Source organism: Frigoribacterium sp. CFBP9030, assembly GCF_034045195.1.
In the GTDB taxonomy this organism is placed as follows: Bacteria; Actinomycetota; Actinomycetes; order Actinomycetales; family Microbacteriaceae; genus Frigoribacterium.
In genome coordinates, this window is record NZ_JAXCWG010000005.1 from 1 (window position 1) to 210,003 (window position 210,003).

At 70.8% G+C, this 210,003-nt stretch carries 205 protein-coding genes, 2 tRNA genes and 1 riboswitch; of the genes, 130 read left to right on the forward strand and 77 right to left on the reverse strand.

What is annotated here, in order from left to right; genetic code table 11:
• Positions 1–444 precede the first annotated feature (444 nt).
• From SOM13_RS07380 to SOM13_RS07395, 4 genes are all read right to left on the reverse strand, one after another.
• Positions 445–1,212 (reverse strand): ABC transporter ATP-binding protein, encoded by a 768-nt coding sequence (locus SOM13_RS07380; RefSeq protein WP_371740764.1) that lies wholly within the window; start codon positions 1,210–1,212, stop codon positions 445–447.
• Positions 1,213–1,229: 17 nt separating this feature from the next.
• Positions 1,230–2,282: an ABC transporter ATP-binding protein gene (locus SOM13_RS07385; RefSeq protein WP_197981995.1), complete on the reverse strand. Its 1,053-nt coding sequence runs from the start codon at positions 2,280–2,282 to the stop codon at positions 1,230–1,232.
• 70 nt (positions 2,283–2,352) lie between these two features.
• Positions 2,353–3,339 carry a branched-chain amino acid ABC transporter permease gene (locus SOM13_RS07390; RefSeq protein ID WP_192061064.1) on the reverse strand — a complete coding sequence of 329 codons (987 nt, stop codon included), beginning with the start codon at positions 3,337–3,339 and terminating at the stop codon, positions 2,353–2,355.
• A gap of 11 nt (positions 3,340–3,350) precedes the next feature.
• Entirely contained in the window at positions 3,351–4,718 is a 1,368-nt protein-coding gene (locus SOM13_RS07395) for a branched-chain amino acid ABC transporter permease (RefSeq protein ID WP_243215248.1), read from the reverse strand.
• Positions 4,719–4,998: 280 nt separating this feature from the next.
• On the opposite strand from SOM13_RS07395, the gene guaB reads away from it, so the two are divergent.
• The 9 genes from guaB (at position 4,999) to guaA (ending at position 16,165) form a co-directional block, all read left to right on the forward strand.
• The gene (guaB, locus tag SOM13_RS07400) at positions 4,999–6,501 is read left to right on the forward strand and encodes an IMP dehydrogenase (protein WP_320479278.1); all 1,503 of its coding nucleotides are present in this window, start codon (positions 4,999–5,001) and stop codon (positions 6,499–6,501) included.
• Positions 6,502–6,731: 230 nt separating this feature from the next.
• A complete protein-coding gene (locus SOM13_RS07405; RefSeq protein WP_320479279.1) occupies positions 6,732–7,829 on the forward strand; it encodes a type IV toxin-antitoxin system AbiEi family antitoxin domain-containing protein in 1,098 nt (365 codons plus the stop codon).
• Positions 7,826–8,947, forward strand: a complete 1,122-nt coding sequence (locus SOM13_RS07410) for a GuaB3 family IMP dehydrogenase-related protein (RefSeq protein WP_192061067.1) — start codon at positions 7,826–7,828, stop codon at positions 8,945–8,947. The genes SOM13_RS07405 and SOM13_RS07410 overlap by 4 nt, the downstream gene beginning before the upstream one ends.
• A gap of 115 nt (positions 8,948–9,062) precedes the next feature.
• Positions 9,063–10,922, forward strand: coding sequence for a glycerol-3-phosphate dehydrogenase/oxidase (locus tag SOM13_RS07415; protein WP_320479280.1), 1,860 nt, complete (start codon positions 9,063–9,065; stop codon positions 10,920–10,922).
• A gap of 190 nt (positions 10,923–11,112) precedes the next feature.
• The gene (locus SOM13_RS07420) at positions 11,113–11,643 is read left to right on the forward strand and encodes a cation:proton antiporter regulatory subunit (RefSeq protein WP_192061069.1); all 531 of its coding nucleotides are present in this window, start codon (positions 11,113–11,115) and stop codon (positions 11,641–11,643) included.
• A gap of 5 nt (positions 11,644–11,648) precedes the next feature.
• Positions 11,649–13,181 (forward strand): cation:proton antiporter, encoded by a 1,533-nt coding sequence (locus SOM13_RS07425; RefSeq protein ID WP_320479281.1) that lies wholly within the window; start codon positions 11,649–11,651, stop codon positions 13,179–13,181.
• A gap of 45 nt (positions 13,182–13,226) precedes the next feature.
• Entirely contained in the window at positions 13,227–14,054 is an 828-nt protein-coding gene (locus tag SOM13_RS07430; protein WP_243214512.1) for an SURF1 family protein, read from the forward strand.
• 63 nt (positions 14,055–14,117) lie between these two features.
• The gene (locus SOM13_RS07435) at positions 14,118–14,582 is read left to right on the forward strand and encodes a DUF3817 domain-containing protein (protein ID WP_192061072.1); all 465 of its coding nucleotides are present in this window, start codon (positions 14,118–14,120) and stop codon (positions 14,580–14,582) included.
• Complete coding sequence (gene guaA, locus SOM13_RS07440; protein WP_243214514.1) at positions 14,579–16,165, forward strand: glutamine-hydrolyzing GMP synthase; 1,587 nt, start codon at positions 14,579–14,581, stop codon at positions 16,163–16,165. The genes SOM13_RS07435 and guaA overlap by 4 nt, the downstream gene beginning before the upstream one ends.
• 299 nt (positions 16,166–16,464) lie before the next feature.
• Here the strand turns inward: guaA and SOM13_RS07445 are convergent, their stop codons facing one another.
• On the reverse strand, positions 16,465–17,310 hold the full coding sequence (locus tag SOM13_RS07445; protein ID WP_192061074.1) for a Bax inhibitor-1/YccA family protein: 846 nt from the start codon (positions 17,308–17,310) through the stop codon (positions 16,465–16,467).
• Between the two features lie 206 nt (positions 17,311–17,516).
• Between SOM13_RS07445 and SOM13_RS07450 the strand changes: the two genes are divergently transcribed.
• A complete protein-coding gene (locus SOM13_RS07450) occupies positions 17,517–18,503 on the forward strand; it encodes a glycerophosphodiester phosphodiesterase family protein (protein WP_320479282.1) in 987 nt (328 codons plus the stop codon).
• 103 nt (positions 18,504–18,606) lie between these two features.
• Positions 18,607–21,045, forward strand: a complete 2,439-nt coding sequence (locus SOM13_RS07455; RefSeq protein WP_192061076.1) for an ATP-dependent helicase — start codon at positions 18,607–18,609, stop codon at positions 21,043–21,045.
• Here the strand turns inward: SOM13_RS07455 and SOM13_RS07460 are convergent.
• On the reverse strand, positions 21,032–21,850 hold the full coding sequence (locus SOM13_RS07460) for an FHA domain-containing protein (protein WP_320479283.1): 819 nt from the start codon (positions 21,848–21,850) through the stop codon (positions 21,032–21,034). The genes SOM13_RS07455 and SOM13_RS07460 overlap by 14 nt on opposite strands.
• Before the next feature lie 100 nt (positions 21,851–21,950).
• On the opposite strand from SOM13_RS07460, the gene SOM13_RS07465 reads away from it, so the two are divergent.
• The 7 genes from SOM13_RS07465 (at position 21,951) to SOM13_RS07495 (ending at position 30,159) form a co-directional block, all read left to right on the forward strand.
• Positions 21,951–22,244, forward strand: a complete 294-nt coding sequence (locus tag SOM13_RS07465; RefSeq protein WP_320479284.1) for a WXG100 family type VII secretion target — start codon at positions 21,951–21,953, stop codon at positions 22,242–22,244.
• A gap of 67 nt (positions 22,245–22,311) precedes the next feature.
• Entirely contained in the window at positions 22,312–22,605 is a 294-nt protein-coding gene (locus SOM13_RS07470; RefSeq protein WP_320479285.1) for a hypothetical protein, read from the forward strand.
• Positions 22,605–23,843, forward strand: a complete 1,239-nt coding sequence (locus tag SOM13_RS07475) for a putative T7SS-secreted protein (protein ID WP_320479286.1) — start codon at positions 22,605–22,607, stop codon at positions 23,841–23,843. The genes SOM13_RS07470 and SOM13_RS07475 overlap by 1 nt, the downstream gene beginning before the upstream one ends.
• Positions 23,844–23,857: 14 nt before the next feature.
• Complete coding sequence (locus tag SOM13_RS07480) at positions 23,858–24,364, forward strand: hypothetical protein (protein WP_320479287.1); 507 nt, start codon at positions 23,858–23,860, stop codon at positions 24,362–24,364.
• Positions 24,361–25,026, forward strand: coding sequence for a hypothetical protein (locus SOM13_RS07485; RefSeq protein ID WP_320479288.1), 666 nt, complete (start codon positions 24,361–24,363; stop codon positions 25,024–25,026). Before SOM13_RS07480 ends, SOM13_RS07485 begins: the two co-directional genes overlap by 4 nt.
• 46 nt (positions 25,027–25,072) lie before the next feature.
• On the forward strand, positions 25,073–25,666 hold the full coding sequence (locus tag SOM13_RS07490; protein WP_320479289.1) for a hypothetical protein: 594 nt from the start codon (positions 25,073–25,075) through the stop codon (positions 25,664–25,666).
• Positions 25,663–30,159, forward strand: coding sequence for an FtsK/SpoIIIE domain-containing protein (locus SOM13_RS07495; RefSeq protein ID WP_320479290.1), 4,497 nt, complete (start codon positions 25,663–25,665; stop codon positions 30,157–30,159). The genes SOM13_RS07490 and SOM13_RS07495 overlap by 4 nt, the downstream gene beginning before the upstream one ends.
• 84 nt (positions 30,160–30,243) lie before the next feature.
• On the opposite strand, the gene SOM13_RS07500 is transcribed toward SOM13_RS07495, so the two are convergent.
• The 4 genes from SOM13_RS07500 to SOM13_RS07515 all read right to left on the reverse strand — a co-directional run bounded on the left by SOM13_RS07500 (position 30,244) and on the right by SOM13_RS07515 (position 34,367).
• Positions 30,244–32,211 (reverse strand): thioester domain-containing protein, encoded by a 1,968-nt coding sequence (locus SOM13_RS07500; RefSeq protein ID WP_320479291.1) that lies wholly within the window; start codon positions 32,209–32,211, stop codon positions 30,244–30,246.
• Between the two features lie 175 nt (positions 32,212–32,386).
• Positions 32,387–32,677, reverse strand: coding sequence for a hypothetical protein (locus SOM13_RS07505; protein WP_243214538.1), 291 nt, complete (start codon positions 32,675–32,677; stop codon positions 32,387–32,389).
• Between the two features lie 1,001 nt (positions 32,678–33,678).
• Positions 33,679–33,912, reverse strand: coding sequence for a hypothetical protein (locus tag SOM13_RS07510; protein ID WP_320479292.1), 234 nt, complete (start codon positions 33,910–33,912; stop codon positions 33,679–33,681).
• Positions 33,913–33,956: 44 nt separating this feature from the next.
• Entirely contained in the window at positions 33,957–34,367 is a 411-nt protein-coding gene (locus SOM13_RS07515; RefSeq protein WP_243214540.1) for an ester cyclase, read from the reverse strand.
• Positions 34,368–34,606: 239 nt separating this feature from the next.
• Between SOM13_RS07515 and sucC the strand changes: the two genes are divergently transcribed.
• The 8 genes from sucC (at position 34,607) to SOM13_RS07555 (ending at position 45,869) form a co-directional block, all read left to right on the forward strand.
• Positions 34,607–35,770, forward strand: coding sequence for an ADP-forming succinate--CoA ligase subunit beta (gene sucC, locus SOM13_RS07520; RefSeq protein WP_320477469.1), 1,164 nt, complete (start codon positions 34,607–34,609; stop codon positions 35,768–35,770).
• A 15-nt stretch (positions 35,771–35,785) separates the two neighbouring features.
• A complete protein-coding gene (sucD, locus tag SOM13_RS07525) occupies positions 35,786–36,673 on the forward strand; it encodes a succinate--CoA ligase subunit alpha (protein ID WP_320479293.1) in 888 nt (295 codons plus the stop codon).
• 170 nt (positions 36,674–36,843) lie between these two features.
• Complete coding sequence (locus tag SOM13_RS07530; RefSeq protein WP_320479294.1) at positions 36,844–38,541, forward strand: DUF6350 family protein; 1,698 nt, start codon at positions 36,844–36,846, stop codon at positions 38,539–38,541.
• Positions 38,542–38,614: 73 nt separating this feature from the next.
• Positions 38,615–39,208: a phosphoribosylglycinamide formyltransferase gene (purN, locus tag SOM13_RS07535; RefSeq protein WP_320479295.1), complete on the forward strand. Its 594-nt coding sequence runs from the start codon at positions 38,615–38,617 to the stop codon at positions 39,206–39,208.
• On the forward strand, positions 39,205–40,848 hold the full coding sequence (gene purH / locus SOM13_RS07540) for a bifunctional phosphoribosylaminoimidazolecarboxamide formyltransferase/IMP cyclohydrolase (protein WP_320479296.1): 1,644 nt from the start codon (positions 39,205–39,207) through the stop codon (positions 40,846–40,848). Before purN ends, purH begins: the two co-directional genes overlap by 4 nt.
• A gap of 311 nt (positions 40,849–41,159) precedes the next feature.
• Positions 41,160–42,995 carry an ABC transporter ATP-binding protein gene (locus SOM13_RS07545; protein ID WP_192061093.1) on the forward strand — a complete coding sequence of 612 codons (1,836 nt, stop codon included), beginning with the start codon at positions 41,160–41,162 and terminating at the stop codon, positions 42,993–42,995.
• Positions 42,992–44,959: an ABC transporter ATP-binding protein gene (locus tag SOM13_RS07550; protein ID WP_320479297.1), complete on the forward strand. Its 1,968-nt coding sequence runs from the start codon at positions 42,992–42,994 to the stop codon at positions 44,957–44,959. Before SOM13_RS07545 ends, SOM13_RS07550 begins: the two co-directional genes overlap by 4 nt.
• Before the next feature lie 121 nt (positions 44,960–45,080).
• Complete coding sequence (locus SOM13_RS07555) at positions 45,081–45,869, forward strand: GNAT family N-acetyltransferase (RefSeq protein WP_320479298.1); 789 nt, start codon at positions 45,081–45,083, stop codon at positions 45,867–45,869.
• 130 nt (positions 45,870–45,999) lie between these two features.
• Here SOM13_RS07555 and SOM13_RS07560 read toward each other — a convergent pair whose 3' ends face one another.
• From SOM13_RS07560 to SOM13_RS07570, 3 genes are all read right to left on the reverse strand, one after another.
• Positions 46,000–46,449 (reverse strand): hypothetical protein, encoded by a 450-nt coding sequence (locus SOM13_RS07560; RefSeq protein WP_320479299.1) that lies wholly within the window; start codon positions 46,447–46,449, stop codon positions 46,000–46,002.
• Between the two features lie 81 nt (positions 46,450–46,530).
• Entirely contained in the window at positions 46,531–46,863 is a 333-nt protein-coding gene (locus SOM13_RS07565) for an MGMT family protein (RefSeq protein WP_320477477.1), read from the reverse strand.
• Positions 46,860–47,339: a GNAT family N-acetyltransferase gene (locus SOM13_RS07570; protein WP_320479300.1), complete on the reverse strand. Its 480-nt coding sequence runs from the start codon at positions 47,337–47,339 to the stop codon at positions 46,860–46,862. The genes SOM13_RS07565 and SOM13_RS07570 overlap by 4 nt, the downstream gene beginning before the upstream one ends.
• 243 nt (positions 47,340–47,582) lie before the next feature.
• Between SOM13_RS07570 and SOM13_RS07575 the strand changes: the two genes are divergently transcribed.
• The gene (locus tag SOM13_RS07575) at positions 47,583–48,209 is read left to right on the forward strand and encodes an NAD(P)-dependent oxidoreductase (RefSeq protein WP_192061098.1); all 627 of its coding nucleotides are present in this window, start codon (positions 47,583–47,585) and stop codon (positions 48,207–48,209) included.
• 103 nt (positions 48,210–48,312) lie between these two features.
• On the opposite strand, the gene SOM13_RS07580 is transcribed toward SOM13_RS07575, so the two are convergent.
• Complete coding sequence (locus tag SOM13_RS07580; RefSeq protein WP_320479301.1) at positions 48,313–49,293, reverse strand: NAD-dependent epimerase/dehydratase family protein; 981 nt, start codon at positions 49,291–49,293, stop codon at positions 48,313–48,315.
• 590 nt (positions 49,294–49,883) lie between these two features.
• Here SOM13_RS07580 and SOM13_RS07585 point away from each other — a divergent pair.
• Positions 49,884–51,788, forward strand: a complete 1,905-nt coding sequence (locus SOM13_RS07585; protein WP_320479302.1) for an AMP-binding protein — start codon at positions 49,884–49,886, stop codon at positions 51,786–51,788.
• Between the two features lie 205 nt (positions 51,789–51,993).
• Positions 51,994–53,157, forward strand: a complete 1,164-nt coding sequence (locus SOM13_RS07590) for a M23 family metallopeptidase (protein WP_320479303.1) — start codon at positions 51,994–51,996, stop codon at positions 53,155–53,157.
• An 18-nt stretch (positions 53,158–53,175) separates the two neighbouring features.
• Here SOM13_RS07590 and purU read toward each other — a convergent pair whose 3' ends face one another.
• From purU to SOM13_RS07620, 6 genes are all read right to left on the reverse strand, one after another.
• Positions 53,176–54,075 (reverse strand): formyltetrahydrofolate deformylase, encoded by a 900-nt coding sequence (gene purU / locus SOM13_RS07595; RefSeq protein WP_414655517.1) that lies wholly within the window; start codon positions 54,073–54,075, stop codon positions 53,176–53,178.
• 110 nt (positions 54,076–54,185) lie between these two features.
• A complete protein-coding gene (locus tag SOM13_RS07600; protein WP_320479304.1) occupies positions 54,186–54,599 on the reverse strand; it encodes a DUF1304 domain-containing protein in 414 nt (137 codons plus the stop codon).
• 122 nt (positions 54,600–54,721) lie between these two features.
• Positions 54,722–55,396, reverse strand: a complete 675-nt coding sequence (locus SOM13_RS07605; RefSeq protein WP_320479305.1) for an NADPH-dependent F420 reductase — start codon at positions 55,394–55,396, stop codon at positions 54,722–54,724.
• A 105-nt stretch (positions 55,397–55,501) separates the two neighbouring features.
• A complete protein-coding gene (locus SOM13_RS07610) occupies positions 55,502–55,750 on the reverse strand; it encodes a hypothetical protein (RefSeq protein ID WP_320479306.1) in 249 nt (82 codons plus the stop codon).
• Positions 55,751–55,822: 72 nt separating this feature from the next.
• On the reverse strand, positions 55,823–57,127 hold the full coding sequence (locus SOM13_RS07615; protein WP_320479307.1) for an MFS transporter: 1,305 nt from the start codon (positions 57,125–57,127) through the stop codon (positions 55,823–55,825).
• Positions 57,128–57,376: 249 nt separating this feature from the next.
• Positions 57,377–57,574 carry a hypothetical protein gene (locus SOM13_RS07620; protein WP_320479308.1) on the reverse strand — a complete coding sequence of 66 codons (198 nt, stop codon included), beginning with the start codon at positions 57,572–57,574 and terminating at the stop codon, positions 57,377–57,379.
• 155 nt (positions 57,575–57,729) lie between these two features.
• On the opposite strand from SOM13_RS07620, the gene SOM13_RS07625 reads away from it, so the two are divergent.
• The 4 genes from SOM13_RS07625 to SOM13_RS07640 all read left to right on the forward strand — a co-directional run bounded on the left by SOM13_RS07625 (position 57,730) and on the right by SOM13_RS07640 (position 61,432).
• Positions 57,730–58,173 (forward strand): MarR family transcriptional regulator, encoded by a 444-nt coding sequence (locus SOM13_RS07625; protein ID WP_320479309.1) that lies wholly within the window; start codon positions 57,730–57,732, stop codon positions 58,171–58,173.
• Positions 58,174–58,259: 86 nt separating this feature from the next.
• Positions 58,260–58,700 (forward strand): OsmC family peroxiredoxin, encoded by a 441-nt coding sequence (locus SOM13_RS07630; RefSeq protein ID WP_192061108.1) that lies wholly within the window; start codon positions 58,260–58,262, stop codon positions 58,698–58,700.
• Positions 58,701–59,142: 442 nt separating this feature from the next.
• Positions 59,143–60,690 (forward strand): cryptochrome/photolyase family protein, encoded by a 1,548-nt coding sequence (locus SOM13_RS07635; protein WP_320479310.1) that lies wholly within the window; start codon positions 59,143–59,145, stop codon positions 60,688–60,690.
• 115 nt (positions 60,691–60,805) lie between these two features.
• The gene (locus SOM13_RS07640; RefSeq protein ID WP_243215802.1) at positions 60,806–61,432 is read left to right on the forward strand and encodes a hypothetical protein; all 627 of its coding nucleotides are present in this window, start codon (positions 60,806–60,808) and stop codon (positions 61,430–61,432) included.
• Positions 61,433–61,640: 208 nt separating this feature from the next.
• Here SOM13_RS07640 and SOM13_RS07645 read toward each other — a convergent pair whose 3' ends face one another.
• Positions 61,641–62,813 carry an SGNH/GDSL hydrolase family protein gene (locus SOM13_RS07645; protein ID WP_320479311.1) on the reverse strand — a complete coding sequence of 391 codons (1,173 nt, stop codon included), beginning with the start codon at positions 62,811–62,813 and terminating at the stop codon, positions 61,641–61,643.
• Between the two features lie 101 nt (positions 62,814–62,914).
• The gene (locus SOM13_RS07650) at positions 62,915–64,630 is read right to left on the reverse strand and encodes an ABC-F family ATP-binding cassette domain-containing protein (RefSeq protein ID WP_320479312.1); all 1,716 of its coding nucleotides are present in this window, start codon (positions 64,628–64,630) and stop codon (positions 62,915–62,917) included.
• Positions 64,631–64,851: 221 nt separating this feature from the next.
• Here SOM13_RS07650 and SOM13_RS07655 point away from each other — a divergent pair, with 221 nt between their 5' ends.
• On the forward strand, positions 64,852–65,298 hold the full coding sequence (locus tag SOM13_RS07655) for a hypothetical protein (RefSeq protein WP_320479313.1): 447 nt from the start codon (positions 64,852–64,854) through the stop codon (positions 65,296–65,298).
• 18 nt (positions 65,299–65,316) lie between these two features.
• On the opposite strand, the gene SOM13_RS07660 is transcribed toward SOM13_RS07655, so the two are convergent.
• From SOM13_RS07660 to SOM13_RS07690, 7 genes are all read right to left on the reverse strand, one after another.
• Complete coding sequence (locus SOM13_RS07660) at positions 65,317–66,117, reverse strand: hypothetical protein (RefSeq protein WP_320479314.1); 801 nt, start codon at positions 66,115–66,117, stop codon at positions 65,317–65,319.
• A 181-nt stretch (positions 66,118–66,298) separates the two neighbouring features.
• Entirely contained in the window at positions 66,299–67,027 is a 729-nt protein-coding gene (locus SOM13_RS07665; protein ID WP_320479315.1) for a hypothetical protein, read from the reverse strand.
• A gap of 700 nt (positions 67,028–67,727) precedes the next feature.
• Entirely contained in the window at positions 67,728–68,120 is a 393-nt protein-coding gene (locus SOM13_RS07670; protein ID WP_320479316.1) for a hypothetical protein, read from the reverse strand.
• Between the two features lie 125 nt (positions 68,121–68,245).
• A complete protein-coding gene (locus tag SOM13_RS07675) occupies positions 68,246–68,638 on the reverse strand; it encodes a hypothetical protein (protein WP_320479317.1) in 393 nt (130 codons plus the stop codon).
• A gap of 1,122 nt (positions 68,639–69,760) precedes the next feature.
• Positions 69,761–70,156, reverse strand: a complete 396-nt coding sequence (locus SOM13_RS07680) for a hypothetical protein (RefSeq protein ID WP_320477493.1) — start codon at positions 70,154–70,156, stop codon at positions 69,761–69,763.
• Positions 70,157–70,171: 15 nt separating this feature from the next.
• Entirely contained in the window at positions 70,172–75,703 is a 5,532-nt protein-coding gene (locus tag SOM13_RS07685; protein ID WP_320479318.1) for a DUF6531 domain-containing protein, read from the reverse strand.
• 179 nt (positions 75,704–75,882) lie between these two features.
• The gene (locus SOM13_RS07690; protein WP_192061299.1) at positions 75,883–76,164 is read right to left on the reverse strand and encodes a pyrophosphorylase; all 282 of its coding nucleotides are present in this window, start codon (positions 76,162–76,164) and stop codon (positions 75,883–75,885) included.
• A 447-nt stretch (positions 76,165–76,611) separates the two neighbouring features.
• On the opposite strand from SOM13_RS07690, the gene SOM13_RS07695 reads away from it, so the two are divergent.
• The 3 genes from SOM13_RS07695 to SOM13_RS07705 are packed head-to-tail and all read left to right on the forward strand — an operon-like array spanning position 76,612 to position 85,399.
• Entirely contained in the window at positions 76,612–79,473 is a 2,862-nt protein-coding gene (locus SOM13_RS07695) for a PT domain-containing protein (RefSeq protein ID WP_320479319.1), read from the forward strand.
• Complete coding sequence (locus tag SOM13_RS07700) at positions 79,470–80,978, forward strand: hypothetical protein (protein ID WP_320479320.1); 1,509 nt, start codon at positions 79,470–79,472, stop codon at positions 80,976–80,978. Before SOM13_RS07695 ends, SOM13_RS07700 begins: the two co-directional genes overlap by 4 nt.
• 59 nt (positions 80,979–81,037) lie before the next feature.
• Entirely contained in the window at positions 81,038–85,399 is a 4,362-nt protein-coding gene (locus tag SOM13_RS07705) for an FtsK/SpoIIIE domain-containing protein (protein ID WP_320479321.1), read from the forward strand.
• A gap of 747 nt (positions 85,400–86,146) precedes the next feature.
• Here SOM13_RS07705 and SOM13_RS07710 read toward each other — a convergent pair.
• Positions 86,147–88,258: a serine/threonine-protein kinase gene (locus tag SOM13_RS07710; RefSeq protein ID WP_320479322.1), complete on the reverse strand. Its 2,112-nt coding sequence runs from the start codon at positions 88,256–88,258 to the stop codon at positions 86,147–86,149.
• A 249-nt stretch (positions 88,259–88,507) separates the two neighbouring features.
• Between SOM13_RS07710 and SOM13_RS07715 the strand changes: the two genes are divergently transcribed.
• Positions 88,508–88,690, forward strand: a complete 183-nt coding sequence (locus tag SOM13_RS07715; RefSeq protein WP_192061304.1) for a PspC domain-containing protein — start codon at positions 88,508–88,510, stop codon at positions 88,688–88,690.
• Between the two features lie 39 nt (positions 88,691–88,729).
• Here SOM13_RS07715 and SOM13_RS07720 read toward each other — a convergent pair whose 3' ends face one another.
• Together SOM13_RS07720 and clpS are read right to left on the reverse strand one after the other, a co-directional pair.
• Entirely contained in the window at positions 88,730–89,296 is a 567-nt protein-coding gene (locus SOM13_RS07720) for a DUF2017 family protein (protein WP_320479323.1), read from the reverse strand.
• Entirely contained in the window at positions 89,293–89,601 is a 309-nt protein-coding gene (gene clpS, locus SOM13_RS07725) for an ATP-dependent Clp protease adapter ClpS (RefSeq protein ID WP_374231425.1), read from the reverse strand. Before clpS ends, SOM13_RS07720 begins: the two co-directional genes overlap by 4 nt.
• 80 nt (positions 89,602–89,681) lie before the next feature.
• A riboswitch (ZMP/ZTP riboswitch) is annotated at positions 89,682–89,767 on the forward strand.
• 38 nt (positions 89,768–89,805) lie between these two features.
• Between clpS and glyA the strand changes: the two genes are divergently transcribed.
• On the forward strand, positions 89,806–91,083 hold the full coding sequence (glyA, locus tag SOM13_RS07730) for a serine hydroxymethyltransferase (protein WP_320479324.1): 1,278 nt from the start codon (positions 89,806–89,808) through the stop codon (positions 91,081–91,083).
• A gap of 176 nt (positions 91,084–91,259) precedes the next feature.
• Positions 91,260–92,168: a bifunctional methylenetetrahydrofolate dehydrogenase/methenyltetrahydrofolate cyclohydrolase gene (locus tag SOM13_RS07735; protein ID WP_320479421.1), complete on the forward strand. Its 909-nt coding sequence runs from the start codon at positions 91,260–91,262 to the stop codon at positions 92,166–92,168.
• Positions 92,169–92,377: 209 nt separating this feature from the next.
• Here SOM13_RS07735 and galK read toward each other — a convergent pair whose 3' ends face one another.
• Complete coding sequence (gene galK / locus SOM13_RS07740; RefSeq protein WP_320479325.1) at positions 92,378–93,583, reverse strand: galactokinase; 1,206 nt, start codon at positions 93,581–93,583, stop codon at positions 92,378–92,380.
• Positions 93,580–94,683, reverse strand: coding sequence for a galactose-1-phosphate uridylyltransferase (gene galT / locus SOM13_RS07745; RefSeq protein ID WP_192061308.1), 1,104 nt, complete (start codon positions 94,681–94,683; stop codon positions 93,580–93,582). The genes galK and galT overlap by 4 nt, the downstream gene beginning before the upstream one ends.
• 79 nt (positions 94,684–94,762) lie before the next feature.
• Between galT and SOM13_RS07750 the strand changes: the two genes are divergently transcribed.
• On the forward strand, positions 94,763–95,656 hold the full coding sequence (locus SOM13_RS07750) for a DeoR/GlpR family DNA-binding transcription regulator (protein WP_320479326.1): 894 nt from the start codon (positions 94,763–94,765) through the stop codon (positions 95,654–95,656).
• On the forward strand, positions 95,653–96,621 hold the full coding sequence (locus SOM13_RS07755) for an aldose 1-epimerase family protein (RefSeq protein WP_320479327.1): 969 nt from the start codon (positions 95,653–95,655) through the stop codon (positions 96,619–96,621). Before SOM13_RS07750 ends, SOM13_RS07755 begins: the two co-directional genes overlap by 4 nt.
• 410 nt (positions 96,622–97,031) lie before the next feature.
• Here the strand turns inward: SOM13_RS07755 and SOM13_RS07760 are convergent, their stop codons facing one another.
• From SOM13_RS07760 to SOM13_RS07770, 3 genes are read right to left on the reverse strand one after another with little or no spacing between them, the layout of a single operon-like run.
• Positions 97,032–98,150, reverse strand: coding sequence for a site-specific integrase (locus SOM13_RS07760; protein WP_320479328.1), 1,119 nt, complete (start codon positions 98,148–98,150; stop codon positions 97,032–97,034).
• A 9-nt stretch (positions 98,151–98,159) separates the two neighbouring features.
• Positions 98,160–98,537 (reverse strand): ImmA/IrrE family metallo-endopeptidase, encoded by a 378-nt coding sequence (locus SOM13_RS07765; protein WP_320479329.1) that lies wholly within the window; start codon positions 98,535–98,537, stop codon positions 98,160–98,162.
• Positions 98,534–99,031, reverse strand: coding sequence for a helix-turn-helix transcriptional regulator (locus tag SOM13_RS07770; protein WP_320479330.1), 498 nt, complete (start codon positions 99,029–99,031; stop codon positions 98,534–98,536). Before SOM13_RS07770 ends, SOM13_RS07765 begins: the two co-directional genes overlap by 4 nt.
• A gap of 146 nt (positions 99,032–99,177) precedes the next feature.
• Here SOM13_RS07770 and SOM13_RS07775 point away from each other — a divergent pair, with 146 nt between their 5' ends.
• The 15 genes from SOM13_RS07775 to SOM13_RS07845 all read left to right on the forward strand — a co-directional run bounded on the left by SOM13_RS07775 (position 99,178) and on the right by SOM13_RS07845 (position 105,186).
• Positions 99,178–99,426: a helix-turn-helix transcriptional regulator gene (locus SOM13_RS07775; RefSeq protein WP_320479331.1), complete on the forward strand. Its 249-nt coding sequence runs from the start codon at positions 99,178–99,180 to the stop codon at positions 99,424–99,426.
• Positions 99,426–99,641: a helix-turn-helix domain-containing protein gene (locus tag SOM13_RS07780; RefSeq protein WP_320479332.1), complete on the forward strand. Its 216-nt coding sequence runs from the start codon at positions 99,426–99,428 to the stop codon at positions 99,639–99,641. Before SOM13_RS07775 ends, SOM13_RS07780 begins: the two co-directional genes overlap by 1 nt.
• A gap of 74 nt (positions 99,642–99,715) precedes the next feature.
• The gene (locus tag SOM13_RS07785; RefSeq protein ID WP_320479333.1) at positions 99,716–99,862 is read left to right on the forward strand and encodes a hypothetical protein; all 147 of its coding nucleotides are present in this window, start codon (positions 99,716–99,718) and stop codon (positions 99,860–99,862) included.
• The gene (locus SOM13_RS07790) at positions 99,859–100,194 is read left to right on the forward strand and encodes a hypothetical protein (RefSeq protein WP_320479334.1); all 336 of its coding nucleotides are present in this window, start codon (positions 99,859–99,861) and stop codon (positions 100,192–100,194) included. The genes SOM13_RS07785 and SOM13_RS07790 overlap by 4 nt, the downstream gene beginning before the upstream one ends.
• On the forward strand, positions 100,191–100,337 hold the full coding sequence (locus SOM13_RS07795; protein WP_320479335.1) for a hypothetical protein: 147 nt from the start codon (positions 100,191–100,193) through the stop codon (positions 100,335–100,337). The genes SOM13_RS07790 and SOM13_RS07795 overlap by 4 nt, the downstream gene beginning before the upstream one ends.
• Positions 100,334–100,606, forward strand: a complete 273-nt coding sequence (locus tag SOM13_RS07800) for a hypothetical protein (protein ID WP_320479336.1) — start codon at positions 100,334–100,336, stop codon at positions 100,604–100,606. Before SOM13_RS07795 ends, SOM13_RS07800 begins: the two co-directional genes overlap by 4 nt.
• Before the next feature lie 38 nt (positions 100,607–100,644).
• Entirely contained in the window at positions 100,645–101,148 is a 504-nt protein-coding gene (locus SOM13_RS07805; RefSeq protein WP_320479337.1) for a hypothetical protein, read from the forward strand.
• A complete protein-coding gene (locus SOM13_RS07810) occupies positions 101,145–101,501 on the forward strand; it encodes a hypothetical protein (RefSeq protein ID WP_320479338.1) in 357 nt (118 codons plus the stop codon). Before SOM13_RS07805 ends, SOM13_RS07810 begins: the two co-directional genes overlap by 4 nt.
• On the forward strand, positions 101,498–102,595 hold the full coding sequence (locus tag SOM13_RS07815) for a YqaJ viral recombinase family protein (protein ID WP_320479339.1): 1,098 nt from the start codon (positions 101,498–101,500) through the stop codon (positions 102,593–102,595). The genes SOM13_RS07810 and SOM13_RS07815 overlap by 4 nt, the downstream gene beginning before the upstream one ends.
• Positions 102,592–103,011 carry a hypothetical protein gene (locus SOM13_RS07820; protein ID WP_320479340.1) on the forward strand — a complete coding sequence of 140 codons (420 nt, stop codon included), beginning with the start codon at positions 102,592–102,594 and terminating at the stop codon, positions 103,009–103,011. The genes SOM13_RS07815 and SOM13_RS07820 overlap by 4 nt, the downstream gene beginning before the upstream one ends.
• Positions 103,011–103,970, forward strand: a complete 960-nt coding sequence (locus SOM13_RS07825; protein WP_320479341.1) for a recombinase RecT — start codon at positions 103,011–103,013, stop codon at positions 103,968–103,970. The genes SOM13_RS07820 and SOM13_RS07825 overlap by 1 nt, the downstream gene beginning before the upstream one ends.
• The gene (locus tag SOM13_RS07830) at positions 103,963–104,274 is read left to right on the forward strand and encodes a hypothetical protein (RefSeq protein WP_320479342.1); all 312 of its coding nucleotides are present in this window, start codon (positions 103,963–103,965) and stop codon (positions 104,272–104,274) included. The genes SOM13_RS07825 and SOM13_RS07830 overlap by 8 nt, the downstream gene beginning before the upstream one ends.
• The gene (locus tag SOM13_RS07835) at positions 104,271–104,786 is read left to right on the forward strand and encodes a hypothetical protein (protein WP_320479343.1); all 516 of its coding nucleotides are present in this window, start codon (positions 104,271–104,273) and stop codon (positions 104,784–104,786) included. Before SOM13_RS07830 ends, SOM13_RS07835 begins: the two co-directional genes overlap by 4 nt.
• 6 nt (positions 104,787–104,792) lie before the next feature.
• Entirely contained in the window at positions 104,793–104,990 is a 198-nt protein-coding gene (locus tag SOM13_RS07840) for a hypothetical protein (protein ID WP_320479344.1), read from the forward strand.
• A complete protein-coding gene (locus SOM13_RS07845; protein WP_320479345.1) occupies positions 104,983–105,186 on the forward strand; it encodes a hypothetical protein in 204 nt (67 codons plus the stop codon). Before SOM13_RS07840 ends, SOM13_RS07845 begins: the two co-directional genes overlap by 8 nt.
• 5 nt (positions 105,187–105,191) lie before the next feature.
• Here SOM13_RS07845 and SOM13_RS07850 read toward each other — a convergent pair whose 3' ends face one another.
• Positions 105,192–105,407, reverse strand: a complete 216-nt coding sequence (locus SOM13_RS07850) for a hypothetical protein (protein WP_320479346.1) — start codon at positions 105,405–105,407, stop codon at positions 105,192–105,194.
• Positions 105,408–105,433: 26 nt separating this feature from the next.
• On the opposite strand from SOM13_RS07850, the gene SOM13_RS07855 reads away from it, so the two are divergent.
• The 14 genes from SOM13_RS07855 to SOM13_RS07920 are packed head-to-tail and all read left to right on the forward strand — an operon-like array spanning position 105,434 to position 112,853.
• Complete coding sequence (locus SOM13_RS07855) at positions 105,434–105,826, forward strand: hypothetical protein (RefSeq protein ID WP_320479347.1); 393 nt, start codon at positions 105,434–105,436, stop codon at positions 105,824–105,826.
• Positions 105,819–107,195: a ParB/RepB/Spo0J family partition protein gene (locus SOM13_RS07860; protein ID WP_320479348.1), complete on the forward strand. Its 1,377-nt coding sequence runs from the start codon at positions 105,819–105,821 to the stop codon at positions 107,193–107,195. Before SOM13_RS07855 ends, SOM13_RS07860 begins: the two co-directional genes overlap by 8 nt.
• Complete coding sequence (locus tag SOM13_RS07865) at positions 107,192–107,548, forward strand: hypothetical protein (RefSeq protein WP_320479349.1); 357 nt, start codon at positions 107,192–107,194, stop codon at positions 107,546–107,548. The genes SOM13_RS07860 and SOM13_RS07865 overlap by 4 nt, the downstream gene beginning before the upstream one ends.
• Positions 107,539–108,396, forward strand: coding sequence for a helix-turn-helix domain-containing protein (locus SOM13_RS07870; protein WP_320479350.1), 858 nt, complete (start codon positions 107,539–107,541; stop codon positions 108,394–108,396). Before SOM13_RS07865 ends, SOM13_RS07870 begins: the two co-directional genes overlap by 10 nt.
• Positions 108,347–108,697 carry a hypothetical protein gene (locus SOM13_RS07875; protein WP_320479351.1) on the forward strand — a complete coding sequence of 117 codons (351 nt, stop codon included), beginning with the start codon at positions 108,347–108,349 and terminating at the stop codon, positions 108,695–108,697. Before SOM13_RS07870 ends, SOM13_RS07875 begins: the two co-directional genes overlap by 50 nt.
• Entirely contained in the window at positions 108,690–109,994 is a 1,305-nt protein-coding gene (locus tag SOM13_RS07880) for a replicative DNA helicase (RefSeq protein ID WP_320479352.1), read from the forward strand. Before SOM13_RS07875 ends, SOM13_RS07880 begins: the two co-directional genes overlap by 8 nt.
• Positions 109,995–110,004: 10 nt before the next feature.
• Positions 110,005–110,142, forward strand: coding sequence for a hypothetical protein (locus SOM13_RS07885; RefSeq protein WP_320479353.1), 138 nt, complete (start codon positions 110,005–110,007; stop codon positions 110,140–110,142).
• On the forward strand, positions 110,142–110,351 hold the full coding sequence (locus SOM13_RS07890; protein ID WP_320479354.1) for a hypothetical protein: 210 nt from the start codon (positions 110,142–110,144) through the stop codon (positions 110,349–110,351). The genes SOM13_RS07885 and SOM13_RS07890 overlap by 1 nt, the downstream gene beginning before the upstream one ends.
• Before the next feature lie 18 nt (positions 110,352–110,369).
• On the forward strand, positions 110,370–110,852 hold the full coding sequence (locus SOM13_RS07895; RefSeq protein ID WP_320479355.1) for a single-stranded DNA-binding protein: 483 nt from the start codon (positions 110,370–110,372) through the stop codon (positions 110,850–110,852).
• Positions 110,852–111,307 carry a hypothetical protein gene (locus tag SOM13_RS07900; protein ID WP_320479356.1) on the forward strand — a complete coding sequence of 152 codons (456 nt, stop codon included), beginning with the start codon at positions 110,852–110,854 and terminating at the stop codon, positions 111,305–111,307. Before SOM13_RS07895 ends, SOM13_RS07900 begins: the two co-directional genes overlap by 1 nt.
• Complete coding sequence (locus SOM13_RS07905; RefSeq protein WP_320479357.1) at positions 111,307–111,495, forward strand: hypothetical protein; 189 nt, start codon at positions 111,307–111,309, stop codon at positions 111,493–111,495. The genes SOM13_RS07900 and SOM13_RS07905 overlap by 1 nt, the downstream gene beginning before the upstream one ends.
• Positions 111,488–111,799, forward strand: coding sequence for a hypothetical protein (locus tag SOM13_RS07910; protein WP_320479358.1), 312 nt, complete (start codon positions 111,488–111,490; stop codon positions 111,797–111,799). The genes SOM13_RS07905 and SOM13_RS07910 overlap by 8 nt, the downstream gene beginning before the upstream one ends.
• Positions 111,796–112,704 carry a hypothetical protein gene (locus SOM13_RS07915; protein WP_320479359.1) on the forward strand — a complete coding sequence of 303 codons (909 nt, stop codon included), beginning with the start codon at positions 111,796–111,798 and terminating at the stop codon, positions 112,702–112,704. The genes SOM13_RS07910 and SOM13_RS07915 overlap by 4 nt, the downstream gene beginning before the upstream one ends.
• Positions 112,701–112,853, forward strand: coding sequence for a hypothetical protein (locus SOM13_RS07920; RefSeq protein WP_320479360.1), 153 nt, complete (start codon positions 112,701–112,703; stop codon positions 112,851–112,853). The genes SOM13_RS07915 and SOM13_RS07920 overlap by 4 nt, the downstream gene beginning before the upstream one ends.
• A 472-nt stretch (positions 112,854–113,325) precedes the next feature.
• Here SOM13_RS07920 and SOM13_RS07925 read toward each other — a convergent pair whose 3' ends face one another.
• Positions 113,326–113,937 carry an HIRAN domain-containing protein gene (locus SOM13_RS07925; protein ID WP_320479361.1) on the reverse strand — a complete coding sequence of 204 codons (612 nt, stop codon included), beginning with the start codon at positions 113,935–113,937 and terminating at the stop codon, positions 113,326–113,328.
• A 26-nt stretch (positions 113,938–113,963) separates the two neighbouring features.
• On the opposite strand from SOM13_RS07925, the gene SOM13_RS07930 reads away from it, so the two are divergent.
• The 26 genes from SOM13_RS07930 (at position 113,964) to SOM13_RS08055 (ending at position 136,547) form a co-directional block, all read left to right on the forward strand.
• Positions 113,964–114,347: a hypothetical protein gene (locus SOM13_RS07930; RefSeq protein WP_320479362.1), complete on the forward strand. Its 384-nt coding sequence runs from the start codon at positions 113,964–113,966 to the stop codon at positions 114,345–114,347.
• A gap of 1,087 nt (positions 114,348–115,434) precedes the next feature.
• A complete protein-coding gene (locus tag SOM13_RS07935) occupies positions 115,435–115,710 on the forward strand; it encodes a hypothetical protein (protein WP_320479363.1) in 276 nt (91 codons plus the stop codon).
• Positions 115,707–117,368, forward strand: coding sequence for a hypothetical protein (locus SOM13_RS07940; RefSeq protein WP_320479364.1), 1,662 nt, complete (start codon positions 115,707–115,709; stop codon positions 117,366–117,368). The genes SOM13_RS07935 and SOM13_RS07940 overlap by 4 nt, the downstream gene beginning before the upstream one ends.
• A gap of 14 nt (positions 117,369–117,382) precedes the next feature.
• Complete coding sequence (locus SOM13_RS07945; protein WP_320479365.1) at positions 117,383–118,897, forward strand: phage portal protein; 1,515 nt, start codon at positions 117,383–117,385, stop codon at positions 118,895–118,897.
• Positions 118,872–120,161, forward strand: coding sequence for a hypothetical protein (locus SOM13_RS07950; RefSeq protein WP_320479366.1), 1,290 nt, complete (start codon positions 118,872–118,874; stop codon positions 120,159–120,161). Before SOM13_RS07945 ends, SOM13_RS07950 begins: the two co-directional genes overlap by 26 nt.
• Before the next feature lie 66 nt (positions 120,162–120,227).
• Complete coding sequence (locus tag SOM13_RS07955; RefSeq protein WP_320479367.1) at positions 120,228–120,965, forward strand: hypothetical protein; 738 nt, start codon at positions 120,228–120,230, stop codon at positions 120,963–120,965.
• 49 nt (positions 120,966–121,014) lie between these two features.
• Complete coding sequence (locus SOM13_RS07960; protein WP_320479368.1) at positions 121,015–121,971, forward strand: major capsid protein; 957 nt, start codon at positions 121,015–121,017, stop codon at positions 121,969–121,971.
• Positions 121,972–121,988: 17 nt separating this feature from the next.
• The gene (locus SOM13_RS07965; RefSeq protein WP_320479369.1) at positions 121,989–122,357 is read left to right on the forward strand and encodes a hypothetical protein; all 369 of its coding nucleotides are present in this window, start codon (positions 121,989–121,991) and stop codon (positions 122,355–122,357) included.
• 16 nt (positions 122,358–122,373) lie between these two features.
• Positions 122,374–122,772 carry a hypothetical protein gene (locus SOM13_RS07970; RefSeq protein ID WP_320479370.1) on the forward strand — a complete coding sequence of 133 codons (399 nt, stop codon included), beginning with the start codon at positions 122,374–122,376 and terminating at the stop codon, positions 122,770–122,772.
• A 14-nt stretch (positions 122,773–122,786) separates the two neighbouring features.
• Complete coding sequence (locus SOM13_RS07975) at positions 122,787–123,182, forward strand: DUF6093 family protein (RefSeq protein ID WP_320479422.1); 396 nt, start codon at positions 122,787–122,789, stop codon at positions 123,180–123,182.
• Positions 123,175–123,591 (forward strand): hypothetical protein, encoded by a 417-nt coding sequence (locus SOM13_RS07980; protein WP_320479371.1) that lies wholly within the window; start codon positions 123,175–123,177, stop codon positions 123,589–123,591. Before SOM13_RS07975 ends, SOM13_RS07980 begins: the two co-directional genes overlap by 8 nt.
• Entirely contained in the window at positions 123,588–124,031 is a 444-nt protein-coding gene (locus SOM13_RS07985; protein WP_320479372.1) for a hypothetical protein, read from the forward strand. The genes SOM13_RS07980 and SOM13_RS07985 overlap by 4 nt, the downstream gene beginning before the upstream one ends.
• A gap of 60 nt (positions 124,032–124,091) precedes the next feature.
• Positions 124,092–124,346 carry a hypothetical protein gene (locus tag SOM13_RS07990; RefSeq protein ID WP_320479373.1) on the forward strand — a complete coding sequence of 85 codons (255 nt, stop codon included), beginning with the start codon at positions 124,092–124,094 and terminating at the stop codon, positions 124,344–124,346.
• A 1-nt stretch (position 124,347) separates the two neighbouring features.
• Entirely contained in the window at positions 124,348–124,854 is a 507-nt protein-coding gene (locus SOM13_RS07995; protein ID WP_320479374.1) for a hypothetical protein, read from the forward strand.
• A gap of 89 nt (positions 124,855–124,943) precedes the next feature.
• Positions 124,944–125,480, forward strand: coding sequence for a hypothetical protein (locus SOM13_RS08000; RefSeq protein ID WP_320479375.1), 537 nt, complete (start codon positions 124,944–124,946; stop codon positions 125,478–125,480).
• A gap of 533 nt (positions 125,481–126,013) precedes the next feature.
• Entirely contained in the window at positions 126,014–128,806 is a 2,793-nt protein-coding gene (locus SOM13_RS08005; protein ID WP_320479376.1) for a phage tail tape measure protein, read from the forward strand.
• A 23-nt stretch (positions 128,807–128,829) separates the two neighbouring features.
• On the forward strand, positions 128,830–129,582 hold the full coding sequence (locus SOM13_RS08010; RefSeq protein ID WP_320479377.1) for a hypothetical protein: 753 nt from the start codon (positions 128,830–128,832) through the stop codon (positions 129,580–129,582).
• A gap of 11 nt (positions 129,583–129,593) precedes the next feature.
• Positions 129,594–130,697, forward strand: coding sequence for a hypothetical protein (locus tag SOM13_RS08015; protein WP_320479378.1), 1,104 nt, complete (start codon positions 129,594–129,596; stop codon positions 130,695–130,697).
• Complete coding sequence (locus tag SOM13_RS08020; protein WP_320479379.1) at positions 130,697–131,476, forward strand: hypothetical protein; 780 nt, start codon at positions 130,697–130,699, stop codon at positions 131,474–131,476. The genes SOM13_RS08015 and SOM13_RS08020 overlap by 1 nt, the downstream gene beginning before the upstream one ends.
• Before the next feature lie 8 nt (positions 131,477–131,484).
• A complete protein-coding gene (locus tag SOM13_RS08025; protein ID WP_320479380.1) occupies positions 131,485–131,937 on the forward strand; it encodes a hypothetical protein in 453 nt (150 codons plus the stop codon).
• Entirely contained in the window at positions 131,937–133,262 is a 1,326-nt protein-coding gene (locus SOM13_RS08030; RefSeq protein ID WP_320479381.1) for a hypothetical protein, read from the forward strand. Before SOM13_RS08025 ends, SOM13_RS08030 begins: the two co-directional genes overlap by 1 nt.
• Complete coding sequence (locus SOM13_RS08035) at positions 133,262–134,185, forward strand: hypothetical protein (protein WP_320479382.1); 924 nt, start codon at positions 133,262–133,264, stop codon at positions 134,183–134,185. The genes SOM13_RS08030 and SOM13_RS08035 overlap by 1 nt, the downstream gene beginning before the upstream one ends.
• 60 nt (positions 134,186–134,245) lie before the next feature.
• The gene (locus SOM13_RS08040) at positions 134,246–135,061 is read left to right on the forward strand and encodes a hypothetical protein (RefSeq protein ID WP_320479383.1); all 816 of its coding nucleotides are present in this window, start codon (positions 134,246–134,248) and stop codon (positions 135,059–135,061) included.
• A 26-nt stretch (positions 135,062–135,087) separates the two neighbouring features.
• Positions 135,088–135,555, forward strand: a complete 468-nt coding sequence (locus SOM13_RS08045) for a hypothetical protein (RefSeq protein WP_320479384.1) — start codon at positions 135,088–135,090, stop codon at positions 135,553–135,555.
• A gap of 1 nt (position 135,556) precedes the next feature.
• Positions 135,557–136,189, forward strand: a complete 633-nt coding sequence (locus tag SOM13_RS08050) for a hypothetical protein (protein WP_320479385.1) — start codon at positions 135,557–135,559, stop codon at positions 136,187–136,189.
• Between the two features lie 10 nt (positions 136,190–136,199).
• Positions 136,200–136,547, forward strand: a complete 348-nt coding sequence (locus SOM13_RS08055) for a hypothetical protein (RefSeq protein WP_320479386.1) — start codon at positions 136,200–136,202, stop codon at positions 136,545–136,547.
• 65 nt (positions 136,548–136,612) lie between these two features.
• Here the strand turns inward: SOM13_RS08055 and SOM13_RS08060 are convergent, their stop codons facing one another.
• The gene (locus tag SOM13_RS08060) at positions 136,613–136,897 is read right to left on the reverse strand and encodes a hypothetical protein (RefSeq protein WP_320479387.1); all 285 of its coding nucleotides are present in this window, start codon (positions 136,895–136,897) and stop codon (positions 136,613–136,615) included.
• Between the two features lie 84 nt (positions 136,898–136,981).
• Here SOM13_RS08060 and SOM13_RS08065 point away from each other — a divergent pair, with 84 nt between their 5' ends.
• Complete coding sequence (locus SOM13_RS08065) at positions 136,982–137,140, forward strand: hypothetical protein (protein ID WP_320479388.1); 159 nt, start codon at positions 136,982–136,984, stop codon at positions 137,138–137,140.
• Positions 137,141–137,202: 62 nt separating this feature from the next.
• Here the strand turns inward: SOM13_RS08065 and SOM13_RS08070 are convergent, their stop codons facing one another.
• Positions 137,203–137,484 (reverse strand): hypothetical protein, encoded by a 282-nt coding sequence (locus SOM13_RS08070; protein ID WP_320479389.1) that lies wholly within the window; start codon positions 137,482–137,484, stop codon positions 137,203–137,205.
• Positions 137,485–137,624: 140 nt separating this feature from the next.
• A tRNA-Lys gene (locus SOM13_RS08075) sits at positions 137,625–137,697 on the reverse strand.
• Positions 137,698–137,793: 96 nt separating this feature from the next.
• Between SOM13_RS08075 and SOM13_RS08080 the strand changes: the two genes are divergently transcribed.
• From SOM13_RS08080 to SOM13_RS08090, 3 genes are all read left to right on the forward strand, one after another.
• Positions 137,794–138,423, forward strand: coding sequence for a DNA-directed RNA polymerase subunit beta (locus tag SOM13_RS08080; RefSeq protein ID WP_192061310.1), 630 nt, complete (start codon positions 137,794–137,796; stop codon positions 138,421–138,423).
• A gap of 529 nt (positions 138,424–138,952) precedes the next feature.
• Positions 138,953–139,546, forward strand: coding sequence for a sigma-70 family RNA polymerase sigma factor (locus SOM13_RS08085; protein ID WP_320479390.1), 594 nt, complete (start codon positions 138,953–138,955; stop codon positions 139,544–139,546).
• A complete protein-coding gene (locus tag SOM13_RS08090) occupies positions 139,543–140,421 on the forward strand; it encodes an anti-sigma factor (protein WP_192061312.1) in 879 nt (292 codons plus the stop codon). Before SOM13_RS08085 ends, SOM13_RS08090 begins: the two co-directional genes overlap by 4 nt.
• A gap of 110 nt (positions 140,422–140,531) precedes the next feature.
• Here the strand turns inward: SOM13_RS08090 and pstB are convergent, their stop codons facing one another.
• The 10 genes from pstB to SOM13_RS08140 form a co-directional block, all read right to left on the reverse strand.
• The gene (pstB, locus tag SOM13_RS08095; RefSeq protein WP_192061313.1) at positions 140,532–141,311 is read right to left on the reverse strand and encodes a phosphate ABC transporter ATP-binding protein PstB; all 780 of its coding nucleotides are present in this window, start codon (positions 141,309–141,311) and stop codon (positions 140,532–140,534) included.
• Positions 141,312–141,334: 23 nt separating this feature from the next.
• On the reverse strand, positions 141,335–142,438 hold the full coding sequence (gene pstA / locus SOM13_RS08100; protein ID WP_192061314.1) for a phosphate ABC transporter permease PstA: 1,104 nt from the start codon (positions 142,436–142,438) through the stop codon (positions 141,335–141,337).
• Positions 142,438–143,400 carry a phosphate ABC transporter permease subunit PstC gene (gene pstC, locus SOM13_RS08105; protein ID WP_192061315.1) on the reverse strand — a complete coding sequence of 321 codons (963 nt, stop codon included), beginning with the start codon at positions 143,398–143,400 and terminating at the stop codon, positions 142,438–142,440. Before pstC ends, pstA begins: the two co-directional genes overlap by 1 nt.
• Positions 143,401–143,508: 108 nt before the next feature.
• Positions 143,509–144,603, reverse strand: a complete 1,095-nt coding sequence (locus tag SOM13_RS08110; RefSeq protein ID WP_414655518.1) for a phosphate ABC transporter substrate-binding protein PstS — start codon at positions 144,601–144,603, stop codon at positions 143,509–143,511.
• A 404-nt stretch (positions 144,604–145,007) separates the two neighbouring features.
• Complete coding sequence (locus SOM13_RS08115) at positions 145,008–145,949, reverse strand: NUDIX hydrolase (protein ID WP_320479391.1); 942 nt, start codon at positions 145,947–145,949, stop codon at positions 145,008–145,010.
• Positions 145,946–148,114, reverse strand: coding sequence for an RNA degradosome polyphosphate kinase (locus SOM13_RS08120; protein WP_192061317.1), 2,169 nt, complete (start codon positions 148,112–148,114; stop codon positions 145,946–145,948). Before SOM13_RS08120 ends, SOM13_RS08115 begins: the two co-directional genes overlap by 4 nt.
• A gap of 99 nt (positions 148,115–148,213) precedes the next feature.
• Positions 148,214–149,248 carry a DUF418 domain-containing protein gene (locus SOM13_RS08125; RefSeq protein ID WP_320479392.1) on the reverse strand — a complete coding sequence of 345 codons (1,035 nt, stop codon included), beginning with the start codon at positions 149,246–149,248 and terminating at the stop codon, positions 148,214–148,216.
• A gap of 94 nt (positions 149,249–149,342) precedes the next feature.
• Complete coding sequence (locus SOM13_RS08130; RefSeq protein ID WP_192061319.1) at positions 149,343–149,561, reverse strand: hypothetical protein; 219 nt, start codon at positions 149,559–149,561, stop codon at positions 149,343–149,345.
• 184 nt (positions 149,562–149,745) lie between these two features.
• Positions 149,746–151,050, reverse strand: coding sequence for a glycosyltransferase family 2 protein (locus SOM13_RS08135; protein ID WP_320479393.1), 1,305 nt, complete (start codon positions 151,048–151,050; stop codon positions 149,746–149,748).
• Complete coding sequence (locus tag SOM13_RS08140; RefSeq protein ID WP_320479394.1) at positions 151,047–152,132, reverse strand: hypothetical protein; 1,086 nt, start codon at positions 152,130–152,132, stop codon at positions 151,047–151,049. Before SOM13_RS08140 ends, SOM13_RS08135 begins: the two co-directional genes overlap by 4 nt.
• Before the next feature lie 159 nt (positions 152,133–152,291).
• Between SOM13_RS08140 and SOM13_RS08145 the strand changes: the two genes are divergently transcribed.
• Genes SOM13_RS08145 through SOM13_RS08155 form a run of 3 tightly spaced genes read left to right on the forward strand, consistent with a single transcriptional unit; the run spans position 152,292 to position 156,639 of the window.
• Complete coding sequence (locus SOM13_RS08145; RefSeq protein ID WP_320479395.1) at positions 152,292–153,461, forward strand: glycosyltransferase; 1,170 nt, start codon at positions 152,292–152,294, stop codon at positions 153,459–153,461.
• On the forward strand, positions 153,458–154,657 hold the full coding sequence (locus tag SOM13_RS08150; protein WP_320477509.1) for a glycosyltransferase: 1,200 nt from the start codon (positions 153,458–153,460) through the stop codon (positions 154,655–154,657). The genes SOM13_RS08145 and SOM13_RS08150 overlap by 4 nt, the downstream gene beginning before the upstream one ends.
• Complete coding sequence (locus SOM13_RS08155) at positions 154,654–156,639, forward strand: glycosyltransferase (protein ID WP_320479396.1); 1,986 nt, start codon at positions 154,654–154,656, stop codon at positions 156,637–156,639. The genes SOM13_RS08150 and SOM13_RS08155 overlap by 4 nt, the downstream gene beginning before the upstream one ends.
• Before the next feature lie 6 nt (positions 156,640–156,645).
• Here SOM13_RS08155 and mshD read toward each other — a convergent pair whose 3' ends face one another.
• Positions 156,646–157,527, reverse strand: a complete 882-nt coding sequence (mshD, locus tag SOM13_RS08160) for a mycothiol synthase (protein WP_320479397.1) — start codon at positions 157,525–157,527, stop codon at positions 156,646–156,648.
• Between the two features lie 2 nt (positions 157,528–157,529).
• A complete protein-coding gene (locus SOM13_RS08165) occupies positions 157,530–158,210 on the reverse strand; it encodes a winged helix-turn-helix domain-containing protein (RefSeq protein WP_192061324.1) in 681 nt (226 codons plus the stop codon).
• Between the two features lie 99 nt (positions 158,211–158,309).
• Between SOM13_RS08165 and SOM13_RS08170 the strand changes: the two genes are divergently transcribed.
• The 4 genes from SOM13_RS08170 to SOM13_RS08185 all read left to right on the forward strand — a co-directional run bounded on the left by SOM13_RS08170 (position 158,310) and on the right by SOM13_RS08185 (position 161,827).
• Positions 158,310–158,603: a hypothetical protein gene (locus SOM13_RS08170; RefSeq protein ID WP_320479398.1), complete on the forward strand. Its 294-nt coding sequence runs from the start codon at positions 158,310–158,312 to the stop codon at positions 158,601–158,603.
• 213 nt (positions 158,604–158,816) lie between these two features.
• The gene (locus SOM13_RS08175; protein ID WP_192061326.1) at positions 158,817–159,452 is read left to right on the forward strand and encodes an FABP family protein; all 636 of its coding nucleotides are present in this window, start codon (positions 158,817–158,819) and stop codon (positions 159,450–159,452) included.
• Positions 159,445–160,689, forward strand: coding sequence for a folate-binding protein (locus tag SOM13_RS08180; protein ID WP_320479399.1), 1,245 nt, complete (start codon positions 159,445–159,447; stop codon positions 160,687–160,689). The genes SOM13_RS08175 and SOM13_RS08180 overlap by 8 nt, the downstream gene beginning before the upstream one ends.
• A gap of 7 nt (positions 160,690–160,696) precedes the next feature.
• Positions 160,697–161,827 (forward strand): FUSC family protein, encoded by a 1,131-nt coding sequence (locus SOM13_RS08185; protein ID WP_192061328.1) that lies wholly within the window; start codon positions 160,697–160,699, stop codon positions 161,825–161,827.
• A gap of 77 nt (positions 161,828–161,904) precedes the next feature.
• Here the strand turns inward: SOM13_RS08185 and SOM13_RS08190 are convergent, their stop codons facing one another.
• Positions 161,905–162,681 (reverse strand): class I SAM-dependent methyltransferase, encoded by a 777-nt coding sequence (locus SOM13_RS08190; protein ID WP_192061329.1) that lies wholly within the window; start codon positions 162,679–162,681, stop codon positions 161,905–161,907.
• A gap of 41 nt (positions 162,682–162,722) precedes the next feature.
• On the opposite strand from SOM13_RS08190, the gene SOM13_RS08195 reads away from it, so the two are divergent.
• Positions 162,723–163,466, forward strand: coding sequence for a phosphoglyceromutase (locus SOM13_RS08195; protein WP_192061330.1), 744 nt, complete (start codon positions 162,723–162,725; stop codon positions 163,464–163,466).
• Positions 163,467–163,641: 175 nt separating this feature from the next.
• Here the strand turns inward: SOM13_RS08195 and SOM13_RS08200 are convergent, their stop codons facing one another.
• Both SOM13_RS08200 and phoU read right to left on the reverse strand, forming a co-directional pair.
• Positions 163,642–164,175 (reverse strand): AAA family ATPase, encoded by a 534-nt coding sequence (locus SOM13_RS08200; RefSeq protein ID WP_320479400.1) that lies wholly within the window; start codon positions 164,173–164,175, stop codon positions 163,642–163,644.
• Positions 164,176–164,267: 92 nt separating this feature from the next.
• Complete coding sequence (gene phoU, locus SOM13_RS08205; protein WP_192061429.1) at positions 164,268–164,921, reverse strand: phosphate signaling complex protein PhoU; 654 nt, start codon at positions 164,919–164,921, stop codon at positions 164,268–164,270.
• A 194-nt stretch (positions 164,922–165,115) separates the two neighbouring features.
• Here phoU and SOM13_RS08210 point away from each other — a divergent pair, with 194 nt between their 5' ends.
• The gene (locus tag SOM13_RS08210) at positions 165,116–166,372 is read left to right on the forward strand and encodes a sensor histidine kinase (protein ID WP_192061332.1); all 1,257 of its coding nucleotides are present in this window, start codon (positions 165,116–165,118) and stop codon (positions 166,370–166,372) included.
• Positions 166,369–167,052 (forward strand): response regulator transcription factor, encoded by a 684-nt coding sequence (locus SOM13_RS08215; protein WP_192061333.1) that lies wholly within the window; start codon positions 166,369–166,371, stop codon positions 167,050–167,052. The genes SOM13_RS08210 and SOM13_RS08215 overlap by 4 nt, the downstream gene beginning before the upstream one ends.
• 173 nt (positions 167,053–167,225) lie before the next feature.
• Here the strand turns inward: SOM13_RS08215 and SOM13_RS08220 are convergent, their stop codons facing one another.
• Positions 167,226–167,870 (reverse strand): hypothetical protein, encoded by a 645-nt coding sequence (locus tag SOM13_RS08220; RefSeq protein ID WP_192061334.1) that lies wholly within the window; start codon positions 167,868–167,870, stop codon positions 167,226–167,228.
• A gap of 133 nt (positions 167,871–168,003) precedes the next feature.
• Between SOM13_RS08220 and ispD the strand changes: the two genes are divergently transcribed.
• From ispD to rlmB, 3 genes are read left to right on the forward strand one after another with little or no spacing between them, the layout of a single operon-like run.
• On the forward strand, positions 168,004–169,317 hold the full coding sequence (gene ispD, locus SOM13_RS08225) for a 2-C-methyl-D-erythritol 4-phosphate cytidylyltransferase (protein ID WP_320479401.1): 1,314 nt from the start codon (positions 168,004–168,006) through the stop codon (positions 169,315–169,317).
• 4 nt (positions 169,318–169,321) lie between these two features.
• Positions 169,322–170,740: a cysteine--tRNA ligase gene (cysS, locus tag SOM13_RS08230; protein WP_320479402.1), complete on the forward strand. Its 1,419-nt coding sequence runs from the start codon at positions 169,322–169,324 to the stop codon at positions 170,738–170,740.
• Positions 170,737–171,783 (forward strand): 23S rRNA (guanosine(2251)-2'-O)-methyltransferase RlmB, encoded by a 1,047-nt coding sequence (gene rlmB / locus SOM13_RS08235; protein ID WP_192061337.1) that lies wholly within the window; start codon positions 170,737–170,739, stop codon positions 171,781–171,783. The genes cysS and rlmB overlap by 4 nt, the downstream gene beginning before the upstream one ends.
• A gap of 63 nt (positions 171,784–171,846) precedes the next feature.
• Here the strand turns inward: rlmB and SOM13_RS08240 are convergent, their stop codons facing one another.
• Positions 171,847–173,133, reverse strand: a complete 1,287-nt coding sequence (locus SOM13_RS08240; RefSeq protein WP_243215793.1) for a DUF4032 domain-containing protein — start codon at positions 173,131–173,133, stop codon at positions 171,847–171,849.
• A gap of 122 nt (positions 173,134–173,255) precedes the next feature.
• Entirely contained in the window at positions 173,256–174,356 is a 1,101-nt protein-coding gene (locus SOM13_RS08245) for an ABC transporter ATP-binding protein (protein ID WP_192061339.1), read from the reverse strand.
• A gap of 282 nt (positions 174,357–174,638) precedes the next feature.
• Here SOM13_RS08245 and SOM13_RS08250 point away from each other — a divergent pair, with 282 nt between their 5' ends.
• Positions 174,639–175,628: a DsbA family protein gene (locus SOM13_RS08250; RefSeq protein ID WP_320479403.1), complete on the forward strand. Its 990-nt coding sequence runs from the start codon at positions 174,639–174,641 to the stop codon at positions 175,626–175,628.
• A 19-nt stretch (positions 175,629–175,647) separates the two neighbouring features.
• Here the strand turns inward: SOM13_RS08250 and SOM13_RS08255 are convergent, their stop codons facing one another.
• A complete protein-coding gene (locus tag SOM13_RS08255) occupies positions 175,648–176,190 on the reverse strand; it encodes a metallophosphoesterase (protein WP_320477516.1) in 543 nt (180 codons plus the stop codon).
• A 117-nt stretch (positions 176,191–176,307) separates the two neighbouring features.
• Between SOM13_RS08255 and SOM13_RS08260 the strand changes: the two genes are divergently transcribed.
• From SOM13_RS08260 to SOM13_RS08270, 3 genes are all read left to right on the forward strand, one after another.
• A complete protein-coding gene (locus tag SOM13_RS08260) occupies positions 176,308–177,441 on the forward strand; it encodes an AI-2E family transporter (RefSeq protein WP_192061342.1) in 1,134 nt (377 codons plus the stop codon).
• A 284-nt stretch (positions 177,442–177,725) separates the two neighbouring features.
• Positions 177,726–179,651, forward strand: coding sequence for an MDR family MFS transporter (locus SOM13_RS08265; RefSeq protein ID WP_320479404.1), 1,926 nt, complete (start codon positions 177,726–177,728; stop codon positions 179,649–179,651).
• Entirely contained in the window at positions 179,632–180,150 is a 519-nt protein-coding gene (locus SOM13_RS08270) for a MarR family winged helix-turn-helix transcriptional regulator (protein WP_192061343.1), read from the forward strand. Before SOM13_RS08265 ends, SOM13_RS08270 begins: the two co-directional genes overlap by 20 nt.
• 332 nt (positions 180,151–180,482) lie before the next feature.
• Here SOM13_RS08270 and SOM13_RS08275 read toward each other — a convergent pair whose 3' ends face one another.
• Positions 180,483–181,526 carry an NAD(P)-dependent alcohol dehydrogenase gene (locus tag SOM13_RS08275; protein ID WP_243216540.1) on the reverse strand — a complete coding sequence of 348 codons (1,044 nt, stop codon included), beginning with the start codon at positions 181,524–181,526 and terminating at the stop codon, positions 180,483–180,485.
• 231 nt (positions 181,527–181,757) lie between these two features.
• Positions 181,758–182,699 (reverse strand): ROK family protein, encoded by a 942-nt coding sequence (locus SOM13_RS08280; RefSeq protein WP_320479405.1) that lies wholly within the window; start codon positions 182,697–182,699, stop codon positions 181,758–181,760.
• A 112-nt stretch (positions 182,700–182,811) separates the two neighbouring features.
• On the opposite strand from SOM13_RS08280, the gene SOM13_RS08285 reads away from it, so the two are divergent.
• Positions 182,812–183,735 carry a carbohydrate kinase family protein gene (locus SOM13_RS08285; RefSeq protein WP_320479406.1) on the forward strand — a complete coding sequence of 308 codons (924 nt, stop codon included), beginning with the start codon at positions 182,812–182,814 and terminating at the stop codon, positions 183,733–183,735.
• Between the two features lie 491 nt (positions 183,736–184,226).
• Here the strand turns inward: SOM13_RS08285 and SOM13_RS08290 are convergent, their stop codons facing one another.
• The 3 genes from SOM13_RS08290 to SOM13_RS08300 all read right to left on the reverse strand — a co-directional run bounded on the left by SOM13_RS08290 (position 184,227) and on the right by SOM13_RS08300 (position 186,817).
• A complete protein-coding gene (locus tag SOM13_RS08290) occupies positions 184,227–185,228 on the reverse strand; it encodes an NADP-dependent oxidoreductase (RefSeq protein ID WP_243216526.1) in 1,002 nt (333 codons plus the stop codon).
• 219 nt (positions 185,229–185,447) lie between these two features.
• Positions 185,448–186,350, reverse strand: a complete 903-nt coding sequence (gene ypfJ, locus SOM13_RS08295; RefSeq protein ID WP_320479407.1) for a KPN_02809 family neutral zinc metallopeptidase — start codon at positions 186,348–186,350, stop codon at positions 185,448–185,450.
• A gap of 44 nt (positions 186,351–186,394) precedes the next feature.
• Positions 186,395–186,817: a DUF5997 family protein gene (locus tag SOM13_RS08300; protein WP_320479408.1), complete on the reverse strand. Its 423-nt coding sequence runs from the start codon at positions 186,815–186,817 to the stop codon at positions 186,395–186,397.
• Between the two features lie 60 nt (positions 186,818–186,877).
• Here SOM13_RS08300 and SOM13_RS08305 point away from each other — a divergent pair, with 60 nt between their 5' ends.
• The 3 genes from SOM13_RS08305 to SOM13_RS08315 all read left to right on the forward strand — a co-directional run bounded on the left by SOM13_RS08305 (position 186,878) and on the right by SOM13_RS08315 (position 188,344).
• Positions 186,878–187,597, forward strand: a complete 720-nt coding sequence (locus tag SOM13_RS08305; protein ID WP_320479409.1) for a LysR family transcriptional regulator substrate-binding protein — start codon at positions 186,878–186,880, stop codon at positions 187,595–187,597.
• Positions 187,598–187,858: 261 nt separating this feature from the next.
• A complete protein-coding gene (locus SOM13_RS08310) occupies positions 187,859–188,065 on the forward strand; it encodes a DUF2945 domain-containing protein (RefSeq protein WP_192061351.1) in 207 nt (68 codons plus the stop codon).
• A 42-nt stretch (positions 188,066–188,107) separates the two neighbouring features.
• The gene (locus tag SOM13_RS08315) at positions 188,108–188,344 is read left to right on the forward strand and encodes a hypothetical protein (protein WP_192061352.1); all 237 of its coding nucleotides are present in this window, start codon (positions 188,108–188,110) and stop codon (positions 188,342–188,344) included.
• 24 nt (positions 188,345–188,368) lie between these two features.
• Here SOM13_RS08315 and SOM13_RS08320 read toward each other — a convergent pair whose 3' ends face one another.
• Entirely contained in the window at positions 188,369–189,613 is a 1,245-nt protein-coding gene (locus SOM13_RS08320; RefSeq protein WP_320479410.1) for an MFS transporter, read from the reverse strand.
• Positions 189,614–189,690: 77 nt separating this feature from the next.
• Here SOM13_RS08320 and SOM13_RS08325 point away from each other — a divergent pair, with 77 nt between their 5' ends.
• Positions 189,691–190,440 (forward strand): TetR/AcrR family transcriptional regulator, encoded by a 750-nt coding sequence (locus SOM13_RS08325; protein ID WP_320479411.1) that lies wholly within the window; start codon positions 189,691–189,693, stop codon positions 190,438–190,440.
• Positions 190,441–190,468: 28 nt separating this feature from the next.
• Here the strand turns inward: SOM13_RS08325 and SOM13_RS08330 are convergent, their stop codons facing one another.
• Positions 190,469–191,314 carry an ABC transporter permease gene (locus SOM13_RS08330; protein ID WP_192061355.1) on the reverse strand — a complete coding sequence of 282 codons (846 nt, stop codon included), beginning with the start codon at positions 191,312–191,314 and terminating at the stop codon, positions 190,469–190,471.
• Positions 191,311–192,315, reverse strand: a complete 1,005-nt coding sequence (locus SOM13_RS08335; RefSeq protein ID WP_192061356.1) for an ATP-binding cassette domain-containing protein — start codon at positions 192,313–192,315, stop codon at positions 191,311–191,313. The genes SOM13_RS08330 and SOM13_RS08335 overlap by 4 nt, the downstream gene beginning before the upstream one ends.
• 216 nt (positions 192,316–192,531) lie before the next feature.
• Here SOM13_RS08335 and SOM13_RS08340 point away from each other — a divergent pair, with 216 nt between their 5' ends.
• Positions 192,532–196,032, forward strand: a complete 3,501-nt coding sequence (locus SOM13_RS08340) for a bifunctional proline dehydrogenase/L-glutamate gamma-semialdehyde dehydrogenase (RefSeq protein WP_320479412.1) — start codon at positions 192,532–192,534, stop codon at positions 196,030–196,032.
• A gap of 209 nt (positions 196,033–196,241) precedes the next feature.
• Here SOM13_RS08340 and SOM13_RS08345 read toward each other — a convergent pair whose 3' ends face one another.
• The 4 genes from SOM13_RS08345 to SOM13_RS08360 all read right to left on the reverse strand — a co-directional run bounded on the left by SOM13_RS08345 (position 196,242) and on the right by SOM13_RS08360 (position 201,744).
• Positions 196,242–197,225, reverse strand: coding sequence for an NAD-dependent epimerase/dehydratase family protein (locus SOM13_RS08345; protein ID WP_320479413.1), 984 nt, complete (start codon positions 197,223–197,225; stop codon positions 196,242–196,244).
• Positions 197,226–197,355: 130 nt separating this feature from the next.
• Positions 197,356–200,262: an alpha/beta fold hydrolase gene (locus tag SOM13_RS08350; protein WP_320479414.1), complete on the reverse strand. Its 2,907-nt coding sequence runs from the start codon at positions 200,260–200,262 to the stop codon at positions 197,356–197,358.
• Positions 200,259–201,281: a 3-oxoacyl-ACP synthase III gene (locus tag SOM13_RS08355; protein ID WP_320479415.1), complete on the reverse strand. Its 1,023-nt coding sequence runs from the start codon at positions 201,279–201,281 to the stop codon at positions 200,259–200,261. The genes SOM13_RS08350 and SOM13_RS08355 overlap by 4 nt, the downstream gene beginning before the upstream one ends.
• A gap of 181 nt (positions 201,282–201,462) precedes the next feature.
• The gene (locus tag SOM13_RS08360; protein WP_192061360.1) at positions 201,463–201,744 is read right to left on the reverse strand and encodes a hypothetical protein; all 282 of its coding nucleotides are present in this window, start codon (positions 201,742–201,744) and stop codon (positions 201,463–201,465) included.
• 59 nt (positions 201,745–201,803) lie between these two features.
• Here SOM13_RS08360 and SOM13_RS08365 point away from each other — a divergent pair, with 59 nt between their 5' ends.
• Positions 201,804–202,049 carry a hypothetical protein gene (locus SOM13_RS08365; protein WP_320479416.1) on the forward strand — a complete coding sequence of 82 codons (246 nt, stop codon included), beginning with the start codon at positions 201,804–201,806 and terminating at the stop codon, positions 202,047–202,049.
• 4 nt (positions 202,050–202,053) lie between these two features.
• Here SOM13_RS08365 and SOM13_RS08370 read toward each other — a convergent pair whose 3' ends face one another.
• Both SOM13_RS08370 and SOM13_RS08375 read right to left on the reverse strand, forming a co-directional pair.
• On the reverse strand, positions 202,054–203,880 hold the full coding sequence (locus tag SOM13_RS08370) for a family 16 glycosylhydrolase (RefSeq protein ID WP_320479417.1): 1,827 nt from the start codon (positions 203,878–203,880) through the stop codon (positions 202,054–202,056).
• 323 nt (positions 203,881–204,203) lie between these two features.
• A tRNA-Thr gene (locus SOM13_RS08375) sits at positions 204,204–204,280 on the reverse strand.
• 163 nt (positions 204,281–204,443) lie between these two features.
• Here SOM13_RS08375 and SOM13_RS08380 point away from each other — a divergent pair.
• Positions 204,444–204,626: a hypothetical protein gene (locus tag SOM13_RS08380; protein WP_192061363.1), complete on the forward strand. Its 183-nt coding sequence runs from the start codon at positions 204,444–204,446 to the stop codon at positions 204,624–204,626.
• 57 nt (positions 204,627–204,683) lie between these two features.
• On the opposite strand, the gene SOM13_RS08385 is transcribed toward SOM13_RS08380, so the two are convergent.
• Together SOM13_RS08385 and msrB are read right to left on the reverse strand one after the other, a co-directional pair.
• Positions 204,684–205,244 carry a nitroreductase family protein gene (locus SOM13_RS08385; protein WP_192061364.1) on the reverse strand — a complete coding sequence of 187 codons (561 nt, stop codon included), beginning with the start codon at positions 205,242–205,244 and terminating at the stop codon, positions 204,684–204,686.
• Between the two features lie 4 nt (positions 205,245–205,248).
• Positions 205,249–205,671: a peptide-methionine (R)-S-oxide reductase MsrB gene (gene msrB / locus SOM13_RS08390; protein WP_192061365.1), complete on the reverse strand. Its 423-nt coding sequence runs from the start codon at positions 205,669–205,671 to the stop codon at positions 205,249–205,251.
• Between the two features lie 112 nt (positions 205,672–205,783).
• Here msrB and SOM13_RS08395 point away from each other — a divergent pair, with 112 nt between their 5' ends.
• The 4 genes from SOM13_RS08395 to groL all read left to right on the forward strand — a co-directional run bounded on the left by SOM13_RS08395 (position 205,784) and on the right by groL (position 209,627).
• Positions 205,784–206,788, forward strand: coding sequence for a DUF2332 domain-containing protein (locus SOM13_RS08395; protein ID WP_320479418.1), 1,005 nt, complete (start codon positions 205,784–205,786; stop codon positions 206,786–206,788).
• Between the two features lie 76 nt (positions 206,789–206,864).
• The gene (locus tag SOM13_RS08400) at positions 206,865–207,158 is read left to right on the forward strand and encodes a DUF3263 domain-containing protein (RefSeq protein ID WP_192061367.1); all 294 of its coding nucleotides are present in this window, start codon (positions 206,865–206,867) and stop codon (positions 207,156–207,158) included.
• A gap of 104 nt (positions 207,159–207,262) precedes the next feature.
• Entirely contained in the window at positions 207,263–207,832 is a 570-nt protein-coding gene (locus SOM13_RS08405; protein WP_320479419.1) for a LytR C-terminal domain-containing protein, read from the forward strand.
• A 175-nt stretch (positions 207,833–208,007) separates the two neighbouring features.
• Complete coding sequence (groL, locus tag SOM13_RS08410) at positions 208,008–209,627, forward strand: chaperonin GroEL (protein ID WP_055800382.1); 1,620 nt, start codon at positions 208,008–208,010, stop codon at positions 209,625–209,627.
• Positions 209,628–210,003 lie beyond the last annotated feature (376 nt).

Sequence of the window (210,003 nt, forward strand, 5' to 3'; positions counted from 1 at the left end):
CCCCCCCGTGCGGGGGGGCCCCGGGGGCGTAGCCGCCAGTGCCTCCGTCGTGCGCCCGCTCGCCGGCGTCTGATCGAGTGGTCGGAAGATGCTCTTCGTGGCGCAGTGAAGAGCATCTTCCGACCACTCGATCGTGGGGCGGACGCGAGCGGGCGCGTGGGGCGCGTGGCGGGCAGCGGGGAGCGAGCGGGCGCGTGGAACGCGAGGCTCCCCTCGCGAGGAGCGTCCACGGGCGTCGTCCGTACCGCACCTTGGTGGATATATTCGAGTGGTCAGAAGATGCTCTTCGTGGTGCGGTGAAGAGCATCTTCCGACCACTCGATCGTGGGGCGGGCGCGTGCGGGCGCGTGGGGTGCCCCCGCGCACGAACTCGCCCACCCCGCACGCACGACGGAGGCCCCGCACGACGAGCGTGCGGGGCCTCCAGGCGATGCGGCTGACGCGTCAGTGCGAGTCGTCGACGTCCTTCGCGAGCGTGCCCAGGTAGAGCTCGATCACCTTCGGGTCGTCGGCGAGCTCGCGGCCGGTGCCCGAGTACGCGTTGCGCCCCTGGTCGAGGACGTAGCCGCGGTCGCAGATCTGCAGGCAGCGGCGGGCGTTCTGCTCGACCATGATCACCGAGACGCCGGCCTTGTTGATGCGGCGGGTGCGGATGAACGTCTCGTCCTGGCGCACCGGCGACAGGCCCGCGGACGGCTCGTCGAGCAGCAGCACCTTCGGGTCCATCATGAGCGCGCGCGCCATGGCGACCGACTGCCGTTCACCGCCCGAGAGCGATCCGGCCCGCTGACCGCGACGGTCGGCGAGCACCGGGAACAGGTCGTAGATGTACTCGAGTCGCTCGGCGAACTTCTTGGGGCGCAGGAACATCCCCATCTGCAGGTTCTCCTCGATGGTCAGCGACGGGAACACGTTGTTCGTCTGGGGCACGAAGCCGACGCCGGCCTGCACGAGCTTGTTGGCCTTGAGGTTCGTGATGTCCTCGCCGCCGAGGGTGACGGCGCCCGAGTGGATCTTGACGAGGCCGAACAGCGCCTTCAGCAGGGTCGACTTGCCGGCGCCGTTCGGGCCGATGATGCCGATCAGCTCGCCCGGGTAGCAGACCAGGTCGCAGCCGTTCAGGATGTTGACCCCGGGCAGGTAGCCCGCCACGAGGTCGCTGGCGTTCATGATCGGTTCGATGCCCGCGAACTTCTCGGTTCCCGGGTGCATCTGCGTGGTCGAGGCGCTCATGCCTTCTTGTCTCCGGTCTGCTGGTCGTCCGCCGCGTTGGTGGCGGCGGGGGTCGAGGGGTCGGGTGAGCCGGGCAGGTCGCGTCCGGCGATGCCGCCGCCGGTGGCCGAGGAGGCGCTGGTCGCGTCGTCCGCGCGGGCCGCGTCCTCTGCGGCCACCTCCTGCTCGAGCTCCTCGAGCACCGCGTCCGTCAGCAGCGAGTCGTCGCCCAGGTCGGTGTCGTGGTGCGCACCGAGGTAGGCGTCGATCACGGCCTGGTCGTCCATGACGGTGTCGGCGGGGCCCTCGGCCACGACCTTGCCCTCGGCCATCACGATCACCCAGTCCGAGATGTGGCGCACCATGTGCATGTCGTGCTCGACGAAGAGCACCGTGGTGCCCTCGTCGCGCAGGCTCTGGATGTGACCGAGCAGCGACTGCGTCAGGGCCGGGTTCACGCCGGCCATCGGCTCGTCGAGCATGATCATCTCGGGGTCGCTCATGAGGGCGCGGGCCATCTCGAGCAGCTTGCGCTGACCGCCCGACAGGCTGCCGGCGTAGTCGTCGCGCTTGTCGTCGAGCTTGAACCGCTTCAGCAGATCTTCGGCCTTCGCGGTGATCTCGCGCTCGCGGGCCTTCCAGAGCGGCGGGACGATGCCGACGAAGAAGTTCTCGCCGGGCTGGTCGCGGGCTCCGAGCAGCATGTTCTGCATCACGGTCAGGCGAGACAGCGCCTTCGTCAGCTGGAAGGTGCGCACCATGCCGGCGCGCGCCACCTTGGCGGCGCCGACGTTGCCCATCGGCTTGCCGTCGAAGACCCACTTCGCCGTGCCCTCGCCGCGGTTGAACGCGGTGGGGGCCGACGAGGCCTTGTCGAACCCGGTCAGGAGGTTGAAGAACGTCGTCTTGCCGGCCCCGTTCGGGCCGATCAGCGCCGTGATCGCGCCGCGCTGCACCTCCACGTGTCCGACGTCGACGGCGGTCATGCCGCCGAAGCGACGCACGACGTTGTCAACGGTCAGGATGGGGTCGGGCTTCGACGAGCCCGGGGTGCGGTCGACGCCGGTCAGCTTGGCGCGGAGGGCGTCGCGGTCGTAGTCGTAGCCGGCCTTGCGTGCGCGGCCACCGGTCGTGGTTGTCTCAGACACTGAACGACAGCTCCTTCTTGTTACCGAGGATCCCCTGTGGCCTGAAGATGATCAGGCACATGAGGGCGACGCCGACGAGCACGTACGAGAACTGGTCGGCCTGTTGGTTGCTCATGATGCTCGCGGGGATGAAGTCGCCGGCCAGGGTGCGGATCAGCAGTCGGACCACGAAGAACAGGATCGCGCCGAGCACCGGCCCGAACACGGTCGCGGCGCCGCCGAGCAGCAGGGCCGTCCAGATGAAGAAGGTCGTCGAGCGGCCGAGCGCGTCGGGCTGCACCGACGAGGGCAGCACGTAGATGATCCCGGCGAGCGAGCCGATCACACCACCGAAGACCAGCGCCTGCATCTTGTACGAGAAGACGTTCTTGCCGAGGCTGCGCACGGCGTCCTCGTCTTCGCGGATGCCCTTCAGCACACGACCCCAGGGGCTGCGGCTGAGCAGGAACACGATCACGCAGAGCAGGGCGACGAGGCCCCAGGCCACGATGCGGATCCACCAGCCGCTGACCCCGTTGTTGTCGTAGGTGAACCAGAGGATCGTGGTCTGACCGTCGGGCAGGGGCGAGAGGGCGGTGAAGGCGTCGCGGTACGACGAGCCGGTGATGCCGTTCGAGCCGCCGGTGACGTCGGTGAGGATGCTCGATCTGCCGACCATGCGGATGATCTCCGCCGCGCAGATGGTGACGATGGCGAGGTAGTCGCCCCTCAGCTTCAGGGTCGGCACACCGAGGATGAGCGCGAAGATCACCCCGCAGAGCAGACCGATCAGCACGGCCACCCCGATCGGCAGACCGCTGGTCAGCGAGATGGCGAAGCCGTAGGCGCCGACCAGGAGGAAGGCGGCCTGACCCATGTTGATCAGCCCGGTGAAGCCGAAGTGGATGTTGAGGCCGATGGCCGCGAGGGCGAAGGCCGCCGTGGTGGGCGCGAGCGCCTCGCCGGTGAGGGCACGGAGCAGTGAGATGACGTAGTCCATGAGTAGTCCCCTTAACCGATCCGCTCGGCGCGACCGAAGATGCCCTGCGGCCTGAACAGCAGGATCACGATCAGGATCAGCAGCGCGGTGGCGTACTTGAAGTCACCCGGCAGCACCAGGTTGGTCAGCTCGACGATGACGCCGATGATGAGCGAGCCGGCGAGGGCGCCGAACGACGTCCCGAGTCCGCCCAGGGTCACCGCGGCGAACATGAGCAGCAGGATCTGCAGACCGGTCATCCAGTTGACGCCGTTCAGCACGAGCCCGAGCATGACGCCCGAGAGGCCGGCGAGGGCGGCCGCGACGGTCCAGACCAGGCGGATGATGCGGTCGACGTCGATGCCCGAGGCCGCGGCGAGAGCCGGGTTGTCGGACACGGCGCGGGTGGCGCGACCGGTGCGGGTCTTCGTGAGGAAGAGACCGGTCAGCACCAGCACGACGATCGAGATGCCCATGGCCACGTACGACTGCACCGTCAGGGTGATGCCCGCCAGGGTGACCGTCGACGGGTTCGCCGTCTGGATCCGCACGGTCGCGGCGCCGAAGAAGTACTGGAACGCGTACTGCAGCGCGATCGAGAGGCCGATGGTGACGATCATCAGCTGGGTGAGACTCAACCCCCGCCGTCGGAGGGGCTTCCAGATCGCCCAGTCCTGGATGAACCCGGTCGCGGCGCAGATGACGACGGTGATCATCGCGGCCAGGAAGATGTTCATGCCCAGCTGGTTCGCGAAGACGTAGGCCAGGAGGCCGCCGAGGGTCACCTGCTCGCCGTGCGAGAAGCTGCTGAGCCCGGTCGTGCCGTAGATCAGCGAGAGGCCGATGGCCGCCAGCGCGAGCAGCAGGCCGAGGCGGATGCCCGAGGCGAGCTGCTGACCGACGCGCTCCCAGTTGAAGGCGGCGGCTGAGTCGCCGGTGGTGGCGCCCTCGGTCGCGCTGAGCTGGAAGATGACGCCGGCGTTGGCGCCGAGCGTGGCGTTGACCATGCGCTCGTCCTGCTCGGCGTTCGTCAGGAACTCGCCGTCGGGCAGCGAGTCGGTGTCGAGGGCGACCGTGTACTGACCGCCCTCGGTCACGGGCAGGGCCCAGCGGCCGGTGCCGTCGACCTCGGCCGTGCCCTCGAAGCCGCCGGGCCCCGTCACGGTGAGCACGACCCCCGAGGCGGGCTCGCCCTCGGAGGTGCGGATGCTGCCCTGGATGCAGGCCGTGGCGTCGTCGACGGTGCACGAGGCGGTCGCCCCGCCCTGGGCCCTGGCGGGCTCGGGCGCGATCATCACGGACAGGAAGGCGCCGGCGAGTGCGAGCAGCAGCGTCAGGACTGTGACGAACAGGGCTGGCCGCAACGGTGTCGGCGGAGCGATGGTCGTGTCGGGTTTCACGGAACCTCCTGGACAGGTGCCAGTCGGGGCGATGCCCCGGGTGCCGCTGGCTACCGTCGTTGGTGACGCTACTTTCGCCGTGTGTCGGCCATGTTTCGTGCACGACACAGGCAAGAGTCGAAAAATCGTCGCTGTTCTGTGACCTTTTCGCGCCTCCTCGGCTGTTTCCGACCGTCGAGCCCCGGAATGCAGGAGGCGCGGAGAGGGTTAACATCGACTACCGGCACTCGACGGCGATCCGGTGCACACCGCCCCCCATCCGCTCCTTCGAAGGGCACTCATGGACCAGCCGGATCCGTTCGGATTCATCGGACTCACGTACGACGACGTCATGCTCCTGCCCGGGCGCACCGACGTGATCCCGAGCGAGGCCGACACCTCGTCGCGGTTGACGAAGCGCATCCGCGTGGCCGTCCCGCTGCTGTCGGCCGCCATGGACACCGTCACCGAGTCGCGCATGGCCATCGCCATGGCGCGCCAGGGCGGCATCGGCATCATCCACCGCAACCTCTCGATCGTCGACCAGGCGGCGCACGTCGACAAGGTCAAGCGCAGCGAGTCGGGCATGATCACCAACCCGGTGACGACCAGCCCCGATGCGACGGTGGCCGAGGTCGACGCCCTCTGCGGTCAGTTCCGCGTCTCCGGCCTCCCGGTCGTCGAGGCCGACGGCACGCTCGTCGGCATCATCACCAACCGCGACATGCGCTTCGTGTCGACGTTCGAGATGCAGACCACCCTCGTGCGCGACGTCATGACCTCGGCACCGCTCATCACGGCGCCCGAGGGCGTCGACCCCGACTCGGCCATCGCGATCTTCGCCGAGCACAAGATCGAGAAGCTGCCGCTGGTCGACGCCGCCGGCAAGCTGCGCGGTCTCATCACCGTCAAGGACTTCGACAAGAGCGAGAAGTACCCCGACGCCACCAAAGACGACGAGGGGCGACTGCGGGTCGGAGCCGCGATCGGCTTCTTCGGCGACGCCTGGGAGCGCGCCTGCGCACTCCGCGACGCCGGGGTCGACGTGCTCGTGGTCGACACGGCCAACGGCGAGAGCTCGGGCGAGCTCGACATGATCCGCCGCATCAAGGCCGATCCGTCGTTCGCCGCGATCGACGTGATCGGCGGCAACGTCGCGACGCGCTCGGGTGCCGAGGCCCTCATCGAGGCCGGGGCCGACGCCATCAAGGTCGGCGTGGGCCCGGGCTCGATCTGCACCACCCGGGTCGTCTCGGGTGTCGGCGTGCCCCAGGTCACCGCCGTCTACGAGGCGTCGCTCGCGGCGCGCGAGGTCGGCGTGCCGGTCATCGCCGACGGCGGGCTGCAGTACTCGGGCGACATCGCCAAGGCGCTGGTCGCCGGGGCCGACACCGTGATGCTCGGCTCGCTGCTGGCCGGCTGCGACGAGAGCCCGGGCGACCTGGTCTTCGTCGGCGGCAAGCAGTTCAAGAACTACCGGGGCATGGGCTCGCTGGGCGCCATGCAGACCCGCGGCAAGAACACGTCGTACTCGAAAGACCGGTACTTCCAGGCCGACGTGCCCTCCGACGACAAGCTCATCCCCGAGGGCGTCGAGGGCCAGGTGCCCTACCGCGGCGCGCTGGGCAACGTCGTCTACCAGCTGACCGGCGGCCTGCGCCAGTCGATGTTCTACGTCGGCGGTCGCACCGTCGCCGAGCTGAAGGCGAAGGGCAAGTTCGTCCGCATCACGGCGGCCGGTCTGAAGGAGAGCCACCCGCACGACCTGCAGATGGTCGTCGAGGCTCCCAACTACCGCCGCTAGTCCGCCTCCCCGCCCCGCGCTGCGGCGCGGTGCGCTGTCCAGAACGGGCGAGTCCGGCGGAGCCGGTCGTGTCACCACGCCCGCCTCCGCCGGACTCGCCCGTTCGCCTGTCCGCGGGATGTGCACAGGGGACCCGCGAGGCGACCTGCACAGGAGCCGGCGACTCAGCTCCGTCCACAGGGCGACGGAGACCACCGGCCGACCGCCCGTGGGCCCGCCACCCTAGGGCGATGCTCCTCACCTCGCGTCACCCGGGTCTCATCCTCAGTCGCGACCTCGCTGCTCTCGGGCTCGATGACGCCGAGCTCCGTCGAGCCTGCAGGCGTGGCGAACTCGTCGGCGTCCGCCGGGGAGCGTATGTGGAGTCCGCTCTGTGGCGGCGGCTCGGAGTCGACGAGCGATACCGGCTGACGGTCGTCGCCGCGGCGGCCGCGTGCCGGACCCGGGTCGTGGTCAGCCATCTCTCGGCCGCGGTGCTGCACGGCCTGCCGCTCGTGGGGGCGCCGCCGCCGGTGGTGCATGTGCTCGTGGCCCCGCCGGGAGGCAGTCGTCGTGAGCACGGCTTCGTCAAGCACGCCCGCTCCGACTACGACCTGCCGGGTCTGCCGCAGATCGATGGCGTGCTGGTGACACCCGTCGAGACGACCCTGGTCGACGTGTGCCTGACCGAGTCGTTCCTCCGAGCGGTCGTCATGACCGATCACGCGCTGCGCATCGGAGCGGTCACCCTCGAGCAGCTGGCTCAGGAATTCGCGTCGCGCGACACCGCACGAGGCGCGACCCGTGTCCGCGCCGTGCTGCAGTTCGCCTCCCCGCTCTCGGCGGGGCCCCTCGAATCGGTCAGCCGAGTCGGGTTCCGGCTGCTCGGGCTGCCCGACCCCGTGCTGCAGCATCCCCTGTTCGACGCGACGGGTCGGAGAGTCGCCATCGTCGACAACTGGTGGCCGCACGCAGGAGCGGTCGGAGAATCCGACGGTCGCATCAAGTACACCGACCCGGCGGTGATGAACGGTCGCACCGTCGAGCAGGTCGTCATCGACGAGAAGCATCGTGAAGACGAGATCCGGTCCCTGCCCGAGGTGCAGGGGTTCGCCCGCTGGGGCTGGTCGACGGCTCTCGACACCCGCCGCCTCGGTGAGGTCTTGGCCCGGGCGGGCGTCTCACCCGAGTCGACGGCGCGAAAGCGGGCGAGTTCGATCGAGACGGGCGCCTCCGGTGGCCCGTTTCCGCCGGACTCGCCCGCTGACGGGGGCCCAGCGGCGGGGGAGCGAACCGGGCGCGAGCGACCCGGGGGCACGAGCCGCGCCTCCGGTAGGGTGGCCCGGTGACTGAGGTAGAGATCGGCGTATCCAAGCGCGCCCGCCGTGCGTACGCATTCGACGACATCGCGATCGTCCCGAGCCGACGGACGCGAGACCCGCGCGACGTGTCGGTGAGCTGGTCGATCGACGCGTTCACGTTCGAGTCGCCCATCATCGCGGCGCCGATGGACTCGGTCGTCAGCCCCGCCACGGCCATCCGCATCGGTCAGCTCGGCGGCCTCGGCGTCCTCGACCTCGAGGGCGTCTGGACCCGCTACGACGACCCGGAGGCGGTGCTCGCCGAGATCCGCGGCCTGCCGGAGGCCGAGACGGTCGCCCGCATGCAGCAGATCTACGCCGAGCCGATCAAGCCCGAGCTGGTCACCGCCCGCCTCGCCGAGATCCGCGCCGCGGGGGTCACCGTGGCCGGCTCGCTGAGCCCGCAGCGCACCCAAGACCTGTACCAGACGGTCGTCGACGCCGGTGTCGACGTCTTCGTCATCCGTGGCACGACGGTGTCCGCCGAGCACGTGTCGAAGACGACCGAGCCGCTCAACCTCAAGAAGTTCATCTACGAGCTCGACGTCCCGGTGATCGTCGGCGGCGCCTCGACCTACACGTCGGCGCTGCACCTGATGCGCACCGGCGCCGCGGGCGTGCTCGTCGGGTTCGGGGGCGGCGCCGCGTCGACGACCCGCGCCTCCCTCGGCATCCACGCGCCGATGGCGACCGCCGTCGCCGACGTCGCCGGGGCGCGCCGCGACTACCTCGACGAGTCGGGCGGGCGCTACGTGCACGTCATCGCCGACGGCGGCCTCGGCACCTCGGGCGACATCGTCAAGGCCGTCGCCTGCGGCGCGGATGCCGTCATGCTCGGTGCCGCGCTGGCCCGGGCGACCGACGTGCCCGGCGGCGGGTACCACTGGGGCGCCGAGGCGCACCACCCCGAGCTGCCCCGGGGGCGCCGTGTGCACGTCGGCCAGGTCGGCACGCTCGAGAAGATCCTCTACGGCCCCGCCGAGACGGTCGACGGCCAGGCGAACCTGATCGGCGCCCTGCGACGCTCGATGGCGACGACCGGCTACAGCGACCTCAAGGAGTTCCAGCGCAGCGAGGTCGTCGTCGCCCCTTACCAGCCTCACTAGCCGGTCGCCCGTCCCCAGCTGAGCGCCGCCTCATGGCGGGCTCGGCCGTGGGGGCGTTGGATGGACGTGTGGGCGCGACGAGCGTCCCCGTTCCGATCCAACGATGGAGGCTCGCATGGCCAGGTCCGCGTCCGTTTCGCTCTCGACGAAGCTCGGCCCCGACGAACGGGCGGCCGCCGTCGAGGTGATGAAGACCAGAGAGCTCGACATCCTCGTCATCGGCGGCGGCATCGTCGGCGCCGGCTCGGCCCTCGACGCCGTCACCCGGGGTCTGAGCGTCGGCATCGTCGAGGCCCGCGACTGGGGCTCGGGCACGTCGAGTCGTTCGTCGAAGCTCGTCCACGGCGGCATCCGCTATCTCGAGCAGTTGAACTTCCGGCTCGTGCGCGAGGCGCTCATCGAACGGGGGCTGCTGCTGCAGCGCCTCGCGCCGCACCTGGTCAAGCCGGTGCGGTTCCTGTACCCGCTGAGCAAGCCCGTCTACGAGCGGTTCTACATCGGTGCCGGCATGGCGCTCTACGACATCTTCAGCTGGACGGGCGGGCGCCCGCCCGGGGTGCCGCACCACCGGCACCTGACCAAGACGCAGGTGATGCGGGCGATCCCGAGCCTGTCGAAAGACGCGGTCGTCGGCGGGCTCACGTACTACGACGCCCAGGTCGACGACGCGCGCTACGTCTCGTCGCTGGTCCGCACGGCGTCCGCCTACGGGGCTCATGCGGCCAGCCGCATCCGCGTCGAGGGGTTCGTCAAGGTGGGCGAGCGCGTGGTCGGCGTCAAGGCGCACGACTACCAGACGGGCGAGCACTTCGAGATCCGGGCGAAGCAGGTCGTCAACGCGACCGGCGTCTGGACGGACGACACGCAGGCCATGGTCGGCGAGCGGGGCCAGTTCAAGGTCCGGGCGTCGAAGGGCGTGCACCTGGTGGTGCCCCGCGACCGCATCCACTCCGACATGGGCATGATCTTCCGCACCGAGAAGAGCGTGCTGTTCGTCATCCCGTGGGGTCGCCACTGGCTGGTCGGCACCACCGACACCGACTGGGATCTCGACAAGGCGCACCCCGCGGCGACGGCGGCCGACATCGACTACATCCTCGAGCACGTCAACAAGGTGATGGCTGTGCCGCTCACCCGTGACGACGTCGAGGGCGTGTACGCCGGGCTGCGACCGCTGCTGGCCGGCGAGTCCGACCAGACGTCGAAGCTGTCGCGCGAGCACATCGTCGCCCACACCGTGCCGGGGCTCGTGGTGGTGGCGGGCGGCAAGTGGACGACCTACCGGGTCATGGCCGAAGACGCCATCGACGAGGCCGTCGCGGCCCTCGACGGCCGCATCCCGTCGAGCACCACGATGGAGATCCCTCTGATCGGCGCAGAGGGGTACCACGCGGCGTGGAACAAGCGCGGCAAGATCGCGAAGGCGTTCGGCGTCCACAAGGTGCGCATCGAGCACCTGCTGAACCGCTACGGCACCACGACGGACGAGCTGCTCGACCTCATCCGCGACGACCCGTCGCTGGCCGAGCCGCTGCCCGGCGCCGACGACTACATCCGCGCCGAGGTCGTCTACGCCGCCAGCCACGAGAGCGCCCTGCACCTCGAGGACGTCCTCGCGCGCCGCACCCGCATCTCGATCGAGGCGTGGGATCGCGGCGAGTCCGCGGCGCCCGTCGCGGCCAAGCTGATGGCGGGCGTGCTCGGCTGGAGCGACGACGAGGCCGAGGCCGAGGTCGCGAACTACCTCAAGCGGGTCGCGGCCGAGCGCGCCAGCCAGCTCGAACCCGACGACGAGTCGGCCGACCGGGTCCGTCTCGAGGCTCCCGACATCGCCTTCGGCTTCGAAGAGGACGACATGGTGGTGCCCGGTGCCGATCAGGGAGGCGCGCCCGAGCCCGGCGAGAGCGTCGTCGAGCCCGCCGGCACCCCCGGCGACGACACCTCCGCCGACCGCCCCGGCGGCAGCGTGGGCTGAGCCGCGGGGGTCGCGGGGCGACCGACCTGCAGGAGGCGCGGCGACGGGACGACCGTCGCCGCGCCTCCTCGGCGTCCCGGGAACAAACCCCGTGGGCATGCCGTTGCACCCACCGTGAGCAGCCCGGCCTCGGCGTCGTCACCCGACGCTAGGCTGAGACGACTGCCCCCGAGTGCACTGGAGACGAACCATGGTTGACGTGCGTCGAGTCAAGCTCCCCGGCGTCGGGGTGCTGCACACCTTCATCACGGACGACGGCGGCAAGTGCGGCGTCATCACGCACCGCTCGGGTCACAGCGACCTCATCACGTTCAGCGACGAGGCCGACGCGGCCGACGTCACGAAGGTGTCCCTCCGTCTGAGTGAAGACGAGGCCCACACCCTGGCCGAGCTGCTGGGCGGCACGCGCATCACCGAGTCGCTCTCGGCGCTCGATCAGATCCCGGGTCTCAGCATCGACTGGTTCACGGTCGACTACGACGACCACATCGCCGGGCAGCCCCTCGGCGATCTCGGCGCCCGGGGCGTGGTCGGCCTCACGGTCGTCGCCGTCGTGCGCGGCGACGCCGCCAACCCCGCGCCGTCGGGCGACTTCAAGGTGTTCCCCGGCGACACGCTCGTGGTCGCGGGTTCCCCTGAGAAGGTCGCGAAGGCGTTCTCGTACTACCGCACGGGTGAACTCAAGCACCGGTCGCCGGTCGACGCTCCTCCCGGGGGCTGACGCCCGTGCACCTGGGTGAAGAGCTGATCGTCCTCGGCATCCTCCTGCTGCTCGCGTACGTCCTGGGCAGGGCCGGCAAGCTGATCGGCCTCCCGTCGATCCCGGTGTACATGCTGGTCGGTCTGCTGGCCAGCACGAACACGGGGTGGTTCCCGCTCAGCTTCGAGACCGACAGCATCGAGCTGATCGCGATCTTCGGGCTGATCCTGCTGCTGTTCAACCTCGGTCTCGAGTTCGACCAAGACGAGTTCTTCTCGAACGCGGGGCGGCTGATCGTCTCGGGCGGCAGCTACATCCTCGTCAACATGGGCGTCGGGCTCGTCTTCGGCTTCATGCTGGGCTGGGGAACCCGCGAGGCCCTGATCATCGCCGGCATGACGGCGACGTCGTCGAGCGCGATCGTGACGAAGCTGCTGATCGAGCTCAACCGGCTGGCGAACCGCGAGACGCCGATGATCCTCGGCGTGACGGTCGTCGAAGACATCTTCATCGCGATCTACCTCGCCGTGGTGTCGGTGGTGCTGAGCGGCGAGACGGACCCGCTGCCGGTGATCCTCAAGCTCGTCGTCGCCTTCGCGTTCCTGGTGATCATGTTCTCGATCGCGCGCTGGGGCGGCAAGGTCGTCTCGCGGCTGATGCGCACCAAAGACGACGAGCTCTTCACCGTGCTGTTCTTCGGTCTCGCCGTCCTGTTCGGCGGCCTCGGCGAGGTGCTGGGCGTCACCGACGCCATCGGCGCGTTCCTGATCGGTCTGATCGCCGGGGCGACCCGCTACCGCAACCGCATCGAGCAGTTCGCCCTGCCGATGCGCGACGTCTTCGGCGCCTTCTTCTTCTTGAACTTCGGGCTCGGGCTCGACCCCGCGCTCTTCCCGACGGTGCTCGGGCCCGTGGCGATCGCGATCGGCATCACCGTCGGCCTCAACATCCTCGCCGGGCAGTTCGTCGCGTGGCTCAACAAGCTCGGGCCGCAGGCCGGCATCAACACGGCGGCGATCCTGCAGAACCGCGGCGAGTTCGCGCTCATCCTGGCGACCCTCTCGATGGGGGCGGGCCTCGACGAACGCCTGCAGCCGTTCGCCGGTCTGTACGTCCTGGTCATGGCCGTCGTCGGTCCGCTCCTCGCGTCGAACTCGGAGCGCATCGGCGGAGTCCTGCTCCGCTCGCGCAAGCGCGCCGAGCGCGAGGAGATCGAGCGCCGACGCCGCGAGAAGGCAGCCCGCGGCACCGACGAGATAGCCCTGATGGAGGCGGCGCTCGCCGATCCGGACGCCGCCGAGTCGGTCGATGGCGCACCCGAGACCGAGCCCGAGCGCGTGCGGCGCCTCGGCCCCGGGGTGACGACCGCCGAGGGTGCGGCCGGGCGCCCGGGCGGCCCCGCCGGTCGCCCCGGCGGCACCGCGAACGGCGCCGCGGACGACGACGACGACCTCGACGACCTCGACGAGATGGACGCCGCCGAGGCCGCGCTCTGGGCCGAGCAGGCCGGCCAGCAGTCCGACCAGCGGGCGACCCGGCAGCGCGACCCCGAGTACTAGGCGCACCCAGCGGGGTCACCGGCGGCCGACGGTACGATGCCGTTCGTGAGCCGCACCGACGAACGTCCCCTGACGACCGGTCCCGACGGCTCGCCTCTGCCCGAGAGCATGTGGCAGGTGGCCCGTCGCGGTCGCTGGATCGCGATGCTCGCGCTGTCGCTGGTCATCTCCGGCATCTTCGCCTGGCTCGGCCACTGGCAGCTCGAGCGCAGCATCGAGAGCGGTCAGGTCGCCAACCCGGAGACCGAGACGGTCAAGGTGCTGTCCGACGTGACCGAGCCGCAGACCCCGTTCTATGACAGGGTCGGCGGTCAGATGGTCAGCGTGACCGGCGAATTCGCGCCCGACGACTTCCGCGTCGTCTCCGACCGCGTCAACGACGGCGATCTCGGCTACTGGCTGATCGGACGCTTCGTCGACGACGCGAACGGGGCGTCTACGGCGGTGGCGCTCGGCTGGTCGGCCGACGAGTCCGACGCGACCGAGGCCGAGGCCGACGTGCCCGTGGGCACCGAGCTGACGCTGACGGGTCGGTACTCGCCGAGCGAGGCTCCCTCCGACGGCGACTTCGAGAACGGCCGCGAGACGGTCGTCTCGGTCGCGAGTCTCGTCAACGAGTGGGGCGACTTCGACGGCTCCGTCTACGGCGGCTACGTCGTGGCGGCCGACAGCTGGGGCGAGCTCGAGCAGATCAGCTCGCCGGCACCGGACTCCGACGTGTCGCTGAACTGGCTCAACATCTTCTACGCCATCGAGTGGGTCGTCTTCGCCGGCTTCGCCATCTTCCTCTGGTTCCGTCTCGTGCGCGACGCCTACGAGCGCGAGATCGACGAGGCCGAAGAGGCCCGCCTCGAGGCCGACGCGACCTCCTGACCCACCCGCCCCGCGCCTCCTCGGCGACTCTCGGGCCGGTCGCCCCCGAGTAGAATCGACGCCATGCCTCCCAAGCCCCGGCAACGCGACATCCCGAAGATCCCGGGTGCGGTCAAGTTCTACCGCGTCTCGGCGTACATCACCGGCGTGATGCTCCTGCTGCTCATCTTCGAGATGGTGTTCAAGTACACGCCCCTCCAGCTCGAGATGCAGCTCGGCGGCGAGGGCGGGTTCCTCGTGCCCGAGGGCTCCATCACGACCGGGTTCAACCTGTCGACGGCGATCCTCATCGCCCACGGCTGGCTCTACGTCGTCTATCTCTTCGCCGACTTCCGTCTCTGGAGCCTGATGCGGTGGCCGTTCTCGCGGTTCCTCATCATCGCGCTCGGCGGCGTCGTGCCCCTGCTCTCGTTCTTCGTCGAGAGCCACATGACCAAGCTGGCGTTGCGCGAGCACGCCGCTCTCGTCGCCGACAAGGCGGCCAGGCCCGATCAGACCACCCCGAAGCCCCAGGGAGCATCCGCGTGACAGAAGCCACCGAGACCGCCCAGAGCCCCGTGCTCGTCGTCGACTTCGGTGCGCAGTACGCGCAGCTGATCGCCCGACGCGTGCGCGAGGCCAACGTCTACTCCGAGATCGTGCCGCACACGATCACCGCCGCCGAGATCGCGGCGAAGAACCCCGTGGGCATCGTCCTGAGCGGTGGCCCGTCGAGCGTGTACGAAGAGGGCGCACCGGGTCTCGACCCCGCGATCCTCGACCTCGACGTGCCCGTGCTGGGCATCTGCTACGGGTTCCAGGCCATGGCGAAGGCGCTCGGCGGCGAGGTCTCGCAGACCGGTCAGCGCGAGTACGGCGCGACCGACGTCACCCTCGTGCCGGGTGAGAGCACGCTGCTCTCGGGTCAGCCGCTCGAGCAGACCACGTGGATGAGCCACGGCGACTCGGTCTCGAAGGCCCCCGAGGGCTTCGACGTGCTCGCCTCGAGCGCCTCGACCCCGGTCGCGGCGTTCTCCAGCGACGCCCGCAAGCTCTACGGCGTGCAGTGGCACCCCGAGGTCAAGCACTCGTCGTTCGGTCAGGCCGTGCTCGAGAACTTCCTGCACCGGGCCGCGGGCATCCCCGCCGACTGGAACAGCGGCAACGTCATCGCCGAGCAGGTCGAGCGCATCCGTGCGCAGGTCGGCACCTCGCGCGTCATCTGCGGGCTGTCGGGCGGGGTCGACTCGGCCGTGGCTGCGGCGATCGTGCACGAGGCCGTCGGCGACCAGCTGATCTGCGTGTTCGTCGACCACGGTCTGCTCCGTGCCGACGAGCGTCGTCAGGTCGAAGAGGACTACGTCGCCTCGACCGGCGTGCGTCTCGTCACGGTCGACGCCGAGCAGCAGTTCCTCGACGCGCTGGCCGGGGTCACCGACCCCGAGCAGAAGCGCAAGATCATCGGCCGCGAGTTCATCCGCAGCTTCGAGGGCGCGGCCGAGGCGCTCGTGCTCGAGGCGGCGGCCGAGGGCGAGTCCGACGTCAAGTTCCTCGTGCAGGGCACGCTCTACCCCGACGTGGTCGAGAGCGGTGGAGGCACGGGTACGGCCAACATCAAGAGTCACCACAACGTCGGCGGCCTCCCCGAAGACCTGCAGTTCGAGCTCGTCGAGCCGCTGCGCACGCTCTTCAAAGACGAGGTCCGCGCCATCGGCCGTGAGCTCGGTCTGCCCGAGGTCATCGTCGGGCGCCAGCCGTTCCCCGGGCCCGGTCTCGGCATCCGCATCGTGGGCGAGGTGACGCACGAGCGTCTCGAGCTGCTCCGCGCGGCCGACGCGATCGCCCGCGCCGAGCTGACCGCCGCCGGCCTGGACGACGAGATCTGGCAGTGCCCCGTGGTGCTGCTCGCCGACGTCCGCTCGGTGGGCGTGCAGGGCGACGGCCGCACCTACGGTCACCCGATCGTGCTGCGCCCCGTGTCGTCCGAAGACGCGATGACGGCCGACTGGACCCGCCTGCCGTACGACGTGCTGGCCCGCATCTCGAACCGCATCACGAACGAGGTCGACGGGGTGAACCGCGTCGTGCTCGACGTCACGTCGAAGCCGCCGGGCACCATCGAGTGGGAGTGACGCGCGACGTCGCTCTCGTGGTCTGACCGGTCGAGTCGACCGGCCCGGAGACGCCCCTCGCGTTCGCGTGAGGGGCGTCTTCCGTGTCGCCCCCGTGGCGCGTCCCGTGCCGGGGCGGGCGTGCCGCTCTGCTCGAATGGTCAGAAGATGCTCTTCGAGGGCCCCGGAAGGACATCTTCTGACCACTCGATCACGGGGGTGAGCGCCACACGCGAGCCCCGCGCGTACGCGCACGACGCACGCGAAAGCGGGGCCCGCTCCTCTCGGAACGAGCCCCGCCGTGGGTGCAGCCGTGTCGCCTAGTCGTTGCCCCGCAGGATCGCGAGCATGCGCAGGATCTCGACGTAGAGCCAGATCACGGTCATGACGATGCCGAAGGCGGCCGACCAGCCGTAGATGCGCGGGGCGCCGCGCTCGACGCCCGTCTTGATCTGGTCGAAGTCGAGCACCAGCGAGTACGCGGCCATCAGGATGACGACGATGCCGATGAGGAACCCGATCGGGATGCCGAAGATCTCGCCGCCGCGGAGACCCCACGGGTTGTTGTTCGCGCCGAAGGCCATGAGACCGAGGTTGAGCAGCGAGAAGAGGCCGTAGCTGACCATGCCGATCATGAAGATCTTGGTGGCGCGCTTCGACGCACGCACCTTGCCGCTCTTGAAGAGCAGCAGGGTGACGGTGAACACGGCGGCCGTGCCGAGCAACGCCTGGGTGACGATGCCGTCGAACTGGTTCTCGAAGATCACCGAGATGCCACCGACGAAGAGACCCTGGGCGGCCGAGTAGGCGAGCACGAGACCGGCCGACGGCTTCTTCTTGAAGATGTTGACCAGCGCGAGCACGAAGCCGGCGATGGCGCCGACGATCGCGAGCGCCGGGACGAACCAGCCCACTGCGGCGCCGACGAGCACGACCGCGAAGGCGAGGAGCGTCTTCGTGATGGTGTCTTCGTAGGTCATGCGGTCGGTCTGCGACGGGCCGGCCGAGGGCTGCGTGTAGAGGTTCTGCAGCTGCTCGGCGGTCATGCCGTCGTACTCGACGGGGCGCTGGCCAGCAGCGGCGCCGGCCTGCTGCTGCCGGATCACGGCAGCGCCCTTCTCAGAGAAGGCCGGCGACTGACTGAAGCCGGGATTCGAGAATGCCATCAGGATCCTTGTCTTGGTGATCGTGTCGGCCGCCGAGGGACTCGTCGACCGTTGGACAACCGTAACGGTTGGTTTGTCTCGGATGGCTGGGGATACGCCTGATGAGAGCCGTATTCGCGCCGAGCGAACATGCAGTTCGTGCACCGTTCACGCGGCGGCGGTCGGAAGCGACCGGGACGTCGAGGGAGGCGCGCTACCGTGGCCGCGTGACCCCCGTCCCGCTCGTCATCGCCCACCGCGGAGCCAGCGGCTACCGCCCCGAGCACTCCGAGGCCGCGTACCGCCTGGCCGTCGAGCTCGGAGCCGATGCGATCGAGCCCGACATCGTGGCCAGTCGCGACGGAGTGCTCGTCCTCCGGCACGAGAACGAGATCTCGGGCACGACCGACGTCGCCGACCGCCCCGAGTTCGCGGATCGCCGCACGACGAAGCACATCGAGGGCGCCGACGTCACGGGCTGGTTCACCGAGGATCTCACCTGGGCCGAGCTCTCGACCCTGACCGTGCGCGAGCGGCTGCCCGAGTTGCGTCCGCGCAGCGCCGAGCACGACGGGACGGGAGGCATGCTCCGTCTGTCCGATCTGCTGCGCCTCCTCGATGCCGCCGACCGGCCGGTCGGGCTGGTCGCCGAGATCAAGCACGCCGCCTACTTCGAGTCGATCGGGCTGCCGCTCGACTCGCTCGTAGCCGACGAGCTGCGGGGCGCGGGCTGGGCGGGCGACGAGCGCCTCACGATCGAGAGCTTCGAGCGGACCGTGCTCGACCAGGTGCGGGCTCGTGGCGTCGGCGCGCGCTACGTCTACCTGCTCGAGAAGCGCGGGGCGGCGGCCGACCTCGTCGCGAGTCTCGGCTCGGCCGCGCCGACCTACGCCGAGCAGCTCGACGAGTCGTCGCTCGTGGGCCTCGCCGCCGACGGTCTGCACGGCATCAGCCTCGACAAGACGACCCTGATCGACGCCGACGGGACGACCGACCCGCGGGTCGTCGACCGGGCGCACGCCGCGGGGCTGCAGGTCTTCGCGTGGACGCTGCGGGCCGAGAACGCCTTCCTGTCGAAGGCGCACCGGGGCCCGGGCGGGCGCGCGGCGCAGGGGCACCACGCCGACGAGTTCCGTGCCCTGATGGCCCTCGGTCTCGACGGGGTCTTCGCCGACCAGCCCGAGCTCGCGATCGCCGTCCGCGACACACTCTGAGCGGCCGACCGACGCCGGGGAGCCGAGGAGGCGCGGTGCCCGTCCACCTGCACCGCACCTCCTCGGCCCCACTGTCGGTGGCCCCGTTTAGACTGACCCGGACATGACGATCGTGCTCGACCCCTCAGACCCCACCGGTGCCGCCGGCGACCCCTTGACGGCCGGGCTCAACCCCCAGCAGAAAGAGGCGGTCGAGTACCGCGGGCAGTCGCTGCTGATCGTGGCCGGCGCGGGCTCGGGCAAGACGAGCGTGCTGACCCGCCGCATCGCCGGGCTGATCGCGTCGCGCGAGGCCTGGCCGAGTCAGATCCTCGCCATCACGTTCACCAACAAGGCCGCGGCCGAGATGCGCGAGCGCGTCGCCCACCTGGTCGGGCAGGCCGGCGAGGGCATGTGGATCTCGACGTTCCACTCGGCGTGCGTGCGCATCCTGCGGCGCGAGGCCGAGCAGTTCGGCTTCACGAAGTCGTTCACGATCTACGACTCGGCCGACTCGCGGGCCCTGCTCAAGCGCATCCTCAAGCAGCTCGACGCCGACACCCTCGGGTTCACCGTCAGCCAGGCGTCCGGCAAGATCTCGAAGCTGAAGAACGAGCTGACCGACGTCGAGACGTACGCGCGCCAGGTCAACGCGGGCGACCCGCAAGACGTGATGTTCCTCGAGATCTTCCGCCAGTACACCCGCGAGCTGCAGCGGGCGAACGCCTTCGACTTCGACGACCTCATCGCGCAGACGGTGTTCCTGTTCCGGGCGTTCCCGCATGTGGCGGCGACGTATCAGCGGCGGTTCCGCCACATCCTGGTCGACGAGTACCAAGACACGAACCACGCCCAGTACGCGCTGATCCGCGAGCTGACCCGGCCGGTCGATCCCGAGCTGGTCGACGAGCTCGAGCGCGGCGGGCAGTTCGTGCAGACGATGCGCGACGGCAGCGGTCGGATCCCCGGGGCGTCGTTGACGGTGGTCGGCGACAGCGACCAGTCGATCTACGCGTTCCGCGGCGCCGACATCCGCAACATCGTCGAGTTCGAGCGCGACTTCCCCAACTCGAAGGTCATCCTGCTCGAGCAGAACTACCGCTCGACCCAGAACATCCTCGACGCGGCGAACGCCGTCATCGCCAACAACTTCGACCGTCAGGCCAAGAGCCTGTTCACCACGGTGGGGGCGGGCGAGAAGATCGTCGGCTTCACCGGGTACACCGGTCACGACGAGGCGCAGTTCGTCGCCGACGAGATCGCGGCGTTGCACGAGGCGGGCACGGCCTACAAAGACGTCGCCGTGTTCTACCGCACCAACTCGCAGACGCGAGCGCTCGAAGAGATCTTCATCCGATCGGCCATCCCCTACCGGGTGCTCGGCGGCACGAAGTTCTACGAGCGTGCCGAGATCAAAGACGCGATGGCGTACCTCATCTCGGTCGCGAACCCAGCCGATCCGATGGCGCTGCGTCGCATCATGAACGTGCCCAAGCGCGGCATCGGCCCGGCGACCGAGACCGCATTGCAGCGGTGGGCCGACACGAACGCGGCCGAGGCGCCGACCCCGCTCCGCGACGCGATGCGCAACGCAGACCAGCTGGGGCTCGGCCCCAAGGTCACCGGGGCGATCCGCGGGCTGGCGACCCTGCTCGACGAGGTGCAGAAGACCGCCGCGACGGCCCCGGTGCACGAGATCCTCACGGCGCTGATCGAGGGCAGCGGTCTGGTCGAGGTGCTGCGCGCCTCGCGCGACCCGCAAGACGAGGCCCGGGCCGAGAACATCGACGAGCTCGTGGCGGTCACGAAAGAGTTCCAGAAGAACAACCCCGACGGCACGCTGCTCGACTTCCTCACCGAGGTCACCCTCGTCGCGGCGGCCGACGACCTCGACGACACGAGCGGCACGGTGTCGCTGATGACGCTGCACACCGCGAAGGGGCTCGAGTACGAGGCGGTGTTCCTCACCGGTGTCGAAGAGGACCTCCTGCCGCACCGCATGTCGGCGAGCGAGCCGGGCGGGCCGGCCGAAGAGCGGCGTCTGTTCTACGTGGGCATCACGCGGGCGCGGCAGAAGCTGTTCATCTCGCTGGCGATGACACGCGCGCAGTTCGGCGAGGTCAACGTGGCGATGCCGTCGCGCTATCTGCAAGAGATCCCCGCCGAGCTCATCGACTGGAAGCAGTCGCCCGGCATGGCGAACGGTCGCGGCGGCACGCAGCCGCGGGCGCTCAACGCGCGACGCGAGGGTGCAGGCGGCGGGGGCGGTCTCGGGGGCACGCCCCGCGCTTCCGGCGGGTACGGCGGCGGCAGCTACGACCGGGCGACGGCTGCCTCGAAGACGAAGCCGAAGACCGAGTGGGCCAATCGGGTGACCGGCACGGTGCGCGACAACGGCGATCTCGAGCTCGAGACGGGCGACCGCATCTCGCACATCGACTTCGGCGAGGGTCGCGTCATGGCGGTCACGGGGGTCGGCGCTCGCCGCATCGCCGAGGTGCTGTTCGACTCGGCCGGCCGCAAGAAGCTGCTGATCAAGGTCGCACCGATCACGAAGGTCTGATCACCGCCGAGTCCGCCGGCCCTCGCGTCGAGGTCTGAGGCAGAGGGCCGGGCGGTCGGCGGACGACACGGACGCGGTGCTCGCCCAGCACGAGCACATCGCGACTGACGATCTTCACCGGCACTGCCGGGACCAGCGCCGACACGCTCTCGCCGCCCCGCTCGACGAGCGTGCCGTTGCCCGAGTCGAGGTCCTCCGCCCAGACCGACCCGTCGGGGCGGGCCATGACGCGGAGGTGGCGACGGGAGATCGATCGCGTCGGGTCGTCGATCGCGACCAGTTCGTCGCCGGTCGCCGTGTCGGTCGCCGGCTGAGAGGCGTGGTCGGTCTCCGGCTGGGTCGGGTGGCCCGTCGTCGGGTTCATCGCGGGCGCGGGGTGCGTCTGCGACTGCATCGTCGAGCCTGCCGAGGAGGTGCGGGTCGACCCCGTCGGCCGCCTCCCGATCACGATCGGTCGCCCTCCGATCTGCACCCGCGAGCCGTCGGGCAGCTCGAGGTCGAGGTGGCGGGGGCGGAGCAGCGTCGTGTCGAGGTCGTCGACGGGGTGAGGGGCGGCGGTGCTCGTCGCGGGCGCGGGCGCGGGCGCGGCCGCGGTGGCGGTGGCGGGTGCCGCTGCCGGCGCGGTGTAGGGGATCTGGGCGAGGCCCGGCATCGCCGTCGTCTCCGGCGGTAGGTAGGGCAATCGGACGACCCGCGAGAGCAGGCCCTGCTCGCGCAGTCGTGCCGCGCTCTCGGGGGTGAGGAGGTCGGGCGGCGCTACCGGGGATCTTCTGCTCTTCTTGTTCTTCCCTCGACCGGGTCGCACTCGAGACTCCTCTGTGGAAAACAAAACGGTCTACTTACCCTATGTGACATATTGGAGTCCGTCGCCCAGCCGGGGCGGCTCCGACCGAGAGAGATCACTCATGGCAAACGTCACCGTCACCTACGACGACCTCCGTACCCAGTCCACGCAGCTCCGCAACGGCCAGCGGGCCATCGAAGACCAGCTCGGGCAGCTCAAGTCGCAGATCACGAACCTCGTCTCGTCGGGCTACGTGACCGACAAGTCGTCCAAGGCGTTCGACTCGACCTACTCCGAGTTCACGACCGGCGCGACGACGACGATCGCGGCGCTCGAGGGTCTGGCCGGGTTCCTCGAGAGCGCCGCCAACGCGCTCGAGAGCACCGACGCGCAGCTCGCCAGCAGCCTGGGCTGACCCGACCGACCACCCCGTGGCCGCCCCGACACGACCGGGGCGGCCACTCTGACGAGAGGAGACCGGCATGGGGCGATCGACCCTGACGGTTCGCGGCAGTTCGCTCGAGGCGCTGTTCTCGACGCTGACCGTGATCAAGAGAGAGCTCGAGGCGGCAGACGGTTCGGCGGACGAGGCCGCCGACGCCTGCGGGCACGCGGGCCTCGCAGAACGCGTGAGGTCGTTCTCGACCGAATGGAACGACGTGAGGCGCGGCCTCTCCGAGTCGCTCGGCGACCTCGGGCGTTCGGCCGGGGCGTTGGCCGACGGCTTCTCCGAGGTCGAGAACCAGCTGGCCGGCCAGCTGGCCGGGCACCGCTGATGGCGGGCGAGTTGTGGGCGATGCCGGTGGCGCCGGTGTCGGGCGATGCGGGCCGGGTCGTGATGATGGCCGACCGGTTCGGATCGACGGCCGAGTCGATCCGGTCGGCGGCACGGTCGCTGCGGGCGCTGGACGACGGCGGGTCCTCCAGTGATGCGGTCGATGCGTTCTTGGCGAAGGCGGGCGTGCTGGCCGAGCAGATGGGTCGGGCGGAGGGGCGCTACGAGGCCGCGGGTGGTGCTCTGGTGGCATATGCGCGGGTGCTGTCCGTGGCGCAGGAGTCCGCGGATCGTGCTCTCCGTCAGTACGAGTCCGCGGTCGACGACCACGAGGTGAATCATCGACAGGCGGAGAGATTCCGCGGGGAGGCGATGCTCGAGCCCGACGAGCTGTCGAAGCAGTGGTTGGAGGACCAAGAACGGCTGCACCGGTCGAGAAGCGACGACGCGAGGAGGCGCGTGATCGATCTGGGGCGGGTGGTCGACGAGGCGCACGCCGAGGTCGCCGCAGCGGCGACGGTCGCGATCTCGCGTATCGACGGCGCGAGCGGCGACGGCCTGCGCGACTCGGTCTTCGACGACATCGGCGGCGCCGTCGGCGTCGCCTACGACGGCTTCCAGACCTGGATGGAAGACAACGACGCCTGGATCTCGATGGTCATCGACGCGGCATCTGTCGTCGGAGTCGTTCTGATGGGCATAGCCATGTTCATCCCGGGCGTGAACGTAGTCGCCCTGCTCGTCGCCGGGCTGGTCCTCGCGCTTTCGACCGCGAGGGCCGTGGCGGGAACGGGCACCTGGGAAGAGGTCGCGGTCGCTCTGCTGTCGATGGCCTTCGTCGGGTCGGGGGCCCTGGTGGGAAAGGGGCTGAGTCGATCCGTCGACACGCTCCGCGCGACGCGCACCTCGCAACTCATGGAAACGGGTGCAAGCCCCAGCCTGGCAAAGGCCTATGTCAGCCGCATGTGGAGCCGGTCGCGCCCAGGCATTCTGGATAAGAGCCTCGTCCGATCTCTAGGCGACCCTTTCGCCGCTCAGGTCTCCCGCTTCATCAGGCCACCCCGAGTGGCTGGCGTCCTCGACGACCCCGTCATCATCGCCGAGATGACGCGCAAATTGAATGGGATGCGCGGGTTTCAAGCTGCCGATCTAATTCTTTCCAGCTCTAACCAGGTTTGGAACATTTATCGAGATGTGACGAAGGCGAGATCTTCCATAGTCACCGGAGGTCGATGGTGACGAGGATTTTGGAAATGGCTGATCTTAGCGATCCTCATGGTCGTCGGCCAATAGTTCAATTGTGGCTGTATTTTTCAACCCCTTTGACGATAGTGATGACCCAGGGCGTCTATCTCATCTACGCTGCGACTGCCTTGGTCTGGATGGGGCAGGGACGAAGATCTGATGAGATCGCATCGATCTATGCGCCCTCTCCCGGTTATCCTCCCTTCGTGGCTCCGGGATGGATTTTTGCTATTCCTACAGCCCTCATCATGCTGACCCTGATCGTTATGCTCATTGGTCCGAAGGTGGGCCCGATCGCGGCCCATTCCTGGATGTTGCCGTTCGTCTGGGGGATCAACGGCCTCTTGCTTTCCGGTTACTCCATCTCCTTCGAGTATGCAGAGGGGTGGCCGACTTACGTCGTCTACTTCGCGGCGGTCATGGGGGCGTGCTCCGTGGTCGGGTTCGCGGCGGCGGTGGTCCGCAGCGTGCGGGAACGGGCCGAGCGGCGGCGTGAACAGGCGGTCGAGGCATGAGCCGGACGTTCGTGCATCGCTCGGCGAGTGGCGCGGCGCGGTCGTATTCGCTCGTACTGCCGGCGGGATTCGTCCATGTGGGCGGGTCGAGGTCAGCCGACACGGCTCTCGCCGAGGTCGTCGGTCAGCTCGGGCTGGTCGGTGACGACGAGCGCGACTTCCGAAGGCAGGCTCGCCCGATCCTCGACGGCATCCCCTCGACGCAGAGCGGCTTGCGGCTGCTCGACAGCTACGTCCTCGCAGGCACCTGGCCGGGCACCCGCATCTCGGCCACCATCACATGCGGGGTTGCGGACGTGCCCGCCGGCACCGACCCCGATGACACGCTGATGGCGCAGGCCGCCAGACACGGCGGATCGATCACAGCGGTCGCCGGCGAACCGGCCGTCTTCTGGACTGACGGCGGCGACGTGGTCGCACCTCCGCGCGTCGATAGACCCGTCGCCGTCCTGCGTCGCAGGACGACGCTCAGCCGCATCCACGGTCTCGCCTCGCATCTCTTCGTCGTCGTCGCCACCGTGGGCAGCGACGATCACGAGGCCGCCGAAGACCCCGACGGGAGCATCGCAGATGCCCTCTCCGACCTCCTGGCGGCGGTCGTCGAGAGCATCCGGTGGCGCGACGAAGCCGGCAGCACCATCACCGACCGGGCCACAGCGTGACCAGCACGCCGCACCCCCTGACTCACGACCCGCAAGGAGAACCGGGATGACCGACGTCGACACCTACGACGACACCCACGATGTGCTCATGGGGTACGACCCCTCGCTCTGGGTCGCCCTGCCACAGGGCTGGCCCTTCCAGGAGCATGCGACAGCCCAGTCGTGGGTCGACGCCACGCTCCACGACATTCGAGGGAGATCCGCTTCAGTGACCCGTTCCGGCCTCAAGCACCTGCGCCGGGTCCTCGAGCATCTGGCGCAGATCCCTCGAGAGGGCGAATCGCACTATCTGTTCGCCCCGACGATCGACGAGCTGGCCGGGCCGCTCCGGGTGCAGTACGGATTCTGCGACGGAGAACGGGAGACCATGTTGCGGCAACTCGTGCTCGAGACCGATCTGGACCAGATCGAGCCGCCCGACCTCGAAGCCTTCTCGACTCCCGACCTCGGTGACGGATGGCGCGGAGTCCGGTTCGCCGAGCATGAGGGCGCACTCGAGGCGGCCGTCGTGTACTCGTTCCGTGTCGAGCCCTACGACCTCCGCGTCAGCCTCCACATCGGACCTCCCGAGCAGACCAGCACGCTCGTCCCGTTCAGCGACGACTTCGTCCAGGGCATCAACGTGGTGCCCGCCGAGTGAGGATCAGCGCCACCGTCAGACACGAACCGTCTCAGCAGACCGCCGACTTCGTCTGGGAGGCGGAGCCAGGCACCACCCTGGCCGCGATCGTCGGGCATGCCGCGAGCCACCTCGGCGTCCACGCGGCCGAAACGCAGCACATCCACGTCGACGGAGAGTCGATCGACCCGCGCCGCACCGTCGAGGAGGGTGCGATCGTCGACGGCGCGGTCATCAGCTTCGGAGCGCCGCCGAGCGTCCCGCGGGTACCGGACGACCTGCCCACCGTCCGCATCGTGGGTGGACCGGGGGCGGGCACGGTCTTCGTCGTCGACCCCGGCGTCGTCGTGATCGGGCGGGGCAGCGGGTCGACGGTCGTCCTCGACGACCCTCTCGTGCCTCCTCTCGCGGCCGCCTTGACACTCGACGGGGCCGGTCGCTTCAGCATCGCGCCGGCCCTGGCGGCGGAAGACGGTTCGAGCGCGACCGCCGACGACGAGACGCGGTCCGCAGCCGACCGCTCGTCGGCGACCGGCGCCGGCGACTCGACCGGCGCCGAGACCGACGGGCTCGCGTCCGTGTACGTCGACCGGCGTCGGATCACCGCGCCCACCGACCTCGACGAGAGCAGCATCGTGACGATCGGCGCGACCCTGCTCGCGGTGTCGGGGGCGGGAGGCGCCCGTGCGGCCACCAGTCCGACCGACGGCGGCGGATACGTCGACTACGCCCGGCCTCCGCGACTGCTGCCGGACGACCCGCCGACGGTGTTCCGCTATCCGCCAGAACCACAGCCTCCGGCGCGTCGCCCGCTCCCCATCGTCGCCGCCATCGCGCCCCTGATCATGGCCGTCGTCATGGTGCGCCTCTTCGGCAATCTCGGTTTCCTGGCCTTCGGGCTCATGTCGCCGGTCGTGCTCGTCGGCAACTACCTCTACGACCGCCGGAACGGCCGCACCTCGCATCGACGTCGACTCACCGAGCACGAGGCGACGAAGGCCGCGATCGCGGACGACGCCTCCGCCGCCGTCCGACAGGTCGAGGCCCACCGGCGGCTCACCGCGCCCGACCCGGCGACGGTCCTCGACATCGCCATCCGTCGCCGCTCCCGGCTGTGGGAGAGGCGACGCGGTCACGCCGACCACCTCGCCCTCCGGGTCGGAACCGCCGACATGCCCTCCGGCGTCACTGTCGAGGACCCGGCCGAGCTGGAGCACCGGCGGATCGTGTCGCGACCGGCCCTCGACGTGCCCGTGAGCATCGCACTCGGCGAGCACGGGGTCGTCGGCCTCGCCGGACGACCCGACGACACCCGCTCACTCGCCACCTGGTTCGTCGCCCAGCTCGCCGTGCTGCAGAGCCCCCGCGACGTCGAGATCGTCGTGCTCACGGCCCCAGAGGGGCGCGAGGCCTGGGCCTGGCTGCGGTGGGTGCCGCACACGCGGACCGACCCGGGAGGAGACCGGGCCATCCGCCTCGCGGTCGAGTCGGCGGGTGTGGCACGCCGACTCGCCGACCTAGGCAAGCTCGTCGACGCCCGCCGCCGAGCCGAGCGGGAGGGCCACGGTCGTCAGACCGTCGCCAGCGGCCCCGACGTCGTCGTCATCATCGACGGCGCACGGCGGCTCCGCACCCTGCCCGGGCTCGTCCCCCTGCTCCGCGACGGACCGGAGGTGGGCATCCGCTCCATCTGCCTCGACGCCGACGCGCGGTCGCTGCCCGAGGAGTGCCTCGCCGTGGTCACCTGCTCTCCGACGGGTCACACGGTCGCCGTCGACCGCGCCCCCGTCGTCGAGCGTGTGCGCCCCGACCGTCTGCCGGTCGGATGGGCCGACGCCGTGGCCCGAGGCCTCGCCCCGCTGATCGACGTGGGGGACGAGGACGACGCGGCCGGTCTGCCCTCCCGATCGCGCCTCCTCGACGTCCTCGACCTGACCGAACCGACGGCGGCGAAGGTCCAGGCGCGGTGGAGCGCCCGAGCCCCCACCACCGAAGTCGTCGTCGGCCACGGGATCGACGGACGCTTCTCGTTCGACCTGCGCACCGACGGGCCGCACGGACTCGTGGCGGGGACGACCGGTTCGGGCAAGTCGGAGCTGCTGCAGAGCATCGTCGCGTCGCTCGCGTCGTCGAACACGCCCGACTCGATGACGTTCGTGCTCGTCGACTACAAGGGCGGTGCGGCCTTCCGGGACCTCGCGGCCCTGCCGCACACGGTCGGTCTGGTCACCGATCTCGACCCCCACCTCGTCGAACGGGCACTCGAGTCGCTCGGGGCCGAGCTCCTGCGACGAGAGCACCTGCTCGCCGAAGCCGGCGCGAAGGACATCGAAGACTACCTGGAGGTGCGAGACAGGCGCGCGCGACCCGTCGTGCTGCCGCGCCTGGTCATCGTGATCGACGAGTTCGCGAGCCTCGCTCGCGAGCTGCCGGACTTCGTCACGGGGCTCGTGAACATCGCCCAGCGGGGGCGCTCGCTCGGGGTGCACCTCATCCTCGCGACGCAGCGTCCGACGGGTGTCGTGACCGGCGACATCCGCGCCAACACCAACCTGCGGATCGCCCTCCGCGTGACCGACGACGCCGAGAGCACCGACGTCATCGACGCCCGGGACTCCGCCGGCATCTCGAAGTCGACCCCCGGGCGGGCATTCGCCCGACTCGGGGCCGGAGCCCTGCTGCCCTTCCAGGCCGGCCGCGTCGGCGGACGAGCCCCCGGAGCCGCGACGGTCTCGGACCGACCTCTCTGGGGCGCCGTCGTCGCCGAGTCGTCGATCGGCGGCCCGCTGCCGACACCCCCGCAGGAGGCGCGGGTCGTCGACGCGGACGAGACCGACCTCGTGCAGCTGGTCGCCGCCATCGCCGAGGCCGTCGAACGGCTCGGGCGCCCTGATCCGCACCGCCCCTGGCTCGACGCGCTGCCCGACACCATCACCCTCGACGAGATCCGCCGCGCACACGCCGTCGCTCCGACGGCCGGCGGTCGCCTCGCCGCGTTCCCGTTCGGTCTCGAGGACCACCCGTCGAGTCAAGCTCGCCGACCGGCCACGTTCGACCTCGAGCACGACGGCCACCTCTACATCGTCGGGGCACCGCGGACCGGCCGGTCGCAGGTGCTGAGGGCGCTCGCCGCCTCGATCGCCTCCGGGTCGTCGGCCGCCGACGTGCATCTCTACGGTCTGGACTGCGGCAGTGGGGCGCTGCTCCCGATGCTGAAGCTGCCGCACGTCGGCGCGATCGTGCAACGCGCCGAGACCGAACGAGCCGCGCGCCTCCTCTCGCGGCTCGTCGGGGAGTGCCTCCGGCGACAGGAGGTCCTGGCGGACGGCGGGCACGCCGGCGTCGTCGAGCAGCGCCGGGCGGTCGAGCCGTCCGACCGGCTGCCGCACATCGTGCTGATGATCGACCGCTGGGAGGGCTTCGCCGGCGGGCTCGGGGATCTCGACGGCGGGAGGCTCACCGAGCAGGTCACGCAGCTGCTGCGGGAGGGGGCGAGCGCGGGGATCCATGTGATCGTCACCGGTGATCGTCAACTCGTCGCCGGACGGTTCTCCACCCTCGTCGACCGCAAGATCGTGCTCCGACTCTCGGACCTCTCCGACTACTCGCTCGCCGGTCTCGACATGCGACGGATGCCGGAGCGGATGCCCGACGGGAGAGGCGTCGTGGCCGGCACCGGGGTCGAGCTGCAGATCGCGCTCGTCGGTCGAGACCCGTCGGGGCAGGCCCAGGCCGACGACCTGACACGCATCGGTGCGGAGGCGACGAGCCGCGATGCGGCCTCGGGCTCGGGCCGACGACCGTTCCGCCTCGACAGGCTCGAGGGGCCGCTCCGTTACGACGACGCCATGAGTCGTCGTCGACACGGCTCGACCGCAGCCGACGGCGACGGCATGTTCGCGCTCGTCGGGGTCGGCGGTGACGATCTCGAGGCAGTCGGCCCCGACCTCGCGACGGGCGCGGGGACCTTCATGATCGGCGGTCCGAGCCGCAGCGGGCGCAGCACCCTGCTGCTGTCGGTGGTGCGGTCTCTGGTCGACGGCGGCGCGGAGGTCGTGGTCGTGGCGCCCAGGCCGTCGCCGCTCCGCGAGCTCGAGACCGGTCACCGGGTGCTCGCCGTCGTGACCGGGGCCCGCCCTCGGGAGGAGGAGCTGGCGTCGTGGTTCGACACCGCGCCTCCTCGGCGGGTGCTCGTCGTGGACGACGCAGAACTGCTCCGGGACGCACCGGCTGCGGCCTGGCTGTCGTCATACGTCATGTCGTGCTCCGATCGGGGTCAGGGACTGGTGGTGGCGGGGACGTCGTCCGAGCTGGGGTCGGGTTTCTCCGGCTGGCTGGTCGACGTGAGACGGAACCGCTGCGGAGCCGTGCTCAGCCCGCAGCAGGCGGTGGACGGCGACGTGATCGGCGCGGCACTGCCGAAGAGCTCGCTCGCGGCTCGCCTGCGCCACGGTGTCGCCGTCGTGAACCTGGGCGCCGGCGAGCTGCTGCAGGTCCGGGTCCCGTGGGGATGACAGGGGAGCTGCGGTCGGAGTCGGAGCCTGAGGGCGGGTCGAGGGGCGGACGTTCGGCACCCGCCCCTCGACCTCAGCAGGGTGTCACCGCCCGTCGTCCACCGCGGGGAGACCATCGGGGCCGAGGGGCGTCCGGGCCCGGCCACGTAGAGGGCCCGCGACGAGGGCGATCAGCACCAGGAGCAGTCCGGTGCCCACGACCCCCGCGGCGAGACCGGCGATCCGCACGCCGTCGGGGCCACCGGTGAACGCCAGCTTCGTCTCGGGGGTCGGCTGCGGGTCGGGCTCGACGACGGCCGGGGTGACCGGCTCCTCGGGGACCTCGGGCACCTCGGGTGCGACGACCGAGACCATCTCCGACTCGTACACGAAGGAGTCCTCGAAGGCCGGGATGACCTGCAGGCCCGACTCGTCGGGCGTCGAACCCGCCGAGGTGAGGACGAACACGTACGTCCCGGGTTCGTCGACCGACACGCACGGCGACTCGTGCCGACCGTCGCCGTCGATCGTCGTGACGACACGGCCCGCGATCAGAGTGGGGTCGAGGTCCGTCAACGGGCCGACGTCGTCTCCCTCGGACAGATCCTCCTCGATGGGGAACGGACCCACGAGGTACGACTCGACGTCGAAGGTCTCCACGGCGGGGTTCATCCCCGAGACGAGGAGCGCATCGCTCACGCAGGTGCCCGTGAGCACCTGCTGCGGACCGACGACCTCGGTGGCGATGGTCGGCGACCACGGGACGAGCGTCGTCTCGGTGGCCGCCCCGAAGACCGACCGCCACGGGCGCAGCCGGTCGCGCCCGGCGTCGGCCGGGGTGTCGGCCGGATCGATGGTCTCGACCCACGTGTAGTAGCCGCCCGAGGGCAGCTCGCAGCCCGGTGTGTCGTAGGTGCCCGGTCCGTCGGTGATGACGAGTTCGACCTCGCAGACCCGTGGCGCATCGTCCGGCCACTCGGCGCTCTCGACGACGGGCGCGGCGAAAGGGCCCATCAGCGTGCTGCGGACGGTGATGGGGACGGGCGCCCATCGACCGCCCGCGTCGTAGCGCCCCCATTCGGCGAGGAGGCCGTCGCCGGGTTCGACCGCGAGCGTCAGCTGGTCGGTCAGAACCGTGCCCGTCTCCGCGACCGCATCGCTCGTCATCGTGGACACGCGGGGCTGGAACGGCAGCGGCGACCTCGACTCGGTCGACGCTCTGCCCGCGGCGGCCACCGAGGTGCCGCCCGAGAAGAGGATCATCTGCGAGCCGACGGCGCTGCTGCCGACCGTCATGATTCGCCCGTAGGGGAGCCCGGTGAACTCCGCCTTCGCCTTCACCGTGACGACCGGGGTCGTGGCGGTCGTGCGGAACGCCAGCGTCTCGCCGTTGCGCGGGGTCGCCGTCGGCCGGCCGTCGGCGAAGACGGCGCCCTCGAGCGTGATCGTGCCGCGGTGCGTGGGCCCGAGCCTGGTCGGCCCTCCGGCCACCCGGTCGACGGTCAGGTCGCCACGGACGGAGCCCGTGCCGTCGTCACGCAGGTCGAGGGCCACCGTGCCGGCGACCGAGCGCGAGGCGGCGGCGGTCGCCTCGGCGAGCATCTCGTTCGCCCGCTGCAGCACCACGGGCCACTGGTCGTTCGCCCGCCCCGCGTAGTAGCGCTGGTCGTGCCCGTTGAGCCCCGTGATCGTCCAGACCGCCAACTGCCCCGCGGCCGCCGTGTTCGGGTCGCTCGTGCCGGCCCAGGTGCGTGCGATGTAGGCGAGGCGGGCGTGATCGGCGGTCGAAACCCCGAAGACGTCGGCGCCCGTCTCGGTGACGTACTCGTTGCCGATCGGCGACGACTTGCCGGCCTCCAGGCAGAACGCCTGACGCCCGTCGGGCAGCCGGTAGGTGCCGAGCCACGAGGCCCGGTCGCCGTTCCACAGATGGCCGGTGCCCAGTCCGGTCGGGGTGATCGCCGAGGCGGGCAGGGCGCCGAGCAGCGTGGCGCCGAGGATGCTCAGCACCAGCAGGAGGGCGGTCGGAAGTCGTCTTCGTGGGGCCCGCGAGGGGGCGTTCGTGGATGTCATGGGACGACGATGACGAGAGGGGCGGGCGTGCCGTCACCGCGCCTCCTCGGCCTGTGGACCGCGACGGGGCGAGCCTCACGGGGGAGGGCGCGGGTGGGGAGGCTGTGGAACGACGGACGCCCCCGTCGCGCGATGGCGGCGGGGGCGTCTTCCCTGGGGTGCGCTGGCTTTGTGGCTAGAACTCTTTCGGGATCCCTACTTCGGTTGTCGAGGAGACTGCAGGGATGAAAGCTGCCACGAGCGTGTAGGCCATAGCTGCGGTGATGGCTACGCCGGCGAACGCCGACCGGCGCTTTCCTTTTGTGCCTAGGGCTGCAGCGACGTTGGCCATGATCAGCACCACTCCGACAGGCGAGAGCATGATGGCGGAGATAAGGGTGATCACCCCCTGAATCAGGATAATGCTGCCCTCGATTGTGTGGCGCGCCTTAGATGGTGGCCCTGACATCCACGGGAGCTTCGGCATGGACAGCAGTCTCTCAATAGAGGCTGCAGGAGCGATCACCGGAGGCTTTACCGGCGGCAGTTCCGATGAGACGCGTGCAGGGAAGCTGGGTTTGGACGTCCCATCCACCGACCCCCAAGATCAATTTCCGCTGTGACCAGATCTTGGCTCGGTTTCCAACGACTGCTGATCCCCGGCCCGTCTGGCCGGCGTCCCGCCAACCCAGGGCTGCTATCGAGGTCCAGGACCGCGAAAATGTCGCCGAGGTCACCTTCGAACCGTTCGCACACCACGTCCCCTCCGTATAGGTGTCAAAAACCGTGTTACCCGCAGCCGCCCTCTGGGTGTTCTTCGCCCAAGTTCCCCAGCAGCCGAGGGTGGAACTCACCTCAGTTGCGGCTGCCTCGATGGACGAGTAGCGGCCGTCCACTTCGCCTGCCTGTGAAGCCGCTCGTGCGTTCGAATCGAGAGGCGTCAACAACAGAGTCTCCTCGGTCCTGGCCGGCAAGAAGTACGCCTCGAATGCAGAACGTTCGTCAGCAGAAAGCGCGTTGTACGCGGCAGACGAGTTCTCAGCTGAACTGACGCGCTCGAAAACTTGGAGTGCCGCCGCCTCTCTCTTCTCGAACGATGAGCTCGAAATGGGTGCGGCTTAGGCCGTCGGCGCCAATAGTGCCGTTCCGAGAACTACTGCAAATACGGAGGCAGGTACAGCAACCCAAGGGAGTTTCATTATCAATTTCCTTTCCTGATGCGGGGTGATCAACCCGATGGATCACTTCTTCCGCAGTGCCAAGGTTGCTTCCCGCACGGCCGAGAAGCCTCCCTCTAGAGGATGATATTAAAAACACACCAGATTTATGTTCAGACGGGGTTACTGAACTCACGTTGTTGACCGCGATGGCATTCATGCCCAAGCCCGTGCCGCTAGCGGACCATGAAGGTGTCGGCGAAGACGGGAAACGACGGACGCCCCCGTCGCGCGGTGGCGGCGGGGGCGTCCGGTGGTTCAGGAGGCGTGCTCAGTCGGTCTCGTCGAGATCGATCTCCTCGTCGGCGAGATCGTTCTCGGCTCCGTCGGGCGATCCCTCGCGGGGTGCGCCGCCGGTCGGGCCGTCGTTGCCCTCGCCGACGCCGGGGAAGACCGTCTCGCCGGCGACGGCGTCGTTGGTCGCGATCTGCTCGGACTCGGCGAACTCGTCGGCCTGGTCGTAGGGCTTCTCGCCGGAAGCCGCGGGGTTGCTGGTGTCGCTCATGATGGATCCTCTCGGGAGTTCGCGGGATGCGGGTGGGGCGGTGGTCAGGCGAGGCCGAGCTGCTGCTGCAGGCCCGCCTCGTCGGTGGCCCCCCAGCGCTCGACGAGCATGCCGTCGTCGTCGAAGCGGCCGACCTGGATGCCGCGGACGGTGAAGCTCCTGCCCGTCGGCTCGTGACCCTGGAACGGACCGGTGTGAGTGCCCGAGATCGTGAAGACGGCGGTGACGTGCTCGTCGTCGGCGACGAGGGTCTCCACCGCGAGGTCGACGTCGGGGAAGGCCGTGAAGAACTCGCCCCAGAAGGCCTTGATGCCCTCGACGCCGGCCGGTGCGCCCGGGGCGGGGTCGTGATCGACGACGTCGGCGTGGAATCCCTCACCGAGTCGATCGACCTGCCGCGCGGTGAGGATCTCGCCGATCAGCTCCTGGGTCTTGATGTTCTTCTCTTTCGCCATCGTCGGCTCCATTCCTGTCTTGTGTCTGGACTCCCGTCTACTCCTCCCCAGAGCGACGGACGGGCGGGTGCTCACAGGTCGCCCGACGGTTCACGTGCCCGTCAGGGCTCGGCGCTAGGCTGACCGGGGCCCGTCGCCACGACGTCGAGACCGTTCGACCAGGTGGTGACCGGCCTCCGCCGACACGTCGGCACGACCGAGCGAAGCAATGGCGCAGCGATGCGGATTGGAAGAACAGCGTGGATCTTTTCGAGTACCAGGCCAGAGACCTGTTCGAGCAGTACGGCGTGCCCGTGCTGCCCGGCATCACGGCCGACACCCCTGAGGAGGCGCGGGCCGCGTCCGAGAAGCTGGGCGGCGTGACCGTAGTCAAGGCGCAGGTCAAGGTGGGTGGCCGTGGCAAGGCCGGCGGCGTCAAGGTCGCCAAGACCCCCGACGAGGCCGAGGCCGCCGCGCGCGACATCCTCGGGCTCGACATCAAGGGCCACGTCGTCAAGCGGGTCATGATCGCCGGCGGCGCGCAGATCGCTCAGGAGTTCTACTTCTCGGTGCTGCTCGACCGGGCCAACCGCTCGTACCTGTCGCTCTGCAGCGTCGAGGGCGGCATGGAGATCGAGCAGCTCGCCGTCGAGAAGCCCGACGCGCTGGCCCGCATCGAGGTCGACCCCCGCTCGGGCATCGACCTGGCGAAGGCCACCGAGATCGCGAAGGCCGGCGGGTTCCCCGCCGAGCTGGTCGAGAAGGTCGCCCCCGTGCTCGTCAAGCTCTACGCCGTCTACGAGGGCGAAGACGCGACCCTCGTCGAGGTGAACCCCCTCGTGCTCACCGAGCAGGGCGACATCGTCGCCCTCGACGGCAAGGTGTCGATCGACGAGAACGCCGACTTCCGTCACCCCGGTCATGCCGAGCTCGAAGACGCCGACGCCGCCGACCCCCTCGAGGCCAAAGCCAAGGCCGCCGGCCTCAACTACGTGAAGCTCGACGGCGAGGTCGGCATCATCGGCAACGGCGCCGGTCTCGTCATGTCGACCCTCGACGTCGTCGCCTACGCCGGCGAGGCGCACGGCGGCGTCAAGCCCGCGAACTTCCTCGACATCGGCGGCGGAGCGAGCGCCGAGGTCATGGCCGCGGGCCTCGACGTCATCCTCGGCGACGCCCAGGTCAAGAGCGTCTTCGTCAACGTCTTCGGCGGCATCACGGCCTGCGACGCGGTCGCCAACGGCATCGTCGCCGCCCTCGGCATCCTCGGCGACACGGCCACCAAGCCGCTCGTGGTCCGCCTCGACGGCAACAACGTCGACGAGGGTCGACGGATCCTGGCGGAGGCGGCGCACCCGCTGGTCACCGTCGTCGCGACCATGGACGAGGCGGCCGACAAGGCCGCCGAGCTGGCTTCGAAGTAAGGACTGAACAGAACAATGTCGATCTTCCTCAACAAAGACAGCAAGGTCATCGTCCAGGGCATCACCGGCGGTGAGGGCACGAAGCACACCGCTCTCATGCTCAAGGCCGGCACCCAGGTCGTCGGCGGGGTCAACGCCCGCAAGGCCGGCACCACCGTGACGCACGGCGACATCGAGCTGCCCGTGTTCGGCACCGTGGCCGAGGCCGTCGCCGAGACCGGCGCCGACGTCTCGATCGTCTTCGTGCCCCCGGCCTTCGCCAAGGACGCCGTCGTGGAGGCCATCGAGGCCGCCGTGCCGCTCGTGGTCGTCATCACCGAGGGCATCCCCGTGCAAGACGCCGCCGAGTTCTGGGCGCTGGCGAAGTCGAAGGGCGGAGCGACCCGCATCATCGGACCGAACTGCCCCGGCATCATCACGCCCGGCGAGTCGCTCGTCGGCATCACCCCTGCCTCCATCTCGGGCGCAGGCCCCATCGGGCTCGTCTCGAAGTCGGGCACCCTGACGTACCAGATGATGTTCGAGCTGCGCGACCTAGGCTTCTCGACGGCCATCGGCATCGGCGGCGACCCCGTCATCGGCACGACGCACATCGACGCCCTCGAGGCGTTCGAGGCCGACCCGGACACGAAGGCCATCGTCATGATCGGCGAGATCGGCGGCGACGCCGAAGAGCGGGCGGCGGAGTACATCAAGGCGCACGTCACCAAGCCGGTCGTCGGCTACGTGGCCGGGTTCACCGCCCCCGAGGGCAAGACCATGGGTCACGCCGGCGCCATCGTGTCCGGCTCGGCCGGCACGGCTCAGGCGAAGAAGGAGGCCCTCGAGGCCGCCGGGGTCAAGGTCGGCAAGACGCCGAGCGAGACCGCCGCACTCCTGCGCGAGGTGTACGCGGCTCTGTAGGGCCGACCCGCGCCTCCTGAACGGGCGTGTCCGTCGAGACCGGGTGGTCGTCATGACCCGGAGTCGACGGACACGCCCGTTCGGCGTCCGGCCAGGGCGGACGCTCAGGGCGAGTCGCTCAGGGCGAGGCGCTCGGAGAGCGTCGGGGGCTGCCGGTACAGTCGACCTCGATGAACCGCCCTGCAACCGCCGCCTTCGCCGCGCTCGAAGCCCTGCTCGTCGTCGGCATCGGCGTGGGGCTGCCGGTCGCGATCACCAGCCTGCTCTGGGCGTTCCAGTACGGACTGCAGCTCGACTGGGTCATCTTCTGGCGCGCCTCGATCGACACCTGGCTCGTGGGGCACGGGGTCGACGTGACCCTGAGACTGGGCGGTGCCGCCGCCGAGGCCACGGGGGTCGCCGGGGCCGACGCTCCCATCCACCTGACCATCGCGGCCCTCGGGTTCTCGGCCCTGACGGTCGTCTTCGGCATCCGCGCAGGTCGTGCCATCGCCGAGACCGAGCACCGGGTCGTCGGCCTGCTGACGACGATCGGCACCTTCGCGCTGCTGTCGACGGGCCTGGCCGCCACCGCCCAGCACGAGCTCGCCTCGCCGTCGCTGTGGCAGGCCGTCGTGCTGCCGCCGCTCGTCTACGCCGTGCCCGTGCTCGCGATGGCCGAGATCACCCGCCGTCGTCGCGGAGAAGACCCCGGCGCGATCGCCTCGTCCGTCACCCGCCTCGTCGTCCGCGCACCGCTCGCCGCCCGCATCGTCGCGGCCGGGGGGCTGCGGGCCGGCGTCGCCATCGCGTCCGTCGTGGTCGCCTGCGCGGCGGTCGTCGTCGCCCTGCTGCTGCTCACGCACTTCGCGCAGATCATCACGTTGTACGAAGGCGCCCACGGGGGTCTGCTCGGTGGTCTCGCGCTGACGATCGGCCAGCTCGCCCTTCTGCCGAACATCGTGGTCTGGGCCGCTTCGTGGCTCGTCGGCCCGGGGTTCGCCCTCGGCACCGGGTCGGGCATCTCGCCCCTCGGCACGTCCGTGGGGCCGCTGCCCGCGCTTCCGATCTTCGGGGCACTGCCGACCGCCGACCTGCCCTTCGCGTTCGTCGGGCTGCTCGTGCCCGTCGTGGCCGCGTACGTCGTCACGACCCTGCTGCGCCCGAGACTGCAGGCTGCTCTAGCGGTAGCCGGTGTCGACGACACCCTGCGTCGAGTGCTCGTCGGGGTGACCGCCGGCGTCGTGGCGGGTGTCGCGCTCGGGGCGGCGGCCTGGGCATCCGCCGGGTCGGCGGGGCCTGGTCGCCTCGTCGACGTCGGCCCGAACCCCTGGGCGGTCGGTGGCTTCACCGCGCTCGAGGTCGCCGTACCCGCCGTCCTGGCCATGATCGTGGCGCCGCCTCGGTTCGTGACGGGCGGGGGTCTGCCGACCCGCGCCTCCTCGGGGGTCGCACGCGATGCGGGGGCGACGGCGTCCGCTGCGTCCTCGCGCGGCGCCGGGTCCGCGGGCCGCTCTGCAGACGAGACGGCGCGCGCACCTCGCGAGTTCGGCACGCCACGGCCCGGCGAGTCCGCAGGAGGCGCGGCGACGGCGACCGGCATCGGTACCGGCACGAGCACCCTCGCGCCCGAGTCGGCGCCAGGCGAATCCTCCGAGGCGGAGACCGTCGGCGTCGACGACGACTCGAGGATCGCGGCACCGCGCGACGACCGCGACCGCGACCTCGGCAGAGACGAGCGTGACGACGACCGCGACGCCCGCGACCGCGACGCCCGCGACCGCGACGCCCGCGACCGCGACGCCCGCGACCGCGACAGCGCCGACCGCGACGCCGACCGCGGCGACGACCCCGACGTCACGGGCCGGATCGACGGCATCACCCGCTGACCCCTCACCGGGTTCGACCCGGGCGCCGAGGGGTGCCGCGAGGCGCTGTGAGGCGCCACGCTAGGCTTGCCGCGTGCTGAAGCTCGTGGTGCTCATCTCCGGTGGCGGATCGAACCTCCGGGCACTGCTCGAAGCCGCACACGACGCCGAGTACCCGGCGCGCGTCGTCGCCGTCGGGGCCGATCGCGACGCCGACGGGTTCGAGCACGCCGACCACTTCGGGGTGCCGACCTTCACGGTGCCGTTCTCGAGCTTCGCCGACCGCGGGGCCTGGGGTGACGAACTGCTCTCGCAGGTGCGGCAGTGGCAGCCCGACCTGGTGGTGCTGAGCGGCTTCATGCGACTCGTGCCGCCTCGTGTCGTCAAGGCCCTCGCCCCGAACCTGATCAACACGCACCCCGCCTATCTGCCCGAGTTCCCCGGGGCGCACGGAGTCCGCGACGCCCTCGCCGCCGGTGTCGATCAGACCGGTGCGAGCGTCATCGTGGTCGACGACGGCGTCGACAGCGGCCCGATCCTGGCTCAGCAGCGCATCCCCGTGCTGCCCGGCGACGACGAGTCGTCGCTGCACGACCGCATCAAGCTCGTCGAACGCGAACTGCTCGTGCAGACCGTGCTCGACATCGCCAACGGAACGATCGACCTCGAACAGGAGTCCACCGCATGAGCGGCCACGCCATCGACCCCAGCCTCTACCGAGACCGCGACACCGTGCCCGTCAGGCGGGCGCTCATCAGCGTCAGCGACAAGAGCGGCCTGCTCGACCTGGCGGGGGCGCTCGCCGGCGCGGGCGTCGAGATCGTGTCGACCGGCTCGACGGCCTCCACCATCCGCGACGCGGGGCACGAGGTCACCGACGTCAGCGCGGTGACCGGGTTCCCCGAGTCGCTCGACGGGCGGGTCAAGACCCTGCACCCGGCCGTGCACGCGGGCATCCTCGCCGATCTGCGGCTCGAGTCGCACGAGGCGCAGCTCGCCGAGCTCGACATCGCGGCGTTCGAGCTCGTCGTCGTGAACCTCTACCCGTTCGTCGAGACGGTCGCCTCGGGCGCCGACGTGCCCACGGTGATCGAGAACGTCGACATCGGCGGACCGGCGATGGTGCGCGCCTCGGCCAAGAACCACGCGAACGTCGCGATCGTCGTCTCGCCGTCGAACTACCCGCAGATCGTCGACGCGCTCGCATCCGGTGGCACGACCCTCCGGCAGCGGCAGCGTCTCGCGGGCGAGGCGTTCGCCCACACGGCCTCGTACGACACGGCCGTCGCGGCCTACTTCGCCGCGAACGTCGGTCACGACGCCGACGCTGACAGCGCAGACGCGACAGACGGAGCCGAGGAGGCGCGGGTCGGCTTCGCCCCCACGGTCACCGTCTCGGCCGAGCTGCAGCACACCCTCCGCTACGGCGAGAACTCGCACCAGTCCGCCGCGATCTACGCCACCCCGGGTGCGCAGGGCATCGCGCAGGCCGAGCAGCTGCACGGCAAGGAGATGTCGTACAACAACTACGTCGACGCCGACGCCGCGCTGCGGGCCGCCTACGACTTCGACGAGCCCGCCGTCGCGATCATCAAGCACGCGAACCCGTGCGGCATCGCCGTGGCCTCGCCGGACGCCGTCGACGCCATCGCCGACGCGCACCGGCGGGCGCACGCCTGCGACCCCGTGTCGGCGTTCGGGGGCGTCATCGCCGCCAACCGGCCCGTCACGCGCGCCATGGCCGAGACCGTGCGCGACATCTTCACCGAGGTGGTCATCGCCCCCGGCTTCGACCCCGAGGCCGTCGAGATCCTCAGTGCGAAGAAGAACATCCGTCTGCTGACGCTGCCCGCCGACTACTCGCGCGACGACCGCGAGGTCAAGCAGATCTCGGGCGGCCTCCTCGTGCAGGACGCCGACGGCTTCACCGGGTTCTCGTCAGGGGGCTGGACGCTGGTCGCCGGCGACGAGGCCGACGCGGCCACACGCGCCGATCTCGAGTTCGCCTGGAAGGCCTCGCGCGCCGTCAAGTCGAACGCGATCCTGCTCGCCTCCGGCGGCGCATCGGTCGGCGTCGGCATGGGGCAGGTCAACCGGGTCGACTCGTGCCACCTCGCCGTCGATCGCGCCGGCGAGCGCGCGACGGGGTCGGTGGCCGCGTCCGACGCGTTCTTCCCCTTCGCCGACGGGCTCCAGGTGCTGCTCGACGCCGGTGTCCGGGCCGTCGTGCAGCCCGGCGGTTCGATCCGCGACGACGAGGTCGTCGCGGCCGCCACGGCCGCGGGCGTCACCATGTACTTCACGGGAGAGCGTCACTTCTTCCACTGAGACGTGCCCCGAGGCCTGCGAGGCCTGCGAGTGCTCCGAGCGCGCTCAGCGCCTCGCGCACCCGGGCCCCGCCCCTACGCCCCCGTCGCGATCCGAACCAACCGGTCTTGCGGCGGGGGTGTTCGTGCACCTATCCTGAAAGGCTGCCCAACGCGGTGGAGTGACGATCCGCTGCGTGCCACGAGCAGGTCCGGACGACTGATCAGGTCGGGCGGATGCGTCCTCCACAGGCCGCCGACATCACGACACATCCCCGGCGGCAGGGCCGCGAGCCGCGACGCCCCCGCCAGACGACGACACTTGGAACCGCCATGTCAGCACAGTCCACCTCCACCCCGTCATCGACCACCCCCGAGCCCAAACCGTCGACCTTCCGCGCGCTCGCGCGGCTCTACCCGTACGCCCGCCCGGCCGTGCCGCGCATCGTGCTCGGCATGGTGGCGGCACTGCTCGCCGCCGTCGTCGCTCTGCTCATCCCCGTCGTCCTGCAACTGCTCGTCGACGGCCCGCTGTCGAGCGGCGACCGTTCGCAGGTGTGGCCGGCGTTCGCCGTCGTGCTCGCCCTCGGCGTCGTCGAGGCGCTGATGATCGCCGCCCGGCGGCGCCTCGTGCTCACACCGAGCACCCACGTCGAGGCGTCGATGCGCAACGCGCTCTACGCGAAGCTGCAAGACCTGCCCGTGGCGTTCCACGACCGGTGGCAGAGCGGGCAGCTGCTCAGCCGTTCGGTCAGCGATCTCAGCCTCATCCGCCGGTGGCTCGCCTTCGGGCTGGTGCTGCTCGTCGTCAACATGCTGACGATCGTCGTCGGGTTCGTCGTGCTGTTCTTCTACAGCTGGGCCCTCGGGCTGCTGTTCGTGGTCGCGTCGCTCCCGGTGTTCGTGGTCAGCTTCGCGTTCGAGAAGCGCTACTCGCTCGTCGCCCGTCGCAGCCAGGACCAGGTCGGGGACCTCGCCACCAGCGTCGAGGAGAGCGTGCACGGCATCCGCGTGCTGAAGGCCTTCGGGCGGGGCAAGCACTCGCTGCGCGAGTTCGAGAAGCAGGCCGAGGACCTGCGAGGCACCGAGATCGAGAAGGCGCGGGCCGTCTCGAAGCTGTGGCTGTGGCTGCTGCTCGTCCCCGACGTCGCGTTCGCGCTCTGCCTGCTCGGCGGCGTCTGGCTCGCCGCCGACGGGCAGCTGACGGTGGGGCAGCTCTTCGCGTTCTTCGCGACCGCGACGGTGCTGCGCTGGCCGGTCGAGTCGATCGGGTTCCTGCTGTCGATGACCTTCGACACCCGCACGGCGGCCGACCGGTTCTTCGAGGTGATGGACAGCGAGAACACCGTGACCGACCCCGAGAACCCGCAGACCATCGACCAGCCGCGGGGCCGTCTCGAGTTCAAGGGCGCCCACTTCCGGTACCAGGACTCCCCGGCGCAGTTCCCCGACCTGGTCGACGGCGTCGATCTCGTGCTCGAGCCCGGCGAGACCATGGCCCTGGTTGGTCTGACCGGCTCGGGCAAGACCACTCTGCTGGCCCTGGCGCCGCGGCTCTACGACGTCACCGGCGGGCAGGTGCTGCTCGACGGCGTCGACGTGCGCGATCTCACTCGTGAAGAGCTGCGTCGTCACATCGGCATGGCCTTCGAAGACGCCACGCTGTTCAGCGCGACCGTCCGCGACAACGTGCTGCTCGGGCGACCCGATCTCGCCGACGACCCCGTCGAGTCCGACCGGGTGCTGCGCGAGGCCCTCGAGATCTCGCAGTCCGACTTCGTCGACCGCCTGCCGGACGGCGTCGACACGCGCGTCGGCGAAGAGGGGCTCAGCCTGTCGGGCGGTCAGCGTCAGCGTCTCGCCCTGGCCCGGGCGATCGCCGCCCGCCCCGCCGTGCTCGTGCTCGACGACCCCCTGTCCGCGCTCGACGTCGACACCGAGGCCCGGGTCGAGGCGGGGCTGCGACGCGTGCTGGCCTCGACCACGTCGCTCATCGTCGCCCACCGGCCGTCGACCGTCACCCTCGCCGACCGCGTCGCCCTGCTCGAGAACGGGGTCGTGACCGCGGTCGGCACGCACTCCGACCTGCTCGCCACCAACGAGCACTACCGCTACGTCATCTCGTCGCTCGACGACGACACCACCACCCGAGACGAGGTGCTCGCATGAGCGACCAGAGACCGGACGACCGCGACGAGACCGGCCGCGACCAGACGGGCCGCGACCAGACGGGCCGCGACCAGACGGGCCGCGACCAGACCGGCGACGCCGGGCGTGAGGCCCTCGACGGCCGCACCCCGGCCGAGAAGCGCGTCGGGCGGGGCTCGACCACCGAGGGGGTCAGAGGCGAGGAGCGCGACGACTTCACCCGCGACGAGAGCAAGCGACTCCGGGGGCGTTCGCTGCGCCTCCTCGGCTCGCTGCTCCGCCCGCTGCGATGGCGACTCGTCGTCATGGGCGTCATCGTCGTCGTCAGCGTCGGGGCCCAGGTCGCCGGCCCGGCCCTGATCGCGTTCGGCATCGACCGCGCCCTGCCCGCCCTGATGGACCAGCAGGACTGGGCGCCGGCCATCCTCGTGGTCGTCGTGTACCTCGTCACCGGCGTGATCGGCGCCGTGCTGATGGCGCAGTACACGGTGCTGTCGGCGCGCATCAGCCAGGCGATCCTGATCGACCTGCGCAAGCGGCTGTTCCTGCACACGCAGCGACTGAGCCTCGAGTTCCACGAGACGTACACCTCGGGGCGCATCATCTCGCGCCAGACCAGCGATCTCGACTCGATCCGCGAACTGCTCGACTCGGGCATCAACCAGCTCGTCTCGGGGCTGCTCTACATGCTGTTCACGGCGATCGCGCTGGTCGCCCTCGATCCGCAGAGCGGTCTCGTGCTGGCCGTCGCGCTCGTGCCGCTGATCGCCCTGACCCGGTGGTTCCAGGTGCGCTCGCAGAAGCTGTTCCGAGCCACCCGTGTCACGAGCGCCCGCGTGATCGTGCACTTCGTCGAGACGATGACCGGCATGCGCGCCGTCCAGGCGTTCCGCAAGGAGGGCCGCAACGAGAAGGAGTACGGCGGATTCGTCGAGGATTACCGCCAGGCCAACTCGAAGGTCTTCACCCTGTTCGGCACCTTCGACCCGGGTCTCGTGCTGATCGGCAACGCCACCCTCGCCGCGGTCGTGCTGTTCGGCGGGTTCCGTGTCATCGACGGCACGCTGGCGATCGGCGCCCTGCTCGCGGTGGCCCTGTACGCCAAGCGGTTCTTCGACCCGGCCGAAGAGATGGCGATGTTCTACAACGGCTACCAGTCGGCCTCCGCCGCGCTCGAGAAGATCTCGGGCGTGCTCGAAGAGCAGCCGAGCGTGCCCGACCCGACGCACCCGGTCGACCTGTGGCACGCCACCGGCCGGGTCGAGTTCGACGACGTCGAGTTCGCCTACAACGCCGACACCGTCGTGCTGCCCGAGTTCGACCTGACGGTGCCGGCCGGGCAGACGATCGCCCTGGTCGGCTCGACCGGTGCCGGCAAGTCGACGTTGGCGAAGCTGATCTCGCGGTTCTACGACCCGACGCGCGGGCGCATCACCCTCGACGGCGTCGATCTCCGAGATCTGCACCCGAAGGACCTCCGGCGAGCGATCGTCATGGTCACGCAGGAGGCCTACCTGTTCTCGGGGTCGGTCGCGGACAACATCGCGCTCGGCAAGCCCGATGCGAGCCGCGAGGACATCGAGCGGGCGGCCCGTGCGGTCGGGGCGCACGAGTTCATCATGGCGCTGCCCGACGGCTACGACACCGACGTGAACAAGCGCGGTGGGCGGGTCTCCGCGGGTCAGCGTCAGCTGCTCTCGTTCGCCCGGGCCTTCATCGCCGACCCGAGCGTGCTGATCCTCGACGAGGCGACGGCGTCGCTCGACATCCCCTCGGAGCGCATGGTGCAGGAGGCGCTGCAGACCCTGCTCGCCGACCGCACCGCGCTGATCATCGCGCACCGGCTCTCGACCGTGGCGATCGCCGACCGGGTGCTGGTGATGGAGTACGGCCGCGTCGTCGAAGACGGCAGCCCCGCCGACCTCATCTCGGGCACCGGCCGGTTCGCGCAGCTGCACGCCGCGTGGCGGGACTCCCTCGTGTGAGGTCGGCGGAGGTGCGGCGCCTGGCGCGACGACGGGCGAGTCCGTCGGAGGCGGGCGGCCGTGGTCGACCGGGGCGGACGGACTCGCCCGTTCCGGTCTGCCGTCCGTTAGCGTGTCACCGATGCCAGACACGACGAGGTACCTGCAGGCCTACGACGATCAACTCCGCACCGACGCCGAGACGCCGAGCGCGATCGGAGTGACGATGCTGGGCCCGCTCCGGCTCGTGACCTTCGCCGGCGGGCGCGGCTTCGTCACCTATCGCGATCTGGGCGGCTCCGATGCGGAGCGCATCAGCGGGCTGGTCGGCGAGGCGCTGGAGCACTTCCGAGCCGACCCCGAGACCGACCGCGTCGAGTGGAAGTCGCGCGGCCACGACCACGCCCCCGGTCTGCACGACGCCCTGGTCGCCCACGGCTTCACGCCCGGTGAACCGGAGTCGATCATGATCGGACCGCTCGCGGCGCTCTGCGAGGTCGGCGACGTCCCGGCCGGGGTGACCGTCCGGCGGGTCACGACCGAGGCCGACGTGCGGGCGATGAGCGCGATGGTCGACGAGGCCTTCGGCGAGGCCGTCGACGCGAGACAGGCCGACGCGCTGCTCTCCCGTCTCGCCCGCGGCGACGGCATGGAGCTCTGGGTCGCCGAGGTCGACGGCCGGATGGTCAGCGGCGGCCGACTCGAGCCGGTGCCCGGCACGGACTTCGTCGGCATCTGGGGCGGTGCCACCCTCGAGGCGTACCGGCACCGCGGCATCTACCGGGCGCTGACCGCCGCCCGGGCGCGCTCGGCCGTCGCCCTCGGCAAGACGCTCGTGCACAGCGACTCGACCGACGACTCGCGGCCCATCCTCGAGCGGCCGGGTCTCGTGAAGGTGTCCACGACGACGCCGTACGACTGGGCGCGCTGACCGCTGCGTCGCTCGCGGCGACCGCGGGGCGACGGCGGGCGAGTCCGTCGGAGGCGGGCGGTCGGGGTGGACCGGCGGCGTCGGACTCGCCCGGGGTCGGCAGACGCCACGCACCGACCGTGAGGCACGGTCAGCGGGCCTTCGAGGCCTCCGTCGGCGATGACTCCCGCCACGCGAACACCTGGCCGTCGTCGCCGGCCACGACCGACCATTCGCCGCAGACGACCCCTGCGGTCGGCAGGTCGGCCGGCCACCAGTCGGGGGAGACGGGCGGGGTCGACTCGAGCGGATCCGCGGGGATGCAGCCCGCGGCGTCGGCGAGGGGAGTCGTCGTACGGAACGTGAGAACCGCCTCCTCGGGATCGTCCCGGAGCGAGACGGCGCGTATCGACGTGGCGTCCGACGGGACCCACCCGGCGAGCACGAACGACCGCGTGCCCGACTTCGGCGCCTCGCCGTAGCTGTCGAACTCGAAGCTCCGCTCGGCGGACCCGAGGCTGCCGAGCGAGCAGGCGGCGAGGCCGAACGCGAGTGCGGAGACGAGGGCGGTCGCGGCGACGAGACGGGTGACGGAGGGCATGCTCCGAGCCAAGCGCCTCCCGGCGCCGAGCGGATCAGCCCGGAGTCGAGACGGTCTCATCCGTCAGGAGGATCGTGCCGGTCAGGGCTCCCAGGAGGCGCGCTCGAGATCCACCCGGAACGCACCCGCCCGAGACCACCGCAGCGGCGTTCCCTCCACCCGGTACATCTCGAGAGCACGACTCTCGTGGTCGCGGGGAGCATGCCCGGACGCCCGGATGACGCGCCACCACGGCAGCTCGGACCCCGCGTACGCCATCACCTGCCCGACCGCGCGGGAGGCCCGCGAACCGAGCACGGCCGCTATCGACCCGTACGTCATGACACGGCCCGCCGGGATGGACTCGACGACCTCGACCACGCGCGAGGCGAAGTCGGCACCGGGGCCAGCGCCCGCGTCGGCACCGGGGCTCACGCCGGGGTCAGCCTCAGCGCGGCGAAGTGCTCGCCGTACGGGGTCTCGCCGACGACCTCGAAGCCGATGCGGGCGAAGAACTCCTCGGGCCCGTCGTCGCCGGGTTCGTACATGACCGTCAGTCGGTCGAACCCCCGGCTGCGGGCCTCGTCGGCCAGAGCGTGCACGGCGAACCGCCCGACTCCGCGGCCCTGCGCATCGGCCTCGACGTTGATGCGCCAGATGCAGCTGCGCAGCTTCTCGTCGTCGGCCGAGGCGTCGAAGTTGCCCATGATGAAGCCGACGACCGTGCTCTCGCCATCGGCGCCGTCGACATCGACGACGACGCGCGGCCAGGCGGTCGTCGGATTGACGTACGCCTCGGCGATCGAGTGCGACACCGGGGCCACGTACTGCTCTTGGCCCGGCTTGAGCGTCAGGTTGTTGGCCGCGACCACGGTCGCGGCGGACAGTTCTTCGAGGCGGAGATCCGACATGCCCTCAGGCTACTGGCGGCGGCGCTCGCGGCACCAGCACCGACCCCGGCCTCGACCCGGCCGACCCGCGCCACCTGACAGCGCGCTCGGGTTCGGCCCTGAGATCGCTGGCCGCTGGCGGTTCGAGGTGGCGCCGCCGGGTGGCAGGGAGTTGGCTTGCATATTCAAGTCATCGACCGACACGGTGACCTCTCGGCACGCCGGTTCCGGCCATGCCCCATCCGCGCCTCGAAGGAGCCCCCCGTGAAGATCCTCCTGCTCGGAGCGACCGGAGGCGTCGGCTCGCACCTCCTCCGCACCACCCTCGCCGCGGGGCACGACGTGCGGGTGCTCGTCCGCGATGCGACCGCCCTCGACACCAGCGACGGGGTCGACGTCGTCGTCGGCGACGCGACCACCGCCTCCCACATGGCCGAGGCGGTCGACGGGCGCGACGTCGTGCTGAACGCCGTGGGCTCGCGCAACTTCAGGGTGCCGGTCGAGCTCGAGGTCGGGCGCGTGCTGCTGCCCGCCATGGACGCCGCCGGCGTCGAGCGCCTGATCGTCTGCTCGGCGTTCGGGGTCGGCGACAGCGAACGCGACGCCGGGCCCCTGCAGAAGATGTTCTTCCACAGCGTGCTGGGCAGGGTCTACGCGGCCAAGGAGGTCGCCGACGCCGAGGTCCGCGCCAGCGACCTCGACTGGACCCTCGTCTACCCCACCCGTCTCGTCGACGGCCCCGCGACCGGCGACATCGTCGTCGCCGAGAGGCTGCCGGCGGGGGCCTCGACGAAGGTCTCGCGCGCCGATGTCGCCCGCTTCATGCTCGCGCAGCTCGGCGACGGCACCTGGTCGCGGCGGACCGCGGTCGTGACCGGCGCGGACTCCTGACCCGCGCCTCCTGCGACCCCCGCAAGCCCCGCGCCCCCCGCAAGCCCCGCGCCTCCCGCGCGTCCCGCGCCCCCCGCAACGCCCGCGCTTCCCGCACGCTCGGCTACAGCGAGACCAGTCGGTCGTAGGCGGCGTCGACCCCCGGGTCGATCGCGCGGCGGGCCGGGTCGGCGTCGTGCCAGGCGACGATCTGGCGGGCTCCCTCGGCGAACGGGACCCGCGCCTCCCAGTCCGGGGCGATCGCGCGGATCTTCGCCGTGTCGAACACGGCCGGGTGGCTGCGATCGCCGCAGAGGTCGGCGGTCCACTCGGGAACAGTCTGGGTGATGTCGTGCGTGGTGCGGTGGACGAGGTGCAGCGGCGCCCCGGCGGCGTCGGCGAGATCGCGCGCGATCATGTTCCAGGTGAGCTGCTCGGGCGCCATGATGCTGAACGCCTCGCCCATCGCGTCGGGGTGACCGAGCAGCGCGACGAACGCCCGCGCGAAGTCGGTGGAGTGCGTCAGCGCCCACATCGACGTGCCGTCGCCGTGCAGCACGATCGCGTCGCCTCGGCGCATGCGCTCGATGGTCGTCCAGCCGCCGAGCAGCGGCACGTGCGTCTCGTCGTAGGTGTGCGAGGGGCGCACCACGGTGGCCTGCACCCGGCCGGCCTGGTGCTCGTCGCGCAGCAGCCGCTCGCACGCGATCTTGTCTCGCGAGTAGGCCCACCATGGGTTGAACAGCGGCGTCGCCTCGGTGATCGGCAACGAGACCGGGGGCTTCTGATAGGCCGAGGCCGAGCCGATGAAGATGTACTGATCGGTCAGCGGCGCCACGACCCGCAGCATCGACGCGAGCTGCTCGGGCGTGAACGTGAGGTAGTCGGCGACGCTGTCGAAGCGGCGGCCGTGCAGGGCGGCGACCACCGCCTCCTCGTCGCGCACGTCGGCGGTGAGCTGTTCGACGCCCGCGGGCAGCGGTCTGATGGAGGTGCTCCCGCGGTTGAGCACGGTCACGGCCACGCCGTCGAGCAGGGCCTGCCGCACCACCGCCGCGCTGATCTGCCCGGTGCCGCCGATCACGAGGAGGGACGTCGTCGTCATCGCCCCACTGTGCACCCGTTCGGCCGGGGCCGGGCCACATCGAGGTGACGCGAAAGGGGCCGGAGGCGCGGTCCGGTGCCCCGAACGCGTCACCTCGATGGGCGGTGCGGGAGCGGAGCGGGGCCCGGCCGCATCGAGGTGACGCGAAAGGGGCAGTAGGCGCGGGCCGGGGCCCCGGACGCGTCACTTCGATGAGCGGTGCGGGAGCGGCGTGGGGTCGGGCCACATCGAAGTGACGCGAAAAGGGCAGTAGGCGCGGGTCAGGGGCCCGGACGCGACACTTCGATGAGCGGTGCGGGGGATGAGCGGGGCCCGGCTGCATCTAGGTGACGCGAAAGGGGCTGTGGGCGTGGGCTGGGGCCGAGCCGCATCGCGGTGACCCGAAGCGGGCCGGAGGCGCGGTCCGGTGCCCCGGACGCGTCACTTCGATGAGCGGTGCGGGGGCGGAGCGGGGCCCGGCCGCATCGAGGTGACCTGAAAGGGGCCGGAGGCGCGGGTCAGGGGTGCGAACGCGTCACTTCGATAGAGGGGGAGAGGGGAGTCGGGGCCGCATGCCGGGGGCGGCATGCATGCGGGTGCATGATGGCGTGATGCACGACGCGACCTCCGGCCCCGACTCCCCGACCCCGAGCCGCGCACCCGCCGACTCGGCGGCGACGACGGCGTTCCGCGCCGCGCGCGACCATCTGCTCGCCCTCGGCGACGACCTCGACCGGGCCGGCGCCGAGTTCCGCTGGCCCGACGTCGGGGACCGCTTCAACTGGGCCGTCGACTGGTTCGACGTCATGGCGCGGGACAACGACCGCATCGCACTCTGGCTCGTCGAGGAGGACGGCTCCGAGCAGCGCATCACCTTCGACGAGATGCGCCGCCGCAGCGACCAGGTCGCCGCCTGGCTGCACGGACTCGGCGTCGCCCGGGGCGACCACGTCATGCTCATGCTCGGCAACCAGGTCGAGCTGTGGGAGGCGATGCTCGCGGTGATGAAGATCGGCGCGGTCATCCTGCCGACCTCGACCGTGCTCGGCACCGCCGACCTCGCCGACCGCATCGAGCGCGGGCTGGTGCGGCACGTCGTCGCGAACGCGTCCGACGCGGCGGTCTTCGACGCCGTTCCCGGCATCGAGGCGGTCACCCGCATCGCCGTGCTGCCGTCGGCCGGAGCCGCGGCCGCGGCCGCAGCCGGAGCCGGCGCCGCAGCCGGCGCCGGGGCCGGGGTCGGAGCCGGAGCCGCAGCCGCAGCCGCACCTGCACCCGGCGCCGCACCCGGCGCCGCACCCGCACCCGAAGCCGGCGCCGCACCCGCGGGCTGGGTCTCCTTCGGCGACTCGCACCGCGCCTCCTCGGTGCGCCCCGACGTCGTCACCGCGACCCACGACCCCTGCCTCGTCTACTTCACCTCGGGCACCACGAGCCGCCCCAAGATGGTCGTGCACTCGCACGCCTCGTACCCGGTCGGGCACCTGAGCACGACGTACTGGCTCGGGGTCCGCCCCGGCGACGTGCACATGACGATCTCGTCGCCCGGCTGGGGCAAGCACGCCTGGAGCTGCTTCTTCGCGCCGTGGACGGCCGAGGCCACCGTGTTCGTCTACAACTACGGGCGGTTCCGGCCGGCGGAGCTGCGCGACCAGCTCGAGCGCGCCTCCGTCACGTCGTTCTGCGCGCCGCCGACCGTGTGGCGCATGCTGATCCAGTCGTCGCTCGGCGCCCGACCGCACGCTCTGCGCGAGGCGCTCTCGGCCGGCGAGCCGCTGAACCCCGAGGTCATCTCGCGCGTGCAGCAGGGCTGGGGGCTCGACATCCGCGACGGCTACGGGCAGACCGAGACCACCGCGATCATCGCCAACGCCCCCGGCGGCACCATCAAGGCCGGGTCAATGGGGCGCGCCCTGCCCGGCGTCGACGTCGTGCTCGTCGACCCGGTCACGGGCGAGGTCGGCGACGAGGGCGAGGTCTGCCTCGACCTGACCACCCGACCGGTGAACCTGATGACGGGCTACCTCGGCGACGCGGCGCGCACCGAGTCGTCGATGCGCGACGGGCTGTTCCACACCGGCGACGTCGCCTCCCGTGACGCCGACGGCATGATCACCTTCGTCGGGCGGACCGACGACGTCTTCAAATCATCGGACTACAAGGTCTCGCCGTTCGAGGTCGAGAGCGTGCTGATCGAGCACCCCGCCGTCGCCGAGTCGGCCGTGGTGCCGGCTCCCGACGACGTGAGACTCGCCGTGGTGAAGGCGTACGTGACGCTGGCCGCGGGCGTCGAGGCGTCGGCGGAGACCGCCCGCTCGGTGCTCGCCCACGCCCGCACCGGGCTGCCGGCGTACGAGCGCGTGCGCCGCGTCGAGTTCGTCGACGAGCTGCCGAAGACGATCTCGGGCAAGATCCGCCGCGTCGAGCTGCGGCAGCGCGAGGAGGACGCCGCGGTCTCGAGCGAGCGGATCGCGGGGGAGTTCCGCGACTCGGACTTCCCCGGGCTGCGCGGGTAGTTCGGCCCGGCGCCGGCGCGGGCGGGGACACGGGCGCGGGCGCCTGATCGACGCCGAGGAGGCGCGGCGCGGCGACCACGGGTATGAAGATTTCTCGACGACATCGGCCGAGCCCCTGGTCGTCTCGCGCCTTCTTGCCTAAACTCGATGCATCCACCCCGAGGAGAACCGTGATCCGCTGCGCCGACAAGACGACGACCGTCTCGTGAGCGACCCTCGGCACGATGCTCCGCCCCTGACCCGGCGCGAGGCCCTGGCCCGCGAGCGCGCGGCTGCCGCAGCCCCGGAGGCGCGGGTCCACACAGACGTCTCGGCTGCCGCTTCAGAGGCACCCGCCGCGCACGTTCCCGCCGCGCAGGCCCCGGCCCCGCAGACAGCACCGGTCGCGCAGGCCCCGGTCGCGCAGGCCCCCGCCGCGCAGGCCCCGGCTCCGCAGGATGCACCGGTCGCGCAGGCCCCTGCCGCGCAGCACCCCGCGGCACGACGTCAGCTGGCCGTCGCTCGCGTCCCTATGCGCTCGACGCGGATCGTCTCGGGTTCCGAACCGCGCCTCCTGCCCTCCCGTCGTCCGAGCTTCCTGGCCCGGCGTGCGCGTGAGGCGGCCGTCCCGGCGTTCGCGCTGCTGGCGGCGACCCTGTTCTTCTCGTCGAACGTGACTCCCGCATCGGCCTCCGACCTGGGCGGCTCGGGGATCCCCGTGTCGACGGCCGCTCCGATGACGGGTCAGACGATGGCCGCTTCGCTCGTCGTGCTCGCCGTCGCCGAGCGCGACTCGTACGGTGTGACCGATCCGCCGCCGCCGCCGCCCCCGCCGCCCGTGGTGAAGGCCCCGGTCGTGTCCGACTCCGGCTCGTCGAGCCGCTCGTCGTCCTCCGACGCCGTCGTCGGCGCCGCGGGGGGCGTCGCCTCGGGTGGCGGCACCGTCGTCAACAGCGGTGCCGGCGACATCCGGTGGCCGTTCCCGGGCAGCGTCGTGCTGAGCTCGGGGTTCGGCCCCCGTAGCGCACCGTGCGCGGCGTGCTCGAGCATGCACATGGGGCTCGACATGACCCCCGGCGGCGGCACCCCGATCGGCGCCGTCGCAGCCGGTACGGTCCGCACCGCCGGAGTCCACGCCCAGTTCGGCACCTACGTCGTCATCGATCACGTGATCGACGGCGGTCTGGTGAGCACGATGTACGCGCACATGCGGTCGGGCTCGAGCCCGATGTACGTCGGTCAGCAGGTCGGCGTCGGCGAGCTCGTCGGCACGGTCGGTCGCACCGGTGTCGCGACGGGCGAACACCTGCACTTCGAGGTGCTGATGGGCGGATCGACGCAGATCGACCCCAAGGCCTGGCTCGACGCGAACGCCGGCCGCACGCTCTGAGTCGTCGCAGCCCGCGCCTCAGCGGAAGACGATCGTGCGGGCTCCGTCGAGCAGCACGCGATCCTCCGCGAACCAGCGGACGGCCTGCGTGAGGGTGCGGCTCTCCTCGTCCTGTCCGATCGCCATCAGCTCGGGGGCGCTGCGCGTGTGGTCGACGCGGACGACGTTCTGCTCGATGATCGGCCCCTCGTCGAGGTCGCTCGTGACGAAGTGCGCCGTCGCGCCGATCAGCTTCACCCCGCGGGCGTGCGCCTGACGATACGGGTTGGCCCCCTTGAACCCGGGCAGGAACGAGTGGTGGATGTTGATCGCCCGCCCCTCCAGCGCCGCACACAGCTCGGGGCTGAGGATCTGCATGTAGCGCGCCAGCACGACGAGCTCGATGTCGTACCGGTCGACGACCTGCAGCACCCGGGCCTCGAACGCCGCCTTCGACTCGGGGTCGGTGACGGGGTGGTGCTCGAAGCGCTTGCCGTAGAACTCGGCGAGCCCCGAGAGGTCGTCGTGGTTCGCGAGCACCAGCGGCACCTCGATCGGCAACTGCCCGGCGCGCTGCCGGAAGAGCAGGTCGTTGACGCAGTGCGCCGCCTTGCTCGCCAGCACGAGCGTGCGGATCGGCCGGCCGACCACGTCGAGCTTCGCCTGCATGTCATAGCGGGCCAGCACGGGTGCGAGCGCCTCCTCCAGCGCGGCGCGCTCGCCGGGCGCCTCGACCTGCAGGCGCATGAAGAACGTGCCGGTGTCGTGACTCGAGAACTGCGCCGACTCGGTGATGTTGCCGCCGGCCTGCACCACGGCTCCGCTGATCGCGTGGACGATGCCCGGCTGGTCGTGGCAGACGAGCGTCAGGGTCCAGTGCGTCGAGGGGAAGGCGGAGGAGGCGGTGGAAGCGCTGGAGGCGGTGGTCGCGTCGGTCACCCGCCCAGGCTACCGACAGCGAGGAGTCACGACTCGCCGCGCGGACCCGGTGCGCGCGGCGAGTCGTGACTCCTCGACGCAGGAGGTGCGGGGTGGAGGTGCGGCTCGGCTCAGAGCGCAGCGACCAGCAGTGCCACCAGGGCCACGAGCGGGAAGAGCCCCTGCGTCGCCGCCGCACGCAGCTTCGTGCGGTCGGAGAGCGCCAGCACGAGCGCTGCGGCGAGCATCGAGCCCGTGCCCGCGACCAGGAGGGCGAGACCTGCGGGGGAGGTGTCCGCGAGCTGACCCGCGCCTCCTCGGCTGGACGCCACCAGCACGACGCCGACGAGCGTCACGACCGCGAGGAAGAGGTTGTAGAAGCCCTGGTTGAAGGCCATCGGCTTCGTGAACTCGGCCTGCCGGTCGTCGGTGATGCCGAAGGTCGCGCGGACGCGCGGCGTCGTCCAGAGCACGGACTCCATCACGAAGATGTAGACGTGCAGCAGGGCGGCGAGCGTGGCGGCCACGAGCGAGACGATGAGCATGCCGCCAGCCTAAGGCGCCTCATCGTCGAAGTGACCCGTTCGGTGCCCGGAGTCGACCTCTGGGCCCTGAACGGGTCATTTCGATGAACGCCCGGCGCCGTAGGGCGGGGCGCTGCGGGGCGTTACGCCTCGGGGTGCGGGGCGGGCTCGGTGGTCGCGGTGGCGCGGGTGGCCTTCGCGAGGTTCTCGACGAGCTCGGAGCGGGTCTGCGACACGACGTAGGCGGGCTGGTCGCGCTCGACGCGCCAGCTCTCACTCAGCGGTCCGACGTTGACGGTGTCGAAGCCGAGCTCGTCGTAGAGGCGCTGCACGAGCTCGGCGGCCTCTTCGAAGTCGCTCGACGTCGCGAGGGCGCGGCGCCCCTCGGTGCCGGAGGGCTTGCCGTCGGTCGTGATGTCCTTCGCCATGATGTGGTTGAAGCCCTTGGCGACCTTGCTGGTCGGCAGGTGGCGCTGCAGCATCTGCGAGACGGTGTCGACGCCGTTGTCGAGGGCGGCGATGTTGCCGTCGCGCTCGAAGTAGTAGTTGTTGGTATCGATGACGATCTTGTCGGCGAGCGGCTCGACCGGCACCTCCTCGACGTTCTTCAACGGGACGGTGACGACGACGACCTCGCCTGCCTCGCCCGCCTCCTCGGCCGTCGCCGCACGTGCCTTCGGGCCGAGGTCGGCGACCAGATCGGCGAGCGTCTCGGGCCCGCGCGAGTTGCTGATCACGACGTCGTAGCCCTGCTCGATGACCGCGCGAGCGACCTGGCTGCCGATGTTGCCTGCTCCGATGATTCCGATTGTTGTCATGCGGCCAGCCAACGCCCTGCGGGGGTGCGCATTCTGGGCTGGGGTTCAGCGGCGGGTCAGGGAGCGTTCAGGAGGCGCGGCGCGGGCAGTCGCGGACGCGCAGGGTCACGCCCCACCCAACCAGGAGGCGAGTCGCCGCCACGGCCCCACCGCGACCGGCGTCGACCCGGTCTCGGTCGTCGGCTCGGGGTCGGAGTGAGGTGCGAAGCCGAGCGTGCCGCAGCGTGCGCACGTGACGATGTGGCGGTGGACCGAGAGTCCCGTGCCGAAGTACGGATTGGGTGCGAGGCGGGCGGTCTCGCCGCAGCCCGCGCAGCGCGTGGACTGCTCGGTCGCCGTGCTCTCGGTGTCCATCGTCGCCCCCTGCCGTCTCTCGAGTATGCGGACGAGCTGGTTCGGTGGTCCGCCCCACTTCGGGGCTCGGGGCTACGAGCGCGCCGACCGCACCGCGAGCACCCGGTCGGTGACCAGCACCAGCCCGAGCACCACCACGGCGACGACGATGTACAGCACCGGCAGCGCGTCGAGCCCTGCGCCGTCGAGCACGATCGCGCCGATCAGGGCTCCGCCGCCGATGCCCGCGTTGAACCCGGTCGTGTAGAACGCGCTCGCGAGGTCGCGCATCTTCGCCGGGGCGACCTGCAGCATCCGCGTCTGGAACAACGGCGGCAGCGCCCCGAACGTGACACCCCACACCACGAACGCGATCAGCGACGGGGTCGGCTGCCCCTCGAACGCCATCATCGCGAACACCGAGACGGCGACCACGCCGATGCCGATCGGGATGCTGATGCGGGGGCGCTTGCCGAGGAACCAGCCGACCATCAGCAGACCGACGCCTCCGGCGATGCCGAACGCGAACAGCGCGGCGCTGAGCGACGACTCCGCGATGCCCGTCGAGCGCACCAGGTACGGCGCGATGAACGTGAAGAACGAGTAGTGCCCGACCATGAACACCGCGGTGATGACGCAGCTGAAGACCACGCCGAGCACCGACGGCTTCGGCAGCGAACCCCGTCGACGGGGAGCCGAGGAGGCGCGGGTCGGCACGATCGGCACCGATCCCGTCGCGGGGACCATCGTCGTCGCGGCCTCGGTGGACTCGGCGTCGGGGTCCGAGTCGGCGGGTGTCGGCACCGGGGGCAGCAGCCGCCAGACGAGCACCGCGCCCACGGCCATCAATGCGGCCAGTAGACCGAACGCGGGGCGCCAGCCGAGGGCCTGGCCGGCCGCCGTGCCGAGCGGCACGCCGAGCACGAACGCGAGCGTGCCGCCGCTCATCGCGACGGCCAGTGCGCGCCCGACCTGTTCGCGCGGCACGAGGTGAGCGGCGTACGCGCCGCCGATCGCCCAGAACGTGCCGTGCGCGAGCCCGCCGAGGATCCGCGACGCGACGACCAGCTCGTACGTGGGCGCGATCGCGGTCAGCCCCGCGCTGATCGCCAGCACGACGATCAGCCCGACGATGAGCAGATGCCGGGGGAGTCGCCGCGTCAGATGCGTCAGCGTCGTGCTGGTCAGCACCACGGTGAACGCGAAGACGCTCACCAGCAGGCCGATGCTCGACTCGCTGACGCCGAGCTCGGAGCTCATCTCGGGCAGCAGCCCGGTCGGCAGCATCTCGCCCGAGATGGAGAGGAACGTCGCGACGGCCAGGGCGAGCAGGCCGGCGAGGGGGAACTTGGCAGGGGGGGCGGTGGGCGTCGAAGGACGCGCGGAGGTGATCGTCATGTGAGGTCTCGGTCGTCGGCGGGCGCCGTTCCTGCTACCCGTGTGACACGGGGAGGATGGTGATCCCGACTGCGCGCTGTCGTGCGCGCCCGGGGCCGCGCGTGACGTGCGACCAGGGTCGATGGTAGCCGAGGCCGGTCTCCGCCGTCTAGGAGGCTCGAGCCGCCATCGAGGTGACGCGATCGGTGCCCCCTCCGGCCTCCCGGCAACCGATCGGGTCACCTCGACGCAGGACGCAGGAGGCGCGGGTCAGCCGGCGGAGCGGGGCTCGCCCTTGCCGGGGCGCACGGCCGCCGTGTCGGCGACGTCGATCCGGGTGACGCCGTCGCCGCGATCCTCGGTGGTGATGCGCGGGGCGTCGTCGCCCGGGTCGGACTTCGGCGCACGGGTCAGCTGGTCGTGGCGCTTCTCGTCGTCGGTCATGCCGGTGGGGTCGTCGGAGCTCATGCGTGCACGCTACGCGACGGGGAGCGGACGGGGTGCGCGCGCCTCCTCGGTCGACCCGCGCCTCCTCGGTGGGCTTGCTCCTCTGCGCCCGGCACCGCTCTGGCCGATTTCGGTTGCGGTCAACCTTGTTGCGCGCAACGTGTTATGGTCGACTCATGTCCGACACCGCGCGCACCCCGTTGCTCGACGAGCAGATCTGCTTCGCCCTGTACAGCGCGTCGCGTGCCCTGACGTCCCGCTACCGCGACCTGCTCGAGCCGCTCGGCATCACGTACCCGCAGTACCTCGTGCTGCTCGTGCTCTGGGAAGACGGCGAGACCGGCGTCTCGGGTCTCGGCCAGCGTCTGCACCTCGACTCGGGCACGCTGTCGCCGCTGCTCCGCCGGCTCGAGGCGCAGGGTCTCGTCTCCCGGCGTCGCGGCTCCGCCGACGAGCGGGCCGTGCAGGTGGCGCTGACGCCCGCGGGTGACGCGCTGCGCTCCGAGGCGGCGAGCATCCCCGAGCGGATCTGCGAGGCGACCGGGTTGTCGCCCGACGTGCTGACGGCGCTGACCGAGCAGCTCGGCGGGGTCGCCGACCGCGTCCGCGCCGCCGCCTGACCCGCCCCCCAGACCAGCCCCCTAGACCAGCAACAGTCCCCCTCAACACCTCCGAACATCCACCCGAACACCTACGAAGGAGCATCATGCCCACTCGCACCGCACGCACCGCCTGGAACGGAAGCCTCGAGACCGGCGAGGGCCAGGTCGAGATGACCAGCTCGAAGGTCGGCACCTACGGCGTCTCGTTCCCCAAGCGCTCCGCTGAGGACGCCAACGGCTCGACCAGCCCCGAAGAGCTGCTCGCCGCCGCGCACTCGGCCTGCTACGCCATGCAGTTCAGCGCCGTGCTCGGTCAGGCCGGCGGCACCGTCGAGGCCCTCGACGTCAAGGCCGACGTGTCGCTCGGCGCCGACCCGGCCGGCGGGTTCCAGCTGACCGGCATCCACCTCACCGTCGTCGGCGAGGTCTCGGGCATCGACGAGGCCGCGTTCCTTACGGCGGCCGACGAGGCCAAGGCGACCTGCCCGGTCTCCAAGGCTCTGACCGGTGTCGAGATCACGCTCGACGCGACCTTCGAGAGCTGAGCCGCACCTCCTGCGGAGACGACAGAACCCCCGCGTGAGCATCGAACCCCGTCATCCGGGGGTTCGTCGCTCACGCGGGGGTTCTCGTCTGCGGTGCGCGGGTCGCGTGCCCGAGGAGGCGCGGTTCGCGTGGCCGAGGAAGCGCGGGTCGCGTGACCGAGGAGGCGCGGGTCGCGTGCCCCAGGAGGCGCGGCTCAGCGACGCGGGTAGTTGCCGCCGGTCGAGCCGCCGCCACCGCGCTTCTTCATGATCTTGCGCACGACGAAGGTGATGATCAGGGGTGCGAAGCGGCGAAGCAGGGATGCCATGGTGATCTCCAGAGGTCAGGGGCGGTCGACGGTACCCGACCCGCGCCTCCTCGGCCTGGGTGGCGCCGGGCGGCAGCCGAACGCGGCCACGGCTCGCGCGCGCTCCGGCCCCCGCGGGTACCGTTCGACCCCTCATGGACCGCACCCGCTGGATCTTCCTCGACCAACTCGGCCCGCACTTCGACGACGGTGGGCCGATGCTGCTCGTCGAGTCGAGGTCGTCGTGGCGGGGGCGCACGCTGCACCGCGCGAAGCTGCAGCTGCTGCTGTCGGCCATCAGGCATCGGGCGCGCGATCTCGGCGACCGGGTCGACTTCAGACAGGTCGAGCACTACTCGGAGGCCGTCGACGGGCGTGACGATCTGCAGGTGATCGACCCCACCTCGTACCGAGCGCGACGCCTGGTGCGACGGGTCGGTGCCGAGATCCTGCCGAGCCGGGGATTCGTCACGAGCGAGAGCGACTTCGCGGCGTGGGCGGATTCGCGTGCCGGGAAGCGCCTGCTGATGGAGGACTTCTACCGCGTCGTCCGCCAGCGCACCGGTGTGCTGATGGAGGGGCAGGAGCCGGCCGGCGGTCGCTGGAACCACGACCACGACAACCGCGAGAAGCCCCCGAAGGGCGCTGCGTCGCTCGGACTGCCCGCACCCCTCTGGCCTGAGGAGGACGACATCGACGAGGAGGTGCGGCACGACATCGCCCGCTGGGAACGCGACGGAGTGGTCACCCTGGTCGGCGACGCCGGACCCCGCCGGTTCGCCGCGACCGCCGCCGAGGCCGAGGCCGCGCTCGCCGACTTCGTCGAGGTGCGCCTCCCCGACTTCGGCCCCTTCGAGGACGCCACGCTCAGCGGCGACTGGACCATGGCGCACTCGCTGATCAGCGCCCCGATGAACCTCGGACTGATCGACCCGCGCGACGTGATCGACACCGTGGCCGCCGCGTACGCCGCGGGCGACGCGCCGATCCGCAGTGTCGAGGGGTTCGTGCGGCAGATCATGGGGTGGCGCGACTACATGTGGCACCTCTACTGGCGACTCGGCGAGGACTACGCGACGTCGAACAACAAGCTCGAGGCGCACGAGCCGCTGCCGCAGGTGTTCGCGACGCTCGGGCGCGACCTCGGGGGTGCGGGGGGTGGTGCCGGTGATGGGGACGCCGGGGACGGCACGGGCGAGCCGACCGACGCGGCGGGTCAGGCGGTCGTCGAGGCGAACTGCCTGGCCGAGACGCTCGACGGGCTGCACCGGCACGGGTGGAGTCACCACATCCAGCGCCTGATGATCCTCGGCAACTGGGCGTTGCAGCGCGGTGTCGAGCCGTCGGCGCTCAGCCAGTGGTTCATCGACATGTACGTCGACGGGACGCCGTGGGTGATGCCCGCCAACGTGGTCGGCATGTCGCAGCACGCCGACGGGGGGATCGTCGCGACGAAGCCGTACGCGTCCGGAGGCGCCTACATCAACCGCATGACCGACCATTGCGGCGGGTGCCGGTTCGACCCGAAGAAGCGGCTCGGGCCCGACGCGTGCCCGGTGACGGCGGGGTACTGGGCGTTCCTCGACCGGACGGGGCCGGTGCTGATGGGCAACCCGCGGATGCGTCAGGCGCTGTCGGGCCTGGCCGGTCTCTCCGATCGCGAGGCCGTCGTGCAGCAGGAGCGCGAGCGCACGCGCTGGTAGGAGGCGCGGGGGCGGGGGAGCCGAGGAGGCGCGGGTCGGGCACCGACAGGTCGTCGCCGTTAGGGTGGCAGGGTCCGTCGCACAGCGAGTCGGCGGCCGACGTAGGGGGACCACCATGCGCACCATCAAGACCACGAAGACCGCGATGACGGTCGTCGCCTCAGGAGCCGTCGCGCTCACGCTGCTCCTCGCCGGGTGCACCGGGTCGAGCGACTCGAACGCCGACTCGAGCGACCCCAGCAGCTCGGCGAGCGAGAGCGCTGCCACTCAGGAGGACCGCGACCTGACCGGAGAGCTCGCCGTCACGACCTGCGCCGACGCGGGCGAGGCGCTCGGCTCGATCGTCGAGGGCCTCGACCTGCAAGACGAGAGCACGGAGGCCGACGGCCAGCTGCAGTGCTCGTGGGCCAACAGCGCCGCCAGCGCCGAGGGCGAGATCGACCCGAGCGCCCAGGCGATCGTCGCCGTCGCGCGCACGCAGGAGCTCGACGAAGCCACCATCACCTCGCAGAGCGACCAGATCGCCGGTCAGGAGGGCGTCACCGAGGTCGAGGATGCGCGCATCGGCGACCTCGGCGGTCGTGCCTTCGAGCTCGAGGCCGCTCAGGAGGGCGTCACGCTCGCCGGGGCGACCGTCATCACGCCGCACGGACTGTTCGCCCTGTCGGCGACCGGCGCCGGCGACGAGGCCCCGCTCTCGCCGACCGAGGCGCTCGACTCCACGCTGCTGCTGCTCAAGTAGCTGCCGGCGCCCGAGGCGCCGCGCCCATGAACCGCGTTCGCGAAGATGAACCACGATATATCGAGGTTCATCTTCGCGAACGCGGTTCTTCGCGTGGTGGCGCGGCTGCTCGCCGGCCGCCTTGCGCACCGGCTGCCCGGCGCACCGGCGCACCGGCTGCCCGGCGCACCGGCTGCCCGGCGCACCGGCCCGGCTCCGCCCTAGCGCCTCAGCGCCCGAGCAGCTCGATCATGTACCGCGCGATGACCCGCGCCCCGGCGTCGTTCGGGTGGATGCCGTCGTCGGACAGCAGCGAGGTGATGTCGCCGTCGCCCGCGGCGTCCGCCGGCAGGGCGTCGCCCAGTGACACGCGCACCGACCCGGTCTGCTCGGCGACCGACTCGACGGCGGCCGCGTAGTCGCCGCTCGATCCGCTCTGGTCGAAGAGGCTGGCGAGGTCCGAGCTGAACTCGTCGACGATGACGACGGTCGGCGGATCGTCGAGGCCCTTCAGGCCGCGGACGAGAGCGAGATAGCCCTCCTCCAGGTCGTCGGGGCTCGTGTTCACGGCGTCGTTGGCGCCGAGGGTGATGGTGACGAGGTCGGGCTGCACCGCCGCCACCTTCGACAGGAACCCGTCGAGATCCGCCGCGAAGGTCGCGACGGTCGCTCCCGAGTGCGCGGAGTCGAACAGCGACACCCCGCGGTCGCGGTCGCCGTCGAACGCGGCGATCCCCTCGAAGACGAAGCCGTCGGCGGCGTCCGGATCGACCCCGATGGTCACCGTGTGCACCGAGCTCTCGAGTCCGTCCACGCTCGTGACACCGGCGCCGGAGACCGCACCCGCGCCTCCTTCGGCATCGCTCACTCCTGCCGCGCTCGTGTCGACCGGCTCGCCCTCGACCCCGTCGACCGCGTAGCGGAACACCCCGCCGCCCGGCGACCACCACAGGTCGAGGTCGGTGCCGCGCACCTGGTACGTGATGCTCGAGCCGGGTTCGAGGTCGACGCTGCGGTAGCCGAGGCTCGGCGTCGTGAAGTCGGGGGTGACGGCCGTCTGGTCGGACTGCCAGGCGCCCCAGGTCGAGTCGGGCGGGTACACCGCGAAGACCCCCGGCCGGTAGCCGACCCCGCCGGCGACGCCCTCGACCGGGTGCTGCCGCTGCAGGGCGTCGCGCGTGAGGTCGATCCACCGGTTCTCGATCGCGGAGGCGCCCTGCCCCTCGGTCAGCGAATCGCCGAGCGCCAGCCAGCGGGCCGACTCGGTGTCGGTCTCGGCGAGGGCGGAGTCCCAGGCGGCCCACGGATCCGCCGTGGGAGTGGGCGCCGGTGTCGGGTCGCCGCTGCAGCCGGCCACGAGAGCGACCGCGGCGGCGACGGCGACGGCGGCGAGGGCTCGCACGCCCCGTCGGCGCACCGGTCGTGACGCCGGTCGCGCAGCCTGCCCCGAGGCAGCCCCCGACACCGGGCGAGTCGACGACGTCGGAGCCGAGGAGGCGCGGCTCACTGCTCCGTCACCGTCCCGTTCTCGACGCGCCACTGCCGGTCGAGTCGCACGCTCTCGAGCATGCGGCGGTCGTGGGTGACGAGCAGGAGGGTGCCGTCGTACGACTCGAGCGCCTGCTCGAGCTGTTCGATGGCGACGAGGTCGAGGTGGTTGGTGGGTTCGTCGAGCACGAGCACGTTGACCCCGCGGGCCTGCAGGAGGGCCAGACCGGCACGGGTGCGCTCGCCGGGCGACAGCTCGTCGACGGGGCGGTTGACGTGATCGGCCTTGAGACCGAACTTGGCGAGCAGGGTGCGGACCTCCGCCTGCGGCCAGTCGGGCACGAGCCCCTCGAACGCCTCGGCGAGGGGGACGGTGCCCGCGAGCAGTGCCCGCGCCTGGTCGATCTCGCCGACGGCGATGCTGGCTCCGCGACTCGCGCCTCCTTCGCTCGGCTCCTGTCGCCCGAGCAGACCGCGCAGCAGGGTCGACTTGCCGGCGCCGTTGGGCCCGGTGATGCCGATGCGGTCGCCGCCGTTGACCTGCACCGAGACCGGTCCGAGCACGAACTCGCCCGTCGCGGGGTCGCCCTGGCGGAACACCGCGCCGCTGAGGGTCGAGACGACGGCGCTCGAGCGCGGCGCCTCGCCGATGGTGAACTCGAGCTGCCACTCCTTGCGGGGTTCGTCGACCTCCTCGAGGCGGGCGATGCGGCTCTCCATCTGGCGGACCTTCTGGCCCTGCTTCTCGCTCGACTCGGCCGCGGCCTTGCGACGGATCTTGTCGTTGTCGGGCGACTTCTTCATCGCGTTGCGCACGCCCTGGCTCGACCACTCGCGCTGCACGCGGGCGCGCCCGACCAGGTCGGCCTTCTTGTCGGCGAACTCGTCGTAGGCCTCGCGGGCGTGACGGCGGGCGGTCTCGCGCTCTTCGAGGTACGAGTCGTAGCCGCCGCCGAAGACCCGGTTCGACGCCTGGGCGAGGTCGAGCTCGAGCACCTTCGTGACGCAGCGGGCGAGGAACTCGCGGTCGTGGCTGACGAGCACGACCCCGCCGCGCTGGCCCTGCACGAAGCGCTCGAGTCGTTCGAGGCCGTCGAGGTCGAGGTCGTTCGTGGGCTCGTCGAGCAGGGCGATGTCGAAGCGGCTGAGCAGCAGGGCGGCGAGCCCGACGCGGGCGGCCTGGCCTCCGCTGAGGGCGGTCATCAGGGTGTCGGGGCCGACGGTGGCCGTGCCGGGGTCGGCGGACGACGTCGCGCTCGCGGTCTCGAGGCCGAGGTCGGCGAGCACGCCCGGGAGGCGGTCGTCGAGGTCGGCGGCACCGCTCGCCAGCCAGCGCTCGAGCGCGGTGGAGTACACGTCGGCGGGGTCGAGGCCGTCCGTGCGGGGTGCGGGGTCGGGGTCGCCGAGGGCTGCCGCGGCGGCGTCCATCTCGGCGGTCGCCTGGGTGCTGCCGGTGCGGCGGCCGATGTACTGGGCGACGGTCTCGCCGGGGAGGCGCTCGTGCTCCTGCGGCAGCCATCCGACGAAGGCGTCGCCGGGGTTGAGGGTGATGGTGCCGCCCTGCGGCTCGTCGACCCCCGCGAGGAGGCGCAGCAGGGTCGACTTGCCGGCCCCGTTCACGCCCACCACGCCCACGACGTCGCCCGGTGCGACCGTGAGGTCGAGGTCGTCGAACAGGGTGCGGTGGCCGTGGCCGCCGGCCAGGCCCTTGGCTACGAGTGAAGCGCTCATCGGCCCATTCTCGCGTACCGGAGGGCGCTGCCGGGGTGGTTGTGGAGAGGAGACGCGGCCGGCCCGTCGAAGTGACGCTACCGGCGAAGTCCCGGACGCAAGGGCACCCGTTCGCGTCACCTGGACGCAGGAGGCGCGGGGAAGCGAGCCGCGCCTCCTCGGCTTGGTAGCGTCGGGGCACACGAGGGCCGGGTGGCGGCGCCTCGAGTCAGGGGGATGACGTGTTCGGACTGTTCCGCAAGCGTGACGACGACGAGCGCGCGGCGCCCGTCGAGCCGTGGCCCCGGATTCCGGTGGCACCGTGGTCGGGTGGCGGGGCGACGGCCGAGGCGGCGGCGGTCGAGGTCCCGTCGAAGCGTCGGCCGAGCGTGCCGGGCATCGTGTTCACGGTGCCCGAGGGGCGCGCCGGGGTGAGGCTCGACGAGGTGCATCGCTTCATGGACGACGAGACGGCCATCCTCGAGACGACCCACGGGCCGACGATCTACGCGGTGTGGACGCAGGCATGGCCGAAGAAATCCGGCACGGCGGTGGGGGACATGCTGGAGGGTGAGGCTCCGGGCGGCCTGGCGTTCCTGTCCGCCGACGTCGATGCGCCGCCCACCGTGGTGCTGCGCGACGCCGAGCTGGCGTCGTTCAGGGCGTGGGTGGCGGCGCTCCCGTCGTGACCGGCGGGTGCATCGCTCTCAGCGGCGGGTGCTCAGGGCCCAGGGGGCCGAGGGCGACGGTTCGCCGGTGCGGCTGAAGTGGACCGCGGCCTCGGTGGTGCGATCGAGCAGCACGGCGGTGGACGGGTTGGCCGGGATCGGCTGACCAGGCCCGGGGGCGACGATCGGGTCGACGATCTCGTACCAGGGGCCGGTGTCGACGTCCATGGCGTGGAGCACCGCGATGGGGACATCGCCCGGTCGGAGGATGTCGAGACCCGCGGTGCTACGGCGCAGCTCGATGCTGGTGGGGATGTTGCCCTTCGGCCCCTTGATGACCGTGCGGAGGCGCTTCTCGGAGGGGTCGAGCACCTCGAACTGCTCGCGTCCCATGCGCCACAGCAGCACGGTGCGACCGGGCACGCTCGCGGGGTCGGTGGGCAGGATGATGGCCTCGCGCGCCTCCTGCCGGGCCCTCGATGCCGTGCCGATCGTGTGGCCGAGGAAGGCGGAGCCCATGAGGGTAAAGACGATCCACGAGCTCGGGGTGCCGGACGAGACGAGGGACACGCTGGCGACTGCGGTCAGGGTGATCGGCGTGATCGTGGAGCGGACCCGGTCGCGGAGGCGGCCCATCAGGGTCGAGGCGACCAGCACGACGAGGCTGAGCGAGATGGCCAGGCCGATGTGGGCGCCGCCGAACAGCGTCGCGGCCAGACCCAGCACGAAGCCGGCGCACGCCAGGACGACGCGCGTCGACGACGGCATAGCCACCGGCTTGGTCGGCGACAGGCGGCGAGGCTTCGTCTCGGTGGGTGCGGCGGTGCGGTCTGTGCTCATGAAGTCCCCCTGGTGCCGGCGATCGGCTTGCTCGCTGGACATCCTGGCACGAACCGGTCTGTCGGAGAGACGCTGCCGCTAGTTATCCGAATAGCCAGGTCGCCTGCCCTGTCGACCAAGGAGACGGGAGCCATTCTCGGGAGTGCCCATACCGTCCGAAGCGCTCGCGGATCGTGCTGTGCTACTCGCCGAGGTGCGGTTTGATCGAGAGGACATCGGCGCTCGTCCACCAGGTCAGTGCTGAGCTCATTGATCCACATGCCAGAAAATGGCGGGCTGCTTCCTCGGCCTCGCTGACGAGAACCGTGTGGCGTTGCTCGACGGAGTTGACGATGCTGCCCATCATGACCGTCACATGGTCTCTGGAAGCGGTGGGAGTCATCGCCATGCTCCAGGCGTCGTCGTCCAGGGTGTCTGGGGAGTGGAACACAGCCAAGGCCCCGTCGGCCCGCCCGCAGATGTCGAGCCTGGAGCCCTTGTGCTTGAGAACGACGTGGGACCGAGTCATCCCGTCCAATGCGCGGACTTTGCTGACGGCCTGTTCGGTCGTGGGCGCATCTTCGGCGAATGTCTTACGTCCGACCGACCATTGGAGTTCTGAACTGGTGGCTTCTCGCTCTCTGACCTGCTCGCTTCTCGGTGCGCGAATAGTCGACCCGATGAACCATCCAGCGATCATGGAGAAGAACCAAGGGCCTAAGACGATCTCATCATCTGGCAGTGTGGCGTTCAGAAGGGGTGGCCCGGCAATCGAAAGAACTGCAGCGGAGAGCGTTCCCCACAAAGATGACGAGTACGCCAACAGGCCGGCGGTCAAGATCCCCAAGCCCAGTGTCATGAGAGCCGAACTCGCATCAGCTTGCAGAACCAGCAGCAATACGATTGCGACCACGATGTTCACAACCGCCAAGACCGCATTGTAACGTCGCTGGATTCGAGGCATAGGCTTGTAGCCAAAGATCGCTGGCTTACTTCTTGCCAAAAGCTGAATCCGTCACTGTATGAAAGTCTCTCTCGGGCTGGCGATTGACCATAGGATCGTCTGGCAGTACCGCAGTGGAATCCACTCTCGATGTCGTGTGTGTGAGAAAAAGGGCGAACTGCGTCGTCATCCTAGTGAGCTGCCAGCCTCGAGGAAGTCTCTCATCACAACGAACTGACTCACCATCATAAATGACAGCATGGGAATCCCAAGCGCAAAAAGAATCTTTCGCTCATTCGGCGGCAAGGGGTCATGGGCAGCTCGACGCGAACGAAGCCACAAGAGGGCCAGGACCGTAGGCATCCCGAATAGAACAAAGACGGGTATCTCATAATCTCTTGAATGGCGAGTATGCCGAGTAGTCGTGTCAAGTGGTACTCGCGTGAACGTATAAATGGCAATAACGACATCCAGTGGAATGCAGAAAAGAACAAGATTGCGTGTCACTCGTATGAGTCTGTGACCCTTTGGATCTCGAGGCAGCCATTCGCTTTTGTCTGTTGGATTCCGATCGCCATCGTCTCGTGCGCTCGCCATCTGCTGCCTTCCCGGATTTCGGACTCAAGCGCTGAGCTTCAGTCTGCTGCTGGTTGTCGCGACGCCAGTCCGGCTGCTTAGCCCTGTGGCCTTACAGCACCCCGCCTGCGATGAGGAAGTCACGAGCCATGAAGAGCTGCCCCACAACGAAGAAGAGCCAGAATGGCACGAAGATCACGAGGAGAAATCTTCGTTCTTCTCTTGGTAGCGACTCGCTTGCCGCCCGACGAGACCGCCACCATAGGCTTATCAGCACAAGTGGGGCGATGAGTAGAACCAAGAGAGGCATCTGCCACTCTCTCGAAGCCCTCGTGTAGGAGACCGTGGTGCCGGTGGGAACCTGGATGACTACGAAAACTGCCACGACGATGTCGAGAAGGACGCCCGCAAGCAGCACCCGTCGTAGCCAGACGATCGTCCTCCCGCCCAGAGGCTTCGCGGCATGCTCCGACTCGACGTCACCGGCGGCAGGCGCGTTGCTCATGGAATGACCTCATATGTCTCGTCTGCTGACCCACACGTCGCCCCGCCAATCTAGCTATTGCCTCGCGGTGGCGGTCCACGCTACGGGGCATCGTTAATCGGGTGATGCGAGAAGCTCTTCCCAGCTCAGGCCGGAAGAACCCCGCCTGCGATGAGGTAATCCCGCGCCATAAAAAGTTGCCCGATCGTGAAGAATCCCAGGAACGGTACGGAGATCGCGATGAGAAGGACGCGCTCCTTGTCAGGGAGTGGTTGCCTCTCAGCCGACCGCGTCTGCCACCACAAGGCTGAGAGCAGCACTGGTGCCGCAAGCAGGCCGAAGAGCGGGACCTGCGACTCTGATGAGATGCGGGTGTACGAGATCGTTGTGCTCAGAGGGACTTGAGTGACGACTGCGATGGCAATGAGGATGTCGAGAAGCGCACCGATGAGGGTGAGGAGGCGCAGTCTTCGTGCTGTCTTGCCCCCCAGCGGTACCGGGCGCACATTGTCCTCGCTGCTATCCATGTTGTTTGACACGTGAGGTTCTCCTGAGTCTAGTGATCGCAGTTTGAACCGGGACTTGCCCCGAGGCTAAACGGCTAAAGCCCCAATGGTTCTATAAATTCCCAGGCCTTTTGATGTTCCGACGTAAGGGGCTACAGGTCCGCTGTTGTCGGTGCGATGCTGACGATTCCATCAGGAATCGGCGCGATATCTTCCAGCATTTGCGTCCGGTCTAGCAGAAGAAGATTCATTGCTTTGTCTAGCAGGCTGTCAACGTCGCGCATGCGTGGCGGCAAGGCCGCCAACTGTTCAGAAGACGATCCACCGACTAGGAGGACCGACGCCTACGGGACATCGCTAGATATCTCACGTGTGAGCCGAAAATAGTTCCAGCAAAAGTTCCGAAAATCCACGTTATTTGACCGGTGGCCCAGGGGCCAGGGAGTCTAGTCATGAGGCCCAAGATGGTGAGTAGGCCCAGGAGCATGACGGGATAAGCCCATTTTATTCCAAGTAGTGAAAAAGTGGACGAGCCGAAGATGACTCCTGCCAGTAATGCCCCAATGATAGTGGGTAATACAGAGAAGGTCCTAGAGCCTCCGACCATGAAGACCAGCATGATTCCAACCAGGCACATCACGCCCGCAAACACCAGACGCTCTCGTGATTGGCGTTGGCCAAGATCATTCCTCATTCCTCATTCCTCATTCCTACTAGTCGCTGACTACCAGGATCGATGCCGATTGGACATGACTAGATATCTCAGGTGCGAACCGAAAACAGTGCCAACCAGGGTTCCGATAAACCAAGTTATTTGACCGGTTGCCCAGGGTTCAGAGAGCCAGTTCAAAAGACCCAAGATACCGAGCGGGCCAAGTAGCATGACGAGATAAGCCAATTTCATTTTCAGCACTGGAAAAGATGAACGAGCTGAAGACGGCTCCTGCTAAGAGTGTCCTAATGAAAATGGGTAATGCAGAAGAAGTCCTAGAGCCTCCGACCATGAAGACCAGCACGATTCCAGCTAGGCACATCAAAAAGGCAAAAGCCAGTCGGCCTCGCGATTGTCTTTGACCAAGTTCATTACTCATTTTCAAGGCTCAGGATTTCGATAGGTCGGAGACCCAGGTCGATTACGACCTCGGATACTGACGTCTATCGGGGATCAGAGGGCGAATTATCGCCTCGACCGGCTCTCTTCGCGACGGTGGCTCGCGACCAGGGCCATGCGTACCCGCCTGCGATACCCCCGGCTATGAAGCCGAAGATCCAGGCGTACTGGACGGATCCGACGATGTCTTGGTTCGCGACGATGACGATCATGACCACCGGGACGAGTGCGAGAAGACCGAGACCGATCGCTCTGTTGCGGGGCGGGAAGCCGAAGAGGAGCAGGCCGTACGCGAGTCCGGCGACCAACGTGATGACGGTTGCGAGCACGCCTGCGCCCCCGATCGCTGTGCTGACCCACAACCCGAGCACAAGGCCCACGACGGCCAACATGGCCGCCACCGCGTTGATCGGTCGCTTCGACTGTCTCGATGCCGCCATCGTCATCACCGTTCTCTAGTCGACGGTCAAGCCGACACTGTCGCGGAACACATCCACCCCGCCTCCCACGACCGTACCGCCGACGGCGGATCCGAAAAGGCCAGCCGTGTTGTGCGCCCCGAGATTGAGCGCTCCAGTCAACGACCGCGGACTGAAGTAGGGCATCTGCGCAAGCGTGTTGACCCCATGTTGGCCGGGAATCACGCGGTCGAGTGGCAGGGCTGAGAGCCCAGACCCGACAACTCCATTCACAGCGACCTCGAGCGGGTTCACGTCCTCACCCGCCACGATGCTCTGCACCGCTGTACCCGCAGACGACCCCACGCCGTTGAGAACGACCGTGCTCGCCGTCGCCAAACCACTGGTTGCCGTGTGTCCCAGATTGCGAGCGATCGTGCCACCTGCCGGTCCTGCCAGTCCGCCGACCGACCCAGACACGCCCCCACCGACGATCGCACCCGCGAAGTCCCAACCGTTCTCGATTCGCCCGCCATGGCTGGCCAGATAGGTGGCGCCACCGCCGACCGCGCCGACTCCGCCGTTGGCCGCGACGTTGACTGCCACGGCTCGTCCGGCCTGAGCCGCAGGAGCCGATGCCATTGCTGCCTTGCCGAACGCACCCGCCGCGCCTCCAGCGCCCCCGAGCACACCTCCTATGGCTGCGTCCGTGGCGACCTTGCCCCAGTCGACTTCTCCTGTCTGAGCCTTCTGCGAGACAACTGAGACACCACCGCCGATGAAAGCACCGGATGCCGCGCCGATCAAGGCCATGCCGACAGGACCACCGACGCCCGTGAACATGAGACCGACGCCAACGGCGATCGCAGCGCCAGCTGCGACGTACTCCCAGTTCTCACCCCACCAGTCGCCCGCATCTGCCAGAGCGCCCTGGTTCGCTTTCGCGTAGGCGTCGAGGTCGGCGTCCGTCGCGGGGCGCAGCCCGAGCGGGTCGAGAGCGTGCATCGGGTCGTTGCCCGCATACGAGTAGGGGTTCCCGGCCCAGCCTGCGCCCAGCACGGGCGCCAGCGGATCGGTCGACAGGAATCCTCTGGTCGACGGGTCGTAGACCCGCGCCCCGAGCCAGTCGAGACCTGCGACCGCGAGGCCACCCGACGCGGACAACTCCACACCGGCAGGCAACTCGAGACCGGGGATCCCCGAGGAGGTGCGAAGCGCCTCCCACGGATCCGCCACATCGGTCGCGCGGGCGCCCCGCCAGGTCGGCTCGAGCTGTTCACCACCGACTGTCGTCGCGCCACCGGGAATCGTCACGACTGGTGCGCCAGCGATCGACACGAGTGACGGCACAGCACTCGCGGTGTCCCACCAGGTGTCGACACCGTCGATCGTGGCGAGCTCGCCCAGCACATCGACCCAGAGACTCGTCTGCGAGACGACGCCGCCGTCGCTGTCCCGCGCAGTGATCGCGGTCGGCCAGCCGAGGTCGCTCCAGGCGTACTCCGTGAACGAGCCGTCGGTGTCGATCCGACGGATCCGACGCCCGAGACCGTCGTGCACATATTCGACGGAGGCGACCACGACCGTGTCGAGAGCGTCCGTCGTCGACCCGACCCGCGCCTCCTCGGAGACGAGCTGACCCGCGGCGTCGTACCGGAAGCTGCGCACCCGGCCATCGACCAGCTCGTGCACGAGCCGGCCGGCGGCATCATACGACCACGTCGAGGTGCGGCCCTCGCGCTCGAGACCGACCAGTTGGCAGGCGGCGTCGTAGGTGTAGTCGACCCGACCGTCGACGGTGTCGAGAGCGACGATGCGGGCTTCGTCGTCGCGGATGATCCGAGTCGTCGACGAGCCCTCGGAAGTCGTGCTCGTGTGCCGGGAGAGATGGCCCTCCGCGTAGTCCCAGGTCTGCAGGTCGCCACCGGTCGTGGCCTCGACGACCCGACCAGCGGCGTCGTACGAGACGTGCGCGCTGTCCTGTCCGCCGCGGACGACGGAGACCACGCGACCCGCGGCGTCACGCCGATAGTCGACACGACCACCGTCGGGATCGATGCGCGCGGTGCGCCGCCCGTCGGCGTCGTATTCCCACGAGACCGCCTCGCCGCCCCGGGCGCGGCGGACCAGGAGCCCGCGACGATCGAACGTCAGCTCATGCTCGAGGTCGACCCGGTCGGAGCGAGTGTGGTCGGTCACCACGATCGACCGCGAGAACGCGTCGCGGGTGAACGACGACCGCACGCGCCCGTCCACACTTATGCCCGAGGGGTTCCCCGAGGCGTCGTGGGTCCACGTGGTGGTCGTGCCCGTGGGGTCCTGCTGCGAGACCTGGCGGCCCGCAGCGTCGTACGCAGCGGTCGTCGTCCGGCCCAGCGGGTCCGTGACGGCGATGATGCGATCGGCGGCGTCGTACTCGCGCCGCGTCTCGTTGCCGAGCGGATCGGTGATGGAGACGACGCGCCCGCGGACGTCGTACTCGAAGCGGGTCACGCCGCCGAGACCGTTCTCGGCCTCGATCAGCTGACCGGCCGCGTCGTACCGGAAGCGACGGCGGCCGTAGCGGGTGTCCTGGGTGCCGATGAGTCGACCGGCTGCGTCGTAGTCGAACCGCGCCTGTCCGTGACCCGGTGTCGACCTGCTGACCACACGGCCCACGGCGTCGTACCGGACGCCCTCGACGTCGCCGGTCGGCAGCGTGCGCGCGACGACCCGCGAGTCGGCGTCGTAGGCCAGGGTGGTGCGTGCGCCGAGGGGGTCGACGCTCGCCGAAGCGCGGCCGCACGAGTCGTACTCGTAGGTCGTCCGGGCTCCCGAGGGGGTGACGACCGCAGTGACGCGCCCGCCGGCATCGCGCTCGAGACGTGTGAGACCGCCCTCGCCGTCGACCAGCTCGACCGGACGGCCGCAGCGGTCGTACGTCGTCAGCTCGGATGAGCCGTCGGCGGCCTCGGTCGCCACCGGGCGGCCGAACTCGTCGAAACGCAGGGTCGTGGTGCCGAACGCGTCGCGCAGGGTGCCGGTGCCGTCTGCGCGGTCGACCCGCGCCTCCTGCCGGACTCCCGTCGGGTCGACGGTCGCGGTGAGCGCACCGGTGACGTCGTACTCGCGGGTCCAGTCGTGGCCCGCGGGGTCGGTGATCGTCCGCAGGCGCGACAGACCGTCGTGCGCGAACGCCCACGACGAGCCGTCCGGCAGCTCCAGAGCCGAGACGTCGCCCTGGTCGTCGAAGCGCCGCGAGACGACACGGCCGAGCGGATCGGTCGTGGTCTCGAGGTCGCCGTGCGGGCCGTAGCCGAATTCGGTGCGCGCGCCCAGGGGGTCGATGATCGCGCTCACCCGGGCACCCGCCCCGTGCTCGAAGCGCCAGATCGCCCCGTCGGCATCGCGACGCGAGACCAGCAGCCCCGCGGCGTCGTACGTGTAGGTCGTGCGGGCTCCCGACGGGCTGACCGCCGCCACCGGACGACCGGCGTGGTCGCGCTCGATGCGCGCCACGTCGCCGACGGCGTTCTCCGTGGCGATCAGGTCGCCGTACTCGTCGTAGTGGCAGCGGACGACGACACCTGTCGGGTCGACGACGCTCTCGAGCAGCCCGTCGCGCCAGCGCATGAGTGTGCGGCCGCCTTCGGGGTCGACCAGTGCCGACGGGTTGCGCTCGGCGTCGTCGGCGTACTCGTACTCGACGACGGCGCCCGACTCGGTCACGACGGTGGTGACCCGGTCGAGGGCGTCGTAGCCGTAGGTGAGATCGGCGCCCGACGGCGTGACGGTGCGGACCTTGCGCCCGCGCTCGTCGTAGCCGTTGACGGTGACCGATCGGTCGCGCTCGGTGACCGAGACGAGGTTGCCGTTCGGGTCGTAGCTCATCGACTGGCGCTGGTCGTCGGAGTCCACGACCCCGACGAGTCGGCCCTTCCTGTCGGCCATGTAGCTGTTCGACCGGGTGCCGTCGACGTCCGAGATGACCGTCACCCGACCCGGCAGATACGCGAAACGCACCGTGCGGCCGTGCGGCGACACCTGCAGCGTCACGCGCCCCTGCTCGTCGTACGTGTTCAGGGCCTCGACCACGCCGGAGGCGCTGGTCACCGTCGAGATCAGACCCGCGTCGTTCCAGTCGTACCGTCGCGTGCCCACCTCGTTCGCAGCGCCGGTCAGGCGCCCGGCTGCGTCGTAGGCGTACTCGACCCGGCGGCCGTCGGAGGCGGTGAGGGTCGCGACGCGACCGTCGACGTAGTCGATGTCGATCGTTCGACCACGCGCGTGGGTCAGGCGCGACGGGAGTCCGTCGGGGGCGCGGGTGACGCGGACGACGGTGCCCGCGCCTCCTCCGCTCGCCAGCCAGACGCCGGCGGGGGAGAAGGCCCACCAGCCGCCGGTGTTGTCGCGGACCACGAGGAGCGTCTCGGCGCCCGTGTCGCCGAGGCCGGGCAGGGTCGAGGCGACCTCGGCTGCGAGCCAGAAGTTCTCGCCGACGGCGCGATCCCACGAGCTGCCGAGACGGGGGAACGTGACCACACGGCCGTCGTCCATCGTGAACGCGGCGCCCTCGTCGTCGAGGGTGAGGCCGATCTCGAGCACGGAGCCCCAGCCCGGGCCGAAGGGGCCGACGTGGTCGTCGAGCGAGTTGTAGGTGCGCGAGACCCGCAACGAGGAGGCGGCACCCGCGAAGGCGAGGTCGACCTCCGTCTCGAGGAAGTTGCCTGTGGTCGTGTTGACCGGGTCCATCGTGAAGCCGGTCGTGGGCGGCGACCCCCAGCCCTGGGCGGGCGGGACGACGAGGTCGTCGCGCTGACCCTGGACCCCGGCGGACTGCAGTGCGGCGGCGAGAGCAGAGTCCGCGACGGTCGAGACGACGCCCGAACCGCCGGCCGCCTCGAACGCGCCGGCGACCGTGTTCGCCCACGCGACATCGGTGTCGTTGGCGGTCAGCCAGGTCGAGAAGCTCGAGACCACGCCGTCGGCGTGGATGACGCCCCACTGGCAGTCGGACGCGAAGTCGGCGAGCTTGCCGGAGAGCGTCGAGGGGCGGCCCGCGAGCTCGGCGTCGAGGGCTGCGCTGCCGGTGGCGAACGAGCGGAGGTCGTCGGGCTTCGCCGACGAGGTGCCGCCGCTGCCGCCGCCCGAACCGGGCGCGGGAGTCTCGCGGGTACCGACGTTGGCGTCCTGGGGCTCGAGCTGGGGCGCCGGCTCGGGCTGCTCACGAGGCATCTCCTCGCCGCCCCAGATGCTGTCTCGCCACTCTTCGAAGCCGTTGCGATCGTCCTGGCGCTGCTGCCACTCCCGTGCCTTGCGGCGGCGGTCGTTCTCCTGCTTCGCCGCCTCCTTCAGCTCGCCGGCGAAGTCCGCTATCGCCCGGAAGCTCGTGGCGAGGGTGCTGGCACCTGTCGCAGCAGTCGCCGCGTTCGTGGTGAAGAGCTCGGAGAAGAGACCACGGAACTCCTGCGACGCGGTCGTGACGAGCGACGAGCGAGAACCGCTCTGCCCCTCGATGTCGTCCGCTGCGTTGTTGAACGCGGTGACGAGTGCGTCGGCCGTGCCGTTGTCGAACGGTACGGGCTCATTGCCGCCTTTGGGATCCCCCATGAATTGTCCTCCCCCTCAGGAGTGATGCTGCGATGTCGCGGATAGCTGGTGCTGACGCCTGCCGGGCGTCTGGCGTCGTCGTGCCGAATCTCACGGCGTCGCGTGATCTCTGACGCCCGGCGCGACGCGAACGCCCCCGTCCCCCCGGAGATCGGGGTGACGGGGGCAGTCGTCTGGTGTTACGCGCCGCCGCCGGCGGAGAAGATGTTGGCGGAGATGTTGTCGAGCTGGGTACGGAGCTGCTCGAGCTCGGTCTTGGCCTTGTCGAGGGCGGCCTTGGTCTCGGGCCAGGTGGAGCCGCGGAAGGTCGCCGCGAGGGGTCCGTCCCAGACGTTGGGGTCGGACAGGATGCGGCCCTGAGCGTCGAGCTGCGAGATCTGGTCGGTGAAACCGCCGTTGACGATCGACTGGACTTGGCGGATGGCCGTCTTGGCCTGCTCGGTGGAAAGTACGCGTGACATGGTGATGTCCCCTTCATCTGGAAATAGCCCCCGTGCAAGACGCCCCCGGGGCTTGAACATGACGAGACTAGCTCGTCACGGCCAGGATGCACCCCTTCTGCACCGATCTGTCGGTCCCCGTTCGGGGGGTGGCGGCCTGGGGAGGGATCAACGGCGTCGCAGCCTTCGCCGGCGCAGCCGCTCGGCGCGGGGTTCGCCCCGTCGAGCCGAGTTCGGCGTCGATGTTCGCCTGTGGAAAGGCCGCCGATCCTCGTCCCTGCACCGATCCGTCTGTCGCGGGCCGCTCACGACCCTGATGGGGGACATCACAGCCGTCCGACATACCCCTATCATGCAAAGGAGGGACAGCACTTTCTAGGGGGAACGGTCTGCATGGCCAGGGGAACGAAGACACACAGCACGACTCTGCGACGGCACCGAGGGGGGCGCGCACTGGGCGTCGTCGCCATGGCGGGCGTCGTCGCACTGCTGGCCACGGCCTGCACGTCCGAGCCGACGGTCGTCGAGAATCCGTCGAAGGTCCTGCAGACCGTCGACACGGCACTCGCCACCGACGGGTCGATCACGGCCGTCTCGAGCACGGCCATCTCCGTCGACGACGCGACCCGTACCTCCTCGACGACCACCGCCGAGCACGTGCCCGCCGACGTCGCGGGCGACCTGCCGCTGCGCATCAGCACGCAGTACCGCACGACCGACGGCACGGGCACCGACCTGGCCGACCTCGACGGCTACGACGGCCGCGTCGAGATCGAGTTGACGGTCGAGAACCTCACCGTCGCCCCGCAAGACCTCAGCTACGACGTCGCCGGCGCATCCCGCACCGACGCGGCCCTCGTGGGCGCGCCCATCAGCCTCGCCGCATCGACCGTGCTGACCGGCGTCTCGCCGAGCCAGGTCATCTCCGACTCGACCGGCAGCGGCACGGGTGCCGGCACCGACGGCATCGTCAGCACCACCGAAGACGGCGACGCCGTCGTGCAGTGGGCCGCCTTGCTCGCCCCTCCGCGCTCGGGTGCCAGCACCACCCTGCACCTCGTCGCCGATGTGACCGACTTCGCCGCACCCACGATCGACCTCGCAGCGCAGCCCGGCATCTCGACCGACCTCACCGTCGACGGCGTGCTCGGGTCGGCCTTCGACTCGTCGACGACCTCTGAGCTGGCGCTGCAGCAGCGCACCATCGAGCTGGTCGGCGACGTCAACACCGTCCTGAGCCGCGCCGGCGAGACGATCACCGAGGTGCGCACGAACCTCGAGAGCACGTCCGAGACGCTCGGCGTCCGCACCGCAGAGCAGCTGAAAGAGAGCAGCTCGTCTCTCGCCAGCACGATGGACGGCCTCAGCGGCCAGCTCGGCTCGCTCGAGACCGACCTCTCGGCCACCGTCACCGGCACCCAGTCGACCGTGCTGAGCCAGCTGCAGCAGACCGTCTCGAGCGTCGACTCGCTGCTCGGCGACACGTCGGCCACGGCACCCGCCGTCACGATCGACGGCGAGGGCTGCGCCGCGGTCGTCGCCGAACCGGGTCAGACCGCCAGCGTCTACGGCAGCCTGCTGCAGGTGTCCGCCCAGCTCGACGGGTACGCCCAGTCGACCGCCGGCTGCCGCGACCAGGTCGCCGCCGAGCTGCAGCGCACCGTCGGCCCGTCGAACCCCGACGCCGCGAGCTGCAAGACGGAGTCGTCGCTCACCTGCTCGCTGTTCGCCTCGTCGGTCACCGTCACGGTCGCCCTGATCGGTCTCGTGACCGACGGCGTCGCGCTCGCCGAGTCGCTCGACGCGAAGCCTGCAGTTCTCGCCATCGAGAGCAACGACGCGCTGACGGCCGATCTCGCCGCGCTCGACGCCCAGCTCGACGCCCTCGCGGCCGACGCGTCGGAGGACGACGTGGCCGAGGCCCTCGACGACCTCCGCGACGCAGCCGACGCCGTCTCGGTCGGCGTGCCGACCCTGCGCGACCAGGTCGACGCCCTGCACGACGCCGCAGAAGACGCACGGGCCGAGATCGGCGACCTGCCCGACGCCGCCGACGGCGGAATCGACCTGCCGTTCTCCGGCGACACGATGCAGGAGCAGAACGCCGAGCTCGCCGCCCGTCTCTGCGACGAGATCGGCGAGGGTATGTCCCGGGGCGAGGTCGAGCAGCTGCGGGCGTACCTGACCGATGTGGCCTGCGAGGTCCCCGAGGGAGGCGACGACGACGGGTCCGAGCCGACACCCGAGCCCACCGGCCTGCCGACCGGTCAGCCCACGACCGCACCGACCGGTGAACCGACGGTGGCTCCCACCGCTGCGCCCGGCGACGACGAGAGCGAAGGAGGCGCGGCTCCCCGCATCATCGACCTCCCCATCGGTCTCGAGCCGATGAGTCAGCGTCTCGACGCGCAGGCCACCGCCTGGAACGAGGTCCTCGCTGCCTCCGACGTCGACGACGATCGCGCCCCCGGCGGGATCGGCGACACCATCGCCACCCTCGACGAGACGACCTCCGCCGTGGATGACGCCATCGATCGACTCGCGCGCACCATCGAGGCGGGCGACGGCGGGCTCGACTCGTCGATCGAGGCGCTGCAGATCAGCGTTACCAGGGCCCAGGGGCAGAACGCCGCCGTGGCGGAGAATCTCAACACGCTCAAAATCCAGCAGGACGCCCTGGCAGACGAGGTCGAGAAGGCCTTCGCCGAGGCCTCGATCGACGCCTCGAACGAGATCCAGGGACTCATCGGCGATCAGGTCCGAGAGGTCTCGACGCAGGGTGCCGCTACGCGCCAGACCGTCATCGATGCGTTCGACCGCTCGATCGTCGGCCTCTCGTCGACGTCCGACGTGGTCGTCGGCGATGCGAAGGAGACCATCGAGGGTCAGCGCGTCGACCTCGACGAGCAGACCTCCGGGCTCGCTGCCGCCATCGACGAGCAGACCGCGTCGTCGCTCGAGCGCATCGCCGCGAGCACACAGAACTCGACGCGCGACGTCGAAGGCGCCTCGACGCTCCTCGCCGGCGACCTCGCGAAGGTCATGCTCGACCTCGGCGACCGTCAGGTGGAGGGCTCAGGGATCCTCGGAGCGATGGCCACCAGCGCGGCCAAGGCCGACACCGCCGACTTCCAGCTCGCCCTCGCGACGCAGAACGCGTCCGGCTACGCCAACGTCCGAGCGGAGGACATCGCCGGCATCATGCTCCGCCAGGCGCAGTTCACCGCGTCGCTCGAAGCAGCCACCGCCCTCCCGGCGTTCCACCTCGACGTGCCCTCCGGCGCCACGTCGACCACCCTCTACGCCTTCACGATCGGCGGCGCACGATGAGCGACCGAGGAGCACGCCACAGCGAGACGCCCGGCGCCACGACCGCAGGGGCCGGCAGCTCGCCGAGCGCGAAGTCGACCGAACCTGTCGAGTCGGCCGAATCCGTCGGGTCGGCGGCGTCGGCCGAGACCCGCCCGCGTCGCCGTGGTCGCACGATCGCCATCGTGGCGGGTGCCCTCGTCGTCGCCGCGGCCATCGTCGTGACCGTCGTCGTCGTGCAGCCCGACGACGAACCCGTCGGCGCCCCCGTGGCCGCGACCCTCCCCGTCGCCCTGACCGCGACCGATCTGCCCGAAGGCACCACGGTCGGCGTCATCGTCACCCTCGGCCCCGGCGCCGAGGGCGCCGACTGGAACGGGGCCGCCCAGGGCGCCCTCGTCGCCGAACGGCGCCTCGAGCTCGGCGGGGCCGACATCGCCCTCGCGACCGAGAACGACGGCGGCACCGAGGCCGGTGCGGCAGAGGCCGTGACCGCCCTCGTCGACCAGGGCGTCGCCGGCATCGTCATCGCCTCGTCCGGTCCGCACATCATCGGCGCGGTGACCGCCGCCGCCGACGCAGGCATCCCCGTCGTCCTCCCCTACGCCCCCGTACAAGACGGCGCCTCGGGCGACGTCTGGTCGACGGCTCCCGACGCCGCGCAGACCGGTGCCGCCCTCACCGAGGCGCTCGGCGGCGCGACCAACACGCTGCTCGTCGACGCCGGAGGCGGAGCCCCCGTCGGCGTCGAGATCGGCCGCACCGAGACGGCGACGTCGTCAGCCGGCGACGAAGCCCTCGCCCGCGAGGTCGCCCGCCTCACCGGGTCGACTCCGCCGGCCACGAGCACCACTGCGACCGGCGACGACGTCTCGGCCACCGCCTCCCAGGAGACCGAGCCGGTCGCCGATCCCTCCGACGCCGTCCTCGTCAGCGGCTCGGCGACCCGCCAGGCCGCCGTCGTCGCGCGGCTGCAGGCCGCCGACCTCGCCGTCCCGGTCGTGCTCACCCCCGACGCCACGAGCCCCGCGTTCTCCGCAGCGCTGAAGGAGGACGGCGCCAGCCTCTCCGGTTCGCTCGTCACGGTCGGCGCCGAGAGCGGCGACGCGACCGCCCTCCGCGGCGACGGCGCCGGTCGATCGGTGTCGGCGTTCCTCGGCGGAGTCCGCGTGCTCGCACAGGACCCCGACGCCGTGAACCTGACCGGCGATCAGCCGTTCTCGGTCGTCGCCGGTGCGGCCGACGCCCGCAGCCACGACGCCGTGGTCGCCCTCGTGCGTGCCGTCGAATCGGCCGGCTCGATCGAGCCCGGCGCCGTCGGCGACGCACTCGGAGCCCTCGGTCTCGGCGCCGGCGACGGCATGGCCGGCCCCGCCGTCGACTTCTCGTCGGCGCAGGCCCTCGACGCCGACGTCGCCGTGCTGAACTCGTCGTCGCAGGACCTCGGTCTGCGCCCCGCCGTCGACGACGGGTCGACGGGGCTCATCTGGTTCGCCGGCCCCGTCACCGCTCCCGCCGCCGGCTGACGAGAAGAACAGCACCCCCAGCGAGCCCGCCCCACCCCACCTCCGACCGAGGAGCCCCCATGCGTGTCCTGATCGATCTCGACGGCGACCGACGGAGCATCGACGTCGATCGCTGGCAGAGCGCGGCGACCCTGGGCGAGCTCGTCACCACCGCCGGGGGAGCGCTCCACGCCGGCGACGCCGACCTCTTCGTCGACGAGGCCGCCGTGCCGCTCGACACCCCGCTCGACGAGCTCGTGCTGCTCGAAGGATCGCGTATCGCCCGCACCCCCGGCACGCGCCGACGCCAGGTCGCAGGCTGGAGCGTCACCCTCGCCGGCGGTCTCGCCGCCGGGCAGGTCGTCGAGGTGCCGCGCAGCCGGCCGCTCGTCGTCGGCCGCGCCCCGCAGGCCGACCTCGTGCTGCCGACCGCCAGCGCCTCATGGGAGCACTGCACCATCGAGAACGAGCCCGACGGCGAAGGGGTCCGAATCCGCGACGCCGGCTCGACCAACGGCACCCTGATCGGCGGCGAACGGGTCGACGCCGAGGGCCTCGTCATCACCGAGGCGACGACCGCCATCGTGGGCGGCGCCGTCCTGCTCGTCCGCCCCGCTCTGGCCGAGGTCACCGTGCCGGCGCCCGGGTCGCTGCACAACCTGACCCCCGCCTCCACGGCTCCCTTCAACCGCCCGCCCCGCCCGGGCCGAGCCGACGACGGTGAACCCGTGCAGCCGCCCGACCGCAAAGAGGTGCCCCCCGCCTCGAAGTTCAGCTACATCACCGTGCTCGCGCCGCTGCTGCTGGCCGGTGCGATGGTCGCGCTGCTCGGCGACGCCCGGTTCGCGCTCTTCGCGCTGCTCAGCCCGGTGACCGCGATCGGCATGTGGCTCGAGCAGAAGCACCGCCGCACGAAGAACCTCCGCGAAGAAGAGGAGCGCTTCGAGAATGCCATCGGCGAGTTCTCCGCCGAGATCGCCGAGGCGGCGGCCGAGGAGGCGCGGCGCCGCTTCGATCTCGTCCCCGACCCGGCGACGGTGCTGCGTCGCCCCGAGCTGCCGACCACGCTCCTCTGGCAGCGTCGGGTCGGCGCCGACGACTTCCTCGCGCTGCACGCCGGCATCGGCGACGTGCCCTGGCGGCCCGCCCTCGACGACCGCGGCTCCACCCGCCGAGACGACCGCGTCAAGGAGGCCCTCGCCGCCGGGCGGCTCGCGTCGGCGCCCGTCGTCGTCGACCTGACCGACGCCGGTGTCGTCGGCATCGTGGGCGACCGTGCCGGGGCGCTCGCGCTCGCCCGCAGCCTCCTCGCCCAGGCCGCCGTGCACTGCGGCCCCGCCGACCTCACGATCGGCACCTTCTGCGACCCAGGTCGCGACGGCGACTGGGAGTGGGCCTCGTGGCTGCCGCACACCCGTCAGGTCGGCAGCAGCACCGGCGACCGCTGGATGTCGGCCCGCCGCGAGGCGAGCGTGTCGATGCTGCGCGGCCTCCGCGAGACGGTCGACGAGATGCCGACCCCGGCCCTGCTCGTCGTGCTCGACTCCGAGGTGCTGACCGAGGGGCGTGACGCTCCGGCCCGCGCGATCCTCGGTCACGGCCGCTCGACGCCCGGTTCGTCGCTGCGTCCGAACGAACGCAGCGTGCGCGTGAGCGGCATCGTCATCGCCACCAGCGAAGAGCAGCTGCCCGCGTCGTGCACCACCGTCGTCGTGGTCGGCGAAGACGCCGCCGCGACCGTGCACCGCCCCGAAGACCGCACCCGCGTCGACGACGTCGTGCTCGCGGGGGTCGATGTGCCCACCGCCGAGGAGTGCGCCCGTCATCTCGCCCACTTCGACGACCCCGAGCTGATCGTGCCGGGCGCGTCGCTGCCCTCGCTCGTGCGCCTGCCCGAGCTGCTCGGCGTCCCGCGGGTCGACGCCGAGTCCGTGCAGTCGATGTGGCGCGCCCGCACCGGCGTCTCGACCCCGATCGGGTCGTCCGAATCGGGGGTGCTCACCCTCGACCTCGTCGCCGACGGCCCGCACGGACTGGTCGGCGGCACCACCGGGTCGGGCAAGAGCGAGTTCCTCCGCTCGCTCGTCGCCGGGCTCGCCGCGCGCAACGACCCGACGCGGCTGAACTTCATCCTGATCGACTTCAAGGGCGGCGCGGCCTTCGCGGCCTGCGAGCGGCTGCCCCACACGATCGGCACGATCAGCAACCTCGACGAGCAGCTCGCCGACCGCGCCCTCCGATCCCTCGAGGCCGAGATGCAGCGCCGTCAGCGCGTCTTCGCCGAGGCGGGCGACGACATCGACAACCTCGAGGCGTATCTGGCGACGTCTCCTGCGGAGCCGATGCCGCGCCTCCTCCTGGTCGTCGACGAGTTCGCGATGCTCGCGAAGGACTTCCCCGACGTGCTCAGCTCGCTCGTCAGCGTCGCCGCCGTCGGCCGCACGCTGGGCGTGCACATGATCCTCGCCACGCAGCGCCCGGCCGGCGTGGTGAACGACGACATCCTCGCGAACACGAACCTCCGCGTCGCGTTGCGGGTGCAGAGCCGCGAGGACTCCAGCAACGTGATCGGCGTGCCGGCGGCCGCGGGCATCTCGCGCGCGCAGACGGGTCGCGCGTACGTGAAGCTCGGACAGGACGACATCACCCCCGTGCAGACCGCCCTCGTCACGGGGCGCGCCCTCGAGGCGGCGGCCGAGGCCGTCAGCGTCCGCGAGATCGGCCAGTTCGGCGTGCCCGCACCGCGCCCGGCGCCCCCGCGCGCCTCGGCGAAAGACAGCACCGACCTCGACGAGCTGATCGACGCGATCGTCGCGGCCCACTCCGAGGCCGGCTTCGCGCCTCCTCGGCAGGTCTGGCCGGAGGCGCTGGGCGAGTCGATCGCGCTGGCCGGGTTCCCGACGGCGGAGTTCCCGACGGCGGAAGGCGACGGCGGCGGGTCGGGCGACGGCCGTGGGTCGCGCCACGACCGCGTGCGCGGCGGTGGGCCGCAGGTCGGCGGGGTGGTCGGCGACCGGGTCGTCGTGGCTCTGGCCGACGAGCCCGATCTGCAGCGGCAGAGCCCCGCCGGGTGGGACATGGCGCAGGGCAACCTGCTCGTCATGGGGATCCCGGGCAGCGGCACGAGCACGACGCTCGCGTCCCTCGCGCTCGCCCTGGCGCGAGAGACCGACCCCGCCGACCTCGACCTGTATGTGCTCGACCTCGGCTCGCGCGACCTCGCGCCCCTGGCCGATCTGCCGCACACCGTCGCCTACGTCGGACCGGGTGCCGGGGCGAAGGAGCAGCAGGCGCGGTTCCTCCGGCATCTGCGCACCGAGCTCGAAGCCCGCCGCGCCGACCCGACCGGCCGTCGTCGCGCCGTCGTGCTGCTCGACGGGCTGGCCGCGCTACGCGACGAGCTGCAGGACTACGAGGGGCAGCAGCTGCTCGACCTGCTCTACCGCGTCTACGCCGACGGGCCCGCGCTCGGGCTCTCGTTCGCCGTGTCGACCACCCGTGCGAAGGCGGTGCCGTCGGCGATGGACGAGGTGACGACGCAGAAGTGGCTGTTCCGCCTCGCCGACCCCTACGACTACGCGTCGCTCGGGGTGAAGGGCAAGAGCATCCCCGCGCCGGTGCCCGGTCGTCTCGTCGACGTGACGAACCGGCTGCAGATGCACGTCGCGACCCCGGCGGGCAGCCTCGTCGAGGCCGTCGCGCACGTCGCCTCCGTCTGGAGCGACGCCGCCCCCAAGTCCAACGCCATCGGACAGCTGCCCGACGACGTGCGCGTCGACGAGCTCGGCCTCGCCCCGACCTTCGACGACGAGCCATGGCGCCTGCCGATCGGCATCGGCGAAGACGACCTGACCCCCGCCGTGCTCGAGGTCTACGAGGGCGAGCACGTGCTCGTGGCAGGGCCCGCGCGGTCGGGCAAGTCGACGCTGCTGCTGGCGATCGCCGAGTCGATCCGGTCGGTGTCGGGTTCTGCGCGGCCCGTCGTCTGGGGTATCGGCGACCGCCGTTCGCCGCTCGTCCACGCTCCGCTCGACCGGGTCGCCGTCGGCGCCGACGAGGTGCCCGCGCTGCTCGCAGCGCTCCGTCTCGAACGCGGACCGGTCGTGCTGCTGATCGACGACGCCGAGCGCTTCGACGACACCGACCAGTCGATCGCGACCCTGCTCGCATCGAACCGGCCGGGCCTCTGCGTGATCGCGGCGGGTCGGTCGGCCGACCTGCGCACGCTCTACGGGCACTGGACGAAGACCGTCCGCAAGTCGCGCTGCGGCGTGCTGCTGCAGCCCGACGTCGACTACGACGGCGAGCTGCTCGGCGTGCCGCTGCCGCGACGCGCCCCGGTCGCACTGACCCAGGGGCGCGGCTACGCCGGTGCAGGAGGCGCGGTGCGGCTCGTGCAGGCGATGAGCCCGAGCGTCGCGGAGCCGGCCCGCACGGCCTGACCCGCGCCTCCTCGGCGCCGTGCCCGCGGTCGCCGCCGTGCCGGGCCGGGGCGTGTTGGGGCGTGCTCGGGTGCGCTGGGGTGCGCTGAGGTGCGCTGGGCGTGCTCGGCTCGGCGTGCTGGGGTGCGCCCGCACGCAGCCGTATCGAGGGTGGTCAGAAAACGTCCTTCCGGGTGCCGCGAAGGGCGTTTTCTGACCACTCAGGTGGTCTGCCGACGTGGGCGCGGGCGCGGCGTCGAGTGGTCAGAAAGTGTCCTTCCGCGCGCCGTGAAGGGCGTTTTCTGACCACTCGAGTGGGGTGGCGACGCCGGGGTGGCGCGGGCGCGGGTGGGGACGACTGCGAGTGGTCAGAAACTGTCCTTCCGAGTCCCGTGAAGGGCGTTTTCTGACCACTCGAGTGCGGTGGCGACGCCGGGGCGGCGCGGGCGCGGGTGGGAGCGGGGTCGAGTGGTCAGAAAGTGTCCTTCTGCGCGCCGTGAAGGGCGTTTTCTGACCACTCGAGTGGGGTGGCGATGCCGGGGTGGGCGGTCGCGGGTGGGAGCGGGGTCGAGTGGTCAGAAACTGTCCTTCCGTGGGCCGCGAAGGGCGTCTTCTGACCACTCGAGTGGGGTGGCGACGCTGGGGCGCGGCGCGGGCGCGGGGTCGAGTGGTCAGAAAGTGTCCTTCCGCGGGCGGTGAAGGGCGTTTTCTGACCACTCGAGTGGGGCGACCCGCGCACGCACGTCGGCCGGGCGGACGGACCGGCGGCTAGTCGCGCGTCGTGATGCTGAAGGGCGAGCTCTCGAGGTTCGTGAAGTTGCCGACCGTGGCGCGCAGCACGCACGCGGGCGCGATCGACAGCGCCGTGACCACGAGCCCGTCGGACGACACCGCCAGCGCCCCGCCGCAGCCGTCGGCGAACCGCACGCCCTCCTCGCCGCCCGCAACGTCGACGAGCATCTGCGACGGAGACCCGGTGCTCGGGCTCGAGTAGAGCGGGTTCAGCTCGTCGGGCCCGCCCGCCCAGACGGGCACGAGGGTGACGGTCAGCGGCGTCTGGCTGACCGTGCGCGACGGCGTCACGACCCGGACTCCGAGGAGGCGCTGCGCCGGATACGCGGACCCGGTCACCGTCTCGTCACCGGTCGCCTCGGTGGTCGCCGCCGCTGCCGCATCGAGCCAGGCGTCGAGCGCCGTGGCGTCGGTGAACTCCGCAGGGAGCGTCGCCTCGACCTCGACCTGACCGCCCGCGGGCACATCGACCCCCGTGAGGGCCCAGCCGCAGTCGACCGTGACCCCGGTGACGGAGGGCTGGTTGCGGGTGCCGGTCGCGCCGGTCCAGGTGACGGGCGGGCAGCCGTCGCCGTCGGCGGGTGCGGGCAGCACCTCGAGCAGCGGGCCGGTCAGCGGGGCGCTCTGCGCGGCGTAGGCGATCGTCACCGAGACGGTGCCCGCGTCGGGGTCGTAGCTCGCGTCGCGGACGATCGACAGCCCCGTCGGCAGCGCCGTGTCGCGCTGGCTGGCCGTGGCCGCATCGGGCGAGGTGGGGGTCTCTTCGGCGGGGGAGTCTCCCGGCAGCAGCACGACGAGCCCGATCACCAGCGCGGCGATCAGCACGACGCCCAGCGCAGCGAACGCCGCGACCTTGTTCGTGAGCCAGACGGGTCGCCACCCGGGGGTGGCGGTCTCAGCCGCCGCGGCCGCACGGGTCGGCGGTGCCACGCGACGGGGCATCGGCCGCACGATCGTGGCCGAGCCGCCGGTGCCGAGGTCGGGTCGGGGCTCGGCGAGGGCGGCGGCGGCCCCGTCGGAGCCGGCCGCGTCGGGGTCGCCGGCCGCCCCGGGGGACCGGCTCGCGCCTCCTGGGATGGTGTCGGGCGAGGCGGACCCGGCCGCCGCACCACGGACGATCGTCGCCGGCCGCTCGACGTCGTCGAAGCCCTCGGGTGCGACCACCGGTGCGAGGGCCGGCAGCTCGGCGTGGGCCGCCGCGAGCCGACGCATCGAGCTCGCCGCGTCGGCGGCCGACGGGCGTGCCGCAGGGTCCTTCGACAGCACCGACTCGAGCGCAGCCCACAGATCGGCCGGCACGTCGAGGGGCGGGGGCGTCGACGTTACGTGACGGTAGGCGACCGTGAAGTCGGTGCCGGGCCCGGCGAAGGGCGTTCGACCCGAGAGGAGCTCGTAGAGCATCACACCGGTGGCGTAGACGTCGCCGGGCCCACCCGAGCGACCCTGACTGATCAGCTCGGGCGACATGTACTGCGGCGTGCCGAGCAGCCCGGTGGTCTGCCGAAGCTTCTCGTCGACCACTGAGGCGATGCCGAAGTCGCTCACCCGGACGGCACCGGTCAGACCGGGGCGCCACGGCTCGGAGAGCAGGACGTTGTCGGGCTTCACATCGCGGTGCGTGACCTGGCGTGCGTGCGCGGCCGCCAGGGCGTCGAAGACCTCGGCGACGAGAGTCAGGGCGTCTCGAGCGGGCAGGGGCCCGGTCGCGGCGAGCAGGTCGCGCACCGAACCGCCGGGCACGAGGTCCATCACGATCGCGAGACGGTCGCCCTCGACCACCAGGTCTCGCACCCGCACGATGCTCGGGTGACGCAGCGACAGCAGCACCGAGCGCTCGCGCACGAACCGCTCGACCAGGCCGGCGTCGTCGGCGTGCTCGGGTTTCAGCAGCTTCGCGGCGGCCTCGCCGGAGTCGGCGGGTGCAGCGTCGGCAGGCGAGCCGTCCACGGCGCCGTCGCCGCCATCGTCGTGCGTCACCTCGGCTCGCGCCACGGAGACGCGCCAGACCTCGCCGACCGCGCCGGTGCCGATCAGCTCGATGAGTCGATAGGACGCGCCGAGAGCCTCCCCTGACCGCGACTGCGCCACTGCTTCCCCCTCGTGTACCCCCGTGCGGACGATCCGGGCCCGCGCCCGACCGTTCCACCCCTCATCGTACTGACCGCACCGGCACCGGATGCGCGCGGCGCGGGGCGCTGTGGAGACGACGCGACGCAGGCCGCGGAGACGACGCGACGCACGCCTCGGAGACGACGCTGATCACGCTGTGGAGACGACGCGACTCACGCCGATCGGGCGTGCTGGACCTCTGTCAGTGGTCGATGCCATGCTCGATCCATGGCTACCCTCACTCGTCCCCGCCGCGGCAAGGTCATCGCCGGCGTCTGCGCCGCGCTCGCCAACCGCTTCAACCTCAGCCCGTTCTTCGTGCGACTGCTCTTCGTGCTGTCGATCGTGCTGCCCGGGCCCCAGGTGCTGCTGTACGTGGTGCTCTGGGTGCTGTTCCCCAAAGAGAAGTAGGCGCGACCTGCCGCGTGGCGCTGGCCAGGCCGACCCCGCTCAGCGACGCGTGAGCGTCTGCAGCAGCGACTCCTGCAGGTAGCCGAGCCAGTCGAACACGGCGTGCATCGCGCGGAGGTGCGGCTCGGCGTCGTCGGGCATCCCCTCGTCGGTGACGCCGAGGCGGGTTCCGAGGGTCAGCCGCAGATCGGTCAGGCTCCGCAGCCACGCCTGCTGGGCGGCGGTGTCGAGCCGGCGCGCGTCGGGGCGAGGTCCGCGCGGTCTCGACCCGCGCCTCCTCGGCTCCGTGTCGGCGGTCGTCGGGCCGGTGTCGTCGCCCGACGGCTCGGGCGGCCGGTCGGCGAGGGTCACGAGCACGACGCGGGCGTTCGCGATCTTGCGGTTCGTCAGGTCGTCGGCGGTGAATCGTCTGAACTCCGAGGCGGCCTCGGCGTCGTCGGGGTAGGCGGACGGCAGGAGGCGCGCGACGGCGGCATCGTCGGCGTCACCGTGCTCGAGCAGCTGCACCACCTGCCGGGTCAGGTCGATCAGCAGCGCGCGCTCGTGCTCGGGCAGCTCGAGCAGCACGTCGTCGCCGCCGCGCTCGCGACGGAACGGCAGCTTCACTCGTCGGCCTTCGACACGGTCGCCCACAGGCCGAAGTCGTGCAGAGCCTCGACGTGGCGTTCCATCTGCTCGCGGGGCCCCGTCGCGACCGTCGCCTTGCCGCTCGTGTGCACCTGCATCATCAGGCGTTCGCAGCGTGCCTTCGGGTAGCCGAAGTAGGTCTGGAAGACATAGGTCACGTACGACATCAGATTGACCGGGTCGTCCCACACGAGAGTCACCCACGGGGTGTCGGGGGCCCCGAGGAGGCGCAGGTCGGCCTCGGCCCGGGTGCCGGTGCGTTCTTCGTCGAGGGTCGTGCTCACCTCACCAGGGTGTCATGCCCGGCCGTCGTCGGGTCGCCCGGCGCCCGGGGCCTACCCGGTGCCGGGCGGTCGCGTTATGCTGGGGCGGTCGCGACTGGCGTTCAGATGGTCGACCATCGGGGAGCGACTGACACACGGTTGGTGGCCGTACGCCTGGGCCACGACACCAGATCCCGTCCGTCCCGTGTGCCGAGGAGCAGTCCCATGACCGTCAACCAGAAACTCCCGTCGACCTTCAACGAGCCGCTCTCGGTCGTCGACCCCGAGATCGCCGCCGTGCTCGAGCAGGAGCTGGGCCGCCAGCGCGACTACCTCGAGATGATCGCGTCCGAGAACTTCGTGCCCCGCGCCGTGCTCGAGTCGCAAGGCTCCGTGCTGACCAACAAGTACGCCGAGGGCTACCCGGGTCGCCGCTACTACGGCGGCTGCGAGTTCGTCGACGTCGCCGAGAACCTCGCCATCGAGCGCGCCAAGTCGCTGTTCGGAGCCGACTTCGCCAACGTGCAGCCCCACTCGGGCGCGCAGGCCAACGCCGCGGTGCTCGCCGCGCTGGCCGACATCGGCGACACCATCCTCGGTCTCGAGCTGTCGCACGGCGGTCACCTGACCCACGGCATGAAGCTGAACTTCTCGGGCAAGATGTACAAGGCCGTCGCCTACGAGGTCGACCCCGAGACCCACCTGATCGACATGGACGTCGTCCGTCGTCAGGCCATCGAGCACAAGCCGAAGGTCATCATCGCCGGCTGGTCGGCCTACCCGCGTCAGCTCGACTTCGAAGCGTTCCGCGCCATCGCCGACGAGGTCGGCGCGTACCTCTGGGTCGACATGGCCCACTTCGCCGGTCTCGTCGCGGCGGGCCTGCACCCGTCGCCCGTGCCGCACGCCCACGTCGTCTCGTCGACCGTGCACAAGACCCTCGCCGGCCCGCGCTCGGGTGTGATCCTCTCGAACCACGAGCCGCTGTTCAAGAAGCTGAACTCGGCCGTGTTCCCCGGCCAGCAGGGCGGCCCGCTGATGCACGTCATCGCGGCCAAGGCCACGGCGTTCAAGCTCGCCGCCGAGCCCGAGTTCAAAGACCGCCAGGAGCGCACGATCCGCGGCGCTCAGCTGCTCGCCGCCCGCCTGATGGAGGACGACGCGCAGGCGGCCGGCGTCGACGTGCTCACCGGCGGCACCGACGTGCACCTCGTGCTCGTCGACCTGCGGGCCTCCGAGGTCGACGGCAAGCAGGCCGAGAACCTCCTCCATGAGGTGGGCATCACCGTCAACCGCAACTCCGTCCCGTGGGATCCTCGTCCGCCGATGACGACGTCGGGCGTGCGCATCGGCACGTCGGCCCTCGCGACACGCGGCTTCGACGATGCCGAGTTCACCGAGGTGGCCGACATCATCGCCCTCGCCCTGATGCCCGAACCCGACATCGCGGCCCTCGCGGCACGGGTCAAGGCGCTGACCGACGCGTTCCCCCTCTACGCGTGACGGCGGGCGCGACCGGGTCGACCCGCGCCTCCTCGGGAGACGTCGTCGATCCGGTGCTCGACGTGCCGGCCGCTGATGCGCCGACGGCTGATGTGCCGACCGCCGGTGCGGCGGCCGACGTGCCGACGGCCGCCGCTGTGCCGACGGCCGAGGTGCCGGTGCTCGACGCGCCGGTCGTGCCTCGCGAGCGGTTCGTCGCCGGTGACGAGTCGACCGCGATCCGCATCGACGGGACGGCGCTCGCCGCGGCGGTGAAAGACGACCTGAGGGTGCGGGTCGAGGCGCTGAAGGCGCGGGGGATCGCCCCGGGGCTCGGGACGATCCTGGTCGGCGCGAACCCGGGGTCGCTCTCGTATGTCGCGGGCAAGCACCGCGACTGCGCCGAGGTCGGCATCGAGTCGATCCGCATCGACCTGCCCGATACCGCGAGCGAGGCCGAGATCCGCGGCGCCATCGAGACGATGAACGCCGACCCCGCGGTCACGGCCTTCATCATCCAGCTGCCGCTGCCCGCCGGCATCGAGCCGACGGCCATGCTCGAGCTGATGGACCCGGCGAAGGACGCCGACGGACTGCACCCCGTCAACCTCGGCGAGCTCGTGCTCGCGGTGCCCGGCGGCAAGGGGTCGATCGACACGCCGCTGCCCTGCACACCGCGCGGCATCGTCGAGATGCTGACGGCGTACGACATCCCGATCGCGGGGCGGCACGTCACGATCATCGGCCAGGGACTGACGGTGGGGCGCCCGCTCGGGCTGCTGCTGACGAGGCTCGAGGCGACCGCGACCTTGACCCACTCGCGGACGGCCGACGTGGCCGCCGAGGTGCGTCGCGCCGACATCGTCGTCGCGGCCGCCGGCGTCGCGGGGCTCGTGAAGCCCGACTGGGTCGCACCCGGGGCCGCCGTGATCGACGTCGGCATCACCCGCGTGCTGAACGACGAGACGGGGAAGTACCGGCTGCGTGGTGACGTCGACCCGGCGGTCGCGTCGGTCGCCGGGTTCCAGTCGCCGGTGCCGGGCGGGGTGGGGCCGATGACGCGCGCCATGCTGCTGAAGAACGTGGTCGAGGCCGCCGAGCGCTGATCCGCCGAGCGCCCGGCGCCCGGCGCCCGTTGCGCGTCGCCCCCGGGCCACGACGCCACCGACTCGACACGACGCCACGAGATCCGGTGGCGTCGTGTCGACCTCGTGGCGGCTTGATCCCCCACGACGCCAGAAGGTGGACTTGACGCCAGATCTAAACCCGGCGTCGTGTCCACCTTCTGGCGCGCTGGCGCTGGCGTCCTGGCGCGCTAGGCGTCGCGGCGCGCACCCTCGTCGGCGTTCACCGTGAAGACGGTCGGCGCGGCGAAGCCCGCCTCGGCGAAGGCCGCGACGACGGCCTGCTCGACCGCGGCGCGTGCCTCCGTCGGCACGAGCGCGATCGCCGAGCCGCCGAAGCCGCCGCCCGTCATGCGGGCGCCGAGGGCACCCGACGCCTGGGCGGTGGCGACCGCGAGGTCGAGCTCGGGCACCGAGATCTCGAAGTCGTCGCGCATCGAGACGTGCGAGGCGTCGAGCAGGTGCCCGATCGCCCGGGCGCCGTCGGTCCGCAGCGTGCGGACGGTGTCGAGCACGCGCTGGTTCTCGGTCACCACGTGGCGCACGCGGCGGAACGTCTCGTCGTCGAGCACCTGCTCGGCACGAGCGAGGTCGTCGGCGTCGAGATCACGCAGCGACGAGACGCCGAGGGCTGCGGCCCCTCTCTCGCAGGAGGCGCGGCGATCGACGTACCCGCCGGTCGCGTGCGCGTGCTCCACCTTGGTGTCGACCACGAGCACTTCGAGGCCGGCGGCGGCGAAGCCCAGCTCGACGACGTCGGCGTCGAGGCTGCGGCAGTCGAGGAACACGCCCGAATCGGCCCGCCCGAGCAGCGACGCGGACTGGTCCATGATGCCGGTCGGTGCGCCGACGGCCTCGTTCTCGGCGAGCTGCCCCACGGCGGCGAGCGTCGAGCGGTTGACGTCGATCGACCAGAGCTCGGCGAAGGCGAGGGCCACCGAGCACTCGAGGGCGGCCGACGACGACAGGCCGGCGCCGACGGGCACGTCGGACTCGACGAAGAGGTCGAGACCCGTGGCGGTCGACAGGTCGACGCCCGAGAGGTCGCCGCCGGCGGCGCTGAACGCGGGGGACTCGGCACGGGTCGGGGCGACCTGCAGCGCCCAGGCGATGCCGAAGACGTAGCTCGACCAGCCCGACATCGACGCCGGGTCCAGGGCGTCGAGCGAGATCTCGTGCACGCCTGCCTCGAACGACGACGAGACGCGGAGCAGGCGATCGGTGCGGACGCCGACGGTCACGGTGGTGCGCCGGTCGATGGCGAACGGCAGCACGAAGCCGTCGTTGTAGTCGGTGTGCTCGCCGATGAGGTTCACGCGGCCGGGGGCCGACCAGCGGCCGACGACCTCGGTGTCGAACACGTCGGAGAACCCTCGGGGTGTGGTGGTGTCGGTCATGCGCGTTCGATCGCCTCTCTGATCAGGTCGGCCTGGGCCTCGGGGACGAGGTCGCCGATCCAGGCTCCCATCGCCGCCTCCGAGCCGGCCAGGAACTTCAGCCGCTTCTCGGCTCGTCGCGGCGACGTGATCTGCAGGTTGAGCCGCACGGTGTCGCGGCCCACGTTGACAGGAGCCTGGTGCCAGGCCGAGATGTACGGGGTGGGGTCGCCGTACAGCGCGTCGACCCCCCGCAGGAGGCGCCGGTACATGATCGCGAGCTCGTCGCGTTCGTCGCCGGTCAGCCCCGCGAAGTCGGGCACGTGACGGTGCGGCAGCAGGTGGATCTCGATCGGCCAGCGGGCCGCGAAGGGCACGAACGCCGTGAAGTGCTCGCCGGCGAGCACGACGCGCGGGCCCTCGCGCTCGGAGTCGAGCAGATCGGCGAACAGCGTCGGGCCGTACGACTCGATGCTGCGCAGCAGACCCAGCGTGCGGGGTGTGATGTACGGGTAGGCGTAGATCTGACCGTGCGGGTGGTGCAGCGTGACGCCGATCGCCTGGCCGCGGTTCTCGAACGGGAAGACCTGCTCGATGCCGGGCAGCGCCGACAGCGCCTCGGTGCGGTGCGCCCACGCCTCGACGACGGTGCGGGCACGCGACTCGCTGAGTTCGGCGAACGAGCCCTCGTGCTCGGGGCTGAAGCAGACGACCTCGCAGCGACCGACGCTGCGGCGCGTGCGCCCCATGCCGAGGCGGGCGAGGTCGTCGACGCCCTCGGGCGCCTGGTCGTCGGTGAGCAGGGGCCCGAACGAGGGCGAGCGGTTCTCGAAGACCGCGACGTCGTAGACGTCGGGGATCTCGGACGGATTGGTGGGCGACGCCGGGGCGAGCGGGTCGAGCTCGGCCGGGGGCAGGAACACGCGGTTCTGCCGTGACGCCGCGATCGACACCCAGTCGCCCGTCAGGACGTCCTGTCGCATCGTCGCGGTGTCGGGGCGCGGGTCGAGCACGCGGGCGTCGGCCTTGCGGTCGGGGCCGAGCGTCGTGTCGGCGTCGTCGAAGTAGATGAGTTCGCGCCCGTCGGCGAGCACCGTGGTGCGGGTGGCGATCGACGCCATGGGGGAGCCTCCTCGGTCGTGCCTCGCACCGCGGGATTTGCAGTTGCGAAAGCACCTGAAAGCATACGAAAATGACGGGGTGAACGCCAACCCGATCGACGAGCAGCTGCCGGCCGGTCGCCGCCGTGATCGCATCGCCGACCTGGTCGGTCGGCGCGGCTTCATCCGCACCGCCGAGCTCGCCCGCGAATTCCGCCTCTCCGAGGTGACGATCCGCACCGACCTCGAGAGTCTCGCCTCCGACGGCCTGCTCTCGCGCGTGCACGGGGGTGCGCTGTCTCTCGACCGGCCGGTCGTCGAGCGCCCGTTCGAAGAAGAGAGCTCGGTCGGCATCGAGGCCAAGCGGGCCATCGGGGTGACCGCCGCCTCCTTGGTCCGGTCCGGCGACTGCGTCGTCATCGACGTCGGCACGACGACCACCCAGATCGCCCTCGCGCTGCTCGAGCGAGACGACCTCGACGACGTCGTGGTCGTGACCAACGGTCTGACCATCGCGCTCGCGCTCGAGCAGGCGGTGCCGCGCTTCACGGTGATCGTGTCGGGCGGCACGCTCAGGCCGCTGCAGCACTCCCTGGTCAACCCGCTCGCGACCAGCGTGTTCGCGAGCATCACGGCCGACGTCGCCTTCATCGGCTGCACCGGCGTCGACGCCGCGCACGGGGCGACCAACGTCAACCTGCCCGAGACCGATCTGAAGCGGCTGATGACGCAGACCGCGCGGCGGTCGTATCTGGTCGCCGACGGGGCGAAGCTGGGGGAGGCGCATCTCGGCGTCATCGCTCCCCTCGACACGTTCGAGGCCCTCGTGACGGCCGGGGCGTCGGGTGCTGACATCAGCGGACTCCGAGGTGCCGGTCTCACAGTGATCGAGGCCGATCGGGACGACGACGACGCGGCGGCGCGCGACGATGGCGGCCATCGCCACGAGGGCCATCACCGCCCTGAGGGTGACGAGACAGGAGACGCGACATGACCGAGCCATCCAGCGAGGGCCCCCGTCCGGCGACCATTCATCCGCCCACGGGTGCGCAATACCGCCTGTCGCTCGACGAGGCCGGGCACGAGGTCGGCGCGATCGTGACCGAGGTCGCGGCGGGCATCCGGGCGCTGTCGGTCGACGGGCATGCCCTCACCGAGACCTTCGCCGAAGACGAGACCCCGCCGTCCGCCTGCGGCATCACGCTGTTCCCCTGGCCGAACCGGGTCGACGGCGGCCGGTGGACCCTCGACGGCGTCGTGCAGCAGCTCGATCTCACCGAGCCCTCGAAGGGCAACGCGTCTCACGGCTTGCTGCGATACACGGCCTACCGGCCCCTCGCCGTCGAGCGGCATGCGGTGACCCTCGGGGCGACCGTCCACCCGCAGCACGGGTTCCCGTTCCAGCTCGACCTGACCGTGCGGCACGAGCTGGTCGTCGACGGCATGCGGGTCACGCAGACCGTCGCGAACGTGGGTCGGGGCAGGGCGCCGTTCGCGGTCGGCGCGCATCCGTTCCTCCGCGTCGGCGACCACGACCCGGCGACGCTCCGGGTGACGCTCGATGCGGCCACCCGGTCCGAGGTCGACGATCGCAGCATCCCGACGGGTACGGCGCCGGTCGCCGGCACCGAGTACGACCTCACCGGCGGGCCGCTGGTCGGCGACCTCGATCTCGACACCGGGTACCGCGACATCGCTCCCGACGACGCCGGCATCCGCCGGACCCGCCTCACGGCCCCCGACGGCTGGGCCACCGAGCTCTGGCAAGACGAGGCCTTCCCGTTCGTGCAGGTCTTCACGCCTCGCAACTTCCGCCGCGGGGGCGTGAAGGGGCTCGCGGTCGCAGCCGAGCCGATGACGGCTCCCGCGAACGCCCTGGCGACGGGTGAGGGGCTCGTCTGGCTCGACGAAGGCGAGACCTGGTCGGCCCGGTGGGGCATTCGGCGGACCCGCGGTTGACCCCGATCCGCTGAGAGGCTGTCCTGTTTGCGCACTCTCGCGCAGATCGTTTCTTTGTATAGGAAAGCGCGATACCGTGAATCGTCCGGCTGGTTACCGGACGACAGTCGCCGGGTAACGCAGGCGGCCGCTCTTTTCCTGATCCGAATGGCGGCCCCGCCCGCCCGGTGCATCGTGCCCCCGGTCCCGACGCCCAGCGCCTCGGAGCCGGGGGTGCGGTCCGTCACCGACGGAGGGGTGCGGCGCACAGTCGTGACGCGGTTGGCGGAGCGCCGTCCTCGACGCCGGAGAAGAGTGGGCCCCATGGGGCTCGAACCCATGACCCGCGGATTAAAAGTGCGTGCGGCCCCATGAGAGCCGTCTGTCGACGATTGGAGTCGACCGGCCCAAAGTCCAGCGCGACCAGCGCTTTAGCTGGATCGGCGGGCTCGGAACTGGATCACATTGGAGTGACCCGGAGCTGTGTCCTGCCCCACGTCTGCCCCACGGACGGGCTTCGCCAGCGCGGCCATTACCGCGGCGCTGGGGGTCGCGGCGAGGTGTGCGTATCGGCGGGTGGTCAGCGGCGACACGTGGCCAAGGAGCCGCCCGATCTCCTCGAGGGGTACGCCGTTCTGGATCAGCGTCGACGCGTACGTGTGCCGCAGGTCGTGGATTGTCAGCGGCTCGAGGGACAGTCTGCGGACCGCCGGTACCCACGCTCGGTTCCGCCAGTTGTTGTAGCCGATCGGGCCGCCGTCGACAGTGAGCACGAGGCCGCGCTTCGACCGTGCGACGCGCGGTTCGAGCAGCTCCGCCGTCCACTCGGGGATCGGCACGTTCCGAATCCGGCGCCCCTTCGGGTACGCCTTCATCTGCCCGTTCTTGTCGTCCCACGTCTCGATGACGCGAAGGAAGCCCTGGTCGAGGTTCACGCGGTGGGAGTGCAGGCCGATCGCCTCGCCCCACCGGAGGCCCGTGGAGAGCAGCACCGCGACGACGTCGTGCGCGAGCCCGTCGACGCCCTCGAGGAGCGTCACCTGCTCGTCGGCGCTGAGGTAGCGGTCCTTCTGCGTCTCGCCACCGCCGAGCCGGAGCCGCGCTGCTGGGTTCGTCGGCAGGATCTCGGCGTCGACGGCGGCTGACAGCGATGCGGACAGCAGGGCGACGTGCCGCTGCACCGTGGCGGGGGAGAGGCCGTCGAGGGCGAGCTCAGCCGCCCACGCTCGTACGTCGTGTCGGGTGATCGCGTGCAGGGGCACGTCACGCCACTTCGGCAGGAGCCGATGGTCGCGCCGTGACGCGTCGACCTTCAGGGTGGACTGCTCGACGCTGCGGGTCGGCCACCAGCTCGCGACCCATGCGCCCCAGGTCTCGGCGGCCGCACGCGGGTCACGCCATCCGAGCTTCGCCGCCTCCGCCTCGGCCGCGGCGGCCGCGTTCAGCGCGGGCTTCTGGTGGGGGAACGTGCCGGCGCTGCGCTTTCCGCCGTCGGGTGTGCGGTAGACGCCTCGGTAGCGGCCGGAGGGCAGCTTCTCGGTCCAGGCCATGCGGGTCTCCTAGGCGGTTCGCCGCACGTCTCGGAGGTAGGTCTCGAGGATGTGCGGGGTGACGTCGAGCTCGGTGCACCAGTAGCCCGGGTCCGGGTGGTCTCGCGAGATGTCGTTGAGGCGGTGTGGGTCGATCAGGTGCCGGGCGGCGTAGATGTCGGCCTGGCGTTCGTGGCGCGGCCTGTCGTCGACGTGGCCGAGGGCGGCGTGGCCAAGCTCGTGTGCGAGCGTCGACCGTTCGAGGAGGCGCCGCATCCCGCGCCTGAGGACGATGACCCGCTCGGCTGGGATCCACATGCCGTTGTCGCTGCGGAGCCTGCCGTAGATGACCGGGATCCCCAACCGGTCGGCGTGCTCGTGCGGGTCGTACGCCCCCCTCGTCGTCATGCCTGGTCGTCGTCCAATCTGTCGGCGCTCTGGTCCTTGTTGGCGGCCACTTCGCCGTCGTAGCGGTCGCGCAGCTGATCTTCGTCGAGACCACCGACGTTCCCGTGAAGATGAGTCACGTTGTCGCGCTCCTGCATGACGGGGTGGTCGGCGTCCATGGGGGCGTCGAGGACGGGGTGCTCGCCGGACTCGATGCGGCGGAGGGTCTCGCGCGCGATCTCGAGGTCGCTGAAGTCGCGGATCCGCAGTGGCCGTGGGGGAGTGCCAAGGGTCACGGCCTCGGACGGGGTGAGGTAGCCGGCGGCCACGAGTGCGTCCGTGGGCGGGTGCTCGTATGCGCGCGCGAGCGAGATGACCTGCTCCGCGTCAGGGCTCTTGCCCTGGAACCAGCGGGTGACGGTCGCCGGCGAAACGCCCCCTCTGCGGGAAATGTCGGCGTACGAGTCGTCCCCGGCCATTGCACGGAGGTAGTCGATCCAGCTGCTGTTCTGCACGACGTGAAACCTAGCACCACCATTGCAGTGCTGCAATGGGTTTTCCTGCCTGATTCCGCATAAATACTGGGGAGTCCCCTCAAAGGCGGACACCAATCGATGAAATGGGCTTGCACTCGTGAAAGACGTGACGCATGCTTTCCGACATGCAAGCAACCCCCACCGCTGCAAGACCTGCAGCCGTCCGCCTGAACCGGCAGAAGCTCGACGAGCTACGCCGGGCACACGGGATCTCGACCGAGGCCGAACTGGCCCGCGTCATCGGCGTCGACACGGCGACGCTGTGGCGTGCATCGAGCAAGAGCCCGCCGTCGAATGCAGTCATCGCGAAGATCCTGATCGCGTTCCCCGCTGCTGACTTCCGCTCGCTGTTCGTCGTCGAGGCGGCGGCCTGATGGCCGAGTGGCTCACCGCGAAGCAGGCGGGGGAGCGGGCGCAGCGTCACTGGCGCACCGTGACCGACGCCTGCCGGGCTGGCGAGCTCCACGGGGTGCAGCGCTCCGTGAACGCGTCCTGGCGCATCGACGCTGAGTGCCTCGACGCCTGGGTGCAGGGCGTGACCTGCCCGCACCAGCGATCCAACGTGACTCCGATTCGCCGCAGCGCGTAGCTGCACACCCTCCACTTTCACTGGCCCCCGCAGCTCCGACTCTGCGGCCTGGCCCACACCCCTAAGGGCATCCCATGCAAGACATCAAGAGCGAAGTGCGCCCTGAAGCGGCCATTCGCGTGCGGAACGGCGGCCGCCTCATCCCCGCCGAGTGGTCCTCGACCCTCGCCAGCACCAACCGCGCGGTCGACGCGATCCTCTCCGAGGAGCGTGCCTCGTGATGGGCGTCTGGTTCCCTCGCCGTCCGCTGCCGAAGCGTGAGGCGGAGCGGTGGGTCGACGAGCACAACCCGTTCGTCGCGGGGTCGCCCGAGGCTCAGATGTTCGAGCAGTACTTCTGGCTGTCGCAGGCAGATCGGCGTGAGCGCCGCTCGTGGTCGCGCTGGTTGGTCGCCGTGTGGGTCGGCCTCGCGGTCGTCGCGGGTGTGCTGCGCTGGTTCGCCCCTGAGGGTGACGGGCTGCTGACGCTCGTGTGGTTGTTCGGCCTGGCGGCGGTGGGTCAGCTGTGGTGGGACGCTCTCGCGGACCGGCACCGCGCCGAGGCCGACCGATGAGCCGCCGCAACGAGGCCGTCAACCAGATGGTCCAGAAGACCGGGCTGTACCAGAGCCTGAACGCCTACTACCGCCGCGCCCTCGTGAGCCTCCTGCGGGATGCGTACGACGCCGGCCACCGCGATGCGGAGCTGAGCAAGTGAGCGCGCCGGCGCCGGTCGTCGACGTCGTCGAGGAGCTGTTCGCCTCTCTCAACTTCGAGCTGCCGTGCGAGTCCTTCGCTGGCTGCGAGGAGTCGGCGGCCGCGGCCCTCGCGTGCCGCTTCTGCCCGCACGCATTCTTCGCCTGCGTGGAGCACCTCGCGTGGATTAGACGGCGTGCGGAGGAGGCGAGGGAGACCGGCTGCCGCAAGTGCCTCACGTACCAGCGGACGCTCGAGGAGCTCGTGGTCGTCACCCCGGTGCACTCGTGATCGTCGCCGGGCTCGACTTGTCCCTGACGTGCAGCGGCGTGACTGTCCTCCACGACGGCGAGGCAGACCTGTACCAGGTGAAGTCCAAGGCCCCCGCCGACGACAGCGTGCTCGCGACGTGGGAGCGCATCCAGTATTCGGCGGCCCGGATCGTCCGCCTTATCCCCGAGGGCGCGTTCGTGAACGTCGAGTGGGCGTCGTACGCGTCGAAGTTCGGGCAGCCGGACGAGCGGAACGCGCACCGGTGGCTTGTCGCCGGAACCCTCGCGAAGCGCGGCTGCCACGTGGTGAAGACCGCCCCCACGACCCGGGCGAAGTACGCGGCCGACAGCGGCAAGGCCGACAAGGCGGACGTGCTCGAGACGATGCGCGCCCGGCACCCGGGCCTGTTCATCGCCGACGACAACGTGGCCGACTCTCTCGCCCTCGCGGCGATGGCGGCCCGATACCTCGGGGAGCCGATCGACGGCCTCCCGACCAAACCCCAGACCGAGGTCATGCGCGGCTTGCGCTGGCCCAAACGAGAAGGAGCAACACGATGAGCATCCAGTTCAACAACGGGAAGATCGAGGACCAGTACAACGGTCTCGTCGACATGCAGCAGGAGCTGCTGGCGTTCGGCGACACGGACCGTGTGACGGCGATCGTGACCTACGAGGTGACGAAGGACGTCCGGGATCGGAAGAAGGGCGAGACGTACCCGGTGGTGCGTCCGACGCACATCGAGCCGATCACGTCGCCGGCGGCGCTGCGCACGGCGCAGGAGTTGCAGGTGTCGGCCTACCAGGTGCGCACCGGGGAGACGGCGCTCGACCTGCCGGACCTCGACGACGACTCGGTGCCGACCGCGGCCGAGTACGACGCGATGGACGACGCTGCGGCGGACGAGCGATGAGCGCCGCAGTGAAGGATCGGCTCGCCGACGTCGTCGCCCGGGCCGGAGCTTCGGACACCGACCGTGAGGCGTGGCTGGCCGAGCGCATGGGCGGCGTGACCGCGACCGAGATCCGCGACCTGTTCATGCGGAAGATCACCGTGAAGCAGCTGATCGGTCTGAAGCTCGGCCGCCGTGTCGACACCTTCAGCGGCAACCAGTACACCGCCTGGGGCAAGACGCGGGAGCCGGAGATCGCGGCCGTTGTCGCGTCGGTCTACCCGATCGCGGCCGAGTCGCGCGTCTTCCACGCGGTCGACAACCCGCGGTTCCTCGCGTCCCCGGACGGTCTCGGTGTGATCGGCGACGTCGTCGTGTCGGAGATCAAGACGTCGAAGCACGACGTCACGGTCGGGTCGCCCGCGTTCGAGGCGGCCGGCTACCGGGCGCAGATGACCTGGGCGATGCGGGTCCTCGGTGCGAAGCGGTGCCTGTACGTGTCCGAGCGGCACGACTCCGACTGGCAGGACCGCGGCGGTCAGTACTTCGAGCCCGCCCCACTGGGTCTCGTGCCGGTCATGGAGTGGGTCGAGTACGACGAGGCGCTGGCGAAGCAGCTCGAGACGATCGCGGTCGGGTTCCTGGTGGCGCTCGACGCCGCCCGTGCCGGGGATGCCCCGGAGGCCGTCATCGACGAGGAGCTGGACACGCTCGCCCTGAACTACCTCCGCGGCCTCGACGCCGAGAAGGAGGGCAAGGCGCTGAAGGAGTCGTCGTACAAGGCGATCGTCGCGCTGGTCGACGCCGGTGAGCCGGTGGTGCAGGAGTCGTCCCTGGCGCGGGTGTCGTGGTCGCCGGAGGTCGTCGAGGAGAAGCCCGTCGTCGAGCTGGACCAGGTGGCCGCGAAGGCGGCGGCGCCGGCGGGTCTGTACGAGCGGCTCGAGCAGGCGCAGCACGACGTCGAGCAGGCGCAGGCCGCGCTCGGTCGTGAGCAGGGACTGGTGTCGGCGCACGAGGCGTCGTTCCGGGTGGAGGCGCGCACGGAGCGCGTCGTCGTGAAGAAGTCGGCGCTGCGGGTCACCGCGGCCAAGGGCACGAAGGAGACGAAGGCATGAGCAAGAAGCGCACGAGCCCCATGCCGGGGCAGATCTACCAGACGGTCGAGGACCTCGATTCGTACGAAGCCAGCGAGGGCCGTTACGCCACCAAGAAGCTGAAGGAGGCGCAGGTCATCACGTCGGTCGTCGACAAGGCAGACGTCGGTTTCGGCCCTACGCACAAGCTGATCATCGACCTCGACCTGCCGGCTCAGCTGATCCCGTCGAGCACGCCCGGTCACTTCCACCTGTACGTCGACAAAGAGATCCCCGACGCAGCGTGGCAGACGCTGCTCTTCGCTCTCGCGTCAGCCGGTCTGATCGAGCCCGGGTACATGCGGGCCTCGATCGCACGGGGCTTCACCGCCGTGCGGCTGCCGTGGGTCAAGAAGACAGCCGACTCGGCAGTCACGACCGACGGGCTGGACTTCTGATGGCGGGCACAGTGGTGGCGCTCCCGGCAACAGGCGACGCGTCGCAGTGGACCGAGACCGAAAAGGCCCTCGTCGAGGCGGCCGGTCTTGTCACGGGCCCGGCGAACAACAAGCAGCTGGCCCCGCGTCCCGTCGTCGAGGCGTTCCTCCTCCACGCGCGCCGCACGGGGCTGGACCCGATCGCGCGGCAGATCTACTGCATCGAGCGCGGCGGCAAGTGGGGCACGCAGGTGTCCATCGACGGGGCCCGTCTCGTGGCCGAGCGCACGAAGGAGTACCGCGGCCAGACGCCGACGCAGTGGACCTCCGACGGCATCACCTGGGTCGACGTGTGGCTCGCGTCGGAGAACCCGAAGGCCGCCCGTGTGGGCGTGCACCGTGAGGGGTTCATCGAGCCGCTGTTCGCTGTCGCGACGTGGGACGCGTACTCGGCCAACTCGCCCATGTGGCGGAAGATGGGCGCGCTGATGCTCGGCAAGTGCGCTGAGATGCTGGCGTTGCGGAAGGCGTTCCCGCAGGACCTTTCGGGCCTGTACTCGACGGAGGAGATGGACCAGGCGGGGCAGCCGAAGCAGGCCGCCCAGGTGCCGTCGCATGCCGCGCTCGTCGAGGCCGAGACGTACGGTCGGGACTGGGTGGCGGAGGCGCGCACGAAGGCGTCGACGGAGGAGATCAACGCGCTGTGGGCCGAGGTGCCCGCGCACGAGCGGTCTAAGGAGCTGCTGGACTCGCTGCGCGCGGTCGGGGTGGCGCTCGCCCAGCAGGTGGCAGCCGAGTCGGTACCGCCGTCGCCGGAGCCGGAGAAGCCGTGGGCGGCTCAGGGTGAGGCGTCCGGGTCCGAGTGGGCGACGCGTCCGATCCCGCAGGGCGAGGCCGTGCGTCCGGGCGAGGAAGAGACGCCGCCGCTCGAGGGCATGGAGCAGGGCGAGCCGGAGACGGGCGGTGGGGACCGTGGCTGACGCCGAGGAGATCGCCGTCGAGGTCCTGCGAGAGCGCGACCGCCAGGACTCCAAGTGGGGCGAGCAGAACCACCCGGACGGCACGGGCGGCGACCGCGCCATACGACAGGCCGAGTGGGCGAAGCAGCGCACGGACTTGCGCGCGGAAGAGGGCACGGTTACCTGGCTCGTCATCCTCCGCGAGGAAGTGCTCGAAGCGTTCGCCGAGTCCGACCCCACCAAGCTCCGCGACGAGCTGATCCAGGTCGCGGCCGTCGCTCAGCAGTGGGTGCAGGCGATCGACCGTCGGAGCGCTGACTCGTGAACGGCGTGGACCCGGCGACGGGTGAGGTCGTCGACGGCCCCGTGCTCGACCCCCGCATCGCGGAGGTCCTGCGCACCGTCGGTATCCACCACCCGTCGCGGGACGACGTCCTGCACGTGGCGCTCGTCGACGCGGTGTGGCGGACCCTCGGGTCGTCGTACGGGGCGCAGCTCGTCGCGATGCGGTTCGAGGTCGCGCAGGCCCTGCGGCAGGCCGGCGAGGACTACGCGAAGGCGAAGCACGCCACCGAGCGGATCCTCGCCCGGGAGACGGTGCGGCTCGTCGCGGGCCCGGAGAAGGTCACTCGGGCGCTGGCTCAGCAGATGGCGGAGGCGTCGGACGAGTACGACGTCGCGCGGCTGAACGAGCTGGTGCAGGAGAAGCGGGAGCAGTGGCTGCGGAAGCTGCTCGACACCTTCGCTGCGGCGATGGACAACCACAGGACGGACCGTGCGGATGACCGCGCGGCGTCACGATTCGGAGCTTCGGGCCACGTGCCCGAGGAGAGGTAGGACCCCATGTACATCAACGTCGAAGTGACGACGACCGTGACCTCCGCGACCGGGCGGCTGCTCACGCGAGCGACGACGGTCGAGGAGACCTCGGTCGGCGACAACCCGCGTCTGCTGCGAGAGGCCATCGCCTCGAGCGACGTCTACGGGAAGGCGGCGTCGACGAACCTCGATCAGGTCGAGGTGAGGTTCCGCCGTGGCTGACCGGCGCGAGACGTACGCGGCCCTCCTGTCGGGCGACCAGGTCGGTGCGACCGTCACCGTCCCGACCACGGACGGTGACCTGGCCGACGGCGTCGTGCGGACAGTCGTGCACACGGCCCACGCGGTGGCCCTATTCATGGGTCAGGACGTGCTGCCGACGATGGTCGCCCCGGACGCGATCGCGGTCGTCTCGTGAGCGGCCTAGCTGTAGTCGATGCCGGTGTAGATCGCCAAGTCACGGACGGCTGCATGCAGGTGTCGAACCACACGCAGGAGCTCGAGGTCGACAGTGCCGCTCTCCTCGAGATCAGCAAGCGCGTTGGCCGCCATGGAGAGATCACCGACGATGTCGATGTCGATGTCCTTGCGGTACTGGGGGCTCTGGCCGGGGCCGAAGGGGGCTTCTGCTGCATCCATGCGGTCACCCTACCGGCGGCGTTGTCATGAACGACTTCGACGTCGAGGTGAAGACGTGGCTGCCGTCGTCGCACTACAAGCGCCTCTACGGGGTGGCCCAGGCCACCAACACCGAGGTCAGCTCCCTCGTCCGCGAGCTCGTGCGCCGTCAACTCGAATCGGCCCCGCACGTCCGCATCGTTCGCGTCTCCTCGGGACTCACAACCGAGGTCGAAGCGCGACTGCGCGAGCTTCACGCCCAGGGCCTGTCGGACGTGGCCATCGGGGCGCAGCTCGACATCTCGAACAAGACCGTCGGCCTCTACCGCAACCAGCTCGGTCTCGCGAAGACGAGCAAGCAGGGCCGACCCAAGAAGCAGAGCAACACCCTGCCCCGCGACAACCGCGAGCAGGCAACCGAAGGAGACAGCCATGAGTGAATCCATCGAGCGTGTCGACCCATCGACCCTCATCATCGCGGCCAACGTCCGCACGGAGACGAAGATCTCGAAGGACTTCGTCGCCAGCATCAAGCAGCACGGCGTCATGGTGCCGATCACGGTGCAGCGGGTCGACGAGGGCCTGGCCGTCATCGACGGTCAGCGCCGCACCCTGGCCGCCGTCGACGCCGGCGTGGCCGCAGTGCCGGTGTTCGTCGTCGACCCGCTGAAGGACGAGGGGGCGCGCATCGTCGACCAGCTCGTCGTCAACGACCAGCGCGAGGGTCTCGGGGTGGCCGAGTCCGTCGCGGCCGTCAAGCAGCTCGAGCTGTTCGGCATGACCGCGGCCGCGATCGCGAAGAAGACCGGCTTCGGGCGAAAGGTCGTCGACGTCGCCCTCCAGGTGGGTGGCAACGAGACGGCGTCGACCGCGCTGGTCGAGCACGAGCTCACGCTCGACCAGGCGGCCGTCCTCCTCGAGTTCGACGGCCACCCGGACGTCGTCGCTGAGCTCGTGGAAGCCGCGGCGGACGGGCGAGGCTTCGAGCACCTGGCGCAGCGCCGCCGCGACGACATCGAGCACGCCCGGAAGCTGGCGGAGGTCGCCGGCGAGATTCGCGAGAAGGGCCTGGCCCTGATCGATGAGGCGCCGAGCTACAGCGACAAGACCATGCAGAAGCTCGACAGTGTCTACGTCGGCTCGGTCGGGCGTACGAAGCTCACCGTCGAGGCAGTGCTGGCGAAGGCACCCCACGATCTCTTCGCCTACCCCGAGCGCCGCTACGGCGAGTGGACGCCCGAGGGGGGCCGCGGCCCGGACTCATACGGCATCGGCTACGCGGTCGCCCACGTGGCTGAGAACGGCTGGTGGGCCTACGGGATGGACGAGCCCAAGGTCGAGCCGACCGAGGAGGAGAAGGCGGCGAAAAGAGCCGACCGAGAGACCACGAAGGCCTGGACTGCTGCCTCGACCGTGCGTCGCGCGTGGCTGCACGCGCTCCTGCAGCGCAAGACGATGCCGAAGGGGTGGGAGGCAGTCGTCGCCGCGCACGTTATCCAGACGAGCATGGCCGCCTATGCCGGTGGCCACTGGACGGCGATCGCCGAGCTGCTCGACCTCGAGCAGAAGGACGCCTGGTCGATGCGCAGCGTCGCGGCGCCGCACCTGCAGCAGCACCTTGGGCGGGCCCCGCAGATCCTCCTGGGGATCGCTCTCGGCGCTACCGAAGGTGGCTACGACTTCGACAAGAAGGGCTGGCAGTTCCCGGATACGGCCCGGCCGCACCTGCGCACGCTGCAGGGCTGGGGCTACGAGCTGAGCGACGTCGAGGCGCGCGTCGCCAGCATCGAGGAGGCCGCGGCCGCGTGAGCAGCCCGACACCGCGAGGGCTCCTGGCCGTGCTCGACCAGCGCGACGGGCACCGATGCGCCTGGACCGGCCAGGAGTCCGACCGGCTCGTCCCCCAGCACCGCCAGGGCGGCGCCGGCGGACGCCGCGACAAGCACCGCCCCTCGAACGTCGTGTGGCTCGACAGCATCCTGAACGGCCGCATCGAAGCCGAGGCGGCACTGCAGGCCGAGGCGCTGCGGCGGGGCATCAAGATCTCGGGCTTCGCGGACCCGACAGCAACACCGATCGAGCACGCCGTGCACGGTCTCGTCCTCCTGGACGACGACGGCGGCGTGCACCAGACACCGAAGGAGACATCACCATGGCGATGACCGACAGCGGCACGCCAGACACCCCGGGCTTCGCGGCCGTCCCGAACTGGATGATCCGCGACACGACGATCAGCCCCTACGCGATCGCGGTCTACGCGGCCCTGGCATCACACAGCGGCCGCGGCGGCATCTACCCGTCGCACGAGACGATCGCCGCCGAGGCGCGGTGCAGCACGCGAAAGGTGCAGGACGCACTCGCCGAGCTGCGGGAGCTCGGCGTCGTCGCCTCGATGCGGAGGAACGGCCGCGGGGGCCGGACGAGCAACAGCTACACGCTGCATCCGAACGGCATGGAGGTAACGGCACACGATGCCGTTACTGAGCTGACCCCAACGGCACGGGGCGGCGCAGGTAACGGCACCACGTGCCGCCAGGTAACGGCACCACGTGCCGAGGAAGAAGAACCCCTAGAAGAAGAACCCGTTAAGAACACCCCCATACCCCCTGCGGGGGTGAGCCGGGACGTCGTGAAGGTGACCGGGGACGAGGACCCGTTCGGGATGTTCTACAAGGTCTATCCGCGGCACACGGGTCGACTGGCGGCCGAGAAGGCGTTTCGGGCCGCGCTGAAGAAGGCGACGGCCGACGAGATCCTCGCCGGCGCCCGACGGTTCGCGGCCGACCCGAACCTCCCGTCGAGGGAGGAGCAGCGGTTCATCCCGATGCCAGCGACCTGGCTGAACCAGGGCCGGTGGGATGACGACCCGCTGCCGCCTCGTGGTGGAGGCAGCGGCGCACAGAAGCAGCAGCACTCGATCGATCTCGTTCGGGGCTATCAGGAGCGAGAGGAGCAAGAGCATGAAGAAATCGGAACTGGCGATCGTCCTCGCCTGGGTCTCGTCCGTTGACGGGCGACTGATCAACGAGATGACCGTCGAGGCGTGGCACGAGCTCGTGGGCGGGTACTCAGCGGCGGACGTGCGTGGCGCGGTCGTCGACCACTACCGCGAGGAGCCGCGTCGGGTGATGCCGGCGGACGTCGTGAAGCGGCTTCAGGTCGACCCGGAGACGGGCGTGCTGCCGTCGGCGACGGACGAGCTGCTGGCCGAGCAGAAGGCCGACTGGTGCAAGGCGCACGGGGTCACGGTCGCTGAGTTCGACGCGAACCAGCACGACCTCGAGTGGGTCACGGCGGTGTCGAATGTCTGACGTCGAGACGCGGGGCCCGCAGCACGACCTCGCGGCCGAGCAGTACGTCGTCGGCTCGATGATGCTCGCCGCGGCCGCCGTGTGGGAGGTCCTCGACGGCCTGGTCCCGTCGGACTTCTACGACTGGCGGCACGAGATGATCGTCGGCGCGGCCGCCCGGCTCGCGCACGACAACAAGCCCGTCGACCCGATCACGCTGAGCGACGAGCTCGGGCGCACCGGGGAGATGGACAAGCTCGACCCGACGTACCTGTTCAAGATGCAGGGCATCCCGACGTCGGCGATCAACGTCGGCTTCTACATCGACATCGTGAAGGACCGCGCCCTGCGGCGCCGCCTACAGATCGCGGGCATGCGGGTCGCTCAGATGGGGCAGGCGACCGAGGGCGACGCGTTCGAGCTCGCCGACAACGCCCGGGCCGAGATCGACAAGGTCGCCGCCGGCGCCCGGGTCGACGTGCACGCCGTCGGGTCGACCATCGACGCGCTGATCGACCGGCTCGACGAGAAGCCGGAGTACGTGCCGACGCCGTGGCCGTCACTCGACAAGCTGATCGGCGGCCTGGCCGCGGGGAACCTGATCATCGTCGGCGCCCGGCCCGGTGAGGGCAAGACGATCGTCGGCCTGCAGTGCGCGACGCGCCTCGCTCACGAGGGCCTGGTCGCGTTCATCAGCCTCGAGATGGGCGAGGACGAGCTGCAGATCCGCCTCATCGCGCAGTACGGCGAGGTCCACATGAAGAACCTCCGGAACCGGAACCTGAACAAGGAGCAGTGGGGCCGCGTCGCGGTCGCCCGGCAGCGATTCCAGGAGGCCCCGATCTTCATCGGCGACGACATCTCGACGCTGACACAGATCCGCTCGTTCGTCCGGTCGGTCGCCCGGAAGGGGAAGCTCGCCGGCGTCGTCATCGACTACCTGCAGCTGATCGAGGGCGGCGGGAAGGAGAACCGGCAGCAGGACGTCGCGGAGTTCTCGCGGGGGCTGAAGAAGATGGCGAAGCAGCTACAGGTGCCAGTCATCGCGCTGTCGCAGCTGTCGCGGCCGCCGCAGGGTCGGACGTCGAGGACGCCGCTGCTGACGGACCTCCGGGAGTCCGGGGCGATCGAGCAGGACGCCGACGTGGTGCTGCTGCTGTCGTACGACCGGGCGAAGAAGCCGGGCGACCTCGAGGTGGTCGTGGCGAAGAACCGGCACGGCGAGATGGGGACGGTGGTCCTCGACTGGCAGGGGCAGTACGCGCGCCTGCGCGACAAGAGCTTCGATCCGTTCGGGTCGACGCAGCTGGACATCTGAGGAGGACGACATGGAGACCTGCAACGAGGAGAACCCGGCGACCGGTGCTCTCTGCGAGCGCGAGGAGGACCACAGCGGCGAGCACCGCGCGGTCTTCGACATCGACGGCGCGATCGACGTCGAGCTCGAGCGATGGGAGGACAGCTGATGGCGATCACGAGGACGCGCGAGGTCACGGTGGCCGACGCGTGGGCGAACGACGAGGACGGCGTGACGCTCGAGGCCGGCGACGCCCGGGTGGCGCTCACCGTCGAGGAGGCGCACGCCTACGGGCAGCTGGTCATGGAGGCCGCGCTCGAGGCATCACAGGCAATCCGGGAGCGCAACGTGCGCCCCGGCGACACAACGGCTCACTGAGCCAGAAGGCAGGACATCATGGGAAACCCGAACATCACCATCAACGGCCGGCTGTCGAAGGACCCCGAGGGCCGCACCGCGAACGGCAAGAGCGTCGCCGAGATCACGGTGCCGCAGCAGCGGTCGAAGAAGCTCGAGGGCGGCGGATACGAGAACGTCGGCGGGACGTCGTGGATCACGGCAACCTTCTGGGAGGGCGACGCGGACGCGGTCATGGCGTCCCTGTCGAAGGGGTCCGAGGTCATCGTGACCGGGCAGCTGGCCACGCAGGAGTACCGGACACGGGAGGGCGAGGACCGCACGAAGCTCGTGATCGAGTTCCCGAAGGTCGCCCTGGTCCTGAAGGGCGGCCAGGCGCAGCGCACACCCCAGGGCGGAGGCGCGGTCGGGGCGGCCCCTGCTGAGCCGTGGGCGACGGCGCAGCCTGGCGGCACCGGTGGCGACGCGTGGGCGACTCCCGCGGCGCCGGCGGGCGGCTACAACGACGAGACCCCGTTCTGATGAGCGACGACACCCGACCCGACATCGACGCGCTGATCGCAGCAGGTCGCCGCGACGTTGCCGACGCTGACCGCTGTGAGGCGCTAGGCATCGCACCTGCTTCGCATCAACTGCACCGGCGGCTGCGAGAGGTCATCGCCGCTCTCGCCGCTGAACACGAACGAGCCGATGCCCTCGCGCTCATCATCGAGCAGGCGAAGGCGAAGCTCGGGCAGGCCCATCGTTCCGAATGGGTACGAGACCTGCAGACCAGCATCATGCGCATCAGCTTCGCCGACGTCGCCGACGCTGAGCGCATCCTCGGCACAGTCCAGTCTGCTGCTCTCCTGGCGGCACACGACGCCGAGGTGAAGGCGCAGGCGCTCGACGAGGTCACGAAGCATCTCATCGGCCCGTACGTGTCCTTCGCCCAGCTGCACACCCGCGCGGCAGCACTGCGGAAGGGCGGCATCTGATGGGCGACAAGCTCGAGGCCGCCACGCACGGCGCCACCCCCACACCGCCCCCGCTCGATCGACCGAAGCTGCTCGCGTGGCTGCTGTCGAAGAAGGGGCACCGCAACCCGTTGACGGGGGCGATCTACGACGGCATGCGTGCCCGGATCGAGCGCGGCGACTTCGACCAGGAGGCACACCGTGGCTGACGCCCACCTCGACCACCCCGACGAGATCCGGTGGTGGCGCGACTACGGGCCCGCTCCCGTCCTGGGCCCGTGCCCGCACACGGAGTGCCAGCACTGGTCGCTCGGCACGATCGCGTACGGCCCGGACTTCGAGCACTACGAGCTCGTGACCTGCGACGTCGACGACGGGTGCGCCGGGCAGTGCCGAGCCTGGACCGTCGAGTACCCGCCCGCAGATCAGGCGCCGTGGTTCACCCCTGACCGGCCGAAGCGCGCCGTCAAGTCTTTCCTGCACGTTCCCACCACCGAGGAGGCCCGCTCGTGACCGAGCTCGACACCCTGACCACCCCCACCGACGAGGACCTCCTCGGCCTGTCTGCCGCCCGTGCCCGGAACCGCCTCGTCAGCGCGCCTGCCCTCGTCGGCTACGTCCGAGCCCTCATGGTCCCCGGCCTCGGCGGCGCCCAGGACGGAATGCCCCGCGCCGCATCGAAGTCGGCACCACTCCCGCTTCGGGAGGACGCCGTCGACGACACCGACGACGTCTGGGCGCGCCTGCTCTACTGGGTCAACTACTGGGCCGGCATCTACCAGGTGGCCCCGCCGTCGGCCGTCCTCGTGCACTGGTCCCGCGACCGTGAGGCTGCAGGGTTCCGCGCCGAGACCACGGCCGCCGGCGCCACCCGCCTGCTCGACGTCGTCACCCAGTGGCTGCTCGTCCGCCACGACCGCATCCGCGACCACGAGACAGGCCAGGTGTACTTCGACGACGTCAGCGAGATGCTGCACGCGCTGCGGAAGAAGTACCCGACCGCCCCGACCCCGCCCCGTGGTGTCCTCGACAGGCCGTGCCCCGTGTGCGACCGGTTCAGCTTCGGGGCGTCGTGGCCCGACGACGCACCGGTCGACGGGTTCGTGCTGTCGTGCTCGTTCTGCGGCCACACCGAGGACGCAGCCGCGTTCATCAAGGCCGGCCGCGTGCGGGAGCTGATGCACGAGCTGCGTGAGGAGCACGCTGACCCGAAATCCGAGTGGTGGACGAAGCGGCAGGCCATCCTCGAGCTCGACATTGGCAAGAGCACGCTGAACCGGTACATCGCTGACGGGGATCTCGCGACGTATACGGCGGGCGGTACCGTCTACGTCAACACGGAGGACCTGCTCGCCTTGTGGCGCACGAAGCGGGTCAAGATCCGTGACACGCACGCACGAACGGAGACAGGTCCATGAGCGACGACATCCCCGCTACGCAACCCGAGACCCCGGGTTCGCCGCGACGAGGTTGGACCATTGAAGGTGGCGGGCCCGTGATGGAAGACGGCGGGCTCATCATCAGCGGCGATCTGGTCATCGAGAACCGACCGCCAGACGACGACTGATCTGCTTCACGATCCGTGTACTTGCGGGCTTGGGCCATTTGTGAGTAGCATGGCGCCAGCGAACCCGACCGCCCGAGGCCCTAGGCCCGGGCGGTTTGGCGTTCCCCCGCACCTCCTCCTGTCGCCCTTAGCGCGGGGAGCGGTCAGACCCACCGGCTGTCGGAAGCGCCGGGTCACACGAGAGGCCGCACACCATCACCGGTGCGCGGCCTCTCGCACGTCTTCGGTGCCACCACCCACACGCGCCTTCACGGCGCCCTCTCCTGCTGAACCCGGTGTGACGCCCGGACAGTGGCTGCGAGGGACGCACACCCAGCAGCGGGGTGCAGTGCGCACCGATCCCACTTCGAGCGGGCCCGTCAACGGCGGAGTCGCACGAGCCGAAGAGCGTCCACAATCGCGGGTCAGTTTCCGGCCGTATCGCGAGGCGCACCTGCGGGCCCGCTCGAACCCACTACCAACCGCGTACCGGTCAGAGGCCGTGAGCGCGAAGGGCGGCCGCCTTCGGGATATCGACCCAGAGGCGAATGCTGGCGTCGCTGGTGCCGGCGCCGCCGACGGTGTACCCACCAGCGCCGAGACGGTCGAGCTGTGGCGCGATGCCGGCGGCCTTCGCTGCCGACAGGTAGCCGACCTTCCGGCCCTGCCCGTAGACGGCGACCGCGTTCGCGTCGTGCTCGTTGTCGGTCTCGTGCACGAGGACGTACTCGGTCCCGCCGAACACCGCACGCTCATCGTCTGTCAGGTACGCCGCCGTGCCGACGATGCGGAACCGGGACGAGTCAACCGGGCGCAGGTCAGCGAGGGCCAGCGTCGGGTCGAGCTCGGCGACGGTGATCTTCGGCGCCGACTGGCCCGAACGCAGGGCCTTGGACTTCGCATCCATCTCGGCCACCCAGTCATTGAAGCTGCCCTCCGAGGGCTCGATGACCTTGGTCACGGGCGCCTGTCCTCTGCGGTGCAGCGTGATCGTTGGCGCCGCGCGCGTCGGTTCCATCGGCTTCGACGGGAAGAGCACGCGCAGCCCGAGCCACGCGCCGCCCACGATCGCGCCGACGATGAGAACGCCCCACAAGATCTCCATCGCCACAACGTACCGAGAAGGACACCATGACTCCCACGAAGTTCCGCAAGAAGCCCGTCGAGATCGAAGCCATGCAGCTCACCCGCACCAACGTCGATGAGGTGGCATCGTGGTGCGGAGGACAAGTCATTCGTCTCGCCAAGCCGAGCGATCCGAGTGACGTCTACATCGCGCTGGACATCCCCACTCTCGAAGGCAAGATGAGAGCCGACACCTTCCACTCGTCGACCTACAGTGGTGGCGAGTACCACGGCGGCGACTACATCATCCGCGGGGTGCAGGGCGAGTTCTACCCCTGCAAGCCGGACATCTTCGCTGCCACGTACGAACCCGTGCACCAGGTCACGCACGGCGTCACCGTCACCGAGGGTGAGCGCATCGTGCCGCTGTCGGAGTACCTCGCCCGTTGATGCGCATCCGCTTCACAATCGACATCTCCCGCACCCGGAAGGCCGAGCCCGAGGGTGAGCTGCTGCACGAGCACCGAGACAACGACACCATGGTCGAGTCACAGCCAGGTTGGCCATCGACGCACCGCATGGGATTCGTCCCGGCACCGGAGTGGCAAGGCGACGACTGATGCCGGTGTGCACCGAGCACGGCTGCCCCGTCATCGTCGACAGGTCAGGCCGCTGCCCCACCCACGCCCGGGCCAAGAGCAGGCAGCGGGGCACGAGGCAGGAGCGGGGCTACACCAGCGAGCACGACAGGCTGCGCACCAAGTGGGCACCCGTCGTCGCACGAGGCGGAGTCACGTGCCCCCGCTGCCACCAGCTCATCGAGGCCGGCACACCGTGGGACCTCGGGCACACCGACGACAGGCAGGCATGGACAGGCCCCGAGCACCGGGCCTGCAACAGGCGAGCAGGCGGAGAGGCAGCACACCGATGACACGCGCGCAGCAGATAGCAGCCGAGCTGATCGAGCACGGCACGAAGGCAGACGGACACTGTGCCTGCGGCCACGAGTACAGGGCAGCCGACAGCATCGCCACACACAGGGCCGACGCCATCGACGCAGCCCTCACCCTGCACGCTGCAGGAGTACCCGACACCGCAGTGCATGAGGCCGTGACAGGTGTCCTCGCCCTCACACACACCCCCTGAACCACACCCCCAAACACCCCCTGAAATATCGATATACCAGCCCCTCAGGGGGTGGGGGTGACCCCCCTCGACGCCCGGCATCCCGGACCGCCGGGGATGGCTCTCGGTAGTGCGCGGGGTTCAAACATCTGCGGCCCCTCCCCTGGTGGGGCCTCCCTGACGCGGTCCGTGACCGCTGAGGACGTGATCTTGCATGGCCCGTGGAGGCGCTCGAAACCGGTCTGGACCGCAGGCTGACCCGGACTCGCTGACCAGCGAGCGTCGGGGGCTGACGTACAAGCTGCTGCCCCGTGAGGGCTTCACTGGGCGTGTACCTGCGTGGCCCCTGCCGACGGCGACTGCCCGCGAGAGAGCGCTGTGGAAGACGCTCTGGAGGACTCCCCAGGCTGCGATGTGGAACGCCGAGCGCTGGCGCGTCTACGCGGTCGGTCAGTACACCCGCTGGGCTGTCCGGGCCGAGGAGATGGACGCCTCGGCGTCGACCCTCGCTCAGGTCCACCGGCTTGCCGATCAGATCGGCATGACGCCGGCAGGGCTCAAGGAGAACGGCTGGCGCCTGGCGGTCGACGAGCTCGGGGCGAAGCGTGACGCGGGGCCGACGGCGACGAAGACGACGAGCTCGACGAAGACCGGGCCGACGGTGCGGCGTCTGCGAGCTGCAGAGTGAGCGACTACCTAGTCGACTTCCCCACGTTGGGCGACATCGGGGATGCGTGGCTCGCTCAGCACGCACGCGTCCCGAACGGCTTCGCTCGCGGCCGGGAGTTCGTGCAGGCCGACTGGCAGTTCTGGTGCACGGCGAACCACTACCGCATCCGCCGGGAAGCCGAGTGGCTCCCGGAGGCGCCGCTACTCAACCAGGCATTCGTCTACCGGCGCTCGCAGATCGTCGGCCCGCAGAAGCTCGGCAAGGGGCCGTGGACGGCGGGAGTCGTCGCGCTCGAGGCGGTCGGCCCATCGATCTTCGGCGGTTGGGCTGGCCGCGGCGACGGCTACGCGTGCTCCGAGCACGGCTGCGGCTGCGGTTGGGAGTACGAGTACCTGCCCCACGAGCCGATGGGCATCCGGCACCCGTCGCCGCTGATCCAGATGACGGCGATCTCGGAAGAGCAGGTGAACAACGTCTGGCGGCCGCTGCGGGCGATGATCTCGCTCGGGCCGCTGTCAGACCTTCTGCTGCCCCGTGGCAACTTCATGAAGATCGCGGGACAGAACGACGACCCCGAGCTCGACCGCATCGACAAGGTCACCGCCTCGGCCCTCTCCCGGCTCGGCAACCCGCTGAGCTTCGCGCTGCAGGACGAGTCGGGCCTGGCGACCCGCGAGAACAAGATGCGCGACGTCTACGAGACGCAGCGCCGCGGCGCCGCCGGCATGGGCGGCCGGTCGATGGAGACGACGAACACGTGGAACCCGGCGGCGGACAGCGTCGCCCAGTCCACGAGCGAGTCGTCGGCCGAGGACGTCTTCCGCTACTGGCGGGAGCCGCCAGCGAACCTCTCCTACCGCAACAAGCGGGAGCGGCGCCGGATCCATGCGTTCGTCTACGAGGGCTCGCCGTGGGTCGACCTCGACTCCATCGAGGCTGAGGCTGCCGAGCTGCTCGAGCGCGACCCGGCGCAGGCCGAGCGCTTCTTCGGCAACCGTGTCGTCACCGGCACGGGCGCCTGGCTCGCGGATACGGCGCTGGACGCGTGGAAGACGAAGGTCGAGGCGCGCGATCGGCCTCTGTCGGAGCCGGTGTGTCTCGGGTTCGACGGGTCCGATGTCGACGACTGGACGGCGATCCGCCTCGAGACGTTCGACTTCCACCAGTTCACCCCGCTCGATGCTGTTGGGCGGCCGACGATCTGGAACCCGGCTGAGCACGACGGGCGGATCCCGCGCGAGGACGTCATGGCGGCGTTCGAGCACGTGTTCGCCAGCTACGACGTCGTGCGTGCGTACCTCGACCCTCCGGGGTGGGAGTCGCAGGTGTCGGCGCTTCAGGGGCGGTACGGCGAGAAGCGCGTCATCGAGTGGCCGACGTACCGGGTCAAGCCGATGCACGAGTCGCTTGAGCGGTTCCGGAACGACATCGTCGACCCGAAGTCGGGGCTGACGCACGACGGTGACCGCACGGTCGAGACGCACCTGAAGAACGCGGTCATGCGGGGCCGGGCGGGGAAGACCTACATCCTCGGCAAGGCGTCCCACAGCCAGAAGATCGACGCCGTGATGGCGGCGACGCTGGCGCACGAGGCAGTGAATGACGCGATCGCGGGTGACGACCTCGCGAAGCGCAAGGCGCCGGCGATCTCGACGACGTTCTACGGATTCAGTTAGACGAAGGAGGCGGGATGGCCGTCATGGACCACGCACTCGCCAGGAAGCGTCTCGAGTGGGGCAAGTCTGAGCTGGAGGGACGAGCGACGCTTGTGCGCCGCCGTGAGGACTACGTGCACGGCAAGCAGGATCTGCCGTTCGCTCCCTACGGCGCGTCGCTCGAATACGAGGACCTGCGCGAGCAGGCACCGGCGAACGTCCTCGGCATCGCGGTCGGCGCCCCGACGCAGCGCATGCGCGCCGACTCGATCCGAACAAACCTCGGGGAGGAGGCGGAGCAGGCCCTCTGGCTGGGGGCGTGGCAGGCGAACAAGTTCGACACCCGCCAGGACCTCATCTACCGCTCGATGATGATCCACGGGCGCGGCATCGCGTCGGTCTGGGTCAACAAGGCGAACCGGGCACGCCCGATCGTCCGGCCCGAGTCGTACGAGCGCGTGCACGTGGAGATGGACCCGGACGACCCGTTCACGCCGCTCTACGCGGTGAAGGTCTATTCGATCACGGAGCGCCCGTCGAACGGTCTGATCCTGCCCTCGTCGGTCACCAGCGAGCGCCAGGTCGGCATCGTCTACGACAAGGACTCGATGGTCCGCTTCGAGCGGTCTGCAGCGGGCGGCGAGTGGGTCGTGCAGGCCGAGAGCACGCACCCGATGCGTCGGGTGCCGTTCGCGGTCTACGACTACCAGCCCGACGCCGACGGCCGCCCCTGGTCAGCAATCGACCCGCTGATGCCGCAGCAGGACTCGTTGAACACGATTCGGTTCAACACGCTGCTGGCGATGCAGTTCGCTGCGTTCCGACAGAAGATCGTGACCGGCTTCGACCCGCGCGTCGTCGACAAGGACGGGAACGTCCTCTACAAGACGAACACCGACGGGACCCCGGCGCTCGACGCGAACGGCCGCATGCAGCCCCTGATCCAGTCCCCGGGCCGGGTCGGCGTCGACCGCATGATGGCGTTCCCGGGCGCGGACACGAAGGTCTTCGACCTCGAAGAGTCCAACCTCGCGAACTACGTCGATGTGTGGGACATGTTCCTGACGACGTTCTTCAGCACCGCGCAGATCCCACCGCAGTACCAGCTGGGCCAGATGGTGAACCTCTCCGGTGACGCGCTCACCGCGGCGGAGTCCACCCTGGCGTCGCTGGTCAAGGAGCTGCAGCTGTCGGCCGGCGAGGGCCACGAGGACATGCTCGAGCTCGCCTACTACGCCTCGGGCGGCACGGAGGACTTCCTCCCGACGTCGGAGACGGAATGGCTCGACGCCGAGGCTCGGTCGTTCTCGCAGGTCGTCGACGGCGTGCAGAAGCTCATCACGACGGGCTTCCCGAGGCGTGCGGCGTACTCGATGCTGCCGGGCGCCACGACGACCCGTCTCGCCGAGTGGATGGACCAGATCGACGAAGAGCAGCTGAACTCCCGCCTGGGGCAGATCACCCGGCCCCTTCAGGACGTGACGGCCACGCCGGCACCAGCTGCGATCGAGACGGGGGGCACCGATGGCGCTCCCGAGAGCAGCAGCTAGCCACTACCAGGAGCAGCAGGAGATCGCCGCGGCGGCCGTCGGCGACGTCGGCGACCTGTGGCGGCGCATGGGCGAAGACTTCGAGGCGTCGTGGCACCCGATCGCCAGCGACGTCTTCGCGACCGTACTGCAGGCGCAGGGACTCGCCGCGGCGTCGGGCGTCCGGTACGTCCCCGACGTCCTGGACGAGCAGGGCCTCGACGCGACGTCGGTCGCCCGTGTGAACCCGGCTCGCTTCCAGGGCGGGACGCGCGACGGGCGTCCGGCGGAGACGCTGCTGCACGGCGCGGTCTACAAGGCGAAGCAGGAGATGCTGACCGGCGTCGGCACGCAGCAGGCGCTCGCCACGGCGGGACTGTGGCTGCAGGACGTCGTGCTCGACGTCGTGCGTGACGCCGACCGTCAGGCGGTCGCTGCCGCGATGACGACGACCCCGGCGGCCTCCGGCTGGGTGCGGATGCTGAACCCGCCCTCGTGCAAGTTCTGCATCACCCTGGCCGGAAAGTTCTTCCGCTGGAACCAGGGCTTCCAGTCGCACCCGGACTGCGACTGCAGGCACATCCCCGGGCAGGAGTCGACGGCCGCCGAGTTCCGCGTCGACCCCTACGAGTACTTCCGGGGGCTGCCGACGGCCGAGCAGGACCGCCTGTTCGGAAAGAACGACGCACAGGCGATCCGCGACGGCGGCGACATCTACCGCGTCGTGAACACCCGCAGCCGCGGCCTCGCCGACGACGCGCTGAAGAGCTCGGGCGACCGCCGGGGCTGGCAGTCGCGCCGCTGGGACACCCCGTCGAAGATGACCGTCGACGACGTCTACCGTGCAGCGGGCAGCGATCGCAACCGGGCCGTGCGCCTCCTCGAGGAGAACGGCTTCATCACGGGCGACCAGGTCGCGGGCGGCAACCTCAAGGGCAACGCCGCGGGCGGCCAGTTCGGCGACCTGGCTGCCGGCGCTCTCGGCCGCGGCGGTGCCGCGAAGGGCGCCACCCAGGCGTACCGCAAGGCGGTCGCCTCCGGTGTCCGTGACCCGCTCGAGCCTGCGACGCAGACAGCCGCCGAGCGGCGCCTGCACACGGCGGTGCTGCGGAAGCAGGCCGCTGACCGTGGCAGTAACCCGTTCGCCGCGAACAGCGCCAGGAACCCTCTCACCCCTGAGATCCGGGCTGCCGTCGAGCGGGACTACGAGCGTCAGCTGAAGCGACTGAAGGACAGCCCCGAGCAGGTGCGCATCCTCGCGCGTCTCCTCGGCGTCCTCCGCTAGACCCCGCCGGCGCCCCGCCGAGCGGTCCCCCCGACGCCCCCGGCGTCACCTCCCAAGGAGAGAACCATGACCACCAGCACACCGCGATCGCCGTTCGGCAAGCTCCCCGCGCACCTCGATCCCTTCGCCCCGCGCGCCTACGGCATGCCGCGACTCCGTTTCAACAACGAGGGCGGCACCGGAGAGGGCGCCGGGACGGTCACTCCGCCGCCGCCCGCCGGCCAGCAGACGACCCCGCCCCCCGCCGGGACCACGCCCCCTCCGGCCGACGAGCCGCTCGGCGACACGGGCCTCCGCGCTTTCGAGCGCACGAAGGAGGAGCTGCGCGACCGCAAGGGCGAGCTGAAGGCGTTCACAGACCTCGGACTCACCCCCGACGACATCAAGGCGCTGCGCGACGGCCAGAACGGAGGCCAGGGCGTCGACGTCGCTGGCATTGAGCAGCGCGTCCGCTCTTCGCTGCAGACGCAGTTCGACGAGCAGCGCGCCGCCGACGCCCGTGCCTCGGCCGTCCGCGAGCTCGCAGCGACGAGCGGGTTCCTGAACCCGAAGCAGGCCCTCCGCCTGGTCGACGACGCCGAGCTGGCAAAGGTCACCGTCAAGGACGGCACCGCCGACGAGGCCGGCGTGAAGAAGCTCCTCGAGGCCCTCGCGACCGAGTCCCCGTACTTGGTCGCCCCCACAGACTCCACCGCTGACGCTCGCACCGCGGGCATCGGCGCGAGCGGCGCCGGCGTGAAGCCGGAGTCGAAGCCCGGATACGACCGCATGCGCGACGCGTACGCGGACGCCCCCGGCAAGTAACGCTCCCGCACTCCGCGAGGAGCCCCAACCACCGAAAGGAGGCAGCCAGATGGCTGTCACTCTCCCCCAGGCGGCTCTCCTCTCGGAGAACAAGCTGCAGCGCGGCGTCATCGAGACGTTCGTGCAGGAGTCCTCGATCCTGGACCGCATCCCGTTCCTGCCGATCGAGGGCAACGCCTACGGCTACAACAAGGAGGCCACCCTGCCGGGCGTCGCCTTCCGTGGTGTGAACGAGGCCTACACGGAGTCGACCGGCACCGTGGTGCAGGCCTTCGAGTCGCTCGTCATCCTCGGTGGCGACGCCGACGTCGACCGGTTCATCGTGCAGACGCGCGGCGACCTGAACGACCAGCGCGCCATCCAGACGCGCCTGAAGGTGAAGGCGGCCTCGTACAAGTACCAGGACCACTTCTTCAACGGCGACGTGTCGGTCGACCCGAAGGGCTTCGACGGCCTGAAGAAGCGCCTCGTCGGCGCCCAGGTCATCGACGCCGGCACCAACGGCATCCCGGTGCTCGGCAACGGCGGCTCGGAGGCGCACGCTTTCTACGACGCCCTCGACGAGCTCGTCGCCTCAGTGCCCGGTCTCACCCCTGAGAACGGCGCCCTGTACGCGAACCTTCGGCTGCAGGCGAAGATCCGCTCCTCGGGTCGTCGTCTCGGCGGCGTCGAGACGGTCAGGGAGGACGCCACAGGCAAGCGCGTTCTGACCTGGAACGGGATCGCGATCCTCGACCCCGGTCAGAACCTCGCCGGCGCCGACATCCTCGGCCAGACCGAGCCCATGGGCACCGCGACCGACACGTCGTCCATCTACGCCGTCAAGTTCGGTGGCGACGAGACCGAGCGGGCCGTCACGGGCCTCACCAACGGCGGGGTGCAGGTCGACGACCTCGGCCAGCTGCAGGAGAAGCCCGCCTACCGCACCCGCATCGAGTTCTACACGGGCCTCGCGACGTTCGGTGGCAAGGCCGCCGCTCGTCTCCGCGGCATCCGTAACGCCTGACCCCGAAGGAGAAGCACATGGCTACCAGCACCACGAAGAGCACGACCGCGAAGGACGTCGACGAGAAGGCTCAGGTCGAATCGCCGGCGATCCCCGACGAGACGAAGCTCGACTCGTCCGTCGAAAAGCCGTCGACCACGGCGCCCGGCGACGGGCCCGCGGACACCACGGACCCGACGGAGACGGCGTCGTCCGTCACGCCGCAGCCCGACGCGACGGCGCTGGCCGTCGGCACGGTGAACGCCGTCGTGCCGACGACCAAGCCGGCTGCGAAGGCGTCGAAGGCGAAGGCGCGCACCGAGCGGTACAAGTCGACGAAGCCCGACGGCACCGAGGTGACCGTCGAGCGGAACATCGACACCGGCGAGTCGAAGATCGTCGACTGACGAGAGGGGGACGCTCATGGAGAACCCGGCAGCCCTGAAGGACGTCGAGGACACCTTCGAGCGTCCCCTGACCGTCGACGAAAAGCGCGTACTGCCGAAGTGGCTCGGCACCGCATGGCGAACACTCACCGAAGAGGTGCGGGGCATCCCCGCCCGCTGCGAGCTCGACGAGGCAGCCCCCGGCTACCTCTCGTCGGACACGGTGAAGGACGTCGTCGTGGCGATGGTCGAGCGGAAGCTGCGCAACCCGGACGGGTTCCGCACGTGGGGCGGCGACACGGAGTCCAGCACGATCGACAGCACGCTGTCGTCCGGGCAGATCTACGTCACCGCTCTCGAGCGGGCCCGCCTCGCGCCGTCCGACTTCTCGGGCGGCGCTGGCGGCTTCTACTCGATCCCGCTCGGGAGGCCGTGATGGTGTCCTCGACGATGCGCGCGATCGCTCGTCGACGGGCGGAGGCGCGGATGACCGACACGTGCGTTGTCAGCCGTGCTGTGCGGTCGGCGCGCCCGGATCCGGTCACGGCGAAGCACACCGTCGAGCACGTGCCGGTCTACTGGGGAGTGTGCGAGTACGTCGCGGCGAACACGGCGGCGCGTGAGACGGAGCAGCAGGGCCGTCAGCGCGTCGAGCAGGGCGCGCAGCTGCGCATTCCGGTCGATGCCCCTGGCTCGGCCGAGTGCGGCGAGGGGATGGTCGCGACCGTTCTCCTCAGCACCCATGACGCCGGCAGTACTCCCGTCGAGGTGCATGTCACGGCCGGTCACCACCAGACGTTCGCCGTGTCGCGGCGCCTGCCCGTGAAGGAGGTGTCCGGTGACTGACTACGTCGACACCAGCGAGCTCCACCGGCTGTCGGTCGACCTCGGGAACTACGCCGCGGCGGCCGGTCGCGAGATCGTCCCGGCTCTTGAGTTCAACTCAGGCCTGGTGAAGAACTCATGGCGGGGCAAGGTCGCCGGGAACGAGTACGCGCCCCGCGCACCGTTCTCGATCGACTACGAGCGGAAGGGCTTCGCGTCCGCCGTAGGCTCCGACATCTACTTCGAGATCGGCGCCCGGAAGGGCGTCGGCAAGCAGGGCGGTGTCGTGCTGCTGCTCGAGTACGGCGCCCCGAAGAAGGCGCTCGGCGCGCGAGGCTTCGGCGCCGCCGCGCTGCAGGAGAACGTCGACGACCTCGAGCAGGGCATCGCGAAGGCACTCGACACGGCGGCCCGCAGGGTGAACCTGTGACGGCCGCCGAGACGAGCGCGTTCGAAGCCCTGCTCACCGACGACCGGTACGGCGTGCACGTCGTGCTCGCACGCGACCCCGGCGCCCCGACGGATGCGGATCCTCCGCTTCCGTCGCTGCCGTACGTCCTGATCTACCCGACGGGCGGTCGTGACGAGCAGCACCGGTCGACGGGCCCGCACGTGACTCGTCGTCCGTCCTGGGTCGTGCACGCGGTCGGTGAGTCATCCGAGTCGGCCGAGCTCGTCCTCGGGTTCGTCGACGACCACCTTCGGCCGCCGCCCTCGCGTTGGGGAGTCATCCCTGTCGTCGGCGGGCAGCGAACGAAACGGATCCGCCGCGACGACGTCGTGGGCGTCCAAGTGGACGACAGCTCGACCCCCGTCGTCTGCTACGCGATCGCGGCGTACTCGTTCGAGTCCAGCCCCGATCTGTCCTGAACCACCACTACATCTCGCCCCCGGCCACCCCGGGGGCTTTCTCATGCCGAGGAGGCACCCATGGGAGCAAAGGTCGAGGTCGTCGTGGACGGCCGCACTTTCACCGTCGACGAGGCCACGCAGAAGCGCTGGCCCGACGACTACCCGCTCGCGAAGACGAAGGCCGGCAAGCCGACCGCCGCCGCGAAGCGCGCACAGCCGAACACCCCCGAGCTGCCGCCCACCGCGGCGGACACCACCCTCACCGCTGACGACCTCCTGGCCGCCGGCACCACAGACGCCGGCCCCGGCGACGACACCACGAAGGAGCGCTGACATGACGCGCGATCTGCTCATCCCCGACAACGTCGAGTCCGACGGCACACTGCTGCTGCTCGCGGCACCCCGTGCGGCGTTCGCCACCTGGCCGCCGAAGCTGGCCGACGTCACCAGCGCAGCGGTGAAGGACATCACCTACTCGCTGACCGTCGACGGCTGGAACCCGTCGAAGACCACGGAGGACGTCGACGACGCCCGCCTGACGCTGCGCGAGGTGCTCTCCGACTTCGGCCGCACCACGCACGCCGTGAGCCTGAAGTACTTCTACGGCTCCGAGGAGGACGTCGTCGACCCGCTGTTCGTCGAGGGTGACCTGATCGTCATCCTCGCCCGGTACGCGGTGCCCTACGAACAGGACACCGCCGCCGGCGATCTGTTCGACATCTTCACGCTGAAGGTCGGCCCGAAGGTGAAGGACATCCCCACGGCGAACGGCAAGTGGACCAAGACGCTGCCGCTGAAGCCGCGGACGAAGGTCCTCGAGGACTACGCCCTCACCGCGTAGCACCACCACCCACAACTGTGCGGGCGGGCGTCCTCCCCGGAGCGCCCGCCCGCACTTTCACTATCCGGGGACGATCCGGGGAGGATCCAATGAGCAAGATCAGCGAAGCACGACAGAACTACAAGCCCCGCACGACGACCGTGACCGTCTGCCTCGACACCGAGGTGGCCGAGCAGCGCGACGTTCTGCTCACGAAGCTCGCGGAGGCGCGCCAGGCCCAGGAGAAGGCCGGCGCACGCCTGACGCAGAAGTCGCCGGTGGCGAAGCTGCAGGCCGAGCTGCTCGAGCTCGAGGAGCGGGAGCGCGAGCACATGCACGTGCTGCGCTTCACGAAGCTCGACGGCCTCGAGTGGGTGAACATCACGGCGGAGCACCCGGCGCGCCCCGGCAGCGCCGACGACCAGTCTCTCGGCTACAACAACCACGCCTCGTCGATCGCGGCCGCGAAGGTCAACGGCGTCGAGATCGTCGACGGCGAGAAGAACCCCGTCGAGCTCGACGACGACGACTGGGCGACGATCCTCGAAGTGGGCTCCGGCTGGGACGTCGAGAACATCGTGACGGCGGTCATGAACCTCAACGTGCTGCGCTCGGCACGGAAGGTCGCTCGGCTGAAAAAAGACTGACCGGCGACCCGGGGCTGCGCCGCGCTGTCGAGCAGTCCCGGGCCCTCGGCGTCTCCCTGTCGCGGCTGCAGGGCCGAGAGCCGGTCGAGCACACCGAGTACCACTACGACGCTGCCGGGCGCCTGGTCGGCGCGACGACGACGCGTGAGCCCGAGTTCGGGCAGGACGACTTCGACTGGCTCGACGCCCTCGCTGAGATCGAGCACGACGAGCTGCCGCACGGCTTCTCGATCGCCGAGGCGACGTCGCCTGACGCGGACCCGGCCAACGCGGACGGCCCGTACCGGTTCGTCGCCGGCGTCCCTGTGCGCTCGCCCGAGGGCGTCGTCGTTCGCGCCCCAGTCGTCGACTTCGCCGAGAAAGCCCGACTCGACGCGCTGGACCTGCTGCGGAAGCAGGACGTCGATCCGATGAACGGGCTCATCATGCCGGTCTTCCGCGTGCCGCGCACACGCCGCCAGCGACGCCCTCAGGGCACAACTCCACAGCAGCAGTAGCACGCCCTCGCGGGCCCGATGAATCGAGGTCACGCGATGGAACGCAGCATCAAGGTCGTCGTCGGAGCTTCCGTCTCCGGGCTCGTCTCCGAGTTCGCCAAGGGCCGGAAGGCCGCGACGGACTTCTCGCAGGGCATCTCGAAGGAGCTCGCGAAGAACCAGGCCGACTTTGAGCAGGTCGGCAAGGGCCTTGCCATCGTCGGCGCCGCAGGCGTGCTGGCGCTCGGTTCTATGATCGCCAAGTCGGCCGAGTTCGATCAGGCGATCTCCTACGTGCAGGCGGGCACGCACGAGTCCGCCGCGAACATGGATCTGCTGCGCGACGCCGCGATCGACGCCGGCGCCTCCACCGTTTTCTCCGCCACGGAGTCCGCGAACGCGATCGAGGAGCTCGGCAAGGCCGGCCTGTCGACGACGGACATCCTCTCGGGTGGTCTCGACGGGTCACTCGACCTCGCTGCGGCCGGCGGGCTCGGTGTCGCACGGGCGGCGGAGATCGCGTCGACGACGCTGCAGCAGTTCAAGCTCGACGGCGAGGACGCTGCGCACGTCGCTGACGTCCTCGCTGCGGGCGCCGGCAAGGCCATGGGCTCGGTCGACGACCTCGCCGCGGGCCTGAAGTTCGTCGGCCCTGTCGCGAACTCGATGGGGATCAGCCTCGAGGAGACCACCGGTGTCCTGGCGCTGTTCGCGCAGCAGGGCATCATCGGCGAGCAGGCCGGTACCGGGCTCCGCGGGGTGCTCGCGTCTCTCACCGCCCCGTCGAAGCTGGCGAGCGAGGAGATCGGGCGTCTCGGCCTGAACCTGTACGACGCGCAGGGCAACTTCCTCGGCCTGCAGAACGCCGCGGGCGAGCTGTCCCGGGCCTACGTCGACATGGACGAGGAGTCCCGGAACGCGTCGCTGGGCGTCATCTTCGGACGTGAGACCATCACCGCCGCGACCACGCTCTACCAGGCGGGCGCCGAGGGCGTCGACATGTGGTCGAAGGCCGTCGACGACAGCGGCTACGCGGCCGAGACCGCCGCGATCCGGCTCGACAACCTGAAGGGCGACGTCGAGGCCTTCGGCGGCGCGCTCGACACCGCCATGATCGAGACCGCCGAGGACGCCCAGGGCTCCCTCCGCGGGCTCGTACAGGCCGGCACCGAGCTGATCGACGTCTACAACGGCGCACCGGACGTGCTGAAGGGCGTCGGGTTCAACCTGACGGCCGTCGGCGCGGCCGCAGCGATCGCCGGGGGAGCATTCTTCCTCGGCGCCCCGAAGATCCTCGAGTACCGCACCGCCATGGTGCGCCTGCGAACCGAAGCCCCACTCGCGACCAAGGCCGTCGGCGCCTTCGGTAAGGGCTTCGGCGCCCTGGCTGTCATCTCGGTCGCTCTGCCGTTACTCGAGGCCGCAAACGAGAAGATCAACGGCATCAAGGTGTCGTCCGAGGAGCTCGGCAACACCCTGAAGACGCAGGACATCAAGTCGACCGTCGAGGCGAGTTTCGGTGACTTGCAGGGGTACTTCGGCGAGGGCCTCTTCGATGGTCAGACTGCGTCGCTCGCGGACTTCGGGAAGACTCTCGACGCCGTCACATCGTCGGCAGACACCCGGTCGATGGGCTTCCTCGGCGACGTCTTCACCGGTCAGTTCGGCTCGGGCGTCAACGAGGCTCGGAACCGACTGGACGAGCTGGGCGGCTCACTGGCGGCTCTGCCACTGGAAGACGCGCAGTCGAAGATGTCGCAGCTCCAGAAGGAATACAAGCTGACCGACGACCAGCTGTTCTCGTTCATCGACAACAGCGGTGACTTCAAGAACAGCCTCGTCGAGCAGGCGAACGAGCTTGGCGTCACCGCGGACAAGGCGACGCTGCTGGCCCTGGCGACAGGTGAGATGAAGGGCGCCACGGCTGAGACCGCCCAGGGGCTCACAGAGCTCTCGGGCAGTGCGGCCGACGCGTCTGTCGACATCGAGGAGCTTCGGACCGCCATCGAGGGGTTCGCGTCGGCGGAGTTCGACGTCCGGGCGGCGACCCGCAACTTTGAGGCGGCTATCGACGACCTGTCGTCGACCGTGGCCACGAACGGGTCGACGCTCGACCGGACCACGGAAGCGGGTCGCGCGAACGAGGACGCCCTCGACGACATGGCCCAGAAGGCCCTGGTGCTGGCTGGCGCCACGCTCGAGCAGACCGGATCCCAGGAGCAGGCAACCGCTGCGCTCGAGGGTGGGCGTCAGAAGCTGATCGAGTCTCTCGGGCAGTTCGGCATCACGGGCGCCGCGGCGGAGGCGTACGCGGACCAGCTGGGCCTCATCCCGTCGAACATCACGACGGCAGCTGGTCTCACGGGCACTGAGGCGGCCGAGCGCAAGCTCGCGAGCCTCACCCGTCCGCGCTCGGTCCTCATCGCGGTGTCGGCGACAAACACGACCCCTGGGTCGTGGACTGGCGGCATTCCTTCGGGCAAGGCCGCCGGTGGCGCCATCTACGGGCCCGGGTCGGGGACGTCCGACACGGCGGGCCTGTTCCGGCTCTCCAACGGCGAGCACGTCATCACCGATCGTGAAGTGAAGGCTGCCGGCGGGCACCAGGCGGTCTACGCGTGGCGTAAGTCGCTGATCGCGTCGGTCCCTGGTCTGGCGACCGGCGGGCCCGTCTACGCACAGCGCCCGCGCTACGCGCCGCCGTCGCCGCAGGTCGTCGTCATGAGCGGCGCTGGTGGCGGTGGCGGGTCGACCTACGCGCCGACGTTCAACCTGCCTGAGGGCCTGACCGCCGGAGATGTGACCCGCATCAGCGCTGCTGAACGCGACTTCGAGATGAGGAGCAACTAGTGGCCCTGGAATCTGATGCAGTCATGCGCATCGACGACACGGTGTTCTGGGGTGGCTATGGCGATGAGGGATTCTTCATCGACGCCGAGGGCTTCGAGGGGTGGGAGGACACGCCGGACGCCCGGTACGAGGAGATTGTCGTGCCGGGCGCCGACGGGTCCTACGACTCGGAAACCGAGCTCGCGGCGCGCCTGCTTATCGTCACCGGCAAGTGCGTGACGAAGCTCGGCCCGGACAAGCTCGGCTGGTATGGGCGGCGGCTCACAGGGCTGCTGCAGGGCAAGAAGCGCGTGCACGTCGACTACCAGGGGCTGCAGTCCTTCGCTGACGGCCGCCTGGCGTCAGCGGTCAAGTTCCGGACGTCTCTGCCAGGGCGCGAGGCACGGTTCCAGTTCTCGCTGCGCTTCCACAACCCCCGGAAGTTCGGTGCGAAAGTGCCTCTCGCCGTGACCGGGCCGGGGGCCACGCAGGAGATCTTCCACCACGGGAACACGACGGCTTACCCGCAGCTCGTCGTCCGGGGGACAATGCCCGGCTACCGGATCGAGGGGCCGGATTCGACGTGGTCGATCGCGCGCGCGGTGACCCCGGCGACCCCGCATCTGCTCGACACGGCGACCGGGGTCCTGTCCGAGAACGGGAATGTGCCCCTCGCTTCCATCCGGTCGGGCAGCGGCTGGGGCATCCCGCCCGGGCGCATCTTCAACACGCACCGGCTGATCCCCGACTCCGGTTCGGGGACCCTCGAAACGGTCCTCTACGACACCTACCTTTAGGAGGCTGCCCCGTGTGGACCTACCAGATCCACGACACCATCACGGGCGATCTCCGCCACGGCGTGCAGGTCGCTGACGCGTCGTGGTCGACCATGCTGAGCGACATCGGCGGGGGGCAGCACAAGGTCATGACGACCGGGTCTGGCCTGATGGGGTTCCAGTGGCGCGACCTGCTCTACCCCTGGGCGAATACGTTCGTGCAGTGCTGGAACGGGGTTCCTGTGTTCGCCGGTCTCATCCTCGGGTGGACGCTGGATCGGAAGACCAAGCTGATCACGGTTCGGCACAAGGAGCTGCGCCTGATCCTGAACCGGCGGTTCCCGTTTCGGGTCGGTGCCCGTGAAGGTCAGCCGCATTTCACTGTGCGCGACAAGAGCCTGCGTGGTGTCATCACCGAGCTCGTCCGTGTTGGGCTGTCGCGGTCCGATGGTGGCGATGGCTGGAACGTACCGATCGGGATGCCGTCCGGCTCTGAGGCAGGGAACAGCGGCACGACGTTGTTCACCTACGACTTCGTCACCATCGAGAACGCGATTGCCGAGGTCGAGGACCGCGACGGCGGACCCGACGTTCACTTCAACCCTCGTTTCACCGCGGCAGGGCGTCTCGAATGGGAGCTGCAGATCGGCAAACCGCGACTGTTCGGCGAGACCTACGACTTCGCGATGAACGTGCCCGGTCCCGCCCTGGTCGGGGTCGAGCCGACCGTCGACGGCACGGAGATGCTGACCGGTGTCTTCACGATCGGCAAGGGCTCGGAGAAGAAGATGCGCGTCGGTGAGGCCGGTCTCGTGCAGCTCCCGGTGCGGCCGAAACCGATCCCGTTCCTCGACTCGTCGCGGTCGTTCAAAGAGATCGACAGCATCGCTGACCTGAACGCCCACGGCGTTGCCGAGCTACGCAGCCATGGCGCACCCACTGAACAGTGGGAGGTCAAGGCGGTAGCCGGAGTCGGGTTCAACCCAGCCCTGGTGCGGCCCGGCTGCGTGGTTCGAATGCGGTACGAGAACGACTGGTGGGAGGGCACGCGTGACGTCGACCAATACGTGGTCGGTGTCAGCGGCTCCCACGAGAAAACAATCACGCTCGACGTGCAACCGCTAGGGGGTCTGTGATGGCAGTTCGAAACCTCAGAACCTCGCAGGCGAAGAAGACGAAGGACGCGATCCGGAGAGCCGAGACGGCGTCGCCGCTCGGGTTCTCGTCCGTCACCCGCGGCGCGGTCTCGATCGAATCCGACGAGGGCCTCCTGGTCGACGGATCGCAGCGGGTCACGGGACGCCTTCATGTCGACGGCATCGAGTACGTCTCGGGACAGTTGCGCGTCACGGGCAGCTTCATCGTCTCGGGCAACGCCGAAGTCACTGGCCCCATGCGCGTCTCGGGCCCGCTCGACGTCCTCGGGGACACCACGTTCATCGGCCCGATGGAGGTCCAGGGCACCTCGACGTTCATCGGCAAGATGACGATCGAGGGGGATCTCGACATCACCGGACACACCGTCATCACGGGCGAGTTCGAGGTGAAAGGCGACGTGACCTTCACGGGGAAAACCGTCCTGAACGGGGACACGGAGATGAACGGCGACACGAAGGTCTCAGGCGACGTCGAGGTCACCGGCGGCGGCGAGATCGTCGCAGGCACCTTGCACCTCGGACCCTCCTACAACGGCGGCGCCGGCGGGCTGTACTCCGACCAGACCATGTTCCTCGGCGCCGCGGGCACCCTCGACCTCCTCGCCAACAGCAGCGTCGACATCATCACCGGCGACGGCGTCAACATCCGAGGCGGCGGGCTACGCGTCATCGGCATGTCCGAGGTCACCAAGGACGCCGCGGGATACAGCGCCGTCATGGTCCACAACTCAACCGGACAGCTCGTCCGAGTCATCTAGGAGGCCCCATGCCCACCGTCTCAGGGAGACTGCTCGACATCGGGCTTGCCACTCTCGACCCGCTCCGCCCCACCGTCACCTTCACCCCCCGGAACGCAGACGGGGACGGGTCGAGCGTCGCGACGAATCTGCTTCTCGCAAGCCGCCCGACCTCGGTCACCCCCGCGGCAGACGGCAGCTTCACCGTGCAGCTCGCCGCGACCACGCTCATGCGACCCGACACCTGGTACGAGATCAGCGTCAAGTGGTTCGAGCCCACCGGCGCCTTCCACGACGCGTCCTACCCCTCGTTCAAACTGCGCGTGCCCGAGCAGGGCGGCATCCTCGCCGAGCTCGTCGACGCAGAACCAACGAGCAAGCTCGCATGGGTCGGCCCGACCGCACCGCCAAACACGACCGCCTACCTCTGGTGGATCGACAACTCGTCGATGCCTCCGCTGCTAAAAGAATGGACGCCGTAATGGGTACATGGGTCATCAAGGCAGCTCTGTCCGTCGCCAACGACAAGACCACCGCTGATCTCATCCGGCTTCCTACCGAGACCCGCAACGAGCTCGACGCGAGGCTCGAGAAGGTCGCCGCCGACGTCGTCACCGCGAACCCGACGGTCGCCACCGCGGCCGCCACCGCAGCGACCGCCGCCGTCGGTGGGGCCCTCGCGACCGCCGGCGTCGTCTACGGCAATAGCACAGGGACCGGCATCGACCCATCCACCGCCGTGGCCGGGTTCATCGGGGACAACGGTCGCGAGACCGACCTCGTCGTGGATGCTGCGGGGACTGTCCCCGAGGCGGTGCTCGCGCGGTGGGCTCCTCGCCTGAACGGGCTCACCGACGCGCAGGTCGACGCCCTGTCGCTGAACGGGCGGAACCTGTTCGTGCAGACCCCGTCCGGGATCGTGCCGCTGTCGTCGTCGAACGCGGCACTGGCGGGCTGGGGTGACTCGCTCACCCGTGGGTGGCCGGTCCCGCCGTTCGGTGCCTCAGGGGCCGACAGTTGGCCTGGCGTGTTCCAGGCCGGGTGGGGCGGCACCGTCTACAACGGCGGCGTCGAGGGTCAGACCGCTGACGAGGTCGCCATCCGTCAGGGCGGCTACGTCGCGCTTCTCACCACGGCGAGCGGGTCGATCCCCGCGGCCGGGTCGGTGCAGGTCACGACGGGGCAGGTCTTCGCCTGGTACGTGGCGCGCGTCTGGTCCTGTGTCGGCACGCTCGCCGGGGTTCCCGGGACGCTCTCGCGGGCGGCGGGGTCCACGCAGCTCGTCTTCACCCGGACCGCCTCGGGCACGGCGGTGCCGGTGCCGGCGAACACGCCGTTCATCTCGGCCGCCGGCGAGCAGCAGGCCGACGCCGTCCAGGTCCTCTTCGCGGGCCGCAACGACATCGGCTTCACCTCCGTCGCAGGCCCCGTCGTCGACCGGGTCGTGCTCGCGCACCTCGCCATGGCACGCCGCGCCGGCCCCCACCGGCGCCGGTTCGTCACCGTCGGCACGACCACGGCAACCGACGAGCCTCGCGGGAGCGCGAACCACACGGCGGTCACGGCGATCAACGACACCCTGGCGCGGCTGTTCCCCCAGAACTACTTCGACCTGCGCGGATACCTCGTCACGCAGTCGATCTACGACCAGGGCATCACCCCGACCGCAGCGGACCTCGCCGCGATCGCGAACGACACCCTGCCGCCGTCGATCATGACCGACTCCATCCACTACACCCCGGCCACCGCGGCGACCGTCGCGGCCCGGCTGAAGGCGTTCTGCATCACGAAGGGATGGCTGCGCTGATGGCTAACTTCATCCGCCTCGACAACGTCCGACCCGCCGACAGCCGCCCGGTCGTCGACCGTGCCGACCCCATGGCGCCGGCCACGGGTGCGCTGCTGCTCGTCGAGCCGCAGTCCCCGTACAGGCCGTGGGGCCCTGGCGTCCCGGCGTCCGGGGCTGCGGTACCGAACGTCGCCGGCGCGACCGCGAGCCGCCTGCTGAACGTGGCACCATCCGCGGTGCAGCCGACTGTCGACTACCAGGGCATCTCGTCGACGTCGTCCACGAAGGGCCTGCTGCAGCGCACCGGCAAGGGCGGCATGCACGCGATCATGTCGACCACCGTCGCGCCGGCGTCCGGTGACGGGTTCAGGGTGCGCGTCCCCACGGCGATCCTGAACTACATCGCCACGAACCCGACCAACGACATCTACGTCTCGCTCTGGGGCCGCATCACCAGGCTCAGCGAGGCAGCCCTGGTCTGGTCGGCGATCGCACTCACCGCGTCCCCGTCGGCGACGAACCTGCTGTACGCGTTCGGCAACGACGGGAACACGTTCCCGACGTCGTCCCCGCCCCGACTCGGTGCACGCCGGGATCCACCGAACTCGTGGCGGCCGTCGTACAACCCGAACCTGACGCCGCGGCCGTTCATCCTGAACGCCGCGTTCGCGAACAACAGCGGCACGATCGACGCGACGCGCGGAAGCAAGCTCTTCGCTGTCGGCGCGCACGGCGCCGCGAACGAACCGTTCGCCGGGCCGTCGGCCGCGAGCCAGCAGGTCTCGGGTGCCCTCTACCGGTACTACATGGAGGACCTCACGGTCTCGGGTCGCACGTACGCGCAGGTCGACAAGCTCGACTCCGACCTCTACGTGAAGGAAGTACTCACCGCTGGTGGGCGCTACTTCGACGACACCTACACCCAACCTGGCGGGTACTAAGCCAGACCACGAGAGGCCCCTGCTGCGGCGGGGGCCTTTCCCACGCCCACAGGAGGCACCGTGACTCAGTTCGCAGTCGGCAAGTCCAGCTACGGCGCGCTCCGTGGCATCACCCAGTACGTCCTTACCCTCGCCGTGGCGCTGCAGGTCCGGTCCCTCATCGAGGAGTCTCGCGCCGTCTTCGCGGGCGGCGCCGTCCTGTCGGTGAACGAGGGCATCCGCTCCCGCCCCCGGCAGACGATGCTCCGCCGCGCGTGGGAGTCCTACCTCCGCGGCGGCCCTTGGGCAGCGCTGGCCGCGCTCGAGTTCACGTCCACGCACGACTGGACGCGGGGATCCGCCATCGACTTCGGCGTCACGATGCCCGACGGCCGCAACCGGGCCCTGACGATGTCCGAGCATGCCTGGGTGGTCTCCCGCGGCAGGCAGCGCGGCATCGTCTGGACCGGTGGCGACCCGTCCTTCATGTGGCCCGCCGAGCTCTGGCACTTCAACGTCTACCCCGAGCGCGCGACCATCGCGCCCATCGACTTCACCCCCGCCCAGATCCCCATCCCCATCCCCAAGGAGTTCGACATGCCCCTCGTCGTCCGCGCCACCCAGTCCGGCATCGTGCCGGCCACCACCAAGCTGCTCGTGTCGATCGGCCAGTCTCGCGCCATCTCGGGGACGACCGTCCGTGCTCTTGGCATGGACGAGTCCGACGTCTACGAGGCCGACGACAAGACGCTCGCCGTCGTCCTCCGCGACCACGCGATCCCGCTGACGACGAACAGCCAGAACCAGGGCCCGCTGAACTACCAGCAGGGCGAAGCGATGAACTCGCACCTGTCCGCCAAGGTCGACCGCGTCGCTCGCAAGCTCGGCCTCAAGTAGCCCACCCACCACCCTGGGGAGGGCACATGCACAAGCTCCACACGGCCTGGCAGCACCTCGACGAGGGCGGCCGGTGGCTCAGCTACCGGTACGTCCTCGCCGTCATCTGGGCCATCCTGTTCGTCCGTTTCACACCGGCATCGCTGACACCGTTTCTGTCACCGGCGCCGGTCTTCATAGTGTGGGGCATCGTCGCGATCGCGGGTGTCGCTGGCGCGGCCGGTGTCATCTCGAACCGTCACCTGACGGTCGAGTTCCCACCACTGTTCGGCATGGTGCTCGGGTTCACCTACTACGTGCTGACGCAGACGATCGTGTCGATCAGCACCGGGACCACGGATCGCCTCGCGCTCGTCGTGCTGGCACTCATCGCCGCATCACCGTACGTCGAGCGGTTCGTGTTCCTGGTGCCGAAGTTCGTCGCACGTGTCCGCGCCTCGCGCCCCGCAGTCGAGAAGGCGCAGGCTCGGGGCCGGCGGAAGGCAGGTGCCTGACGTGTGGCTGAACACCCTGCCCTGGCAGCGCATCCCGCACCTGCCCGAGTCCGTCGTCGCCGGCGCCACGACTGTGGCGGCAGCCCCGCTGGACCGGACAGCGCTCGGCGTCGCAGTGCTCTCACTCATCGGCGTCCTGGTGACGGCGTACTTCTCACTCCGCTCCAAGACCGTGCGCACCTCCGCGGACGTGCGCGGAGACACCGAGGTCGAGAACAGCGAGCTGAAGGAGGCAGCGACGCTCGCGTTTCAGGCCGCTGCCGAATCCCGGACGCAAGCCGCCGCCGCGATCGAGGTCATGAAGTCCGCGAACTCCGAGACCGTGCAGGCGCTGCGGGAGGCCCTGGCGTCGCGTGACGAGCAGATCAGAGACCAGCGCCAGATCATCAGCGACTACCGAGACAGCCTCGAACGCGGCAGCCGCGACCACGAGATCACGCTCGGACGGCTACGCGCCGCCGAGCAGAGAGAAGTCGATCTCCTGCGAGTCCGGCAAGACCTCGAGCGGAAGCTCGACGACGCACAGCAGCAGGTGCTCGAGCTGACTCTCCCTCCCGAGTCCGTGGCTATGGCCCGGGCTCGAGCATCCATGCACCTCGTCGTCGACGAGGAACCCGAACAGTTCAACGCCTGAGGAGGCACCGATGAGCACCACCCCCGCGAACCTCGCACCCGCCGCCGACGAGCGCCCGCAGCTCGCCGAGCTCGGCACCCAGATCGCCAACCCCATCCGCGCGACCGTCCGCACGGTCGTGCAGTTCCTGGTCGGCGCCGTGCCGGTGCTGAACCTGTCCGCCGGCATCACCATCGCCCTGCTCAACGAGCAACTGGGCGTCGTCGTCCTACCGGGCTGGGTGTTCTTCACCCTGAACGGCATCTTGGTCGTCACCGGACTGCTGATCGCGCTCGTCACCCGGCTCATGGCGAACCCGATCGTCAACGGCTGGATCGCGCTCTACCTGCCGTGGCTGGCGCCGCTGAAGCGGTCCTGAGTCCACGACACACGAAGACCCCCGCACTCTCCCTCGTGGAGTGGTGCGGGGGTCTTTTCGTCGTTTCAGGACTGCCGGGCCACGAACCACGCGAGGCAGGCCAGCGGCCCTTCGCGGGTGGCGTGGCGGACCTCGTCGTCGTGCACGACCCAGCCGTCGTGCAGGTCCCGGTAGACGCTGTGTCCGTCCTCGAACCCAGGCCGGTCCCGGCGGATCTCGTAGATGACAGGCTGCGGGGTACGGGCCGCGGCCTGCAGCGTGTACTCGCCGAACCGGAACCGCTCCGTGAGGTTCATACCCGCTTCGGCTTGCTGCACCGCACGGGCGCGCTTGTCGGGTTGGACGGCCATGCGCCGAAGGATACGACCAGCCCCTGACAGTGAGCGCTTGTGGATAACCCAGATGAGGCTTCGTCCGTCGGGCACTCTCGAACGATGATGACACCACAAGACGTCGTGCGCCTGTTCGTCCACTACGTGGCCCGCGTAGCCGATAACCCGGCGACGACCGAGTGCGAGATGGACACGCTGCTGTGCGCGATCGACGCTCTCGACGACATCGTTGCCGGGCGCGGACCCCAGCCCCGCTGGTGAACGTAGAAGCCCCCGGATGACCAGTTGGTCGTCCGGGGGCTTTCCGTCGTTTCTACGGGAGGTCAGTCCTCTGTTGTGCTGATGACTCGGGCGTCGTCCTGTGAGACCCGGCACGACCAGAAGACAGGCTCGCCGCCGTCGACGCTGTACTGGCCCATGACGAACGGCTCGTCTTCATCGAGGTACGGCTGGAAGTCCGAGTACTCGGCTGAGGCCAGGTCGGAACTCAGACCCTGCAGGTGCTTGACACACGCGTCCTGTGCGGTGTCGGCCGCCGAGGTGGCGCAGCCTGTCATGGCCACTGCCGCGATCGCTATGCCGGCTAGCGCGAGTGCTCGTCTCATGGGTCCCCCTGGTCAATGTGCTCTGATCCTAGGCGGCGTCCGCGGCTGACCGCATGCGTTGCCCCACGCCCGCCCCACGGTGACTGCGGCAGACCTGCCGATCTGTGTGCCCTTGGCGCTCTGACCAGGGCTTTCGAGAGTGGGCCCCATGGGGCTCGAACCCATGACCCGCGGATTAAAAGTCCGATGCTCTACCAACTGAGCTAGAGGCCCTCGCCGACAACAATACGGGATCATGCGCGGCGCCGTCGTCGCTCGGAAGACCCGCCGGGGGAGTGAGTGTCAGGGGTCGCGCCTATCGTTGAGGCGATGCCAAGAGACTTCCACCGCCCCACCCAGTTCTCCGGCGCCGAGTTCGAGGCCTTCCAAGGCGGAGACGACCCGGCGACGATCAACCGCGTCGCCCACGAGTCCGCCGCGGCGCTCGTCGCCCGCGTCAAAGACGACCCGTCGCCCGAGATCCTCGACCGCCTCGTCAGCTACACCGACCTCCACGGCATCGATGCCGTCGCCGAGCTGTGGGCCCACGCCGGGGCGCACACCCTGCCCGGCGCCCTCTGGCGCATCTACCTCGTGCGGGCGGTCATCCGGCAGAACCCGGCCGACATCACGTTCCTCTTCGAGCGCGGCGTCGAGTCGTCGTCGACCATCGACCCCATCGTCGCGGGTGCCCCGGCGCCGGCCAGCCCGGAGGAGATCCTCGAACTCGCCGACCTCATCCTCCGCGGCGTGTTCGTCGGCGACTTCGCGACGGCGCTCGAGCGCGGGGCGGCGTTCTGCCGCCTCGCCTCCGCCGGGGCCACGAATCTCGCAGACGACCACGACTCGATCGGCTCCGACCACGCCTCCGACCTGACCCGCCGGGCACTGCGGCTCTCCGAACTCGCCGTCGACCTCGTCGCCTGCGCCCACCTCTGGCGCACCGACAGTCTCGACTGACCCCTGCCTCGCGCCACCCGCCCGATGCAAGTCGGCGGGCGCATCAGGTCGCGGATTTCGCACCCGGCGAACGTCGAGGCGGATGCCCGAGACAGCGGGTAACATCGATTCTCGCCGGGCCGCAGTAACCCCGGGCTCCAAATTTAGCCGCTTCGAGCGGCCTCGCGCCGAGAGGCGTTTCTGCGGCCTGGCACCTCTTCCGGCCGAAGCCGACATCACCAGTCGTGCATCGCCCGCAAACTCGCCCAATCCGGCTGCGAGCTCGTGCCGAACCAAGTGTGTGAGAGCGAAAGCTCCTCCGCCGGTTCCGGTCTCCCTAAGACCGGGGTCAGCGGTCCGCTTCCTCCACGAGGCCCTCGGCGTGTTTACCATCCCAGGCGGTGCGCCTCGCGGAGGGAGCGGACACACTCCACGTCACCCGACGTGCTGTCCACAATCGCAGGCGCGAAGCGTCCTGCACGACCCGACGCGGCCGTCACGATCTTCTCGTGAACAGGCCCCTGAGAAGCGCACGGAGGTGAACCCTGACATGCTGAAGCTCGTGACCCGAGAGACCGAGATGCCCGACGCGGTGCAACCGTCGTCCCCCGACGAGCTGCTGCACAGGGTCGCCGGCGGCGACCAGGTCGCATTCGGAGAGCTGTACGACCAGACTGCGCCACGGGTGCTGGGTCTTATCAAGCGCCTCCTGAAAGACCACTCGCAATCCGAAGAGGTCGCCCAAGAGGTGTTCCTCGAGATCTGGCAGACGGCGTCGCGCTTCGACACGACGCGCGGCAGCGCCGCGAGCTGGATGCTCACCATGGCTCACCGGCGGGCGGTGGATCGCGTCCGCGCCTCGCAGGCCGGTCGTGACCGCGACCTCCGGATCGGCGTCCGCGACATGGCTCCCGAATACGACTCGGTCACCGAGTCGGTCGAGATCCGCATCGAGCACGAGCGCGTCGAACGGGCCCTGGCCCGATTGACCGAGCTCCAACGCCAGGCGGTCCAACTGGCCTACTACGGCGGCTACAGCCACAGTGAGGTGGCCACCATGCTGGGGGTGCCGATCGGCACCGTCAAAACACGACTCCGCGACGGAATGATCCGACTTCGCGACGAAATGGGGGTTGCCTCGTGAACGACCGCAACGAACCCACCGGCACCGATGGTGTCGGCGAAGCGACGGAGAACCTCTCCGGCGCGTACGTGCTCGACGCCCTCGGCGACGACGAGCGACACGCCTTCGAGGGACTCCTCGACGGCTCACCCGATCTGCAGAGAGAAGTGGCCGATTTGCGCGAGACAGCACTGTTGCTCGCTCACGCGGCACAGCCGGTGGCACCCTCGGCCGAGCTGCGGAGCTCGCTGATGGAGAAGATCGCCCGCACACCCCAGCTGCCGCCGCTGCGGCAGCCCGAGGCCGAGACCGCCGGAGGCGCGGGTGACGAGCACGAGCGCGTCGCCCCCCAGCGTCGTCCCGTCCCCGAGATGGAGCCCACCGAGACCGAGGCGCGCATCCTGCGTCCGACCGGTGCCGCCGAGCGTCGCTGGTTCACCCGCCCCGCCGCGATCCTCGGCGCTGCTGCAGCAGCCGCCGGTCTGTTCTTCGGCGGAGGCGCCGTGATCTCCGCAGTCAGCGGCCCGGGTCAGTCGCAGGAGGCGACGGCTTCGGCTCTCGACGAGATCTACGCCGCGTCCGACTTCCAGCGCACGGTGGCCGAGGTCAGCACGGGCGGGACGGCCACGCTCGTCTGGTCGAACGAGCTGCAGCGCAGCGCGATCGTCGCCGACGGCCTCGAGTCGCTGCCCGGCGACCGCACTTACGAGCTCTGGTACATCGGCGACGACGGCCCCATCCCGGCGGGCACGTTCGACACGACGACCGACTCGGCCGTCACGCAGGTGCTCAAGGGCGAGATGTCGCCCGGCGACGTCGTCGGCGTCACGATCGAGCCGGCCGGCGGCTCCGACCAGCCGACCACCGAGCCGATCGTGGCCCTGCCGAGCGCCTGACGCGACGCGACCACGAGAACGACGAGAGGCGCCCCACCTGCTGGTGGGGCGCCTCCTCGGCTCTCCGGGGTTCTAGACCGGACGGGGCCCGGACCGGCCCGAGGGCTCGATCAACCGAAGCGGCCCGAGACGTAGTCCTCCGTCGCCTGAACGCTCGGCTTCGAGAACATCGTGGCCGTGTCGTCGTACTCGATGAGCTTGCCCGGCTTGCCCGTGCCGGCGATGTTGAAGAACGCCGTCTTGTCGCTGACGCGGCTGGCCTGCTGCATGTTGTGGGTCACGATCACGATCGTGTACTCCTGCTTCAGCTCCTCGATGAGGTCCTCGATGGCGAGCGTCGAGATCGGGTCGAGGGCCGAGCAGGGCTCGTCCATCAGCACGACGTCGGGCGAGACCGCGATCGCGCGGGCGATGCAGAGACGCTGCTGCTGCCCGCCCGACAGACCCGAGCCGGGCTTGTCGAGGCGGTCCTTGACCTCGTTCCAGAGGTTGGCGCCCTGCAGCGACTTCTCGACCAGGCCGTCCTGGTCGCTCTTCGACATGCGGCGGTTGTTGAGCTTCACACCGGCGAGCACGTTGTCGCGGATGCTCATCGTCGGGAACGGGTTCGGGCGCTGGAAGACCATGCCGACCTGACGACGGACGAGCACCGGGTCGACGCCGGGGCTGTAGAGGTCGTTGCCGTCGATCAGGACCTCGCCGTCGACGTACGCCCCGGGGATCACCTCGTGCATGCGGTTCAGCGTGCGGAGGAACGTCGACTTGCCGCAGCCGGAGGGGCCGATGAAGGCCGTGACGGTGCGGGGCTCGATGGTGATGTTGACGTCTTCGACGGCCTTGAACTTGCTGTAGAAGACGTTGAGGTCACGGACCTCGATGCGCTTGGACATGGTTCCTCCGGGTGGTTCCTGGCCTAGCGGCCGAGCTTGGGTGCGAAGATTCGAGCGATCAGACGGGCGAGCAGATTCAGCGCCATGACGATCAGGATGAGGGTGAGGGCCGAGGTCCACGCACGGTCGATGTAGGCGGCCGCGTCGGTGCCCTGGCTCACGTAGGAGCTGTAGGCGAAGACCGGCAGCGACTGCATGCGGCCGTCGAACAGGTTGTAGTTCATGCTCGCGGTGAAGCCGGCGGTGATCAGCAGCGGGGCGGTCTCGCCGATGATGCGCGCGATGGCGAGCATGACACCGGTCGTGATGCCGGCGATCGACGTGGGGAGGACCACCTTGAGGATGGTCAGCCACTTCGGTACGCCGAGCGCGTACGCCGCCTCGCGCAGCTCGTTCGGCACGAGTTTCAGCATCTCCTCCGTGCTGCGGACCACCACGGGGATCATCAGCACGGCCAGGGCGACGGAGCCGGCGGCGCCCATGCGGACGCCCTCGCCGAAGAAGATGACGAACAGGGCGTAGGCGAACAGACCCGCGACGATCGACGGGATGCCCGTCATGACGTCGACGAAGAACGTGATCGCCCTGGCCAGACGGCCCGTGCCGTACTCGACGAGGTAGATCGCGGTCAGCAGGCCGATCGGCACCGAGATCACCGCGGCGAACGCGGTCATCAGGACGGTGCCCACGATGGCGTGCAGGCCACCGCCTCCTGCGCCGACGACGTTGCGCATCGACTGGGTGAAGAAGTCGCCGTCGAAGCGACCGGAGCCGGCGGTGACGACCGTGATCAGCAGCGAGACGAGCGGGATGAGGGCGATGATGAACGCCGACCCGACCAGGGTCGTGACGACGCGGTCCTTCGCGCGGCGGATGCCTTCGACCTGCATGGCGACCACGAAGACCAGAGCCGCGTAGAGGACGGTGCCGAGGATGAGCGCGGGCACCCAGTTGAAGCCCTCGGTGACCCCGGCGGCCTGCAGCAGGGCGAAGACGACGCCCATGATGATCCAGCTGCCGATGAGGATGATGACGGGGGCGCCCTTGGGCAGGCGTCCGGTCGTCAGGGTGTTGACGGCCTGGCTCTCGCGACGCACGCCGCTCGTGGTGGGGGTGGTCGTGGCCATCAGTTCGCTCCCGAGAAGGCCTTGCGGCGGTTGATGACGAAGCGGGCGATCGAGTTGACGATCAGCGTGATGACGAACAGCACGAGGCCGGTCGCGATCAGGGTGTTGATGCCGATGTCGTGCGCCTCGGGGAACCTCAGCGCGATGTTCGCGGCGATGGTCGACGAGTTGGTGGACGTGAGGATCGCGGGGTTGATGACGAGCGCCGGCGACAGCACGAGGGCCACGGCCATCGTCTCGCCCAGGGCGCGCCCGAGACCGAGCATGGCGGCGGAGATGATGCCGGGGCGGCCGAACGGCAGGACGGCGATCTGGATCATCTCGAAGCGCGTGGCGCCGAGGGCCAGCGCGGCCTCTTCGTGCAGCACGGGCGTCTGGAGGAACACCTCGCGGCTGAGAGCGGTGATGATCGGCAGGATCATCACGGCGAGGACGATGGAGGCGGTGAGCAGCGTCCGCCCCGTGCCCGACACCGGGCCGGCGAAGATCGGGATCCACCCGAAGGTGTCGACCAGCCAGGTGTAGAACGGCTGGATCGCGGGGGCGAGGACGATGCTGCCCCAGAGGCCGAACACGACCGACGGCACGGCGGCCAGCAGGTCGATGATGTAGCCGAGACCCTGCGCGAGGCGGCGGGGCGCGTAGTGCGAGATGAAGAGCGCGATGCCGATGGCGACGGGCAACGCCATGAGCAGGGCGAGGGCAGCCGCGTAGACCGTTCCGAACGCGAGGGGGCCGACGTACTGGAAGAACGAGTCGGGGAACCCCGAGAGCGAGATGTCGTCGGCGTTCGCGGTGAGCGCCGGGATGCTCTGGACGACGAGGAACAGCGCGACCGCGGCGAGGATCGCGAGGATCAGCCCGCCGGCGACGATCGTGCTGCCTGCGAAGATCCGATCGGCGGGACGACGCCGGGGTTTTGGCGCCTGGGGCGGCGCCGAGGTCGTAGCGGGGGCGGTCATCGGACGGATCCTCCGGGTGATCGGTGTTCGAGTCGAGCGGGGCGATTCAGGCAGACGGCCCGGGAACGCACGCGGTGCGCCCCCGGGCCTGTCGTGTGGTGCGGGTCGTTACTTGATCAGCTCGATCGCGGCGGCGACCTGGGTCGAGAGCTCGCTCGAGATGGGAGCCGAGCCGGCGGCCTCGGCCGCGACCTGCTGGCCCTCGTCGCTCGTGACGTAGCTCAGGTACGACTTGACCAGCTCGCCCTGCGCGGCGTCCTCGTAGGACTCGCACGCGATCAGGTAGCTGACGAGGACGATCGGGTAGACGCCGGCGGCATCGGTGGTGCGGTCGATCTCGATGGCGATGTCGCCCTCGGTGCGGCCCTCCTCCTCGGGGGAGGCGTCGACGATGGCCGCGGCGGCCTCGGGCGAGTAGCCGACGAACTCGTCGCCGACCTTGACCTTGGCGACACCGAGGTCGCCGGCGCGCGACGCGTCGGCGTAGCCGATGGTGCCGGTGCCGTTGGTGACCGCGTCGATGACACCCGAGGTGCCGGTGGCGCCCTCGCCGTCCTTCGTCGGCCAGACGCCGTCCGCCTCGGCCGTCCACACGTCGGGGGCGGTCTTGTTGAGGTAGTCGGTGAAGTTCTCGGTGGTGCCCGAGTCGTCGGCGCGGTGCACGGCCGTGATCGGCGTGCTGGGCAGGTCGACGCCGGGGTTGTCGGCGGCGATCTCGTCGGCGTCCCACGTGGTGATCGAGAGGTTGAAGATGCCGGCGATCGTGGCGGGCGACAGGTTCAGCTCGGTGATGCCGTCGAGGTTGAAGACGACCGCGATGGGCGAGACGTAGGCGGGCAGCTCGACGATGCCGGTGTCGGGCGTGCAACCGGCGAAGGTGCTCGACGAGATCTCGTCGGTGGTGAACGCACGGTCCGAGCCGGCGAAGGCGGCCGCACCGGAGATGAAGCTCTCGCGCCCGCCACCCGAACCCTGGGGGTCGTAGTTGACCGTGACGCCCTCGTTGGCCGTCTGGTAACCGGCGACCCAGGACTCCTGCGCAGCCTGCTGCGACGAGGCGCCGATGCCGGAGATCGTGCCGGAGAGGTCGGAGCCGCCCTCGGCGGAGCCGGACGAGCCGCCTTCGTTCGTGGCGCAGGAGGCGAGGAGCATGGTGCCGACTGCGGCGATGGCGACGAGGCTGCCGGTGCGCTTGAAATTCAAGTGTGATTCCTTCTCGGGTGGTGACGACTGTGTTCTGAGACCGGGTTCCGGCCCCTGCGAGACGCTACGTCGACGGGTTAACCACGGTCGCCCGTCTCGGTGAACGGCAGGTAAACGGGCGGGGAACATCGGAGCCGTCCGCGGCGGCGCTCCGACGCGTTCCGCGCGCCAGGGTGTTGGTGTGCAAATCGCGACGGATCTGGGGCGGAACGGGGTGTTTCGACGAAGATGAGCGGCGTGCCGCGGCCGTTCGGTCGGGTTCGGCACGGCTGCAGCCGTCCGCGCGGTCGCGATCTGCACGCGGGGCGCGGTCGCGATCTGCACGCGGGGCGCGGTCGCGATCTGCACAGTCGGGCGCCGCGCGCGGGCAGGGCGGCGCCGCGCGCGGGCCGGGCGGCGCCGCGTCAGGCGAGCGGGCCGTGCGTCTCGACGGCGACCAGCGAGGCGTCGGTGGTCGACACGTGCAGCACCGTGTACTCGCCCGGCGACAACGAGGAGGCGCGGCGCAGATCGAGCCGTTCGCCCCCCTTGGTCGCGAGCGCGATCTGACGGATCAGCTCGGGCAGCACGGGGCCGTGGCTGCAGAGCACCGCACTGGTGCGCTTCTTGAGACGCTTAGCGACGACGCTCGCGACGTCGTCGGAACCGTTCTCGAACGAGTCCTGGCTGATGGCGTCGGTCTGCTTGACGCCGACGCGGGTGAGCGCCGAGAGGGGCTCGAGCGTGGCGAGGCAGCGGGCGGCCGTGCTGCTGACGATCCGCTGCGGTGACCAGGCGGCGATCCCGGGGGCGATCGACTTGGCCTGCCGTCGACCGGCGGGGAGCAACGGTCGCGTGGCGTCCGAGCCGCTCCAGTCGCCGGGGGCGGTCGTCTTGGCATGACGCAGGGCGACGAGGGCGAAGGTGCGGGCGTTCTTCGCCGCGACGCGGTCGGCGAATCGCGCGAGCACGTCGGCGTCGCGCTCGTAGGTCAGCTTCGCGCGGGCCTTGTCGATGCCGACCCACTCGATGGCGCCGACCTCGCTGTTGGGCGTGAACTCGCCGGCGGCGACGAAGGCCTCGTCGGTGACCTCGGCGGCCCAGTAGTGCACGATCTTGTCGCGGCCGCCGGGCATGACGTACTCGACGTGCCCGAGGGGGGCGCCGAGGGCGACCCGGTAGCCGGTCTCCTCCCGGATCTCGCGCACGGCCGCCTGAGGCGTCGACTCGCCGGGGTCGACCTTGCCCTTGGGCAGCGACACGTCGCCGTGATGATCGCGGTGGATCAGCAGCACCCGGGCCTTGCCGTCGACGAAGCGGAAGAGCACGGCGCCCGCGGCGACGACGGTCGTCGAGGCGAGGCTCACCGGCTGCTCCGCTTGCGCTGGTTGATCTGCTTCATCAGCGCGTTCTGCAGGTCGACCAGAGGGCGGCCCGACTCGTCGCGCGCGTGCCTCGTCCACGTGCCGTCGGCCTCGAGCCACCACGAGGCGGTCTCGTCGCTCATGGCGCTCTCGAACAGCGACGCCACCTCGTCGAGGTGGTTCTGCTGGGTGAGGCGGACGAGCGCCTCGACGCGGCGGTCGAGGTTGCGGTGCATCATGTCGGCACTGCCGATGAACAGCTGCGGGTCGCCGTCGTTCGCGAACCAGAAGAGCCTGGAGTGCTCGAGGTAGCGGCCGAGGATGGATCGGACCCGGATGGTCTCGCTCAGACCGGGCTGCCCGGGCTTGATGGTGCAGATGCCGCGCACCCAGACGTCGACCGGCACCCCGGCCTGGCTGGCCTTGTAGAGCGCGTCGATGATCTGCTCGTCGACGATCGAGTTGATCTTGATCTTGATGCCCGACGGGCGACCGGCCTGGGCGTTCTCGATCTCGTTCTGGATCTGCTTCAGCAGACCGCGGCGGAGATAGCGCGGCGCGACCAGCAGGCGCTTGAACTTCTTCTCGATGGCGTAGCCGGAGAGCTCGTTGAACAGACGCGTGAGGTCTTTGCCGACCTGGTCGTCGGACGTGAAGAGCCCCATGTCTTCGTAGATGCGGCTCGTCTTCGGGTTGTAGTTGCCCGTCCCGATGTGCGTGTAGTGCTTGAGCGTGCCCTTCTCCTGGCGGATGACCAGGGCGAGCTTGCAGTGCGTCTTCAAGCCGACGAGGCCGTAGACGACGTGCACGCCGGCCTTCTCGAGCTTGCGGGCCCAGGTGATGTTGTTCTGCTCGTCGAACCGGGCCTTGACCTCGACCAGCGCCAGCACCTGCTTGCCCGACTCAGCGGCGTCGATCAGGGCCTCGATGATGGGCGAGTCGCCGCTGGTGCGGTACAGCGTCTGCTTGATGGCGAGCACGTTGGGGTCGGCGGCCGCCTGCTCGAGGAACGCCTGGACGCTCGTCGCGAACGACTCGTACGGGTGGTGCACGAGGATGTCCTGGCGGGCGATGCTGGCGAACATGTCGGGCTTCATGTTCGGCTCGGTCGGCTGCAGCTGCACGGCCGTGGTGGGCAGGTGCTTCGGGTACTTGAGGTCGGGGCGCGACATCTTCGTGATCTCGAACAGCCCGGCCAGGTCGAGCGGCGCGGGCAGCTTGTAGACCTCTTGATCGGTCACGTCGAGCTCGCGGACGAGCAGCTCGAGCGTCACGGGATCCATGTCGTCGGTGATCTCGAGACGGATCGGCGGCCCGAAGCGACGACGCAGCAGCTCGCGCTCGAGGGCCTGGATGAGGTTCTCCGACTCGTCTTCGTCGACCTCGACGTCTTCGTTGCGGGTGACGCGGAACACGTGGTGCTCGACGACCTCCATGCCCGGGAACAGGTCTTGCAGGTGGTTCGCGATGAGGTCTTCGAGGGGGATGAACCGCACGCGCCCGGATTCGTCGTCGGGGAGCTGGACGAAGCGCGGCAGCATCTGCGGCACCTTGAGGCGCGCGAACTCCTGTCGCATCGTCTTCGGGTTGCGGACCCGGATGGAGAGGTTGAGCGACAGCCCGGAGATGTACGGGAACGGGTGCGCCGGGTCGACGGCGAGCGGCATCAGCACGGGGAAGATCTGCTCGGTGAAGATCTCGCGCATGCGCACGCGGTCGGCCTCTTCGAGGTCGGACCACTTCTCGACATGGATGCCGGCCTCGTCGAGGTCGGGCTTGACGATGTCCAGGAACGCTCGCGCGTGCCGCTCTTGCAGCTCGTGCGCCTTGTTGCTGATGTCGGCGAGCACCTCGTTCGGACCGCGGCCGACGTTGGTCGGCACCGCCAGCCCGGTCGCGATGCGACGCTTCAGACCGGCCACGCGGACCATGAAGAACTCGTCGAGGTTGCTCGCGAAGATCGCCAGGAAGTTCGCCCGCTCGAGCAGGGGGGTGCTCGGGTCTTCGGCGAGCTCGAGCACCCGCTGGTTGAACGAGAGCCAGCTGAGCTCGCGGTCGAGGTACCGCTCGGCGGGGAGGGTGCCGTCTTCGAAGCTGACGATCTCGTCGAAGTCGTCGAGGAAGTCGGGGGTGACGCCGGCGCCGTCGACTCGGGGTTCGCTGTCCATCGTCCTATCGTGCCACCGCCCGGGCCCCTCGCGACGCCGCTCAGGTAAACGGTGGATGACGAGGCCCGGCGGGCGCCCTGAGGAGGAGCGGTGCGGGTGTCAGAGAGCGCCTCCCCGCAGTCGCGCGACCGACCGCCAGGTGATCGTCCGCCAGAGCCACTCGACCGGCCCGTACGACAGGCGGGTCAGCCACAGGCGGCTCGCCACGGCCTGCACGACGAGCAGCCCGAGGGCCAGCAGCAGGCCGGGGGTCGGGTCCGATCGCTCCGATGCGTCGACGCCCGGGACGAGCGCCACGAGGGACGCGATCACGATCGAGGCCGACAGGTAGTTCGTCAGGGCCATGCGCCCCAGTGCCTCGAAGGCGGCGGCGAGGACTCGTCGCACCGGTGTGCTCCAGAGCAGCGCGAACCCGGTGACGTACGCGACGGACAGGACCATGCCCACGGATTCCGCGACGAAGCCGTACGACAGCTCGGGGCCGAGGAGGAGCTGCAGGGCGGCGCCGGCTGCGCCCACCAGGGCTGAGACGACGAACACCCGGACGACGCGTGGCCCGCCGCGCTCGAGGGCGGCGGGCAGCCCGAACGACGCCGAGGCCGAGCCGAGCGCCAGCAGGCCCGGGACGGTGGCCATCCCGCCGCCGACGGCGAAGCCGGCCGCCAGCAGCACGACCCCCGCCACGGCGACGCTCACGCGGGGGGCGAGGATCGCGAGGGGGAGGATCAGCAGCCCGCCGACGGCGTAGATCCGCAGGACGTCGCCGGGGAACACGAGCGCGTGCAGCAGGCCCATGCCGAACAGGGCCCCGAGTCGGAGCAGCAGGGGCGGCCACGGCGACGAGCCCCGGCGCCGCGCCGACGACACGATCAGCTGCAGGCTGAGGCCGAAGAGGAAGCAGAAGATCGGGACGAAGCGCGACTCGACGAGCAGATCGAGGGCGGTGGCGCCGACGCTCTGTCGCCAGTCGCCGGCCTCGAGGCCGTAGCCGAGCGTGGTCAGCGACCCCACGTTGGTCAGGAGGATGCCCGCGAGCGCGAAGCCCCGGATGGTGTCGACGAGCCGCCAGCGCGTCGACGACGATGGCGAGGGAGGTGCGGCGACGGAGTCGGGAGACGATCCAGTATGAGACATGCCACGATTCTGGCACCGCGCCTCTTGAACGACGTCGTCCCACCGGATGACATCGCCGGGGCGGTGTCGTCCGGTGGGACGAGGGTGTTCGGGCTTACTTCTCCTCCTGCTTCAGCGCGAGGCCGAGAGCGAAGAACGTGGGCGCCCAGTGGCCGATGAAGATGCCCCACCGGTCGGACTGCGCCTTGTCGGACGAGTCCTTGCCCTGCGAGGCGAGCCAGGCGACGAGCGCGATGACGATGGAGGCGAAGCCGCCCCAGTAGGCGTGCTTGCTCTGGACTCCGAGGTCCGAGACGAATTTGACGGGGTTCATGGTGGTCTCCTGTGCTGCGGTCGAGGCGTGGTCTGTTCCGGTCGACCTCAATCCACACCCTGCCGCTGAGAGCGCCATGGCAGATCGTCGTCCCCCTGGGGAGTAAGCGCCATCGCACCCGTCAGCAGCCCGATCTGTACCCCGTTCTGTACCCCGTGCCGGGGCGAGGGCCCCGTTGTCCGGGCTAGGTCCAGCCGCCGACGTACCCCTCGACGTCGGGCTCGTCGACGAGTCGCGCCACGGTGGGGCTGCAGCGCACGACGGTCTCGTGCAGCGCGTCCGAACCCCAGCGTCGACCTCTGATCGCCGCTCGCCGGGAGCTGACGGTGAGGAGGGTCGCGCCCTCGTCGTCGACGTAGACGATCGCCCCGGGCCCGCGTCCGTCCAGCTCGGCGACGGCCCGCCGCAGCTCGCCGTCGCGCACCCGCACCGGCGCGTCGGCGACCACCACGTCGACCCTGACCCGGTCGAGCCGACGGCCGTCGACCGCCAGCCCGGCGTCGCCGCCGCCGACCACCGGCGCCCCGACGACCGACGCCTCGGGCACCTCCGCCAGGATCGAGTCCAGGCAGACGAACCGCGCCGCCTCGCCTCCCGTGAGGGGACCATGCAGGGCGACGTCGGCGTGCGGTCCGCGCAGCGCCCGGCCGCGGGACCCGGGGGCGGGCACGAGATCGACGAGCAGCAGGGCCTCGGCGTTCTTCGCCCGTTGTCGATCGGCCAGGTCGCGGCCCGACCACTCCGGCCCGTCGTGCCAGGCCACGGCCGACGGCACATGCGCCAGCACACCGCCCGCGAGCCAGGCACGGTAGGCCCACTCCCAGTCCTCGCCGCCGTAGCGGGTGAACGCCTCGTCGTAGCCGCCGGTGTCGGCGAACAGGTCGGCCGAGCAGGCGGTGACCGCGCCGATCACGAAGCGGTACGAGCGGTCGTCGGCGTCGAGCAGATCTCGCGAGTCGGCGTACGCGCGGCGGAGCCAGGCCGGCTCGTCCAGTTCGAGGGCGGGGGCGACCTGCTCGACCCGTGCCTCCTCGGGGGCCCGATCGAGCGCTGCATGACGTCGGCGACCGGCCGCGACGACGTCCGAGGCGAGGGCGGGCAGGCGGGTCAGCTCGCGCACGTAGTCGGGCTCGGGCGCGGTGTCGGCGTCGAGGAAGCACAGCACGTCTCCGTCGGCGACCGAGGCGCCGAGGTTGCGGGCGGCGGCGAGGCGGAACCCGCGGTCCTCTTGCACGACGAGTCGCACCCCGTCGGGCACGCGCGGCGTCTCGGGCGACCCGTCGTCGACCACCACCACCTCGAGCCGCGAGGCCGGGTGGGTCTGCCGGGAGAGGGTGAGCAGCGTGCGGTCGAGCTGCGCCTGCTGCCGGTAGTGCGCCACGACGACGGTGACCGAGGGAGGCGCGGGTGGCGTCACCCCGTCGAGGAGGTCCCAGCGGTTCCCCGGCAGGGCGCGCCCCCGCCCGGGTCGGGGCGTCGGGCCGGTCACGGGGCGACCTCGCGCCACCACGCCAGGTGCGCCGCGGCGGTGTCGTCGAGGGTGGGGGCCAGAGAGGTGCCGGCCGGAAGCGCCGTCGACCGCGGGTCGCGGTGCGCGGCGAGCAGCGCGGCCGCCAGGGCGCCGTCGGACTCGGGGTCGTACAGGGCGATGCTGCCGGGCCGGAGGGCGTCCATCTCGCGGGTGTACCGGGTGTCGGCGACCACGGCCCGGCGACCCTGCTCGGCCCAGTCGAGCAGCGAGCGGGACGCCGACCAGTGGCGGTGCGCCACGAGGGGCACGACGGGTGCGTGGAAAGCGGCGGCGTAGGCCTCGTCTCCGAGTCGCCCCGTCACCTCGAAGCGGACGCCGACCGCCGTCGCGGCCGACGCCAGCGCCTCGACGTCGCGCTCGTGACCGGCCGACGGGCCGCCGAGGGCCACGACCGTCGCCGATGCCGCCTCGCCCCGGCGCACCAGGTCGCCGCAGGCCGCGATCGCGTCGTCGTGCCCCTTGCCCGGGTAGACGTAACCGGCGATGACGACGCGCAGCTCGGACGGGTCGGCCGCAGGAGGCGCGGATTCGGAATCCACGCCCGACCCCGCCGACCCTGCCGACCCTGCCGAGGCGAACGGCGCGCCGGGTCGCGTCCCGAGCGGGGCGACCAGCACGCGGGGGAGAGCGTCGTCGACGTGCTCGGCCAGCAGCGACCGCTCGTGCTCGCTGCTCACGACGACGCCGTGGGCGGCCCGCGCCATGCGACGGTACGCGGCGGCGCGCCGGTGCACCGCGGTCTCGCCGTCCGACGGCTGGGGGAGGTCGTGCAGGGTCACCGTCAGCGAGGTGAGGGCGGCCAGTCGTTCGACCCGCTCGGCCGCGTCTTCGAGACTCGACCCGAACAGCTTGTCGGTCACGTGCAGATGGACCCGGGCGGGGCGCTCGTCGGCGACGAGGGTCTCGGCGAGCTCGGCCGTCGCGACGTCGCGACGCCGCACAGCCGGGTCAGCCTCGATCAGCGAAGCGGCGACGTCGGACGCGTAGGCCGTCACGCCGTGAGAGGGCGGGCCGACGACGATGCAGAGTGGGGTGGGCACGCGTCGGACGTTACACGCGGCAGCACCCCCGCCCGAGCGCCTGCCGAGGCCCCTGTGGAGAACGGCGGACAGCACGCACCCGATCGGCCTCCCTGGGAGTACGTTCCACAGGTGGCCCGAGTCGTCGTCGACGCTCGGGCGCCGAGAAGCGGAGGAAGCATGACGCGCCCCTTGCGCGTCGTGGCCGTCCCCGCCTCGCACCCCTACGTGCGTCGGGTGACCGCCGACGACGCGATCACACTCCACGACGACCCGCGCCCCGACGGCGCCGGGCCGGGCGTCTGGTGGCCCCCGGTCGCGCTCGACGCGGCCTGGATCCGCGCCCACGCCGACGAGGCCGACCTGCTGCACATCCACTTCGGCACCGAGTCGTTCGACGTCGCCCACCTCGTGGACGCCGTCGACGCGGCCCACGCCGTCGGCTGGCCCGTCGTCCAGACCGTCCACGACCTCGACCACCCGCAGCTCGCCGACGCCGACCAGGGCCGCTACGTCGCCCAGCTCGACGCCCTCTTGCCCCGTGTCGACGCGGTTCTGACCCTGACCGAGGGCGCCGCGGCCGAGATCGCGCGCCGCTGGGGAGTCGAGGCCGTCGTCGTGCCGCACCCGCGCCTCCTCGGCTCCGACTTCACCGCCGACACCGCGCCCATCGGCTTCGCCGCCGACGGGCGGGTCGTCGGCCTGCACCTGAAGGACCTCCGGCCCGGCGTCGACGGGCCGGGCGCCACGACCGCGCTCGTCGCGGCCCTCGACCTCCTCCGAGCCCGCGGACACGCCGTCACGGGCGAGGTGCGCCTGCACCGCGCCGTCCGCGACTCCGCCGCCCGCGACGAGGTCCGACGTCTCTGCGCCGCCTCCGACGCGGTCGTCCTCGTCGAGCACGACCGCCTCGACGACACCGCGCTCGCCGCAGGGCTCGCCCGCCTCGACGCCTGCGTGCTGCCGTACCGGCACGGCACCCACTCGGGCTGGCTCGAGCTCTGCTGGGACCTCGGAGTGCCCGTCGTCGCACCCGACACGGGGCACTACGCCGACCAGCACGACGACCCCACCGTCGCCTCCGCCCGGTTCGCCGCCGACGGCTCGGCGCTCGCCGACGCCCTCGACGGGGTGCTCCGAGCGGGTGCCCGCCCCGGCACGACACATCGACGTGACATCATCACCGCACGATCGGCCGAACGCGACCGGGTCGACAGGGTTGTCGTCCGCGCTCACCTGGCCGTCTACCGCGCCGCCCTGGCGCGTCCCCGAGCTCGGCCGGCACCGTCGGATCCCACGATCCAGCCCGCCCGACGACCCGCCCCGCCCGCCGAGAGGACCCCTGCGTGACACCGCCACGACCCTTGCGCATCGCCACCATCGCGCCACTCCGGTACCCCATCCGACAGCCGCACGCCGGCGGCGTCGAGTCGGCTCTGTGGAACGAGGTCGCGACCCTCCGCTCACGCGGTCACCATGTCGACCTCGTCGCCCCGCGCGGCTCGGACTTCATGACCGGCGGCCCGGCCGAGTACGTCATGCCCGCCGTCGCGTGGGCCGAGGGCGAGATCGCCGCCGACGACACCTACCCGGCTGGTTACCTCGACGACGCGCTGCCCCGTCTCGACGCGGCCCTCGACCGCATCCGCCGTCACGCCGACGACTACGACGTGGTCGTCAACCACTGCCTGCACGGTCTCCCGCTCGAGCGTGCCGGATCGCTCGGAGTCCCGGTCGTCTCGACCCTGCACACGCCCGTCATCCCCGAGCTGCTCGCCGCCGACCGCGCGTCGGTGGGCGGTCGCAGCACGTTCCTGTCGGTCAGTCGCCACACTGCCGACGAGTGGTCGGCCGCGGGCGTCGACTCGGTCGTGCTGCCGAACGGTGTCGACGAGTCGCTCTGGCCCCTGGGGCCGGGAGGCGCGGGTCTCGTCTGGTTCGGGCGTCTCGTCCCCGAGAAGGGCACCCATCTCGCGATCGAGGCCGCGCGCCTCCTCGACCTGCCTCTGACGATCGTCGGTCGCATCGGCGACCAGGCCTACTTCGACCACTTCGTCGCGCCCGCGCTCGGCGACCGGGTCGCTTACGTCGGGCCTCTCGGGCAGGCCGAGCTGGCGGACCTCGTCGGCCGGAGCGCCTGCTCGCTCACGACCCCGGTCTGGGCCGAGCCGTTCGGGCTCGTCGTGCCCGAGGCGCTCATGACGGGCACCCCCGTCGCCGCGCACGACGTGGGCGGCGTCACCGAGATCGCCCGCGGTTCCGTCGGGATCACCACCGTCACCCCGGGCGATCCGGCCGCATTGGCCGTCGCCGCCCGGGATCTCATCGAGGCGTCGCGCACGCCCGGAGGTCGCGACGACATCCGCGCCAGCACCATCGCGCGCTTCTCGCTCGGAGCCCGGGTCGACCGCCTCGAGGAGGTGCTGCGCGCGACGGTGCGCCGAGAGGGTCTCCGCCGCGAGGGTCTCGACCACGACGCTCTCGAGGTCGACACGTCGGACGCGTCTGACGCGTCGCACGCCGAGCGGCCCGAGGAGGCCGCGTGACCCGACCCGTCGTCGGCTGGTACCTGCACCACCACGGGGGAGGGCACGTCGCACGGTTCCGGGCCGTCCGCCCGCAGGTCGACGCCGACGTCGTCGTGTTCAGCTCGCGCCCCGCGCCCGACGACCTGCCCGCGGACACCCGCTGGACGACCCTGCCCCCCGACGCCGGGGTCGAGATCGACGATGCCGGGCGCGAGCTCGACCCCGCCGGGGCGGACCCGACGGCGGACGGCGTGCTGCACTGGGCGCCGCTCGGTCATCGGGGTCATCGCGACCGGCTCGCGGCGATCGCCGAGACCGTCGCCCGCGAGCGGATCGACGCGATGGTCGTCGACGTCTCGGTCGAGGTCGGACTGCTGGCGCGCCTCCTCGGCGTCCCGGTCGTGCTGTTCACCCAGCCCGGTGATCGCGACGACGAGCCGCACGCCCTGATCGAACGCCTCGCCGCCGCGATCGTCGCCCCCTGGCCGCGCGAGCTCATGGAGCCGGCGCATCTCGCAGCCCATCGCGACCTCGTCGCCTACACCGGCGGCATCAGCCGGCACGACGGCCGCGCGGCACCTCGTGAGCCTGCGGCCGAACCCGACGGCACCCGTGTGCTCGTCCTCGCCGGAGGCGGCGGACACGACGTCACCGCCGACGACATCGAGGAGGCGCGCGCGGCCACCCCGGGAACGCACTGGACGGTGCTCGGGGTCGACGGCGTCGACGGGCAGCCGTCCGTCGTGGTCGACGACCCGTGGCCGGCCCTGGACCGGGCCGACGTGGTCGTCACCTGGGCGGGGCAGAACGCCGTGGCCGACATCGCCGCCGCGGGCGCCCGTGCGATCGTCGTGCCGCAGGCGAGGCCCTTCGGCGAGCAGATCGCGACCGCGACCGCACTCGACCGCGCGGGGCTCGCCGTCGTCGAGCCGGTCTGGCCGACGGCCGAGCGGTGGCCCGAGGTCGTCGCGCGCGCTCTCGAGCTCGAGCCCGACTGGGCGCGGTGGGGCACTGCCGGAGCCGCCCGCCGGGCCGCCGACGTCATCGAGCGCGTCGCCGGTTCGGAGCAGCAGCCCGGTCGGCACGTCGCCGTCGTCACCCTCTGCTCGGTCGCCCGGCTCGACCACCTGCGGCATCAGCTCGCGGCCGTCGTGCGCGATGCCGCGTCGCCCGAGCCCGAGCCCGGACCCGAGCCCGGACCCGAGCCCGGACCCGACGCGTCGGCCCCGTCACGGTCGACGACTCCGCGGGTGTCCACCGTCGTGGTCTGGCTCGACGACGAGCCCGCCCCGAGCGATCTGGGCGTCGACCTCGTGGTGCACATGCCGCCGGCCGCCGAGGGCTTCCGGCTCGCCGCCGCCCGCAACGCCGGGGCCGATGCCGCCGTGGGGCTCGGCGCCGACCTCGTGGTGTTCCTCGACGCCGACTGCGTGCCCTCGCCCTCGCTGGTCTCCCGCTACGTCGACGCCGCCCGCGCCGAACCCGATGCGGTGCTCTGCGGTCCCGTCACCTACCTCGCGCCCGGTGTCGACGTCGACGACCCGGCCGTGCTCGCCGAGCTGACCGCTCCGCACGCGGCTCGACCCGCGCCTCCTGCGGGGCTGCTGGCCCGGGCCGGCGACGGCGAGTACGCCCTGTTCTGGTCGCTCTCGTTCGCGCTCACGGCACGGGCCTGGCGGTCCGGTCCGCGCTTCGACGAGCGCTACGTCGGCTACGGCGGCGAGGACACCGACTTCGCCTTCGCGTTCCGCCGGGCGGGTCGGCCGCTCGTCTGGGTCGGCGGGGCCGACGCGTACCACCAGCACCACCCGACCTCGTCGCCCCCGTGGCAGCACCTCGACGACGTGCTCCGCAACGGGCGGCTCTTCGCCGAGCAGTGGGGGGAGTGGCCGATGACGGGCTGGCTCGAGGCCTTCGCCCGTGGGGGAGCGGTGCGGCGCATCGGCGACGACTGGGAGCGCGTACCCGGGTGGGACGGCTCGACCCGGCCCGCTGCGTGAACCCGCTCAGCGCGTGAGCGTGTACTGCACGTCGACCGCGTGGTCGGTGAATCCGCGCGCCGCGTACAGGCGGAGCGCCGCCGTGTTGTCACCCTCGACGTAGAGCGCCGCCGTGCCGATGCCCTTCTCGGCGAGGCGGGCCATCCCGGCGTCGACCACCGCGCCTCCCAGGCCCTCGCCCTGGTGATCGGGGGAGACCCCGACCGCGTAGAACTCGCCCGGCTGACCGGTCTCGACCTTGAGCCAGCAGAACGCGATCAGCTCGTCGCCGCGCCAGAGCAGCACGAAGTCGTCGGCGTCGAACCATGAGTCGGCGCGGCGCGCGTCGAGATCGCCCTGATCGAGCGAGCCCTGCTCGGGGTGATCGGCGAACGCGCGGGCGTTGAGGTCGAGCCAGGCCGTGTCGTCGACGCCGGGGCGTAAGGCCGCGACGCGGTCGCCGTCCGACAGACGGGGTGCGCGTGAGGTCACCGGGGCCCGCTGCTGCAGCAGTCGGCGTGTCTCGACGGCGCCGAAGCGGGAGCCGAGCGCCCGGGCGCCGGGCAGATCGCCGTGGGCCCAGAAGGCGATCGGGCCGGTCGTCTCGTCGAGCACCGTCTGCACGAGCCGCGCACCGAGACCACGGCCGCGGTGCTCGGGGTGCACGGCGAGTTCGGCCTCGCCCTCCCGGACGATCGCCGCCGCCTGGCCATCGCCCAGCACCCGGGCCTCGCCCGAGCGCAGCTCGACCAGCGACTGGTCGTTGAACGGGGGGCTCCCGTCGGTCGTCGCGGCTGCGGACGCCAGGGCCAGCACGTCGGCGACCCGGCCCGCACCGCCCGTGCCGCCCGTGGCGCTTCCGTCGAAGGCGGCCGAGGAGGCGCGGGTCGACCCGCCGGGATCGCTCACGGTCAGGCCCCCGGCGCGACGTTGTCGTCGTCGTAGACGTTGAACCGGTAGCCGACGTTTCGCACGGTGCCGATCAGCGACTCGAGGTCGCCGAGCTTGGCGCGGAGACGGCGGACGTGCACGTCGACCGTGCGGGTGCCGCCGAAGTAGTCGTAGCCCCAGACCTCGCTGAGCAGCTGCTCGCGCGTGAAGACCCGGGAGGGGTGCGTCGCGAAGAACCGGAGCAGCTCGAACTCCTTGAAGGTGAGGTCGAGGGGGCGGCCGTGCACCTTCGCCGAGTAGCTCGCCTCGTCGATGACGACACCCGACGCGTGGATCTTCGACCCGGTCTGCGACTGGGCGAGACGCCCCGTGACGAGCCGGATGCGGGCGTCGACCTCGGCGGGGCCGGCGCCCTCGAGGATGACGTCGTCGACACCCCACTCGGCGTTGACCGCGGTGAGCCCGCCCTCGGTGAGCACGAGCACGATCGGCACGGTGACGCCCGTCGTGCGGAGGATCTTGCAGAGCGACTTGGCGCTCGCGAGATCGGCCCGCGCGTCGACGAAGATCAGATCGCTCGACGGCGCGTTCACCAGTTGCGCGGGTTCGGCGGGGATCTGGCGGGTACGGTGACTGAGGAGTGCGAGCGCGGGGAGGACGTCGGGCCCGCCTGCCGAGGTCAGTACCAAGAGCTGCGCCACACGACCTCCAGTGAATGTACTGTCGAGCAGTCTAAAACATGAGCCCGGCCCATCCCGACCACCCGATGCTAGGGCAGGTCTCGAACGGAGAACGACGAAGTGGCAGAACCCCTGACCCCCAGCGCGGTCGACACGGCGCGGCTCAAGCCGCTGACGATCATCCCCGTGTGGCTCGCCGCCGTCGTCGCGGCCGTGCTCATCGTCGTCGTCGCCCCGCGCGACGAGGCGTTCACCTGGCTCTCCCTCTCGCTGGGCGGTCTGATCGTCCTGACGTTCGTGCTGCAGCTCGCGGCGAGTCAGAAGGACGGCCTCGTGTCGCGCACGATGCTGGCCCTCTGCGGCAGCCTCGTCGTGCTCGCCGTCGCGACCCTGGTGGTGGCCGTCACCGGCTGACCCGCCGCGGCCGCCCCTGGCGGCGCACCCCTCGATGCCCGAGGGTCTGCTGAGGCCCTCCCGATGTCGGTGGTCGGCGGGTAGGGTTGCCCGCATGGATTCCTTGCTCGCTCTCGAGTTGTTCTTCGTCGGCCTCCTCGCCCTGGCGTCCCTCGGCATCGGGTTCGTGTCGGTCGTCGTGCTGGTCAAGCTCTTCAAGGGTCAGCGCTGACCTTGATCGACATCCCCACCGACCTGCCGTCGGAGCTCGTCCCCCTGTCGTGGTTGATCGGCGTATGGGAGGGCACCGGCGTCGTCGACTACAAGATCGGCGAAGGCGACCCCGACCTGCCCGCCGAGGGCTCCGAGCCCGCCGAGCGGCGCGTCCACGAGTTCGGCCAGCGCATCAGCTTCAGCCACGACGGCCTGCCGTTCCTCAACTACAGCTCGTTCACCTGGCTGCTCGACGACGAGCGCACGCCGTTGACGACCGAGACGGGCTACTGGCGGCTCGAGCGGCCGGCCGAGGTGGGCGACCGCGGTCCGGGCATGCTGCCCGGCGTCGGCGTCCAGCCGTACAACTCGGCGCGTGCCGTCGAGATCCTCCGCACCCCCGACGACGGCTTCGGTCTCGAGGTGCAGATCGTGCACCCCACCGGGGTCAACGAGCTCTACCTGGGTCGGGTCAAGGGTCCGCGCATCGATCTCGCGACCGACGCCGTGCTGCGCTCGAGCAACGCCAAAGAGCACTCGGCGTCGACCCGCATGTACGGGCTCGTCGAGAACGACCTCCTCTGGGCATGGGACATCGCGGCCCTCGGCCAGGAGCTGCGCACGCACGCGTCCGGCAGGTTGTCGCGCGTTGACTGACACCTCCGCGGGCGGCGCGACCGACGCGACCACCGCCTCCTCGACCGGCTCCGGGTACCGCTCGCCGTTCGCGGCGCGCGACGGCTTCGTCGACGACGGCACCGGGGTCGCCGCCCACTACGGCGAGCTGATCCGCGAGCAGCGTCTGCTCTCGCAGGGCACGGCGGTCGTCGACCTCTCGAACCGCGGCGTGCTCACCGTGAGCGGGCCCGACCGGCTCAGCTGGCTCAACTCGCTGACCAGTCAGAGCGTCGGGCGTCTGGCGCCCGGCGAATCGACCGAGACCCTGCTGCTCGACGCCAACGGGCGACTCGAGCACGCGGTGCGACTCGTCGACGACGGCGAGACCGCGTGGCTGCTCGTCGACGGCGACGAGACCGAGCCGCTCCGGGCCTGGCTCGATCGGATGCGCTTCATGCTCCGCGTCGAGGTCGTCGACCGGTCGTCCGACATGGTCACGGTGGGGTCGATGCACGACCTCTCCGCCGACGACCGGGTGCCCGTGCTCACCTCGAACGACGTCGCCATCGCCTGGGTCGACCCCTGGCACGAGGTCGCCGTCGGCGGTCACAGCTACGCCGACTCCGAGAGCCACCCCGGCAGGCAGTGGTCGTACCGCGAGACGCTCGTGTCCCGAGACGACCTCGCCGCGCTGGCCGCGTCTCCCGCCGCCGACCTGCCCGCCGCCGGCACGCTCGCCCTCGAGGCGCTGCGGATCGAGGCCTGGCGCCCGCGTCTCACGACCGAGGTCGACGAGCGCAGCATCCCGCACGAGCTCGACTGGATGCGCAGCGCCGTGCACCTGGCGAAGGGCTGCTACCGCGGCCAGGAGACCGTCGCCAAGGTGCACAACATCGGGCACCCGCCGCGGCGCCTGGTCATGCTGCACCTCGACGGCAGCGACGGCGTGCTGCCCGAGCACGGCGCCGCCGTCGTGCTCGCATCGCCCCCGACCGGCGCGTTCGGTCAGACCGCCGCCGCCGACCCCGACGCCGGCCCCGACGCGCAGCCCCGCTCGCCCGCGGTCGTCGGTCACGTCACCAGCGTGGCGCTGCACCACGAGCTCGGCCCCGTCGCGCTGGCGCTCGTGAAGCGCACCACCCCCGAGACGGCGGCACTCGCCGTCGTCGCCGACGACATCGTGGTCGCCGCCTCGCAGGAGGTCATCGTGCCCTCGTCCGCCGGCGCCGCAGCGGGGGTACCCCGCCTGCCCCGTCTCGGCGCCGTCCGCCGCTGACCCGGCGGTGAGCGGGTCCGAGGGCGCGAGCGCCTCGTCGACGCGACGGGTGCGGTCGATGCTGACCCGCGCCTCCGGCGGGTTCGATCCGAGGGTCGCCACCGCGCGCACCATCGCGTCCGGCCCGGCGGTCGTGCAGATCGTCGTGGCGGTCTCGCTCTCATACGCGATCACGCACTACCTGCTGGGGCACGCGATCCCGCTGCTGGCCGTGACGATCACCATCTCGTCGCTCGGCCTCGCCCGCGACGCCCGGCCGCGACGGGTGCTCGAGAACGCCGTCGGGGTGCTGATCGGCATCGCCCTCAGCGAGGTGCTGCTGATGATCGTCGGCAAGGGGCTCTGGCAGATCGCCCTGGTGCTGTCCGTCGCCCTCCTGGTGGGGCGCTTCTTCTCGTCGAGCAGCGCGTTCGCGGCCGCCGCGGCGACCCAGTCGATGCTCGTGATGCTGCTGCCCGACCCCGACGGTGGGCCGTTCGTCCGCAGCATCGACGGCGCGATCGGCGGAATCGTGGCGCTGCTGATCACGGCGGTGATTCCGCGTGATCCGATCGGTCTGGCCCGTGCCGACGCCGAGCAGCTCTTCGCCGAGGTCGAGCAGGCGTTCGCCTCGCTGGTCGCGGCGGTGCGCACCGACGACGTCCGTCGGGCCGACGACGCCCTCCGCCGCCTGCGCTCGACGCAGCCGCTGCTCGACGACTGGTCGTCGACCCTCGAGTCGGCGCAGTCGATCGCGCGGCTGTCGCCGTTCCTGCGCTCGCGACTGCCTCACCTCCGGCAGCAGGCCGTCGTGCGCCGCTGCGTCGACCTCGCCGTGCGCAACCTCCGGGTGATCGCTCGTCGGCTCGACACCTCCGTCGGCGACGGGGTCGATCGCCGTGCGGTCGGCGATCTGCTCGAGAGCACCGCGCGGGCCGTGGGTGTGCTCGGCGAGTCCCTGCGCGACGTCGAGAGGCGACCCGTCGCGCGCGAGGCGCTGACCGCTGTGGCCCGCCGACTCGACCCGGCCGTGGTGGTGCCGGGTGCGCCCGTGACCGAGGCGATGATCGTGCTGATGATGCGCCCGCTGCTGGTCGACCTGCTCATGGCGACGGGGCTCGACCACGACGAGGCCCGCGCCCTGCTCGCCCGCGTCTGACCGGTCGCCCGGCCGGCATCGCGACTCAGGCCCGGGGTGCGCCCGCGTCTGACCGGGCGCCCGGCCGGCCTCGCGACTCAGGCCCGGGGTGCGACCGCCTGCCACGGCAGCGACAGCTCGCCGAGCCGCCAGCGCGAGCGACCGTGCCGAACCGGCCACCCGCCGTCGCGCAGCCCCTGCACCGTCGCCAGCCAGCGCTGCACCGGGCCGTACACCGACAGCGGCGCCGCGACGGCCCACTGGCGATCGAGGTCGACGAGCAGGTCGTGCACGCGCTCGCCCGCGACGTTGCGGTGGATGAGCGCCTTGGGCAGCCGCTCGGCCACGATCGACGGCACGTCGAGCTCGGCCAGCCGCAGCGACACGGTGAACGCTTGCGGCCCCTCGGGCGTCACGTCCACCCAGCTCGCCACGCGTCCGATCTCGTTGCAAGTTCCCTCCACGAGCACGCCGCCGGGCTGCAGCCGCGCGGTCATCAGCGCCCAGGAGTCGGCCACCTGCGACTCGTCGTACTGCCGCAGCACGTTGAACGCCCTGATCACGGCGGGTCGGCGGTCACCGTCGAGCGGCACCTCGAAACCGCCCCGGCGGAAGCTCACGCCCGGTCGCGCCGACAGGTTCGCGAGTCTGACCCGCTCGGGATCGATCTCGATGCCCACCACCTCGACGTCGGGGCGGACCCGCAGGAGGCGCTGGTGCAGTTCGAGAGGGGTCGTCGCGCTCGCCCCGTACCCCAGGTCGACCACCAGCGGGTCGTCGGCCCGGCGGAACGACGGGTGCGCGGCGATCCACCGGTCGACGCGGCGGAGCCGGTTGGTGCCGGTCGTGCCGCGGGTGATCGAACCGATGGGCATGCGCCGAGTCTGCCAGCATGTCGTCGCGATACGCTTGTCGCATGACTTCGACCCTCATCCTCCTGCGTCACGGCAACAGCGAATGGAACGCGAAGAACCTCTTCACGGGATGGGTCGACGTGCGACTCACCGAGCAGGGTCGCGCCGAGGCCAAGCGGGCCGGCGAGCTGCTGCGCGACAACGACCTGCTGCCCGACATCCTCTACACGTCGCGGCTTACCCGTGCCATCCAGACCGCCGACATCGCGCTCGAAGAGGCCGACCGGCTGTGGATCGACGTGAAGCGCTCGTGGCGGCTCAACGAGCGCCACTACGGCGCCCTGCAGGGCAAAGACAAGGCTCAGACGCTCGAGCAGTACGGCCCCGAGCAGTTCCAGACCTGGCGTCGCTCGTTCGACGTGCCGCCGCCCCCGCTCGACGACGACAGCGAGTTCTCGCAGGCCCACGACAAGCGCTACGCCGAGCTCGGCATCGACGCCCCGCGCACCGAGTCGCTGGCCCTCGTCATCGAGCGGATGCTGCCCTACTGGCACAGCGACATCACCGAGAGCCTCGCCGCCGGCGACGTCACGCTGGTGGTGGCCCACGGCAACTCGCTGCGCGCCCTGGTCAAGCACCTCGACGGCATCGGCGACGACGAGATCTCCGAGCTGAACATCCCCACCGGCATCCCGCTGGTGTACGAGCTCGACGACGACTTCGCGCCGACCGGCCCCGGCCGGTACCTCGACCCCGAGGCCGCCGCCGCGGGTGCCGCCGCGGTCGCGAACCAGGGCAAGAAGTAGCCCGAACCGCCCTGCGGCCGCGCTCAGACGGGTGTGGGGCGGGTTCGCGTCATCCGCGGCGGGTCAGCGCTGACCCGCCGCGGAGGACACCGACCCGCCGCACCCGAACCTGCGGCAGGCGAGCCCGCCGCACGCGAGCCCGCCGGCAGGCGAGCCCGCCGCACCGGGCGCCCGGCTAGACGAACTGCTCGCTGATCTCCAGCACCAGCGCGTCGATGTCGACCGGGGTGCTCGTGTCGACGCGGATCACCGGCCACGCCCCCAGGGGCTCGGCGGCGGCCGCCCACTCGCCCCACGCCGCGCGGGTCGACTCGACCGTCCCGTGGGCCGGGTGCCGCCCGCCCGCCGCGATCCGGTCGACGCTGCGCTGCAGCGCCACCTCGGGGTCGACGTCGCACCAGACCTCGACGGTGCGGGGCGACCCGGCGCGGGCCACGCCCGACCGTGCGCCCTCGAGCTCGGTCGGACGATGCCAGAACGCGTCGACGACCACGCCCGCCTCGACCTCGGCCGCCATCGACCACACGGTCTCGTGGGCGATCCGGTCGATCGACTCGGGGGCGACCATCGGCCCGGCCAGGTCGACCAGCGCCTCCTCGACGGGGTCGTGGGCGAGCAGCGGGCAGCCCAGCACACCCGCGAGCGTGGCCGAGAGGGTGGTCTTGCCCGAGCCGGGCAGACCGTTGACGAGGATCGCGACTGAAGCCATCCCGCCATCCTCTCGCAGTTCTGCGGGGGCGGACGCGAAGGAGGCGCGGTGTCCGTCGGGCGGACACCGCGCCTCCTCGGCGATGCGGGCTCTCAGACCTCGGATGCGACCCAGTCGCCGGTCGCCAGGTACTGGACCTTCTTGGCGATGGAGACCGCGTGGTCGGCGAAGCGCTCGTGGTAGCGCGAGGCGAGGGTGGAGTCGACCGTGTCGACGGCCGCGCCCTTCCAGGTCTCGCCGAGCACCTTGTCGAAGACGCTGAGGTGCAGCTCGTCGATGCGGTCGTCGTCGTTGCGGATCTCCTCGGCGAGGCGCACGTCTTCGGTCGTCAGCAGCTCGGTGAGCTTGTTCGCGATCGCGACGTCGAGCTCGCCGAGCTCTTTGAACGTCGGGCGCAGCGACTTCGGCACGACCTTCTCGGGGAACCGGTAGCGCGCCAGCTGGGCGATGTGCTCGGCCATGTCGCCCATGCGCTCGAGCGAGGCGCTGATGCGCAGCGCGCTCACGACGATGCGCAGGTCGCGGGCGACCGGGTTCTGGCGGGCCAGGATGTCGATGGCCAGCTCGTCGAGGGCGATGGCGCGCTCGTCGATGGCGTCGTCGTCGGCGATGACCTGTTCGGCCAGCGACACGTTCGACTCGTTGAAGGCCGTCGTGGCGTTCTTGATCGAGATGGCGACGAGGCCTGAGATCTCGACCAGGCGCTCCTGGACCTCTTGCAGCTCCTGCTGGAATACCTCGCGCATGTCGTAGTCGACCCTCTCGTAGCTCGCGGGGGCGTGGACGCCCGGCAGCGGGGGCGATGTCGCCCGCACAGTCCAGTCCAGCCTCATGGGTGAAGGTTAACGACCGGTGCCGGTGGCCTGAACACTCACCAAAGTACAGGCCGTCGCAGCCCCTCCCGTTCATCATGCCCCGCGCGGGTCACTATCGTGATGGCATGGACTCAGCCTGGTTGGTTCCGCTGTCGCTGGCCTTCGGGGCCGTGGCCGGTGCCGCGATCGTCATCGTCGTGGTGGCGGCGCACGCCAGGTCCGTCAAGGTGGCCCGGCTCGTCGAGGTGTCGCTGCCCGACGGCATCGACGCCGTGCTCGACGCGCTCGAGTCGGCGGGCGTCGTCGTCGACCCGTCGGGCAACGTGCTCAAGGCGTCGCCGCGGGCCCTGCAGCTCGGTCTGGTCTCGGCGCAGCAGCACCTCGTGCACGCCGAGATCGAAGACCTCGTGGCCCTCGCCCGGCGCGAAGGCGAACCGCAGGCCGACGAGCTCACCCTCGCGCGCCTCCCGGGCAGCGAGGCGACGTTCGTGCTGGGCGTGCGCGTGGCGCCGCTCGGCGGTCGGTACGTGCTCGTGCTCGCCGAAGACCGCAGCGAGGGGCGTCGTCTCGACGACATGCGGCGCGACTTCGTCGCCAACATCAGTCACGAGCTGAAGACCCCGATCGGCGCGGTCGGGCTGCTGGCCGAGGCTCTCGAGTCGGCCTCGTCCGACCCCGAGCAGGTGCGGCACTTCGCGAAGAGCCTGACTCGCGAGGCCGGTCGCCTGGGGCGCCTCACACAGGACATCATCGAGCTCTCGAGGCTGCAGGCGACCGACGCCCTCGAATCGAGCGAGCCCATCGACGTGCGCGTCGTCGTCGACACCGCCGTCGACCGCAACCGCGTCGTCGCCGACGCCCGCGGCATCTCGCTGGTCGTGCGCGGCGGCCGGCATGCGACGGTGCTCGGCGACGAGCAGATGCTCGTGACGGCCGTCGACAACCTGATCGCCAACGCCATCAACTACTCGCCCGACGGCTCGCGGGTCGGCATCGGCGCCACCGTCGACGACTCGGGCACCGTCGAGGTGGCCGTGACCGACCAGGGCTACGGGATCCCCGACGACGAGCTCGACCGCGTCTTCGAGCGCTTCTACCGCGTCGACCCGGCGCGGTCGCGGCGGACGGGCGGCACCGGGCTCGGGCTCGCCATCGTGAAGCACGTGATCCAGAATCACGGGGGCGACGTGCGCGTCTGGTCGCAGGTGGGCAAGGGCAGCACCTTCACCCTCCGACTGCCCGAGGCGCGCACGCAGCCGGAGACCCGATCGACCCCCCTGCCGGTCACCACCAGACAAGACCGCACCGCCCGACACGACGGCGCCCGAACAGACGGCGCCCGCCGTGAGGGCACCACCCGACAAGACATCGAGGCACGATGACGACCCACATCCTGATCGTCGAAGACGAGGAGTCGCTCAGCGAACCGCTGGCGTTCATCCTCGAGCGCGAGGGCTACCGCACGACGGTCGCCGAAGACGGCCCCGCGGCGATCGCCGCGTTCGAGAAGGGCGGCGCCGATCTGGTGCTGCTCGACCTCATGCTGCCCGGCATCCCCGGCACCGAGGTCTGCCGGGTCATCCGCACCAGGTCGCAGGTGCCGATCGTCATGCTGACCGCGAAAGACAGCGAGGTCGACATCGTCGTCGGGCTCGAGCTCGGCGCCGACGACTACGTCACGAAGCCGTACTCGACGCGCGAGCTGCTGGCACGCATCCGGGCCGTGCTGCGCCGCCGCGTCGACACCGACGACCTCTCCGACTCGATGCTCGAGGCCGGCGACATCCGGATGGACGTCGAGCGTCACGTCGTCACCGTGCGCGGCACCGACATCGCCATGCCCCTGAAGGAGTTCGAGCTGCTCGAGCTGCTGATGCGCAACGCCGGACGGGTGCTCACCCGCGGTCAGCTGATCGACCGCGTCTGGGGCGCCGACTACTTCGGCGACACCAAGACGCTCGACGTGCACATCAAGCGCATCCGCTCGAAGATCGAGGCCGTGCCGTCCGAGCCGAAGGCCCTGGTGACCGTGCGCGGACTCGGGTACCGCATCGAGGCCTGACCCGCGCCTCCTGCCCGGGGCCCTCGCCCTCTCGTTCCCCGACCGGAGCCGAGGAGGCGCGGGTCGGGGCGGACGACATCCCGACCGGAGCCGAGGAGGCGCGGGTCGGGGCGGACGACGAGAGGCCCGGCCCCGCAGACAGCGGGCCGGGCCTCTCGTGGTGCGTGCGGTGCCTACGGAGCGGTGGTGGCGCTCGGCGTGGCGCCCTCTTGGGTCGTGCCCTCGTTCGTCTGGCGGTCGTTGCCCTCGGGGTTGGCGCTGGACTCGGGGAGCGGCGTCGAGTCGGTGCCCGGCTCGGCGCTCGTGGCGGGGGAGGGGAGCAGCGTCGCGTACTCGGGCAGATCGCCGTTGAGCACGGGCACCTGGAGGGTCTTGCCGGTCTCGGTGCCGTACTGGATGTAGACGGGGAGCAGCGAGCCGACCGTGAGGTCGAGGTCGGACATGAGCAGCTGCTCGTCGCCCTCGGTCGTGCCGCGGCTGACCTGCGAGTCGCCCTCGACCGTGACGGTCTCGGTCTGGCGACCGGCCTCGGTCTCGTACTGGAACGAGACGTCGACGCTGTCGTCGCCCGTGTTGAGCACGACCATGCTGAGGCTGGCCTCGGTGCCGTCTTCGGTCAGCGCGATCGCGTTGCGCACCGCGACGTCGCCGATGTTCAGGCTCGTGCCGTCGCTGGCGTCGTACTGCTTGAGGGTCGCCTGGGGGCTGATGAAGTTGCACCCGGCGGCGACGAGCACGACGCCGACCCCGACGGCGGTGGCCGCCACGGTGCGACGGGCGAGCGCCGATCGAAGTTCCAGCACAGATCCGTCTCGCACGGGTGTCCTCCAGGATCCAGTCAAAGCAAAAGGTCTCTACAGCCTAGCCACCGCGGGGCAGGCCGGAGGGTAAGGGAGCCCTTACCGGTAGGCCCCCATGTTAGCCTGTGAGCCGCAGGATGGAGCCAGATTGATGCAGTTCGAGCCCGGCGTGACCGAGGTCGACGATCTGCTCGTCGACGTCGCCCGCGCAGTCGTCGTCGTCGCCGCCGGCAGCGGCACCCGTCTCGCCCAGGGGGCGCCCAAGGCCTTCGTCGCGGTCGCCGGCCGCAGCATCCTCGAGCGGTCGCTCGAGTCGATCTTCGCGTCGGCCGACCCCGTGCAGGTGGTCGTCGTGGTGCCGGCTGCGCTCGTCGACGAGTCGCGCGCCCTGGTCGACTCCGTCGCCGGGCCGGCGTCGGGCTACGCGTCGGTCGTCTCCGGCGGTGCGAGCCGTCAGGCCTCGGTCGCGGCCGGCCTCGCCCGCGTCGCCCCCTCCGTCGCGACCGTGCTCGTGCACGACTGCGCCCGACCGTTCACCCCGACGGCGCAGTTCGACCTCGTCGCCTCGACGGTCGAGCGGACCGGTCACGGGGTCGTGCCGGGGCTGCCCGTCAGCGACACCATCAAGCGCGTCGGGTCCGCCGGCGAGGTCGTCGAGACCGTCGACCGCTCCGAGCTGGTCGCCATGCAGACGCCGCAGGGGTTCCCCCGGGCCGAGCTCGACGCGGCCTACGCCACGGCGGGCGCCGAGCACACCGACGACGCAGCGCTCTTCGCCGCGCACGGGCACCGGGTCGTCGTCGTCGAGGGCGACCCCGTCGCCTTCAAGATCACCACCCCGTGGGATCTCCGCCGGGCCGAGACGATCGCCCGCGAGCGCGCCGCAGCCGCGCCCGCCCCCGCCGCCGCCTCTGCCGCCGCCGAGCGCGGTTCGAACCCCGCCGCCGAGCGTGGCTCGCGCCCCGACGACGACGCGCACCGGCTGCGCACGGGTCTGGGCGTCGACGTCCACGCCTTCGACGACCGCCAGCCGCTGCACCTCGGTCTGCTGCACTTCGAGGGCGAGGCGGGTCTCGCCGGGCACAGCGACGGCGACGCCGTCGCGCACGCCCTGGTCGACGCCCTGCTGTCGGCGGCGGGCCTCGGCGACATCGGCTCGATGTTCGGCACCGACGACCCGCGCTTCGCCGGCGCGAGCGGCGAGGTCTTCGTCACCGCGACGCTCGAGCGCCTGACCGCGGCCGGGTTCGACGTCGTCTCGGCGGCGGTGCAGGTCATCGGCAACCGCCCGCGGCTCGCCCGCCGTCGCCTCGAGATGGAGGCGCGGCTCATCGAGGTCGTCGGCGCACCGGTCAGCGTCTCGGCGACCACCACCGACGGGCTCGGCTTCACCGGGCGGGGCGAGGGCGTCACGGCGATCGCGACCGCGCTGGTCGCCGTGGTCGACGGCACCTCAATAGGCTGATCGCGTGACAATCCGCCTCTACGACTCCCGCGCCCAGGCGCTCGTCGACTTCGAACCGCTCGTCCCCGGTCAGGTGGGCCTCTACGTCTGCGGGCCGACCGTCCAGTCGTCGCCCCACATCGGGCACCTGCGCTCCGCCCTCGTGTACGACCTGTGGCGCCGCTGGTTCACCTACCGCGGTCTCGACGTCACGCTGGTGCGCAACGTCACCGACATCGACGACAAGATCCTCGCCCTGGCCGCCGGCACCGACGAGCAGTGGTGGGCCCGCGCCTACCGCTACGAGCTCGAGTTCACCGCCGGCTACCAGGCCCTCGGCATCCTCGCGCCGACCTACGAGCCCCGCGCGACGGCGAGCATCAGCGAGATGCAGCGGATCGTCGAGCGGCTGATCGAGCGCGGGCACGCCTACGCGGCGGACGACGCCTCGGGCGACGTCTACTTCGACACGGCGAGCTGGCCCGCCTACGGCGCGCTCACCCGGCAGGACGTCGCTGACATGGCGTCGGCCGCCGACGCCGACCCGCGGGGCAAGCGCGACCCCCGCGACTTCGCGCTCTGGAAGGGCGCGAAGGCCGACGAGCCCGCATCGGCCGCCTGGTCGTCGCCCTGGGGTGAGGGCCGACCCGGCTGGCACATCGAGTGCTCGGCCATGTCGCGTCGCTACCTCGGCCCGGCCTTCGACATCCACGGCGGCGGTCTCGACCTGAGGTTCCCGCACCACGAGAACGAGCTGGCCCAGTCGACGGCGGCCGGCGACGGGTTCGCGCGGCACTGGCTGCACAACGGTCTGGTCAACGTCGACGGTCAGAAGATGTCGAAGTCGCTCGGCAACTCGATCTTCGCCGCCGAGTTCCTCGAGAAGGCCCGACCCGTCGTGGTGCGGTACTTCCTCAGCGCCGCGCACTACCGGTCGACGATCGATTACCACGACGGTGCGCTGGTGGAGGCCGATGCGGCGCTCGACCGGGTCGAGACCTTCCTGTCCCGCGCCGAGCGCCGTCTCGCCGGCACGCGCTTCGCCTCGGTCGGCGCGCGGGTCGTCCCCGACGACTTCGCCGCCGCGATGGACGACGATCTCAACGTGCCTCAGGCGATCGCGGTGCTGCACGACGCGGTGCGCGCCGGCAACTCGGCCCTCGACGACGGCGACCTCGACACGGCCGCCCGCGAATGGCAGCACGTGGCCGCCATGGTCGCCGTGCTCGGCATCGATCCGCTCGCCCCCGAGTGGCGCGACGACGACGAGGGCGCGGCGCACCGCGCGCTCGGTGCCGTGATCGACGTACTCTTGGCGGAACGCCAGCACGCCCGGGCCGATCGCGACTTCGCACGGGCCGACCAGATCCGCAGCACCCTCTCGGGTGCCGGGATCCTCATCGAAGACACCCCCAGCGGGTCGCATTGGAGCTTGGAACAGTGAAGAACACCAGCGGAGCACGTAAGGGCCGTCCCGGCAACAGTGCCGTGCGGCAGGGCAGCAAGGGCAAGCAGGTCGGCAGCGGCGGGCAGGGTCGTCAGGCCCTCGAGGGCAAGAAGCCCACCCCCGCGGCCGAAGACCGCCCGTACCACCCCGCCGGCAAGGCGAAGATCGCCCGCGAGCGACTCGAGAGCGCCCGCGGTCGCAGCAGCAACGGCCCGCGCGCCGGTTCGCCGATCGCCGGTCGCGGCGGGGCGAGCGACGCCCAGCGTCGTCGCCCGAAGTCGGCCGACGACCACGAGATGGTGACCGGTCGCAACTCGGTGCTCGAAGCGCTGCGCACGCGCATCCCCGCGTCGACGCTGTACATCGCGGCCCGCATCGAGATGGACGACCGCACGAAGGAGATCCTGCAGCTCGCCACGCGACGTGGTCTGCCGGTGCTCGAGGTCATGCGCCCCGAACTCGACCGTCTGACCGGGGCCGACTCGGTGCACCAGGGCGTCGCCCTCAAGGTGCCGCCGTACGAGTACGCGCACCCGATGGACATGCTCGAGACGTCGATCAAGCGTCAGCAGAAGCCGCTCTTCGTCGCCCTCGACGGCATCACCGACCCGCGCAACCTCGGGGCGATCATCCGATCGGTGGCCGCGTTCGGCGGTCAGGGCGTCATCGTCCCGCAGCGTCGCTCGGTCGGTCTCACGGCCTCGGCCTGGAAGACCTCGGCCGGCGCCGCGGCGCGCATCCCCGTCGCGATGGCCTCGAACCTCACGCAGACGCTCAAGTCGTTCAAAGAGCAGGGCGTCTTCGTGGTCGGCCTCGACGGCGGCGGCGACGTGATGCTGCCCGGTCTCGAGCTGGCCGACCGCCCGATCGTGGTCGTCGTCGGCAGCGAGGGCAAGGGCCTCTCGCGCATCGTCGCCGAGACCTGCGACGCGATCGTGTCGGTGCCGATCACCGGCGCCGTCGAGTCGCTCAACGCCGGCATCGCCGCGTCCGTCACGCTCTACGAGATCTCGAAGCTGCGGGCCGAACGCAAGAAGTGAGCCCCTGCAGGAGGCGCGGATCGGGGTCGTCCCGGCCCGCGCCTCCTGCGTTCTCCGGCCGGGTCAGACCTTGCTGCGCCAGTCGTCGTCGTCGTCGAGCGATTCGGCCTCGGGCAGCGCGATCGACTCCGTCGGCGGCTCGATCACCATCTGCTCGTCACGACGGTGCCGCAGCACGTCGTTGATGTACGAGGTGAGCGCCTCGGCGATCGGCACGTCGCGGTTCTCCTGCTGCGAGCGGTACCAGCGGTGCTCGAGCAGCTGGTGGAACACCTCGGCCGGCTCGAGACGCCCGCGCAGCTCGCGGGGGATCGACCGGACGACGGGCTCGAAGACGCGGGCCGCCCACTCGTGCGCGATCATCTCCTCGTCGTTGTCGTTGTTGCCCGTGCGGAGCCGGTAGGCGTCGAGGTCGTTCAGCAGGCGTCGGGCCTGGTTCTCTTCGACGTCGAGACCGGTGAGACGCAGCAGGCGCCGCGAGTGGTGACCCGCGTCGACGACCTTCGGCTGGATCTTCACCTGGGTGCCGCCCTCGGCCGTCTTGATCGCGAGCTCCTCGATGTCGAAGCCGAGGTCGTTCAACCGCTCGACGCGGTCGTTGATGCGCCAGCGCTCGGAGCTCGAGAAGGTCTCGCTGCCGGTGAGCTCCGTCCAGAGGCTGCGGTACTTGGCGACGATGCCGTTGCTGACGTCGACGGCGTCGAGGTTGTCGTCGAGTCGCCCGCCCGCCTCGAGGTCGAGCAGCTCGCCGGCGATGTTGACGCGGGCCACCTCGAGGTCGTTCTCGCGCTGACCGTTCGACAGACCGCCGGGGTAGAGCTTGCCCGTCTCGGCGTCGACCAGATACGCCGCGAAGGCGCCCGCGTCGCGACGGAACAGGGTGTTCGAGAGCGACACGTCGCCCCAGTAGAAGCCGATGATGTGGAGGCGCACCAGCAGCAGGGCGAGCGCGTCGACCAGTCGCTTGGCCGTGTCGGGTCGGAGGGTCTGCGAGTAGAGCGCCCGGTAGGGCAGCGAGAACTTCAGGTGCCGCGTCACGAGCACCGGGTCGAGCGGCGAGCCGTCTTCGTCGTGCCGGTTCGTGATGACGGCGAGCGGGTCGACGCAGGGGATGTCCATGCGCTGCAGGGTCCGCAGCATCTCGTACTCGCCCCGGGCCATCTCGCCCGAGGTCTCTTTGATGGCGATGACGTAGCCGCTGAGGTGGGCGAAGCGCACCAGGTGCCGCGAGATGCCCTTCGGCAGCGTCGCGATGGCGTCGTCGGGCCAGGCCCCGAGGGGGAGATCCCAGGGGAGGTCGAGCAGGGCCGGGTCGACCGTGGCGGAGGTGATGTTGAGGGAGTCGGGCATCGTCTCGTGGTCTCTGTGTCTCTCGGGTGCGTCTCGGGGGTGTCTGACGGGAGGTACGGGATCGGCCCGACGAGTCACCGGGCTGGCGCCCAGGTGACCCGTCGGGCCGATGAGGTGTGCTGCTACGCGCTGATGACGGCCTTGTCGCCGAGGCGCTCGCCGCTCTCGGTGTCGAAGACGTGCACGTGGTGCGCCTGCGGCGTGATGTGGATCGTCTCGCCCAGCTTGGGGTGGTTGCGACCGTCGACGCGCACGACGATGTCGACGCGCTGACCGCCGACCTCGGTGTGACCGTAGAGGTAGCCGTCGGCACCGAGCTCTTCGACGACGTCGACCGTGACCGCGAGGCCCTCGCCGGTGGTGTTGACGACGACGTCTTCGGGGCGGACGCCGACGGTGACGCTCTTGCCGTTGGCCTGGCCGACGGTGTCGCGGTCGACCGCGGTGACGGCGGTGCCGAACTGGATGCCGCCGTCGACGACGTCGGCGGGCAGCAGGTTCATGGCCGGTGAGCCGATGAAGCCGGCGACGAACACGTTCTGCGGCTTCTCGTAGAGGTCGCGGGGGCTGCCGACCTGCTGCAGGACGCCGTCCTTCAGGACCGCGATGCGGTCGCCCATGGTGAGCGCCTCGGTCTGGTCGTGCGTGACGTAGACGGTGGTGACGCCGAGTCGACGCTGCAGCGAGGCGATCTGGGTGCGGGTCTGCACGCGCAGCTTGGCGTCGAGGTTCGAGAGCGGCTCGTCCATCAGGAACACCTGGGGCTGACGCACGATGGCGCGGCCCATGGCGACGCGCTGACGCTGACCACCCGAGAGGGCCTTGGGCTTGCGGGCCAGGTAGGGCTCGAGGTCGAGCAGCTTGGCGGCCTCGAGGACGCGGGTCGCGCGCTCCTCCTTGCCGACGCCGGCGATCTTGAGCGCGAAGCCCATGTTCTCGGCGACCGTCATGTGCGGGTACAGCGCGTAGTTCTGGAAGACCATGGCGATGTCGCGGTCCTTCGGCGGCACGTCGGTGACGTTGCGGTCGCCGATGAAGATGTCGCCGCTGTTGACCTCTTCGAGACCGGCGAGCATGCGGAGGGTGGTCGACTTGCCGCAGCCGGAGGGCCCGACCAGCACGAGGAACTCGCCGTCGGCGACCTCGAGGTCGATGCTGTCGACCGCGGGGCGGGTCGAACCGGGGTACAGACGGGTTGCCTTGCTGAACGTGACTGACGCCATGATGTTTCTCCTTCACCGGCAGGTACGTGCCGGACGATCCGTTGTGAATGGATGGTGATCAGACCAAGAGGTCCGCGATGACCACCACCCGACAGTATGGCACCGAACCGAGACGGTCTCATGCGGTGTCCGGGGCGGGGACGGTATCGTTTTCGACACGGTCTTCCGGACAGTCGTCCGGTGCGGCCGGCACCCCCGACAGGGCGCTGCACTCGCAGACCCTCCCCACGCCCCCTACGACGCGACGGCGACACCCCGTGGCGCATCGGAGAGACCCGTTCCATGACTGACAACACCCCGGACGACAAGATCCTCACCAAGAACCAGCGTCGCGCCGCCGCGCGGCAGAAGGCTCAGCTCGCCCGCAAGAAGCAGAAGCGTCGTCAGAAGACCGGTCGACTGCTGCTGCAGGGCGGCATCGCGCTCGCGCTCGTGGCCGTCGTCGTGATCGTCGTCGTCGTCATCACGAACAGCATCAAGCCCGCCGGCCCCGGCCCCGCCAACATGGCCAGCGACGGCATCCGCATCGGCCAGGACTTCGTCGCCGAGACCACCCCGGCGCTCGCCGCCGACGACGACCCGGTGCCCTCCGAGACGACGGCCGCGAGCGACACGGTCGACATCGTCGTCTACCTCGACTACCTCTGCCCGATCTGCGGTCAGTTCGAGGAGGCCAACAACGACTACATCGCCGGCCTCGTCGACTCGGGCGCGGCCACCGTCGAGTACCACCCGGTGGCGATCCTGACGAACTCGTCGGTGGGCACCCGGTACTCGAACCGCGCGGCCAACGCGGCCGCCTGCGTGGCGAACTACTCGCCGAACTCGTTCTTCGACTTCAACACCGCCCTGTTCGACCAGCAGCCGGAGGAGGGCACCCGCGGTCTCGACGACGCGACGCTGTCGGACATCGCGACGGGCATCGAGGGCGTCGTCGACCCGGCGCGCATCACGACCTGCATCGACGACGAGGAGTTCGCGTCGTGGGTCACCAACGCGACCGAGCGCGCCGTCGACGGCCCGATCCCGAACAGCACCGTCGACGCCCTGCCCGGCACCCCGCTGGTGCTGGTCAACGGTCAGCAGTACGAGGCGAGCACGCCGTTCACCAACGAGGAGTTCCGCAACTTCGTCGTGACGGCCGCCGGCAACAGCTACGCCGACAGCAGCACCGCCACCCCGACGCCGACGCCGACCGAGTCGGGCGCGCCCGCCGAGCCGGCCGAGAGCGAGACGCCCGCGGCGACGCCCGCAGCGACCCCCGCAGGCTGATCGCGGCCGGTGCCGCGGCTCAGGTCGTCCTGCGCGGGTGGGGGAGCACCCCGGGCCGCTTGACCGGCAGCTCGTGCAGCACGACGTCGCGCACCGCGCCGGCGTCGAGGGTGAGCGTCAGGTAGGTGGCGTGCGGCTGGCGGCGCCGGTCCGTGGGCGACCCCGGGTTCAGCAGGCGGAGGCCCGCCGGGGTCGTCGTGTCCCATGGGATGTGGCTGTGGCCGAAGAGCAGGAGGTCGGTCTCGGGGAAGAGGCGGTCCATCCGGCTCTCGCGCGCCTCCTTGGCTCCGGTCTCGTGGACGACCGCGAGGCGGATGCCGTCGACGGTGGTCCGCACCACCTCGGGAAGCCTGTCGTCGAACTCGGGGCCGTCGTTGTTGCCGCGGACCCCGATCAGGAGGCGCGCGCGGGTCTCGAACTCGTCGAGCAGCGGCAGGCCGGTCCAGTCTCCGGCGTGCACCACGACGTCGGCGCGATCGACGGCGGCCCAGACGGCGGACGGCATGGCCCTGGCCTTCTGCGGCACATGGGTGTCGGACACGACGAGCACGGAGGTCGGCATCCCCCCACGCTAGGGGCGCGCGGGGCGATGCGGCCCGTTATCGTCGTTTCAGGGTTGGCTTGCTCTGTCGGCTCGTCAGCCTGACCGCAGCGCACCACCAGAAACGAGGACGACATCGTGGGACTCTTCCGCAGCCAAGCCACCGAGGTGGCCCGGCAGGACGCCGCCGTGCGTCACTCGCTCTGGGCGGACGCCTTCGGCGCGCTCGCGACGCGCGCCGTGCAGATCATCGCCGTGGTCATCGTGGCCGCCGCCCTCATCTACGTGTTCCTCAGCCTCAGCCTGGTGACCCTGCCGGTGCTGCTCGCGCTCATCTTCGCCTCGGCGATGCTGCCGGTGGTGTCGTTCCTCCGGAAGCACCGAGTGCCCTCGGTGCTGGCGACCCTCATCTGCCTCTTCGCCGTCGTCATCATCCTCGGCCTCATCGCCTGGCTGATCGTCTGGGCCGTCGAGAATCAGGCCGCCTCGCTCGTCGAGTCGGCGACGCAGGGCATAGAGCAGCTTCAGAACTGGATCACGACCCTGCCCTTCTCGATCACGGACGACCAGATCCAGGGCGGCATCGACGCGGTCACCGACTTCGTCACCAGCGCGCAGTTCGGCTCGGGCGCCCTCGCCGGCGCATCGGCCGTCGGCAGCTTCCTGACCGGTCTCGTGCTGATGATCGTCGTGCTGTTCTTCTTCCTCAAAGACGGCCCGGCCATCTGGGAGTTCATGCTCCGCCCGTTCCGCGGCGAGCAGTACGCCCGTGCGCGTCGCATCGGCGACAAGACGGTGTCGACCCTCGGCGGCTACGTGCGGGGCACGGCGACCGTCGCGGCCGTTGACGCGATCGGCATCGGCGTCGGCCTCTGGATCATCGGCGTGCCCCTGGCGCTGCCCCTGGCGGTCGTCGTCTTCCTCACCGCGTTCATCCCGCTCGTCGGGGCCACGGCGGCCGGCATCCTCGCCGCGCTCGTGGCCCTCGTCGCCAACGGCGTTCCGGCCGCGATCTGGGTCGTGGTCGTCGTGGTCGTCGTCAACCAGCTCGAGGGCAACTTCCTCCAGCCGGTGCTGATGGGTCGCACGCTGCAGCTGCACGGTCTCGTCATCCTGGTCGCCCTGACCGCCGGCACCATCCTCGGCGGCGTCGTCGGCGCGGTCATCGCCGTGCCGCTGATGGCCGTCGCCTGGGGCATCACCCAGGTCTGGAACGGCGAGCACGAACCCGCCGAGATGTTCCGCCAGAAGAGACGCGAAGAGGTCCGCTAGCGCTCTGGCGACCTTTCCGATCCGAGGAGGCGCGGTGCGAGTTCGACTCGCACCGCGCCTCCTTCGTCTGCCCCCGTGTGCGCGCCGAAAAAAAGTGCAGATTCTGCAGATAGATGGTTGCGAATCGTCAACCACCGAGTATGGTTGACATTCTGCAACCAACGGACCAGCCATCGGCGTCGGGTCCCCACCATCTCGAATCACCGGAGCGCACCTTGTCGCAGACCACGACCGCCGCGGGCACGAAGCCCGCGGCACCGCACGAACCGGGCGAAGCGCCCGGCATGAGCCACCGCGAAGTCCTCACGGCCCTCTCGGGTCTGCTGATGGGCATGCTCGTCGCGATCCTGTCGTCGACCGTCGTGTCGACCTCGCTGCCGCGCATCGTCAGCGACCTGAACGGCAGCCAGACCTCGTACACCTGGGTCATCACCGCGACCCTGCTGGCGACCACCGTGAGCACCCCGCTCTGGGGCAAGTTCTCGGACCTCACGAACCGCAAGGTGCTGCTGCAGGTCGCCCTGGTGCTGTTCGTGCTCGCCTCGGTCGCGGCCGGCTTCTCGCAGAACACCGCGACGCTGATCACGTTCCGTGTGTTCCAGGGTCTCGGCGCCGGTGGCCTCACCGCCCTGGTGCAGGTCGTCATGAGCGACATCATCAGCCCGCGTGAGCGCGGCCGCTACATGGGCTACCTCGGCGCCGTCATGAGCGTCGGCACCATCGGCGGCCCGCTGCTCGGCGGCGTGCTGACCGACAGCATCGGCTGGCGCTGGAACTTCTTCGTCGGCGTGCCCGTCGGCATCGCGGCCCTGATCGTCATCCAGAAGACGCTGCACCTGCCCGCCAAGCCGAAGAAGGCCGTCGTCGTCGACTACTGGGGCGCCGGGCTGATCGCCGGCGGCGTCTCGCTGCTGCTCGTCTGGGTGTCGCTCGGCGGCAAGCAGTTCGAGTGGAACTCGACCGCCAGCTGGCTGATGGGCGTCGGCGCCGCCGTGCTGCTCGTGCTCGCCGTGATCGTCGAGTTCCGCACCAAGGAGCCGATCATCCCGCTCACGCTCTTCAAGAACCGCACCTTCACGTTCGCGGTCATCGCCTCGCTCAGCGTCGGCGTCGCGATGTTCGGCACCAGCGTGTTCCTCGGTCAGTACATGCAGCTGGCGCGCGGTCAGTCGCCGACCATGGCGGGCATCCTGACCCTGCCGATGGTGCTCGGCCTGCTCATCTCGTCGATGGTCGCCGGTGCGCTCATCTCGAAGTACGGCAAGTGGAAGCCCTACATGATCGTGGGGTCGGTGCTGCTGGCCGCCGGTCTGTTCCTCATGTCGACCATCGAGTACGACACGAACTTCTTCGTCGTCTCGGTCTTCATGGCGATGATGGGTCTCGGCATCGGCATGGTGATGCAGAACCTCGTGCTCGTCGTGCAGAACTCGGTCGACGTGAGCGTCGTCGGGGCAGCCTCGTCGAGCGTCGCGTTCTTCCGCAGCCTCGGCGGCACGATCGGCGTCTCGGTCATGGGCGCCGTGCTCGGCACCAAGGTCTCGGGCTACATCACCGACGACCTGACCAGCGCCGGCGTCGACCCCAGCGCCCTCGGCGGCGGCTCGGCCTCGAGCATCCCCGACCTGAGCACGCTGCCCGGCCCGATCCGCACGATCGTCGAGTCCGCCTACGGGCAGGGCGTCGCCGACGTGTTCCTGATCGCCGCACCGCTCGCGATCATCACGATCGTGTTCGTCTGCCTGCTGCCGAACGTCGAGCTCGGCACGAAGAGCGGCATCCAGCGCGCCGCAGCGGCCTCGTCCGACGACGAAGGAGGCGCGGCTCCGGTCGACGGGAACGACGCGTCGCCTGCGGTCAAGGGTGCGGCGGCCACGGCCGGTCTGGCGCCTGCGGTGTCGAGCGGGCCGGCGACCGCCGGTGCTCCGACCTCCCCGGTCGACGCCGGAGTCATGACCGGGACCGGCGCCACGACCGATGCCGGGGCCGGGGCTGGGAACAGGGCCGGGTCCGACGCCGTGGCAGGGGCCGAGGCCGAGGCCGCGGGGCGTCACCACGCCCACACGACGACGCGCACCGGGACGATCGATACGATCATCGCGACGGGTGCCGCCGAGGTGGCGGGTCACCCGGTGTCCGACGACGAGCTGGCCGAGAGCCCGGTGTTCTCGTCCCTGGTCGAGGAGAAGGATGTCGCAGCGGACCGATGACGCGACGCGGGCGGGCGCGGTGCCGAGCGCACCGCGCCTCCCGAGCCCGGACGACGAGGGTCGCGAGGGGCTGATGGCGGGTGTGGTCGACGAGATCGGCTCGATGATGGTCGAGGCCAAGCGCACCATCGCAGCCGCGGCCTCGCGGTTCGACCCCGACGTGCCGCCGACGGCGTTCTACGTGCTGCGCTACGTCATGAAGCACCAGCCGTGCACCGCGGGCGACATCGTCAAGGCGATGGCGATGGACAAGAGCGCCGTCAGCCGCCAGGTCGCGCTGCTGCGCGACGCCGGGTTCGTCGACGTCGTGGCGGACGCGAGCGACGGCCGCGTGTCGATGCTCCGCAGCACCGAGCGGGCCGACGCCCGCATGCTCGAGGTGCGGCACGAGAACCGCGCCGTGTTCCGCAGCCACGTCGAGGGCTGGACGGACGACGAGCTCGGCGAGTTCGCCGGCTGGCTCCGCCGGTTCAACACGCCCTCCGCCGAGCCCCGGTAGCTCAGGCGCCGGTGCCGGTGCTGGCATCTGCGCCGGAGCGGGCGAGTTCGGCGCGGGCGGGCGGCGGCGGAGGCCCGGTTGCGCCGGACTGGACCGTGTTCGGGCGCGCGTCGTGGTCGCGGTGCGGCACGGACGCCCGCTTCCGCCGGACTCGCCCGGGGTCGCGCGCGACCCGACCCGCGCCTCCTCGGCCCCGACCCGCGCCTCCTCGGCCCGCGCCTCCTCGGCCCGCGCCTCCTCGGCCCGCGCCTCGTCGACCCTCGACGGCGGAGGCCGCACACCACGAAGGCCCCCTCCGCAGCACGCGGAGGGGGCCTTCGTCGGAGCAGGTGCTAGATCGTGGCCGTGTCGATCACGAAGCGGTAGCGGACCTTGCTGGCGACGACGCGCTCGTAGGCGTCGTCGACCTCGTCGGCCCCGATCGTCTCGATCTCGGCGCCGATGCGGTGCTCGGCGCAGAAGTCGAGCATCTCCTGAGTCTCGGGGATGCCGCCGATGTTCGAACCCGCGAGGCTGCGACGGCCGCCGATCAGCGACCCGGCACGGAACGACTGCGGGTTCTCGGGCAGACCGACGAACACCATGGTGCCGTTGAGACGCAGGGTGCGGGCGTAGGCGTCGATGTCCATGTCGGCCGAGATCGTGTTGATGATCAGGTCGAACGAGTTCTTGAGCTTGCCGAAGGTCTCGGGGTCGCTCGACGCGTAGTAGTGGTCGGCGCCGAGCTTCAGGCCGTCCTCCTGCTTCGACAGCGTCTGGCTGATGACGGTGACCTCGGCGCCCATGGCGTGCGCGATCTTGACGGCCATGTGACCGAGACCGCCCATGCCGACGACCGCGACCTTCTTGCCGGGGCCCGCGCCCCAGTGCTTCAGCGGCGAGTAGGTGGTGATGCCGGCGCAGAGCAGCGGAGCGGCCTCGTCGAGCGCGATGCCCTCGGGGATCGACAGCACGTAGTTCTCGTCGGCGACGATCTGCTTGGCGTACCCGCCGTAGGTGGGCTCGCCCGAGTACTGACGGCCGTTGTAGGTCGCGACGTTGCCCTTGACGCAGAACTGCTGCTCGCCGGCCAGGCAGTTCTCGCACTCGCGGCAGCTGTCGACGAAGCAGCCGATGCCGACGCGGTCGCCGACCTTGTGCTTGGTGACGTCGCTGCCGACCTCGGTGACGATGCCGGCGATCTCGTGGCCGGGCACCATCGGGAAGATCGCCTTGCCCCACTCTTCGCGGGCCTGGTGGATGTCGCTGTGGCAGATGCCGGCGAACGCGATGTCGATCTGGACGTCGTTCGGACCGACGTCGCGGAGCTCGACGGTCGAGTGCTCGAAGGGGGCGCCGGCGGACGGCGTCAGCAGAACGGGGACTGTGGTGGTCATGGGTTACCTCCGGGGTTGCGAGTGACTCGCGCGTCTGTGGGCGCGCTGATCTCCGACGACGCTGTGGGGGACGATACGAGCCTAGGCGCGCCTCCCTGGGGCTTGCTCGTGTCGGGAACCGTTCTCAGATCGGGGGCGTTCGCGAGGAGGCGGGGGCCGAAGAATCGGGGGTCGAGGAGGCGCGGGTCGAGGAGGCGCGGGTCGAGGAGGCGCGGGCCGAGGAGGCGCGGGTCAGCCGAGCAGGTCGGCCTGCCAGACGAGGGCGGCGGCCCCGACGAGCGGACTCTCGTCGCTCAGACCGGAGCGCACGACGCGGACGCGCCGGGCGTAGTCGTTGACCGGGGCCGCATCGACGCTCTGGCGCACCAGGTCGAGGTAGTCGTCGCTGACGCGGGAGAAGCCCCCGCCGATCGCGGCGACGTCGAGGTCGAGCAGGGTCGTGACCGACGAGATGGCCTCGCCGACGGCGTTGGCCGATCGGCGGACGGCGGCGACCGCGATCTCGTCGCCGGCGACGTAGCCGGCGGCCAGGTCTTCGCCGCGCTCGCCCTGCCAGCCCTGCGCCTGCGCCCACGCGACGACGTTCGGACCCGATGCGATGACCTCGAGCGTGGCGGCCCAGGCGCTCTCGCCCTCGGGCCGGTCGGCGATCTGGATCTGGCCGATGTGACCGGCGTTGCCCGTGCCTCCGGACAGGAGACGGCCGTTGACGATCAGCCCGCCGCCGACACCGGTGGAGACGGTGATGGCGAGCGCATTGTCGACACCCTGCGTGGCACCGACCCAGTGCTCGGCGAGGGCGAGGCTGACGCCGTCGAGTCGGAGGGTGACCGGGGCCGAGTCGGGCAGCGTGGCCGCGGCCAGCGAGGCGACCAGCTCGCGCAGGGGGAAGCCGCGCCAGGCGGGCAGGTTGATCGGCGAGACCGTGCCGGCGATGAGATCGACCGGGCCCGCGCTGCCGATGCCCGCACCGACGAGGACGTCGTCGCCCGGCAGGGACGCCAGGGCGTGGGCCACGACCGTGCGGACGGCCTCGGCCAGCTCGTCGGACGTCGATGTCGCACCCGTCGGACGCCGCTCGCGGCTGCCGTCGAGGAGGGTTCCGTCTGCGGCGACGAGCGCCGCCTCGACCTTGGTGCCGCCGACGTCGACGGCCAGTGCGTATTCGCTCACGTCGTCAGCGTAGCGGCGGGGTGCGACATCGGCCGGGCCCGGTCTAGGGTGACGTGTCGCCTCGTGACCCCGACGCCGAGGCACCCGACGGACCGCTATCGAGAGGCGCCTCATGACCACCAGCGAGGGACGCCCGCGCGGCGCCAGGGTCGTCGTCATCGGCGACGCGCTCATCGACGAGCTGCGCACCGAGACGGGCTCGAGCGATCACGTCGGCGGCGCCGGTCTCAACGTCGCCGTCGGTCTCAGTCGCCTCGGGGTGCCGACCACGCTGCTGGCGTCCATCGGCGACGATGCCGACGGGCGCTCGATCCGGAGCTTCCTCGCCGAGCACGGGGTCGACCTGCTCGAGACGGTCAACCCGCTCGGCACCGGTCGGGCCGTGTCGCTGCGGGTCGACGGCGAGCCGTCGTACGTGTTCACCGACGCCGCCGTCGCCCGCGGCCTCGACTTCTCTGCCGAGCAGCTCGCCGCCCTCGACGCGGCCCCGCTGATCGCCGTCAGCTCGTACCCGTTCGACGACGTGGCTCTCACCGACCGCCTGCTCGCGGTCGCCGGCGACTCGCCCCGCCGCCTGGTGGTCGACCCCAACCCCCGGCCCGGGTTCCTGCCGGGCGGCGACGCCCAGGTCGCCGCGTTCGGAGCCGGATTCGCCCGCGTGGCCGCGACGTGCCTCCTCGTCAAGATCGGCGACGACGACGCGGAGCTCGTCACCGGCGGCCCGCTGTCGGACTGGCAGGAGGCGCTGCTCACCGCCGGTGCCGGGGGAGTGCTCGCGACGCGCGGGTCCGACGGGGCGAGCCTGCTGCTGGCCGGCGGGGCGGAGCTGCGGCGCGGCATCTCTGCCGCTGACGGCGAGGTCGTCGACACGATGGGCGCGGGTGACGCGACCTTCGCCGCGATCGTCTCGTCGCTGCTCTCCGCGCGGCGCGAACCGGGGTCGGTGGACTGGGCCGACGCGCTCGGACGCGCGATGGACATCGCCGCCGCCACGGTGCGCTCGCCCGGGGCGCTGCTCCGCGCGCCGGGCCTCTGACGCGACCCGCGCCTCCTCGGCGATCGATGTGACGCGAAGGGGCGCTTGCGGCGGCCGTAGGGCCCCGGATGCGTCACCTCGATGCGGCGCGTGCGGCGCGCGCTGCTGCGTTCCGCGAGCCGCGCCTCCGCGGCGATCGATGTGACCCGAAGGGGGCCTCTCGGTGCCGGGAGGACCCCTTATGCGTCACCTCGGTGCGGTGCGGTGCGGTGCGGTGCGGTGCGGTGCGGTGCCGCGCGCTGCTCCGTTCCGCGCCTCCTCGGCGATCGATGTGACTCGAAGGGGCGCTTGCGGTGCGCGGAGGGCCCCCGATGCGTCACTTGGATGCGGTGCGCGCTGCAGCGTTGGGTGAGCCGCACCCCCTCGGAAATCGATGTGACGCGAAGGGGGCGTTGCGGCGTACGCGGGGGCCTTGTTGCGTCACTTCGATGGGGCGCGGGGCGCGGGGCGCGGCGCGCTGCGCGCACACCGGCGCACCGGCGCGGCCCGCGTCAGGCGCTGGCCTCGTGCGTGCTGCGCGCCTTGCCCGACAGGTACCAGTGCGAGCGCACGCCGGTCTCGACGGGCTGCATGCCGACGACGACCTTGCCCCGCGAGTGATGCTCGGCGAGATCGTCGAACGCCTGCGTGATGTAGTCGAACGGGTAGAAGCCCGAGATGAGCACCCGCACCTTGTTCTCGGCGATCAGCTTCGCGAGGGCGGCGAGCACCATGGCGGGCTCGGTGTCGTCTCGCTCGGGCCGGATGTAGTGCATCTCGAGGTCGAGACGGTGCTCGCTCGAGCTGAACCGCGCCTCCTTCACTCCGAGGCTCGTCGCCAGCTCGGGGTTGTCGCCGCCGAAGTTGTCGATGAACGCGGTGATGGGGCGCTTCGCGGCCTCCTCGATGCGCTGCTGCAGACCCTCGCCGTACGTGATGGGCGTGACGCCGATCGAGCGCAGGTAGTCGTGGTTCGGCGGGCTGCAGGTGCCGATCACCTTCGCCCCCGCCGCGAGGGCGAGCTGGCACTCGATGTGACCCACCCCGCCGGCCGCCGCGGTGATGACCACGATGTCGCCCGGCCCGAGGTGCAGCGAGCGGACCACGTCGTACGCCGTCACCCCGGCGAGATAGAGCCCGCCGGCGACCTCCCACCCGACGTTCGACGGCTTCTTCACGATCGACGAGGCGGGGACGGTCACGTAGGTGGCGTGCGCTCCGCCTTCGATCGCGTGACCGATCACCTCGGCCCCGACCGCGAAGTCGCGAACGGCCGACCCGCGCTTCTTGATGATGCCGGCGAAGCACGACCCCTGACGGGCCGGGAACTCGAGCGGCAGCCGGTCGATGAAGTCGCCCTTGCGGATGAAGTTCTCGATGTGGTTCAGGCCGGCGCAGACGACCTCGACGACGACCTCGTCGTCGGCGGGGACGGGCAGCTCCTGGGTGACGAAGTGCAGCTCGTCGACGTCTCCGTAGCGTTCGAACTCGACGGCTCTTCCGGTGCGACTCATGACCGACCTCCTTGTGGCGTTGCCTGATTGTGCGCCTCCTCGCGGCGGTGCGCACGCCCCCGTCCGAGGTCGTCGGGCCGTCGAGGTCGTCAGGCGAGCAGCCGAGGAGGCGCGGTGCGGGCCGCCGGGTCGGCTCACCACTCCGACGGGGCGGGGCTCACCACTCCGAGGAGGCGCGGTGCGGGCTGCCGGGTCCGCTCACCACTCCGACGGGTCCCGCTAGAGCCGCTCGGTCGGCACGGCGAACGTGTCGCAGGCCCCCGCGCCGCCGGCGCGACCCGTGTCGAACCACCTCTGGCGCTGTTCGGCCGAGCCGTGGGTCCAGGTGTCGGAGTCGACGCGGCCGCCCGACGCCTCCTGGATGCGGTCGTCGCCCACCGCCGCCGCGGCGTCGAGCGCGTCGGCGATCTGCGCGTCGGTCACCGGTTCGAGGAACGTCGTGCCGGCGTCGTCCGCGACCGTCGTCGCCGCACCGACCCAGGCCCCCGCGTAGCAGTCGGCCTGCACCTCGAGGCGGATGGTGTCCGAGCCGGGCCCCGTCGCACTGCGGTCGGCGCGGTCGAAGGCGCCGGTCAGCTGCTGGATGTGGTGGCCCCACTCGTGCCCGACGACGTACATCTGCGCGAGCGGACCGGCGCTCGCCCCGTACTGCTCGCGCAGCTGGTCGAAGAAGTCGGTGTCGACGTAGAGCGCCTGGTCGGGCGGGCAGTAGAACGGGCCGGTGGCGCTCGTCGCGCTGCCGCAGCCGGTGTCGACGGCCGCCGTGAACAGGAAGAAGTCGGGCGTGACGTACTCGCCGACACCGAGCTGCGCGGCCTCCGTCGACCAGTACGTGTCGAGCGAGTCCGCCGCGCCGGCCATGCGGCAGTCGATGCTCGCGTTGGCGTCGGCGCCCGTCTCGCAGCCCTCGAGCGGAGCCGCCGCGATCTGATCGGGCGAACCCGAGCCGGTCGACGTGCCGTCGAGCAGCCCGCTGAGGTTCACCCCGGTGAACTGGTTGATCAGGGCGACGACGATGATCGCCACGACGCCCGTCCCGCCGGCCGCGATGCCGGTGGTGCGACCCCGGCCGCGCCGTCGGACCTTGCTGCTGTCGATGCGCGCATCGTCGTTGAAAGACATGCGTCAGAAACTACGCGGGTCGCGGGGGCCGCGGCCCGTCGAGGTCAGGCCTGGTCGGTGCCCTCGGCCCGCTCGCGCTCGGCGCGGAGCAGCGCGCGACCGGCGTCGCGGTCTTTCACGCGCTGCTCCTCCTCGCGCACCTCGGCCAGGTTCGCGCGCTCGGTGACCAGCCAGGCGGGCATCTCCTTCAGCAGGTCGTGGATCTCGTCGGTGGTGAGCGCGTCGTCGACGCCGGCGCGCGCGAGACCCGAGATCGTGACGCCGAGCTTCTGCGCGACGACGGGGCGGGGGTGCGGGCCGGTGCGGCGCAGCTCGGCAAGCCACTCGGGCGGGTTCGCGGTGAGCTCGGCGAACTCCTCGCGGGTGACGGGCGTGTTCTGGAACGACTCGGGCGTGGCCGGCAGGTGCACCCCGAGCTTCTTCGCGGCAGTGAAGGGCTTGAGCGTCTGCGGGGTCTTCTGAGTCATGCCGCAAGGGTACCGGGAGGCGCGGGTCGGCACGAGCGCGCACCCCGGTACCCTGGGGCGATGACGACCGAGCCGACCCGCGCCTCCTTCCGCATCGGGTTCGTCCCCGGCGTCACGCTGTCGAAGTGGTCGCGCCTGTGGGAGGAGCGCCGGGCCGACCTGCCCCTCGACGTCGTCGAGATCGACGCCTCGAGCGCCCTCGACGCCCTGCACGGCGACGCCGCCGTCGACATGCTGCTCGCGCGGCTGCCCCTCGCCACCGACGACGACCACTCGGTCATCCGTCTCTACGACGAGCGCGCGGTGGCCGTCGTCTCGAAAGACCACCCGCTGGCCACGCTCGGCATCGAGCACGAGCTGACCGCCGCCGACCTCGAGGGCGAGACCCGTCACGACCTCGATCCGACGCTGACCGACGCCCAGGCCGTCGACGTCGCGGCGACCGGCGCCGGCGTCGCGGTCGTGCCGCAGTCGATCGCACGGCTGTACTCGCGCAGCGGCCTGACCTACCGCTTCGTCTCGAATCTCGAGCCCACCGTCGTCGCGCTGGTCTGGCTCGTCGACCGCAGCGACGACGACACCGACGACTTCATCGGCGTCGTCCGCGGGCGCACCGCGCGCAGCAGCCGGTCGAGGAGGCGCGACGAGCCCGAGCAGGCGGCCCCGGCCAAGAAGGGGTCGGCTGCCGACCCTCGCGGCGCCAAGCCGAAGCGGACGCCGCCGCAGGGCCGCGGACCGCAGCGCGGCACCGGGCGCAGCCGCCCCCGACGCGGCCGCTGAGCCTCGGTCGCTGGGCCGGAGCCGTCGAGCCGCAGCCGCTGAGCCGCAGCCCCCGACGCGGCGGCTGAGCCGCAGCCGCCCCGACGCCCCCGCCTCGCACCGTCCGGACGCGACGAGGGGTACACGCGTGGGGTACAGGACCGCCCCCGGAACCCCTACCCCTCCGGGCTGAGCGGCCTGCGGGCCGCCGCGGCGTAGCGTCCACGCCACGATCGCATCGACGACCGGCCGACGGCGGCCGGCGCAGACGAAGGAGGCGCGATGACGTTCAGCAAGGGAGACCACGTCACCTGGAACACCCCGCAGGGCGAGACCCACGGCACGGTCGTGGAGAAGCGCGTCGAGGAGTTCCAGCTCGACGGGCAGAAGTTCAAGGCCTCCGACGACGAGCCCTACTTCGTCGTCGAGAGCGACAAGAGCGGCTCGAAGGCGGCCCACAAGGAGTCCGCCCTGAGTAAGAAGAAGTAGCCCCACCCTGCACCCGCGACACCCTCGACCCAAGGAGACAGCATGGCCGACCTGACCGATGTGCGCTGGAACGACGAAGCGCGCGACAAGATCCTGACCGACTCCGACCGCGTCCTGCAGGAGGCCGTCCGCGATGCCGCGGCCGCTCACTCGGGCGAGTCGTGGGAGGAGTCGTACAAGGCGATCAACGACGCGGTCAAGGACCGCTTCATCGACTACGAGCCCGGCCCGGACGTGCGCAAGTACGCCGAGGCCATCGAGCGCGGCGACTACAGCTGACCCGCGCCTCCCGGGGGTGCGCGGTCAGGCGACCCGCGCCTCCGGGGCGTCGACGCGGTGCACGCGGGGGTGCACCGCCACGGCCGTCGCGACGGTGACGACCAGCACGGCCAGGGCGATCAGCGCGGTCGACGTGCCGACCAGCTCGGCGAGCGGACCGACCGCGATCTCGCCGACCGGCATCCCCGCCAGCGACGCGACCGTGACGGCCGAGATCACCCGCCCGCGGTAGAGACCGGGCACCTGCCGCTGCACCGCGATGTCGAGCGGCACGGTGAACACCTCGAGTCCGATGCTCGCGACGAAGAGCCCGACGCTGATCCAGAAGAACCAGTGCAGCGGGTCGAAGGCGACCGGGTCGGTGGTCACCGTCAAGGCGAGCAGCACCAGCGGGATCGCGAGCGCCGCCGCACCGAGGCAGGCGGCCCACAGTCGCACCCGGCCGCGCAGCGAGCCGGCCCAGAACGCTCCGACGATCAGCCCGAGGGTCTGCACGGCGCCGGCGAAGCCCCAGAGGAGGCGCCCGAAGGCGTCGTCGGCGACCAGGGGGCCGAGAACGTGGATCCCGCCCCCGAAGGCGAACTGGAACACGAACGCGAGCGCCGCGGCGGCGCCGAGCCACCGGGTGCGCCAGACGAACCCGAGTCCGCTGCCGAGATCGGCCAGGACGGTCGTCCCCCCGGAGGCGCGGGCCGAGTCGGCCGGCAGCCCCACGAACACGACGCCCGCCACCGCGAAGACCGCACCGCCGAGCGCCAGGGCGAGACCCGAGCCGAGGGTGGCGACCACGGCACCGCCGACCGCGAGGCCGACGACGAGCCCGACGTTGGTGCCGACCCGCATGAGCACGGTCGCGTCGCCGATCCGTGCGTCGCGCACCGTGTCTCTCACGAGTGCGCCGGTGGCCGGTCCGAAGAAGGCGGCGGAGGCGCCGTTGACGGCCCCGATCACGGCGAGGGTGGTCAGGGTCTCGGTCTCGGTGAGCATCAGGAGGGCCGCGATCAGCAGGGAGCCGGCCGAGACGAACGACGAGACGACGGCGACGAGGCGCTTCGAGAGTCGATCGGCGAGGGCTCCGCCGAAGAGCAGCAGCGCGATGTTCGGCACCGATCGCGCCGCCACGACGAGGCCGAGGTCGACGGGGCCGGCCCCCAGGTCGATCGCCGCGAAGACGATCGCGATGGGGGCGAATCCGCTGCCCGTCCACGACACGAGACGACCGAGCCACAGGGCCCGGAAGGCGGGGACCGTCAGCAGCGACCAGGGCATCGCTCGACTCTATGCCGGTGCGGGCGGGTGCACCCGCCCGGTGTCACACGGCCGGACGACGATTTAGGCTGGCCCCGATGGACGCCTCCGCCCCCGCCCCCTCCGCCGACCCGGGTTCCGAACCCGCGGTCGATCCCGCGGCGGGCCCGGAGGTCGGCCCCGCGGCCAGCCCCGCGGCCGGCCCCGCGGTGGCGGACGTCCGCGAGCCGGGTCGCTACCGCAAGGGCATCGCCAAGCGCGAGGCGATCCTCGACGCCGCGCTGCCCGTCTTCGGCCAGGTGGGGTTCCACGGGGCGTCGCTGCGGGAGATCGCGCGGCAGTGCGGGGTGTCGCACCAGTCGCTGATGCACTACTTCCCGACGAAGGACGAACTGCTGATGGCGGTGCTGCGTCGGCGTGACGAGCGCCTGCGGCGGCACTTCGACGACGACGGCGGCATGCGGGTCGACGAGCTCGTCGAGCTGGCCGAGTACAACGTCGACGTGCCGGTCGTCATCTCGCTGTTCATCACGGCGTCGGCCGAGGCCGTCTCGAGCGAGCACCCGGCGCACGAGTACTACCGCGACTATTACGACCGCATCATCCGCTCGACGACGGCGTACCTCTCGGTGGCCGCCGACCGCGGCTGGCTGCGGCCCGGCTACACGGCGACCGCGGCGGCGCGGGTCGTGCTCGCCGTCCAGGACGGCCTGCAGCTGCAGTGGCTCTACGAACGCGACGCCGTGCACGTCGCCGACCTGATGCGGCTCGTGATCGGCAGCGTGCTGACCGTTCCGACGTCGGAGCTCGACGAGGCGGTCCGCGAGGAGGCACGGCGCCGGCGGTGACCGACCCGCCCTCCGGCGTCGCCCCGGGTCACTTCGCGCTGATGCGCTGGAACTTGCGGATGCAGAGGGGCACGAACACCACGAGCATCACGGTGATGCCGATCAGCACGGTCGCGTAGGGGTGCTGCATCGTCCAGATGTCGGGCACCGGGGTGTCGCCGAGGTTGCCGAACGACGTGCGCGCCGCCTGCACGAGCGACGAGACCGGGTTCCACTCGGCGAAGACCCGGAGGACCGTCGGCAGCGTGTCGCTCGGCACGAACGCGTTCGAGACGAACGTGAGCGGGAACAGGATCATGAACGAGGCGTTGTTGATCGTCTCGGGGGTCTTCACGCTCATGCCGAGCAGGGCCATGACCCAGCTGAACGAGTAGCTGAAGAGCAGCAGCAGGGCGACGCCGCCGAGGAACGACGCCGGTGACGCGTTCACCCGCCACCCGACGGCGAGACCGGTCAGCATCATGATGACCATCGAGATCGTGTTGAGCGCGAGGTCGCTGTTGGTGCGGCCGATCAACACGGCGGAGGGGCTCATCGGCAGGGTGCGGAACCGGTCGATGATCCCCTCTTTCAGGTCTTGCGCCATGGCGGCCCCCGAGAATGTCGAGCCGAACACGACGGTCTGCGCGAAGATGCCCGCCATCAGGAACTGCGTGTAGTCGGTGCCCTCGACGGCGATCGCTCCGCCGTAGACCTGACTGAACAGCAGGACGAACATGATGGGCTGCAGCACGGCGAAGATCAGCATGTCGGGCGAGCGACGCACCTTGATCAGGTTGCGCTTGGTGACGGCCCAGCCGTCGGACGCCCAGGTCGAGAGACCCGTGTCGGTGGCGGGCTCGAGGGTCTGCGCGAGCGCGGTCGTGGTGGTCATGCGCGGGCCTTCTTCTCGCTCGGGGCGTCGGTGCCGGCGGCGTCGTCGTCGGCGCCGGTGCGGTGGCCGGTCAGCTGCAGGAAGACGTCGTCGAGGGTGGGGCGCCGCATGCCGGCGTCGTGCAGCTCGATGCCGGCCGCGCCGAGGTCGGCGAGGGTGCGTTGCAGCGCGGTCGGCCCGTCGGTGACGGCGACCTCGAGCTGACGGCCGTCGGCGTCGATCGTCGGCTCGTTGTCGCCGTGCCGGCGGAGGACCTCGACGGCCTGGGCCGATCGGGTCTCGTCGACCAGCGCCACGACGAGTCGATGACCGCCCACCTGGGCCTTGAGCTGATCGGACGTGCCCTCGGCGATGACGGCGCCGCCGTCGATCACCGAGATGTCGTCGGCGAGGCGGTCGGCCTCCTCGAGGTACTGCGTGGTGAGCAGCACCGTCGTGCCGCCGTCGACCAGGCTGGTGATGATGTCCCAGAGGGCCAGCCGGCTGCGCGGGTCGAGACCCGTGGTGGGCTCGTCGAGGAAGAGCACGCGCGGGTTCGTGACGAGGGCGCCGGCGAGGTCGATGCGACGGCGCATGCCGCCGGAGAAGCCCTTGACCGGTCGATCACCGGCGGCGGAGAGGTCGAACACGTCGATGAGCTCGCGAGCGCGCTCGCGGGAGACCTTCGCGCCGAGGTGGTAGAGCCGCCCGATCATGTCGAGGTTCTCGAAGCCGGTCAGGTTCTCGTCGACTGCGGCGTACTGGCCCGAGACGCCGATCGAGCGCCGCACGGCCTGCGCGTCGGCGACGACGTCGAGACCGGCGATGGTCGCGGTGCCCGTGTCGGGGCGCTCGAGCGTGGTGAGCATCTTGACGACCGTCGTCTTGCCGGCGCCGTTCGGCCCGAGCAGCGCCTTCACGGTGCCCTCGGGCACGGTGAGGTCGAGCCCGTTCAGGGCGTGGACGGGACCGGACTTCGACCGGTAGGTCTTGGTGAGGCCCCGTGCTTCGATCATGGCCATCGTCGATCCGTTCTCCGCTCGCTGCCGGTTTCCGGGGAGCGGCCCCGGACGCGCTCAAGGTAGCGCGGTCCGCCCCTCACCGCCAGTGATATTCCGTCAGCTGTGGACATCGACCGGACATCGACCGACGGCCGGTGGACAGCCGAGCGGACGGCCTCGTGTTACGAGCAGATGTCAAACCTTGCCGCGTGGCAAGTTCCGCTCTACATTCATCCCATGACCACCTTCGACGAGACGGCGGGGCCGTCCACCGCTGAACAGCTCCTGCCCGTCGGCATCGGCGACGACGCCGTCGCCGTCGCACGCCGCTGGGCGCACGAGGCCTCCGCGGCCCCGAGCACCGGCTCGGCCCATCTGCTCGCGCAGGTGCTGAAAGACGAATCGGGTCTCGCCTTCACGATCGGCTTCGTCGATCGCGTCGTCCGCCCCGAAGACCTCGGCGTCGCCGCCCGCAACCTGGCGACCCTCGCCAAGCAGGCTCCGTCGTTCCTGCCGTGGCACATGCGCAGCGCCGTCCGCCTCGGCGGCGTCATGGCGCCCGTGCTGCCCGGCGTCGTCGTGCCGATCGCCCGCCGCGTGCTCCGCGGCATGGTCGGGCACCTCGTCGCCGACGCCCGCCCCGCCCGGCTCGGCAAGGCGATCGCCTCGATCAAGCAGGACCGCACGCGGCTGAACCTCAATCTGCTCGGCGAGGCAGTGCTCGGCGACGCCGAGGCCGAGCACCGGCTCGCGGGCACCCGGGCGCTGCTCGCCCGCGACGACGTCGACTACGTGTCGATCAAGGTCTCGTCGATCGTCAGCCAGCTCTCGATGTGGGCCTTCGACGAGACCGTCGAGCGCGTCGTCGAGAAGCTGACCCCGCTCTACGAACTGGCCGCCCGCTCTCGCGAGCCGAAGTTCATCAACCTCGACATGGAGGAGTACCGCGACCTCGACCTGACGATCGCGGTCTTCACGCGCCTCCTCGACCAGCCGCAGCTCCGCGACCTCGAGGCCGGCATCGTGCTGCAGACCTATCTGCCCGACGCGCTCGGCGCCCTGCAGGGGCTCACCGAGTGGGCGACCGACCGGGTCGACGCGGGCGGCGCGGCCATCAAGGTGCGCGTGGTCAAGGGCGCGAACCTCGCCATGGAGACCGTCGACGCCACCGTCCACGAGTGGCCCCTCGCCACCTACGGCACGAAGCAGGACAGCGACACGAACTACAAGAGGGTGCTGACCTGGGCGCTCACCCCCGAGCGCACCCGCGCCGTGCGGATCGGCGTCGCCGGTCACAACCTCTTCGACATCGCCTTCGCGCACCTGCTCGCCGAGGCCCGCGGGGTCGGCGACCGCATCGAGTTCGAGATGCTGCTCGGCATGGCCGAGGGTCAGGCCGAGCTCGTCAAGGCCGACGTCGGCGGGCTGCTGCTCTACACGCCGGTCGTGCACCCCCGCGAGTTCGACGTCGCCATCAGCTATCTCATCCGACGCCTCGAAGAGAACGCGTCGAGCGAGAACTTCATGTCGGCCGTCTTCGAGCTCGCTTCGAACGAGGCCATGTTCGAGCGCGAGAAGGGGCGGTTCCTCGCCTCGCTGGCGGCCGTCGACGGCGTCGTGCCCGCTCCGCACCGGGTGCAGAGCCGACTCGACCCCGCGCAGGCCCTCGAGCCGCGCCCGGCCGGCGGCGGTTTCGAGAACGAGCCCGACACCGACCCCGCGCTCGCCGCGAACCGCAGCTGGGGTCGCGGCATCGCCGCCCGCTCGGCCGACTCGACGCTCGGCGTCGACCTGATCGAGGCCGCCCGGGTCACGGACGAGGCGACGCTCGACGCCCTGCTCGACACCGCGGTCGCCGCCTCCTCCGATTGGGCGGCACGAGGAGGCGCGGGTCGGGCCGTCGTCCTCCGCGACGCCGCCGCGATGCTCTCCGCCCGGCGGGCCGACCTGATGGAGGTCGCGGCGAGCGAGACCGGCAAGACCATCGCCGAGGGCGACGTCGAGGTCAGCGAGGCGATCGACTTCGCCAACTGGTACGCCCACCTCGCCGAGGAGCTCGACTCCGTCGACGGCGCCGAGTTCGTGCCCGAACGCCTCACGCTCGTCACCCCGCCGTGGAACTTCCCCGTCGCGATCCCCGCCGGCTCGACCCTCGCCGCGCTCGCCGCGGGCAGCAGCGTCGTCGTCAAACCGGCCGGTCAGGCCAAGCGCTGCGGCGCGGTCATGGTGCAGGCCCTCTGGGACGCCGGCGTGCCGCGAGACGTGCTCACCCTGGTCGACGTCGACGAGGGCGACCTCGGGCGGCACCTCGTGTCGCACCCGTCGGTCGACCGCGTCATCCTCACGGGGGCCTTCGAGACGGCCGCGCTGTTCACCAGCTGGCGCACCGACCTGCCCCTGCTCGCCGAGACCAGCGGCAAGAACTCGATCATCGTCACCCCGAGCGCCGACCTCGACCTCGCGGCCTCCGACGTGATCAAGTCGGCGTTCGGTCACGCGGGGCAGAAGTGCTCGGCGGCGAGTCTCGTGATCCTGGTCGGCTCGGTCGCCACCTCCGAGCGGTTCCGTCGTCAGCTCGTCGACGCCGCGTCGACGATGCGGGTGGGGCTGCCGTCCGACCCGACCACGCAGATGGGCCCGATCGTCGAGCCCGCGCACGGCAAGCTCGAGCGGGCGCTGACGACGCTCGGCGCGGGCGAGTCGTGGCTGGTCGAGCCGAAGCAGCTCGACGAGACGGGTCGGCTCTGGTCGCCCGGCGTCCGATCGGGTGTCGCGGCCGGCAGCGAGTTCCACCTGACGGAGTACTTCGGGCCCGTGCTCGGCATCATGACCGCCGCCACCCTCGACGAGGCGATCCGGCTGCAGAACGCCACCGACTACGGTCTCACGGCGGGTCTGCACACCCTCGACCCCGCCGAGCTCGAGATCTGGCTCGACGCCGTCGAGGCCGGCAACCTCTACGTCAACCGGGGCATCACCGGTGCCGTCGTGCGGCGCCAGCCGTTCGGCGGCTGGAAGAAGTCGTCCGTCGGCGCCGGCGCGAAGGCCGGCGGGCCCAATTACCTCGTCCACCTCGGCTCGTGGCGGCCGACCCCGCTCGTCGAAGCCCAGGAGGCGCGCCCCGGTTCGGCTGTCCTGGCCGCCGTCGAGGCCTCGACGCCGCTGCTCGGGGCGTCGAGCGCATCGGCCCACGACGACCTGCGTGCCGCCGCCGCCTCCGACGAGCACTACTGGGCGACCGAGTTCGGCGTCGCCCGCGATGTCAGCCGACTCGGACTCGAACGCGACCTGCTGCGCTACCGGCCCCTGCCGGTCACGGTGCGGGCGGCCGACGGCGCCGATCCCGTGGCCGTCGTGCGGGTGCTGCTGGCCGGTCTCCGGTCGGGCGCCCCGGTCACCGTCTCGTCGGCGATCGAGCTGCCGACGGCGCTCGTCTCGGCGCTGGGCCTCTCGGCGGGCTCCGTCACGCACGAGGACGACGCGTTCTGGCTCGAGAGGGTGCGCGCGGGGGGTCTGCGGACCGAGCGCGTGCGGTTGGTGACGGCTGCGGGCGACCCGACCCGCGCCTCCTCGGCTCTGTCGTCGGCTCTCGGCGGAGACCCGTCGGTGGCCGTGTTCGACGCCTCGGTGACGCCGACGGGGCGGCTCGAGCTGCTGCCGTTCCTCCGCGAGCAGGCCGTCGCGATCACGGCGCACCGGTTCGGCAACCCCGACCCGTGGAGCGACGCGGTCATCTGAGCGTGGTGCGACGCGGTCGTCTGAGCGTGGTGCGACGCGGTCGTCTGAGCGTGGTGCGGCGGGTCGGTGTCATCGGCGGCGGGTCAGCGCTGACCCGCCGCCGATGACGGGGACCCGCCCAACAGCCTGAGGCGCAGGCGCGCCCCACAGCCCGCGGCCCGCCGAACAGACCGGGGCGAGCCGCACGGCCCCGGGGCGAGCCCCGCAGATCAGACCGCGGGCTGCCCGGCGGCGTACCAGGCCGCGAGCCGCCGCAGGCCCTCGTCGACCCCGACGGCGGGCGTCCACTGCAGGTCGTGCTGAGTGCGCCGCTGATCGAACCAGTGCGCGGTCGAGAGCTGCTCGGCCAGGAACCGTGTCATCGGCGGCTCGTCGGCTCCCGGGCGCACGGCCCAGACCCGTTCGACGAGCGACCCGGCGCCCCGTGCCACCCCCGCCGGAACCCGGAGGCGCGGTGCCGGAACACCGGCCGCCAGACAGATCCCCGCCATCAGGTCGGCCACCGTGCGCGGCTCGCCGTTGGTGAGCACGTACGCCCCGCCGCTGACGGCGTCGACCCGCTCGAGCGCCGCGGCGATGCCGGACGCCGCGTTGTCGACGTAGATCGAGTCGATCAGCGCCGCCCCGTGGCCGAGCAGCGGCAGTCGACCCGAGCGCGCGCGATCGACGATGCGGGCGACGAGCTGGGTGTCGCCGGGCCCCCAGACCAGGTGCGGGCGGACGGCCACGACGCGCAGATCGTCGCCCGCCGCCTGCAGCGCCACGAGCTCGGCCGCCGCCTTCGTGCGGGCGTAGTGGCCGCGGGCCCGGCTCGGCGAGGCGGGAGCGGCGTCGTCTCCGACGATGGACGAGCCGGCGTGCGCGACCGACGGCGACGAGACGAATACGAGGCGGGGCACCGAGGAGGCGCGCATCGCCGCGATCAGCGACCGCGTGCCGCCGACGTTGACGGCCTCGAACTCGGCGGGTGCGCCGGCCAGCGAGACCTTCGCGGCCAGATGGACCACCGCCTCCTGCCCCTCGACGGCGGCGGCGACCGCTGCCGGGTCGGTCATCGAGCCGAGCGCGTCGCGGACCCCGGTCACACCGGACGGCCGACGCTGGAACGTCGTGACCTCGTGCCCGGCCGCGGCGATCGCACGGGCGACGGCACCGCCGAGCAGCCCGCTGGCCCCGGTGACGAGGACCCTCACGGGCGGCGTCCGTCGCTCGGGAGAGGCGTGCCGGCGGCGGAGGCGGGCGCGTTCGGCGCGAACGGGCGCGTCCACGCGCCCGTCTCAGCCGAACCCGCCCGGGTTCGCCCGGCTGAGGCGACCAGCACCTTCACGGGCGGCGCATCCTGTCGCCCGAGAGCACGGACGTCGCCCAGGCGGCGAGGCGTGAGCGGTCGATCTTGCTGTTGTGACGCACGTCGGTCGGCAGCGCCGGCACGACGAGGACGGCGGCGACGGGTCGACCCGAGGCCGCGCCGACGACGTGGCGGATCTCGGCGGCGAGTGCGGCCGACGCGAGACCGGCACGGCGGGCGGGCGGCACGGTCTCGGCGACCACCACCACCTGCTGGGTGCCGGCCGGGCCGACGCCGACGACGGCCGCGCGGGCGATGCCGGCCCGCGCCTCCGACGCCTGCTCGGACGCGACCGGGGTCAGCACGCCGCTCGCCGTCGTGATCACATGCGGCAGTCGCCCCTCGACCCAGAGGCGGCCCTGCTCGTCGAGGTGGCCGACGTCGCCGGTGCGGTGCCAGCGGCTCGTCGTGGTCGACCCGCGACGGCTGGCGCGGTGCGTCAGCCAGAGCCGGTCGTAGTGGTCTTCGACGTGCGCGGCCGAGACGACGATCTCGCCGGTGACGCCGGGCTCGGCGATCAACTCCGAGGAGGCGCGGCCCGCCTCGTCGAGAGCGGCGATCCGCACCGTCGTGGTCGCGCCGGGCAGCCCCACGCAGACACCGCCGGCGTCGGTGGCGCCGTCGGCCAGGCGCGCGGCGCGGTCGGCGGTCGCCGCACGGACCCCCTCGAGCGTGATGTCGGTCAGCAGCAGCCCCTCGGTCATGCCGTAGGGGGTGTGCGGGGTCGCGCCGGGCATCAGGTCGCCGGCGGCGGCGAGCAGCGACTCCGACACGGGCGCACCCGCCGACAGGAACGTCTCGACCCCGGCCAGCGCCGCGCGGTCGGCGGAGGTCAGCTCGCCGGAGGTGGCGACCACGTTGGTCAGCGCGGCGGGGGAGAGGAACACCACGGTCGCGTCGACGGCGGCCGTCGCGGCGGCCACGGCGCGCGCCGTCAGGGTGCGGGGCTTCGTGACGTCCATGTCGGGTGTCACGCTCGTCGCCCCGAGGGCGGGTCCGAGCAGGGCGAACGGCGCGAAGCCGGCGACGAGCCCGGTGCCCGGCCCGACGCCGTACTGGGCGGCGAGGGCGTCGCGCAGCGCGGTCAGCTGCCGGTGGCGGTAGACGACGCCCTTGGCGGGGCCGGTCGAGCCCGAGGTGAAGAGGATGGCGGCCTCGGCGTCGCCGGTGGGCGACTCGGGCAGCTCGGCGAGGGCCTCGTGCGCGCGACGACCGAGCGCGGCGATCTCGGGCAGCGACGTCTCGACGCCGAGGGCGCGTCTCGTGACCCCCGGGAGGCGCGTGGTCGAGATCACGCGACCGGGCCAGCCGAGGGCTCGCGCGGCCGTGAGACCGGGCAGCTGCCCGATCACGTGGTCGGGCCACGCCCCGCGGACGGCGCGGGTCAGCCCGCGGACCCCGAGACCGGCGTCGGCGACGACCACCACGGCCCCGAGACGGAGGCAGGCGTAGAGCACCGCGGTGAGGTCGGCACCGGGCTGCACGAGCAGCGAGACGCGGTCGCCGGGGCGGACGCCGTGCTTGCGGAGCCCGAGGGCGATCTCGCGGACCCGGCGGGAGAGCAGCCGCCAGCTGACGGACCGGGGGCCGTCCGACCCGGCGGGCACCATCTCGATCAGTGCGGTGTCGGAGCTGTCGGCCAGAGCGTCGAGGTAAGACCAGAGCGGGCGGTCTTGAGAGGAGTCGACCCGCGCCTCCTCGGCGACGTGCTCGGCGGATGCCGCCGCAGCGGCGGCCGTGGCCTCGTCGGCCCCCGTTTCGACGGCCTTCTTCGCCGCAGCGGCACCGGTCGCGCCGGCGCCGTCGAGCCGCCCGGGGCCTGCCGGGGTCGACGGGTCGCCGGGAGTCTCGGCCCCCGCGACGGCGCCGTCGACGGTGGGCTCGGCGGGTGGCGAGCCGTCGGGGAGCCGGTCGCCCAGCCAGGTGAGCACGGCCGCGGCGTAGTCGACGTCCTCGGCGAGCAGGTGACCGGCGCCCTCGGAGCGGTGCACGTCGGCGTGCGGCAGACGCTCGATGAGATCGTCGAGGTAGCGGTCGCCGAAGATCGGGTCGAGGGGCCCCCACAGCATGAGCGCCGGCACCGGCACCTCGCGCAGCGCCTCGGCGATGCGGTTCAGCTCGGGTGCGCTCTCGTGGTCGGCGTCGACCGGGATGTCGGCCACGAAGGCGCCGATGCCCCCGCGACGGGCTGCGGTGCGGTACGGGGCGCGATAGGCCTGCTTCACCTCGGCCGGCAGCGGCGGGTGACCGAGGGCGAGCGTCACGTCGACGAACGCCGTCGTGCCGACCGTCGCGCGCCCGAGCACGCCCCGGGCGAGTGCGAGTCGGAGCGGAGCGGGGATCGGGACGCCGCGCGGCTGGTGGATCGCCGTGTTGAGCAGCATCACACCGGCCAGCATCTCGGGGTGGTCCACCGCCCAGCCCATCGAGACGACGCCGCCCCAGTCGTGACCGAGCGTGACGACGGGGCCCTCGACGCCGAGCGCCTCGGTGAGGTCGCCCAGATCGGAGACGCGGCGCGCGAGGGTGTGCGGTGAACCGGTGCGTTCGGAGAAGCCCATGTCGAGCTGGTCGACGGCGACGACCCGCCAGGCCGGTCCGCCGGCGGAGGCCGTCTCGACGGTGGCCGCGACGAGCTCGCGCCAGAGGTACGACCAGGTCGGGTTGCCGTGCACGCACAGGATGGTGCCGACCGGCTCGACGTCGAGCCGGGCCAGCGCCTTGGCGTTGTCGAGCACGTGCCAGCGTCGGGAGGCGCGGTGCGAGCCGAGTCCGTACGGCACGTCGACGAGACGCGACCACGCGGGGTCGAGCCCTGCGAGCCCGTCGGGCGGGAGCAGGGCCGGTGCGGTCGACCGTGCGGCGCGGGGGAGGCGACTCACCAGGCGAGCTCCATCATCGCGGTGTTGATGCCCGAGCCCACTCCCATCAGCAGCACCCGGTCGCCGCGCGACAGGGTCTTGGACTCCTCCACGAGCGTGATGGGGATCGACGCGGGGCCGACGTTGCCGAGGGTGGGGTAGGTGAGCGGCACGCGCTTGCGGTCGATGCCGGCCGCCTTGACGAACGCGTTGGTGTGCACGTCGCTGACCTGGTGCATGACGTAGCGGTCCATGCCCTGCCAGTTCCACTCGGGCTTGGCCTCGCGCCAGGCCGAGACGACGAGCTCCATGCCGCGCTTGAGCAGGGCTTTGGCGTCGGTGAACATGCCGTCGACGCTGCCGACGCAGAGGTCGTAGTTCTCGGTCGCGGCGCGGGTCACACCGCCGAGGATGCGGTGGCCCTCGGGGTGCAGGTCGGCTCGGCCGATGACCGCGGCGGCGGCACCGGAGCCGAGGGTGAGACTCGCGAACTCGCTCATGAAGTCGTCGCGGTCGAAGCCCTCGGTCAGCAGGCGGTCGATCGTGTTGACCTGGACGTCGTCGGCGTCCTCGCCGTCGATGATCACGGCGTAGTCGATCTGCCCGGCGTCGATCAGCTGCGCGGCGAGGGTCATGCCGTTGACGAAGCCGAGGCAGGCGTTCGCGATGTCGAAGTTGGTCGCCGACGACGGGAGCCCGAGCCCGTGGTGCAGGCGGACGGCGACGGACGGCTCGAGGTGCGGGCGCGTGACGGACGTGTTGATCAGCAGGCCGACCTGGTCGGGTCGGACGCCGGCCTCGGCGAGGGCGCGCTTGCCCGCGTCGATGGCCGCGACGTCGAAGCTCTGGTCTGGGCCCCAGTTGCGGCGCTCGTGCACGCCGGCGACGCGCTGGAGGAGACCGGTCGGCATGCGGAGGCGCTTGAGGACGGGTCGCAGCTTCTCGTCGATGCTCTCGGAGGTGGTGACCCGTTCGGCCATCGTGCTGGCGACCGACAGCAACGCCGCGTTGCTGTGCCGGGTCGTGGCGTTTCCGTTCACCGGAACTCCCTGTCGAATTGTCTGGGTAGGCGTATGCCGGCGCGGCTGAACGAGCAGTGACGATCAGGGCCGGGAGATCGTGGCATCGAATCGATGCATCCTGACGAGTTTACGGCTCCCGTCTCTGAGCGGTTGCCAGGTTGCCGGGGCACAGACATGCCGATCGGGGCATGTTCGGACGTCATCCGCGGGGGTCGCGGGGCAGACGGACGACGGCGCGACGACCGCCGCGCGTCCACCAGACGAGGTCGGCGACGGCCCAGGCGATCGCCCCGGCCGCGGCGAGCAGCACGACGACGGTGACGACGGTGACCGAACCGCCTCCGACCAGCAGGGCCGCGACGATGCTCGCGACGACGATCAGGGCGCAGACGACGGTGACGACGGGCAGCACGCGACCACCCTGCTTGGTCAGCAGCCAGTTCGGCACGTCGGGGTCGACCCGGACCGTCTTCTCACGCATCCCACAAGGGTAGTCTCGCGCGCCTCCTGCGGTCCCGCGCCCCGGGGTAGCCTCGACGCATGAGCACCCCGCGCCGACCCTTCTGGATCCTGACCAAGACGGGCAGCGTCCTCCCTCCCGTCCTCGAGGCGGCGCTCGGCGTCTTCGGCCTCGTCGTCCAGATCGCCACGCTGACGTCGGGTCGCCCGGTCGAGCCGGTGGCCTACGTGGTGCTGGTCGTCGCCCTGCTGCTCATCGCGCAGGGCGTCGCCGACCTCGTCTGGTGGTCGCGCTACGGCCGCCGGGACGCCGCACGTCAGGGCTGAGTCCTCAGCGGCGGACGACCAGAGCTGCCGACCACCGAGCCGCCGGCGAGTACCCGGCCTTCGAGCCCGTCGACTTGACGCGGATCTCGTGACCGACGTCCGACGCCCTGGTGCGGTACGTCAGGCCCGTGGCGCCGGCGATCGCCTTGCCGTCGCGCGTCCACTGCAGCGTCACTGCGGTGCCCGCGGTCCAGGTGCCCTTCTTGGCGGTGAGCGTGCTGCCGGCCTTAGCCGAACCCGAGATGGCGGGGGCCGGGGCGGTGAGTCGCAACGGGACGACCGTCGCCGCCTTCGAGGTGCGGGCGACCGCGGTGTGCCCCGGCTTGGTGCCGGTGACGACGACCGTCAGCGCTCGGTTCGCGTCGGAGGCCGTGGGCACGTAGGTCGGCGCCGTGGCACGTGAGATCGACTTGCCGTCGCTCTTCCACTGGTACGAGAACGACGTGCCCGCCGTCCAGGTGCCGGTCTTCGTGCCCATCTTGCCGCCGACCTTCGGCGTCCCCGTCACCGCCGGCGTCGCACTCGCCAGAGGAGCGGGCGTGACGGCCACGGCCGCCGAGGTCTTCGACGCCGTCGTGTATCCGGTCTTCCTGCCCGTCACGACGAGGGTGATCTTCTTGCCGGCGTCCGCCGCGGTCGTGACGTAGCTCGCTCGTGCGGCCCCGGCGATGGCCGTGCCGTTGCGCAGCCACTGGTGGGTCAGCGCGGTGCCGCTCGTCCAGGTGCCGGTCTGGGCGGTGAGCGTCGCGCCCACGGTGGTCTTGCCGACGATCTTCGGCACGGGGGCGGTCAGGGTCTTCAGCGCCGGGGCAGGAGCGGGAGCAGGGGCAGGGGCCGGGGCCGGGGCCGGAGCAGGAGCAGGAGCGGGAGCCGGGGCAGGGGCAGGGGCCGGGGTCGGGGCGGGAGCCGGGGCCGGAGCAGGCGTCGGGGTCGGCGTCGGTCGGGCCGGTGCGGTCGGCACGCTGACGGTGGCAGGGCTGCCGGGCGTGTACGCGTACTGGCTGACCCAGTCGATCTGGAGGTGGCCGTCGACCTTCGCGTCCGGCTTCGTGCCGTTGGTCGCGGTCTGCAGCACCCAGTGCATGGGCGTCTTGGGGATGTTCGTCGTGGTCGACGCCACGACGATGCCGTCGAGCAGGTAGCTGATCTTCTTCGGCGTCCAGTCGATCGTGTAGGTGTGCCAGTCGGTGTACGACGTGTGCGTGTCGACGGCCAGGTCGTTGTTCCACGGCGTGCCGAGCTGGTGGTTGAAGGCCTTGGTCGAGCCGTCCAGGCTGCCTTCGGGGAAGTTGATCTCGCCGTTCGCCCAGGTCTCGGCGTCGTCCCAGAGGAGGAAGGCCGTGCCGTAGCCGGGCAGGGCGTCGGCCTTCATCCGGATGCTGTAGCGCCCGTAGGTCTGGCCGCCCCACTGGCCGTTCATCAGGGGCACGGGTGCGGCGGCCCGCGGCACGCCGTCGGAGCCGGTGTGCAGGTGCATGTCGAGCAACCCGTCGCGCACGGAGAGGATGTCGGACTCGTAGCGACCGATCTGCCAGGTGTCGCCGAAGCCGTCGTAGCTCATCCACTGCTTCGCGTACGGACCGGGGAACCCGCCCTGGGCGATGGGGGTCGTGAAGTCGTCCTTGAAGTTCTGCGTCCACCCCGCGAGGTTCCCGGTCAGCAGGGTCTTCGAGGCGGCCGCCGCGTCCGTGGCCGTCTTGCCCGCGATGATCGAACCGGTGGCGGCCGAGGCGCTCTGCGTGCCCGTCGCGACGAGAGCCGTCGCGAGGAGTGCGCCGGCGATCATCGTGGCGCCGATCGGCAGCGATCGTGAGTATGTCCGTGTGACCATGTCGCGGTGTGCCTTCCTTGGGATTTCGGAAGGGCGAGCGGGTGCATCGGGGGGTGGATCTGGCGCGACCCATCGATCGCTCGATGGGGTACAGCGCCCCGCGGTTCTTCGGGTTCCTCGGGGCGCGTCCAGTGTGCGCTCGGGGGACGGATGCCGTCATCCCCAAGACGGGTCGCCCTCGTTGGGGGGAGCGACAGGGCGTCTGTCCTCCTCCCTGTACCCCTGTCGACGCGAGACGTCTCGGACTCCCAGGCGGAGGGGCCCGGATGGAGGCGCGGCGGACGACGGAAGGCCCCGATCGCGGACGATCGGGGCCTTCTGAATGGAGCCGCCTGTCGGATTCGAACCGACGACCTTCGCTTTACAAGAGCACTGCGCTACCGGACTGCGCCAAGGCGGCTGACTCCACCACCCTACAAGCCCGGCGGCGAGGTCGGGAGCGGCCCGGAATGGGCGCACGCAGTGCATCTTCGCGCCCGCGATTGGCGCGAGAGAGGTCATCAGTGGTGAAGTAGGGGGAGACGGCGTCGGCCGTCGCCCGGCCCGGATCACGAGGAGCCCCCATGACCAACATCCTGACCGCCATCGGTTCGATCGTGCTGCTGCTGATCAGCTTCGCGCTGTTCGCCTACTCGTTCGGGTCGGGCGAGCCGAACGCGATCATCTTCTTCGCCGGCATCGTCGCCATGACCGGCTCGTTCTGGCTGCCGATCACGTTCGTGGGCACCAGCCAGAAGACCTGGTGACCTCTTAGGGTCGCAGACCACGAGACCCCGGTGCCTCGGCACCGGGGTCTCGTCGTGTCACGGGCGGGGCGGGCCGCTCAGATGCCGATCGACCTCGACGCGCTTGCGCGGCTTGTCGGCGTCGCGCGGCCGATCGCGACCCCCGACGTAGAGCCAGCCCAGCAGCTTCTCGTCGCCCGTCAGACCGTGCGCCGCCTGGACCTCGGGGGCCCGGGTGTGCGTGCCGGATCGCCAGAAGACGCCCCAGCCCTCGTCGTCGAGCACGAGCGACAGCAGGTGGGCGACACCCGAGGCGACGCTCTCCTGCTCCCATTCGGGCACCTTGCGACTGGGCTTCGGCGACGAGACCACCGCGACGACCAGCGGTGCCCGCAGCGACTTCTGCTCGAGCTTCTCGGCGTCCTTGCCCACGGCGCCGTCGGCCGCCGCCAGCGACCGGCCGATCAGTCGGCGGTCGTCGCCCCTCAGCTCGATGAGCCGCCAGGGGCGCATCGACGAGTGGTCGGCGACGGTCGCCGCCGCCTCGACGGCTGCGACGAGCTGCTCGTGATCGGGGGCGTCGTCGGTGACCTTCGACCGCGATCGACGCCGGGCGGCCGCAGCCGCGACGGTGCTCACCTGGTCACTCGGCGGTGGAGGAGGCGTCGTCGCCCTCGCGGAAGCTGAGCGAGACGGAGTTCATGCAGTAGCGGTCGCCGGTCGGCGTGCCGAAGCCGTCGGGGAAGACGTGGCCCAGGTGCGAACCGCAGTTCGCGCACCGCACCTCGGTGCGGGTCATGCCGAGGCTGTCGTCGTCGATCAGCTGCACGGCCTCGGGGTTCACCGACTCGTAGAAGCTCGGCCAGCCGCAGTTGCTGTCGAACTTGGTGCCGCTCTTGAACAGCTCGGCGTTGCAGGCGGCGCAGGCGTAGACGCCGGCGCGGCTCTCGTCGAGCAGCTCGCCCGTCCACGGGCGCTCGGTCGCGGCCTCGCGCAGCACGGCGTACTGCTCGGGGCCGAGTTCTGCTCGCCACTGCTCTTCGGACTTCTCGACCTTGTACGACACGGGTGACTCCTCAGTTCTCGGGACTCCCCATTCAACACGGTCCCCCCGACAGTCATTCCAGGGCGGCACCGGCGCCGGCCCGTCGCAGCCCCGTCCTCCCTAGAATCACGGCATGCTCCTCGCCGACCGGTTCCGCGGCCACGCCGACGCGTCCGCCCGCGAGCAGTCCCCTCTGTACGCCGAGTGGTCGCTCGGCATCGCCGGCGACCTCGACGTGCTCGCGCTGATCGAGAGGGCTCCGGAGGCGCGGCGCCAGCCCGCCCTCGTGCTCGCCGTGTCGCGCTGGCTGGGCGCCCCCCTCGCACCGTGGCCGCGCCTCCGGGAGTGGATGCTCGCCCACCCCGACGCCCTCCTCGCCGAGCTCGCCCGTCGGACGACCCAGGTCAACGACGTCCGCCGCCTCGGGCCGGTCTCGCTCGCGCTGGCCAGGCTCGAGGGCCCGGTGGCCCTGCTCGAGGTCGGCGCCTCGGCGGGGCTCTGCCTGTTCCCCGACCGGTACGCGTTCCGGGCCGACCTCCGCGGCGCGGGCCGCGACGAGCAGGCGCGCTGGGGCGCGGCCGACAGCGACGTCGTCGTCGAGCTCGACGTCGACCTCGGAGACTCCCCGCTGCCGCACGACGAGTGGCCTCGCCGGGTCGTGCTGCCCGAGATCGTCTGGCGGGCCGGTCTCGACCTGGACCCCGTAGACGTCACCGACCCCGCCGCGGTCTCGTGGCTCGAGACGTCGCTGCCGCCCGGGCCGTCGGAGCGGGTGGATCTGCTGCGGCGGGCCGTCGCGATCGCCCGGAGCGCGCCTCCTCGGCTCGTCCGCGGCGACGCCGTCGACGGGCTGGCCGCCCTGGCCGCGACCGCCCCGTCGGACGCGCGGCTCGTCTTGGTCTCGACCGGCACGCTCGTCTACCTGCCCGGTCGCCGGCGCCAGGCCTTCGTCGACGCCGTGCGCGCCCTCGGCGCCACCTGGGTGTCGTACGAGCGGCGCGACCTGCTGCACGACGTCGTGGCGGAGGTGCCGGAGGGCGTCGCGCCGGGCGACGGGTTCGCCGCGCTCGCCCTCGACGGCCGGGCCCTCGCCGTCGGCGACGCTCACGGCACGCGAGTGCGGCTGCTCCCCTCCTGACCCGGAGCGGAGGGCTGCGCCTGAGGCGGCCCGGAGGCGGCCGCCCGTAGGATGACGACGATCGAGAGGGCGGGTGATGGGCGACAGCGGTGCGACTGGCGACGACGGGACGGTCATCGGGCTCTCCGAGCGCGACCGCGCGATCCTCGACCTCGAGCAGTCCACCACGGGGTCCGCGCGCCAGAAGGAGGCCGTGATCCGACGCGATCTCGGTCTCTCGACGGCCCGGTACCAGCAGCTGCTCAACTCGCTCATAGACCGACCGGCTGCACTGGCCTACGCGCCGATGCTCGTGGGGCGTCTGCTCCGACTCCGCGACGCCCGCTCGCTCGCCCGCACGACCCGATCGTTCGGGCCGCCGACCCGCTGACCCGCCGACCGCCGACCCGCCGCCCCGCTGCACGCCGACCCGCCGACAGAGCGCCCGACGCCCGCCGAACCGACGCCCGCCGACCCAGAGAAGACCGACAGCACATGCCGAAGTTCCCCCGCGACCGTTTCGACGACCTGCCCGCCGATCTGCAGAGGGTCGGCGCGCACCGGTCCACCCCGAGGCGGGGCCGTGGGCTGGTCGTCTTCGCCTGGGCCGCTCTCGCGACGGGCGTGCTGGTGGGCGGCGGGGTCGTCGCCCTGGGCGTGCTGAACGACAGCATCCAGTTCGACGCCCCCACGACGACCGTCACCGAGACGGCTGAGGCGGAGGCGCCCGACGACACCGCCTCCGCGACGCCGACCGGGGCTCCCGTGACCGACCCCGCCGACGTCGACCCCTCCGTCACGATCGCGGTGCTGAACGGGACGTCGACCGCGGGTCTCGCGACCGCCGCCTCCGCCGACCTCGAGGCCGCCGGGTACACCGTCGCCACCCAGGGAAACGCGGGCGACACCTCGGCCACGACCTCGACCGTCTACTACGCCGACGCCGCCGACGAGGGGGTCGCCCTCGGGCTCGCCCAGACGCTCGGCGTCACGGCGACGGCCGTCAGCTCGGCGTTCCCGAACGCGTCGGTGACGGTCGTGCTCGGCGCCGACTACACGCCCTGAGGGCGACCGGGCCGAGGAGGCGCGGGTCGCGATCACCGCGCACCGCACCTCCTCGGGTCGCCCGCGACGTCACTTGCACTCTCACCGGGCGAGTGCCAGAATCGTCACTGGCAATCGCGACACGTGAGTGCCAAAGCTTCTGCTTCATGACGTCCGGGAGGGACGAAAAACACACATGGCTAAGATCATTGCTTTTGACGAAGAGGCCCGTCGTGGCCTCGAGCGTGGCCTGAACATCCTGGCCGACGCGGTTAAGGTCACGCTCGGCCCGCGTGGTCGCAACGTCGTGCTCGAGAAGAAGTGGGGCGCCCCCACCATCACGAACGACGGCGTGTCCATCGCGAAGGAGATCGAGCTCGACGACCCGTTCGAGAAGATCGGTGCGGAGCTCGTCAAGGAGGTCGCGAAGAAGACCGACGACGTCGCCGGCGACGGAACCACCACCGCCACCGTGCTCGCTCAGGCGCTCGTCCGTGAGGGCCTCCGCAACGTCGCCGCAGGCGCCGACCCCATCTCGCTGAAGCGCGGCATCGAGAAGGCCGCTGCGGCCGTCTCGGCTCAGCTGCTCGCCGACGCGAAGGACATCGAGACCAAGGAGCAGATCGCGGCCACGGCCTCGATCTCCGCCGCTGACCCCACCATCGGCGCGCTGATCGCCGAGGCGATCGACAAGGTCGGCAAGGAGGGCGTCGTCACCGTCGAGGAGTCCAACACCTTCGGCACCGAGCTCGAGCTCACCGAGGGCATGCGCTTCGACAAGGGCTACCTGTCGCAGTACTTCGTCACCGACCCCGAGCGCCAGGAGGCCGTCTTCGAAGACGCCTACGTGCTCATCGTCAACTCGAAGATCTCGAACATCAAGGATCTCCTCCCCATCGTCGACAAGGTGATCCAGAGCGGCAAGCAGCTGCTCATCATCGCCGAGGACGTCGACGGCGAAGCGCTGGCGACCCTGGTCGTCAACAAGATCCGCGGCATCTTCAAGTCGGTCGCCGTCAAGGCCCCCGGCTTCGGCGACCGTCGCAAGGCCCAGCTGCAGGACATCGCGATCCTCACCGGTGGTCAGGTCATCGCCGAAGAGGTCGGCCTCAAGCTCGAGAACGCGACGCTCGACCTCCTCGGTCGTGCCCGCAAGGTCGTCATCACCAAAGACGAGACGACCATCGTCGAGGGTGCCGGCGACCCCGAGCAGATCGCGGGTCGCGTGCGTCAGATCCGCAGCGAGATCGAGGCGACCGACAGCGACTACGACCGTGAGAAGCTCCAGGAGCGTCTCGCGAAGCTGGCCGGCGGCGTCGCCGTCATCAAGGCCGGCGCTGCGACCGAGGTCGAGCTCAAAGAGCGCAAGCACCGCATCGAAGACGCCGTGCGCAACGCCAAGGCCGCCGTCGAAGAGGGCATCGTCGCCGGTGGTGGCGTCGCTCTCATCCAGGCCGGCAAGACCGCTCTGGCCGAGCTGCAGCTCGAGGGCGACGAGGCGACGGGTGCGAACATCGTCCGTGTCGCCATCGACGCTCCGTTGAAGCAGATCGCCTTCAACGCGGGCATGGAGCCCGGCGTCGTGGCCGACAAGGTCCGCGGCCTGCCCATCGGTCACGGCCTCAACGCCGCGACCGGCGAGTACGTCGACATGATCGCCGCCGGCATCATCGACCCCGCCAAGGTCACGCGCTCGGCGCTGCAGAACGCCGCCTCGATCGCCGGTCTGTTCCTCACGACCGAGGCCGTCGTCGCCGAGAAGCCCGAGAAGAACCCGGCCCCGGCCGGCGACCCCACGGGTGGCATGGACTTCTAGTCCGCACCGCTTCACCGCACCACGCACAAGGGCGGCTCTCCTCCGGGAGGGCCGCCCTTCGGCGTGTGCGCCACGACACCCCGCCCGAAGCCGCGCAGCACCCCGAGACCCGCGCGGCACCCCGCCCGAAGCCGCGTAGCACCCCGAAACCCGCGTAGCACCCCGAGACCTGCGCAGCACCCCGCCCGACGCCGCGCAGCACCCCGAAAGCCGCGCAGCACCCCGAGACCCGCGCGGCACCCCGCCCGACGCCGCGCAGCACCCCGAAACCCGCGTAGCACCCCGAGAAATGCGGGTGTTGCGCGGGTTTCGGGGTGTGGGGTGCGACGGCGGGCGCCGCGGGCGCGGGCGCCGCGGGCGCCGCGGGCGCGGCGGG

Coding starts and splice junctions, on each gene's coding strand:
- SOM13_RS07760 (WP_320479328.1), bottom strand. CDS start 98,150: ATGGCCTGGACCGAGAAGCTGCCCTCCGGCCGCTACCGAGGCGTCTAC.
- SOM13_RS08020 (WP_320479379.1), top strand. CDS start 130,697: ATGGCAGTTCGAAACCTCAGAACCTCGCAGGCGAAGAAGACGAAGGAC.
- SOM13_RS08065 (WP_320479388.1), top strand. CDS start 136,982: ATGATGACACCACAAGACGTCGTGCGCCTGTTCGTCCACTACGTGGCC.
- SOM13_RS08245 (WP_192061339.1), bottom strand. CDS start 174,356: ATGGCGTCAGTCACGTTCAGCAAGGCAACCCGTCTGTACCCCGGTTCG.
- SOM13_RS07765 (WP_320479329.1), bottom strand. CDS start 98,537: ATGACGACGAGGGGGGCGTACGACCCGCACGAGCACGCCGACCGGTTG.
- SOM13_RS07620 (WP_320479308.1), bottom strand. CDS start 57,574: ATGAGCTCCGACGACCCCACCGGCATGACCGACGACGAGAAGCGCCAC.
- SOM13_RS07470 (WP_320479285.1), top strand. CDS start 22,312: ATGGGGCGATCGACCCTGACGGTTCGCGGCAGTTCGCTCGAGGCGCTG.
- SOM13_RS08265 (WP_320479404.1), top strand. CDS start 177,726: ATGAGCCACCGCGAAGTCCTCACGGCCCTCTCGGGTCTGCTGATGGGC.
- SOM13_RS07515 (WP_243214540.1), bottom strand. CDS start 34,367: ATGGCGAAAGAGAAGAACATCAAGACCCAGGAGCTGATCGGCGAGATC.
- SOM13_RS07825 (WP_320479341.1), top strand. CDS start 103,011: ATGGCGGGCACAGTGGTGGCGCTCCCGGCAACAGGCGACGCGTCGCAG.
- SOM13_RS08395 (WP_320479418.1), top strand. CDS start 205,784: ATGCTCCTCGCCGACCGGTTCCGCGGCCACGCCGACGCGTCCGCCCGC.
- SOM13_RS08250 (WP_320479403.1), top strand. CDS start 174,639: ATGACTGACAACACCCCGGACGACAAGATCCTCACCAAGAACCAGCGT.
- SOM13_RS07570 (WP_320479300.1), bottom strand. CDS start 47,339: ATGTCGGATCTCCGCCTCGAAGAACTGTCCGCCGCGACCGTGGTCGCG.
- SOM13_RS07775 (WP_320479331.1), top strand. CDS start 99,178: ATGCAAGCAACCCCCACCGCTGCAAGACCTGCAGCCGTCCGCCTGAAC.
- SOM13_RS07995 (WP_320479374.1), top strand. CDS start 124,348: ATGACGCGCGATCTGCTCATCCCCGACAACGTCGAGTCCGACGGCACA.
- SOM13_RS08190 (WP_192061329.1), bottom strand. CDS start 162,681: ATGCCCATCGGTTCGATCACCCGCGGCACGACCGGCACCAACCGGCTC.
- SOM13_RS07505 (WP_243214538.1), bottom strand. CDS start 32,677: ATGCCGAAGCTCCCGTGGATGTCAGGGCCACCATCTAAGGCGCGCCAC.
- SOM13_RS07840 (WP_320479344.1), top strand. CDS start 104,793: ATGTACATCAACGTCGAAGTGACGACGACCGTGACCTCCGCGACCGGG.
- SOM13_RS07550 (WP_320479297.1), top strand. CDS start 42,992: ATGAGCGACCAGAGACCGGACGACCGCGACGAGACCGGCCGCGACCAG.
- ispD (WP_320479401.1), top strand. CDS start 168,004: ATGCAGTTCGAGCCCGGCGTGACCGAGGTCGACGATCTGCTCGTCGAC.
- SOM13_RS08330 (WP_192061355.1), bottom strand. CDS start 191,314: ATGACCACCACGACCGCGCTCGCGCAGACCCTCGAGCCCGCCACCGAC.
- SOM13_RS08380 (WP_192061363.1), top strand. CDS start 204,444: ATGACCAACATCCTGACCGCCATCGGTTCGATCGTGCTGCTGCTGATC.
- SOM13_RS08120 (WP_192061317.1), bottom strand. CDS start 148,114: ATGGACAGCGAACCCCGAGTCGACGGCGCCGGCGTCACCCCCGACTTC.
- SOM13_RS08010 (WP_320479377.1), top strand. CDS start 128,830: ATGCGCATCGACGACACGGTGTTCTGGGGTGGCTATGGCGATGAGGGA.
- SOM13_RS08025 (WP_320479380.1), top strand. CDS start 131,485: ATGCCCACCGTCTCAGGGAGACTGCTCGACATCGGGCTTGCCACTCTC.
- SOM13_RS07860 (WP_320479348.1), top strand. CDS start 105,819: ATGAGTGAATCCATCGAGCGTGTCGACCCATCGACCCTCATCATCGCG.
- SOM13_RS07715 (WP_192061304.1), top strand. CDS start 88,508: ATGGCTACCCTCACTCGTCCCCGCCGCGGCAAGGTCATCGCCGGCGTC.
- SOM13_RS07960 (WP_320479368.1), top strand. CDS start 121,015: ATGGCTGTCACTCTCCCCCAGGCGGCTCTCCTCTCGGAGAACAAGCTG.
- SOM13_RS07965 (WP_320479369.1), top strand. CDS start 121,989: ATGGCTACCAGCACCACGAAGAGCACGACCGCGAAGGACGTCGACGAG.
- SOM13_RS08405 (WP_320479419.1), top strand. CDS start 207,263: ATGCCGAAGTTCCCCCGCGACCGTTTCGACGACCTGCCCGCCGATCTG.
- SOM13_RS08305 (WP_320479409.1), top strand. CDS start 186,878: ATGACGACCGAGCCGACCCGCGCCTCCTTCCGCATCGGGTTCGTCCCC.
- SOM13_RS08370 (WP_320479417.1), bottom strand. CDS start 203,880: ATGGTCACACGGACATACTCACGATCGCTGCCGATCGGCGCCACGATG.
- SOM13_RS08070 (WP_320479389.1), bottom strand. CDS start 137,484: ATGAGACGAGCACTCGCGCTAGCCGGCATAGCGATCGCGGCAGTGGCC.
- sucD (WP_320479293.1), top strand. CDS start 35,786: ATGTCGATCTTCCTCAACAAAGACAGCAAGGTCATCGTCCAGGGCATC.
- purH (WP_320479296.1), top strand. CDS start 39,205: ATGAGCGGCCACGCCATCGACCCCAGCCTCTACCGAGACCGCGACACC.
- SOM13_RS07925 (WP_320479361.1), bottom strand. CDS start 113,937: ATGGAGATCTTGTGGGGCGTTCTCATCGTCGGCGCGATCGTGGGCGGC.
- SOM13_RS07885 (WP_320479353.1), top strand. CDS start 110,005: ATGGAGACCTGCAACGAGGAGAACCCGGCGACCGGTGCTCTCTGCGAG.
- SOM13_RS07510 (WP_320479292.1), bottom strand. CDS start 33,912: ATGAGCGACACCAGCAACCCCGCGGCTTCCGGCGAGAAGCCCTACGAC.
- SOM13_RS07895 (WP_320479355.1), top strand. CDS start 110,370: ATGGGAAACCCGAACATCACCATCAACGGCCGGCTGTCGAAGGACCCC.
- SOM13_RS07390 (WP_192061064.1), bottom strand. CDS start 3,339: ATGGACTACGTCATCTCACTGCTCCGTGCCCTCACCGGCGAGGCGCTC.
- SOM13_RS08030 (WP_320479381.1), top strand. CDS start 131,937: ATGGGTACATGGGTCATCAAGGCAGCTCTGTCCGTCGCCAACGACAAG.
- galT (WP_192061308.1), bottom strand. CDS start 94,683: ATGGCGTCGATCGCCACCCGCACCACGGTGCTCGCCGACGGGCGCGAA.
- SOM13_RS07545 (WP_192061093.1), top strand. CDS start 41,160: ATGTCAGCACAGTCCACCTCCACCCCGTCATCGACCACCCCCGAGCCC.
- pstC (WP_192061315.1), bottom strand. CDS start 143,400: ATGACCGCCCCCGCTACGACCTCGGCGCCGCCCCAGGCGCCAAAACCC.
- SOM13_RS07990 (WP_320479373.1), top strand. CDS start 124,092: ATGGGAGCAAAGGTCGAGGTCGTCGTGGACGGCCGCACTTTCACCGTC.
- SOM13_RS08035 (WP_320479382.1), top strand. CDS start 133,262: ATGGCTAACTTCATCCGCCTCGACAACGTCCGACCCGCCGACAGCCGC.
- SOM13_RS08290 (WP_243216526.1), bottom strand. CDS start 185,228: ATGAGTCGCACCGGAAGAGCCGTCGAGTTCGAACGCTACGGAGACGTC.
- SOM13_RS07415 (WP_320479280.1), top strand. CDS start 9,063: ATGGCCAGGTCCGCGTCCGTTTCGCTCTCGACGAAGCTCGGCCCCGAC.
- SOM13_RS07455 (WP_192061076.1), top strand. CDS start 18,607: ATGACGATCGTGCTCGACCCCTCAGACCCCACCGGTGCCGCCGGCGAC.
- SOM13_RS07600 (WP_320479304.1), bottom strand. CDS start 54,599: ATGCTCATCGTCTCGCTCGTGGCCGCCACGCTCGCCGCCCTGCTGCAC.
- SOM13_RS07950 (WP_320479366.1), top strand. CDS start 118,872: ATGGCGCTCCCGAGAGCAGCAGCTAGCCACTACCAGGAGCAGCAGGAG.
- SOM13_RS07490 (WP_320479289.1), top strand. CDS start 25,073: ATGACCGACGTCGACACCTACGACGACACCCACGATGTGCTCATGGGG.
- SOM13_RS07610 (WP_320479306.1), bottom strand. CDS start 55,750: ATGGACACCGAGAGCACGGCGACCGAGCAGTCCACGCGCTGCGCGGGC.
- SOM13_RS07920 (WP_320479360.1), top strand. CDS start 112,701: ATGAGCGACGACATCCCCGCTACGCAACCCGAGACCCCGGGTTCGCCG.
- SOM13_RS07380 (WP_371740764.1), bottom strand. CDS start 1,212: ATGCACCCGGGAACCGAGAAGTTCGCGGGCATCGAACCGATCATGAAC.
- galK (WP_320479325.1), bottom strand. CDS start 93,583: ATGACCGACACCACCACACCCCGAGGGTTCTCCGACGTGTTCGACACC.
- SOM13_RS08300 (WP_320479408.1), bottom strand. CDS start 186,817: ATGACTCAGAAGACCCCGCAGACGCTCAAGCCCTTCACTGCCGCGAAG.
- SOM13_RS08255 (WP_320477516.1), bottom strand. CDS start 176,190: ATGCCGACCTCCGTGCTCGTCGTGTCCGACACCCATGTGCCGCAGAAG.
- glyA (WP_320479324.1), top strand. CDS start 89,806: ATGACCGTCAACCAGAAACTCCCGTCGACCTTCAACGAGCCGCTCTCG.
- guaB (WP_320479278.1), top strand. CDS start 4,999: ATGGACCAGCCGGATCCGTTCGGATTCATCGGACTCACGTACGACGAC.
- SOM13_RS07630 (WP_192061108.1), top strand. CDS start 58,260: ATGCCCACTCGCACCGCACGCACCGCCTGGAACGGAAGCCTCGAGACC.
- SOM13_RS07935 (WP_320479363.1), top strand. CDS start 115,435: ATGTGGAACGCCGAGCGCTGGCGCGTCTACGCGGTCGGTCAGTACACC.
- SOM13_RS07475 (WP_320479286.1), top strand. CDS start 22,605: ATGGCGGGCGAGTTGTGGGCGATGCCGGTGGCGCCGGTGTCGGGCGAT.
- SOM13_RS07500 (WP_320479291.1), bottom strand. CDS start 32,211: ATGACATCCACGAACGCCCCCTCGCGGGCCCCACGAAGACGACTTCCG.
- groL (WP_055800382.1), top strand. CDS start 208,008: ATGGCTAAGATCATTGCTTTTGACGAAGAGGCCCGTCGTGGCCTCGAG.
- SOM13_RS08055 (WP_320479386.1), top strand. CDS start 136,200: ATGAGCACCACCCCCGCGAACCTCGCACCCGCCGCCGACGAGCGCCCG.
- SOM13_RS08000 (WP_320479375.1), top strand. CDS start 124,944: ATGAGCAAGATCAGCGAAGCACGACAGAACTACAAGCCCCGCACGACG.
- SOM13_RS07780 (WP_320479332.1), top strand. CDS start 99,426: ATGGCCGAGTGGCTCACCGCGAAGCAGGCGGGGGAGCGGGCGCAGCGT.
- SOM13_RS07580 (WP_320479301.1), bottom strand. CDS start 49,293: ATGACGACGACGTCCCTCCTCGTGATCGGCGGCACCGGGCAGATCAGC.
- SOM13_RS08060 (WP_320479387.1), bottom strand. CDS start 136,897: ATGGCCGTCCAACCCGACAAGCGCGCCCGTGCGGTGCAGCAAGCCGAA.
- SOM13_RS07650 (WP_320479312.1), bottom strand. CDS start 64,630: ATGAGCGCTTCACTCGTAGCCAAGGGCCTGGCCGGCGGCCACGGCCAC.
- SOM13_RS07445 (WP_192061074.1), bottom strand. CDS start 17,310: ATGGCATTCTCGAATCCCGGCTTCAGTCAGTCGCCGGCCTTCTCTGAG.
- SOM13_RS07815 (WP_320479339.1), top strand. CDS start 101,498: ATGAGCGCCGCAGTGAAGGATCGGCTCGCCGACGTCGTCGCCCGGGCC.
- SOM13_RS07975 (WP_320479422.1), top strand. CDS start 122,787: ATGCGCGCGATCGCTCGTCGACGGGCGGAGGCGCGGATGACCGACACG.
- SOM13_RS07465 (WP_320479284.1), top strand. CDS start 21,951: ATGGCAAACGTCACCGTCACCTACGACGACCTCCGTACCCAGTCCACG.
- SOM13_RS07690 (WP_192061299.1), bottom strand. CDS start 76,164: ATGTCACGCGTACTTTCCACCGAGCAGGCCAAGACGGCCATCCGCCAA.
- SOM13_RS07905 (WP_320479357.1), top strand. CDS start 111,307: ATGGGCGACAAGCTCGAGGCCGCCACGCACGGCGCCACCCCCACACCG.
- SOM13_RS08085 (WP_320479390.1), top strand. CDS start 138,953: ATGCTGAAGCTCGTGACCCGAGAGACCGAGATGCCCGACGCGGTGCAA.
- SOM13_RS08315 (WP_192061352.1), top strand. CDS start 188,108: ATGGCCGACCTGACCGATGTGCGCTGGAACGACGAAGCGCGCGACAAG.
- SOM13_RS07405 (WP_320479279.1), top strand. CDS start 6,732: ATGCTCCTCACCTCGCGTCACCCGGGTCTCATCCTCAGTCGCGACCTC.
- SOM13_RS08145 (WP_320479395.1), top strand. CDS start 152,292: ATGACGCGCCCCTTGCGCGTCGTGGCCGTCCCCGCCTCGCACCCCTAC.
- SOM13_RS07705 (WP_320479321.1), top strand. CDS start 81,038: ATGCGTGTCCTGATCGATCTCGACGGCGACCGACGGAGCATCGACGTC.
- phoU (WP_192061429.1), bottom strand. CDS start 164,921: ATGCGCGAGGTATTCCAGCAGGAGCTGCAAGAGGTCCAGGAGCGCCTG.
- SOM13_RS08200 (WP_320479400.1), bottom strand. CDS start 164,175: ATGGCTTCAGTCGCGATCCTCGTCAACGGTCTGCCCGGCTCGGGCAAG.
- SOM13_RS07660 (WP_320479314.1), bottom strand. CDS start 66,117: ATGAGCACAGACCGCACCGCCGCACCCACCGAGACGAAGCCTCGCCGC.
- SOM13_RS08125 (WP_320479392.1), bottom strand. CDS start 149,248: ATGTCTCATACTGGATCGTCTCCCGACTCCGTCGCCGCACCTCCCTCG.
- SOM13_RS08285 (WP_320479406.1), top strand. CDS start 182,812: ATGACCACCAGCGAGGGACGCCCGCGCGGCGCCAGGGTCGTCGTCATC.
- SOM13_RS08195 (WP_192061330.1), top strand. CDS start 162,723: ATGACTTCGACCCTCATCCTCCTGCGTCACGGCAACAGCGAATGGAAC.
- SOM13_RS08310 (WP_192061351.1), top strand. CDS start 187,859: ATGACGTTCAGCAAGGGAGACCACGTCACCTGGAACACCCCGCAGGGC.
- SOM13_RS07555 (WP_320479298.1), top strand. CDS start 45,081: ATGCCAGACACGACGAGGTACCTGCAGGCCTACGACGATCAACTCCGC.
- SOM13_RS08210 (WP_192061332.1), top strand. CDS start 165,116: ATGGACTCAGCCTGGTTGGTTCCGCTGTCGCTGGCCTTCGGGGCCGTG.
- SOM13_RS07955 (WP_320479367.1), top strand. CDS start 120,228: ATGACCACCAGCACACCGCGATCGCCGTTCGGCAAGCTCCCCGCGCAC.
- SOM13_RS07810 (WP_320479338.1), top strand. CDS start 101,145: ATGAGCATCCAGTTCAACAACGGGAAGATCGAGGACCAGTACAACGGT.
- SOM13_RS08400 (WP_192061367.1), top strand. CDS start 206,865: ATGGGCGACAGCGGTGCGACTGGCGACGACGGGACGGTCATCGGGCTC.
- SOM13_RS07795 (WP_320479335.1), top strand. CDS start 100,191: ATGAGCCGCCGCAACGAGGCCGTCAACCAGATGGTCCAGAAGACCGGG.
- SOM13_RS07930 (WP_320479362.1), top strand. CDS start 113,964: ATGACTCCCACGAAGTTCCGCAAGAAGCCCGTCGAGATCGAAGCCATG.
- SOM13_RS08325 (WP_320479411.1), top strand. CDS start 189,691: ATGGACGCCTCCGCCCCCGCCCCCTCCGCCGACCCGGGTTCCGAACCC.
- SOM13_RS07670 (WP_320479316.1), bottom strand. CDS start 68,120: ATGAGCAACGCGCCTGCCGCCGGTGACGTCGAGTCGGAGCATGCCGCG.
- SOM13_RS07945 (WP_320479365.1), top strand. CDS start 117,383: ATGGCCGTCATGGACCACGCACTCGCCAGGAAGCGTCTCGAGTGGGGC.
- SOM13_RS07900 (WP_320479356.1), top strand. CDS start 110,852: ATGAGCGACGACACCCGACCCGACATCGACGCGCTGATCGCAGCAGGT.
- SOM13_RS08130 (WP_192061319.1), bottom strand. CDS start 149,561: ATGAACCCCGTCAAATTCGTCTCGGACCTCGGAGTCCAGAGCAAGCAC.
- ypfJ (WP_320479407.1), bottom strand. CDS start 186,350: ATGTCTTTCAACGACGATGCGCGCATCGACAGCAGCAAGGTCCGACGG.
- SOM13_RS07695 (WP_320479319.1), top strand. CDS start 76,612: ATGGCGGGCGTCGTCGCACTGCTGGCCACGGCCTGCACGTCCGAGCCG.
- SOM13_RS07420 (WP_192061069.1), top strand. CDS start 11,113: ATGGTTGACGTGCGTCGAGTCAAGCTCCCCGGCGTCGGGGTGCTGCAC.
- SOM13_RS08360 (WP_192061360.1), bottom strand. CDS start 201,744: ATGCGTGAGAAGACGGTCCGGGTCGACCCCGACGTGCCGAACTGGCTG.
- SOM13_RS08240 (WP_243215793.1), bottom strand. CDS start 173,133: ATGCCCGACTCCCTCAACATCACCTCCGCCACGGTCGACCCGGCCCTG.
- SOM13_RS08275 (WP_243216540.1), bottom strand. CDS start 181,526: ATGACCACCACAGTCCCCGTTCTGCTGACGCCGTCCGCCGGCGCCCCC.
- SOM13_RS08320 (WP_320479410.1), bottom strand. CDS start 189,613: ATGCCCTGGTCGCTGCTGACGGTCCCCGCCTTCCGGGCCCTGTGGCTC.
- SOM13_RS07485 (WP_320479288.1), top strand. CDS start 24,361: ATGAGCCGGACGTTCGTGCATCGCTCGGCGAGTGGCGCGGCGCGGTCG.
- SOM13_RS07605 (WP_320479305.1), bottom strand. CDS start 55,396: ATGACAACAATCGGAATCATCGGAGCAGGCAACATCGGCAGCCAGGTC.
- SOM13_RS07625 (WP_320479309.1), top strand. CDS start 57,730: ATGTCCGACACCGCGCGCACCCCGTTGCTCGACGAGCAGATCTGCTTC.
- SOM13_RS08340 (WP_320479412.1), top strand. CDS start 192,532: ATGACCACCTTCGACGAGACGGCGGGGCCGTCCACCGCTGAACAGCTC.
- SOM13_RS08215 (WP_192061333.1), top strand. CDS start 166,369: ATGACGACCCACATCCTGATCGTCGAAGACGAGGAGTCGCTCAGCGAA.
- SOM13_RS07560 (WP_320479299.1), bottom strand. CDS start 46,449: ATGCCCTCCGTCACCCGTCTCGTCGCCGCGACCGCCCTCGTCTCCGCA.
- SOM13_RS07970 (WP_320479370.1), top strand. CDS start 122,374: ATGGAGAACCCGGCAGCCCTGAAGGACGTCGAGGACACCTTCGAGCGT.
- SOM13_RS08005 (WP_320479376.1), top strand. CDS start 126,014: ATGGAACGCAGCATCAAGGTCGTCGTCGGAGCTTCCGTCTCCGGGCTC.
- SOM13_RS07615 (WP_320479307.1), bottom strand. CDS start 57,127: ATGACGATCACCTCCGCGCGTCCTTCGACGCCCACCGCCCCCCCTGCC.
- SOM13_RS07890 (WP_320479354.1), top strand. CDS start 110,142: ATGGCGATCACGAGGACGCGCGAGGTCACGGTGGCCGACGCGTGGGCG.
- SOM13_RS08045 (WP_320479384.1), top strand. CDS start 135,088: ATGCACAAGCTCCACACGGCCTGGCAGCACCTCGACGAGGGCGGCCGG.
- SOM13_RS07640 (WP_243215802.1), top strand. CDS start 60,806: ATGCGCACCATCAAGACCACGAAGACCGCGATGACGGTCGTCGCCTCA.
- SOM13_RS07820 (WP_320479340.1), top strand. CDS start 102,592: ATGAGCAAGAAGCGCACGAGCCCCATGCCGGGGCAGATCTACCAGACG.
- SOM13_RS07685 (WP_320479318.1), bottom strand. CDS start 75,703: ATGGGGGATCCCAAAGGCGGCAATGAGCCCGTACCGTTCGACAACGGC.
- SOM13_RS07585 (WP_320479302.1), top strand. CDS start 49,884: ATGCACGACGCGACCTCCGGCCCCGACTCCCCGACCCCGAGCCGCGCA.
- SOM13_RS08270 (WP_192061343.1), top strand. CDS start 179,632: ATGTCGCAGCGGACCGATGACGCGACGCGGGCGGGCGCGGTGCCGAGC.
- SOM13_RS07880 (WP_320479352.1), top strand. CDS start 108,690: ATGTCTGACGTCGAGACGCGGGGCCCGCAGCACGACCTCGCGGCCGAG.
- pstB (WP_192061313.1), bottom strand. CDS start 141,311: ATGTCCAAGCGCATCGAGGTCCGTGACCTCAACGTCTTCTACAGCAAG.
- SOM13_RS07635 (WP_320479310.1), top strand. CDS start 59,143: ATGGACCGCACCCGCTGGATCTTCCTCGACCAACTCGGCCCGCACTTC.
- SOM13_RS07700 (WP_320479320.1), top strand. CDS start 79,470: ATGAGCGACCGAGGAGCACGCCACAGCGAGACGCCCGGCGCCACGACC.
- SOM13_RS08080 (WP_192061310.1), top strand. CDS start 137,794: ATGCCAAGAGACTTCCACCGCCCCACCCAGTTCTCCGGCGCCGAGTTC.
- SOM13_RS07755 (WP_320479327.1), top strand. CDS start 95,653: ATGACCGAGCCATCCAGCGAGGGCCCCCGTCCGGCGACCATTCATCCG.
- SOM13_RS08335 (WP_192061356.1), bottom strand. CDS start 192,315: ATGGCCATGATCGAAGCACGGGGCCTCACCAAGACCTACCGGTCGAAG.
- SOM13_RS07435 (WP_192061072.1), top strand. CDS start 14,118: ATGCCTCCCAAGCCCCGGCAACGCGACATCCCGAAGATCCCGGGTGCG.
- SOM13_RS08365 (WP_320479416.1), top strand. CDS start 201,804: ATGAGCACCCCGCGCCGACCCTTCTGGATCCTGACCAAGACGGGCAGC.
- SOM13_RS07785 (WP_320479333.1), top strand. CDS start 99,716: ATGCAAGACATCAAGAGCGAAGTGCGCCCTGAAGCGGCCATTCGCGTG.
- SOM13_RS07530 (WP_320479294.1), top strand. CDS start 36,844: ATGAACCGCCCTGCAACCGCCGCCTTCGCCGCGCTCGAAGCCCTGCTC.
- SOM13_RS07850 (WP_320479346.1), bottom strand. CDS start 105,407: ATGGATGCAGCAGAAGCCCCCTTCGGCCCCGGCCAGAGCCCCCAGTAC.
- SOM13_RS07855 (WP_320479347.1), top strand. CDS start 105,434: ATGAACGACTTCGACGTCGAGGTGAAGACGTGGCTGCCGTCGTCGCAC.
- SOM13_RS07680 (WP_320477493.1), bottom strand. CDS start 70,156: ATGGCGGCATCGAGACAGTCGAAGCGACCGATCAACGCGGTGGCGGCC.
- SOM13_RS07875 (WP_320479351.1), top strand. CDS start 108,347: ATGAAGAAATCGGAACTGGCGATCGTCCTCGCCTGGGTCTCGTCCGTT.
- pstA (WP_192061314.1), bottom strand. CDS start 142,438: ATGGCCACGACCACCCCCACCACGAGCGGCGTGCGTCGCGAGAGCCAG.
- SOM13_RS07870 (WP_320479350.1), top strand. CDS start 107,539: ATGGCGATGACCGACAGCGGCACGCCAGACACCCCGGGCTTCGCGGCC.
- SOM13_RS07480 (WP_320479287.1), top strand. CDS start 23,858: ATGGCTGATCTTAGCGATCCTCATGGTCGTCGGCCAATAGTTCAATTG.